The organism is Methylobacterium sp. D53M, from assembly GCF_053345625.1.
Window position 1 is genome coordinate 112,064 of record NZ_JBKFAL010000002.1, and the last position, 217,743, is coordinate 329,806.

The 217,743-nt window shown below is 72.4% G+C and carries 224 protein-coding genes and 3 pseudogenes (2 of these 227 only partly in view); 121 read left to right on the forward strand and 106 right to left on the reverse strand.

Annotated features, from left to right (window positions below):
- From ACLBYG_RS04685 to ACLBYG_RS04710, 6 genes are all read right to left on the reverse strand, one after another.
- Positions 1-968, reverse strand: partial view of a protein adenylyltransferase SelO gene (locus ACLBYG_RS04685; RefSeq protein ID WP_447680750.1) — the 5' portion only. 508 nt of this gene lie to the left of the window's left edge; only the first 968 of its 1,476 coding nucleotides appear in the window; the start codon lies at positions 966-968; its stop codon lies off the left edge, out of view.
- A 218-nt stretch (positions 969-1,186) separates the two neighbouring features.
- Entirely contained in the window at positions 1,187-2,245 is a 1,059-nt protein-coding gene (locus ACLBYG_RS04690; RefSeq protein ID WP_447680751.1) for a phosphatase PAP2 family protein, read from the reverse strand.
- Between the two features lie 123 nt (positions 2,246-2,368).
- Positions 2,369-2,629 (reverse strand): hypothetical protein, encoded by a 261-nt coding sequence (locus tag ACLBYG_RS04695; protein ID WP_020090990.1) that lies wholly within the window; start codon positions 2,627-2,629, stop codon positions 2,369-2,371.
- Positions 2,630-2,820: 191 nt separating this feature from the next.
- Positions 2,821-3,351 carry a MucR family transcriptional regulator gene (locus ACLBYG_RS04700; protein ID WP_447680752.1) on the reverse strand — a complete coding sequence of 177 codons (531 nt, stop codon included), beginning with the start codon at positions 3,349-3,351 and terminating at the stop codon, positions 2,821-2,823.
- Positions 3,352-3,712: 361 nt separating this feature from the next.
- A complete protein-coding gene (locus ACLBYG_RS04705) occupies positions 3,713-4,015 on the reverse strand; it encodes a hypothetical protein (RefSeq protein WP_020090988.1) in 303 nt (100 codons plus the stop codon).
- A 134-nt stretch (positions 4,016-4,149) separates the two neighbouring features.
- A complete protein-coding gene (locus ACLBYG_RS04710) occupies positions 4,150-4,575 on the reverse strand; it encodes a hypothetical protein (protein WP_447680753.1) in 426 nt (141 codons plus the stop codon).
- 96 nt (positions 4,576-4,671) lie between these two features.
- On the opposite strand from ACLBYG_RS04710, the gene ACLBYG_RS04715 reads away from it, so the two are divergent.
- Positions 4,672-5,430: a CDP-diacylglycerol diphosphatase gene (locus tag ACLBYG_RS04715; protein ID WP_447680754.1), complete on the forward strand. Its 759-nt coding sequence runs from the start codon at positions 4,672-4,674 to the stop codon at positions 5,428-5,430.
- A 95-nt stretch (positions 5,431-5,525) separates the two neighbouring features.
- Positions 5,526-5,855: a hypothetical protein gene (locus ACLBYG_RS04720; protein WP_447680755.1), complete on the forward strand. Its 330-nt coding sequence runs from the start codon at positions 5,526-5,528 to the stop codon at positions 5,853-5,855.
- A 43-nt stretch (positions 5,856-5,898) separates the two neighbouring features.
- Here the strand turns inward: ACLBYG_RS04720 and ACLBYG_RS04725 are convergent, their stop codons facing one another.
- Positions 5,899-6,066 carry a hypothetical protein gene (locus ACLBYG_RS04725; protein ID WP_447680756.1) on the reverse strand — a complete coding sequence of 56 codons (168 nt, stop codon included), beginning with the start codon at positions 6,064-6,066 and terminating at the stop codon, positions 5,899-5,901.
- Positions 6,067-6,220: 154 nt separating this feature from the next.
- Between ACLBYG_RS04725 and ACLBYG_RS04730 the strand changes: the two genes are divergently transcribed.
- Positions 6,221-6,466, forward strand: a complete 246-nt coding sequence (locus ACLBYG_RS04730) for a hypothetical protein (RefSeq protein ID WP_447680757.1) — start codon at positions 6,221-6,223, stop codon at positions 6,464-6,466.
- Positions 6,467-6,481: 15 nt separating this feature from the next.
- Here ACLBYG_RS04730 and ACLBYG_RS04735 read toward each other — a convergent pair whose 3' ends face one another.
- The gene (locus tag ACLBYG_RS04735) at positions 6,482-6,670 is read right to left on the reverse strand and encodes a hypothetical protein (protein WP_020090982.1); all 189 of its coding nucleotides are present in this window, start codon (positions 6,668-6,670) and stop codon (positions 6,482-6,484) included.
- Between the two features lie 167 nt (positions 6,671-6,837).
- Positions 6,838-7,101 carry a hypothetical protein gene (locus tag ACLBYG_RS04740; RefSeq protein WP_026604594.1) on the reverse strand — a complete coding sequence of 88 codons (264 nt, stop codon included), beginning with the start codon at positions 7,099-7,101 and terminating at the stop codon, positions 6,838-6,840.
- A 217-nt stretch (positions 7,102-7,318) separates the two neighbouring features.
- Between ACLBYG_RS04740 and ACLBYG_RS04745 the strand changes: the two genes are divergently transcribed.
- The 3 genes from ACLBYG_RS04745 (at position 7,319) to ACLBYG_RS04755 (ending at position 8,301) form a co-directional block, all read left to right on the forward strand.
- Positions 7,319-7,708: a hypothetical protein gene (locus ACLBYG_RS04745; protein ID WP_427507210.1), complete on the forward strand. Its 390-nt coding sequence runs from the start codon at positions 7,319-7,321 to the stop codon at positions 7,706-7,708.
- 21 nt (positions 7,709-7,729) lie between these two features.
- Complete coding sequence (locus ACLBYG_RS04750) at positions 7,730-7,930, forward strand: hypothetical protein (RefSeq protein ID WP_020090979.1); 201 nt, start codon at positions 7,730-7,732, stop codon at positions 7,928-7,930.
- A 65-nt stretch (positions 7,931-7,995) separates the two neighbouring features.
- Complete coding sequence (locus ACLBYG_RS04755) at positions 7,996-8,301, forward strand: hypothetical protein (protein ID WP_447680758.1); 306 nt, start codon at positions 7,996-7,998, stop codon at positions 8,299-8,301.
- A 46-nt stretch (positions 8,302-8,347) separates the two neighbouring features.
- On the opposite strand, the gene ACLBYG_RS04760 is transcribed toward ACLBYG_RS04755, so the two are convergent.
- Positions 8,348-8,752 (reverse strand): hypothetical protein, encoded by a 405-nt coding sequence (locus ACLBYG_RS04760; RefSeq protein ID WP_091676081.1) that lies wholly within the window; start codon positions 8,750-8,752, stop codon positions 8,348-8,350.
- Positions 8,753-8,960: 208 nt separating this feature from the next.
- On the opposite strand from ACLBYG_RS04760, the gene ACLBYG_RS04765 reads away from it, so the two are divergent.
- The gene (locus ACLBYG_RS04765) at positions 8,961-9,206 is read left to right on the forward strand and encodes a hypothetical protein (protein ID WP_447680759.1); all 246 of its coding nucleotides are present in this window, start codon (positions 8,961-8,963) and stop codon (positions 9,204-9,206) included.
- A gap of 42 nt (positions 9,207-9,248) precedes the next feature.
- On the opposite strand, the gene ACLBYG_RS04770 is transcribed toward ACLBYG_RS04765, so the two are convergent.
- The gene (locus ACLBYG_RS04770; protein WP_447680760.1) at positions 9,249-9,989 is read right to left on the reverse strand and encodes a DUF4336 domain-containing protein; all 741 of its coding nucleotides are present in this window, start codon (positions 9,987-9,989) and stop codon (positions 9,249-9,251) included.
- A gap of 103 nt (positions 9,990-10,092) precedes the next feature.
- The gene (locus ACLBYG_RS04775) at positions 10,093-10,677 is read right to left on the reverse strand and encodes a YgjV family protein (protein ID WP_447680761.1); all 585 of its coding nucleotides are present in this window, start codon (positions 10,675-10,677) and stop codon (positions 10,093-10,095) included.
- Positions 10,678-11,089: 412 nt separating this feature from the next.
- Between ACLBYG_RS04775 and ACLBYG_RS04780 the strand changes: the two genes are divergently transcribed.
- The 3 genes from ACLBYG_RS04780 to egtD are packed head-to-tail and all read left to right on the forward strand — an operon-like array spanning position 11,090 to position 13,244.
- A complete protein-coding gene (locus ACLBYG_RS04780) occupies positions 11,090-11,317 on the forward strand; it encodes a hypothetical protein (RefSeq protein ID WP_447680762.1) in 228 nt (75 codons plus the stop codon).
- Entirely contained in the window at positions 11,314-12,288 is a 975-nt protein-coding gene (locus ACLBYG_RS04785; RefSeq protein WP_447680763.1) for a methyltransferase, read from the forward strand. The genes ACLBYG_RS04780 and ACLBYG_RS04785 overlap by 4 nt, the downstream gene beginning before the upstream one ends.
- Complete coding sequence (gene egtD, locus ACLBYG_RS04790; RefSeq protein ID WP_447680764.1) at positions 12,285-13,244, forward strand: L-histidine N(alpha)-methyltransferase; 960 nt, start codon at positions 12,285-12,287, stop codon at positions 13,242-13,244. Before ACLBYG_RS04785 ends, egtD begins: the two co-directional genes overlap by 4 nt.
- Positions 13,245-13,314: 70 nt before the next feature.
- On the opposite strand, the gene ACLBYG_RS04795 is transcribed toward egtD, so the two are convergent.
- Positions 13,315-13,539 (reverse strand): hypothetical protein, encoded by a 225-nt coding sequence (locus ACLBYG_RS04795; protein WP_020090971.1) that lies wholly within the window; start codon positions 13,537-13,539, stop codon positions 13,315-13,317.
- A 205-nt stretch (positions 13,540-13,744) separates the two neighbouring features.
- Here ACLBYG_RS04795 and ACLBYG_RS04800 point away from each other — a divergent pair, with 205 nt between their 5' ends.
- Entirely contained in the window at positions 13,745-14,473 is a 729-nt protein-coding gene (locus ACLBYG_RS04800; RefSeq protein WP_132368038.1) for an SDR family oxidoreductase, read from the forward strand.
- Positions 14,474-14,489: 16 nt separating this feature from the next.
- Here ACLBYG_RS04800 and ACLBYG_RS04805 read toward each other — a convergent pair whose 3' ends face one another.
- Together ACLBYG_RS04805 and ACLBYG_RS04810 are read right to left on the reverse strand one after the other, a co-directional pair.
- A complete protein-coding gene (locus ACLBYG_RS04805; protein WP_020090969.1) occupies positions 14,490-14,933 on the reverse strand; it encodes a DMT family transporter in 444 nt (147 codons plus the stop codon).
- A gap of 43 nt (positions 14,934-14,976) precedes the next feature.
- Complete coding sequence (locus ACLBYG_RS04810) at positions 14,977-15,426, reverse strand: DMT family transporter (protein ID WP_132368039.1); 450 nt, start codon at positions 15,424-15,426, stop codon at positions 14,977-14,979.
- Positions 15,427-15,642: 216 nt separating this feature from the next.
- Between ACLBYG_RS04810 and ACLBYG_RS04815 the strand changes: the two genes are divergently transcribed.
- From ACLBYG_RS04815 to ACLBYG_RS04825, 3 genes are all read left to right on the forward strand, one after another.
- The gene (locus ACLBYG_RS04815; protein ID WP_020090967.1) at positions 15,643-17,652 is read left to right on the forward strand and encodes an OPT family oligopeptide transporter; all 2,010 of its coding nucleotides are present in this window, start codon (positions 15,643-15,645) and stop codon (positions 17,650-17,652) included.
- Positions 17,653-17,807: 155 nt separating this feature from the next.
- A complete protein-coding gene (locus tag ACLBYG_RS04820; protein ID WP_091676107.1) occupies positions 17,808-18,281 on the forward strand; it encodes a DUF2243 domain-containing protein in 474 nt (157 codons plus the stop codon).
- The gene (locus ACLBYG_RS04825) at positions 18,278-18,433 is read left to right on the forward strand and encodes a hypothetical protein (protein ID WP_020090965.1); all 156 of its coding nucleotides are present in this window, start codon (positions 18,278-18,280) and stop codon (positions 18,431-18,433) included. Before ACLBYG_RS04820 ends, ACLBYG_RS04825 begins: the two co-directional genes overlap by 4 nt.
- A 46-nt stretch (positions 18,434-18,479) precedes the next feature.
- On the opposite strand, the gene ACLBYG_RS04830 is transcribed toward ACLBYG_RS04825, so the two are convergent.
- The 3 genes from ACLBYG_RS04830 to ACLBYG_RS04840 form a co-directional block, all read right to left on the reverse strand.
- Positions 18,480-19,241: an amino acid ABC transporter ATP-binding protein gene (locus ACLBYG_RS04830; protein ID WP_091926431.1), complete on the reverse strand. Its 762-nt coding sequence runs from the start codon at positions 19,239-19,241 to the stop codon at positions 18,480-18,482.
- On the reverse strand, positions 19,238-19,918 hold the full coding sequence (locus tag ACLBYG_RS04835) for an amino acid ABC transporter permease (RefSeq protein WP_056522924.1): 681 nt from the start codon (positions 19,916-19,918) through the stop codon (positions 19,238-19,240). Before ACLBYG_RS04835 ends, ACLBYG_RS04830 begins: the two co-directional genes overlap by 4 nt.
- A 92-nt stretch (positions 19,919-20,010) precedes the next feature.
- Positions 20,011-20,796, reverse strand: a complete 786-nt coding sequence (locus ACLBYG_RS04840) for an amino acid ABC transporter substrate-binding protein (RefSeq protein WP_447680765.1) — start codon at positions 20,794-20,796, stop codon at positions 20,011-20,013.
- A gap of 235 nt (positions 20,797-21,031) precedes the next feature.
- Between ACLBYG_RS04840 and ACLBYG_RS04845 the strand changes: the two genes are divergently transcribed.
- Positions 21,032-21,958, forward strand: coding sequence for a dihydrodipicolinate synthase family protein (locus ACLBYG_RS04845; RefSeq protein ID WP_056522928.1), 927 nt, complete (start codon positions 21,032-21,034; stop codon positions 21,956-21,958).
- A gap of 16 nt (positions 21,959-21,974) precedes the next feature.
- Here the strand turns inward: ACLBYG_RS04845 and ACLBYG_RS04850 are convergent, their stop codons facing one another.
- The gene (locus ACLBYG_RS04850) at positions 21,975-23,195 is read right to left on the reverse strand and encodes a pyridoxal phosphate-dependent aminotransferase (RefSeq protein WP_447680766.1); all 1,221 of its coding nucleotides are present in this window, start codon (positions 23,193-23,195) and stop codon (positions 21,975-21,977) included.
- 272 nt (positions 23,196-23,467) lie between these two features.
- Here ACLBYG_RS04850 and ACLBYG_RS04855 point away from each other — a divergent pair, with 272 nt between their 5' ends.
- From ACLBYG_RS04855 to ACLBYG_RS04870, 4 genes are read left to right on the forward strand one after another with little or no spacing between them, the layout of a single operon-like run.
- The gene (locus ACLBYG_RS04855) at positions 23,468-24,886 is read left to right on the forward strand and encodes a cytochrome ubiquinol oxidase subunit I (RefSeq protein ID WP_447680767.1); all 1,419 of its coding nucleotides are present in this window, start codon (positions 23,468-23,470) and stop codon (positions 24,884-24,886) included.
- Positions 24,887-24,893: 7 nt separating this feature from the next.
- Positions 24,894-25,901, forward strand: coding sequence for a cytochrome d ubiquinol oxidase subunit II (gene cydB, locus ACLBYG_RS04860; protein ID WP_056522934.1), 1,008 nt, complete (start codon positions 24,894-24,896; stop codon positions 25,899-25,901).
- Positions 25,901-26,023 (forward strand): DUF2474 family protein, encoded by a 123-nt coding sequence (locus ACLBYG_RS04865; RefSeq protein ID WP_012321840.1) that lies wholly within the window; start codon positions 25,901-25,903, stop codon positions 26,021-26,023. Before cydB ends, ACLBYG_RS04865 begins: the two co-directional genes overlap by 1 nt.
- A gap of 49 nt (positions 26,024-26,072) precedes the next feature.
- Positions 26,073-26,651, forward strand: a complete 579-nt coding sequence (locus tag ACLBYG_RS04870) for a GbsR/MarR family transcriptional regulator (protein ID WP_447680768.1) — start codon at positions 26,073-26,075, stop codon at positions 26,649-26,651.
- A gap of 16 nt (positions 26,652-26,667) precedes the next feature.
- Here the strand turns inward: ACLBYG_RS04870 and ACLBYG_RS04875 are convergent, their stop codons facing one another.
- Positions 26,668-27,363 (reverse strand): GntR family transcriptional regulator, encoded by a 696-nt coding sequence (locus ACLBYG_RS04875; RefSeq protein ID WP_331300211.1) that lies wholly within the window; start codon positions 27,361-27,363, stop codon positions 26,668-26,670.
- A gap of 272 nt (positions 27,364-27,635) precedes the next feature.
- Complete coding sequence (locus ACLBYG_RS04880) at positions 27,636-28,574, reverse strand: LysR family transcriptional regulator (RefSeq protein ID WP_447680769.1); 939 nt, start codon at positions 28,572-28,574, stop codon at positions 27,636-27,638.
- Positions 28,575-28,693: 119 nt separating this feature from the next.
- Between ACLBYG_RS04880 and ACLBYG_RS04885 the strand changes: the two genes are divergently transcribed.
- From ACLBYG_RS04885 to ACLBYG_RS04905, 5 genes are all read left to right on the forward strand, one after another.
- On the forward strand, positions 28,694-29,617 hold the full coding sequence (locus ACLBYG_RS04885) for a ring-cleaving dioxygenase (RefSeq protein WP_331294535.1): 924 nt from the start codon (positions 28,694-28,696) through the stop codon (positions 29,615-29,617).
- 69 nt (positions 29,618-29,686) lie between these two features.
- Positions 29,687-30,319: an alpha/beta hydrolase gene (locus tag ACLBYG_RS04890; protein ID WP_447680770.1), complete on the forward strand. Its 633-nt coding sequence runs from the start codon at positions 29,687-29,689 to the stop codon at positions 30,317-30,319.
- A gap of 34 nt (positions 30,320-30,353) precedes the next feature.
- Positions 30,354-30,764 (forward strand): DoxX family protein, encoded by a 411-nt coding sequence (locus tag ACLBYG_RS04895; protein ID WP_447680771.1) that lies wholly within the window; start codon positions 30,354-30,356, stop codon positions 30,762-30,764.
- Between the two features lie 66 nt (positions 30,765-30,830).
- Positions 30,831-31,652, forward strand: coding sequence for an alpha/beta fold hydrolase (locus ACLBYG_RS04900; protein ID WP_447680772.1), 822 nt, complete (start codon positions 30,831-30,833; stop codon positions 31,650-31,652).
- A 113-nt stretch (positions 31,653-31,765) separates the two neighbouring features.
- On the forward strand, positions 31,766-32,743 hold the full coding sequence (locus tag ACLBYG_RS04905) for a Gfo/Idh/MocA family protein (RefSeq protein ID WP_447680773.1): 978 nt from the start codon (positions 31,766-31,768) through the stop codon (positions 32,741-32,743).
- 18 nt (positions 32,744-32,761) lie between these two features.
- On the opposite strand, the gene ACLBYG_RS04910 is transcribed toward ACLBYG_RS04905, so the two are convergent.
- The 3 genes from ACLBYG_RS04910 to argJ are packed head-to-tail and all read right to left on the reverse strand — an operon-like array spanning position 32,762 to position 35,177.
- Entirely contained in the window at positions 32,762-33,214 is a 453-nt protein-coding gene (locus ACLBYG_RS04910) for a (deoxy)nucleoside triphosphate pyrophosphohydrolase (RefSeq protein WP_447680774.1), read from the reverse strand.
- Positions 33,211-33,930: an SIMPL domain-containing protein gene (locus ACLBYG_RS04915; protein ID WP_427507228.1), complete on the reverse strand. Its 720-nt coding sequence runs from the start codon at positions 33,928-33,930 to the stop codon at positions 33,211-33,213. The genes ACLBYG_RS04910 and ACLBYG_RS04915 overlap by 4 nt, the downstream gene beginning before the upstream one ends.
- Positions 33,927-35,177: a bifunctional glutamate N-acetyltransferase/amino-acid acetyltransferase ArgJ gene (argJ, locus tag ACLBYG_RS04920; RefSeq protein ID WP_447680775.1), complete on the reverse strand. Its 1,251-nt coding sequence runs from the start codon at positions 35,175-35,177 to the stop codon at positions 33,927-33,929. The genes ACLBYG_RS04915 and argJ overlap by 4 nt, the downstream gene beginning before the upstream one ends.
- 230 nt (positions 35,178-35,407) lie before the next feature.
- Here argJ and ACLBYG_RS04925 point away from each other — a divergent pair, with 230 nt between their 5' ends.
- Positions 35,408-35,842 carry a histidine kinase gene (locus ACLBYG_RS04925; RefSeq protein ID WP_020090945.1) on the forward strand — a complete coding sequence of 145 codons (435 nt, stop codon included), beginning with the start codon at positions 35,408-35,410 and terminating at the stop codon, positions 35,840-35,842.
- A 561-nt stretch (positions 35,843-36,403) separates the two neighbouring features.
- The gene (locus ACLBYG_RS04930; protein WP_447681031.1) at positions 36,404-38,347 is read left to right on the forward strand and encodes a methyl-accepting chemotaxis protein; all 1,944 of its coding nucleotides are present in this window, start codon (positions 36,404-36,406) and stop codon (positions 38,345-38,347) included.
- Between the two features lie 9 nt (positions 38,348-38,356).
- On the opposite strand, the gene ACLBYG_RS04935 is transcribed toward ACLBYG_RS04930, so the two are convergent.
- From ACLBYG_RS04935 to ACLBYG_RS04965, 7 genes are all read right to left on the reverse strand, one after another.
- Complete coding sequence (locus ACLBYG_RS04935; RefSeq protein WP_207904155.1) at positions 38,357-39,205, reverse strand: TetR/AcrR family transcriptional regulator; 849 nt, start codon at positions 39,203-39,205, stop codon at positions 38,357-38,359.
- 129 nt (positions 39,206-39,334) lie between these two features.
- On the reverse strand, positions 39,335-40,138 hold the full coding sequence (gene proC, locus ACLBYG_RS04940) for a pyrroline-5-carboxylate reductase (RefSeq protein ID WP_091676486.1): 804 nt from the start codon (positions 40,136-40,138) through the stop codon (positions 39,335-39,337).
- 26 nt (positions 40,139-40,164) lie between these two features.
- Complete coding sequence (locus ACLBYG_RS04945; protein ID WP_020090942.1) at positions 40,165-40,674, reverse strand: type III secretion system chaperone family protein; 510 nt, start codon at positions 40,672-40,674, stop codon at positions 40,165-40,167.
- A gap of 290 nt (positions 40,675-40,964) precedes the next feature.
- Positions 40,965-41,249: an accessory factor UbiK family protein gene (locus ACLBYG_RS04950; RefSeq protein WP_020090941.1), complete on the reverse strand. Its 285-nt coding sequence runs from the start codon at positions 41,247-41,249 to the stop codon at positions 40,965-40,967.
- Between the two features lie 148 nt (positions 41,250-41,397).
- The gene (locus ACLBYG_RS04955; RefSeq protein WP_020090940.1) at positions 41,398-41,643 is read right to left on the reverse strand and encodes a hypothetical protein; all 246 of its coding nucleotides are present in this window, start codon (positions 41,641-41,643) and stop codon (positions 41,398-41,400) included.
- A gap of 133 nt (positions 41,644-41,776) precedes the next feature.
- On the reverse strand, positions 41,777-42,493 hold the full coding sequence (locus ACLBYG_RS04960) for a PhoH family protein (protein WP_012321860.1): 717 nt from the start codon (positions 42,491-42,493) through the stop codon (positions 41,777-41,779).
- A 413-nt stretch (positions 42,494-42,906) separates the two neighbouring features.
- Complete coding sequence (locus tag ACLBYG_RS04965; RefSeq protein ID WP_447680776.1) at positions 42,907-45,306, reverse strand: ATP-dependent helicase; 2,400 nt, start codon at positions 45,304-45,306, stop codon at positions 42,907-42,909.
- A 335-nt stretch (positions 45,307-45,641) separates the two neighbouring features.
- On the opposite strand from ACLBYG_RS04965, the gene ACLBYG_RS04970 reads away from it, so the two are divergent.
- Positions 45,642-49,067 (forward strand): AsmA protein, encoded by a 3,426-nt coding sequence (locus ACLBYG_RS04970; RefSeq protein ID WP_447680777.1) that lies wholly within the window; start codon positions 45,642-45,644, stop codon positions 49,065-49,067.
- A 96-nt stretch (positions 49,068-49,163) separates the two neighbouring features.
- Here ACLBYG_RS04970 and ACLBYG_RS04975 read toward each other — a convergent pair whose 3' ends face one another.
- Positions 49,164-51,299: a S9 family peptidase gene (locus ACLBYG_RS04975; RefSeq protein WP_447680778.1), complete on the reverse strand. Its 2,136-nt coding sequence runs from the start codon at positions 51,297-51,299 to the stop codon at positions 49,164-49,166.
- A gap of 464 nt (positions 51,300-51,763) precedes the next feature.
- On the opposite strand from ACLBYG_RS04975, the gene ACLBYG_RS04980 reads away from it, so the two are divergent.
- The 3 genes from ACLBYG_RS04980 (at position 51,764) to ACLBYG_RS04990 (ending at position 54,768) form a co-directional block, all read left to right on the forward strand.
- Positions 51,764-53,461, forward strand: coding sequence for a porin (locus ACLBYG_RS04980; RefSeq protein WP_447680779.1), 1,698 nt, complete (start codon positions 51,764-51,766; stop codon positions 53,459-53,461).
- A 137-nt stretch (positions 53,462-53,598) separates the two neighbouring features.
- Positions 53,599-53,826, forward strand: coding sequence for a hypothetical protein (locus tag ACLBYG_RS04985; RefSeq protein WP_091926451.1), 228 nt, complete (start codon positions 53,599-53,601; stop codon positions 53,824-53,826).
- A 99-nt stretch (positions 53,827-53,925) separates the two neighbouring features.
- Positions 53,926-54,768: a DUF6456 domain-containing protein gene (locus tag ACLBYG_RS04990; RefSeq protein WP_447681032.1), complete on the forward strand. Its 843-nt coding sequence runs from the start codon at positions 53,926-53,928 to the stop codon at positions 54,766-54,768.
- Positions 54,769-54,774: 6 nt separating this feature from the next.
- Here the strand turns inward: ACLBYG_RS04990 and ACLBYG_RS04995 are convergent, their stop codons facing one another.
- Positions 54,775-55,203: a SufE family protein gene (locus ACLBYG_RS04995; RefSeq protein WP_020090933.1), complete on the reverse strand. Its 429-nt coding sequence runs from the start codon at positions 55,201-55,203 to the stop codon at positions 54,775-54,777.
- An 80-nt stretch (positions 55,204-55,283) separates the two neighbouring features.
- Positions 55,284-56,375: a sensor histidine kinase gene (locus ACLBYG_RS05000; RefSeq protein WP_447680780.1), complete on the reverse strand. Its 1,092-nt coding sequence runs from the start codon at positions 56,373-56,375 to the stop codon at positions 55,284-55,286.
- Between the two features lie 359 nt (positions 56,376-56,734).
- Between ACLBYG_RS05000 and ACLBYG_RS05005 the strand changes: the two genes are divergently transcribed.
- From ACLBYG_RS05005 to ACLBYG_RS05015, 3 genes are all read left to right on the forward strand, one after another.
- Entirely contained in the window at positions 56,735-57,037 is a 303-nt protein-coding gene (locus ACLBYG_RS05005) for a DUF3761 domain-containing protein (protein ID WP_091676159.1), read from the forward strand.
- Between the two features lie 115 nt (positions 57,038-57,152).
- Positions 57,153-57,839 (forward strand): helix-turn-helix domain-containing protein, encoded by a 687-nt coding sequence (locus tag ACLBYG_RS05010; RefSeq protein WP_447680781.1) that lies wholly within the window; start codon positions 57,153-57,155, stop codon positions 57,837-57,839.
- A complete protein-coding gene (locus tag ACLBYG_RS05015; protein ID WP_020090929.1) occupies positions 57,814-59,112 on the forward strand; it encodes a DNA-packaging protein in 1,299 nt (432 codons plus the stop codon). Before ACLBYG_RS05010 ends, ACLBYG_RS05015 begins: the two co-directional genes overlap by 26 nt.
- 378 nt (positions 59,113-59,490) lie before the next feature.
- Here ACLBYG_RS05015 and ACLBYG_RS05020 read toward each other — a convergent pair whose 3' ends face one another.
- Both ACLBYG_RS05020 and ACLBYG_RS05025 read right to left on the reverse strand, forming a co-directional pair.
- Positions 59,491-59,733: a hypothetical protein gene (locus tag ACLBYG_RS05020; RefSeq protein WP_234081909.1), complete on the reverse strand. Its 243-nt coding sequence runs from the start codon at positions 59,731-59,733 to the stop codon at positions 59,491-59,493.
- 58 nt (positions 59,734-59,791) lie between these two features.
- A complete protein-coding gene (locus ACLBYG_RS05025) occupies positions 59,792-60,838 on the reverse strand; it encodes a hypothetical protein (RefSeq protein ID WP_447680782.1) in 1,047 nt (348 codons plus the stop codon).
- 30 nt (positions 60,839-60,868) lie between these two features.
- On the opposite strand from ACLBYG_RS05025, the gene ACLBYG_RS05030 reads away from it, so the two are divergent.
- From ACLBYG_RS05030 to ACLBYG_RS05040, 3 genes are read left to right on the forward strand one after another with little or no spacing between them, the layout of a single operon-like run.
- Positions 60,869-62,062, forward strand: a complete 1,194-nt coding sequence (locus ACLBYG_RS05030; RefSeq protein ID WP_447680783.1) for a phage portal protein — start codon at positions 60,869-60,871, stop codon at positions 62,060-62,062.
- Positions 62,063-62,104: 42 nt separating this feature from the next.
- Positions 62,105-62,647, forward strand: a complete 543-nt coding sequence (locus ACLBYG_RS05035) for an HK97 family phage prohead protease (protein ID WP_447680784.1) — start codon at positions 62,105-62,107, stop codon at positions 62,645-62,647.
- Positions 62,648-62,671: 24 nt separating this feature from the next.
- Positions 62,672-63,958, forward strand: coding sequence for a phage major capsid protein (locus ACLBYG_RS05040; RefSeq protein WP_447680785.1), 1,287 nt, complete (start codon positions 62,672-62,674; stop codon positions 63,956-63,958).
- Between the two features lie 15 nt (positions 63,959-63,973).
- On the opposite strand, the gene ACLBYG_RS05045 is transcribed toward ACLBYG_RS05040, so the two are convergent.
- Positions 63,974-64,546 (reverse strand): hypothetical protein, encoded by a 573-nt coding sequence (locus tag ACLBYG_RS05045; protein WP_331300226.1) that lies wholly within the window; start codon positions 64,544-64,546, stop codon positions 63,974-63,976.
- A gap of 702 nt (positions 64,547-65,248) precedes the next feature.
- On the opposite strand from ACLBYG_RS05045, the gene ACLBYG_RS05050 reads away from it, so the two are divergent.
- Positions 65,249-66,904, forward strand: coding sequence for a porin (locus ACLBYG_RS05050; protein ID WP_447680786.1), 1,656 nt, complete (start codon positions 65,249-65,251; stop codon positions 66,902-66,904).
- 149 nt (positions 66,905-67,053) lie between these two features.
- Here ACLBYG_RS05050 and dps read toward each other — a convergent pair whose 3' ends face one another.
- The 3 genes from dps to ACLBYG_RS05065 all read right to left on the reverse strand — a co-directional run bounded on the left by dps (position 67,054) and on the right by ACLBYG_RS05065 (position 69,536).
- The gene (gene dps, locus ACLBYG_RS05055; RefSeq protein WP_012321876.1) at positions 67,054-67,599 is read right to left on the reverse strand and encodes a DNA starvation/stationary phase protection protein Dps; all 546 of its coding nucleotides are present in this window, start codon (positions 67,597-67,599) and stop codon (positions 67,054-67,056) included.
- Between the two features lie 126 nt (positions 67,600-67,725).
- A complete protein-coding gene (locus ACLBYG_RS05060) occupies positions 67,726-68,637 on the reverse strand; it encodes a S1 family peptidase (protein ID WP_020090922.1) in 912 nt (303 codons plus the stop codon).
- 149 nt (positions 68,638-68,786) lie between these two features.
- Entirely contained in the window at positions 68,787-69,536 is a 750-nt protein-coding gene (locus ACLBYG_RS05065) for a S1 family peptidase (protein ID WP_447680787.1), read from the reverse strand.
- Between the two features lie 25 nt (positions 69,537-69,561).
- Between ACLBYG_RS05065 and ACLBYG_RS05070 the strand changes: the two genes are divergently transcribed.
- The 7 genes and pseudogenes from ACLBYG_RS05070 to ACLBYG_RS05100 all read left to right on the forward strand — a co-directional run bounded on the left by ACLBYG_RS05070 (position 69,562) and on the right by ACLBYG_RS05100 (position 72,523).
- Complete coding sequence (locus ACLBYG_RS05070; protein ID WP_447680788.1) at positions 69,562-70,125, forward strand: head-tail connector protein; 564 nt, start codon at positions 69,562-69,564, stop codon at positions 70,123-70,125.
- Between the two features lie 23 nt (positions 70,126-70,148).
- The gene (locus ACLBYG_RS05075; RefSeq protein ID WP_091926462.1) at positions 70,149-70,502 is read left to right on the forward strand and encodes a head-tail adaptor protein; all 354 of its coding nucleotides are present in this window, start codon (positions 70,149-70,151) and stop codon (positions 70,500-70,502) included.
- Positions 70,499-70,927, forward strand: coding sequence for a tail completion protein gp17 (gene gp17 / locus ACLBYG_RS05080; RefSeq protein ID WP_447680789.1), 429 nt, complete (start codon positions 70,499-70,501; stop codon positions 70,925-70,927). Before ACLBYG_RS05075 ends, gp17 begins: the two co-directional genes overlap by 4 nt.
- 11 nt (positions 70,928-70,938) lie before the next feature.
- On the forward strand, positions 70,939-71,349 hold the full coding sequence (locus tag ACLBYG_RS05085; protein WP_447680790.1) for a phage major tail protein, TP901-1 family: 411 nt from the start codon (positions 70,939-70,941) through the stop codon (positions 71,347-71,349).
- Between the two features lie 5 nt (positions 71,350-71,354).
- Positions 71,355-71,717, forward strand: a complete 363-nt coding sequence (locus ACLBYG_RS05090) for a gene transfer agent family protein (protein ID WP_091977854.1) — start codon at positions 71,355-71,357, stop codon at positions 71,715-71,717.
- Positions 71,718-71,770: 53 nt separating this feature from the next.
- Positions 71,771-71,935, forward strand: a pseudogene (locus tag ACLBYG_RS05095) (phage tail assembly chaperone); the annotation flags it as partial.
- A 9-nt stretch (positions 71,936-71,944) separates the two neighbouring features.
- Positions 71,945-72,523, forward strand: a complete 579-nt coding sequence (locus tag ACLBYG_RS05100) for a phage tail tape measure protein (RefSeq protein WP_447680791.1) — start codon at positions 71,945-71,947, stop codon at positions 72,521-72,523.
- 37 nt (positions 72,524-72,560) lie between these two features.
- Here ACLBYG_RS05100 and ACLBYG_RS05105 read toward each other — a convergent pair whose 3' ends face one another.
- A complete protein-coding gene (locus ACLBYG_RS05105; RefSeq protein ID WP_447680792.1) occupies positions 72,561-73,478 on the reverse strand; it encodes a TauD/TfdA dioxygenase family protein in 918 nt (305 codons plus the stop codon).
- A 390-nt stretch (positions 73,479-73,868) separates the two neighbouring features.
- Between ACLBYG_RS05105 and ACLBYG_RS05110 the strand changes: the two genes are divergently transcribed.
- The 3 genes from ACLBYG_RS05110 to ACLBYG_RS05120 are packed head-to-tail and all read left to right on the forward strand — an operon-like array spanning position 73,869 to position 75,941.
- The gene (locus ACLBYG_RS05110; protein WP_447680793.1) at positions 73,869-74,510 is read left to right on the forward strand and encodes a phage distal tail protein, Rcc01695 family; all 642 of its coding nucleotides are present in this window, start codon (positions 73,869-73,871) and stop codon (positions 74,508-74,510) included.
- Between the two features lie 10 nt (positions 74,511-74,520).
- Entirely contained in the window at positions 74,521-75,396 is an 876-nt protein-coding gene (locus tag ACLBYG_RS05115) for a DUF2163 domain-containing protein (protein WP_091676194.1), read from the forward strand.
- Positions 75,393-75,941, forward strand: a complete 549-nt coding sequence (locus ACLBYG_RS05120) for an NlpC/P60 family protein (RefSeq protein WP_447680794.1) — start codon at positions 75,393-75,395, stop codon at positions 75,939-75,941. Before ACLBYG_RS05115 ends, ACLBYG_RS05120 begins: the two co-directional genes overlap by 4 nt.
- Here the strand turns inward: ACLBYG_RS05120 and ACLBYG_RS05125 are convergent.
- On the reverse strand, positions 75,872-76,156 hold the full coding sequence (locus ACLBYG_RS05125) for an addiction module antidote protein (RefSeq protein ID WP_056527585.1): 285 nt from the start codon (positions 76,154-76,156) through the stop codon (positions 75,872-75,874). The two genes, ACLBYG_RS05120 and ACLBYG_RS05125, sit on opposite strands and share 70 nt — an antisense overlap.
- Positions 76,156-76,457: pseudogene (locus ACLBYG_RS05130) on the reverse strand (type II toxin-antitoxin system RelE/ParE family toxin). Before ACLBYG_RS05130 ends, ACLBYG_RS05125 begins: the two are co-directional and overlap by 1 nt.
- Positions 76,458-76,532: 75 nt before the next feature.
- On the opposite strand from ACLBYG_RS05130, the gene ACLBYG_RS05135 reads away from it, so the two are divergent.
- Together ACLBYG_RS05135 and ACLBYG_RS05140 are read left to right on the forward strand one after the other, a co-directional pair.
- Complete coding sequence (locus ACLBYG_RS05135; protein WP_447680795.1) at positions 76,533-80,441, forward strand: baseplate multidomain protein megatron; 3,909 nt, start codon at positions 76,533-76,535, stop codon at positions 80,439-80,441.
- 44 nt (positions 80,442-80,485) lie between these two features.
- Complete coding sequence (locus ACLBYG_RS05140; RefSeq protein ID WP_447680796.1) at positions 80,486-81,742, forward strand: DUF2793 domain-containing protein; 1,257 nt, start codon at positions 80,486-80,488, stop codon at positions 81,740-81,742.
- A 38-nt stretch (positions 81,743-81,780) separates the two neighbouring features.
- On the opposite strand, the gene ACLBYG_RS05145 is transcribed toward ACLBYG_RS05140, so the two are convergent.
- The gene (locus tag ACLBYG_RS05145; RefSeq protein ID WP_447680797.1) at positions 81,781-82,341 is read right to left on the reverse strand and encodes a GDSL-type esterase/lipase family protein; all 561 of its coding nucleotides are present in this window, start codon (positions 82,339-82,341) and stop codon (positions 81,781-81,783) included.
- An 80-nt stretch (positions 82,342-82,421) separates the two neighbouring features.
- Here ACLBYG_RS05145 and ACLBYG_RS05150 point away from each other — a divergent pair, with 80 nt between their 5' ends.
- The 17 genes from ACLBYG_RS05150 (at position 82,422) to ACLBYG_RS05230 (ending at position 99,257) form a co-directional block, all read left to right on the forward strand.
- Complete coding sequence (locus tag ACLBYG_RS05150) at positions 82,422-82,928, forward strand: phage tail tip lysozyme (RefSeq protein ID WP_447680798.1); 507 nt, start codon at positions 82,422-82,424, stop codon at positions 82,926-82,928.
- Between the two features lie 60 nt (positions 82,929-82,988).
- Positions 82,989-83,522, forward strand: a complete 534-nt coding sequence (locus tag ACLBYG_RS05155; protein ID WP_447680799.1) for a hypothetical protein — start codon at positions 82,989-82,991, stop codon at positions 83,520-83,522.
- A 46-nt stretch (positions 83,523-83,568) separates the two neighbouring features.
- Entirely contained in the window at positions 83,569-83,913 is a 345-nt protein-coding gene (locus ACLBYG_RS05160) for a hypothetical protein (protein WP_447680800.1), read from the forward strand.
- A gap of 1 nt (position 83,914) precedes the next feature.
- Positions 83,915-84,133, forward strand: a complete 219-nt coding sequence (locus ACLBYG_RS05165; protein WP_447680801.1) for a hypothetical protein — start codon at positions 83,915-83,917, stop codon at positions 84,131-84,133.
- Positions 84,134-84,330: 197 nt separating this feature from the next.
- Positions 84,331-84,702 carry a PepSY domain-containing protein gene (locus ACLBYG_RS05170; protein ID WP_012321896.1) on the forward strand — a complete coding sequence of 124 codons (372 nt, stop codon included), beginning with the start codon at positions 84,331-84,333 and terminating at the stop codon, positions 84,700-84,702.
- Between the two features lie 35 nt (positions 84,703-84,737).
- A complete protein-coding gene (locus ACLBYG_RS05175) occupies positions 84,738-85,415 on the forward strand; it encodes a response regulator transcription factor (protein ID WP_012321897.1) in 678 nt (225 codons plus the stop codon).
- Positions 85,412-86,572, forward strand: a complete 1,161-nt coding sequence (locus ACLBYG_RS05180; RefSeq protein WP_447680802.1) for a PrpF domain-containing protein — start codon at positions 85,412-85,414, stop codon at positions 86,570-86,572. Before ACLBYG_RS05175 ends, ACLBYG_RS05180 begins: the two co-directional genes overlap by 4 nt.
- A 15-nt stretch (positions 86,573-86,587) precedes the next feature.
- Positions 86,588-88,006, forward strand: a complete 1,419-nt coding sequence (locus tag ACLBYG_RS05185) for an ATP-binding protein (RefSeq protein WP_020090899.1) — start codon at positions 86,588-86,590, stop codon at positions 88,004-88,006.
- Between the two features lie 219 nt (positions 88,007-88,225).
- Positions 88,226-89,713 carry a c-type cytochrome biogenesis protein CcmI gene (gene ccmI / locus ACLBYG_RS05190; protein WP_447680803.1) on the forward strand — a complete coding sequence of 496 codons (1,488 nt, stop codon included), beginning with the start codon at positions 88,226-88,228 and terminating at the stop codon, positions 89,711-89,713.
- A 198-nt stretch (positions 89,714-89,911) separates the two neighbouring features.
- The gene (ccmE, locus tag ACLBYG_RS05195; protein ID WP_020090897.1) at positions 89,912-90,424 is read left to right on the forward strand and encodes a cytochrome c maturation protein CcmE; all 513 of its coding nucleotides are present in this window, start codon (positions 89,912-89,914) and stop codon (positions 90,422-90,424) included.
- 10 nt (positions 90,425-90,434) lie between these two features.
- Complete coding sequence (locus ACLBYG_RS05200; RefSeq protein ID WP_020090896.1) at positions 90,435-92,435, forward strand: heme lyase CcmF/NrfE family subunit; 2,001 nt, start codon at positions 90,435-90,437, stop codon at positions 92,433-92,435.
- Entirely contained in the window at positions 92,435-92,899 is a 465-nt protein-coding gene (locus ACLBYG_RS05205; protein WP_020090895.1) for a cytochrome c-type biogenesis protein, read from the forward strand. The genes ACLBYG_RS05200 and ACLBYG_RS05205 overlap by 1 nt, the downstream gene beginning before the upstream one ends.
- 96 nt (positions 92,900-92,995) lie before the next feature.
- Complete coding sequence (locus tag ACLBYG_RS05210) at positions 92,996-93,652, forward strand: glutathione S-transferase family protein (protein WP_020090894.1); 657 nt, start codon at positions 92,996-92,998, stop codon at positions 93,650-93,652.
- A gap of 400 nt (positions 93,653-94,052) precedes the next feature.
- A complete protein-coding gene (locus tag ACLBYG_RS05215; RefSeq protein ID WP_447680804.1) occupies positions 94,053-94,526 on the forward strand; it encodes a formate dehydrogenase subunit gamma in 474 nt (157 codons plus the stop codon).
- The gene (locus ACLBYG_RS05220; RefSeq protein WP_447680805.1) at positions 94,523-96,082 is read left to right on the forward strand and encodes a formate dehydrogenase beta subunit; all 1,560 of its coding nucleotides are present in this window, start codon (positions 94,523-94,525) and stop codon (positions 96,080-96,082) included. Before ACLBYG_RS05215 ends, ACLBYG_RS05220 begins: the two co-directional genes overlap by 4 nt.
- Before the next feature lie 10 nt (positions 96,083-96,092).
- On the forward strand, positions 96,093-98,954 hold the full coding sequence (gene fdhF / locus ACLBYG_RS05225; RefSeq protein WP_447680806.1) for a formate dehydrogenase subunit alpha: 2,862 nt from the start codon (positions 96,093-96,095) through the stop codon (positions 98,952-98,954).
- Between the two features lie 9 nt (positions 98,955-98,963).
- Positions 98,964-99,257, forward strand: a complete 294-nt coding sequence (locus tag ACLBYG_RS05230; RefSeq protein ID WP_447680807.1) for a formate dehydrogenase subunit delta — start codon at positions 98,964-98,966, stop codon at positions 99,255-99,257.
- Positions 99,258-99,683: 426 nt separating this feature from the next.
- Here the strand turns inward: ACLBYG_RS05230 and ACLBYG_RS05235 are convergent, their stop codons facing one another.
- Both ACLBYG_RS05235 and ACLBYG_RS05240 read right to left on the reverse strand, forming a co-directional pair.
- Positions 99,684-100,346, reverse strand: coding sequence for a 3-oxoacid CoA-transferase subunit B (locus tag ACLBYG_RS05235; protein ID WP_042671934.1), 663 nt, complete (start codon positions 100,344-100,346; stop codon positions 99,684-99,686).
- A 24-nt stretch (positions 100,347-100,370) separates the two neighbouring features.
- Positions 100,371-101,111, reverse strand: a complete 741-nt coding sequence (locus ACLBYG_RS05240; protein ID WP_020090888.1) for a CoA transferase subunit A — start codon at positions 101,109-101,111, stop codon at positions 100,371-100,373.
- A 304-nt stretch (positions 101,112-101,415) separates the two neighbouring features.
- Here ACLBYG_RS05240 and ACLBYG_RS05245 point away from each other — a divergent pair, with 304 nt between their 5' ends.
- Together ACLBYG_RS05245 and ACLBYG_RS05250 are read left to right on the forward strand one after the other, a co-directional pair.
- Positions 101,416-103,251 carry an AsmA family protein gene (locus ACLBYG_RS05245; protein ID WP_447680808.1) on the forward strand — a complete coding sequence of 612 codons (1,836 nt, stop codon included), beginning with the start codon at positions 101,416-101,418 and terminating at the stop codon, positions 103,249-103,251.
- A 67-nt stretch (positions 103,252-103,318) separates the two neighbouring features.
- Positions 103,319-104,098, forward strand: a complete 780-nt coding sequence (locus ACLBYG_RS05250) for a DUF1499 domain-containing protein (protein WP_056527687.1) — start codon at positions 103,319-103,321, stop codon at positions 104,096-104,098.
- 13 nt (positions 104,099-104,111) lie between these two features.
- On the opposite strand, the gene ACLBYG_RS05255 is transcribed toward ACLBYG_RS05250, so the two are convergent.
- Both ACLBYG_RS05255 and ACLBYG_RS05260 read right to left on the reverse strand, forming a co-directional pair.
- Positions 104,112-104,990 carry an MBL fold metallo-hydrolase gene (locus ACLBYG_RS05255; protein WP_447681033.1) on the reverse strand — a complete coding sequence of 293 codons (879 nt, stop codon included), beginning with the start codon at positions 104,988-104,990 and terminating at the stop codon, positions 104,112-104,114.
- Between the two features lie 268 nt (positions 104,991-105,258).
- On the reverse strand, positions 105,259-105,435 hold the full coding sequence (locus ACLBYG_RS05260) for a hypothetical protein (protein ID WP_170855067.1): 177 nt from the start codon (positions 105,433-105,435) through the stop codon (positions 105,259-105,261).
- Between the two features lie 205 nt (positions 105,436-105,640).
- On the opposite strand from ACLBYG_RS05260, the gene ACLBYG_RS05265 reads away from it, so the two are divergent.
- Entirely contained in the window at positions 105,641-105,817 is a 177-nt protein-coding gene (locus ACLBYG_RS05265; RefSeq protein ID WP_007568853.1) for a DUF1328 domain-containing protein, read from the forward strand.
- 150 nt (positions 105,818-105,967) lie between these two features.
- Here ACLBYG_RS05265 and ACLBYG_RS05270 read toward each other — a convergent pair whose 3' ends face one another.
- Complete coding sequence (locus tag ACLBYG_RS05270; RefSeq protein WP_447680809.1) at positions 105,968-106,306, reverse strand: NepR family anti-sigma factor; 339 nt, start codon at positions 106,304-106,306, stop codon at positions 105,968-105,970.
- Positions 106,307-106,480: 174 nt separating this feature from the next.
- Between ACLBYG_RS05270 and ACLBYG_RS05275 the strand changes: the two genes are divergently transcribed.
- Positions 106,481-107,284 carry a response regulator gene (locus ACLBYG_RS05275; protein ID WP_012321915.1) on the forward strand — a complete coding sequence of 268 codons (804 nt, stop codon included), beginning with the start codon at positions 106,481-106,483 and terminating at the stop codon, positions 107,282-107,284.
- Positions 107,285-107,860: 576 nt separating this feature from the next.
- Positions 107,861-108,124 (forward strand): hypothetical protein, encoded by a 264-nt coding sequence (locus tag ACLBYG_RS05280; protein ID WP_020090882.1) that lies wholly within the window; start codon positions 107,861-107,863, stop codon positions 108,122-108,124.
- 164 nt (positions 108,125-108,288) lie between these two features.
- On the opposite strand, the gene ACLBYG_RS05285 is transcribed toward ACLBYG_RS05280, so the two are convergent.
- The gene (locus ACLBYG_RS05285; protein ID WP_010683678.1) at positions 108,289-108,477 is read right to left on the reverse strand and encodes a con-10 family general stress protein; all 189 of its coding nucleotides are present in this window, start codon (positions 108,475-108,477) and stop codon (positions 108,289-108,291) included.
- A 240-nt stretch (positions 108,478-108,717) separates the two neighbouring features.
- Between ACLBYG_RS05285 and ACLBYG_RS05290 the strand changes: the two genes are divergently transcribed.
- On the forward strand, positions 108,718-108,924 hold the full coding sequence (locus tag ACLBYG_RS05290; RefSeq protein WP_020090880.1) for a hypothetical protein: 207 nt from the start codon (positions 108,718-108,720) through the stop codon (positions 108,922-108,924).
- A 17-nt stretch (positions 108,925-108,941) separates the two neighbouring features.
- Here the strand turns inward: ACLBYG_RS05290 and ACLBYG_RS05295 are convergent, their stop codons facing one another.
- Positions 108,942-109,757, reverse strand: a complete 816-nt coding sequence (locus ACLBYG_RS05295) for an electron transporter (RefSeq protein WP_447680810.1) — start codon at positions 109,755-109,757, stop codon at positions 108,942-108,944.
- 79 nt (positions 109,758-109,836) lie between these two features.
- Between ACLBYG_RS05295 and ACLBYG_RS05300 the strand changes: the two genes are divergently transcribed.
- Entirely contained in the window at positions 109,837-110,280 is a 444-nt protein-coding gene (locus ACLBYG_RS05300) for a cyclic nucleotide-binding domain-containing protein (RefSeq protein WP_020090878.1), read from the forward strand.
- Here the strand turns inward: ACLBYG_RS05300 and ACLBYG_RS05305 are convergent, their stop codons facing one another.
- Positions 110,281-110,721: a VOC family protein gene (locus ACLBYG_RS05305; protein ID WP_020090877.1), complete on the reverse strand. Its 441-nt coding sequence runs from the start codon at positions 110,719-110,721 to the stop codon at positions 110,281-110,283.
- A gap of 171 nt (positions 110,722-110,892) precedes the next feature.
- Here ACLBYG_RS05305 and ACLBYG_RS05310 point away from each other — a divergent pair, with 171 nt between their 5' ends.
- The gene (locus ACLBYG_RS05310; protein ID WP_020090876.1) at positions 110,893-111,573 is read left to right on the forward strand and encodes a L,D-transpeptidase; all 681 of its coding nucleotides are present in this window, start codon (positions 110,893-110,895) and stop codon (positions 111,571-111,573) included.
- 27 nt (positions 111,574-111,600) lie between these two features.
- Here ACLBYG_RS05310 and ACLBYG_RS05315 read toward each other — a convergent pair whose 3' ends face one another.
- The gene (locus ACLBYG_RS05315; RefSeq protein ID WP_447680811.1) at positions 111,601-111,894 is read right to left on the reverse strand and encodes a hypothetical protein; all 294 of its coding nucleotides are present in this window, start codon (positions 111,892-111,894) and stop codon (positions 111,601-111,603) included.
- A gap of 210 nt (positions 111,895-112,104) precedes the next feature.
- Here ACLBYG_RS05315 and ACLBYG_RS05320 point away from each other — a divergent pair, with 210 nt between their 5' ends.
- Positions 112,105-112,608 carry a thermonuclease family protein gene (locus ACLBYG_RS05320; protein WP_026604576.1) on the forward strand — a complete coding sequence of 168 codons (504 nt, stop codon included), beginning with the start codon at positions 112,105-112,107 and terminating at the stop codon, positions 112,606-112,608.
- A 13-nt stretch (positions 112,609-112,621) separates the two neighbouring features.
- Here ACLBYG_RS05320 and ACLBYG_RS05325 read toward each other — a convergent pair whose 3' ends face one another.
- Positions 112,622-113,740, reverse strand: coding sequence for an AI-2E family transporter (locus ACLBYG_RS05325; protein WP_447680812.1), 1,119 nt, complete (start codon positions 113,738-113,740; stop codon positions 112,622-112,624).
- 278 nt (positions 113,741-114,018) lie between these two features.
- Here ACLBYG_RS05325 and ACLBYG_RS05330 point away from each other — a divergent pair, with 278 nt between their 5' ends.
- From ACLBYG_RS05330 to ACLBYG_RS05355, 6 genes are all read left to right on the forward strand, one after another.
- Positions 114,019-114,327, forward strand: a complete 309-nt coding sequence (locus ACLBYG_RS05330; protein WP_010683687.1) for an acyl carrier protein — start codon at positions 114,019-114,021, stop codon at positions 114,325-114,327.
- Between the two features lie 22 nt (positions 114,328-114,349).
- Positions 114,350-114,829, forward strand: a complete 480-nt coding sequence (locus ACLBYG_RS05335; RefSeq protein ID WP_447680813.1) for a 3-hydroxyacyl-ACP dehydratase FabZ family protein — start codon at positions 114,350-114,352, stop codon at positions 114,827-114,829.
- Between the two features lie 7 nt (positions 114,830-114,836).
- Positions 114,837-115,976, forward strand: a complete 1,140-nt coding sequence (locus ACLBYG_RS05340; protein ID WP_447680814.1) for a beta-ketoacyl-ACP synthase — start codon at positions 114,837-114,839, stop codon at positions 115,974-115,976.
- A gap of 371 nt (positions 115,977-116,347) precedes the next feature.
- Positions 116,348-116,557 carry a cold-shock protein gene (locus ACLBYG_RS05345; protein ID WP_020090869.1) on the forward strand — a complete coding sequence of 70 codons (210 nt, stop codon included), beginning with the start codon at positions 116,348-116,350 and terminating at the stop codon, positions 116,555-116,557.
- A 124-nt stretch (positions 116,558-116,681) separates the two neighbouring features.
- Positions 116,682-117,050: a DUF6481 family protein gene (locus tag ACLBYG_RS05350; RefSeq protein ID WP_103984652.1), complete on the forward strand. Its 369-nt coding sequence runs from the start codon at positions 116,682-116,684 to the stop codon at positions 117,048-117,050.
- Between the two features lie 37 nt (positions 117,051-117,087).
- Positions 117,088-117,288, forward strand: coding sequence for a hypothetical protein (locus tag ACLBYG_RS05355; RefSeq protein WP_026604574.1), 201 nt, complete (start codon positions 117,088-117,090; stop codon positions 117,286-117,288).
- A gap of 10 nt (positions 117,289-117,298) precedes the next feature.
- Here ACLBYG_RS05355 and ACLBYG_RS05360 read toward each other — a convergent pair whose 3' ends face one another.
- On the reverse strand, positions 117,299-117,787 hold the full coding sequence (locus tag ACLBYG_RS05360) for a GNAT family N-acetyltransferase (protein ID WP_331300270.1): 489 nt from the start codon (positions 117,785-117,787) through the stop codon (positions 117,299-117,301).
- A complete protein-coding gene (locus tag ACLBYG_RS05365) occupies positions 117,784-118,551 on the reverse strand; it encodes an NAD kinase (RefSeq protein WP_020090865.1) in 768 nt (255 codons plus the stop codon). Before ACLBYG_RS05365 ends, ACLBYG_RS05360 begins: the two co-directional genes overlap by 4 nt.
- A gap of 143 nt (positions 118,552-118,694) precedes the next feature.
- Between ACLBYG_RS05365 and cutA the strand changes: the two genes are divergently transcribed.
- Together cutA and ACLBYG_RS05375 are read left to right on the forward strand one after the other, a co-directional pair.
- A complete protein-coding gene (gene cutA, locus ACLBYG_RS05370) occupies positions 118,695-119,048 on the forward strand; it encodes a divalent-cation tolerance protein CutA (protein ID WP_091926487.1) in 354 nt (117 codons plus the stop codon).
- 436 nt (positions 119,049-119,484) lie between these two features.
- On the forward strand, positions 119,485-119,991 hold the full coding sequence (locus ACLBYG_RS05375; RefSeq protein ID WP_447680815.1) for a hypothetical protein: 507 nt from the start codon (positions 119,485-119,487) through the stop codon (positions 119,989-119,991).
- Between the two features lie 45 nt (positions 119,992-120,036).
- Here the strand turns inward: ACLBYG_RS05375 and ACLBYG_RS05380 are convergent, their stop codons facing one another.
- The 4 genes from ACLBYG_RS05380 to ACLBYG_RS05395 all read right to left on the reverse strand — a co-directional run bounded on the left by ACLBYG_RS05380 (position 120,037) and on the right by ACLBYG_RS05395 (position 124,570).
- A complete protein-coding gene (locus ACLBYG_RS05380; RefSeq protein WP_091979277.1) occupies positions 120,037-121,173 on the reverse strand; it encodes a glycosyltransferase in 1,137 nt (378 codons plus the stop codon).
- 67 nt (positions 121,174-121,240) lie between these two features.
- Positions 121,241-121,999: a lysophospholipid acyltransferase family protein gene (locus ACLBYG_RS05385; RefSeq protein ID WP_447680816.1), complete on the reverse strand. Its 759-nt coding sequence runs from the start codon at positions 121,997-121,999 to the stop codon at positions 121,241-121,243.
- A gap of 95 nt (positions 122,000-122,094) precedes the next feature.
- Positions 122,095-123,624 carry a phytoene desaturase family protein gene (locus ACLBYG_RS05390; RefSeq protein WP_447680817.1) on the reverse strand — a complete coding sequence of 510 codons (1,530 nt, stop codon included), beginning with the start codon at positions 123,622-123,624 and terminating at the stop codon, positions 122,095-122,097.
- Between the two features lie 97 nt (positions 123,625-123,721).
- A complete protein-coding gene (locus tag ACLBYG_RS05395; RefSeq protein WP_447680818.1) occupies positions 123,722-124,570 on the reverse strand; it encodes a type 1 glutamine amidotransferase in 849 nt (282 codons plus the stop codon).
- Between the two features lie 197 nt (positions 124,571-124,767).
- Here ACLBYG_RS05395 and ACLBYG_RS05400 point away from each other — a divergent pair, with 197 nt between their 5' ends.
- Positions 124,768-125,082, forward strand: coding sequence for a hypothetical protein (locus ACLBYG_RS05400; RefSeq protein ID WP_020090858.1), 315 nt, complete (start codon positions 124,768-124,770; stop codon positions 125,080-125,082).
- Between the two features lie 28 nt (positions 125,083-125,110).
- Positions 125,111-125,638, forward strand: coding sequence for a cache domain-containing protein (locus ACLBYG_RS05405; RefSeq protein ID WP_447680819.1), 528 nt, complete (start codon positions 125,111-125,113; stop codon positions 125,636-125,638).
- 26 nt (positions 125,639-125,664) lie between these two features.
- Here ACLBYG_RS05405 and ACLBYG_RS05410 read toward each other — a convergent pair whose 3' ends face one another.
- The 7 genes from ACLBYG_RS05410 to croR all read right to left on the reverse strand — a co-directional run bounded on the left by ACLBYG_RS05410 (position 125,665) and on the right by croR (position 132,628).
- Positions 125,665-126,873: an ABC transporter permease gene (locus ACLBYG_RS05410; protein WP_447680820.1), complete on the reverse strand. Its 1,209-nt coding sequence runs from the start codon at positions 126,871-126,873 to the stop codon at positions 125,665-125,667.
- Positions 126,870-127,847: an ABC transporter ATP-binding protein gene (locus ACLBYG_RS05415; protein WP_447680821.1), complete on the reverse strand. Its 978-nt coding sequence runs from the start codon at positions 127,845-127,847 to the stop codon at positions 126,870-126,872. The genes ACLBYG_RS05410 and ACLBYG_RS05415 overlap by 4 nt, the downstream gene beginning before the upstream one ends.
- 4 nt (positions 127,848-127,851) lie before the next feature.
- Positions 127,852-128,271: a DUF2141 domain-containing protein gene (locus ACLBYG_RS05420; protein WP_100250552.1), complete on the reverse strand. Its 420-nt coding sequence runs from the start codon at positions 128,269-128,271 to the stop codon at positions 127,852-127,854.
- 44 nt (positions 128,272-128,315) lie between these two features.
- The gene (gene crtI / locus ACLBYG_RS05425; protein ID WP_100250553.1) at positions 128,316-129,905 is read right to left on the reverse strand and encodes a phytoene desaturase family protein; all 1,590 of its coding nucleotides are present in this window, start codon (positions 129,903-129,905) and stop codon (positions 128,316-128,318) included.
- Positions 129,906-130,137: 232 nt separating this feature from the next.
- Positions 130,138-131,139 (reverse strand): helix-turn-helix domain-containing protein, encoded by a 1,002-nt coding sequence (locus ACLBYG_RS05430; RefSeq protein ID WP_447680822.1) that lies wholly within the window; start codon positions 131,137-131,139, stop codon positions 130,138-130,140.
- 186 nt (positions 131,140-131,325) lie between these two features.
- Positions 131,326-132,153: a TrmH family RNA methyltransferase gene (locus tag ACLBYG_RS05435; RefSeq protein WP_447680823.1), complete on the reverse strand. Its 828-nt coding sequence runs from the start codon at positions 132,151-132,153 to the stop codon at positions 131,326-131,328.
- A gap of 1 nt (position 132,154) precedes the next feature.
- Entirely contained in the window at positions 132,155-132,628 is a 474-nt protein-coding gene (gene croR, locus ACLBYG_RS05440) for a 3-hydroxybutyryl-CoA dehydratase (RefSeq protein ID WP_020090850.1), read from the reverse strand.
- A gap of 189 nt (positions 132,629-132,817) precedes the next feature.
- Here croR and ACLBYG_RS05445 point away from each other — a divergent pair, with 189 nt between their 5' ends.
- The 3 genes from ACLBYG_RS05445 (at position 132,818) to ACLBYG_RS05455 (ending at position 135,354) form a co-directional block, all read left to right on the forward strand.
- Positions 132,818-133,423, forward strand: coding sequence for a cation transporter (locus ACLBYG_RS05445; protein WP_091676268.1), 606 nt, complete (start codon positions 132,818-132,820; stop codon positions 133,421-133,423).
- A gap of 44 nt (positions 133,424-133,467) precedes the next feature.
- Complete coding sequence (locus tag ACLBYG_RS05450) at positions 133,468-134,319, forward strand: metallophosphoesterase (RefSeq protein ID WP_447680824.1); 852 nt, start codon at positions 133,468-133,470, stop codon at positions 134,317-134,319.
- Between the two features lie 141 nt (positions 134,320-134,460).
- Positions 134,461-135,354, forward strand: a complete 894-nt coding sequence (locus ACLBYG_RS05455) for a transporter (protein WP_447680825.1) — start codon at positions 134,461-134,463, stop codon at positions 135,352-135,354.
- A gap of 182 nt (positions 135,355-135,536) precedes the next feature.
- Here ACLBYG_RS05455 and ACLBYG_RS05460 read toward each other — a convergent pair whose 3' ends face one another.
- Positions 135,537-136,982 carry a homospermidine synthase gene (locus ACLBYG_RS05460; protein WP_447680826.1) on the reverse strand — a complete coding sequence of 482 codons (1,446 nt, stop codon included), beginning with the start codon at positions 136,980-136,982 and terminating at the stop codon, positions 135,537-135,539.
- Positions 136,983-137,357: 375 nt separating this feature from the next.
- On the opposite strand from ACLBYG_RS05460, the gene ACLBYG_RS05465 reads away from it, so the two are divergent.
- The 3 genes from ACLBYG_RS05465 (at position 137,358) to ACLBYG_RS05475 (ending at position 141,897) form a co-directional block, all read left to right on the forward strand.
- Entirely contained in the window at positions 137,358-137,534 is a 177-nt protein-coding gene (locus ACLBYG_RS05465) for a hypothetical protein (RefSeq protein ID WP_020090845.1), read from the forward strand.
- 104 nt (positions 137,535-137,638) lie between these two features.
- Positions 137,639-138,328, forward strand: a complete 690-nt coding sequence (locus tag ACLBYG_RS05470) for an invasion associated locus B family protein (RefSeq protein ID WP_056531428.1) — start codon at positions 137,639-137,641, stop codon at positions 138,326-138,328.
- Positions 138,329-138,465: 137 nt separating this feature from the next.
- Positions 138,466-141,897 carry a hypothetical protein gene (locus ACLBYG_RS05475; protein WP_447680827.1) on the forward strand — a complete coding sequence of 1,144 codons (3,432 nt, stop codon included), beginning with the start codon at positions 138,466-138,468 and terminating at the stop codon, positions 141,895-141,897.
- A 64-nt stretch (positions 141,898-141,961) separates the two neighbouring features.
- On the opposite strand, the gene fliP is transcribed toward ACLBYG_RS05475, so the two are convergent.
- From fliP to ACLBYG_RS05490, 3 genes are all read right to left on the reverse strand, one after another.
- The gene (fliP, locus tag ACLBYG_RS05480) at positions 141,962-142,720 is read right to left on the reverse strand and encodes a flagellar type III secretion system pore protein FliP (RefSeq protein WP_447680828.1); all 759 of its coding nucleotides are present in this window, start codon (positions 142,718-142,720) and stop codon (positions 141,962-141,964) included.
- A 29-nt stretch (positions 142,721-142,749) separates the two neighbouring features.
- Positions 142,750-143,772 carry a lysylphosphatidylglycerol synthase domain-containing protein gene (locus tag ACLBYG_RS05485; protein WP_447680829.1) on the reverse strand — a complete coding sequence of 341 codons (1,023 nt, stop codon included), beginning with the start codon at positions 143,770-143,772 and terminating at the stop codon, positions 142,750-142,752.
- A 100-nt stretch (positions 143,773-143,872) separates the two neighbouring features.
- Positions 143,873-144,058 carry a hypothetical protein gene (locus ACLBYG_RS05490; RefSeq protein WP_427507279.1) on the reverse strand — a complete coding sequence of 62 codons (186 nt, stop codon included), beginning with the start codon at positions 144,056-144,058 and terminating at the stop codon, positions 143,873-143,875.
- Between the two features lie 435 nt (positions 144,059-144,493).
- On the opposite strand from ACLBYG_RS05490, the gene ACLBYG_RS05495 reads away from it, so the two are divergent.
- On the forward strand, positions 144,494-145,804 hold the full coding sequence (locus tag ACLBYG_RS05495) for a capsule polysaccharide transporter (RefSeq protein ID WP_020090838.1): 1,311 nt from the start codon (positions 144,494-144,496) through the stop codon (positions 145,802-145,804).
- A gap of 103 nt (positions 145,805-145,907) precedes the next feature.
- Positions 145,908-146,192 carry a hypothetical protein gene (locus tag ACLBYG_RS05500; protein WP_020090837.1) on the forward strand — a complete coding sequence of 95 codons (285 nt, stop codon included), beginning with the start codon at positions 145,908-145,910 and terminating at the stop codon, positions 146,190-146,192.
- A gap of 112 nt (positions 146,193-146,304) precedes the next feature.
- On the opposite strand, the gene flbD is transcribed toward ACLBYG_RS05500, so the two are convergent.
- From flbD to ACLBYG_RS05540, 8 genes are all read right to left on the reverse strand, one after another.
- A complete protein-coding gene (gene flbD / locus ACLBYG_RS05505; RefSeq protein ID WP_020090836.1) occupies positions 146,305-147,666 on the reverse strand; it encodes a sigma-54-dependent transcriptional regulator FlbD in 1,362 nt (453 codons plus the stop codon).
- Between the two features lie 57 nt (positions 147,667-147,723).
- On the reverse strand, positions 147,724-148,056 hold the full coding sequence (gene fliN / locus ACLBYG_RS05510; protein WP_012321962.1) for a flagellar motor switch protein FliN: 333 nt from the start codon (positions 148,054-148,056) through the stop codon (positions 147,724-147,726).
- 10 nt (positions 148,057-148,066) lie between these two features.
- A complete protein-coding gene (locus ACLBYG_RS05515) occupies positions 148,067-148,678 on the reverse strand; it encodes a FliH/SctL family protein (RefSeq protein WP_020090835.1) in 612 nt (203 codons plus the stop codon).
- On the reverse strand, positions 148,675-149,733 hold the full coding sequence (fliG, locus tag ACLBYG_RS05520) for a flagellar motor switch protein FliG (protein WP_020090834.1): 1,059 nt from the start codon (positions 149,731-149,733) through the stop codon (positions 148,675-148,677). The genes ACLBYG_RS05515 and fliG overlap by 4 nt, the downstream gene beginning before the upstream one ends.
- Positions 149,734-149,758: 25 nt before the next feature.
- The gene (gene fliF, locus ACLBYG_RS05525) at positions 149,759-151,390 is read right to left on the reverse strand and encodes a flagellar basal-body MS-ring/collar protein FliF (protein ID WP_447680830.1); all 1,632 of its coding nucleotides are present in this window, start codon (positions 151,388-151,390) and stop codon (positions 149,759-149,761) included.
- Between the two features lie 369 nt (positions 151,391-151,759).
- Positions 151,760-152,035, reverse strand: a complete 276-nt coding sequence (sciP, locus tag ACLBYG_RS05530) for a CtrA inhibitor SciP (protein WP_007569077.1) — start codon at positions 152,033-152,035, stop codon at positions 151,760-151,762.
- 91 nt (positions 152,036-152,126) lie between these two features.
- On the reverse strand, positions 152,127-152,813 hold the full coding sequence (locus ACLBYG_RS05535) for a flagellar hook assembly protein FlgD (RefSeq protein ID WP_020090831.1): 687 nt from the start codon (positions 152,811-152,813) through the stop codon (positions 152,127-152,129).
- 89 nt (positions 152,814-152,902) lie between these two features.
- Positions 152,903-154,363 (reverse strand): flagellar hook-length control protein FliK, encoded by a 1,461-nt coding sequence (locus ACLBYG_RS05540; RefSeq protein ID WP_447680831.1) that lies wholly within the window; start codon positions 154,361-154,363, stop codon positions 152,903-152,905.
- A gap of 335 nt (positions 154,364-154,698) precedes the next feature.
- Here ACLBYG_RS05540 and mnmA point away from each other — a divergent pair, with 335 nt between their 5' ends.
- The 4 genes from mnmA (at position 154,699) to ACLBYG_RS05560 (ending at position 159,030) form a co-directional block, all read left to right on the forward strand.
- Positions 154,699-155,853, forward strand: a complete 1,155-nt coding sequence (gene mnmA / locus ACLBYG_RS05545; protein WP_447680832.1) for a tRNA 2-thiouridine(34) synthase MnmA — start codon at positions 154,699-154,701, stop codon at positions 155,851-155,853.
- Between the two features lie 25 nt (positions 155,854-155,878).
- Positions 155,879-156,532 (forward strand): class I SAM-dependent methyltransferase, encoded by a 654-nt coding sequence (locus ACLBYG_RS05550; protein ID WP_056531444.1) that lies wholly within the window; start codon positions 155,879-155,881, stop codon positions 156,530-156,532.
- Positions 156,529-157,332 (forward strand): TVP38/TMEM64 family protein, encoded by an 804-nt coding sequence (locus ACLBYG_RS05555; RefSeq protein ID WP_447680833.1) that lies wholly within the window; start codon positions 156,529-156,531, stop codon positions 157,330-157,332. The genes ACLBYG_RS05550 and ACLBYG_RS05555 overlap by 4 nt, the downstream gene beginning before the upstream one ends.
- A gap of 210 nt (positions 157,333-157,542) precedes the next feature.
- The gene (locus ACLBYG_RS05560) at positions 157,543-159,030 is read left to right on the forward strand and encodes a sensor histidine kinase (RefSeq protein ID WP_020090826.1); all 1,488 of its coding nucleotides are present in this window, start codon (positions 157,543-157,545) and stop codon (positions 159,028-159,030) included.
- A 35-nt stretch (positions 159,031-159,065) separates the two neighbouring features.
- On the opposite strand, the gene bioB is transcribed toward ACLBYG_RS05560, so the two are convergent.
- The 3 genes from bioB to ACLBYG_RS05575 form a co-directional block, all read right to left on the reverse strand.
- Complete coding sequence (bioB, locus tag ACLBYG_RS05565) at positions 159,066-160,079, reverse strand: biotin synthase BioB (RefSeq protein WP_020090825.1); 1,014 nt, start codon at positions 160,077-160,079, stop codon at positions 159,066-159,068.
- Between the two features lie 31 nt (positions 160,080-160,110).
- Positions 160,111-161,226, reverse strand: a complete 1,116-nt coding sequence (locus ACLBYG_RS05570) for a methyl-accepting chemotaxis protein (RefSeq protein ID WP_447680834.1) — start codon at positions 161,224-161,226, stop codon at positions 160,111-160,113.
- 217 nt (positions 161,227-161,443) lie between these two features.
- Positions 161,444-162,328: a fumarylacetoacetate hydrolase family protein gene (locus ACLBYG_RS05575; RefSeq protein WP_447680835.1), complete on the reverse strand. Its 885-nt coding sequence runs from the start codon at positions 162,326-162,328 to the stop codon at positions 161,444-161,446.
- 411 nt (positions 162,329-162,739) lie between these two features.
- Here ACLBYG_RS05575 and ACLBYG_RS05580 point away from each other — a divergent pair, with 411 nt between their 5' ends.
- Complete coding sequence (locus ACLBYG_RS05580) at positions 162,740-164,053, forward strand: OmpP1/FadL family transporter (protein WP_447680836.1); 1,314 nt, start codon at positions 162,740-162,742, stop codon at positions 164,051-164,053.
- A 182-nt stretch (positions 164,054-164,235) separates the two neighbouring features.
- On the opposite strand, the gene ACLBYG_RS05585 is transcribed toward ACLBYG_RS05580, so the two are convergent.
- A complete protein-coding gene (locus ACLBYG_RS05585) occupies positions 164,236-166,017 on the reverse strand; it encodes a PHA/PHB synthase family protein (protein WP_447681034.1) in 1,782 nt (593 codons plus the stop codon).
- Positions 166,018-166,233: 216 nt separating this feature from the next.
- On the opposite strand from ACLBYG_RS05585, the gene ACLBYG_RS05590 reads away from it, so the two are divergent.
- The 4 genes from ACLBYG_RS05590 to ACLBYG_RS05605 all read left to right on the forward strand — a co-directional run bounded on the left by ACLBYG_RS05590 (position 166,234) and on the right by ACLBYG_RS05605 (position 168,769).
- Positions 166,234-166,620: a hypothetical protein gene (locus tag ACLBYG_RS05590; protein WP_244492163.1), complete on the forward strand. Its 387-nt coding sequence runs from the start codon at positions 166,234-166,236 to the stop codon at positions 166,618-166,620.
- A gap of 110 nt (positions 166,621-166,730) precedes the next feature.
- The gene (locus tag ACLBYG_RS05595) at positions 166,731-167,948 is read left to right on the forward strand and encodes an LL-diaminopimelate aminotransferase (protein WP_026604561.1); all 1,218 of its coding nucleotides are present in this window, start codon (positions 166,731-166,733) and stop codon (positions 167,946-167,948) included.
- A 134-nt stretch (positions 167,949-168,082) separates the two neighbouring features.
- Positions 168,083-168,295: a hypothetical protein gene (locus ACLBYG_RS05600; protein WP_020090818.1), complete on the forward strand. Its 213-nt coding sequence runs from the start codon at positions 168,083-168,085 to the stop codon at positions 168,293-168,295.
- Between the two features lie 114 nt (positions 168,296-168,409).
- Positions 168,410-168,769, forward strand: a complete 360-nt coding sequence (locus ACLBYG_RS05605; RefSeq protein WP_020090817.1) for a hypothetical protein — start codon at positions 168,410-168,412, stop codon at positions 168,767-168,769.
- Positions 168,770-168,806: 37 nt separating this feature from the next.
- On the opposite strand, the gene ACLBYG_RS05610 is transcribed toward ACLBYG_RS05605, so the two are convergent.
- Positions 168,807-169,142 carry a DUF3140 domain-containing protein gene (locus ACLBYG_RS05610; RefSeq protein ID WP_447680837.1) on the reverse strand — a complete coding sequence of 112 codons (336 nt, stop codon included), beginning with the start codon at positions 169,140-169,142 and terminating at the stop codon, positions 168,807-168,809.
- A gap of 271 nt (positions 169,143-169,413) precedes the next feature.
- Here ACLBYG_RS05610 and prfB point away from each other — a divergent pair.
- Positions 169,414-170,542 (forward strand): peptide chain release factor 2 gene (prfB, locus tag ACLBYG_RS05615; RefSeq protein ID WP_107353640.1). Its coding sequence is split into 2 segments (ribosomal slippage): positions 169,414-169,482 and positions 169,484-170,542, totalling 1,128 coding nucleotides; the frame shifts between segments, so codons are not numbered across the junction.
- Between the two features lie 184 nt (positions 170,543-170,726).
- On the opposite strand, the gene ggt is transcribed toward prfB, so the two are convergent.
- The 6 genes from ggt to ACLBYG_RS05645 all read right to left on the reverse strand — a co-directional run bounded on the left by ggt (position 170,727) and on the right by ACLBYG_RS05645 (position 177,892).
- Positions 170,727-172,328 carry a gamma-glutamyltransferase gene (ggt, locus tag ACLBYG_RS05620; protein WP_447680838.1) on the reverse strand — a complete coding sequence of 534 codons (1,602 nt, stop codon included), beginning with the start codon at positions 172,326-172,328 and terminating at the stop codon, positions 170,727-170,729.
- 261 nt (positions 172,329-172,589) lie between these two features.
- Positions 172,590-173,513, reverse strand: a complete 924-nt coding sequence (locus ACLBYG_RS05625) for an ABC transporter ATP-binding protein (RefSeq protein ID WP_447680839.1) — start codon at positions 173,511-173,513, stop codon at positions 172,590-172,592.
- Positions 173,510-174,538: an ABC transporter ATP-binding protein gene (locus ACLBYG_RS05630; protein ID WP_447680840.1), complete on the reverse strand. Its 1,029-nt coding sequence runs from the start codon at positions 174,536-174,538 to the stop codon at positions 173,510-173,512. Before ACLBYG_RS05630 ends, ACLBYG_RS05625 begins: the two co-directional genes overlap by 4 nt.
- Complete coding sequence (locus tag ACLBYG_RS05635) at positions 174,535-175,464, reverse strand: ABC transporter permease (protein ID WP_447680841.1); 930 nt, start codon at positions 175,462-175,464, stop codon at positions 174,535-174,537. The genes ACLBYG_RS05630 and ACLBYG_RS05635 overlap by 4 nt, the downstream gene beginning before the upstream one ends.
- A complete protein-coding gene (locus ACLBYG_RS05640) occupies positions 175,461-176,405 on the reverse strand; it encodes an ABC transporter permease (protein ID WP_447680842.1) in 945 nt (314 codons plus the stop codon). Before ACLBYG_RS05640 ends, ACLBYG_RS05635 begins: the two co-directional genes overlap by 4 nt.
- Positions 176,405-177,892: an ABC transporter substrate-binding protein gene (locus tag ACLBYG_RS05645; RefSeq protein WP_447680843.1), complete on the reverse strand. Its 1,488-nt coding sequence runs from the start codon at positions 177,890-177,892 to the stop codon at positions 176,405-176,407. The genes ACLBYG_RS05640 and ACLBYG_RS05645 overlap by 1 nt, the downstream gene beginning before the upstream one ends.
- 302 nt (positions 177,893-178,194) lie before the next feature.
- Between ACLBYG_RS05645 and ACLBYG_RS05650 the strand changes: the two genes are divergently transcribed.
- From ACLBYG_RS05650 to tcuC, 8 genes and pseudogenes are all read left to right on the forward strand, one after another.
- The gene (locus ACLBYG_RS05650; RefSeq protein WP_447680844.1) at positions 178,195-178,824 is read left to right on the forward strand and encodes a pilus assembly protein PilZ; all 630 of its coding nucleotides are present in this window, start codon (positions 178,195-178,197) and stop codon (positions 178,822-178,824) included.
- 112 nt (positions 178,825-178,936) lie between these two features.
- Positions 178,937-179,544 (forward strand): annotated as a pseudogene (locus tag ACLBYG_RS05655) (HupE/UreJ family protein).
- Positions 179,545-179,606: 62 nt separating this feature from the next.
- Positions 179,607-179,930, forward strand: coding sequence for a winged helix-turn-helix domain-containing protein (locus tag ACLBYG_RS05660; protein WP_210186914.1), 324 nt, complete (start codon positions 179,607-179,609; stop codon positions 179,928-179,930).
- Positions 179,931-180,051: 121 nt separating this feature from the next.
- The gene (locus ACLBYG_RS05665) at positions 180,052-180,741 is read left to right on the forward strand and encodes a hypothetical protein (RefSeq protein WP_056531477.1); all 690 of its coding nucleotides are present in this window, start codon (positions 180,052-180,054) and stop codon (positions 180,739-180,741) included.
- Between the two features lie 384 nt (positions 180,742-181,125).
- Positions 181,126-182,775, forward strand: a complete 1,650-nt coding sequence (locus ACLBYG_RS05670; protein WP_447680845.1) for a porin — start codon at positions 181,126-181,128, stop codon at positions 182,773-182,775.
- A gap of 872 nt (positions 182,776-183,647) precedes the next feature.
- Positions 183,648-185,243: a porin gene (locus tag ACLBYG_RS05675; RefSeq protein ID WP_447680846.1), complete on the forward strand. Its 1,596-nt coding sequence runs from the start codon at positions 183,648-183,650 to the stop codon at positions 185,241-185,243.
- Between the two features lie 308 nt (positions 185,244-185,551).
- Positions 185,552-186,934: a 2-hydroxycarboxylate transporter family protein gene (locus ACLBYG_RS05680; RefSeq protein ID WP_056531483.1), complete on the forward strand. Its 1,383-nt coding sequence runs from the start codon at positions 185,552-185,554 to the stop codon at positions 186,932-186,934.
- A gap of 24 nt (positions 186,935-186,958) precedes the next feature.
- Complete coding sequence (gene tcuC, locus ACLBYG_RS05685) at positions 186,959-188,266, forward strand: MFS transporter (protein ID WP_020090801.1); 1,308 nt, start codon at positions 186,959-186,961, stop codon at positions 188,264-188,266.
- Positions 188,267-188,280: 14 nt separating this feature from the next.
- Here tcuC and ACLBYG_RS05690 read toward each other — a convergent pair whose 3' ends face one another.
- Complete coding sequence (locus ACLBYG_RS05690; RefSeq protein WP_056531487.1) at positions 188,281-188,934, reverse strand: GntR family transcriptional regulator; 654 nt, start codon at positions 188,932-188,934, stop codon at positions 188,281-188,283.
- Positions 188,935-189,050: 116 nt separating this feature from the next.
- Between ACLBYG_RS05690 and tcuA the strand changes: the two genes are divergently transcribed.
- Both tcuA and addB read left to right on the forward strand, forming a co-directional pair.
- Positions 189,051-190,547, forward strand: coding sequence for an FAD-dependent tricarballylate dehydrogenase TcuA (tcuA, locus tag ACLBYG_RS05695; protein ID WP_447680847.1), 1,497 nt, complete (start codon positions 189,051-189,053; stop codon positions 190,545-190,547).
- Between the two features lie 117 nt (positions 190,548-190,664).
- Positions 190,665-193,829, forward strand: a complete 3,165-nt coding sequence (gene addB, locus ACLBYG_RS05700; protein ID WP_447680848.1) for a double-strand break repair protein AddB — start codon at positions 190,665-190,667, stop codon at positions 193,827-193,829.
- Between the two features lie 151 nt (positions 193,830-193,980).
- Here addB and ACLBYG_RS05705 read toward each other — a convergent pair whose 3' ends face one another.
- From ACLBYG_RS05705 to ACLBYG_RS05720, 4 genes are all read right to left on the reverse strand, one after another.
- Entirely contained in the window at positions 193,981-195,210 is a 1,230-nt protein-coding gene (locus ACLBYG_RS05705; protein WP_100250576.1) for an acyl-CoA dehydrogenase, read from the reverse strand.
- Positions 195,211-195,323: 113 nt separating this feature from the next.
- Positions 195,324-196,253: an AEC family transporter gene (locus ACLBYG_RS05710; RefSeq protein WP_447680849.1), complete on the reverse strand. Its 930-nt coding sequence runs from the start codon at positions 196,251-196,253 to the stop codon at positions 195,324-195,326.
- Positions 196,254-196,512: 259 nt separating this feature from the next.
- A complete protein-coding gene (locus ACLBYG_RS05715) occupies positions 196,513-196,992 on the reverse strand; it encodes a hypothetical protein (RefSeq protein ID WP_100250577.1) in 480 nt (159 codons plus the stop codon).
- A 92-nt stretch (positions 196,993-197,084) separates the two neighbouring features.
- Positions 197,085-198,287, reverse strand: a complete 1,203-nt coding sequence (locus ACLBYG_RS05720) for a trans-sulfuration enzyme family protein (protein WP_447680850.1) — start codon at positions 198,285-198,287, stop codon at positions 197,085-197,087.
- Positions 198,288-198,406: 119 nt separating this feature from the next.
- On the opposite strand from ACLBYG_RS05720, the gene ACLBYG_RS05725 reads away from it, so the two are divergent.
- On the forward strand, positions 198,407-198,925 hold the full coding sequence (locus ACLBYG_RS05725; RefSeq protein WP_091979357.1) for a TspO/MBR family protein: 519 nt from the start codon (positions 198,407-198,409) through the stop codon (positions 198,923-198,925).
- A 187-nt stretch (positions 198,926-199,112) separates the two neighbouring features.
- Here the strand turns inward: ACLBYG_RS05725 and ACLBYG_RS05730 are convergent, their stop codons facing one another.
- The 4 genes from ACLBYG_RS05730 to ACLBYG_RS05745 form a co-directional block, all read right to left on the reverse strand.
- Positions 199,113-199,640, reverse strand: a complete 528-nt coding sequence (locus ACLBYG_RS05730; RefSeq protein ID WP_043712027.1) for a phosphate-starvation-inducible PsiE family protein — start codon at positions 199,638-199,640, stop codon at positions 199,113-199,115.
- A 123-nt stretch (positions 199,641-199,763) separates the two neighbouring features.
- A complete protein-coding gene (locus ACLBYG_RS05735) occupies positions 199,764-200,321 on the reverse strand; it encodes a DUF4337 domain-containing protein (RefSeq protein ID WP_020090790.1) in 558 nt (185 codons plus the stop codon).
- 143 nt (positions 200,322-200,464) lie between these two features.
- A complete protein-coding gene (locus tag ACLBYG_RS05740; RefSeq protein ID WP_447680851.1) occupies positions 200,465-203,602 on the reverse strand; it encodes an efflux RND transporter permease subunit in 3,138 nt (1,045 codons plus the stop codon).
- A gap of 21 nt (positions 203,603-203,623) precedes the next feature.
- Complete coding sequence (locus ACLBYG_RS05745; protein ID WP_447680852.1) at positions 203,624-204,907, reverse strand: efflux RND transporter periplasmic adaptor subunit; 1,284 nt, start codon at positions 204,905-204,907, stop codon at positions 203,624-203,626.
- Between the two features lie 177 nt (positions 204,908-205,084).
- Between ACLBYG_RS05745 and ACLBYG_RS05750 the strand changes: the two genes are divergently transcribed.
- Positions 205,085-205,267 (forward strand): hypothetical protein, encoded by a 183-nt coding sequence (locus ACLBYG_RS05750; protein WP_091676367.1) that lies wholly within the window; start codon positions 205,085-205,087, stop codon positions 205,265-205,267.
- 72 nt (positions 205,268-205,339) lie between these two features.
- Here ACLBYG_RS05750 and ACLBYG_RS05755 read toward each other — a convergent pair whose 3' ends face one another.
- The 3 genes from ACLBYG_RS05755 to ACLBYG_RS05765 all read right to left on the reverse strand — a co-directional run bounded on the left by ACLBYG_RS05755 (position 205,340) and on the right by ACLBYG_RS05765 (position 208,667).
- A complete protein-coding gene (locus ACLBYG_RS05755) occupies positions 205,340-206,374 on the reverse strand; it encodes a glycosyltransferase (RefSeq protein ID WP_447680853.1) in 1,035 nt (344 codons plus the stop codon).
- Positions 206,371-207,465 carry a glycosyltransferase gene (locus ACLBYG_RS05760; RefSeq protein ID WP_447680854.1) on the reverse strand — a complete coding sequence of 365 codons (1,095 nt, stop codon included), beginning with the start codon at positions 207,463-207,465 and terminating at the stop codon, positions 206,371-206,373. The genes ACLBYG_RS05755 and ACLBYG_RS05760 overlap by 4 nt, the downstream gene beginning before the upstream one ends.
- A gap of 107 nt (positions 207,466-207,572) precedes the next feature.
- Complete coding sequence (locus ACLBYG_RS05765; protein ID WP_447680855.1) at positions 207,573-208,667, reverse strand: glycosyltransferase; 1,095 nt, start codon at positions 208,665-208,667, stop codon at positions 207,573-207,575.
- Between the two features lie 330 nt (positions 208,668-208,997).
- Between ACLBYG_RS05765 and ACLBYG_RS05770 the strand changes: the two genes are divergently transcribed.
- Entirely contained in the window at positions 208,998-209,978 is a 981-nt protein-coding gene (locus ACLBYG_RS05770; RefSeq protein ID WP_056531508.1) for an SPFH domain-containing protein, read from the forward strand.
- Positions 209,979-209,983: 5 nt separating this feature from the next.
- Positions 209,984-210,439 carry an NfeD family protein gene (locus ACLBYG_RS05775; RefSeq protein ID WP_056531510.1) on the forward strand — a complete coding sequence of 152 codons (456 nt, stop codon included), beginning with the start codon at positions 209,984-209,986 and terminating at the stop codon, positions 210,437-210,439.
- Between the two features lie 9 nt (positions 210,440-210,448).
- Here ACLBYG_RS05775 and ACLBYG_RS05780 read toward each other — a convergent pair whose 3' ends face one another.
- Positions 210,449-213,328 (reverse strand): phosphoenolpyruvate carboxylase, encoded by a 2,880-nt coding sequence (locus ACLBYG_RS05780; RefSeq protein WP_447680856.1) that lies wholly within the window; start codon positions 213,326-213,328, stop codon positions 210,449-210,451.
- A gap of 208 nt (positions 213,329-213,536) precedes the next feature.
- On the opposite strand from ACLBYG_RS05780, the gene ACLBYG_RS05785 reads away from it, so the two are divergent.
- Entirely contained in the window at positions 213,537-213,839 is a 303-nt protein-coding gene (locus ACLBYG_RS05785; protein WP_091676379.1) for a hypothetical protein, read from the forward strand.
- Entirely contained in the window at positions 213,836-214,558 is a 723-nt protein-coding gene (locus tag ACLBYG_RS05790; protein ID WP_447680857.1) for a hypothetical protein, read from the forward strand. The genes ACLBYG_RS05785 and ACLBYG_RS05790 overlap by 4 nt, the downstream gene beginning before the upstream one ends.
- Before the next feature lie 3 nt (positions 214,559-214,561).
- On the opposite strand, the gene ACLBYG_RS05795 is transcribed toward ACLBYG_RS05790, so the two are convergent.
- The gene (locus tag ACLBYG_RS05795; protein ID WP_091676385.1) at positions 214,562-214,921 is read right to left on the reverse strand and encodes a helix-hairpin-helix domain-containing protein; all 360 of its coding nucleotides are present in this window, start codon (positions 214,919-214,921) and stop codon (positions 214,562-214,564) included.
- Between the two features lie 225 nt (positions 214,922-215,146).
- On the opposite strand from ACLBYG_RS05795, the gene rpmF reads away from it, so the two are divergent.
- The gene (rpmF, locus tag ACLBYG_RS05800) at positions 215,147-215,335 is read left to right on the forward strand and encodes a 50S ribosomal protein L32 (RefSeq protein WP_003601373.1); all 189 of its coding nucleotides are present in this window, start codon (positions 215,147-215,149) and stop codon (positions 215,333-215,335) included.
- A gap of 19 nt (positions 215,336-215,354) precedes the next feature.
- On the opposite strand, the gene ACLBYG_RS05805 is transcribed toward rpmF, so the two are convergent.
- Both ACLBYG_RS05805 and phaR read right to left on the reverse strand, forming a co-directional pair.
- The gene (locus tag ACLBYG_RS05805; RefSeq protein ID WP_100250584.1) at positions 215,355-215,669 is read right to left on the reverse strand and encodes a hypothetical protein; all 315 of its coding nucleotides are present in this window, start codon (positions 215,667-215,669) and stop codon (positions 215,355-215,357) included.
- Between the two features lie 93 nt (positions 215,670-215,762).
- Positions 215,763-216,359, reverse strand: coding sequence for a polyhydroxyalkanoate synthesis repressor PhaR (gene phaR / locus ACLBYG_RS05810; RefSeq protein ID WP_056531522.1), 597 nt, complete (start codon positions 216,357-216,359; stop codon positions 215,763-215,765).
- A 325-nt stretch (positions 216,360-216,684) separates the two neighbouring features.
- On the opposite strand from phaR, the gene ACLBYG_RS05815 reads away from it, so the two are divergent.
- Positions 216,685-217,743 carry the 5' portion of an acetyl-CoA C-acetyltransferase gene (locus ACLBYG_RS05815; RefSeq protein ID WP_447680858.1) on the forward strand. It continues 126 nt past the right edge of the window, so the window shows 1,059 of its 1,185 coding nt (coding positions 1-1,059); its start codon is at positions 216,685-216,687; its stop codon lies off the right edge, out of view.

A 217,743-nucleotide genomic window follows, 5' to 3' on the forward strand; every position in this document is an offset into this window, starting at 1 on the left:
AGCGCCGCCTCGGCCTCGGCGACCGCGGCGTCCTCGCCCTCGGCGAGGAGCGGCAGCAGGGTCTCGGCGAGGCGGGTCAGGTTCCAGAGCGCGATCCGCGGCTGCTGGCCGTAGGCGTAGCGGCCGTTGCGGTCGATGGAGCTGTAGACCGTCCGGGGATCGTAGGCGTCGAGGAACGCGCAGGGCCCGTAATCGATCGTCTCGCCCGCGACCGACATGTTGTCGGTGTTCATCACCCCGTGGACGAAGCCGACGTGCAACCAGCGGGCGACGAGGGTCGCCTGGGCCGCGACGACGCCCTCCAGCAGCGCCCGGTAGGGATTGCCGGCCCCGGCCGCGTCCGGATGGTGCCGGGCGACGACGTGGTCGGCGAGCGCCCGCAAGCCCTCGACGTCGCCCCGCGCCGCGAAGAACTGGAAGGTGCCGACCCGGATGTGGCTCGCCGCCACCCGCGTGAGGACCGCGCCCGGCAGGAGCGTCTCGCGCACCACCGGCTCGCCGGTCGTCACGGCGGCGAGGGCCCGGGTGGTCGGGATGCCGAGCGCCGCCATGGCCTCGCTGACGAGGTACTCGCGCAGGACCGGGCCGAGCGCCGCCCGCCCGTCGCCCCGCCGGGAGAACGGCGTCGGGCCCGCGCCCTTCAGCTGGATGTCGCGGCGGCGCCCGTTCCGGTCGACGACCTCGCCGAGCAGGACCGCGCGGCCGTCGCCGAGCTGGGGCACGAACTGGCCGAACTGGTGCCCGGCATAGGCCGCGGCGATCGGGTCGGCGCCGTCCGGGACGGCGTTCCCCGCGAGCGCCGCGACGCCGTCCGGGCCGGCGAGCCAGTCCGGATCGAGGCCGAGCTCCTCGGCGAGCGCGCGGTTCAGCCGGACGAGGCGCGGCGCCGCCACGGGCGTCGGCGGCCGGCGGGCGTAGAAGCGCTCCGGCAGGCGGGCGTAGCTGTTGTCGAAGGGGAGTGCCGTCATCGTCGGGATCTATGGAGCGCGGGGTCGGGGGCAAGCGGGGCCGTCGGGGCCGCGGGATCCGGGCGGTGCCGTCGGCGCCCGTGGGCCTCTCGGACATCGACCGGAGCCGCGCGGCGGCGACGGAACCGCGTCGTCCACCGGGTCCGGGTCATCGGCGCGCCTTCCCCGCTCCCTGGCCCATCCACCGGGCGGGGAAATGTTCGCGGCCCGACCCGTTCTCAGGCGTCGGCTGGCCGGATCGCTTCGAGCGCCTCGATCCTCCGGGTGGTGGGATCGCGCGCGGCGGGATCGGCCGTCGACCCGCGCCGCCGGGCGCGGCAGGCCAGGGCCGCGAGGGCCAGGAGACCGCCCGCCAGCACGTCTGGCAGGTAATGACCGCCCGACCCGACGGTCGCGACGATCACGGCGGCGTTCAGCAGGCCGGCCAGGGGGCCGAGGAGCGGCATCGGCGCCAGCGCCCAGGCCGTGAGGATCGCGAGGCACACGTGGAAGGACGGGAAGGTCGCGAGGCCGCGCAGGTCGCCGAGCACCAGCGTGTGCAGGGTGCCGGCCCGCAGCCGCGCCACCGGCTCCAGGTGCCAGAGCGCGCCGACCGTCTCCAGGGGCTCGGACGGGACGACCCGCGGGGCGTAGTGGGCGTAGGGGCCGAGGGCCGGCAGCAGGGCGGCGATGACGATCACGCACAGCAGCGTCGCGGAAAACAGCCGGATGTAGGTCCAGAGCCGGCCGAGGCGGCGGGTCGCGCTCAGCGCGATCACCACGAGCCCGACCTGCGGGCCGCTGGAATGGTAGGCGAGCGCCAGCCACCACGACAGCGTCGGGTGCCGCGCCAGGAACGCCACGTGACCGGTCCAGTCGAAGCCGAGGGCGGCCTCGATGCGGGCCAGCGCGGGATCGACGAAGGGCAGCCCGATCCCGGCGGCGAGGAAGTGCAGGACCGCCACCGGCACCGTGAAGGCGATGAGGAACGCGCTCGCCAGGGCCATGCCGCGCAGGGGCGGGTCGGACTTCACCGTGCTCAGGCAGGCGGCGGCGCTCAGCAGGACGAGGACGGCGAGGCCCGCGAGCGCGAAGCCCAGGGGCGCGGCGGCGATGCCGGACGCGGCCATCCAGACGGCGTCGACCGCGACGATCGCCAGGGTCAGGGCCCAGAGACGCGGGTCCGGCGCGGCGATGCCGGTGCTGTGCCGGCGCAGCAGGCGCCACCAGGGACGTGCCGGGTTTCGAGCGCGGACGATGGGCGCGCGGCCGGCGTGAACGGCCCGGTCTGGACGCATGATCCGGCTCACCTCGCCCGACAGGGCCGATGCGCGGCCGGGACGAGGCTCGGCCGCGACGGGGATGTGGCCGCCGGCCGCGGGGGCGGCGGGCGGACAGGGTTGGGGGTGCGGGGGCGGACTCTACCGGCCGGTCGTCGGGGCGTCGCCCGTGGCCGGGGGCTTGCCGGTGCCGACCGCGCCCTCGGTCGGCGGCACGGCGGACGGGTGGGTGACGGCCTCCGTCGCGGTCTTGCCCGGGTCCTTCGTGTCGGCCGCCGGCTTCGGCGCGGTCTCGGCCGGTGGCGCCGCCCCGGGGCCGGGCCGATCCTGCGCCCGGGCCGCGGCCGGAAGGGCGGCCAGCGTGGCGGCGGCGAGGACGAGGGCGGGGATCGATCGGGTCAAGCGTGGCTCCGTCGCGCGGTCGGGCGTTCAACCGGCCCAACGGCTGGCCGCAGGGGTCGTTCCGACGCGCGCCGGTCCGGGACCGGCCGGGCGGTGACGGGTGGGTCCGGCGAGGCCGTACCCGGTCCCGTCATCTCAGGTCCTGACGCGCGGGGCGCCGGCAGTGCGCGCCGGAGCGCGCGGCCGGGGCCTCACGCCTCCGCGGCGGCCTTCCGGGTCTTGCGGCCCTTGGGAGCCTTCGTGCCGGCGCCGGCCTCCGCCGCGACGCTCTCCGCGGGCTCGCTCCGCTTGGCGGCCGGGCCGCGGCGCTTGTGGCCGAGGCCGGCGTTGCGGGCGAACTCGGCGCGCATCGCCGAGTAGTTGGACGCGGTCGTCGGGTAGTCCGGCGGCAGCCCGTAGCGCTGCCGGTACTGCTCGATCGTCATGCCGTTGCCGGTGAGATGCCGCTTGAGCGTCTTGTACGGCTTGCCGTCGATGAAGCTGATCAGGGCGTCGGGCGTGATCGACTTCTTGATCTGCGCGGGCGTCGCCTTCTTGAATTCGGGCTCCGACGTGACCGTCGTGTGCCCGAGACCGGCCAGCGCGGCGTGGACGCCGGACAGCAGCGACGGGAGGTCGGGAACCGGAACGGAGTTGTTGGCGACATAAGCCGAAACAATATCGGCGGTCAGCTCGACGAAATCGATCGGGTCCTGATGCGGTGCAGGATTGCTATCTTCCATGGGCGCCTCTCACGTGTGAGTGATCCATGAACGTGCATTCGCTTCTCGACAGTCAAGTCCTTATCTGCACGAAGATAACCCATTATGCCTGTTATCTACCGAATGGAGTGGCGAATACCAACATAGATCAGTGGCGCATTTCGCGCCGGATCTTTCGCCCGCCGGCACCCCGACTGCCGGATCCTCGGGCGCCTCCGGCCGCAGCCGACCGGCCGGACCGGGCGGGGTTCTTCACAAAGCGTTAACCCTGACCGTGGTCACTGACAGGGTCGCTCCGGCTTTGGGGGTAAGAAGCCGAACGACAGGCGGGCCGAGCCCTGCCCCTCCATGCTCGGCCCGCGCCCTCGCGCCGCGGCGACGCTCAGGCGTTGGCCGCGGTCCCGATCGGCGTGGCGATCGCGCCCCGCGTCCCGGGCGGGATGACGGCCTGCAGGACCCGGGCGGGCCCGGCCGCGTAGTCGGCGCGGTAGCTGCGCTCGAGGGTCATCAGGGTGCGCATCGGCGCCTCGGCCAGATCGAGCAGGCGGGCGTCGCGCCAGCGGAGCTTGGTGAGGCCGGTGCGGCTGAACCACCGCGGCCTCTCTTCCTCGACGAGCAGGACCAGCTTGCCCGTCCACGTCTTGCGGAACCAGAACCGTCCCGTGAGCTTGGCCGCGCCGAACATGCAGCACCTCGCGTGAGAGCCCCTTCAAAGCAACGCGGGTCAAGCTCGGCGGTTTCCGCGCGCGGCCCGTCGTCCGGCACCGGACCGGCGCCGCGGCCATGCGCCGGCGGCATGGGCGCGACGGCGGACACGGCTCAGCCGCAGGTGCGGTCGCTCAGATCGCGGCCGGCCAGGGTGGTGCCGGCCGCGGTGCCGCCGGCGAGGGCGCGGTCGGCCAGGATCGCGAGCGGGCGGCCGGCCAGGGCGCCGACGAGCCCGGCGGCGGCCTTGATCAGGAAGTCGTCGAACCGGCCGTGGCGGGTCCCGGTGAGGGTCTGGCCGGCTTCCAGGCCGCCGGCCAGGACGACGCTGCCCGCCAGGATCCAGAGCCAGTGCCGCGGGTAGGCCACCGTCATGAGCAGCCCGGCCAGTGCGTAGGCCGCGACGCGCTCGTAGCTGGGATTGGCCGTGACCACCGGGCGGAGGCCGATCGGCACCAGCGTGATCGCGGCGATCAGCGCCACCAGGATCCAGGCCGCGACCCGTATCAGGCCGTGCCACTGCGCGTTCGATCTCAGCATCGCGGAAACGTAACCTCGCGGCGACGGCGGCCGCGTACAACGATGGCGCGCCGCCCGACGTATCATAACGCCGGCCGGGGACCGGAACATCTGATCATGCGTGGTACTCTGGTCGTCGCGACCCTTCTCGCCTTCTCGGTGATGCCGGCCGCCATCGCGGCCAATCCGGTGCGGGACGTGCTCTGGGTGGCGCTGCAGGGCTGCGTGCTCGCCACGAAGGCCGCGGGCCGGAGCTTTCCCTGCCTCGCGGTCGATCTCGGCGACGCGGCGCGCCCGGGAACGGCGGTGCTGCGGGCGCCGGGCCAGCCTACCCACACGGTGGTGATGCCCACCGACAGCGTCTCGGGCATCGAGGCCCCCGTGCTCCAGGGACCGCGGGGAGCGGCCTACTGGCGGGCGGCGCTCGCGGCCCGGCACTACGTGTCGGACGCGCTGCAGGGCCGCCTGCCGCCCTCCGCGGTGGGCCTGGAGGTGAATTCCGTGGGCGGCCGCAGCCAGGATCAGCTGCACATCCACCTCGACTGCATGCGCCGGAGCGTCACGGCGGCCCTGAAGGCCCACGGCGACGCCGTCGGCGACAGCTGGGCTCCGTTCCCGGTGCCGCTGGCGGAGGTGTCCTACCTCGCCATGCGGGTCCCGGCGGACGCGGTCGCGGCGTTCAACCCGTTCGCCGCTCTGGCCCGCGTGCCCGGCTGGCAGGGCCACCTGCACGACGCGAGCTTCGCGGCGGTGGAGGCCGATCCCGGGGATCCGCGGGGCGGGATGATCCTGCTCGCCTATCGGGAGCCTGAGGCCAGTGCCGAATACCTGATGGATCACGGCTGCCGGGTGGCCAGGCACGGCCGGGCCGGCTGACCGGCGGCCGAGCCCAGCCGTGCCGAGCCGCGGCCACTGTTGCTGCTACGTTCTATCCCTCGGGGGCACGAATCGGGCATAGAGCGAGCATGCGCATGCCGGTGCTCAGCTTGTCCGCGATGCTCCTCCTGACCACCGGACCTGCGGTTGCGGGGCCGGCCGCCGGAGCCACCGATCCGGCCGAGCTGGAGCGCGCGTGGCACCGCTGCCTGCGGGACGCCACGGGGCATCAGCCGACGGGGCAGAGCCGCGCCGGCGACGAGCGCAACGCCCTCGACGAGTGCAAGGCCCGCGAGGATGCCCTGGTGGCGGCCCTGATGTCCGGCGCGCGCCCGGCGGACGCCCGCACCGGCACGGTGTGGTCACGGACCTGGGCGGCGTTCGTGGAGCCGCTCGCCGCGTGGCTCGGCGCGCTGCGGCGCTGAGCGCGGCGCGGTCTCCGCGCCGATCGTGCCGGGTGATACGGCGTCAGGCGCCGCCGATGCCGGTCGTCATCGTGCCGCTGCCCCGGCATTCGGAGCACTGCGCGTCGGCGACCTTGCCGGTGCCGCCGCAGGTCCGGCACAGGTTCTCCCCGGTGCCCGGCGTGCCGGGCGGGGCCTCGTCCCCGGGTTTGCGCGGATCCGCCTCGGCCATCGTCACCCCTCTCCGGACGCCCGTTCCTGACCGGCAAACCGTGTCGGTCCGGCGCTGTTCCCGGTCGCGTGCGTCGTCGAGGCTCGCTGCCGTCCGCGGCGTCGCACCGCGCACGGCCCGGCGAACCGCGGCCCGCGCGGGCCGTTGGCCGACCATGAGCGATCAGACCTCCAAGCCGCACCCGGATCCCGTCACCGAGGCGCGCCAGCGCGAGATGGCGACCGAGCATCTCCTTTTCGGGACGATGCGGTTCCTGGCGCGGCAGAACCCGGAGCTGCTGGACGAACTCGAGGGCAGCCTCGTCCACCTGTGGGATACGGTCGAGGGCGAGGCGCGGGACGATGAGGCCGTGCGGACCATCGCCCGGCGCATGCTCAAGGGGCTGCGGGCCGAGCGATGATCGGCCCGGCCCGGCTCACCGCTGGGCGGCGTCGGTCACCTTGATAGTCGGGATCATCGCCACGGCCTGCGCGGTCACGCGGTCGAACGTCTCCCCGGTCAGGCCCCGCTCCGTCGCGAGCTTCCGGATCCGGTCCGCGTGCTGCGAGAGGGTCAGGCCGAAATAGGTCTTCTCTGCCGCCTGTTCGACAGACTCGTTTGCCACGTGTTCACTCCTGTTCATGATCGGTGAGGCGCGCTGATTTGGGCCAGGGCCGCCGGGGCTTCAACCCCCGGCCGCGGCCACCGCACCCCGGCCATGAACCGCGGTCATGGCCGGGGCGCCGTCAGGACTACCGTCTTGCCGACGCCCTGCCGCCGCCGGGCCACCTCTCAGCGGTTGCAGCCGATGCAGATGCCGCGGGTGATCGCGTCGTTGCGCTCCTCGACGGCGTCGCGGCGCTCGATGCTGCCGGTCTCGTTCGGGCCGAGGGCGCCGGGATTGGGCACCGTCTGGCCGGTCGCGGCGGTATGGGGCGCCTTGGCGGTGGTGGCGGGCCCGCCGCCGGTGCCCGTCTGGCTCACCGGGTCGGCCCAGGCGGTGACGGAGGCCAGGGTCAGGGCGGCGGCCATGGCGAGAGTCGCGGATCTGCGCATGTGAAGCTCCCAGCACTGCGTGCGTCGGTCTGTGCGAAACTGACGCACGCGCGCGCGAGAAGTTCCCGCCTCCGCGCGCGATCGGCACCCCGGCGCGAGTCGTTCGGCGGCTGAATGCGGCCGTTCACCTTCGGGCGTAACGGCTAAGCCATTTTGAGAACTGTCTTCGCTTCCGAATTCGGGAATCGTGGTGCTGTAACATTCGGAGGCGTACGTCATGAACCCGACCGTCAAGGCCGTGCTGCTGAACGAGCGGGCCTCTGTGCTCTCGGCGATCGCGGCGCGTCAGGGCACCGTCTCCGACCTCCTCGTGCAGATCAACGGCGTCGAGAACGATATCTGGCGGCTGCGCCACCGCCTCATCGATATCGAGGCGTACCTGGTCGGGCATCGCGTCGAGCTGCCGGATCTCGGCGAAGGGCAGACGGAGAGTGCGGACGGGACGGAGGTTCTCGTTCCGCGCAATGCGGCGCCCCAGGCCGCGACCCGGTCGGTCGAGGTGATTGGCTTGCCGACCTGCAAGCCCCTCGGCGATTTCGTCCGGCCGAAGACGTCCGCGCGGAAGGCCCAGGCGGCCGCCGGGCCCCGCCAGGTCGAGACCGCCTGAGGTCGTCCGGGGATCACGCCCATGCACCGCATCCGCCTGGCCCTTCGGCGGAGGGCCCCCGTGCCGCCGGCGCCGGCGCTGCCCGAGAGCCTGACCCGCTACGTGTCGCCGCCGGCTCCCGAGGCCGGCTTGATCACCGCGCCGCTCCGGGACATCGGCATGGCGCTGCTCGTCGGTGTCGTCGTCGCGCTCGTCGGCGGCCGGATTCTCGAAGCCTGGTAGCCGGTCCTGACTGTGTCCCGGCCATGGCCTATGAGGATCGGTGAGGATCCCGAGGGGGTGGACGGATGGGCAACGGCGACGGCAGCGGCGCGCCGAGCGCGAAGATCGCGGAGGTTCAGCGCCTGGCCACGGCGCTCGCGGCGCGCGTGCGCTACGCGCAGCTGGTAGGCCGCCCGGTCTACGAGGCGCAGATCTCCGCGCTGGTCGGCGCGGCCCGCCTGATGGATGAGGAGAGGGCCCCCTGGCCGCCGATGGTGGAGGAGGTGCTGACCGAGCTCGCCCGCGCGATCGAGGGGACCGAACCCGCCGCGGAAGGCGAGGCGGACGATTCTGGTGGAGACCCGGCGAGGGACGCGCCCGGACAGCCCTGAGCGCACCGCTCCCGTCGCCACACCCCCGTCGCCACCCTTGTAACGGTCATCGCGCAATCGCGCCGGACCTCCGGCCGGGATCGCCCGGAGATGGGCCGCGCCTGTCGCGCGCTCTCAGCCAGATGGCGGCATCCAGCATGACGACGGGCGCCACCGCCAGGGCCGCGGCCAGGGTGCGGTTGCGCCGCGGGTTCGAGGGCGTGGCGCGGGTCGCCAGCAGGCCGGCATCGAGGAGATCCCCGCCCACCCGCAGGCCGAGATGCCGCTCCGGCTCGGCGGCAGCCAGGATCGCCGCGCCCGAGGCGATCTCGCGCAGGCCGTAGAGCTGGATCAGGCCCTCGTGGCCGTCGAGGCCGGTCGCCGCGGCGACGCGCCGGGGCGCGAAGGTCTCGGCGAGGCCGAGCCCGATCCCGAACCAAGCCAGCCCGCGGGCCATCTGCCTGTCATCCATCTGCGATCCTGCTCCGCGCGGCCACCGGTCCATGGTTGGCCAACCGGGCGGTTCCGGCCGTGTTCCGGACCGCCGCGAGGCCGGAACTTCGGGGCGAAGGGCTGATTGATCAGTGTGCCGGCACGGAGATCCGCGCCGTCGCCGCGGTGCGACGATCGCCTCCGGTCGCACGCCCTCAACCCGCTCGCGTCGTGAAGGCGATGGCCGCATGATCCTGAGCCTGCAGGCCGTGCAGGTCGCGACCGGCAGCGACGATGCCGAGAGTCAGCTCGTCTTCGCCGACGGGTTCCTGGTCGCGGTCCTGGTCCGTCTCTCGGCGCAGCACGGGGCCGATGCCGGGAAGTGGTTCCTCGAAGCCGGGTTCGGCCCGATCGATCCCCTCGCGCCGCCGCTGTTCGCGGACCTGCCGGCGGCCCGGGCCTGGATCATGCGGAAGCTGATCGCCGCGGCCTGACGGCGGCGACGGCGAAACTCGGGGTGATCCTCGGGGTTATCCTCAGGACGGCGTCCCGAGCCAGCGGAGCGAGCGTCTCAGCCGGGCCGCACCGTCCGCGGCGAACCAGAGTCCGTGCGCGAACACGACCCGTTCCGGCGCCAGGCCGACGAGCTCCGCGGCCGCCCGCGCGGCGTCGCGCCGCCGGAGCCTGATCACGAGGCGCAGGTAGGGCGGCGGCTCGCCGTGCGGCGGCGTCATGCGGGCGAGGCGCAGGAGCGGACGCAGCAGCGCCGGCATCTTCGCGGGCTCCAGGTTGAGGACGAGGTCGGTCAGGATCAGTGTGCGGCTCGCGCCGTGGAAGAACGCGACTTCCCGGAAGCCGAACCCGCCCGGCACGACGACCTGGCGCAGGTCTGCCGCCCAGTCGGGCGGCGGCGCATCCTCCAGGACCCGGTCGACGCGCAGGCCGGCGCGGCGGACCTGGCGACGCTCGCGGAGGTTGGGGGCTGCCCAGGTCAGGGCCTCCGGACACTGGGTCTGCCAGTCCTTCAGGAAGGTCCAGTGGGCGATGTTGGGCGCGACCAGGTGGCGGATCGGTCCGAGCGCGGCGATCGCGCGGTGCAGGCCCGCGTCGTAGCGCGTGGGGGAGTGCAGCCAGACCGATCCGTCCCCGAGACGGACGACGGTCATCCGGACGGGCAGGGGGATGCCGAGGGCGCGGAGCGGCCCGCTGTCGACGATCCAGACGCACTCGGCCACTGGCTTGAGCACGTCGAGGGGTGGATAGGTCGCGTCCGGCAAATCCCGCTCTCTTCCTCGGCCGCGGGACGTCACGCGCCCGCTCCCGTGCAACGGCGGGGCCGCGGCGGGTTTCCCGGATCCATCGCCGCAGGCCCGGGGCGTCTCACGCCCGCGCGCAGTCGGGCGCGACCGGCTCCATCGGCGGAACCGGGGCGGCGCGCAGCAGCGCGATCGCGAGACCGAGGATCGTCAGCACGTCGCAGGTCAGTCCGAAGACCGAGCCGACCAGGAGATTGTGCCCGGCCCAGCACAGGGAGGCGCCGAGGAAGAGCTGGCGCATCACCTGCGGCGCCGCCTGGAGCCGCGCGCCGGTGGCGAGCAGCGAGCCCGCGGCCGCGCAGGCCGACGGCCAGCCGTTCCACGTGGCCGCCGTCAGGCACGCCGCCGCGAGGGTGCTCGCGGCGAAGACGGGCGGCACCCAGCCGCCCCGGCCGGGCGCGCCGACGCAGCGGAGGGAGACGAGGCTCTGCAGCACCGAGATGGCGCACATCGCCGTCCCGGTGAGCGCCCCGAGCGTCAGGTAATGCGCGCCGAAGCAGGCGGCACAGGCCGCCGAGGCCGCGAGGATCCAGGCGCGCCGCGGCATCACCCCCGCAGTAAAGCCCAGGATCAGGCCCAGCGACCCGAACAGATCGAGGTGCGTCGCGGCGGCGGCGGACCAGGAATACAGGAATGATGCGGCGTTCATCGTGCGCGACCGGCCGGCGCGGGGGCGCCGTTTCAGTCGATCGCGCTAGGATCGCCCGGTAATCGGATGGTTAACGCCGCCTCCGGCGACGATCGCGACCCGGCGAGCGTGTCCGCGCCGCCGCACCGCGGTCCCGCGCGGCGACCAGTCGTGCCCACATGTCGGTGGGCCCGATCATCGGTCATTCCGTGTGTCGATCTACATCATGTGAGTATTAAACCAAAACAAGATGTTTGAACTCCGGAATTAACATAGATCAGGGGCCGATCTGCGCGTATTGCGCAGGGAACAATGCCTGCGGCTTCCGGTTCTCCGGGCATTCGAGTCGGGACGACACCGCGGCCGGTCGGGCGGGGGTGCGCGCGCCGGCTACCGGTGGTGTGAACCGACGCTCCGATGCAGCTTCCCACGTATGACGATCACCATCCCGTCGCCGCGCGGTTTTGGGACTTCATCGGGCCTGGACGACGCCCGCATCTACCTGGCCCTGCTCGCCTTCCTCTGTCGGTACCGCGCGCAGCCGGGCCTGTTCCGGAGCTTCGCGGTGCTGTTCGACCGGGGACGTCCGGCAGGTCGCCGCCGGTCGCGCGTCGTGCGCCTTCGTGATGCGCCGGATGGACAGCTGAGGGCCGACCGATGACGCGTTCCGTTTCGACTGCCGCTCCGTTTCCCGCGGACGAGGAGGCGGTGCTGGCGCTGGCGCGCGCCCTGCGCGAGACCGGCTACACCTTCACCACCGTGACTCCGGCCACCCACGCCCACGTCAACGCCCGGCCGCGGCACGCCGAGGCGCGCAGCCTGCGCGACGTGTTCGGTTGGAGCCGGCCGTTCCGCGCCGACCTGGTCCCGGAGCCGATCCTGCGCCTGATGCGGGCGGCCGGCGCCGTGCTCGAGGACGGCCCGCTGCTGCGGCCGACGCTGCGCGTCTCCAGCCTCGACGGCGAGCTGTTCGCCCATTCCGCGTATCCCCCGAGCGCGGCCGACGCGGTGTTCTTCGGGCCCGACACGGCGCGCTTCGCCGCGGCGGTGATCGCGCATCTCGAGGCGCGGTCGCGGCCGGTGCGCCGCGCGGTCGATATCGGCTGTGGCTCGGGCGCGGCCGGGATCTGCGTCGCCAAGAGGGCGTCGGGCGCCGAGGTGGTGCTCGTGGACATCAACCCGGCGGCCATGCGGGCGGCGCGCGTCAACGCCCGGCTCGCCGGGACCGACGGGGTCGACGTCCGCCGCAGCGACATGCTGCGCGACGTCGAGGGCCCGTTCGACCTCATCGTGTCGAACCCGCCCTTCATGATCGACACGGCGGAGCGGGCCTACCGGCACGGCGGCGGTCCCCTCGGGGCCCGGCTGCCGCTCGCGGTGGCCGAGCAGGCGGCCGGGCGGCTCGCGCCCGGCGGCAGCCTCGTCCTGTTCACCGGCGCGGCGATCGTCGACGGCGAGGACCCGTTCCGCGACGCCGTGGCCGACCTCTGCGACCGGGCCGGGCTGGACTGGACCTACCGCGAGTTCGACCCGGACGCGTACGGCGAGGAACTCGCGACGCCCGCCTACGACGCGGTCGAGCGGCTCGCCCTCGTCGTCCTGACCGCCACGCGCCCGGTGACCCGGCCATGACCGACAGCATGACCGACAGCTCGACCGACAGCTCGACCGACACCTTCCTCCGGGACGCCCTCGCGGGCCTCTCCGCCGAGCCGAAGACGCTGCCGGGAAAGTATCTCTGGGACGAGACCGGCTCGGACCTGTTCGACAGGATCTGCCACAGCGCCGACTACTACCCGACCGCGCAGGAGATGACCGTCCTGCCGCAGGTCGCCGCCGACGTGGCGCGCCGGGTGACGCCGGGGGTGACCGTCGTCGAGTTCGGCAGCGGCGCGAGCCGCAAGATCCGCACGCTCCTCGACGCGCTGCCCGAACCGGCGGCCTACGTGGCGATCGACATCTCCGGGGCGTACCTGGAGGCCGCGATCCGGCGGCTCGCCGCCGATTACCCCGGCATCCCGATGATCCCGGTCTGCGCCGACTACTCGCAGCCGGTCCAGCTGCCGCGAGGGGCCGGGCCGGGGGGCATCCTGGGCTTCTATCCGGGAACGAGCATCGGCAACTTCGACCCGCGCGGGGCCCGGCAGTTCCTCGAGCGCGTGCGCGCCACGCTCGGGCCGAGCCTCTTCCTCGTCGGCGCGGACGGCACCGCCGACCCGGACCGCCTGCAGCGCGCCTACGGGCGCGCCGACGGCCTCATGGCCGCGTTCCACCGCAACATCCTGACGCGGCTGAACCGGGAACTCGGCGCCGATTTCGACAGCGACAATTTCCGACACGCCGTGCGGATCTGCCCGGACCCGCTGCGGGTCGAGGCCCACCTCGTCGCGACCCGGCCGGCGACCTACCGGCTGGGGGGCCGGACCATCGCGTTCGCGGCCGGGGAGAGCGTCCGGACCGACACGTCGCACAAGTACCCGGCGGACGCCTTCCGGGCGCTCGCGGCCGAGAGCGGCTGGCAGCCCCGCGCCCTGTGGACGGGGGAGGGCGGAGATTTCAACCTCCACCTGCTGCAGGCGGAGGCCTGACCCGGCGCGGAACTCTTCTCGCGACACGCTCGCGCGCGCCGGGCCAGTAGTTAATCCGGCGGCGGGCGCTCTAGACGGCCTCGATCGGCGCGTGCTTGCCGTCGTGGGCGGAGCCCGACTCCATGCTCCGCGTCTCGCCGGCCTGCCGCTGGTCCCGGGCCGGCGGCGGGTAATCCGTCAGCGGGCGCCAGGGGGCGGACGGAGTGCCGAGGCGCGCGCCGGACGGCCGCATCGACATCCAGATCGCGACGGCCATCCACGGGACGACGAAGAAGACGAAGGCGGCGAGCCCCACGGCGATCCTCCTTAGGTACGGTGACGCCGGGAGAACGCCGGAACAGCGGCCGCGGATCCGACGCGATCGGGCCTGGAGCCCGGCGCGGTCAGAACCTACAAGGATGGGCCGCTCGGCCGGGCCCACCGGACCTGATCGGCGGCCCCGCCGGGCGCGGCCCGGTCCGGACGCCCGCGCGGCGCCGCGCAGCCTGCTGGAGCGAGCAATGGCAGATCTTTCCGGAAAGACGGTCCTGGTCACGGCGGCGGGTCAGGGGATCGGGCGCGCCAGCGCGCTCGCCTTCGCCCGCGCCGGGGCACGGGTCCACGCCACCGACATCAACGCGGACGCCCTCGCCGACCTGCGCGCCGACAGCCTGAGCACCGCGACCCTCGACGTGCTGGACGCGGAGGCGGTCGGGGCCCTGGTCGCGCGCATCGGCGCGGTCGACATCCTGTTCAATTGCGCCGGCACCGTCCACGCCGGCACCATCCTGGAGATGCGCGACGACGAGCTCGACTTCGCCCTCGACCTCAACGTCAAGGCGATGATCCGCACGATCCGGGCGGTCCTGCCCGGCATGCTGGAGCGCCGCGACGGCGCCATCGTCAACATGGCCTCGGTCGCCTCCTCGGTGAAGGGCGTGCCCAACCGCTTCGCCTACGGGGTGACGAAGGCGGCGGTGATCGGCCTGACCAAGGCGGTGGCCGCCGACTATGTCGGCCACAACATCCGCTGCAACGCCATCTGCCCCGGCACGGTGGAGAGCCCGTCGCTGCAGGAGCGCATCCGCCAGCAGGGCGACTACGAGCAGACCCGCGCGGCCTTCATCGCGCGCCAGCCGATCGGCCGGCTCGGCACGCCCGAGGAGATCGCCGACCTCGCCGTCTACCTCGCGGGCGCGACCTACACGACCGGCCAGGCCGTCGTGATCGACGGCGGCTGGACGATCTGATCCGCCGGGGCGGGCCTCAGAACCGGGCGACCAGGGCCACGCCGCCGATCATCAGGGCGCCGCCGAGGATGCGCCACAGGCCGGCCTCGTGGACCTTGAAGCCCACGAGGCCGAAATGGTCGAGCAGGATCGACGTGACGACGCCTGCCGTCACGATCAGTCCGAGAAAGGTGGCGGCCCCGATCCGCGCGGAGACGGAGAGCTGCGCCATCGTCAGGCCCGCGCTCATCACGCCGCCGAGCCATGCCCACCAGGGCACCTGCGCGAGGCGGTCCAGCGTCGGCCACCCGTACTGCCCCGTCACCAGCATGGCGACGCAGATCGCCGCGACGCTGACGACGAGGCTCACCACGCCGGCGAGCAGCGGCCGCGCGAGGGACTTGGCGAGGCCCGCGTTCTGGCCCGGTTCGATCGCGGTGGCGATGCCCGCGAGCAGCGCGAAGCCGTACAGGAAGAGCATGCTGGGATCCTGAGGGTGCGAGGCGTTCGGATCGACGGTCCCGTTAGAACGCCGCCACGAGGGTGACGCCCGCGACCATCAGCGCGCCGCCGAGGATGCGCCAGCGCCCGGCGCGGTGGCGCGCGAAGCCCACGAGGCCGTGATGGTCGAGGAGGATCGAGCCGACCACGCCCGCGGTGATCACGCAGCCCAGGAACGGCGCCGCGCCGACTTTCTCGGAGATGTAGAGCTGCGCCAGGACGACCGCCGCCCCGAGCACGCCGCCCGGCCAAGCCCACCAGGGCACGGGCGTGGCCGCTTCGGCCTGGGAGCGGCCGCGCAGCCGGGCGACGGCCATCGCGGCGAGGAAGCAGGCGATCGCGAGGCCGAAGCAGAACAGGCCGGCCAGCATCGGCTGCCCCGTGACCTTCGCCAGCGTGGCGTTCTGGCCCGGCTCGATGGCGTTCGCGACGCCGGCCACGAGGGCGATGCCGTAGAGATACCACTTGGACAAGGCGGCGCCTTCCCGTCGAGGAGCGGATCGCACCCGGACGGGGCGGTCTGCTGCCAAACCCGCCGCCGCGCCGGGTGACTGCATCACAGGCCCGGTCGGCGCCGGGACAGATCGCCCCAGGGCGGGGCGGGGCAGGGTGAGGCCGGGCGGGCCGGGCGCGGCGCGGGAACGTTTCCGGCCCCTCGCGTGCTGTGCCTGTGGCAGCCCGAGTGGACGATGGACGCCCGCAGCCCGACGATCACGCCGACGACGCAGGACCGTCAGGCCGAGCTGACCCTGCGGGGGATCGCGCTCGGCGCGGCCATCACGGTCGTGTTCATGGCCGCCAACCTCTACATGGGCCTGAAGACCGGGATGACGTTCTCGTCCTCGATCCCGGCCGCGATGATCTCGATGGGCGCGTTCCGGCTGATGGGCGGCGCCGGCATCCTCGAGAACAACATCGTGCAGACGCAGGCCTCGGCGGCCGGCACCCTGTGCAACGTCATCCTGGCGCTTCCCGGGCTCGTCCTCGTCGGCCACTGGCACGGCTTCCCGTTCTGGCAGACTACGGCGGTCTGCCTGCTGGGCGGCCTGCTCGGCGTCGCCTTCTCGATCCCGCTCCGCCGCGCCCTCGTGTCGGGCAGCGATCTCCCCTATCCCGAGGGCATCGCCGCCGCGGAGGTGCTCAGGACCGGCCACGAGGAGCAGGGCGGCCACGGCCTGCGGGACCTGCTCGGGGCCGCCGCGGCCGCCGGGACGATCGGGCTCGCCACCACGGGGCTGAAGGTCCTGGGCGAGGGGCTCAACGGTGCGGTCAGCCTCGGCGGCGCGGTGTTCCGCACCGGGACCGGCTTCTCGCTGGCGCTGGTTGGCGTCGGCTACCTCGTGGGCATCGGCGCCTGCCTCGCGCTGCTGACCGGCGTCCTGATCGCCTGGGGGATCGCGGTCCCGATCCTCACCGCCCTGTCGCCCGATCCCGCCAAGTCGGCGGGCGCGGCCGCCGAGGCGGTCTGGTCGGGCCAAGTGCGCCTCATGGGCGCCGGTATCATCGCGGTGGGCGGGCTCTGGACCGTGGGCTCGCTGGCGCGCCCGATCCTCGGGAGCATCCGCGCCGCCCTGTCGGGCAGCGGCGGTCTCGGCAAGGATCACCCGCGCGAGGACCGCGACCTGCCGATCACCTGGGTGGCCGCCGCGACCCTGGGCCTGTGCGTGCCGCTCGCGCTGCTGTTCTGGGCCTTCGCCGGGGCCGCCGACCTCGGCGGCCTGACGATCGTGCTGGCGGTGGCCGCCACCCTGTTCACCGTCCTGTTCGGCTTCCTGATGGCGGCGGCCTGCGGCTACCTCGCGGGCCTGCTGGGCTCCTCGTCGAGCCCGATCTCGGGGATCGGCATCCTGACCACGATGGCGACCGCGCTGCTCCTGCCCCTGGTCCTGGGGCATTCCGCCGGGCCCGAGGGAGACCGGTTCGTCACCGGCATGGCGCTGCTGCTGACGTCGGTCATCATCACCACCTCGTCGATCGCCAACGACAACCTGCAGGACCTGAAGACCGGGCAGGTGCTCGGCGCCACGCCCTGGCACCAGCAGGTCGCGCTCATCCTCGGCGTCGGGGTCGGCGCCGTGGTGATCGCCCCGCTCCTGTCGCTGCTCTACGAGGCCTACGGCTTCGTCGGTGCCCCGGCGCGGGACGGGCAGGACGCGGGGAGCGCCATGCCGGCGCCCCAGGCGGCCCTGATGACCCAGATCGCCAACGGCATCACGCACGGCGAGTTGCCCTGGACCATGGTGCTGATCGGCGCCGGGCTCGGGGTGGTCCTGGTGGCGGCCGAGACGTGGCTGAAGCGGCGCGACCTCACCTTCCCGGCCCTGACGGTCGGCATCGGCATGTACCTGCCGCTCTCGGTGGAGATGACGATCGCCATCGGCGGCATCCTCGGCTGGGTCGCCGAGCGCCGGCTGCGCGCCCGGGTCGGCGCGAAGGGCGACGCGAAGGCTGACAGGACGGTCGGCACCGCCCGCCGCCGGGGTGTCCTCCTCGCGTCCGGGTTCCTCGTCGGCGAGAGCTTCGTGGGCGTGCTGCTCGCCGGCACCGACCTCCTGGCGGGCCACAGCTCGGCGATCGCCGTCGCAGGCAAGGATTTCGCGCCCTACGCCACCGGGCTCGGACTCGCGGTCTTCCTGGCGGGGCTCGCCGTCTACCTGCGGATGGTCTCACGACCGGAAGCGGTCCCGCGGGAGGCGTGACGGATCCGCCGGCGCCCCGGGCGGGTTCCCCGCAGGACGCCGTCGCCCGCGCGGCCGCGGCCTCCGCCACGCCGGAGTTGCGCATGAGAGCGGCTGACAGAGCGGCTGACAGGGCGGCTGAGAGAGCGGCCGACACCCGGGAGCGCGTCTTCCCCGTGAGCGCCGGCATCCTGTTCGGGCTCGGCCTCGGCGGCTTCTTCGACGGGATCGTGCTGCACCAGATCCTGCAATGGCACCACATGCTGAGCAGCTGGTACCCGATCGACACGATCCCGAACCTCGAGCTGAACACCCGCTGGGACGGCCTCTTCCACAGCGCGACCTACGTCTTCGTGGTCCTCGGGCTGTTCCTCCTCTGGCGCGCCGCGCACCGCACGCACCTCTACTGGTCCAGCAAGCTGCTCGCCGGGTCGCTCCTGATCGGCTGGGGCCTGTTCAACCTCGTCGAGGGCCTGATCGACCACGAGATCCTCGGCGTGCACCACGTCAACGAGCGGGCACCGCCGGAGCAGTGGCTCTACTGGGACATCGGCTTCCTGCTCTGGGGCGGCGCCATGCTGGCCGCGGGCCTGGGCCTCGTGGTGGTCGGCAAGGGCGAGGAGGCGTCGCTGGCGCGGAATCCCGCGTGAGGGCCGCCGGTCCCGGCCTGCGCCCGGTCCTGCCCTGGCTCGCCCTGGCGGCCGGCCTGATCCTCGCCACCCTGCCGGCCTGGCGGCCCCTGGTCTTCGGGACCGCGCTCACCGTCGAGGATCTTCTCACGCTCCGCTGCCTGACGCGCTGAATCCCGCGTCCCGGCCCGTTCCGTAGGCCCCTTCTCAGGCCTCTTTTCACGCCCCTTCGGCCGCCTCGCCGAGCAGCGTCCGGACGAACCGGCGGGTGCGCGGGTCGGCCGGCCGGGCGAAGACGTCGGCGGCCGCGCCCTGCTCGACGATATGCCCCCCTTCCAGGAACACCACCGTGTCGGCGACGCGCCGCGCGAGGCGCAGGTCGTGGGTCGCCATCAGCATGGTCGTGCCCGCGTTCGCGAGGCCGGCGAGTACGTCCACCACCTCGGCGGCGAGTTCCGGGTCGAGGGCCGAGGTCGGCTCGTCGCAGAGCAGCAGGCGCGGGGACGGGGCCAGCGCCCGGGCGATCGCCACCCGCTGCTGCTGGCCGCCCGACAGGCTGGCGGGCCAGTCCGCGGCCTTGTGGGCGAGGCCGACGCGCTCCAGCAATTCCAGGGCGCGCGCCCGCGCCCGGTCCTGCGGCCACTTGCCGACGGTGACGAGCCCCTCGGTGACGTTCTCCATCACGGTCCGGTGGGGGAAGAGCTGGAAGTTCTGGAACACCATGCCGGTCTGCCGGCGCACGGCGAGCACGTCCCGCCGCGCCGGCGGGCTGCCGGGCCGGAAGGTGAGGCGTATGTCGCCGAGGGTCAGCGTCCCGGCCTGCGGGACCTCCAGCAGGTTCGCACAGCGCAGGAGCGTTGACTTGCCCGAGCCCGAGGGGCCGATCAGCGCCGTGACCCGCCCCTCCGGCACCGCGAGGTCGACGCCCCGCAGGACCGGGTTGTCGCCGAAGCGCTTCTCGATGGCCGACAGGGCGATCACGCGCGGGCCTCCAGGTAGCCGCCGTAGCGCCCGAGGCGCCGCTCCAGCAGCGTCTGGAGCCAGGACAGGAGCGTCGACAGGACGAGGTAGATCAGCGCCACCTCGATGTAGAGGATCAGCGGCTCGTAGGTGACGGCGACGATGCGCTGGGCCGCCTGGAACAGCTCCGGCACCGTGATGGCGGCCGCGAGCGAGGTGTCCTTCACCAGCGCGATGAAGGAGTTGGCGAGCGACGGCACCGCCACCCGCGCCGCCTGGGGCAGGATCGTGCGGCGCAGGGCCTGGACCGGATTCATGCCGGTGGCGTAGGCCGCCTCCCACTGGCCCTTCGGGATGGAGGCGATGGCGGCGCGGACGATCTCCGACGTGTAGGCGCCGACGTTGAGGGTGAACCCGATCACGGCGGCCGGGAAGGCGTCGATCAGGATGCCGGCGCTCGGCAGGCCGTAGAAGATCACGAACAGCTGCACGAGGAGCGGCGTGCCCCGGAAGATCCACACGTAGAACCACGCCAGGGCCGCCAGGGGCCGGGGCGCGAACAGGCGCACGAGGGCGGTCCCGAGCCCCAGCGCGAGGCCCAGCACGAAGGTGATGAGCGTCAGCGGCACGGTGAAGCGCAGGCCGGCCGCGAGCAGCGGCCCCAGCGACTGGAGCATGAGGTCGAGCCAGTGCGGCACGGGGCGGCGTCTCCTACCGGGCGATCGAAGCGTGGGGCTGTACGGGGCGGCGCCCGGGCGGGATCCGTCCGGGCGGCCCCTCTGCGGACGGTCTACTTGGAGACGTCGGCCCCGAAGTACTTCTGGGCGATCGCCGCGTAGCTGCCGTCGGCCTTGATCGCCTCCAGCGCCTTGTCGATCGCGGCCTTCAGCGCCGGGTTGTTCTTGCGCATGATGATCCCGGAGGCGTCCGCGTCGGCCTGCTCGGCGGCGATCTTCACGGGGGCGCTCGGCTTCTGCTTGTGGAAGTCCAGGAACGACAGGCTGTCGTTGACGGTGGCGTCGGCGCGGCCGGTGAGGACGAGCTGGATCGACTGGTCGAAGCCGTCCGTCCCGACGAGCTCGGCGCCGGACTGCTCGGCGAGGCGCGCGAAGTTGCTGGAGAGGCTCTGGGCGGCCTTCCTGCCCTTGAGATCCGCGAAGGACTTGATGTCGGACCGGTCCGCCCGGGTGATCAGCACGGCCCGCGCGCGGATGTAGGGCTCGGAGAAGTCGAACTTCGCCTGCCGCTCCTTGGTGATGCCGACTTGGTTGATCACCACGTCGTAGCGCTTGCCGTCGAGCCCGGCGATCAGCCCGTCCCACTTGCCCTCGAGGAATTGCGGCGTGACGCCCAGCTGCTCGGCGACCTTGCGGCCGATCTCGACGTCGAAGCCGACGAGCTGCCCGGACGCGTCGTGGAACGTGAAGGGCGCGTAGGTGCCCTCGGTGCCGATGCGCAGGGTCTTGGCGGCGCGAATCGCGTCGAGATCGTCGGCCCGCGCGGGCGCGCCGGCGATTGCGCTGAGGAGCGTCGCCGCGACGAGCGCCGCGACGCGGCTCGCAGAGAAGAATCGCATTACAGTAGCTCCGAAAAGAAAACGCCGTTCTCGTGCGGCCGCCGCGCCCGATCTCGGCTGTCGATGGACAAAGCAAAGAAGATCTCGGCCGTACAGGAAAGTCGGTGGGCTTGTCGACAGCGCGTTGCGCCCCCCGAACGCGCCAGGATCGCGGCCGCGTGCTAAGAGGCGGCCGGATCCCGCCCGCGGACACGGTCGTCCGCCGGGATGCGCGATCCCGGCAGAAGGACCGCGCATGACCTCGTCCGTCCCCGCCTATCGCGGCGTCTTCCCGGTCGCCCCCACGGTCTTCGACGCCGCGGGCGCCCTCGACCTCGACGGGCAGCGCCGGGCCGTCGACTTCATGATCGACGCCGGCAGCCAGGGCCTGTGCATCCTGGCCAACTTCTCCGAGCAGTTCGTCCTCACCGACGACGAGCGCGAGCGGGTGATGCACGCCGTGCTGGAGCACGTGGCCGGCCGCGTTCCGGTGATCGTGACGACGACGCACTTCGCCACGCAGGTCTGCGCCGAGCGCTCGCGCCGCGCCCAGGAGGCCGGCGCCGCGATGGTGATGGTCATGCCGCCCTATCACGGCGCCACGATCCGGGTGCCGGAACTCGGCATCGTCGACTTCTTCCGCGCGGTCTCGGACGCGATCTCCATCCCGATCATGATCCAGGACGCGCCGGTGGCGGGCACACCGCTGTCGGCGCCGCTCCTGGCGCGCATGGCCCGGGAGATCGCGAACGTCGCCTACTTCAAGATCGAGACCGCGGGCGCCGCGGCCAAGCTCCGCGAGCTGATCGCGCTCGGCGGCGACGCGGTCGTGGGCCCCTGGGACGGCGAGGAGGCGATCACCCTGATGGCCGACCTCGACGCCGGCGCCACGGGTGCGATGACCGGCGGCGGCTACCCGGACGGCATCCGTCAGATCACCGACGCCTACGCGGCCGGGCGTCGCGACGAGGCGATGGACGCCTACGCGCGCTGGCTGCCGCTCATCAACTACGAGAACCGGCAGTGCGGCCTGCTCGCCTGCAAGGCGCTGATGGCCGAGGGCGGCGTGATCGCGAGCGAGACCGCGCGGCTGCCGATCCAGCCCCTGCACCCGGCGACGCGGGCCGGCCTGATCGAGCTCGCCCGGCGGAACGACGCGCTGGTCCTGCGCTGGGGCCGCTGAGCCGCTCGCCCCCAACTCAGTGCGCCGCCGCGGCCGGCGCCCGGGTCCCGAGCACGCCCGCGAGCCGGCGCACCGCCTCCCGCGCCAGGTCCGGGCTGATGGCGAAGCACATCCGCACCAGGCCCTCGCCCTCGGGTCCGAAGGCGGTGCCGGGCGCCACGCCGACCTTGGCCTCCCGCAGCAGGCGCAGCGCCAGGTCGAGGCTCGGCTCGTCGCCGCCCATCCGGGCCATGAGGTAGAAGGCTCCGTCCGGCGGCGCGACCGTGACGCCCGGGAGGCGCGACAGCCCCTCCACCAGAATCGCCCGGGCCTCGGCGCAGCGGTCCACCATCGTCCGGATGAAGCCGTCGCCCTCCTCGAGGGCCGCGATGCAGGCGTGCTGGACGAAAGTCGGGATCGAGGTGGTGCTGTACTGCCCGAGCTTGGCGAAGGTCGGCGCGAGGCCGCGGGGATAGATCACCCAGCCGGCCCGCCAGCCGGTCATCGCCCAGTTCTTCGAGAAGGTGTTGGTCACGATCAGACGGTCGTCCTCCGTGCAGATCTGCAGGAAGGACGGCGCGATCCGGTTGCCGTAGGTGAAGTGGGCGTAGACCTCGTCCGAGAGGATCCAGAGGCCGCGCTCCCGGGCGAGGTCGCGCAGGGCCGTCATCTCGGCCAGCGGCATGGTCCAGCCCGTCGGGTTCGAGGGCGAGTTCACCATGATCACCCGGGTGCGCGGCGTGATCGCCGCCGCGATGTCGGCGAGCGGCAGCGCGAAGCGCCCGTCCGGCAGGCGGCGGTACGGCACCGTCACGGGCACGCCGCCGGCGATGCGGACCGCCTCGCCGAGGTTGGGCCAGGCCGGGGAGGGGATGATCATCTCGTCGCCCGGCTCCAGCAGCACCTGGGCCGCCTGCATGATCGCGTTCATGCCGCCCGCCGTGACGCCGAACCGGTCCGGCGGGATCTCCACGCCCCAGTGGCGGGCGTGGTAGGCGCCGAGCGCCGCCCGCAGCGCCGGCAGCCCCAGCGACGTGGTGTAGCGGGTGTGCCCGTCGAGCATCGCCCGGTGCGCGGCCTCGACGATGAAGGGCGGCGTCGGCAGGTCGCCCTCGCCGATCCACAGCTTCACCACCTCCGGGTCGTCCCGCCCGCGATCCGCCACGAGGCCGATCTGGCTCGTGCCGATGCCGCGGATGCGCGCCGACAGCGCGGCGGCGAGATCGACGGGCGCGGCGGGTGCGGGGGTGTCGGCCATGGCGGCGCGTGCTCTCCTTGCGTCGGGGCGCGGCGGGTCGTGACGCAGCGAGCCACGCGGCGCCTGAGAGGTCCCGACCGGTAGGGAATGGCGCGACCCTGACGCGTTCGGGCTCGGACGTCCAGACCCGGGCGCCGGTCGCGGCTCGCGGCCGGCCGCCGCGAGGCGCGACCGGCCGGCCGCGAGCCGCGGGCGGCTTCGATATATTCCGACTTTTCAGACATTTCTGAAATTGCTATATACCGCGTCGCGCCCTGAGCCGGAGGCCCGACGTGCTCGCCAACCTCGATCCCCTGATCCTTGCCCGCATGCAGTTCGGGTTCACGGTGGCCTTCCACATCGTGTTCCCGGCCTTCTCGATCGGCCTCGCGAGCTTCCTCGCGGTGCTGGAGGGGCTCTGGCTCGCCACCGGGCGTCAGGTCTTCATGGACCTGTTCAAGTACTGGATTAAGATCTTCGCGATCGCCTTCGCGATGGGCGTCGTGTCCGGGCTGGTGATGTCCTACCAGTTCGGCACGAACTGGTCGGTCTTCTCCGACAAGACCGGCCCGGTGCTGGGGCCGATGATGGCCTACGAGGTGCTCTCGGCCTTCTTCCTGGAGGCGGGCTTTCTCGGCGTGATGCTGTTCGGGATGCGCAAGGTCGGGCCGCGGCTGCACTTCGCGGCGACGCTGATGGTCGCGGTCGGGACCTGCTTCTCGGCGTTCTGGATCCTGGCGGTGAACTCGTGGATGCAGACGCCGGCGGGCTACGGCACGAACGCCGAGGGCCAGTTCGTGCCGCTGGACTGGTGGGCGATCGTGTTCAACCCGTCCTTCCCGTACCGCCTCGTGCACATGGTGCTGGCCGCCTACCTTACCACCGCGCTGGTCGTGGGCGCGGTCGGCGCGTGGCACCTGCTGCGCGACCGGGCCAACCCGGCGGCCCGGACGATGTTCTCGATGGCGATGTGGATGGCCGCCCTGGTCGCACCGATCCAGATCCTCGCGGGCGACGCGCACGGCCTCAACACCCTGGAGCACCAGCCCGCCAAGGTCATGGCCATGGAGGGCCACTTCCGGAGCCACCCGGACGGCGCGCCGCTGGTGCTGTTCGGCCTGCCCGACCAGGAGGCCGGCACCGTGCGCTACGCGGTCGAGATCCCGAAGCTGTCGTCGCTGGTGCTGAAGCACGCCCTCGACGCGCCCCTGAAGGGGCTCGACAGCCTGCCGCGGTCGGAATGGCCGCCGGTGCCGATCGTGTTCTGGTCGTTCCGCATCATGGTCGGCCTCGGCATGCTGATGCTGCTCCTGGGCGCCCTCAGCCTCCTCGCCCGCTGGCGCGGCACCCTCTACGCGTGGCGCCCCCTGCACCGCTTCGCGGTGGCCATGGGCCCGGCGGGCTTCGTGGCGGTGCTGGCCGGCTGGATCACCACCGAGGTCGGGCGCCAGCCCTACACGGTCTACGGACTGCTGCGCACGGCGCAGTCGGCCTCGCCGCTGCACGCGCCGGCGGTGGCGGCCTCGCTCACCGCCTTCGTGGTGATCTACTTCGCGGTCTTCGCCATGGGCGCCGGCTACATGCTGCGCCTGATGGGCCAGCCCCCGCATGCCGGCGAGAGCGGGATCGAGCCCGGCGCGCCGATCCGGACGGCGGGCATCACGCCCGCCCCGGCGATCGACCCCGACCGCCACCTCCAGCCGGCCGAGTGAGGGACCCATGGCCTACAGCGTCGATCTCACGGTGGTCTGGGCGCTCGTGATCGCCTTCGCGGTCTTCGCCTACATCGTCATGGACGGCTTCGACCTCGGCATCGGCCTCTTGTTCCCGGTCCTGCCGCCGGGCGCGGAGCGCGACACCGCCATGAACTCGGTCGCGCCGGTCTGGGACGGCAACGAGACCTGGCTGGTGCTGGGCGGCGGCGGCCTGTTCGCCGTCTTCCCGCTGGCCTACGCGGTGATCCTGCCGGCGCTCTACGCGCCGATCATCGCGATGCTGCTCGGGCTGATCTTCCGCGGCGTCGCCTTCGAGTTCCGCTGGCGCGACCCCCGCCACCGCGCCGCCTGGGACGTGGCCTTCGCGGGCGGCTCGCTGGTGGCGGCCCTCGCCCAGGGCATCACGCTGGGCGCGCTCCTGCAGGGCATCGCGGTCGAGGGGCGGGCCTATGCCGGCGGCTGGTGGGACTGGCTCACGCCCTTCAGCCTCCTCGTGGGCGCGAGCCTGGTCGTCGCCTACGCGCTGCTCGGGGCGACGTGGCTGGTGATGCGCACCGAGGGCCTGCTCCAGCTGCGGGCCCGGCGCCTGGCCCTGCGCCTCACCGCGGCGACGGTGGCGGCCATCGCCCTCGTCAGCGCGGTGACGCCGTTCCTCCAGGGCCGCTACTACGAGCGCTGGCTGGCGATGCCGAACGTGCTCGTCACCGCGCAGGTGCCGCTGCTCGTGGCGCTCGCGGCCTACGCCCTGTGGCGCACCCTGCGGGGCGGCGCCGAGCGGGCGCCCTTCCTGATCGCGCTGGGGCTGTTCGCCCTGACCTTCCTGGGGCTCGGCATCAGCATCTTCCCCGACATCGTGCCGGGCCGGATCACGATCTGGCAGGCGGCCGCGCCCGAGGCGAGCCAGATCTTCCTGCTGGCCGGCGCGTCGGTTTTGATCCCGATCATACTGGCCTACACCGCGTACGCGTACTGGGTCTTCCGCGGCAAGGTCGACGCGCACGGATATCACTGATGGCACCCGCAGCAGCACAGCCCCTCTGGAAGCGCCTCGCGTGGTTCGCGGGGCTCTGGGCCTCCAGCATCGTCGGCCTCGGCTTCGTCGCGACGGTCCTGCGGTATTGGCTCAAGAGCTGATAGACCGGGGCGGCGCCCGCCCGATTACTGCCCGCGTCGGATCCCTGCCGTGCAACTGCCCCCGCTCGTCCAGACCTTCGTGCTGCATTTCGGCGAGATGGGCTCGCGCTGGGGCATCAACCGGACCGTGGGGCAGATCTACGCCCTGCTGTTCGTGGCCGAGCGGCCCCTCAACGCCGACGAGATCGTCGAGCGGCTCGGGGTGTCGCGCTCCAACGTCAGCATGGGCCTGAAGGAGCTCCAGGCTTGGAACCTCGTCCGGCTCCAGCATCGGCCCGGCGACCGGCGCGACTACTTCACGACGCCCGAGGACATCTGGCAGATCGTCCGCACGCTGGTCGAGGAGCGCAAGAAGCGCGAGGTCGACCCGACCTTGACCCTCCTGCGCGAACTCCTGATGCAGGACCCGGCGACCGAGGAGGAGCGGCACGCCCAGGCGCGCCTGCGGGAGATGCACGACCTCTTCGAGCTGTTCGCCGGCTGGTACGCGGACGTGCGCCGCCTCGACACCGAGCGCCTCGTCCAGCTCCTGACGCTCGGCTCGAAGGTCCAGAAGGTCCTGGAGATGAAGGATCGCCTGACCCGCCTGCCGGGCCGGATCGGCGGCCGGTCGGCCAAGCCGGACTGAGCCGCCTCGCGGACGATCAGGCCTCGGCGAGCGCCCCCCGGTAGAGGGCGATGAGCGAGGCGCCGACATGCTCGATGTGGCGCCGCAGGCACGCGGCCGCCGCCTCGAACGCGCGGTCCTCGCACAGGGCCAGGATCTGCGCGTGCTCGCTGACCGCGCGGGTCGCGTCCTCGGAGGTCGCGATCTGCAGCCGCGTCGGCCGCTCGCAATCCTGCAGCAGCGCGGAGACGATCGCCAGCGACCGCGGCCGGCCGGCGTGCCGGATCAGGTCGAGGTGGAAGCGGCTGTTCAGGTCGCCCCACCGGAGGACCTGACCGGTCTCCAGCGCCGCGCCGTACTCCTTCGAGAGCGCGTCGAGATCGCGGATGTCGTCGCGGGTCAGGTGCGGGGCCGAGAGCAGGAGCAGTTCCGGCTCGAGCTGGACGCGCAGCTGGAAGATGTCCTCGACCTCCTGCAGCGAGAGGCCTGTCACGACCGCCCCGCGATGCGGCACGATCCGCACGAGCTTGCTGGCTTCCAGCTGGAGCAGGGCCTCGCGCACCGGGATCCGGCTGATCCCGAACTCCTCCGCCAGGGCGTCCTGGCGGAGCTGCACTCCCGGCGGCAGTTCACCGTTCAGGATCTGCTCGCGGAGCGAGTCCGCCACGGCCGCCGCCACAGTCTTGTGCCGCAACCGGTCGGGTGCGGGGCGTCCGGGAATCAAAGGGGACATCGACGCCTCAACAGAATCGTATACATGTATACAAGGCGCCTTACTGGCCGGAAAATGCGCCGCTGTCCAATGCCAGATTGTCCTGGATAAACCTGAAGTTTGCTTGGCCGAGATTCCCGGCCGAGCGGCAAGTCTCGGCCGTTCTCCGACAGATGCAGCAGCAAGGAGCAGGCCGTCTTCGGAGGCACGGTGCTCGCCGGTAACGCACGTTCGCGCAGACGGCATTGATCCAGGTGAATGACGCGCCCGGATCGCGCGCGCCGGCGCGGGACTCACCGGTCCGCCGCGTGGCCTCGCGGCGACGGCGCGGCCCAGGGCGCCTGGCCGAGGGTCTGGGCGAGATAGGCGATCAGCGCCGTCACCCGCGCCGGCCGCGGATCGCCCGGGGGCATGACGAGGTGCAGGGCGATCGGCGGCGGCGACCAAGCCGGCAGCACCCGCTCGAGACGCCCGGCTTCGAGGTCGTCCCAGATCATGAAGTCGGGCTGCAGGGCGAGTCCGAGGCCGGCCCGCAGCGCCGGCGCTAGCGCCTCGGCGTTGTTCGCCCGGAGCTGGCTCGCCGGCACGACGACAGCCTCCGCGCCGCTCCCGTCCACGAAGCGCCAGCGGTCCGGCGTCGGCAGGTAGGCGTAGCCGAGGCAGGTGTGGTGGACGAGGTCGTCCGGGTGCTCGGGCCGGCCGTGCCGGTCGAGATAGGCGGGCGTGGCGACCAGCGAGCGGCGGATCTCGCAGAGCCGCCGCGCGCGCAGGGAGGAATCCGGCAGGGCCGCGATGCGCAGCCCGATGTCGAACCCGCCGCCGACGAGGTCGACGACCGCGTCCGACAGGTGGAGATCCACCGACACGGCCGGGTAGTCCCGGAGGAAGGCCGGCAGGATCGGGGCCACGTGCATCACCCCGAAGGTCATCGGCACCGCGAGCCGCACCAGCCCGCGCGGCTCCGCGGCGCCCGCGGTCGCCAGCGCCTCCGCGGCCTCGCCCTCGGCGAGGATGCGCGCGGCACCGTCCTTGGCGGCCTGCCCGGCCTCGGTGAGGGCGAGCTTCCGCGACGTGCGGTTGAACAGGCGGGCGCCGATCCGCAATTCGAGCCGGCTCACTGCCTTCGAGACCGTGGCCTTCGACAGGCCCAGTTCCGCGGCGGCGCGGCCGAAGGAGCCGGTCTCCACCACCTTGGCGAACACGGCCCAGGCCTCGAAATCGGGCAGTCTCATCGATCAGATCCGGAAACGATAGGTTTCCACCGTTTCTATTTTCGCCGCCCATGGCAAGGGGCACATTCCCGTCATCGCAACAGGCCGCCCGCCGCGGCCTTCCGTCGGGAGACATCGCCATGGTTCAGACCGGCCTCCACCACGTCACGGCCTTCTCCGGGCCGGCCCTGCGCAACCTCGACTTCCACACCCGAATCCTCGGGCTGCGTCTGGTGAAGAAGACCGTCAATTTCGACGATCCGGGCACCTACCACCTGTACTACGGCGACGCGGCCGGGCGGCCCGGCACGATCCTGACCTTCTTCCCCGTCGAGCACGCCGCGCCGGGCCGGGTCGGGATCGGCGAGACCCAGGAGACGGCCTTCCGGGTTCCCCGCGCCTCCATCGGCTGGTGGACCCACCGGCTCATCGAGAAGGGCGTGGCCCACGAGCCGCTGGTCCAGGTCTTCGGCGCGCCGACGCTGCGCTTCCGCGACCCGGACGGCATGATGCTCGCGCTGGTGGGCGTCGATGTCGGCGACGCGGAGGGCTGGGCGTCGAGCGAGGTGCCGGCCGAGCACGCGATCCGCGGCCTGCACGGGGTGACGCTCCTCCTCGACAGGGCCGAGGCGACCGCCGCGATCCTCACGGAGGTGCTCGGGCTGGAGGAGGTCGGCCGCGAGGGCAACCTGATCCGCTTCGCGGGCAGCGCCGAGCTCGGTGGTCTCGTCACCCTGCGGGCCGTCGGCGGGTTCCTGCCAGGCCGCCCGGGGGCGGGCTCGGTCCACCACATCGCGTTCCGGGCGGCGGACGACGCCGCGCAGGCCGCGATGGGCCGGGCGCTCGCGGCGCGGGGGCTCCACGTCACCGAGCAGCGCGACCGGCAGTACTTCCGCTCGATCTACTTCCGCGAGCCCGGCGGCGTGCTGTTCGAGATCGCCACCGACGCGCCCGGCTTCGCGGTCGACGAACCGGTCGAGGCCCTCGGCCAGGCCCTCAAGCTCCCCGCCGGCCTGGAGCCGCACCGGGCCGAGATCGAGGCCGTGCTGCCCAAGGTCGCCTGATCCGCGACCTCCACGCCCGCCCCGCGCCCGCGCGGGGCGGGACCTCTCCCCGTCACCCGTGAGGCCATCATGACCCAGGACACCGCCGGCTTCATCCACCGCTTCGAGCCCGGTCCCGACACCGCCCGTCCCCTGCTGCTCCTGCACGGGACCGGTGGCGACGAGAACGACCTCCTGCCCCTAGGCCGCACGGTCGCGCCGGAGGCCGCCCTGCTGGCGCCCCGCGGCGCCGTCAGCGAGAACGGCATGCCGCGCTTCTTCCGGCGCCTGGCGGAGGGCGTCTTCGACGAGGCGGACCTGAGCCGCCGCACCGGCGACCTCGCGGCCTTCGTGGCGGCCGCCCGGACGCGGTACGGGCTCGGGGCGCCGGTGGCGCTGGGCTTCTCGAACGGCGCCAACATCGCCGCGTCGCTGCTGCTGCTCCGGCCGGAGTCCCTGGCGGGCGCGGTCCTGATCCGCCCGATGGTGCCGCTCGCCGAGCCCCCGACCGCGGATCTCGCCGGCCGGCCGGTCCTGATCCTCTCCGGGGCGATGGACCCGATCGTGCCCGCCGAGAACGCGCGGCGCCTCGCGCAGCAGCTCACCGCGGCCGGAGCCCGCGTCGAGCACCGGATCCTGCCGACGGGCCACGGCCTGTCGCAGGCCGATATCGGCCTGGCGCTGAACTGGCTTCGCGGCCTCACACTTCCCGAAGCGGCCTGAGCCGGCCGCGCACGACAGGACGGAGCGTTCGACGATGCCCCCGATCCATTCTTCCAGCGCGACCGCCCTGCTGCCGGTGACCGGCCGGGTCCTGATGAGCGCGATCTTCCTCGTGAGCGGCGCCGGCAAGCTCGCGGCCCCGGCCGCGACGCTCGCCACCATCGAGGCCGCCCACCTGCCGCTGCCGCCGCTCGCCTACGCGGCGGCGACCTCCGTGGAGGTCGTCGGCGGGCTGCTGCTCGTCGCCGGCTACCGCACGCGGCTGGTCGCCCTGGCCCTCGCGCTCTTCGCGGTGGCCACCGCGGTGACCTTCCACGCGGCCCTCGGCGACCAGAACCAGATGTTCCACTTCCTGAAGAACCTCGCCATGGCCGGCGGCTTGCTTCAGGTCGCGGCCTTCGGGGCCGGCCCGCTCAGCCTCGACGCGCGGCAGGGCCGAGCCTGACCGGTTCCTCGTTCCGCGCGACCCCCGCCTCGTAACCGCTGCCTTCTCGACCCTCGGGAGACCACGATGCCCTACTTCACCGCGCAGGACGGCACCCAGATCTACTACAAGGACTGGGGCGCCGGGCAGCCGGTGGTCTTCAGCCACGGCTGGCCGCTCAACGGCGACGCCTGGGAGGACCAGATGCTGTTCCTCGCGGAGCGCGGGTTCAGGGTCATCGCCCATGACCGGCGCGGGCACGGCCGCTCCGGGCAGCCCTGGTCGGGCAACGACATGGACACCTTCGCGGACGACCTCGCCGGGCTGATCGCCCATCTCGACCTGCGCGACGCGGTGCTGGTCGGCCACTCCACCGGCGGCGGCGAGGTCGCCCGCACCATCGGGCGGCACGGGACGGCGCGCATCGCCAAGGCGGTCCTAGTTGGGGCCGTGACGCCCCAGATGGTCCGGACCGACGCGAACCCGGGCGGCCTGCCCCGGGACGTGTTCGACGGAATCCGCGACTCGGTCCTGCGCGACCGGTCCCAGTTCTTCAAGGACCTGAGCGGCCCGTTCTACGGCGCGAACCGCCCCGGCGCCGCGGTCAGCGAAGGCCTGCGGGACACGTTCTGGATGCAGGGCATGATGGCGGGCCTGCGGAACGTGCACGCCTGCGTGGCGGCCTTCTCGGAGACCGACTTCACCGAGGACCTGAAGCGCATCGACGTGCCGACCCTGCTCGTGCACGGCGACGACGACCAGATCGTGCCGATCGACGCCGCCGCGCGCGCCGCCGTCAAGCTCGTGCCGGGCGCCGTGCTGAAGGAGTATCCGAGCGCCCCGCACGGGCTGGCCGCCACCCACAAGGACCGGCTCAACGCCGACCTGCTCGCCTTCATTCAGGGCTGAGATCCCGGGTCGCGTTGACCGGCGGCCTTCCCCACGCCGGTTCGGGCTCCTAAAGCCTGCGACGGGCCGCGTCCCGCGGCCCGTCAGACGCCAGAAGCCGCACGGATCCCCGCATGCCGACCTCCGACGCACCGCTCACCATCGGGATCATCGGCGCGGGAATCATGGCCGAGCGCCTGCTCGGCGCGATCCACGGGGCGACGGACTCGCCCGTGCGGGTCGCGGCGATCTGGGATCCGGCCCCGGCGGCCCTGGACCGGATCGGCGCGGCCTTCCCGGCGGTGCCGCGGGTCGCCGATTCCGCCGCCGTCGTGGCGGCGAGCGACTGCGTCTACGTCGCCTCGCCGCCCGCCTCGCATCTCGGCTACGCCCGCGCCGCCCTGGCCGCCGGCCGGAGCGTCTTCTGCGAGAAGCCGCTGGCCATCGATCGCGCCGACGCCCGCGCCTTCGTGGCGGAGGCGAGGGGCGCGGGCGCGGTCAATTTCCCGTTCGCCTCGTCGCCGGGCGTCGCCACCCTCGAGCGCTGGATCGCGGCCGGCGCGGTCGGCACGCCACGGGCGCTCACCGTCGCGGTGGCGTTCGCCCGCTGGCCCCGGCCCTGGCAGGCCGACGCCGCCCGCTGGCTCGACGCGCGGGGCGAGGGCGGCTTCACCCGCGAGGTGGTCTCGCACTTCCTGTTCCTGGCCCGCCGCCAGCTCGGCCCGCTCGCCGGGCTCGCTGGACGGACCGCCTTCCCGGAGCCGGGCCGGTCCGAGCGCGCGATCGACGTGACGCTCACGGCGGGCGGGATCCCCGTCACCCTGACCGGCCGGGTCGGGGGCGTCGAGGCCGACGACCACAACACGTGGACGCTGGAGGGCGACGCGGGCGCCGTCCGGCTGCGCGACTGGGCCATCGCCGAGCGACGGGGCGCCGACGGGCGCTTCGAGCCGGAGCCCGACGCGATCCCGAACGAGAAGCTGCGGCCGATCACGCTCCGGCGCCAGCTCGAGGGTGTCGTCCGCATGGCGCGCGGCGAGCCCCACCACCTCGCCACCTTCGCGGAGGCGCTCGACGTGCAGGAAGTCGTCGAGGCGATCCTCACCCTGTGAGGGCGGCCCGCGACGGCGTCAGGAATCCAGCAGGTCGACCAGGAACGGGATCAGCGGCGCGTCGGCGGGCGGCATCGCGAGGTCGCGCAGGGCCTTGGGGCGCACCCACTTGAGCGCCTGCCCCTCCATCGACCGCGGCGTCCCCGTCCAGCGCCGGCAGATGTAGAGCGGCATCAGCAGGTGGAAGTCCGGGTAGGCGTGGCTCGCGAAGGTCAGCGGCGCGAGGCAGGGCTCCTCGACCCGGATGCCGAGCTCCTCCGCCAGCTCGCGGATCAGCGTCTGCTCGGGGCGCTCGCCGGGCTCGACCTTGCCGCCGGGGAACTCCCACAGGCCGGCCAGCTGCTTGCCCGCCGGGCGCTCGCTCACCAGGACGCGGCCGTCGACGTCGACGAGGGCGACGGCGACCACGAGGAGCAGGCGCAGGGGCGCGGCAGCGGGGGCGCCGTCGGGGGCGTTCTCGGGCGCGCTCACTGCGCCACCGCGAAGGTGGCCGAGACCTCGGAGGACATCGGGATCGTGCCCGCCTCCAGCGGCACCCGCCGCCCCTTGGCGGCCATCGGCGCCGCGCGGGCCATCTCCAGCGCCGGGCGGTACGGCGTGCCGGCCGCGGCTGTGCTCAGCGTGCAGAGCGGGCCGAGCTTGGCGCCGACCGCCTCGGCGAGGGCCTCGGCGCGGCTCCGCGCGTCCCGTGTCGCTGCCACCTGGAGGGCCGCCTCGCTCTTGTCCGGGTCGCGCAGCCCGAAGCTCACGCCGTCGATGCGGTTGGCGCCGGAGTCGAGGGCCTGCCGGAGCAGGTCGCCGAGGCGGTCCATGTCGGCGAGCCGGACGGTGACGAGGTTGCTGGCGCGGTAGCCGTCGGGCTCCTCGGTGACGGCGCCCCCCGGCCGGGCGACGGTGCGGGTCGCGGTCTGCAGGGTGACGGCGGCCGTGCCGAGATCGGCGGGCGGGACCCCGAGGGCGCGGGCCTGCGCCGAGACCCCAGCCACCGCCTTCGAGGCCGCGTCGAGGGCGGCCGCCGCACTCGCGCCGCGCGCCTCGATGCCGATCGTCACCTCGGCGAAGTCCGGCGCCCGCGTCTCCGACGCGCGCCCGACGACGCTGATGTGGCGCTTGCACGCCGCGTCGTCGGCCCGCGCCGCGGTCGCCAGGCTCAGGACGAGGAGGGCGCCGGACAGGACCGCCCTCACGAGCGGTAATCCCCGTTGATCTCGACGTAGGCCTTGGTCAGGTCGCAGGTCCAGACGCGGGCCGTGCCGTCGCCCAGGCCGAGATCGACCCGGACCGTGATCTCCGGCGCGCGCATCACGGCGCTCGCCGCCGCCTCGCTGTAATCGGGGTCGCGGGCGCCCTGGACCGCCACCCGCACGTCGCCGAACCAGATCGCGAGCCGGTCGCGGTCGGCGGGCTCGCCGGCCTTGCCCACGGCCATCACCACGCGGCCCCAGTTGGCGTCCTCGCCGGCCACCGCGGTCTTCACCAGTGGCGAGTTGGCGATCGACATCGCGATGCGGTGAGCGGAGGCGTCGCTCTCGGCGCCGGTGACCCGCACGGTGACGAACTTGCGCGCGCCCTCGCCGTCCTTGGCGACGAGTTGGGCCAGCTCGACCAGCAGGCCGTCGAGCGCCTCCCGGAAGCCGGCGAGGCGCGCGTCGGCGGGATCGGTGACCGCCGGGTTGCCGGCCCTGGCGGTGGCGAACAGCATCAGCGTGTCGGAGGTGGAGGTGTCGCCGTCCACGGTCACGCAGTTGAAGCTCGTCTTCGTCCCGGCCGAGAGGAGCGCCTGCAGCACGTCCTGCGGCAGGGCCGCGTCGGTGAAGACGAAGGACAGCATCGTCGCCATGTCGGGGGCGATCATGCCGGCGCCCTTGGCGATGCCGTTGATCGTCACGCGCACGCCGTCGATCTCGGCCGTGCGCGTCGCGAGCTTCGGGAAGGTGTCGGTGGTCATGATCGCCCGGGCCGCCTCGGTCCAGGCGGCCGGCCCGTCCTCGGCGCGGGCCGCGCAGTCCGCCAGCACGCCCGCGAACCGCTCCGCCGGGAGCGGCTCGCCGATCACGCCGGTCGAGGCGACGTAGACCTCGCGCGCGCCGCAGCCCGCCGCCTCCGCGGCGATCTCGACGGTGCGCGCCACCGCGTCGCGCCCGAGCCGGCCCGTGAAGGCGTTGGCGTTGCCGGAATTGACCACGAGCGCCCGCGCCGACCCGTCGGCCAGGGCGTCGCGGCACCAATCCACCGGCGCCGAGGGACACTTCGACCGGGTGAACACCCCCGCGGCCCGGGTCCCGGCCTCCAAAGCCACGTAGAGCACGTCGGTGCGGCCGCTGTAGCGGATCCCCGCCTGGGCGGTCGCGATTCGCACGCCCGGCAGGGGCGGCAGATCGGGCATCGCGGTGGGCGCCAGCGGGGAGACGGGAGGGGCTTTCGCGGACGACATCGGCTCGGGCTCCGGCAGCGCGCGGCTCAGGTCCCGCGGCGGCCCGGTGTTGCCCGCGCGACCCCGCCGGCGTCAACTCCGTGCCCAGCCTATGATCAGGCCGCCGGAGTGCTTCGCCATTGTGCAACGGCGGCGCCGAATGCGGCGCGATGACGGCGCCGGGCTTGCGTGTGGATTGCATCCCAGCTTAGCATGCTGCATCGCAAAGCCAGCGCGAAGTCGAGTGCGGAATGCCCCCAGCCGACGACGAGACTGCCTCGAGCAGCCTTCCCCAGGGCAGCTGCTACCGGATCCAGGTTCTGGTCGTCGGCCGCCACAAGCGCTGGCGCGACGAGGTCTCGGCCCAGGTCCGGATGCTGGGCTACCAGGTCACCGCCTGCGACCGCGGCGTCGACGCCATGACGGTGCTGGCCCTGGGCCTGCCGGTGGACGTGCTGGTGGTCGATACCGCGCTCCAGGGCGGCCTGTGCTGCGCGCAGCTGGCCGTCGAGGCCCGGGCTCTGCGCCCGGCCCTGCGCATCATCCTCGCCAGCGACCCGGTCGACGCCATGGGGCCGGAGGCGTCGGTCCGCGTGCCCGACGCGCTGCTGGTCCCGCGCGACCAGTTCCAGAACGGGATGATCGCCACGACCATGCGCGAGGCGCTGGCGAGCCGCGCCGCCTGAAGTCCCGCGCGAGGCCTGATCGACCCGGACGGCCCGCGAGCCGAGGGTCTGCGCGACCCGTCGATCGAATCGCGGCCGACGCGCTTCAGGCCGTCGCCATGTCTCCCCGAAGGTCGGGACTGTAGCGCGGGTCTTCCTGCCCGATGTCAGCAACGCGGGCCGGACCGTGCCGCAATGCAAGTGCATCGCCCGCGTGATCCAGCGCGAGCGTGTACCGCGCGAAGTCTCGACGCCGCTCGGCAGCGGACACGCGCAGGGCGAAGCTTCCGGGCGGACCGGGAGGCGCCGTCAGAACTGATCCATCGCAACGAGAACGCACCGATTGCCGTTTGCGCGCGCAGCCCGGCAGGTTTGGTCACCTCAAGCGCCCGAGATATCGGGTCTGTCTCTAAGTATTGTCGTCTATCATCTATAATACAAGTTGAACTTGATCGCGCGACACGATGTTGTCATGATCGTATCGTCTATCGTAAGGCCTAAAGTCTGGCCTCTTCTGTGGAAGATACGTCTGTGAGAACTGGGATACGCGCTCGTCTCTACGCGGGATTTGCGATGCTCGTCATGATCACGGGCATCATCGGCGCATTCGCGATCTACCAGCAGGCTGTCATCGGCGCGGACCACGCGCTTCAGGAGCGCGTGGAGCGGGGGGCGCAATCGGTCCTGATGATCGACGGTCACGCCGCACGCCTCGTCGGGACGGCCGAACGGTACCGGCTCCAGCCGGATCCCGACCTGATCGCCGCGATGGAGCAGGCCCGGCAGGCGATCGAGCAGACCTGCGACCGGTACTTCTCGCTGGCCATGACGGACGGGGGGCGGAAGCTCTACGACGACGTGCGGGAGGCCGCCCGCGCGATGAAGCCGGAGCTGGAACGCCTCGCGGCGTCGGGCGCGAGCCTGCGCGAGGCCAGGACGAAGCTCTACGAGACCGGCAACGCGCTCACCAACCTTCTCGCGAGCCTGCTCGCGGACGTGCGCGCCCGGGCCGGCGAGGCGATGCTCGCGCGTGTCGAGCACGTCGAGAACGCCGTCCTGCGGTCCCGCATCGCGTCGGCCCGCTTCGTGATCGGCCTGGACGCCCATGACCGCGACGCCTTCGAGCAGCGGGTCGAGCAGGCTCTGGCGGCCCTGGATGCGTTCAAGGACGCGCAGGGCGCGGTCTTCGGGCAGCAGGTCAGGGCCGTCCGCGACGCGCTGATCGCCGCCGCGGCCGGCTTCCGCGCGTACGATCGGGCGGTGGCGTCGGCGAAGGCGACGTTCGAGACCGGGATCAAGCCCCACGCCGACGCGATCGACCGGCTCGGCATCGCGCTGCGCGACCGGATCGTGGCCGCCGGCGAGACGATTTCCCGGGAGACCGCCCTGGCGGCGAGGCGGGCCCGGTACATCCTGATCGGCCTGGTCGCCGCGGCCCTGCTCCTCGGGGGTATCCTGGCCTTCGTGCTGGCCCGCAGCGTCATTCGACCGGTCGCCGGCATGACGGAGGCGATGACGCGGCTGGCCGAGGGCGATCTTCACGTCGCGGTGCCGTACCGCGCGGCGACCGACGAGATGGGCGCGATGGCCAAGGCCGTCGACGTCTTCCGCCAGAACGCGGTCGCGCGGGCGGAGCTCGAGGCGGCGCAGGCCGCCGAGCGGGAGGCCCGCCTGCGCCGGGCCGAGCGGGTCGAGCAGCGCGTCCACGCCTTCCAGGCGAAGATCGCCGCCTCGCTCGACATCGTCACGGCGGCGACCAGCGAACTCGACGCGACCGCGCAGGCGATGACCCGGGTGGCCGACAACACCAACAGCCAGGCCGTGACGTCGAGTTCGGCCGCCGCCCAGACCTCGGCCAACGTCCAGACCGTCGCGGCCGCGGCCGAGGAGATGGTTTCCTCGCTCCAGGAGATCGAGCGGCAGGTCGTGCGCTCGAACGCGGTGGCCGGTCACGCCGCCCATGAGGCCGAGGCGACCAACGCCGCCATGGCGAGCCTGCACGCCGCCGCCGAGCAGATCGGGGCGGCCGTGATGATGATCTCCGGCATCGCGAACCAGACCAACCTGCTCGCCCTCAACGCCACCATCGAGGCGGCGCGGGCCGGCGAGGCGGGACGCGGCTTCGCCGTCGTGGCCTCCGAAGTGAAGGAGCTCGCCGCCCAGACGGCGCGGGCGACCGAGGAGATCGGCGGCCAGATCGCCGCGATCCAGGCGGCCTCCGGGCAGGCCGCGGAGGCGATGGCGCAGATCGCCCGCACGATCGCCTCCGTAAACGAGATCAGCGGCGCCATCGCGGCGACGGTGGTGCAGCAGACGGCGGCCACCGGCGAGATCTCGCGCAATGCCGGCGAGGCGGCGCGGGGGACGGAGGGCGTCTCGGCCAACGTGGCGCGCGTGCTGGCCGCCGCCCGGGAGGCCGGGAGCGCCGCCGCGCAGGTTCAGAGCGCGGCGGCCGAACTGGCGACGCAGTCCCTGACGGTCAAGCGCGAGGTCGACAGCTTCCTCAGCGACATCCAGGCCGCGTGAGCGACCGGTCTAGATGGCGGCAGCGGGGTCGCTCTCGTCACCGTCGCCGTCGCGGCTCCGCCGGTCGCGCGGCCGCCGGTCCAGGAACGAGCGGCCGATGGCGCGCAGGGGCGCCGTCAGGCGGCGAACGTCCTCGGCCCGCTCCATGATGCGCTCGCCGTTGCGGATCTCCTTGTCGAGCCGCGCCATCGTCCGGGCGAGCGCCGGATCGTCGTCGTCCAGCCAGACCTGGGTCACGCGGGCGAAGGCGATGACCACGCCCTGCAGCTTGAGTTGCCCGAGCGACCCCTCGGTGTCGATCCCGGCCGCCGCCAGCATGTAGCGGTGCGAGTTCAGCATCACGCCGTTCAGCGCCAGCATCGAGAGCGGCTCGCCCCGGAGCGCGTAGGCGATCCGGCGCAGCGCCGGCTTGTAGGGCTCCATGGCGTCGAGGCGGCGCATCAGCACGTCGAACAGCCGCTCGCGGGTCGGCTCCTCCTCGAGACCCGTGAGATCGCCCTCCAGAACCTTGCGGTCGATGATGCGGGTCAGCCCGCCGAGAACCGCCCCCTTCGACGGGAACAGGTCGCGCAGCTCGGCGAGCGTAAGGCCCGCCTCGCGGGCGATGTCGCTGACCTCGATGTCGTTCCAGGGCTGTTCGGCGGCGAGGCGCATCAGGGCCTCAACGGCGGCCTCCCGGGGCGACAGCTTCGGCGCCCCGCCCTGCGTCCCCGAGTCGTCGGCCCCGGTCTTGTCGCTCTCCTGCGCGACGCTCGCGTGGGCAGCGCTCTCTCGGGCAGCGCCTTCCTGCGCGTCGCCCGCCTTGGCGGGGCTCGAGGCCTTGCGGGGCCGCTTCGAGGGGGCTTTGCTGTCGGTCATGGATCGGTCGCCCGGTCTGATCGGTCGTGTGGCCTCATGTAGGCGGGCGGGCCGCGAAGGGCAGGTCCGTCGCGCGGCCATGCCGCACGGACGCCGCCCGATGTCAGCCCTTGATGCCAACGCCCGATGTCAGCCGGACAGTTCCCCCGCCCGCCGACGGGCCGCGGCCACGGCCTCGCGCATCAGCGCGCCGAGGCCGTCCTCCCGCATCAGCACGTCCAGGGCCGCCGCGGTGGTGCCGCCGGGCGACGTGACGTTGCGGCGCAACTCCGCTGCCTCGGCCGGGCTGGCATCGAGGAGCGCGCCGGCTCCCGCCACGGTCGCCCGGGCGAGGCGGCGGGCGACGTCGGGCTCCAGGCCGGCCGCGATGCCGGCCTCCGCCAGCGTCTCGGCCAGGAGGAAGACGTAGGCCGGTCCGGAGCCCGAGACCGCCGTCACGGCGTCGATCTGCGCCTCGTCGGCGAGCCACGCCACGGCGCCGTTGGCCGCGAACAGGGCCTCGGCGGCCGCCCGCTGCGCGGGGGTGACCTCCGAGCTCGCACAGGCACCGGTGGCGCCCCGGCCGATGCTCGCCGGCAGGTTGGGCATCGCCCTGACGATCGCCCGCGCCCGCGGCAGCCGGCCGCGGAGATCCGCGACGGTCTTGCCCGCCAGGATCGAGACGAGGAGCGTGTCGCGGCCGATGAGCCGATCGAGCCCGGGGGCCGCCGTGTCCAGGCCCTGCGGCTTGATCCCGAGGACCAGAACGTCGCCGGGCTCGGGATCGGACGGGTTCAGGGCGATGCCCCGCTCGGCGCAGAGATCCACGATCGGGCGCACGGGTACCGGGTCGATGATGGTGGTGCGGCGGGGATCGAGGCCCGCCTCCAGCCAGCCCGCCAGCATCGCGCCGCCCATCTTGCCGGCCCCGGCCAGGACCAGCGAGGCGGGCATCCGCGCCGTGGAGGCGCCGGGGGCGGTCACGCCTCGCCTTCGGTCTCGAACAGGACGGCGTCGAGGGCCTCGCGGGCGCTCTTGCCGGCCCAGAGGACGAACTGGAACGCCTGGAAGTAGCGCTCGCAGGCGTCGACCGCCGTCTTCATCATCGTGGCGCATTGCGGGTGGGTCGGGACGGCGCCGCCGGTCAGCAGGAGCGCGTGCCGGAACATCACCACGCTGTCGGTCGTCCAGAGGTCGAAATGGCCGACCCAGAGCTGCTCGTTGATCAGCGCGATCAGGCGCATCACCTCGGTGCGCTGCCGCTCCGGCACCTTGAGGTCGAAGGCGCAGGCGACGTGGAGCGCCTCGACGTCCTCGATCCACGTGAAGGCGACGTTGTAGTCGGTCCAGCGACCGGGGCTCGTGACCGACATCTCGTCGGTCTCGGCCCGGTCGAAGATCCAGTCGCGCAGGGAGGCCAGCCGCTCGACGACGTCGAGCGGATGCTCGTTCCGGTCCGGGTCGTGGAAGTCGACGTTGAGAAGCGGCATGACGATCCAAAAGGACGACCCGGACGAGATCCGGCCCGACGTGGCGGTGACGCGAAACCGGAGCGCGAGAACACTCCGAGAACTGGAACGACCGGCAGATCTAGGCCGGCGGTGACGCGATCGACTGTCGAAGCTCTGCGGACATCGCCCCGCAGCCCCCGAATCACCCTATGCCCGACTATAGACCGGCCGTGACTCGCGACACAAAGTGCAGGTCACATTCAGTGAACAGGAAACCGGATCGTCGACGCCGCTTCCTGTGTAAAAGCCCGCGGCGTTGCCGCGGAGACTCAGACCACCTCGCTCAGGCCCGCGGCGCCCGCTCCGGCGCTCCCGGATCGCGCCTCCAGGGCCGCCACGCGGGCCGTCAGGGCCTCGTTCTGCGCCTGGAGCTGGGTCACGAGGTCGCGGAGCACGTCGAGCTCTTCGCGGGAGGCGATGTCGAGGTCGCGGACGACGCGCTCGAGCTGCGCCCGGACCACGGTCTCGGCCTCGCGGCGGACGCCCTGGGCGGCGCCGGCGGCGTCCGTCATGAGGCGGGCGAGGTCGTCGAACAGTCGATTGGAGGGGGGCATCGGGGTCTCCCGGATCGGCCGGCTGCCGCGGCGGCCGCCTGACGGCGCGATTCGAGACGACGAGATAGGAATCTTCGGAACGGGGAGCAACGCCCGGTTCCGGCCGGGCGAGCGGAGCGGGGCCGGAAGACCCCACTCCGCCGTTCAATCACATGCGGTGCATGCGGCGGTGCATGCGGTGATGCATCATGCGCCGCTCCATGCGGCGGTGCATCATGCGCCGCTCCATGCGGCGATGCATCATGCGCCGCTCCATGGGAGTCATCCGCACGTGCGTCACCGCGTCGGGTGCCGACACGGCGCCGGGCATCGCGGGGGCGGCCGAGGCCGGCTGGACGAGGGCGGCGCCGCCGAGCGAGGCCAGCACGGCGAAGGCGAAGGTCAGTTTCCTCACGAGGAGACTCCAGTTCTCTGAAGGCCGGGCTCGGCGCCCGGTTCATCCTCCCGAATGGGAGGTGCGGAGAGTCGTCTCGTGCCGGGGGACGGCACGGCGGGTCTGCGAGGACCCGCCGCCATCAACTTCCGATTTAGAGATTCGTTTCCTCGAACGCCTTCACCCACTCGGCGCAGATGCCGGAGCGGACGATGTCGTTGCGGGTGAACTCCACCACCGGGATCGGCATCATCCGGCTCTTGACCATGTGCATGACGGTGCGCAGGCCCGAGGTCTCGCGGAGGTCCGTCTGCGAGACGTCGCCGTTGATGATGACCTGGCAATCGTCGCCGATCCGGGTCAGGAACATCTTGATCTCGTTGATCGTCGTGTTCTGCGCCTCGTCGAGGATCACGAGGCAGTTCTTGAAGGTCCGGCCGCGCATCACCTCGAAGGGGACGATCTCGATGTCGCCGGTCTTCAGGGCGATCTCGAAGGCGGCGGCGCCCATGCGCTCCTTCATGGCCTCGGTGAGTGGGGCGACCCAGGGGGCGATCTTCTCTTCCAGGGTGCCGGGGAAGTAGCCCAGCGACCGGCCCGAGGGCACGTTCGGGCGGGTGATGACCACCTTGGCGATGCGGCGCTGGCGGAGCTGGTCCGCCGCGCGGGTGCCGGCGATGAAGGTCTTGCCGGTGCCGGCGGGCCCCAGGACGATGACCTGCGGCGAGCGGGCGAGGGCGTCGAGATACTCGGCTTGGCGTTCGGTGAGCGGCTGGATGGGAGCGAGATTGCGTTCTTCGTCGAAGCGTGTGCGATGAATGCGGGACGTGCGGTCTTCAACCAGTTCAAGTCGTGCGCGGCGTCTCTTCATGGATGTACACTCCAACGGGACTTGCCAACCTGGATCTGTTTCTGAACTGCCGTTTACCTGCTTGCTCCCGGTTCTACTCGCTTGCGGAACTTAATACCGGCCCAAGGCCGAAGGTTCCGCCCCGCGCTCGTCCGCCTGTGGAGAGCGTCACGACGTTCCGTGCGCGGCCGAATACGCGATGCAACTGGCGCACCAGTGCGATTCGCGCCCGACGATTGCGCGCCGGGTGTGACTAAGGGGTGACGGTCGGTGAAGGGGCTTCGAAAAAGCCGCGCGGCTGGCGCGGATGCATCAGGTTCGGGACGGTGGTGTCGCGGTAACGCGGCATCCGGCACGGTCGCGATCCTCCCCGCCCACGCGGGCGAAGCCGGCCGACCCTGCCGCCCTGACACGTCCGGGCTTGGTCGGCGGGACTAGCTCGATCCGGCCTGGACGAAGCTGTCGAGGACCATCTTCCGGCCGGCCTTGTCGAAGTCAACGGTCAGCTTGTTGCCGTCGACCGCCGCGACCGTTCCGGGGCCGAACTTGGTGTGGAAGACCCGCTGGCCGCCCTGGAAGGCCGAGGGCGCGCCCGTCGACTTGGCGATCAGCTCGCCCTCGATCTGGCGGGGACCGCCGGACTGGCCCCCGGACCGGCCGCCCGGGCCCGCCGAGCGGAAGCCGCTTCCGGACCCTGATCCGAACCCGGACCGGCCGCCCGGCGCGGTGTTGGCCTGCGCGCGCTGCCAGCCCGGCGTGCCGTAGCTCGATCCGAACGGCGTCGGGTTGCGGTCGAACCGCGAGGCGCCGGCGGAGAAGTGCGCCGGGGCCTCGACCACGTCGACCGCCGTCTCGGGCAGCTCGTCGATGAACCGGGACGGGATGGTCGAGGACCAGAGGCCGTGGATGCGCCGGTTGACCGCGAAGGACAGCTTCGCGCGCTTGCGCGCCCGGGTCAGCCCGACATGGGCGAGGCGCCGCTCTTCCTCCAGGCCCGCCCGGCCGCTCTCGTCGAGCGCCCGCTGGTTCGGGAACAGGCCGTCCTCCCAGCCGGGGAGGAACACGGTGTCGAACTCGAGCCCCTTGGCGGCGTGGAGCGTCATCAGCGAGACCCGCTCGGCGCCCTCCGCCTCCGAGGCCTCCATCACCAGGGAGACGTGCTCCAGGAAGGCCGCGAGGTCGGGGAACTCCTCCATGGAGCGGACGAATTCCTTCAGGTTCTCCAGCCGGCCGGCGGCGTCGGCGGAGCGGTCCTTCTGCCACATCTCGGTGTAGCCGGACTCCTCCAGGATGGTCTGCGCGACCTCGCTGTGCGGCTGCGTCTCCGCGAGCCGCGCCCATCGCGAGAAACTCTCGGTCAGCGCCCGCAGGGTCGAGCGGACCCGGGGCTTCAGCTCGTCGGTCTCGCACAGGCGCGCGGCGGCGATGCGCAGAGGCAGCCGGTTGGCGCGGCCGTAGGTGTGGAGCTGCTGCAGGGTGGCGTCGCCCAGGCCGCGCTTGGGCGTGTTCACGATCCGCTCGAAGGCGAGGTCGTCGCTGACGTTCACGGTGGCGCGCAGGTAGGCCAGCGCGTCGCGGATCTCGGCGCGCTCGTAGAAGCGCGGGCCGCCGATGACCCGGTAGGGCAGCCCGAGCTGGACGAACCGGTCCTCGATCTCGCGCATCTGCGCCGAGATCCGCACCAGCACGGCGATCTCCGACAGGGGATGCTGCTTCGACTGGAGGGACTCGATCGATTCGGCGAGCATCCGCGCCTCCTCTTCCGAATCCCACGCGCCCGTCACGGTGACGCGCTCGCCCGGCTCGTCGTCGGTGCGCAGGGTCTTGCCGAGGCGGCTCTCGTTCCTTGCGATCAGCCCGGAGGCGGCGGCCAGGATGTGGCCCGTGGAGCGGTAGTTGCGCTCCAGCCGCACCACCACCGCGCCCGGGAAGTCGTGCTCGAAGCGCAGGATGTTGTCGACCTCGGCGCCCCGCCAGCCGTAGATCGACTGGTCGTCGTCGCCGACGCAGGCGATGTTCTTCCGGGACTGCGCCAGCAGGCGCAGCCACAGGTACTGGGCGACGTTGGTGTCCTGGTACTCGTCGACCAGGATGTAGCGGAACCGGTCCTGGTAATTGGCCAGGACGTCGGGGTTCTCCCGCCAGAGCTTGAGGCAGAGCAGCAGGAGATCGCCGAAATCGACGGCGTTCAGGGTCGCGAGCCGGGCCTGGTAGGCGGTGTAGAGGGCGCCGCCCTTGCCGAACGCGAAGGCCGAGGCCTCGCCCGGGGGCACCTGCTCGGGGCCGAGGCCGCGGTTCTTCCAGCCGTCGATGGCGTGGGACAGGGCGCGGGCCGGCCAGCGCTTCTCGTCGACGTTCTGGTCGGCGATGACCTGCTTCATCAGCCGGAGCTGGTCGTCGGTGCCGAGGATGGTGAAGTCGGATTTCAGCCCGACCAGCTCGGCGTGGCGGCGCAGGATCTTGGTGCCGATGGCGTGGAAGGTGCCGAGCCACGGCATGCCCTCGCCGGCCGGCCCGATCAGCGCGCCGATCCGGTGCTTCATCTCCCGGGCGGCCTTGTTGGTGAAGGTCACCGCCAGGATGTCGAAGGGGCGGGCCCGGTTGGTGGCGATCAGGTGGGCGATGCGGGTGGTCAGCACCCGGGTCTTGCCGGTGCCGGCCCCGGCCAGCACCAGGACCGGGCCCTCCGTGGTCTCGACGGCGCGGCGCTGCTCGGGGTTGAGGCCCTCGAGGTAGGCGGCCGCGTCGCGCCGGAGGGCACCCATGGCGCGGGCAGCGATGGACGTGGCGGGCGCGCCGTCCCCGGCGGGTTGCGGATGCGGGCGGTTCTGCATCCCGCTTCCCTGGACCAAATCGCGAACGGCGTCGAGGCCGTTCGCGCCGCGGCGGGGGCGCGGAGCCATGAAGCGCGGCTGTCCGCGCCGGGGTGATCCGCGTCCTCCGGGCGCGTCGCGCTCCGCGGCCGGCCGCGCGATCCGGAGGCCGCGGGCCCGGGATGCCCGAGGAACCTCGCGCGTGCCCCGACCGCCGCTCGGGACCGTGGCATCGCCGCTGGCGCCCCCGGCGGCTTATCGTGCTATGGCCGTGGCGACTGACTCGCGGGGGCACGCGGGGCACGGCGGCCCGGTGAGGTCGCGGCCTCGCGCAGAGATGGTGCGGAACGGGACCATTGCGTGATCTTCTGACCGCGCTGGCGTGCGCCGTCATCCTGGTTCTCGTGGCGGCGCTCGCGGTCCCGCCCTTCGTCGACTGGCAGGCCCATCGCGGGCTCGTCGAGCGGGCGCTCGCCCGGTCCCTGGGCGTTCCGGTCCGGACCGACGGCCGGATCGAGGTCCGCCTGCTGCCGTCGCCGCGGCTGCGCGTGGACCGCCTCCACCTCGGCGCCGATCCGGACCGCCCGAGCCTGGATGCCCGGTTCGTCAAGGCCGAGATCGCCCTCGCGCCGCTCCTCAAGGGCGAGTTCCGCTTCACCGAGACCCGGATCGGCCGGGCCGAGATCAAGCTCCCGGTCGCCGGCCCGGACACGCTGAAGCTGCCGCCCGATTTCGGCGGGGCCCTGCGCGACCGCGACCTCGCCATCGAGAACCTGCACATCCAGCAGTTCCTCGTCACCACGCAGGTCCCCGCCACCGGGCGGACCGACCAGCTCTACGTCCAGGACCTGCGCCTGCAGGCGCCGGCCCTGGTCGGGCCCTGGCGGATCGAGGGGACGAGCGGCGGCGTCCCGTTCCGGGCGGTCAGCGGCACGCCGGGACCGGACGGGCGCCTCGCCGCCAAGATCTCCGGCGGCGGCGACGCGACGCCGCGCTTCGAGGCGGACGCGCGGTTCGGCCTCGTCCCCGCCGAATCCGGCGGCGCCCAGGTCGAGGCCGAGGGCTCCGCCCGCCTCGTCGTCGGGCCGCCGACCCAGGCGGCCGGCGCCTACCTGCCGTTCTCGCTGGCCGGCACCTTCAAGGCCCGGGGCACGCAGGTGCGCTTCGAGGCCGTCGACCTCGCCGTCGACCCCGGCGGCCGGGCCCTGCGGCTCGGCGGCACCGGCCGGCTCGACCTGCGCCAGTGGCGCGCCGGCCTGACCCTGGACGCCCGCCGCCTCGACTTCGACGCCTTCCTGGCCTCGGCGGAGGGGCAGAACCTGATCGCCCGGGGCCTGCCGCGCTCGGCCGGCAGCCTGCCGGCCATGCTCGACCTCGACCTCACGGTGGGCAGCGCCGTGCTGGGCGGCGAGGAGTGGTCGAACCTCGCCATCACCGGCACCCTGGAGCGGGCCGGCGGCCTGCTGCTGCGCCGCTTCGCGGTGACCGGGCCGGCCGAGTCCACCGTCACGGCGAGCGGGCAGGTCGAGACGGCGCCGCTGCGCTTCTCCGGCCCGGTGGCGCTCGCCGCCCCCGACTCGGAGGCGCTCGGCCGCTACCTGCGCCGCCTGGGCGCCGAGGGGCCGCTCGTCGCGCTCCTCGACGGGCGGAAGATCGAGGCCGCCGCCGACCTTTCGGCCGCCGGGACCGGCCTGTCCCTGCGCAACATGCGCCTCGGCCTCGGGCCGGCGCGGATCACCGGGAACGCCCGCTACACCGCCGCCGAGGGCACCGAGCGCGGGCGGTTCGAGGCCCAGATCCGCGCCACCGGCCTCGACATCGCCGGCCTGCCGCCCCTCGGGACGACCCTCGGCACCCTGCGCGACACCGACCTCGCCCTGACGCTCGAAGCGAAGGACGTCCGGTTCGGCACCGCGGGCTCCGGCACCGGCACGATCGCTGCGCGGATCCAGTCGGACGGCGCCGGCCTGACGGTCGACAGCCTCGACGTCGCCGACCTCGCCGGCGCCAGCGCCCGGCTGTCTGGGCAGATCGGCGCGGACGGGACCGGCCGCGTCTCCGGGCGCCTCAAGGCGCCGGCGGCGGCGCCGCTGCTCGGCCTGCTCGAGCGGGTCTGGGTGGGTGAGATCCGCCTGCTGCCCGCCTTCCTGCGGGACGCGCCCCTCGACCTCGCCGTCACCCTCGACCGGGAGGGCGGCGCGGCCGCGGCCCTGCGGACCCAGACCCGGGGCAGCGCCGGCGGTGGCACCCTCGACCTGACGCTCGCGAGCCGCGGCACGCGGATCGAGGGCGGCACCGCCACCCTCACGGCGCCGCGGGCGGGGGCGTGGTTCGGCCGCGCCGACCTCGCCGGCCTGCAGCAACCTGCCGAGCTGCGCCTGACAGCCGAGCGGCCGGAGGGCCAGACCCTCGCCCTGACGGCGAACGGCACGGTCGCGGGCCTGCGCCTCGCCACGGGCCGCCCGATTCTGGTCGGTCCCGACTTCGTCCCCACCGGCGGCACGCTCCGCGCCGAGACGGCCGATCTGGCGCCCTTCCTGACGCTGGCCGGCGCCGCGACCCTGGCACCGGGGGCGTGGCCGGCTGACCTCACCGTCACGCTGTCGCGGCAGCAGGGCGAGGCCGCCGCCGCGCTCGCCGGCACGGTCGCGGGCGCGGGGGTGAACGGGACGCTGCTGCGGTCGGCGGGCGGTGCCCTGCACGGCCGCCTCGCCCTCGACCGGCTGTCGATCCCGCAGCTCGCGGCCGCCCTGGTGATTCCGCCGGGGGCGAACGGCGCGTTCGGCTCGCCGGCCGCTCATCCGGCCCTGTCCCTCGACGCCCGCGTCGCCAGCCTGGATCTTGGCCGCGGCCTCGTCGCCACCGACGCGACCGCTGCCCTCGGCCTCGCCGACGCGGGCCTGACCCTGCGCGACCTGACCGGCAAGCTCGCCGGCGGCCGCCTCGCGGGCTCGGTGACGATCGCCCGGCTCGGGGCCGGCGCCTCGGTCTCGGGCTCGGGCAGCCTCGACGGCGCGGCGCTCCCCACCCTGGCCGGCGGCCCGTTCGGCGGCCGCCTGAACGCCGACCTGCGCTTCGCCGCCACGGCCGAGACCCTGCCGGGCCTCGCCGACAGCCTCTCGGGCAGCGGCGCGCTCACCCTGACGGACCTGAGCCTGCCCGCGGCCGATCCCGCGGCGCTCGGCCGCGCTCTCGCCCGCGCGGCCGAGATGGACGACCCGCTCCGCGAGGGCCGGCTCCAGGCGCTCGTCACCGAGGAGTTCGCCCGGGGCGGCGCGCAGGCGCGCGGATCCGCCCGGGCCGCCGCCACGATCATGGAGGGCGTGCTGCGGGCCGGGCCGTTCGACCTCGATCTCGGGCCGGCCCGCTGGGTCGGCACCGTCGGCTACGACCTGCGCGCCGGGCGCCTCGACGCCCGCGGCACGCTCGTGGGCGGCCCGGTGCCCCGCGGCTGGAATGCCGGGCCGCCCGCGGTCCAGTTCGGCGTGACCGGGCCGCTCGGCGCGCCCGAGCGGGTGCTCGACGTCGGCACCCTGTCGAACGGCCTCGCGGCCTTCGTGCTGCAGCGCGAGCTGGAGACGATCGAGCTGACCGAGGCCGACCAGGTGGAGCGGCAGCGCCGCCGCGCCCGGATCGAGATGGATCGGGCCCGCGCGGCGGCCCTCAAGGCCGCGGCGGACAGGACTGCCGCCGACAAGGCCGCCGAGGAGGCGGCGAGGCGGCCGCGCAACCCGGAGGAGGGTGCTGCCCAGCCACCGGCGCCGGCCGAGGCCCGGCCGTGAGGCCGGCCGCGTCCTGAGGGCGGGGGTGGGGCTGGCCAGCGTGACGGCCTCAGGCGCAGCACCCCGTAGAGCGCCGCGCCCGCACGGGAGGCGGCTCTACGCCTTCCCCACCGCCATGAGCGCGAAGGCGTAGATCAGCGCCACCTCCTCCAGCCGGTCGAACCGGCCGGCGGCGCCGCCGTGGCCGGCCTCCATGTTGATCCGCAGGAGCACCGGCCCGCCGCCCGTCATGGTGGCGCGCAGCCGCGCGACCCACTTGGCCGGCTCCCAGTAGGTCACCCGCGGGTCGGTCAGCCCGCCGAGCGCCAGGATCGCCGGGTAGTCCCTGGCGGCGACGTTGTCGTAGGGCGAGTAGGACAGGATCGTCCGGAAGGCGGCCTCGCTCTCGCCCGGGTTGCCCCATTCGGGCCATTCCGGCGGCGTCAGCGGCAGCTCCGCGTCGAGCATGGTGTTGAGCACGTCGACGAAGGGCACGTCGGCGACGATGCCGGCGAACAGCTCGGGCGCGAGGTTGGCCACAGCCCCCATCAGCATCCCGCCCGCCGACCCGCCATGGGCGACGATGCGTTTCTCGGACGTGTAGCGCGCGTCAATCAGAGCGCGGGCGCAGGCGATGAAGTCCGTGAAGGTGTTGGGCTTCTTCTCGCGCTTGCCGTCGAGGTACCAGCGCCAGCCCTTCTCGGTGCCGCCGCGGATATGGGCGATCGCGTAGACGAAGCCGCGGTCGACGAGGCTCAGCAGGTTCGTGCGGAACGCCGCCGGCATCAGCGTGCCGTAGGAGCCGTAGCCGTAGAGCAGCAGCGGCGCGCCGCCGTCGAGGGCGAGGTCTTGGCGGTGCAGCAGCGAGATCGGCACCTGCTCGCCGTCCGGCGCGGTGGCGAAGAGCCGCCGGGTCACGTAGGCGGCCGGGTCGTGGCCGCTCGGCACCGCCTGCCGCTTGCGCAGGAGCCGGGTTCGGGTTGCGCAGTCGTAGTCCCAGGTCTCCGACGGGGTCGTCATCGACGAGTAGACGAAGCGGATCGTGGCCGTGTCGAAGGCGAGCCCGGCCCGCAGGCCGAGGGAGTAGGCCTCCTCGGCGAAGGCGACGACGTGCTCGGTGCCGTCGGCGAGGTCGCGCACCACGATCCGCGGCTTGGCGTTCTCGATCTCCAGCCGGACCAGGTGGCCGGCCAGCAGGTGCAGGTGGCGGATCATCACCCCGGGCCGGTGCGGCACGAGGTCGGTCCAGTTGGCGCGGCCGGGATCGTCGAGCGGCGCGGTGACGATCTTGAAGTCCTCGGCGCCGTCCGCGTTGGTGCGGATGAACAGGCGGTCGCCGCGGTGCTCGACGCCGTAGATCAGCAGCGGCGTGCGCGGCTCGACGAGGCGCAGGGGGGCGTCTTCCGCGTGCCGGTCGAGCAGCCGGACCTCGGAGGTCTCGTGGTCGCTCACCGTCACGTCGAGGAAGGCGCCGGACTGCGTCTTGCCGATGTGGACGAAGTAGCCGGCATCGGCCTCCGTGTAGACGGTCTCGTCCTCGCTCTGCCCCGTGCCGACGCGGTGGCGCATCACCTTGGCGGGGCGGTGGTTGGCGTCCACCGCCACGTACCAGAAGCTCGCGCCGTCCGCGGCCCAGACCGCCTCGCCGGAGGTCGCCTCGACCCGGTCGTCGAGATCGAGGCCGGTGGCGACGTCGCGCACCCGGATCGTGTAGAGTTCCGAGCCCTTGGTGTCGGCGCTCCAGGCGAGCCGGGCGTGGTCGTCGGAATGCACCGCGGCGGCAATCTCGAAGAACGGCAGGCCCTCACCCTCGCGGTCGCCGTCGATGAGGATCGTCTCGTCCGGGTCCAAGCCCGACTCGGGCACGTCGGGTGATGTGGCCGGCCGCCGGCAGATCAGCGGGTGCTGCCCGCCCTCGCGGTGGCGGGTGTAGTAGGCGAAGGGCCCGTCCGGCTCGGGGACGCCGCTCTCGTCCTCTTGGATCCGCCCGCGCATCTCGGCGACGAGCTGCCGCCGGAGTTCCGCGCTCCCGGCGAGCGCCGCCTCGGCGAAGGCGTTCTCGGCGTTCAGGTAGGCGGCGATGTCCTCCGGCAGCGCGGCCGGGTCCTTCAGGACCGTCTGCCAGTTCTCGGCCTTCAGCCACGCGTAGTCGTCGGTGATCTCCTGCCCGTGGACGCTGAAGCGTCGCGGCCGGGCCTCGGCCACCGGTGCGCCGGTCCTGTGAGCGAGCAAGCCGTGGCCGATCTCCGTCATCGTCTCTCCCGTCGGGTCCCGTCGCGCGCGGGTGTCGCGTCCGGGTGAGGGGATGTGTCCCGCCGGGCGCGCGGATGCAAGGCGTCCGGGGGCGCGGCCGGGGCGGGCGGCGCGTATCGCCGGCCGGGACGGCGCGGCCACGGGACCGGGGCCGATCCGTTGCTTTCCGGCATCGGTGGCGCGGGAAACGGTCCGGCCGACGACGCGATCCGCCGGCGCGGTCCCGCGCCGGAGCGGCGTCTGGAGCCGCGCCGGGGCGGCCCGATCGTGCGGTCTCGGCGAAGGCCCCGAACCCGCCAGGGACTTGGCGCAGCGGCCGATTTCGGCCTCAACGCGGCACCGGAACGCCGCGGGTGCGCCACAGATCCTGACAAGTCGAGCCGAGCACAGGCCCGAGAAAATCGCTCTGGGATTATCCGGCTCCGCGATCCGTCCGACATGAAGGGGGACTTGCGGATGGTGGAATGGCCGATTCGATGCATGTTTTGTGTGCGGAGTACCGGAAACATCGTGCGAAGCGGGGGACAACGGGCATACTGGCGGGTGTTGCGGGGTTGCTGAGTCTGCCGGCGGAGGCGGCGGAACTTCCCGATCGGCGAAAATCGCAGCTCATCGAGCACGTGCGGATCTGCTCGGCCTACGGCCAGGCCTTCTTCTTCATCCCCGGCACCGATACCTGCCTGCGCCTCTCCGGCCGCGCGCGCTACGAGTACGCCTACCAGCCTTCCTACAGCCGTTCGGGGAGCGCGACCGCCACCCCGGGGGATTACAGCGGCTACCAGGGCCGCCTCCGGATCAACCTCGACGCCCGGTCCCAGACGTCCTACGGCACCCTGCGCGCCTTCCTCCGCCTCGACGCCGGGAGCCGGACCGGTTTCGCCACCATGCATGCCGGCGCGCTGAACCGGATCGGCGGCGCCTTCCCGGCCCTGGGCGTCGATCAGTTCGGGCGGGCCCAGCAGCAGTTCAACGTCGACAAGGCCTTCATCCAGTTCGCCGGCATCACCGCCGGCCGCGCCTCCTCGTTCTTCGATTTCTACGCTCACGACTTCGAGTTCATCGTCGCCTCCATCGGCTCGGACAATCCCTCGACCAACCTCGCTGCCTACACGGCGACGCTGGGCAAGGGCCTGTCCGCATCGCTGTCGATGGAGGACCCGGTATTCCGCCGCACGCCCGTCTACTCGTCCCAGAACGCCGCGGCCTCGGCGTTCCCGAATCCCGGTGCGATCCTCTCGCCTGGGAACCCCGTCGCCCCGGTCTTCGTCGGCTACGACGCCGCCGGCCGCCCGACCGGGGTGGGCTTCGTGGACACGGTCCAGCGCAGCCGCATGCCCGACATCGTCGGCGTGCTGCGCTCCGACCAGTCGTGGGGCTCCGCGCAGCTCTCGGGGGCCGTGCACGAGGTCAACCACGGCCTGCTCAGCAGCGTCTCGTTCGCCGGCACGAACCTGGGCGCGCCCGTCTCGGTGGGCAACAACCGCACCCCGGGCGGCGCGGCCTCCGCCCTCGGCTGGGCCGTTCAGGGGGGCGTGAAGATCAACCTGCCAGCGATAGCAACCGGCGACACGCTCTACCTGCAGGGCGCCTATGGGGAGGGCACCGCCCTGTATACCGGCCTGCCGGCCTATAACGGCCCCTGGGCGCAATCGGCCACCGCGGTGCAGGGGGCGGCCTTCTCCCAGTTCTTCAGCGACGGCGTGATCAACCCCTTCACCCAGCGCCTGGAGCTGTCGACGAGCTACTCGTTCACGGCGGCGATGCTGCACTACTGGACGCCCGCGGTCCGCTCCGCCTTCTTCGGCTCCTACGGCGCTCTCAGCTTCGCTCGCGGCGCCCGCGCGGCGCAGGGCGCCTATTTCGGCGTGACCGGGACCGGGCCGGGCACCCCCGGCACGCGGTTCTTCGACCTGAGCCAGGTCCTGCGGGACAGCTACCGCTTCGTGGTCGGCGGCAACCTGATCTGGTCGCCGGTGAAGGAGTTCGATATCGGCGTCGAGGCGATCTACACGCGCTACGGGCCGCAGAGCGGCCGCATCCTCGACCTGGGCCGGTATCCCAACCAGAACGCGGCCTACGTCAACAACCTCGCCAACCCGGTCTCGACCGCCCGCCACGTCGACGTCATCCAAGTGCGCGCGCGCGTGCAGCGGGACTTCTGAGGACGGCTGCGGATCCGGGGCGATTCGGGACGGCGGGCGGCGATGCCGGCTCGGCCGGGAGCCGGTTCCGGCCTGGGGCGTTGAACCGCGGGCCGTGGCGTCGACCACGGTCGCCGGTTCGATCCCGAGGTGCCGACATGGACGCGATCCCCGATCCGCAGCCGGATCCGCAGGACGATCACCCCGCCGCGGACCTGGAGCGGGTGAACGACATCCTCGCCGTCTGGGCGGCGCGCTCCGCCACCGAGAGCGCCGCGCTGATCGACCGGTTCGAGGCGATGGGCTACGAAGTCCGCGGCAAGTCGGAGGGCGAGATCGCCGACATCCTGCACCGGCCGCCGACGCGCGCGGCCGTCGCTAGATAGCTGTGGGTTGTAGGTAAAAAAGCCTTGACCTTCTAATTTTTCCTGAGAAACTGGAGGCTTCGCACGTCCGTCGTAGCACACACGGAACAAAACATGAACATGCGAGTGAAGGGCGGCCGTTCCGCCTCCGCGGGGACGCGTCACCGCGGCGCCGCGCCGGGGGATCTCCCGGCGGAGGCGGTGCGCCTGCTGGCGCGGCTCGGGGAGCCCGGCGCCTACGCGCGGCCCGACCCCCTGGTCGAGGACGCGCTGGTCGCCCGGCGCGGCGGCGACGGGATCTCGGTGGGGAGCGGCCGCTTCGCGGCCGCCTCCGGGCGCGCCCTGGCGGTGGCCGATCTGGCGACGTGGAACGCGGCCGGCACACGCCTGACGATCAGCGAGGCCGGGCGGGCGCGCCTGCGCCGGGAGGCCCGGCCGGGCGACCTCACCTTCGCGAACCAGCACCGCGATCTCGCCGTCGTGGAGGGCGGCGCCGGGCCGACCCTGCGCAACGCCGCCGAGAACCCCCTGGCCTGGATGGTGCGCCGGCGCGACCGGGACGGCGCGCCGCTCATCGACGCGGCCGCCTTCGAGGCCGGGGAGCGGCTGCGGCGGGACATGACCACCGCCGCCCTGCTGCCGCGGATGGGCGCGGATCTCGGGGCGCCCCGGATCGACGGTGGCGGCCCGCGCGACCCGGCCTCCGCGGCCGACCACGTGATCGCGGCCCGGCAGCGGGTGCGCGGCGCCCTCGACGCGGTCGGGAGCGACCTCTCGGGCCTGCTGATCGATCTCTGCGGCTTCCTGAAGGGCCTGGAGCGGATCGAGGCCGAGCGGCGCTGGCCGGCCCGCTCCGCCAAGGTCGTGGCCCGCATCGCCCTGGGGCGGCTGGCCGAGCATTACGGGCTGGAACGGGAGGCGACCGGTCCGGACCGGGCCCGCCTGCGCCTCTGGCGCGGGTGAGGCCGCTCAGGCCTCGGCGGCGAGCCGGACCGCGTCGCGGTGGATACGCTCCGCCATCGCCCGGACGCCGTTGGAGCGCTTCGACGTGACGTGGGCGCCGAAGCGGAGCTGCCGGAACAGGTCGAGGCCGTCGGTCTCGGCGGCCTCCTGGGGCGTCTTGCCGGTGTAAAGCGCGATCATCAGCGCCACGAAGCCGCGGACGATGAACGAGTCGCTGAAGCCGTGCAGGACGAGGCGCGGCGTGCCGTCCGCCGGCTCCGCCCGCGTGTCGATCCAGACCTGGCTCTCGCAGCCGTGGACGCGGTTCGCCTCGGTCCGCTCCGACTCGGGCATCGGCGGCAGGGCGCGGCCGAGCTCGATGAGGTACTCGAGCCGCATGTCGTCGTCTTCGACGATCTCGAAATTCTCGATGATGGTGTCGATGGGAGGGAGCATGCTCGGCCGGGTCCGGAAAGGTCTGGGCCGCTATAGGCCGGCCGCGCCGTTGTGGCGACGGGGTCCGGCGCCGCGGGCGCTCATTGCGGGCCGGGGCGCGCCGCCGGCAGGGTCAGCCACAGGGGGTCGCCCGGGCTGGCATCGCCCGAGACGCTGATCTCCGCCTGGGCCGCGTAGGCGGCGATGAGGCGGGGGCCGAGCTTCGGGACGTTCGGTCGGCCCGACTCGGCCGTGTCGCTCACCCCCGAGACGATCGAGAGGCGCAGCGGCGCGGCGGCCTCGATGTCGATGGCGATCGAGCAGGCGACGTGCTCGGCGGTGGCGTCCAGGCACTCGGCCACGATCTCCGCGACGATCATGCCCAGGGCGTTGGCGGTGCGCGGCTCCACGAGACCGTTCCCCGAGCCGCCGACCTGGACGCCGATCCGCCCGGCCCGCCGGAGCTGCCCGAGCCCGGAGGCGAGGCGGTGCAGGTAGTCCTTGAGGTCGATCGACGCGATGTGCGGCGCCTCGTGCAGGTGCTGCTGCACCAGCGCGATCGCCCGGACCCGCTGGCCCAGCGCCTCGAAGCTGCCGCGGCAGGGGTCGGGGGCCGCCCGCCCGTAGAGGCCGATCAGGCTGACCATCACCTGGAGGTTGTTGCGGACCCGGTGGTAGACCTCGGCCAGCAGCGCCTCCTTCTCGGCCAGCGCGTGCTCGATGTGCTCCTCCGCGTGCTTGCGGTCGGTGATGTCGAAGCAGGAGCCGAGATAGCCCTGGAACCGGCCGTCCTCCACGAGGGGACGGGCGGTGTCGAGCAGCCAGCGGTACTCGCCGTCGTGCCGCCGGAGGCGGAACTCGACGGTGAAGGGCGCCCGCGCCTCGAACGCCTCGGCGACGATCCGGGCGTGCCGCTCGAAATCCTCGGGATGCAGCCCGCTGCGCCAGCCCAGGCCGAGCTCCGCCTCCAGGGGGCGCCCGGTGAATTCCAGCCAGCACTCGTTGTGGTGGATCGCCTGACCGGCCTCGTCCGAGCGCCACATCATCAGCGGCACCACGTCGGCGAATCGCCTGAAGCTGTCGCTGAGGGCGGCGGCTTCCGCGGTGCCCTGCGCCGGGCCCCGACCAGGATCCCCCGCGGGGCCGTTGCCCAGCGGGTCTTCCGCGCCGGACCCTGGTGGCTCACCGACCATTCTGTACCCAATTCACTCTGACGAACTGCGTGAAAGGCGACGCCTGCGTGCGGATGGCGCCGGTCAACGTGTCGACCGGACGGCCGTTCCGGTCCTGAACCGCGTTCAGATCCGCCATTCACCGGGACATTAGCGGCAATACCTTTCGAGCCCGTTCAGCATCCCGCCGACGTGCGGGGCCGCACCGGGCGCGCGGACGCGGCGGAGAGCCGGTCGGGCGACCCCGGCCGAGGTCCGGCCCGCGCGCAGCCCGTGACCCGCGTGCACAACCTGTAGCTGGCTTCTGGATAACCACAGATAGTTCGTGACGCCCCGATCCGGTTGTGTCTCTTGGCAGATGATACAACCTTGAGGGTGCCGTGCTGCCTGTCCCGACCGCGACGAACGCCGCCCGCTGGCCGGTGCTCGCCGGCCTCGTCCTCCTCGGCCTGTCGGGCGGCGCCGTCGCCCGGCCGTTCTCGGAGCCCGACGACCGGAACCTCGACCGCCACGGCCATTACCGCAGCCGGGACGGGTCCGACGTCCACCGGCCGGCCAAGAGCCTCGACGGCAGGAAGCCCGCGGGCGCCACGGCCAAGTGCCGGGACGGCACGTGGAGCTTCAGCCACACCCGTCGAGGCACCTGCTCGGGTCACGGCGGCGTGGCGCACTGGGCGGGGTGAGAACGAACGATGCCTTAAGTCCTAGATCAGCCGAGAAATAGGAATTTACGCTTGACACCGGCGCGCTGCCGGGGTATCAACCACGCACGGTCGAGACGTGTGCGGAGAGACCCCGATGTGGCCACCCCCTCCCAGCAGGGCGGACAGCCGCGCCGAGGCCCTGACGCTCCTGCGCGAGACCGACCTGACGTGCGACGCGATCGCGGCCCGTCTCGGCGTGCACCCGAAGACCGTGCACACCTGGAACGCCCGGGCCGGCTGGCCGAGGCCGCGGCAGCACCGGCCGCGGCTCCTGACGGGGCGCTGGCCAGCGGCGCGCCGGGCCGCCCTGATCCGCCTGCTGTGCACGCCGGGCGCCGATCCCGGCGACGTCACCGAGATCCTCGGTCTCGGCCGGCTCGACCCGGCGATGATGGCCACGGCCTTCGGGGCTGACCTGCCGCCGGCGGTCACCGGGCGCGGCGACCCCGCGGCCGACCCGGCGACCCTGCGGGCGCGTCTGCGCGCCCACATCGCCCGGCAGATCGCCGCCTTCGACGCGGCTCTGAGCGGGGCGGGGGCGGGCGCGGGCGACTCCGCCCGAATCCTACGCGACCTCGGCGGCCTCAAGCGGCTCCTCGACACGGTGGATGCGGAGGGCGCGCGCGGCGCCGCGGGGGAGGGGGGCGATGGCACCGGACGCGACACCGGACGCGACACCGAACTCGGCACCGAACCCGGCACCGAGCCCGACCTGCCCGCCCTGCGCGCGGAGATCGCGCGACGCGTTGCTGGCTTTGTCGGCGGCCGGGCGGCTGCCTGACTTCCTCGAGACGCTGCCGCCGGACCTCCTCCGGGCGCTCGCGGGCGACTGGCTGCACCAGGCCCGGCCGGACCAGCTGCCGCCGCCCGACGCGGCGCCCTGGACCACCTGGGCGGTGATCGGCGGCCGCGGCAGCGGCAAGACCCGCACCGGGGCCGAGTGGGTCGACGCCCTCGCGCGCGGCGACCCGGCCTTCGCGGGCGCGCCGGTCGGGCGGATCGCCCTGGTGGGCGAGACCCATCTCGACGTGCGCGACGTGATGGTCGAGGGGCCCTCCGGCCTCCTCGGCCTGCCGGCGCGGGGACGGGCCCGGCCTGCCTGGTCGCCGAGCCGCCGCCGGGTGGAGTGGAGCAACGGCGCCGTCGCGCTCGCCTTCTCGGCGGAGGAGCCCGACGCGCTGCGCGGCCCGCAATTCGGCGCCGCGTGGTGCGACGAGGCCGCCAAGTGGCGCCGGCCCGAGGCGGCCTTCGACATGCTGCAGTTCGGCCTGCGCCTCGGCGCCCGGCCGCGCAACCTCGTGACGACGACGCCCCGGCCGGTGCCGCTGATCCGCCGCCTGCTCGCCGACCCGCGCACGGTGGTGAGTCGTGCCCGGACCCACGACAACGCCGCGCATCTCGCGCCCGACTTCCTCCAGCAGGTGGTCGGGCGCTACGCCGGCACGCGGCTCGGCCGGCAGGAACTCGACGGCGAGCTCATCGCCGACCGGGACGACGGCCTGTGGACGCGCGCGGCCCTGGAGGCCGGCCGCCTCGCCGCGGCGCCCGATCTCGGGCGGATCGTCGTGGCGGTGGATCCCCCCGCCGCCTCGGGCGCGCGCTCGGACGCCTGCGGGATCGTGGCGGCCGGGCGCGCGGGCGGGCACGCCTACGTGCTGGCCGACGCGAGCCTCGCCCGCGCCACCCCGCAGGCCTGGGCGGCCGCGGCGCTGGCGCTCTACCACCGGCTCCGGGCCGACGCCCTCGTGGTCGAGGTCAACCAGGGCGGCGAGATGGCCGCCGCCGTGCTGGGCCAGTGCGACCCCGCCGTGCCGGTGACCCGGGTCCACGCCACGCGGGGCAAGTACCTGCGCGCCGAGCCGGTCTCACTGCTCTACGCCCGCGGGCTGGTCCACCACGTCGGCGCCTTCCCGGCGCTGGAGGACGAGCTGTGCGATTTCGGCCCGGACGGCCTGTCCGGCGGGACCTCGCCCGACCGGCTCGATGCCCTGGTCTGGGCGCTCACGCACCTGATGCTGGAGCCCCGGGCCGAGCCCCGGATCCGGCGGTTGTGACAGCGGTCGCCGGAAACAATTCGGCGCGCTTCGGGTGAAGCGCGCCGGAGTCGGTTCGTGGTCTCTCGAACGAACTGCATGCTGTATACACAATGTCGTGCGCCAAATCTGTAGCGATCAGGCCACGGCACGCGGTCCTGAGCTGGGAATCCCCACCGTAATTCTCCGTATTGCGCGGCGACGGTGGGCGGATTGAGCGGCGCATCTGTCGGGTTGATCCCCGCCGTCCTTCCCGGGCGCCGCGGCCCGCCTCCGATTCCCGAACCGTCGTCGCTGCCCGACCCCGGCACATCGGCATGCCGGGTTCTTGGGCGTGCCGGGTTCCTGGGCGTGCCGGGCTCCTGGGCGTGCCGGGCTCCTGGGCGCCCGAGCGGTCGCTCAATCGCCGCCGCCACCGCCATCACCGCCGCCGCCGCCGTCGCCGCAGCTGCCGCCGTCGCTGCCGTGGCAGCCGCCATCGCCGAAGATCGCGCCGCCGTCGCCGCCGGAGCCCGAATCGTAGCTGAGGGAGCCGGAGCGGCGGGGCCCCCGGGAGCGCGTCGCGGAGGGCATGAGGCAGCGGAGGAAGGGGACGAGCGCGATGACGAAGATCGCGAGTTCGAGGGCCTGCTTCCTGTCCATCGGAACCTCCATCGGTTCGTCGGTCCGGACAGTCTAGCACAGGTCGGCCCCGGGCCGGTCACGGCGGCGCGGTCAGGCTCCGCAGGGCGGCCCGGACGTCGGCGAGGGTGCCGATCAGGGCGTAGCAGGCGAAATCGTGCGCGCCGGCGGCGGCGTTCGCCAGCCGGAAGCGGCAGCTCAGGCGGTTCGCCCCGGCCTCGGGCGCGACCGCGAAGCCGGGCCGCGGCGCGTCGGGCTCCTGCTCCGGCGGACCCGGGGCCCAGACCGCGACGGCGTGCGAGCCCTCCGGCGTCGCCAGGATCACCGGGTCCGGCCGCTCCCCCGCTCCGGGGCCGAGGGGCGCGAGCCCGCCGGTCGACGGGTCGAAGCGCCAGGCCGCGGAGAACTCCGCCGGCACCGCGGCGGCGAGGGGTTCGAGACGCAGCGCCGCCGCGGGCTCGGTCAGGACGAAGCTCGCCTGCACCTCCACGGCGTTGCCGAGGCCCGGCAGGCCGAGGGCGACCCGCTTGCGCAGGAGCGGGGCCGGGGCCGGGATCGCGGGGCTCGCGGAGGCGGTCGGGCAGTCCGCGGGCGGCTCGTCGGCCGGGTCGGCGGGGCCGTCCCAGGCCATGCGGGTCTCGGTCTCGGCCCAGCTCCGGCCGGCGCGCAGGGCGCGGAGCCGGCGAGCCGCGGGCGCGCCGGACCCGTCCTGCGGGGTGCCGGCCTCGCTCGCCCGGCGGCAGGCGGCGCCGGAGCCGATCTCCGCCCGCGCCTGCAGGGCGTCGCCGGGCTCGGTGTCGGCGAGGAAGGTGACGCCGTCCCAGGTCAGCGTGTCCACCGCCCCGGCGACCCGCCGGGACAGGCGCAGGCTGATCTCGGACCGGCCGAAGGGGCGCGCCAGGATCAGGGTCCCGTCGGGCTCCGGCCACAGGGGCGCGGGTGCGGGCGCATCCGCGGCCCGGGCCGGCGCGGCCGGGGGCGCGGCCAGAGGCCCGGTGACGAGCGCTGGGACCAGAGCCGCGACCCGCGCCGCGACGCGGGTCCCTGCCCGGACCCGTCCCCGGACCCGTCCCCCGAACCGCGCCTGGGGCCGCGCCTGGGGCCGTGTGGGGATCCGGGGCTGCATCGCGTGACCATAGCTCAGGAACGGACCGGCATGTCGACCCTCCTCGAACGCCTGGCGCGGGTCGCGCGCCGTGCCGCCGGCGGCCCGGCCCTCGCCACCAAGGCCGCCGCGGCCCCGGCCTTCGCCCTCTACGCCGAGGGACGGGCCAGCTGGACGCCCCGCGATCCGGCGGCGCTCGCCCGGGCCGGCTACCAGGCCAACCCGGTCGTCCACCGGGCGGTGCGGCTCGTCGCCGAGAGCGCCGCCGGCCTGCCGCTGATCGCCACCGGCCCCGGCGCCGAGCGCGCGGGCGACCTGCTCGCCCTGCTGGCGCGGCCGAACCCCCGGGAGAGCGGGCCGCACCTCCTGGAAACGCTCTACGCCGACCTCCTCCTCACCGGCACGGCCTACCTGGAGGCGGTGAGCCTCGACGGGCGGGTCGCCGCGCTCCAGGCCCTGCGTCCCGGACGGATGCGGGTGCTGCCGGGCCCGGACGGCTGGCCGGCGGCCTATCTCTACACGGCGGGCGGGCGCAGCCGCCGGTTCGACCTGCCCGAGCCGGGGATCGCCGTGGCGCCGATCCTGGCGCTGACGCTGTTCCACCCGGAGGACGAGACCGGCGGGCTCGCCCCGATCGCGGCCGCCGCCGCCGCCCTCGACATCCACAACGCCGCGAGCGCCTGGAACAAGGCGCTGCTCGACAACGCCGCCCGGCCGTCCGGCGCCCTGGTCTTCGCCGGGGCGACGCTGTCCGAGCCGCAATTCGACCGGCTGAAGGCGGAGCTGGAGGCGAATTACCAGGGGTCCGCCAATGCCGGCCGGCCGCTGCTGCTGGAGGGCGGCCTCGACTGGAAGCCGCTCGCGCTCTCGCCGCGCGACATGGATTTCGTGGCGGCCAAGGACGCGGCCGCCCGGGAGATCGCCCTGGCCTTCGGCGTGCCGCCGCTGCTGCTCGGCCTCCCCGGCGACAACACCCACGCCAACTACGCCGAGGCCAACCGCGCCCTCTACCGCCAGACCCTGATCCCCCTCGCGGCCCGCACCGCCCGGGCGCTGGCCGGCTGGCTGGAACCCGCCTTCGGGGCGATCGATCTGGAGCCGGACCTCGACCGGATCGAGGCGCTGGCCGGTGAGCGGGAATCCCTGTGGCGCCGGGTCCAGGCCGCGGACTTCCTGTCGGTGGCGGAGAAGCGGGAGGCCGTGGGCTACCCGCCCGCGATGTCGGGGGCGCCGGGCACACCCTGAGGCGCGGGGCGCGCCCTCACTGTCCCATCCGAGGATCCCCCCATGGACGGCCACTTCTCCGGCTATGCCAGCCTGTTCGGCGTGCCCGATCTCGGCCGCGACGTGGTGGTGCCGGGCGCCTTCGCGGCGAGCCTCGCCCGCCGCGGGGCCGCGGGCGTGCGGCTCCTGTTCCAGCACGATCCGGCCGAGCCGATCGGCCGCTGGCTCGCCCTGCGCGAGGATGGCCGCGGCCTGTTCGCGGAGGGCGCGCTCAACCTCGCGGTGCAGCGCGCCCGCGAGGTCGACGCCCTGATGCGCGGCGGCGGCCTCGACGGGCTCTCGATCGGCTTCCGCACGCTGCGCGCCCGGAAGGGCGCCGGCGGCGAGCGCCGGCTCCAGCAGGTCGATCTCTGGGAGATCTCGCTCGTGACCTTCCCGCTGCAGCCGGGGGCCAGGGCGAGCCCCGCGTCGATCCCGGCTCCGGACCCGGAGGCCGACGCGATCCGCGGCCTCGCCGGCCTGATCGCGCCGCCGGGCGCCCTCGGACCCGCTGCGAGATCTGCCGCGAGACCCGCCGCTTGGCCGCTGCCGGCCGCGCGGTCCTGATTTCCACCCCCGACGAGGCCCATCATGGACGCCCAGACCCCGATCGCCGATCCCGCCCCGCTGGGCGGCCTGCCGCCGCTGGAGAACAAGGCCGCCCATTCCGACGGCGGCCCGGTCCGCTCCGCCCTGGACGAGCTCGCCGCCGCCTTCGCGGCCTTCAAGGAGACGAACGACGCGCGGATCGACCGGATCGAGGGCCGCCTCGGCGTCGACGTGCTCACCGAGGAGAAGCTCGCCCGGATCGACGCGGCCCTCGACGCCGCCCGCACCCGGCTCGACCGGATCGCCCTGGAGCGGGCCCGGCCGCCCCTCGGGCAGCCGGACGTCCGGGAGACGGGGGCCGCGCACGAGCACAAGGCCGCCTTCGACCTCTACGTCCGGGCGGGCGAGAGCGCCGGGCTCAAGCGCCTGGAGGCCAAGGCGCTCGCGGCCGGCTCCGGGCCGGACGGCGGCTACCTCGTCCCCGACACGATCGAGCGGACCGTGCTCGCGCGCCTCGGGCAGGTCTCGCCGATCCGGTCGATCGCCAGCGTGCAGCCGATCTCGGGCGCCCAGTACAAGCGCGCCGTCTCGGTGGGCGCGCCGGTCACCGGCTGGGCCGCCGAGACCGCGCCGCGCCCCGAGACCGCCGCGCCGGCCCTGTCGGAGATCGCGTTCCCGGCCATGGAACTCTACGCGATGCCGGCCGCCACCCAGACGCTCCTCGACGATTCCGTGGTCGATCTCGACGCGTGGCTCTCGGCCGAGGTGGAGACGGCCTTCGCCGAGCAGGAGGGCGTCGCCTTCGTGTCCGGCAACGGCGCGAGCCGCCCGCGGGGCTTCCTGAGCTACGACACGGTCGCCAACGCCGCCTGGGTGCCGGGCAAGATCGGCACGGTCGCCACCGGGACGGCCGGGGCCTTCCCGTCGGCGAGTCCGGGGGACGCGCTGTTCGACCTGATCTACGGGCTGCGGGCGGCCTACCGGCAGAATGCCGGCTTCGTCATGAACCGGCGCACCCAGAGCACGATCCGCAAGTTCAAGGATTCGGAGGGCAACTATCTCTGGCAGCCGCCCCTCGCCGCCGGCCGGTCCGCGACGCTGGTCGGCTTCCCGGTCACCGAGGCCGAGGCGATGCCGGACCTCGCCAAGGACAGCCTGTCGGTGGCGTTCGGCGATTTCCGCCGGGGCTACCTCGTGGTCGACCGGACCGGGATGCGGGTGCTGCGCGACCCGTACTCGGCCAAGCCCTATGTGCTGTTCTACACCACCAAGCGCGTCGGCGGCGGGGTACAGGATTTCGACGCGCTCAAGCTCCTGAAGTTCTCCTGACGCGCGGCGGCGACCCTAGCCGGGGCAGCCCGCGCGGTCGCCGCAGCCCGCGAGCCGCCCGGCCTGCTGCTTGGCCCGCTCGAGATTGGTGCGGGCGGTGACCAGCCGCTCGCTGGCCTCCCGGCGGATCCGCACCGAGGTGCCGGGCTTCGCCTCGCGGACGTCCACGGCCTCCCAGTAGGCCATCGCGGCCTGCAGCTCGGCCTGCGCCTCCTTAAGAGTCGGAACCGGCGGCTGCGGCATCTCCGGCATCTCGGTGAGGCGGCCCTCCAGCACGGCCCGCGCCACGGCGATCTCGAACCGCCGGTCGACGCCGAACTGCGCCATCCGCTCCAGGTTCGGCTCGATCATCTCGAGGAGCGCCAGGGTCGGGACGACCAGCGCGTGCGCGTCCCCGCCCCAGCCCGGATCGCATTTCTCGCCGTTGACCGCCCAGAAGATCCCGCGCGCGGTGGCGATGCGGCCGTTCCGCACCTCGCGGACGCGCAGGAAGAAGAAGCGCTCGCCGTAGATCGGGTCGAGCGAGCGAATACAGGCCAGACTGCCGGTTCTGGCCGCCTGATAATATGTCTCAAGATCGATTTCCACTGACGTCTCACAATTTCAAGGGCTGCATGACGCGGATCCGCTCGGGCGGACGCGCGGAAATCATGGAAACGCTGAAACGGTACGCGGACGACTCGGGCGTGGGACGGGATGAAACGAAGCGCTGCGCATGGGCGGCTCGCCTAGGGCCGATCGGCCGTGCCGGTCGACCCGATGGGGTGAGAGGGGACCGGGACCCCGGCGCCGCCTCTCGATACCGAGCAGTCCGGGTCCGGTCCCGTCGGCAGACGTCCGTCGCTGCGGGGCCCGCGCACCGCCCGGCGCGGCGCCATCCTGCAGGGCGATCGGATCCGCGTCCGAGCCGGCCCGTGAGGGCTCGACGGCCGAATACCCCTTCGTTTCCGGTAGATCAATACGATCTGTCAGGGAAGTACAGTGTTTCTGATAGAAACATGGTCTGTTAGTACGCTTTCCAGCCGAAACGCTCGTGCTGTGTCTGTTTCCGTCAGACAAACAAGATCATTTTTATGTGGCCGCGTGGCCACCGAATACATCGGCACGGGTGGCCGTTCCGATTTGGGATTGATGGCTGCGGCCATTTGCGGGAACTTATTCGAACAAGAGCTCGAAAGAACCAGAGCTCATCGGCAAGACGAATCAATTCGGCCGAAACAAATAATAGCAGCGCGGCCTGCGTGGCTGAATGCTGTCTCCAATATGGGTCTCGACGTTTTGGGGAAATCGATGAGGATCTTGAAGCACACGCTCCTCTGTTCCGCCGCGGCTCTGTCCGCGGCGAGCGCAGCGCAGGCGGCTGATCTGCCGGTCAAGAAGGCTGTCCCGATCGAGTACGTCCGCGTCTGCGGCGCGTACGGCGCCGGCTTCTTCTACATCCCCGGCACCGACACCTGCCTGCGTCTCTCCGGCCGCGCCCGGTTCGAGGGCGGCTACATGACCAGCTACTCGCGGCAGAACGGCTCGAACGTCGGTGATACGTCGGGCTACCAGGGCCGGATGCGCATCAACCTCGATGCCCGCACCCAGACCGCCTACGGCACCCTGCGCGCCTTCGTGCGCCTCGATGCCGGATCCCGCACCGGCTATTCCGGCGTCGGCCAGTCGGGCACCCAGCAGCGCATCGGCCAGGCCTTCCCGGCTCTCGGCATCGACCAGTTCGGTCGCGCCTCGCAGTTCGTGAACGTCGACAAGGCCTTCATCCAGTTCGCCGGCATGACCGCCGGTCGCGCCTCGTCGTTCTTCGACTTCTACGCCCACGACTTCGAGTTCGCCGGCGCCACGCTCGGCTCCGACATCGCCTCGACCAACCTGCTCGCCTACACGGCCACGCTCGGCAACGGCCTGTCCGCCACGATCTCGGCCGAAGACCCGGTCTTCCGCCGCAGCCCGATCTTCTCGCAGACCAACAACCCGGGCGGCGTGACGAACAACTCCAACATCGTCAATTTCGCTCAGACGAACGCTCCGGCCGAGGTGTTCATCGGCTACACCGGCGGCGTGCCGACCCGGTACAGCTTCGTCGACGTGATCCAGCGCTCGCGCATGCCCGACGTCGTCGGCGCCCTGCGCCTCGACCAGGCCTGGGGTTCGGCGCAGGTCTCGGCCGCCGTCCACGAGCTGAACGTCGGCAACGTCGCGAACGGCACCGGCACCGGCACCGGCTCGAACATCAGCATCCCCCACACCAGCAACTCGTACGGCTGGGCGGTCCAGGGCGGCCTGAAGATCAACACGCCGTTCATCGCGCCGGGCGACGCCCTCTACCTGCAGGGCGCCTACGGCTCCGGCGCCCAGATGTACACCGGCTACTGCGCCTTCAGCGGCTGCTACTCGCAGAACCCGGCCACCATCCAGGGCCAGAAGTTCGCGCAGTACTTCAACGACGCCACGGTGAACCCTTTCACGGGCCAGATGGAGCAGTCGACGAGCTTCACCGCGACGGCCTCGTACCTCCACTACTGGACGCCGGAGTGGCGCTCGGCCTTCTTCGGGTCGTACGGTGAGATGAACTACAGCAGCGGCGCCCGTCTGGCCCAGGGCGCGGCCTTCGCGCTGTCCAACCCGGCCGGTGCCAACTCCTTCGGCGTGAACGGCGTCGGCGTGCCGGGCAGCCGGTTCTACCAGCTCAGCGAGGCGCTGCGCGACACCTACCAGTTCGTGGCGGGCGGCAGCATCATCTGGTCGCCGGTCAAGGATCTCGATATCGGTGTCGAGGGCTTCTACACCCAGATCGGCGTCAAGAACGGCCGCGTGATCGACCGCGACAAGAGCCCGACGGCCTACGCGAACGTCGCCGGCATCAACAACGGCACCTTCGTGCCGCGGACCACGACGGCGGACAGCGTGTCCACCTTCCGCTTCCGCGTCCAGCGCGACTTCTGATCTCCGATCGGGACCGGTTCGCTCTCCAAAGCTTCCCGGTCCTGATGTCCCCGTGCAAAGGGACCCCACTGAGCCCGGCCTCGCGGCCGGGCATTTTCGTTTCCCCGATCGCGTCGGGTCGCGCCCCGCCCGAAGGCGGGGCGCCGCGCTCAGCGGCCCGCGTTGCCGTCGCGCAGGGTGCCGGTCGGCTCCTGCACGTGCGCCTCGAGGAACCACAGGTGCTTGTCGACCGCCCGCGAGATCTCGGTGAACAGGTCGGCCGTGTCGGGGTCGCCCGCCTCGTCGGTCTCGTCGATGTTCTGCCGGACCGCGTTGGCGTAGGCGGCGTAGCTGTCGATCAGCGCGGCGATGTGGTCGGCGATGGCGTAGATGCCGGTCGGGTAGGCCGGCAGCTTGGTGCGCTCGGCGACCGCCTGGGTCGAGCCGAAGGCCGTGGCGCCGAGCTGGACCGCGCGCTCGGCGACGCTGTCGTTCAGCTCGTCGAGCTGGGTGCGGAACCCGTCGAGCATCTCGTGGACGCCGATGAACTGCGGGCCCTTGAGGTTCCAGTGGGCCTGCTTGATCGCCAGGGCGAGGTCGATGCCGTCCGCGAGCCGGGCGTTGAGCGCCTCGATCGAGACCTTCTTGGCGTTCGAGTCGGTGTTGTTGCGGGTCTTGTGCGTCCGCGGGGTGTTGCTGGTGCCGGTGTCGGCCATGCTCTCGCTCCGTGAGCCGGGAAGGTTCGGATGCGAAAAGTGCCGATCGGCCCCCGGGTTCCCGCAGGCGCGAAGGATCCGGGAGCGGGCAGCGGCTTTGCCGCGGTCGGGCCGCGGTCAGGCCCCTCAGCGGCGGCGGCCTGGGCGGGCCATCCAGTCGGACCGGTTGCCGCGGGGCAGGGCGTCGCCGACCTGGATGCGCGACAGCTCCGCCGTGCGCGCGGCGATCCAGCCGGCATGCTCGGCCACCGGGGTCACGGCGGTGAAGCCGCCGCAGGCGGTCCGGCGCGCGCCCTGCTGCAGGGCGCCGCTCGACCAGCTCACCACGCCGACGATCCGGTAGCCGCCGGGGCCGCCGGTCAGGATCGGGCCGCCCGAATCGCCGAGGCAGGCGCCGGCGCCCGAGGTCTCGGCCATGCGCCGCCGGTCGGTGACGACGGTCACCCGGTTGGCGACCTGGAGCGAGCCGATCGACACGAGGTGGGCGAGCCGCAGGATGCGCGCCGAATTCCGCCGGTTCTCGGCCACCACGCCGAAGCCCGCGATGTCCACGGGCTGCCCGTCGGTGATCGAGCCCGCGCCCCGGGGATCGAGGGGCACGTAGTCGTTGCCGAGCGGGCGCTCGAGCTTGAGCAGCGCCAGGTCGACGCCGGGCTGGTCCTCGGGGGTCGTCCCGGGCACGAAGTCCGGGTGCATGGAGGCGGTGATCACCGCGGTCCGGTGCTGGCGGAAGTTCCGGTCGACGCTGATCACCGTGTAGCCGGCCGGCCGCATCACGCAGTGGGCCGCGCTCAGCACGAGGTCCGGGGCGATCAGGGTCCCCGAGCAGATCTCGCCCTCGGTGCTCTCGATCCGCACCACGAAGCTGCGCGCCCCGTTCGGGTCCCGCGTCGTCGTGCCGTTGATCACCGCGGCGGCGGGCGTGGGCAGCAGGCCGCCGAGGGCGCCGAGCAGCGACAGGCCCAGGAACCCGCCCCACAGGCCGCCGCGCAGGCTGCGCTCGCGGGGGCCGGCCTTCCGGATCGGGCGAGGGGACATCGGGAACTCCGGGCGCGCGCGGGCGCGGGTGGGGGACGCCGGAGGCGGCGCCGAGGGAGCCTGGGGCGAGGGGCCCCAGATCGAGTGAGCCTAGAGCAAGGCAATAGCCCGGCCAAGCTGAGGTTCCCTGCGTACGCGGTGCCGCGCCGCTACTGCGCCCAGCGCGCCGTCCGGTCCCAGCCGTCGAGCACGCGGTCGATCCAGCCCCGCTGCGGCCCCACCAGGACGCCCTGGGTGAGGCCGCCGCAGGCGCCCCCGATCCAGGCCGACAGGGCCAGCACCGCCCCGTCCGGTCCCGCGATCGGGCCGCCGGAATCGCCCTGGCAGGCGCCGCCGCCCGCGCCCTTCAGCCAGACCAGGATGCGACTCGGCCCGTAGGGCTCGATCACCGGCAGGCCGAGGCTGCGGTAGGTGCCGGTGGAGCGCGGGTCGCCGGGCTTGGCCGCGCCGTAGCCCGACAGGGTCAGGGTCTCGCCCGCCCGCGCCGGGGCGGCGCTCAGGGTCACGGGCGCGAAGCGCGGCGGCAGCGGCGTCTCGGTGCGCAGCAGCGCGAGATCGACGGAGCGCCGCCGGGAAGCGGCCGCGCCGGCGTCGTAGCCCGGATGGACCGCCTGGGCGGTGACGTCGACGAGCACCGGCGCCCCGGCGGCGTCGCGGAAATGGACGCGGTGCTCCTTGGCGTCGGCGAGGCAGTGGCCGGCAGTCAGCACCGTGTCGGGGGCGAGCACCACGCCGGTGCAGACACCGCCCTTCGACGACAGGACCATCACGGCCCCGCCGGCCGGCGCCTCGGTGCCGCCGACGATCGCCCGCGCCGGGACGGCCGCGAGCGCCAGGATCGCCGTGACGGTCGCTACCCGCGCGGCGCGGGCGACCGGGCGGCGCTTCGAGATCGGCATCGGACCACCTGCAGAGAGACGCGCGATGATCCCGTTACGCATCGCCGCCGCCGCCGTCGAGCCGGTGGGCGTGCCCGACCTGCGCGCCTACCTGCGCGTCGACTCCGACGCGGGCGCCGACGAGGACGGCCTGCTCCAGGCCCTGATCGCGGTGGCCCGCGCGAGCCTGGAGATCGAGACCCGGCGGATCCTGGTCCCGGGCCGGTACCGGATCGCCCTGACGGCCTGGCCGCCGGACGGGCAGGTGCCGCTGCCCCTGAGCCCGCTGGTCGCGATCCTCCGCGCCGGCCTCGCGGACCCGTCCGGAGGCGTCACCGACCTCGACGCCGGGCTGGTGCGCCTCGGTCCCGACCCGGACGGGGCGCCGTCGCTGCAGGTGGATCCGGCCGCGCCGGATCCCGCCGGCCGCACGATCCTGATCGAGGTCGCGGCCGGGTACGGCGGCGACGGGCCGCCGCTCCCCGAGCCCCTGCGCCTCGCGATCCTGCGCCTCGCCGCCGCCCGCTACGAGCGTCGCGGCGACGAGCCCGACGCCGCCCGCACCGACGCCGCCGCGCTCGGCGCGCCGTTCCGGCGCCTGCGGCTGTGATCCTCGCACCCGGAGCTTCCCCGATGGCGACCTCGTTCCAACGCCCGCCCCTCGGTGCGCGGCGCCGCCGCTTCGTGCTCGAGCGGCCCCTGGAGGAGCCGGACGGGTTCGGGGGCGTGCTGCGCCGTTACGTGGCCGGCCCGGTCCTGTGGGGCGCGATCGCCCCGGCGGGACTCGCCGACCGAACGGCCGGCGGCCGCACCGACACGCGGCCCGCCTACCGCGTCACCCTGCGGGGCCGAGCCGCGCTCGACCCGACCATGCGGCTCGCCGCCGGGCCGCGCCGCTTCGCGATCCGCGCCGTCGCCGAGCCCGACGCGCGGGGCCGCGACCTGATCTGCCACGTCGAGGAGCTGCCCGGGGAGGGCCGGTCGTGAGCGATCCGGGCCCGCTCCTGGCACTCCGCGCCGGCCTGATCGCCCGCTTCGCCGCCGACGCCCCCCTGGCCGCGCTGCTGGGCGGCCGCGTCCGGCTCTACGACGAGCCGCCGCGGGGCACGCTCCCGGTCTACGCGCTGTTCGGCGACGCCGAGATCGCGGACGAGTCTGTCGACGGCGCCGAGCGCCACCGGCACAGCCACGCGATCGCGGTGATCGCCCAGGCGGGCTCGGTGCGCACCGCCCTCGACGCCGCTTCGCGCATGGCGGCGCTCCTCCGGGACGCCCCGACGCCCCTCGTCCTGCCGCTGGCCGGCTGCCGGCTCGTGACCCTCCGGGTGCGGGCCGTCCGCGCCCGGCGCGACGCCCGGACCGGCGAGGCCAGGGCGACCCTGACGGTCGAGGCCGTCACCGAGAACCTGTGAGGAGGGTGCCGATGGGCGCGCAGAGGGGCAAGGACCTGCTGATCCGGGCCGGCGACGGTGCGGGCGGCTTCGCGGCGGTGGCGGGCCTGCGCAGCCGCCAGATCACCCTCAACGCCGAGACCGTCGACGTCACCAACGCCGATTCCGCCGGGCGCTGGCGCGAGCTGCTCGCCGGGGCCGGGGTGCGGCGGGCCGCGATCGCCGGCTCGGGCGTGTTCCGCGACCAGGCCTCGGACGCGCGCCTGCGCCTGCTGTTCTTCGAGGGCGCGGTCGAGGTGTTCCAGATCGTGATCCCGGCCTTCGGGATCCTGGAGGGGCCGTTCCAGATCGCGAGCCTGGAGTACCGGGGCGACCATGCCGGTGAGGTCACCTTCGACATGAGCCTCGAATCCGGCGGCGCGCTCGCCTTCGCGGCGGTCTGAGCGCCGTGGCCAACCGGATCCGCGGCGAGGTGCCGCTCACCCTCGGCGGGCGGCGCTACACGCTCTGCCTCACCCTCGGCGCGCTCGCCGAGCTGGAGACCGCGCTCCAGGCCGGCGACCTCGCGGGTCTCGCCGCGCGCTTCGCCGGCGGGCGCGTCTCGGCCCGCGACCTGATCGCCCTCCTGGGCGTCGCCCTGCGGGGCGGCGGCCACGACCTCGACGACGCGGCGGTGGCGCGGCTGCCGCTGGCGGGCGGGCTCGACGCCGTCTCGGCCGCCCTGGGCGACGTCCTGGCGGCGGCCTTCGGGGAAGCGCCGGGCGGGGAGGCGGCGGGCGGGGAGGCACCGGGCCCGGCAAACCCTCCCTAGGGCCGGACGCGGACAAGCCGCCGCGTCCGGCCCCGGGCCGCTTTCCCTGGGACGAGGCCCTCTCCCTCGGCCTCGGCGCGCTGGGCTGGCGGCCGCGCGACTTCTGGTCGGCGACGCCGCGGGAGTTCGCCGCGGCGCTCGGCCGGCGCGCCGGCCCGGAGCCGCTGTCCCGCGCCGCCTTCGCGCGGCTCCTCGCCGCCCATCCCGACCCACCCTGAGGCACCGCCATGGCCGAGACCGACCCGCAGGAGGCCCCGCTGTCCGACGACCGGATCCGGCAGCTCGAGACCCTGGACCGGCTGGCGCAGAGCTTCGGCCGCAGCCTCGACACTGCCCTGACCCGCGGGGCCGCGTCCGGCCGCAGCCTCGACGGCGTGCTCGGCACCATCGGGGCGCGCCTCGCCGGCGTGGCGGCGCGGGCGGCGGCCGGGCCGATCCAGGCGGGCCTCACGGGCCTGATCGGCGCGATGCTGGGCTCCGGCGCGGAGACGGGCTTCGCCCGCGGGGGCGTGTTCCGGGGCGGCCGCGTCCAGCCCTTCGCCGCCGGCGGCGTCGTGGCCGCGCCGACCTACTTCCCCATGGCGGGCGGCGCCGGCCTGATGGGCGAGGCCGGCCCGGAGGCGATCCTCCCCCTCGGCCGCGGGCCGGACGGTCGCCTCGGCGTGGCCGCGGGCGGCGCCGCGGCGCGGCCGGTCTCCGTGACGGTCAACATCGCGACCCCCGATCCGGGCGCCTTCCGCCGCTCCGAGGCGCAGGTGACCGCCAGCCTCGCCCGAGCGGTGGCGCGCGGCCAGCGGGCGACGTGACGGCGGCCGGCACGGCCGCCGCGCGGCCCGTCGAGGGTCACGCCGCCCTGCGCGCCTCCGTCTCCCGCGCCCGGCTGGTGCGGCCGTCGACGCTCACCGGCGCGACGCCCTGGATCGTCACGCGGCGGACCACGCGGGGCGCCTCGCCGTAATCGTCCACCGCCCGGTGGACCGTGGCGCGGTTGTCCCAGATCGCCACGTCGCCCGTCCGCCACGACCAGCGCACGGTGTTCTCGGGCCGGGTCGCGTGGTCGTGGAAGATCGCCAGCAGGTGCTGCGAATCCGCGGTGGTCAGGCCCAGGATCCGCTGGATGAAGTGGCCGACGATCAGCGAGCGCTCCCCGGTCTCCGGGTGGACGTGGACCAGCGGGTGCTCGGTCTCGAACACGGTCCTGGTGAACACCTCGTCGTAGCGCCGCCGCCCGGCCTCCGACACGTTCACCCGGCCGCCGACATAGTCGTAGACGTTCGAGTGCAGCGCCCAGAGCTTGTCGGCGAGGTCGCGCAGGGGCTCGGGCAGGTCCGCGTAGGCCGCCGCCGTGTTGGCCCAGAGCGTGTCGCCGCCGTAGGGCGGCAGCGTCACGGCCCGCAGGATCGAGAGCGCCGGGTAGGCCGGCACGAAGGTCACGTCGGTGTGCCAGGAACTCGCCCGCTCGCCCCGGCTGCCGTCGATGTCGAGGATTCCCGCCGTGCCGGCGAGGGAGGGCACGGTCGGATGCGGGACGAGGTCGCCGAGGCGCCGGCCGAAGGCCTCCTGCCCGGCCTCGTCGAGGTCCTGGTCGCGGAAGAACACCACCTTGTGGGTGTTCAGCGCCTGCCGGATCGCCGCGACCGTCCCGTCGTCCAAGTCACCCGAGAGGGTGACGCCGCGGATCTCCGCGCCGATGCGGCCGGCGACGCGGCGGATGTCGAGGGCGGGGGCGGATGCGTGCAGGGGCTGGGGGATGGCGCTCATCGGAAGGTTTCCCTGGCAGAACGGCGCCGCGTCGTGCGGATCGCGCGGTGAACCGAGATGTGCGGACCGAGAGGACTTCGGAGAACATCCGCTTCGGTGCGGAGATCTTCGATCAACTGCCGTCCCGTGTCGATGAACGGCGCTTTTGATTTTCCAGACCCTCCCGGAAGACTTTTTTCAGCTGCTCCGATCCGGCAGCGATACCGTTCCCCGGGCGCCGCGCGGGATCTGCGGCCCGGCCTCCGTCCTCGCGGGCGGAGCGAAGCGATCCCAGAGCGCCACGGTCACGGATGTCGCGCTGCCCTGGGTCGCGTCGCTGCGCTCGCGATGGCGGTGACGCCCCGGAAGACCGGCGCGGCCCAGTCGCCACCCGAACCGGAGAGGCCCGTCATGGCCGACGACTTCCACGAGGTGCTGTTCCCACTCGACGTCTCGCTGCGCGCCGGCGGCGGCCCGCAGCGGCTGACCGAGATCGTGACCCTGGCCTCGGGCCGGGAGCACCGGAACGGCCGCTGGGCCGATTCCCGCCGCCGCTACGAGGCCGGCTTCGGGATGCGCGGCCTCGACGCGCTGCACGCCGTGCTGGCCTTCTTCGAGGAGCGGCGCGGGCGGCTCTACGGATTCCGGTTCCGCGACCGGGTCGACGACCGCTCCGGGCCGCCCGGCCGGCCGACGGGTCCCCTCGACCAACCGCTGGGCACCGGCGACGGCGCCACCGCGTCCTTCCCGCTGGTCAAAACCTACGGGTCCGGCTTCGCGCCCTATCGCCGTCGGATCGCCAAGCCGGTGGCGGGCAGCGTCCGTGTGGCGGTGGCGGGCCGGGAGGTCGAGCCCGGCGCCTTCGCGTGCGACCCGACGACCGGCCTCGTCACCTTCGCGGCGGGCCGCGTCCCGCCGCCCGGCGCCGCCGTGACGGCGGGCTTCGCCTTCGACGTGCCGGTCCGCTTCGACACCGACGACCTGACCATCGACCTCGCCGCCTTCGCGGCGGACGAGATCCCGAAGGTGCCGCTCGTCGAGATCGTGCCGTGAGGGGAGCACCATGCGCGACATCCCGGAGGCCTTCGCGGCCCATCTCGCCGGCGGGGTGACCACCCTGTGCCGCTGCTGGTCCCTGCGGCGGCGGGACGGGCTCGCCCTCGGCTTCACCGACCATGACCGCGACCTCACCGTCGCGGGCCTCGTCCACGCCGCCCGCACCGGGCTGGAGGCGGCCGAGGCCAGCGCCGAGCTCGGCTTCGCGGTCTCGGGCGGCGACGTGGCGGGAGCGCTCAGCGGCCTCGGGCTCACCGAGGCGGACATCGCCGGCGGCCTCTACGACGGCGCCGCCGTGGAGACCTGGCTGGTCGACTGGAGCAGCCCCGAGACCCGGCTCCTCCTCGACGTCGCCACGATCGGCGAGGTGCGCCGGGACGGCGACGCCTTCGTGGCGGAGCTGCGCGGCCTCGCGCACCGGCTCGGCGCCGAGCGGGGCCGCACCTACCGGGCGACCTGCGGCGCCGATCTCGGCGATGCCCGATGCCGGGTGGACCGCGCCGCGTGGACGACGGCCGGCCGGGTGAGCGGCGTCCCGGAGCCGGCCACGCTCGCGGCGGCGCTCGCCGGGTCCTTCGCGGACGGCCTGTTCACCGGCGGGCGCCTGACCTGGACGACGGGCGCCAATGCCGGGCTCGCGGCCGACGTGCGCCTCCAGCTCGGGCCGCTGATCGAGCTCTGGACGGTGCCGCCCCGACCGGTCGCCGCCGGCGACGGGTTCAGCCTGACGGCCGGGTGCGACAAGCGCCTCGCCACCTGCCGCGACCGCTTCGCCAACGCGGTCAATTTCCAGGGCTTCCCGCACATGCCCGGCAACGACGCGGTCATGCGGGCGGTCCCCGGTTCGGACCCCATCCTCGACGGCGGGAGCCTCTTCCGATGAGCGCGATGCGGCGCGAGATCGGCCGAGAGATCGGTGTTGCGGCGCTCGGCGAGGCGCTGCTCTGGCTGGGCACGCCCTACCGCCACCAGGCGTCGCTGCGCGGCGTGGGCTGCGACTGCCTCGGCCTGCTGCGCGGGGTCTGGCGCGGGCTCTACGGCGCCGAGCCGGAGGTGCCGCCGCCCTATTCCGGCACCTGGGCGGAATCGGCCGCGCCCGGGACCGACCCGCTCACCGAGGCGGCCGCCCGCCACCTCGTGCCGGTGCCCGGACCCCTGGCGGACCTGGCGCCGCGGCCGGGCGACGTCCTGCTCTTCGCCTTCCGCCGCCACCTGCCGGCCCGCCACTGCGCCATCGCCACCGGCGCCGGCGCGATGATCCACGCCCACGACGGGGCCGCCGTCACCGAGGTCGCGCTCACCGGATGGTGGCGGCGGCACGCGACGGGGGTGTTCCGGTTTCCGGCGCGCTGCGGCGCCTACGAGGAACGCGTCGATACGGTGAGCTTGACGCCGAGCACGTCCATGATCTTGCGGACCGTCTCGTAGCGGAGCTTCGAGCCCGGCGTCAGCGCCTTGTAGAGGCTCTCCCGACCGACACCCGCTTCCCGGGCGATCTGCGCCATGCCGCGTGCCTTCGCGACATCGCCCAGGGCCGCGATGAACAGCTCGGGGTCGGGGTCGTCGAGCGCCGCCGCCAGGTATTCGGCAATCGCCTCCTCACTGTCGAGGAATTCCGAGGCGTCGAACGGTGTGAAACGCATCAGGTGATTCCGTCGAGAGAGGCGGCCATGGATTTGGCCCTCTGAATGTCCCGGGTCTGGCTGGACTTATCGCCGCCGCACAGGAGCAGGTACGTTACCTCGCCGCGTCGGACATAGTTTACGCGAAAGCCCGGGCCATACGGGATCCGCATCTCGAACACACCTGCCCCGACCGGTTTGGCATCCCCGAAATTGCCGAGCCCGCGCTGCGGATACGTGCCGCGATGCGCGCCCTGGCGCGGTGATCCTTCAGGCCCGTGAGCCAAGTCCGGACGGTGTCGGACAGCAGGATCGTCGTCACCGGTCGAACGTATCCGATCGGATACGGACCGGCAACCCGTCCACGCGATACCGCCATCAGATCCGGAGCCCCGCCATGGCGACGCTGATCCTGTCTTCGGCCGGCGCGGCGGTCGGCACCGCCCTCGGAGGCCCGATCGGCGGCCTGGTCGGGCGCGCGCTCGGCTCCGTCGCGGGCGCGGCCCTCGGCGGCGCCCTGTCGGGGTCCGGGCGGCACGCGCGCTTCGTCGAGGGGCCGCGGCTCGCCGACGTCGCCGGGCTCACCTCCACCGAGGGCGATCCGATCCCGCGGGTCTACGGGCGGGCGCGGATCGGCGGCACCCTGATCTGGGCGACCCGTCCGCTGGAGGTCGCCAACACCACCGTCGCCCGCGCGTCCGCGCCCGCCAAGGGCTTGGGCGGGCTCGCGGGCGGCCCGAGGACTGTCACCACCCGCTACAGCTACTTCGCCAACCTCGCGGTCGGCCTGTGCGAGGGAGAGATCGCCTGCGTCCGCCGGATCTGGGCGGACGGACGGGAGATCGACCAAGCCGGCCTGACCCTGCGGGTCCATACCGGCGACCCCGGCCAGGAGCCGGACCCGCTGATCGTCGCCAAGGAGGGCGCCGAGAACGCGCCCGCCTATCGCGGCCTCGCCTACGTGGTGTTCGAGAACCTCGCCCTCGCGGCCTTCGGCAACCGCGTCCCGCAATTCGCCTTCGAGGTGATCCGCCCGGTCAACGGCCTGTTCGACCGCGTGCGCGCCGTCGACCTGATCCCCGGCGCCAGCGAGTTCGGCCTCGATCCGGACCGCGTCACGGTCGATCTCGGGCTCGGCCGCACCGAGGCCGCCAACCGGCACCAGCTCCAGCGCGGCACCGACGTGATCGCCTCCCTCGACGCGCTCCAGGCGCTGTGCCCGAACCTGCGCCGGGTCGCCGTGGTGGCGACGTGGTTCGGCACCGACCTGCGGGCGGGATCCTGCCGGGTCGTGCCCAAGGTCGAGGCCGCCGACAAGCGCGCCCGGCCGGAGGATTGGCGCGTCGCCGGGATCGCCCGCGACCGGGCCGAGACGGTCTCGACCCTGCCGGACGGCAGCCCGGCCTACGGCGGCACGCCGGCGGATGCGGGCCTGACCCGGCTGATCGCCGAGCTGGCGCGCCGGGGGCTGGCGGTGTCGCTCTACCCGTTCGTCATGATGGACGTGCCGGCCGGCAACGCGCTCCCCGATCCGCACGCCCCCGGCGCCGCGCAGCCCGCCTATCCCTGGCGCGGCCGCATCACCTGCGATCCGGCCCCGGGCCGTCCGGGGAGCCCGGACGGGACCGCCGCGGCCGACGCGCAGGTCGCGGCCTTCTTCGCGGGTGGCTACCGCGACGCGGTCCTGCACTACGCAGACCTCGCGGCCGGCTGGGCGGCCTCGGGCACGCCCCTCGCGGCCTTCGTGATCGGCAGCGAGCTCGTCGGCCTGACCCGGGTGCGCGGCGCGGCCGGCTACCCGGCGGTGCGGGCCCTGCGCGACCTCGCCGCCGCGCTCCGCGACCGCCTCGGCCCGGCCGTCACCCTGGTCTACGCGGCGGACTGGACCGAGTACGGCGCCCATGTGGGCGACGGCGGCGCCACCGTCCGCTTCCCCCTCGACGACCTGTTCGCCGACCCGCATATCGGCGCCGTCGGGATCGACTGGTACCCGCCCGTCTCCGACTGGCGCGACGACCCGGACCACGCCGACCTCGCGGTGACGGGCAACATCGCCGACCGGGCCTATCTGAAGGCCCGGGGCGCGTCCGGCGAGGCCTTCGACTGGTACTACGCCGACGCGGCCGACCGCGCCGCCCAGGCCCGCCGGCCGATCACCGACGGCGCCGCCGGCAAGCCCTGGATCTACCGGGCCAAGGACCTCGTCGCGTGGTGGTCGAGCCCGCACGTGGAGCGCGACGGCGGCGTCGAGACCCGCACCACCGCCTGGGTGCCGGCCGGCAAGCCGATCTGGCTCACCGAGATCGGCGTTCCGGCGGTGGACAAGGGCACCAACGGACCCAACGTCTTCCCGGACCCGAAATCGTCCGAGAGCGCCTTCCCGCCGGAATCCCGCGCCCTGCGCGACGAGCTGATCCAGCTCCGCGGGCTGGAGGCCGTGATCGCGCGGTTCGACCCGGCCGTGCCGGGCTTCCGGCAGGCCGACAACCCGGTCTCGCCGGTCTACGGCGGCCGCATGGTCGATCCCGACGGGATCTTCGTCTGGGCCTGGGACGCGCGGCCCTTCCCGGCCTTCCCGACGGTGCGGGGCGTCTGGGCCGACGCCGCCAACTGGCGGGTCGGCCACTGGATCACCGGCCGGATCGAGGGCTGCGACCTCGACCTGCTGGTCCAGCGGATCCTCGCGGATTTCGGGTTCGACGCGCCGGTCTCCGTGGAGGCCGCCGCCTATCTCGACGGCTACGTGATCGACCGGCCGCTCACGGCGCGCGGCGCCCTGGAGACCCTGGCGGAGGTCTACGGCCTCGACGTCTCGGCGGTGGCCGGGACCCTGCGGCTGCGCGGTCCCCGGCGCGACCGGCCCGTGATCCTGGCCGAGACCGACCTCGTCCGGCTGTCGGAGGAGCGGCCGGTCCTGCACCAGGTCCGGGCCGAGGAGAGCGCCCTGCCGCGCTCCGTGGAGCTCGGGATCACCGATTCCGAGAGCCCGGATTACCGCCGCGCCGCGGCCTCGGCCGTGCGGCCCGCCGGCCTGCGGCGGCGCGAGACCCGGATCGAGGCGGCGATCGTCACCCGCCGGGAGACCGCCGACGGCCTGGCCGAGGCGCTGCTCGACCGGCTGATCGCGGCCCGCGACACCGCGGTGTTCACGCTGAGCCCGCGCCGGGTCGAGCTGGAGCCCGGCGACCTCCTGGCGGTGCCGGCCGACGTGCCCGGCGGCGCGGTCCTGCGCCGGATCGACCGGATCGACGACGCGCCCATGGGCCGCCGGATCGAGGCGAGCGGGGTGCCGCCCCGGGCGGGGCCCGGGCGCGGGCTGCCCCGCACGATGGCCCGGGCCGAGGTGGCGCCGCCCGCCTTTCCCGGCCCGCCGCTCGCCCTGGCCCTCGACCTGCCGGTCGACCGCGGCGACCCCACGATCCTTCAGTCCTGCGCGGTGGCGGCCGAGCCCTGGCCCGGCGCGGTCGCGATCTGGCGCGCCGCGGGCGACGGGCCGCTCGCCCTGCACCGCCTCGTCGACTACCCGGCCTGCCTCGGGCGCACCCTGTCGGCGCTGCCGGCCGGCCCGCTCTGGCGCATCCAGCGGGGCGCGCATCTCGATGTCGCCCTGCGGCGCGGCGCGACGCTGGCCTCGATCGGGGCGGGCGCGATGCTGGCCGGGGGCAACCTGTTCGCCCTGCTCGGTGCGGACGGGACCGTGGAACTGCTCGGCGCCGCGTCCGCGGTCCTGACCGGGCCCGACACCTACCGGCTGTCCGGCTTCCTGCGCGGGCTCGCGGGCAGCGAGGCGGCGGCGGGGCGGGTCGCCCTGGCGGGGAGCCTGATCGTGCGCCTCGACGACGGCGCCGTGACGCCCCTGGTCGACCGGCTGGACGAGGTCGGCCGCGCGTTCCGCTACCGGATCGGGCCGGCGGATCGCGATCCGGCCGACCCGGCCTTCGCCGAGATCACCGCCACGGCCGGCCTCGCGGCGCTGACGCCGCTGCGGCCGGTCCACCTGCGGGCGCGGCGCGCGGCGGACGGCGTGCGGCTCTCCTGGATCCGGCGGGCCCGCCGCGACGGCGACGCCTGGGAGCCGGCCGAGATCCCGCTCGACGAGCCGGAGGTCTACGCGGTGACGGTGTTCTCGGCCGCCGGCACGGCCCTGCGCACGGTCCGGGCCGAGGCCCAGCACTGCCTCTACGCGGACGAGGCGGCCGATTTCGGCGGCGCCCAGACGCATCTCGACGTCGCGGTGGCGCAGATCGGTCTCGTCGCCGGGCCCGGACCCGCCTGCCGCGCCCGAGTCTCCGTCCGCTCGGCCTGACCGCTCGGCCTGACTGCTCGACCTGACCGCCCGGGAGCCGCCCCATGTCCGATGCCACGCCCCATCTCGGCCTGCCGCTGATTGCCGCGAGCCAGGCGCAGAAGCACGTGACCCACAACGAGGCGCTCGGCCTGCTCGACGCGCTCGTCCAGCTCGCCTGCCTGGACAAGGACCTCGCCGCGCCGCCACCGGGCCCCGCGGAGGGCGACCGCTACCTCGTGGCCGCCGCCGAGCCCGGGGGCGCCTGGGCGGGGCTCGCGGGCCAGGTGGTGCGCTACGCCGACGGGGTCTGGACCGGTGCCGCGCCGCGGGCCGGCTGGCTCGCCTGGCTGATCGACGAGGCCGACCTCTACGTCTTCGACGGCGCGGCCTGGACGAGCCTCCGCCGCGCGCTGACCGTGCTCCAGAGCGTCGGCCGCCTTGGGATCAACACGGCGGCCGACGCCACCAACCGCCTCGCGGTGAAGTCCGATTCCGCGCTCCTGACCTGGGACGACGCCACGCCGGGCACCGGCGACATGCGGGTGTTCGTCAACCGGAAATCCGCCGCCCGCGACGCCGCCCTGGTCTTCGAGACCGGCTACGCGGCGCGGGCGCTGCTGGGCACCCTCGGGAGCGACGACTTCACCCTGAAGGTCTCGCCCGACGGCGCCGCCTTCGCCACGGCGCTCACCGCCTCGGCCCGGACCGGCGGGATCGACTTCGCCTCGGCCGAGACCGCCCTCGCGGCCGCCCCCACCACCGACCTCGGCGCGGCCGGCACCCGGCGGGTGCTCGTGACCGGCGCGGCCCGGATCGCGAGCTTCGGCGCCGCCGCCGACCGGGAGCGGTTCGTGCGCTTCTCGGGCGCCGCGACCCTGGTCCACGATCCTGAGGCGCTGGTGCTGCCCACCCGCGCCGATCTCGTGACGGCCGCCGACGACACCTGCATCGCCACCTCGGACGCGGCGGGCCGCTGGCGCGTGCGCCACTACCAGCGCGCCGACGGGACGCCGCTGGCGACCGGCGCGCAGGTGCTCGGCGCGAACGGGTCGGTGCGGCTCCCGGGTGGCCTGATCGCGCAATGGGGGCTCGTCACCGCCGCCGACGCCGATGTCGCGGTGGCGTTCGGCATCGCCTTCCCGGGGAGCTGCCTCGGCGTCTGGGCGCAGCCGGTCGCCGGCGCCGGCGACGCGCTCCACGCCGCGCAGGTCAGCGACGTGGCGGCCACCGGGTTCACGCTCCGCACCCGCCGCGCGACGCCCGGCTCCGTGGCGGGGGTCGGGTCGGCGCCGACCTACTGGCTGGCGCTGGGCGCGTGAGCGGCCGCGGATCCGCAGGCGGCGCCTCGCGGCCGCTCTCAGTCCGGAACGGCGTCGAGGGCCCGGAGCATCGCCGGCTCCACGGCCGCGTAGCCCGCGCCGTTGAGGTGGATGCCGTCGTCGGTGAAGTCCCGCCGGAGCGCGCCCGCCCCCGTGGCGAGCGGCGGCCCGTAATCGACGAGGCGGGCCGGGCCCGCCGCGCAGTAGGCGCGCAGCCACCCGTTCAGGGCGCGGATCCGCGCCACCGGCCGCAGCTCGGGGCGCCAGCCCCAGAAGTCGCTCGGCATCACGGTGCCGATCGTGAGCGGCAGCCCGGCCGCGAAGGCCATCCGCCCCATGGCCAGGATGTTCCCGGCGATCGCCCGGTCCGGCACCGGGCCGCCGATCTCCGCGATGTCGTTGATTCCGCAGAGCAGATGCACGGCCCGGGCGCCGGCCGTATCCCGCAGGAAGCGCGCGCGGATCTGCCCGCTCGTCTCGCCCGGGACGCCCCGGGCGACGAAGCCGTGGCGCGCGAAGGTCTCGGCCCGCACCGCGCCCCAGGCGGCGGTGATCGAGTCGCCGATGAACACGAGCGGCCGGTCCTGTCCGCGTCCCACGCATCCCCCCTCGGCGCCGCCCACGGCGCGGGCCGCCTTAGCCCGGCGCGCCCGGGGAGGCCAGTTTCCGGAGCAAGCCCATGCCGCCATCCGACCCCGCCGCGCGGGAGCCCTTCGCCGCGGCCTGCCGCCGGCTCGGCCCGCGGCTGATGCGCGATCTCGGCCTGAGCGACGTCCAGGCCGCCGGCCTGCTCGGCAATCTCGGCCACGAGACCGGCGGGTTCCGCCACCTCCAGGAGGTCGCCCCCGCAGTGCCGGGCTCCCGTGGCGGCTGGGGGCTCGCCCAGTGGACCGGGCCCCGGCGCGTCGCCATGGAGGCGTGGTGCCGGGCGCGCGGCCGCGATCCCGCCGACCCCGAGGCGGGCTACGGCTACCTCTGCGCCGAGCTGCGCGGTCCCGAGGCGCCGGCCCTCGCGGCCCTGCGGGCCACCACCACCCTCGCTGCAGCCACCGAGGCGGTCTGGCGCCGCTACGAGCGGCCCGGCGTCGTCGCGCCCGCGCGCCGCCTCGCCTGGGCGCGCCGGGCCCTCGCCGCCCTGCGCGACGGTCCCGCCGCGATGCCGGCTCAGCCGCCGGGCCGGCCCTGACCCGTCGTCACCCGATCCCGAGCCGGCCGGGTCCGCCGCGCGCTGAGAAGGAGTTCCACGATGATGCACCCGATCCGGGCGGCCGTCGCCCTGGCCGTCACCGGCCTGCCGCTCGCCGCCCTCGCCGCGCCGGCCGGCGGTGCTGCGCCCGCCGTTACTCCCGTCGCCGGCCTGCTGCCGTGGGGCGACTGGCTCTCCGGCCTGCTCCAGCCGGTGACGGCCGCGCTCGTTCCGCTCGCCGCCGCCGCCGTCACCGCCGGCATCGCCCGGGTCGCGCCCTGGGCCGCCTCGGTGCTCACCCGCGATCGGATCGAGGCCGCGATCCGCGCCGGGGCCGAGTTCGGCCAGAACGCCGTGGCCGGGGCCGCCCGGGGCCGGACCGTCAGCGCCGATCTCGGCGCCGCGGTGGTGGCCGCCGGCGCCCGGCACGTGCTCGCCACCGCCCCCGCGCACGTCGTGCGGAAGGCGGGCGGCCCCGAGGGCGTGGCCGCGCGGATCTTCCGGGCGCTGCCCCTCGACCCGCAGGCGAGCGCCGCCAACGTCCTCGCCCCAGCGCTCGCGCAGCTGCGCGGGGCGGACAAGCACCCGGCCTGAGGCCGGGCCTCGCCGCCTCGGCGGCCGTGTAACAGGGATCGTCACCATGAAGCCCCTCCGCACCGAGGCACGGCAATCCGCGCCCCCCCAGGACGCCGAGGGCGCGGGTGTCGCCCTCGGCGGGCGGCCTCGGACGATCCGCTTCCCGCCCGTCTGGCACGCGTGGTTCGCCCGGCAGTCCGAGCCGCGCCTCGCCGCCCTCGACGAGCTGGTCGACGCGCATCTCGAGCGCCGCGCGCTGCGCCGCTACCTGCGCCGGCTCAAGCACGCGACGGTGCTCGCCTTCGTCGCCGCGGCGGCGGCCGCGCACTGGTTCTCCGACCAGGTCGCGTGGCTCGCCACGCATATCCCGGCCCTGCGGGCCCTCTGGAAGCTGCTGACGGGAGGGTGAGATGCGCCTGATCTGGGACAGGGTTCTCGACCGGGCGTGGCTCGGCCTGGCGGCCGCCGCGGCGGTGACGGTCGCCGTCCACGAGGGTGCGGCGGTCGGCCGGCTTGCCTGGACGCTGGGGTCCGGCGGCGCCGCGCAGGCCGCGCCCGCGGGAGCCGGCCGGGCCGGGCCGCCAGCCCGCGCCGCGGCCTGCGGTCCCGCCCCGGCGCCGTTACCGTGAGACCGGCCGCGGCGCCTGTGGGAAGCGGCGCGCGGCGTGGAACCGGGCGCCGCCTCGGCCGTCATGTCCGCACGATGCCGCCCGCCACCGAATCGACCGCGAAGGGACTGTCCGGACCGCCGCCGACGACCGCCGGGGGCGACACACGGCCACGTATTCAGGACGCATTCAGTGCCCTGGGCTCACATCGTCTGCCAATGCGTTACGCCATCGCCCTCGTCGCCATCAGCCTGACCGCCGCGGCCCTCGCCGCGGGCGGCCTCGGCTCCATGGCCGACGACGGGCCGGCCCCTCAGACGGGCGCGGTGTCCAGCCAGGCGCCGCTGCGGATCGAGAGCTGCCTGTCCCCCGCGGACCTGCGCGAGGAGGTCGGCGAGCGCCGGGTGATCCCGCCGGTCGCGGCGATCCGCGCGGCCCGGACGGTGATCCCCCGCGCCGAGATCCAGCGGGCGAGCCTCTGCCGTCACGCGGACGGCCTCGTCTACATGCTCACCGCCTTGCGCCGCGACGGGCATTTCGTGCACGTGATCGTCGACGCGCGCACCGGCACCGTGGCGGGACAGTATTGAGCGGGCGCGGATACCGTTTCGGAGGGGAGTGAGCCGTGCGTCTGCTGGTCGTGGAGGATGACAAGGACATCAACCGGCAGGTCGTGGCCGCGCTGGAGGAGGCCGGCTACGTCGCCGACAAGGCCTATGACGGCGAGGAGGGCGGCTATCTCGGCGAGAGCGAGCCCTACGACGCCATCATCCTCGACATGGGCCTGCCCAAGGCCGACGGCGTCACGGTGCTGCAGAAGTGGCGCCGGGCGGGCGTGAAGACCCCGGTGATCATCCTCACGGCCCGGGACCGCTGGTCCGACAAGGTCGACGGCTTCGACGCCGGCGCCGACGACTACGTCACCAAGCCCTTCCACATGGAGGAGCTGATGGCCCGGGTGCGCGCCCTGCTGCGCCGCGCCGCCGGCCACGCCACCAGCCAGATCGCCTGCGGGCCGGTGACCCTCGACACCCGCTCCGGCAAGGTCTTCGTCGACGGCGCCCAGGTGAAGCTGACGAGCCACGAGTACCGGCTGCTCTCCTACCTGATGCACCATACCGGCCGGGTGGTGTCCCGCGCCGAACTGACCGAGCACCTCTACGACCAGGATTTCGACCGCGACTCGAACACGATCGAGGTGTTCGTGGGCCGCCTGCGCAAGAAGCTCGCGGTGGACCTGATCCAGACCGTGCGCGGCCTCGGCTATCTCGTGGACCCCAACCAGCCGCCGGCGCGGATGTGAGCGCGGCCGCGCGTTCCGGCACGCTGCCGGCCGTCTTCATGCGCGGCGGCACCAGCAAGGCGCTGATGCTGCACCGCCGGGACGTGCCGGGGGATCTCGCCGCCTGGGAGCCGGCCTTCCTCTCCGCCATGGACAGCCCCGACCCGTTCGGGCGGCAGCTCAACGGCATGGGCGGGGGCGTCTCGTCGGTGTCGAAGATCTGCGTGGTGGAGCGCTCCGCGCGGCCGGACGCCGACATCGACTACACCTTCGTGCAGGTCGTGGTCCGGGACGGCCGCATCGACCTCTCGGGCAATTGCGGCAACATGCTCGCCGCCGTGGGGCCGTTCGCGGTCGACGAGGGGCTCGTCGACTTCCCGGACGGCCCGGTGCGGCTGCGGATCTTCAACACCAACACGCGCAAGCTGATCGTGGCGGGCTTCGCGGCCGCGGGCGGCCGCAGCGTCTACCGCGGCGACCTCGCGATCCCCGGCGTCACCGGCACGGGCGCGCCGATCCAGCTCGACTTCCTGGATCCGGGCGGCGCCACGACCGGCCGGCTGCTCCCGACCGGCGCCGTCCGTCAGTGGCTCGACGTGCCGGGCCTCGGCGCGATCGAGGCCTCGCTGATCGACGCCGCCAATGCCTGCGTGTTCGTCCGCGCCGCCGATCTCGGCCTCGCCGGCACCGAGCTGCCCGCCGCCCTGGAGGCCGTGCCGGGCCTCCTCGACCGGCTGGCGCGGATCCGCCGGGCCGGCTCCGTGGCGATGGGCATCGCGCCCGATCTCGAGGCGGCGGCGCGCGTCGTCCACGTGCCCTTCGTCGGCCTCGTGGCGCCGCCGCAGGATTCCGGCAGCCTCTCCGGCGCCACGATCCGCGCCGCCGAGACCGACCTGACCGCCCGGGTCATCTCGAACGGCGTGCCGCACCAGGCGCTGCCGCTCACCGCCACCCTATGCCTCGCGGTCGCCGCCCGGCTCGAAGGCAGCCTCGTCCACGAGGCCGCGCGCCCCACCGAAGCGGTCCTGCGGGTCGGCATGCCGTCGGGCATCCTCACCGCTGACGCCGCCGTGACCCGCGGGGCCGACGGCTGGCGGGCCGAGCGCGGCGCCTTCTTCCGCACGGCGCGCCCGCTGATGCGCGGCGCGGTGTTCTACGATGCGCCGCCGCCCGTCTGAGCGACCGACGCATCCATGATCGACCTCATCGGCCTCTTCTCCCTGCGCCGCCGCTCCATCGCGGTGCGGCTCGCCGTGTCGGCGTTCCTCTCGAGCTCCGCGATCCTGCTGATCGCGGCCTGGATCCTCACGACCCTCTACCGCGAGAACACCGAGCGCTCCTTCGACAGCCGGCTCCTCGTCTTCGCCAACAATCTCGCCACCGACCTCGTCTCGCCCAACGACCCCGAGAGCCGGACCTTCTCGCTCGGCGACCCGCGCTTCGACCTGCCCCTGTCCGGCTGGTACTGGCAGGTCGGCAAGCCCGACGCGAAGCCGCGCGACGTGCGCACCTCGCGCTCCCTCGTGGGCGTGCCGCTGCCGGCCGCGACCGATTCCGACGGGAAAGTCGGGGTCGGGCAGATCCGCCAGGGCTACGGCAAGGGGCAGGACGGACGCCTCCTGCGCATCATGGAGCGCGACGTCGATCTCGGCGAGGAGGGCCGCTACACGGTCCGGGTCGCGGGCCCCGCCGACGAGATCGTCAACGACGTCGACCGGTTCCGGAACTCGCTGACCATCACCTTCGGCCTGCTCGGCCTGTCGCTTGCGATCACCACGCTGCTGCAGATCCGCTTCGGCCTCGCGCCCCTCAAGAAGATGCGCGCCGCGCTCGGTGCCGTCCGCCGGGGCGAGGCCGACCGGATCACCGGCACCTATCCCCGCGACATCGCGCCGCTCACCGGCGAGGTGAACCTCCTGATCGAGACCAACCGCGAGATTCTGGAGCGCGCCCGGACCCAGGTCGGCAACCTCGCCCACGCCCTGAAGACGCCGCTCTCGATCATCGTCAACGAGGTCGGGGCCTCGGACGCCCCCGAGGAGCTCGCGCAGAAGATCCGCGAGCAGGCCGCGGTGATGCGCGATCAGGTCAATTATCACCTCGACCGGGCCCGCGCCGCGGCGCTCGCCGGCACGCTCGGCACCTCCACGGAGGTCGAGCCGGCGCTCGCCGGCCTCGTGCGCACCTTCGGGAAGATCTACCGGGACAAGGACATCGCCTACGACGTCCACGTCCCGCCGGGCCTGCGCTTCCGCGGCGAGCGCCAGGATTTCGAGGAGATGGTCGGCAACCTCGTCGACAACGCGTCCAAGTGGGCCCACGGGCGGGTGGCGATCCGGGCCGAGGCGGTGAGCAAGGACGATTATCCCCACCTCGTCGTCGCCATCGAGGATGACGGTCCGGGCCTGCCGCCGGAGGCCCGGCAGGCCGTGCTCGGCCGGGGGCGCCGCCTCGACGAATCGAAGCCCGGCTCGGGACTCGGCCTGTCGATCGTGGCCGACCTCGCCGCCCTGTACCGGGGGCGCTTCACCCTGGAGCAGGCGGCGCTCGGCGGCCTGCGCGCGGTGCTGGAGGTGCCGGGGGACCTGCCGGTCGGCACGGCCGCCCACTGAGGCCGTCGGCCGCGCCCGGGCACGTCCGGGCGCGTCCGGCCGCGTCCGGGTACGGGCCGGGAGGCGGCGCGCGGCCTCATGGCTCCCGCCCGGGGCCTTGTCATCGCAACAGAGTTGCGTGACACCGAGCCGCCGCCGGGAGGCGTCGTGGCATCACGCCGCCGGCTCCACAGGGCGTGGGGAGGGGCGGGCCGGTGCGGCCCGTTGGCGATAAGGTCCATGACGGCGATCTGGTTCATCCTGGCGGCCATGACCGCGGCGGCCGTGCTCGGCCTGCTCTGGCCCATGTCGCGGCGCGCCGCCGTGCCGACCGGCGAGGCCGGCGGCAGCGGGCTCGCGACCGAGACCGCGTTCTACGAGGATCAGATCGCCGAGATCGACCGCGACCTCGAGCGCGGCCTGATCGCCCCCGACGAGGCCGAGACCGCCAAGGCCGAGGCGGCGCGCCGCCTGCTCCGGTCGAGCCGCGAGGCGCAGCGCGAGGCCGAGGATGCGGGCATCGCCGAGGCCGCGCGCCCGGCCGAGCCGCGCCTGCGCCGCCGGCGCGCCGCCTCGGCCTTCGCGCTCTCCACCATCCCGCTCGTGGCGCTGATCGCCTACGGGCTCTACGGTTCGCCCGAGGTGCCGGCGCAGACCGAGGCCGACCGGCAGGCCGCCCGCGGCGGCGCCGACGAGCTGATGAAGGCCGTCGGGCAGATCGAGGCGCGCCTCGCCCGGGACCCGAACGATGCGCGCGGCTGGGCCGTGCTCGCCCCGGTCTACATGCGCACCGGCCGATTCGACGATGCCGCCCGCGCCTACGGCCACCTCGCGCGGATCAAGGGCGAGACCGCCGACCTCCTGGCCGACCAGGGCGAGGCCCTCACGGCGGCCGGCGACGGCACCGTGTCGCCCGAGGCCAAGGCGCTGTTCGAGAAGGCGCAGGCCAAGGAGCCGAACGCGCCCAAGCCGCGCTTCTACCTCGCCCGCGCGGCCGAGCAGGCCGGCGACACCGGCGAGGCGATCCGCCAGCTCACCGAGCTCGAGGCCAGCAGCCCGCCGAACGCCCCGTGGCTCGGGATCGTCAAGCAGAGCCTCGCCCGCCTCAAGGGCGAGCCGCCCCCGCCCGCGACGCCCCAGGCCGCCCCCGAGATCCCGGCCGAGCAGCAGGCAGCGATTCGCGGCATGGTCGACGGGCTCGACACCCGCCTCAAGACCGGCGGCGGCACCCCCGACGAGTGGCTGCGGCTCGTCCGGTCCCGGATGGTCCTCGGCGAGCGCGCGCAGGCGACCGACGCCCTGGCCCGGGCGCGCACGGCCCTCGCGGGCGACCCGCAGGGTCTCGCCCAGGTCGAGCAGGGCGCCCGCGCCGTGGGTCTCGGCGCCGAGGGCGCGGCGCCCGCGCCGGCCGAATCGGGCCGGGCGGGACCGGGCGTCCAGGCCGAGAAGGAGGCCGCGATGGCGGCCGTGCGCGCCATGCCGCAGGCGGAGCAGCAGGCGGCGATTCGCGGGATGGTCGAGGGACTCGACCGCCGCCTCGCCGCGCGGGGCGGCACGCCGGACGAGTGGATGCGGCTCGTGCGCTCCTACAGCGCGCTGGGCGAGCGCGACCAGGCGGTGAAGGCCCTCGACCGCGCCCGGATGGCGCTGGCCGCCAACAGCGAGGCGGTGGCGCGGCTCGACGGTCTCGCCCGGGAGCTGGAGCTCCCCGCCAAGCCGAACCCCTGACGCACCGAACCCCTGGCGCGCCCGTTCCCCGGCGCCACGAAATCGCGAGCCCGCCTCCGCGGAGCGGTCCGTACGACAATCGGTCCCGACGCCCGCCCTTGACCCGCGGGCGCCTGGAGCCGACACCCTCAAGACTAGAATGAGAACGGTTCCGGTCGACGCGGGTCTCCGCGCGCCGGACCGCGGGGTGGAAGTATCGTGACGCGTAAGAAACGCCGCCTGATCCTGATCGCCGCCTGCGGCAGCGTCCTGGCGCTCGCCGTGGGGCTGATGCTGTACGCCATGAGCGGCTCGATCGTGTTCTTCCGCTCGCCCACCGACATCGCCAAGCAGGCCATCGCCCCGGGCACGCGCCTGCGGCTCGGAGGGCTGGTGAAGGACGGCTCGCTCAGGCGCGGTCCCGACCAGACGGTCGATTTCGCCGTCACCGACACGAACGAGACCGTCGAGGTCCACTACAAGGGCCTGCTGCCGGACCTGTTCCGGGAAGGGCAGGGCGTGGTCGCCGAGGGCGTGCTGGAGCCGGGCGGGCAGTTCCGCGCCGACACGGTGTTGGCCAAGCACGACGAATCCTACATGCCCCGCGAGGTGGCCGACGCGCTGAAGGCGCAGGGGCGCTGGCAGGAGGGCGGCCCGAACAAGGGCGGCCCGGCGCCGAAGCCCGCCACCGCGGCGGCGGACAGCACCCTCGGTCCCCGCAGCGAGCGGTGAGGGAACCCGCATGATCGTCGAGACCGGCCACTTCGCCCTCGCGCTCGCGCTGGCGATCTCCCTCGTCCAGGTGGTGATGCCGATCTGGGCCGCCCGCTCGGGCGATCCGGCCCTGCGCCAGACCGCCTCGCAGGCGGCGCTCGGCGCCTTCGCCTGCGTGCTCTTCGCCTTCGCGGCCCTCACCTACGCGCACGTCACCTCGGACTTCTCGGTCCAGAACGTCGTCGAGAACTCGCACACGCAGAAGCCGCTGATCTACAAGATCTCCGGCGTCTGGGGGAACCACGAGGGCTCGATGCTCCTCTGGGTCCTGATCCTCACCCTGTTCGGCGCCTGCGTGGCGGCGGCCAAGAACTCGGTGCCGCCGCGGCTGCGGGCCAACACCCTGGCCGTGCAGGGGCTGATCACCTTCGTGTTCGTGCTGTTCATCATCACGACCTCGAACCCGTTCACCCGGGTGATCCCGGCCCCGCTCGAGGGCAACGACCTCAACCCGCTGCTGCAGGATCCGGGTCTCGCGGTCCACCCGCCGCTCCTCTACGTCGGCTATGTCGGCTTCTCGATCAGCTTCGCCTTCGCGGTGGCCGCGCTGATCGACGGGCGGATCGACGCCGTCTGGGCGCGGGCTGTGCGGCCCTGGACCCTCGCCGCGTGGTGCTTCCTGACGCTCGGGATCGCGATGGGCTCCTACTGGGCCTATTACGAGCTGGGCTGGGGCGGCTGGTGGTTCTGGGACCCGGTCGAGAACGCCTCCCTGATGCCGTGGATCGCCGGAACGGCGCTGCTGCACTCCACCGTGGTGATGGAGAAGCGCGACGCCCTGAAGGTCTGGACGGTGCTGCTCGCCATCCTGACCTTCTCGCTCTCGCTGATCGGCACCTTCCTGGTCCGCTCGGGCGTGATCACCTCGGTGCATTCCTTCGCCACCGACCCGACCCGCGGCGTCTTCATCCTGGCGATCCTGATCCTGTTCATCGGCGGCTCGCTGACGCTGTTCGCGTGGCGGGCGCCGCTGCTGCGGCAGGGAGGCTTGTTCGCGCCGATCTCCCGCGAGGGCTCGCTCGTCCTCAACAACCTGTTCCTGGTGGCGGCCTGCGCCACCGTGCTGGTCGGCACGCTCTACCCGCTGGTGCTCGAGATGCTGACGGGCGAGAAGATCACGGTCGGTCCGCCCTTCTTCAATTCCACCTTCGTGCCGCTGGCGATCCCGCTGCTGCTGATCGTGCCCATGGGGCAGGCGCTGGCCTGGAAGCGCGGCGACGTGCTCGCCGCCGCCCAGCGCCTGTTCGCCGCGCTGGCGGTCGCCCTGGTGGTCGGCTTCGCGGTGCTGGCGCTGACCTGGGGCGGGCCGGTCCTGGCGCCGGTCGGGATCGGCCTCGGCGCCTACCTGCTGATCGGGTCCGCCCTGGAGATCGTCACCCGCGCCCGCGGCTACGGGGCGAGCCGCGCCCGGTCCCTCGGACAGATCGGCCGCCGCGCCGTCGGCCTGCCGCGCTCGGCCTGGGGCACCGCCATCGCCCATGCCGGGGTCGGCGTGGTGGTGCTGGGCATCGCCGCGCAGGGCTGGGCCACCGAGGGGCTGGCGACCCTCAAGCCCGGGGAGAGCCTGGCGACGGGGCCCTACGTGGCGACCCTGGACCGGGTCGCGCCGCGCAAGGGACCGAACTACGAGGAGGCCGCCGCCTACCTGACGATCCGCACCCGCGGGGGCGACGAGGTCGGGAAGGTCGAGACCGGCAAGCGCTTCTACCCGAGCCGCAAGATGGCGGTGACGGAATCGGGGCTGCTGACCAACGGTGTCAGCCAGGTCTACGCGAGCCTCGGGGAGATCGGGCAGGACGGCGGCGTCGGCCTGCGCCTCTACTACAAGCCGCTGGTCTTGCTGATCTGGCTCGGGGCGGTGGTGATGGCGCTGGGCGGCGGCCTGTCGCTCACGGACCGGCGGATGCGCGTGGGCGTCCCCGCCAAGGCGAAGGCGCGGCCGCTCCCGGTCGCGGTGCCGGCCGAGTGATGGCGCGCCGTTCGCTCCGCCCGGCGCTGGCCGCGCTCGCCCTGCTGGCGTCTCTGCCGGCCCTGGCGGTGCAGCCCGACGAGGTGCTGAAGGATCCCGCGCTGGAGCACCGCGCCCGGGAGATCTCGGCCGAACTGCGCTGCCTCGTCTGCCAGAACCAGTCGATCGACGATTCCGACGCGCCGCTCGCCAAGGACCTGCGCCTGATCGTCCGCGAGCGGCTGGAGAAGGGCGACAGCGACACGGCGGTGCTCGACTACGTCGTGGCCCGCTACGGCGAGTTCGTGCTGCTGCGCCCGGTCTTCGCGCTGCACACCCTGCTGCTGTGGCTGACCCCGGTGCTCGCGGTGCTGCTCGGCGGGCTCGGAATCTGGCGCCTCGCCCGCCGCCGCCCGCCCGCGCCGGCCCGGAACCTGTCGGCCGCCGAGCAGGCGGAGGTCGCGGCGCTGCTGCGACGGGAGTAGAATCGCCGCCGGAAGCGATTCGCCCGCCCCGTTCGGCACGAGTCTTGGATCGGGCCTCGCAGACCGCACGATCGGCGACGCGCCCGGGGCAGGACGATGACGGCCGCTACGCTCACCATCTCGAGCCGCAACTACTCCTCGTGGTCCCTGCGGGGCTGGCTGATCTGCCGGATGGCCGGGCTCGACTTCCGGACGGAGGTCCTGTCCGGCACCGACGCCACCACCCGGGCGGAGCTGCTGCACCTGTCGCCCTCGTTCCTGGTGCCCCGCCTGCGCCACGGCGACGTGGTCGTCTGGGACACGCTGGCGATCGCCGAGTATCTCGCCGAGACCTTCCCGGAGGCCGGCTTCCTGCCCGGCAACGTGGCGGAGCGCGCCCATTGCCGGTCGATCTCGGGGGAGATGCATTCCGGCTTCGTCAACCTGCGCTCGGCGCTGCCGATGAACCTGCGCGCCTTCCACCCCGATTTCCGCGTGTTCAACGGTGCCAAGGCCGATATCGAGCGCATCGTCACGATCTTCGACGATTGCCTAGACCGCTACGAGGGGCCGTACCTGTTCGGCGCGCGGCCGTGCCTCGCCGACGCGATGTTCGCCCCGGTCTGCACCCGCTTCCGCACTTACGACGTCGCGCTGCCGCCCCGCGCCGCCGCCTACCGCGACACGATCCTGCACTGGCCGCTGATGGTCGAGTGGGCGGAGGCCGCCGCCGACGAGCCGGACGAGATCGAGGAACTCGAGATGGAGTTCTGACGCGGCCGAGGCTGCCGTCTTGGAGCCCGCCACCGTCCTTGCGAGCGGAGCGAAGCAATCCAGTCGCGCCACGCTTGCCGAGGTCGCGCTGCCCTGGATTGCTTCGCGCCGCTCGCAAGGACGGAGGGCTCTGAGCGGACGTTCCGGACTCGACGTGGCGGAATGCAATTTCTTGCAGGGCACAAATTTATGTTGCGACGCACGCGACAAATCCTGACTGCCGATCGGATCTGAAAAATCGCGCTGCGGCAACAGGTTAACGAATTGGCTCCGCTCCCTGGGGCCTGCGCGTTACAGCTCGACAAACGTCCTTTGTCGCCCGACCGGACAGCGCGATTGATGCCATTCGGCATTTCTGTTCCTCTTCGCATTAGAACGGGAACAGACTGGGCTGGAAACCATGGCGCGTCACGAGCCTTGGAGCGCGGAGCGCGCATCCGGGATCATCGCCGAGCACATCCATCTCGAGGGGGCCACGCTGCCGATCCTGCACGCGCTGCAGGAAACCTTCGGCTACGTGGATTCCGGTGCCGTGCCGCTGATCGCGGACGCGCTGAACCTGTCGCGCGCCGAAGTCCACGGCTGCATCACCTTCTACCACGACTTCCGGGCGCACCCCGCCGGCCGCCACGAGGTGAAGCTGTGCCGGGCCGAGGCCTGCCAGGCCATGGGCTCGGACAAGCTGCACCGCGAGATCCTGGGCCGCCTCGGCTGCGGCTGGCACGAGACCACCGCCGACGGCAGCGCCACGGTCGAGCCGGTCTACTGCCTCGGCCTCTGCGCCAACGGCCCCGCCGCGCTGGTCGACGGTGAGCCCGTCGCGCACCTGACCGCCGACGCCCTCGAAGCTGCCCTGACGGAGGTGCGCCAGTGAGCGTCACGCTCTACGTTCCGCGCGACGCCGTCGCCCTCGGGCTCGGCGCCAACAAGGTCGCCCGCGCCCTCTTCGCCGGCGCCGAGCGCCGCGGCCTGGACGTCACCATCGTCCGCACCGGCTCCCGCGGCCTGTTCTGGCTGGAGCCGATGGTCGAGGTCGGCACCCCCGAGGGGCGCGTCGCCTACGGGCCGGTGACGGTCAAGGACGTCGATCCCCTGCTGGATGCCGGCCTGACCACGGGCGGCGACCACGCCCTGCGCCTCGGCGATCCGGAGAAGATCCCCTACCTCGCCCGGCAGCAGCGCCTGACCTTCCACCGCTGCGGCGTGGTCGACCCGGTCTCCGTGGACGATTACCGGGCCCATGGCGGCTACCGCGGCCTCGAGGCCGCCCTGAAGCTCGATGCCGAGGGTATCGTGGCGGCGGTGCGCGATTCCGGCCTGCGCGGCCGGGGCGGTGCCGGCTTCCCGGCCGGCATCAAGTGGAACACCGTGATGCTCGCCAAGGCGGACCAGAAATACGTGGTCTGCAACGCTGACGAGGGCGATTCCGGAACCTTCGCCGACCGGATGATGATGGAGGGCGACCCCTTCAACCTCATCGAGGGCATGACCATCGCGGGCGTCGCGACCGGCGCCACCCGCGGCTATATCTATCTCCGCTCCGAGTACCCGCAGGCCTTCGCCACCCTGAAGGAGGCGATCGCCAATGGCGTGACGGCCGGCGTGCTCGGCGACAACATCCTGGGCTCGGGCAAGACCTTCCACCTGGAAGTGCGCCTCGGCGCCGGCGCCTACATCTGCGGCGAGGAGACCTCGCTGCTGGAGAGCCTGGAGGGCAAGCGCGGCATCGTGCGGGCGAAGCCGCCGATCCCGGCGCTCAAGGGCTTCCTGGGCAAGCCGACGCTGGTCAACAACGTCATGACCTTCACGGCCGTGCCGTGGATCCTGGAGAACGGGGCCAAGGCCTACGCCGATTACGGCATGGGGCGGTCGCTCGGCACCCTGCCGATCCAGCTCGCCGGCAACGTCAAGCACGGCGGCCTGATCGAGATGGCCTTCGGCATCACCCTCAGGCAGGTGATCGAGGATTTCGGCGGCGGCACCCGTTCGGGCCGGCCGGTCCGGGCCGTGCAGGTCGGCGGGCCGCTCGGGGCCTACTTCCCCGACCATCTCCTCGACACGCCCCTCGACTACGAGGCGATGGCGGCCAAGAAGGGCCTCGTCGGCCATGGCGGCATCGTGGTGTTCGACGACACCGTCGACATGGCCTCCCAGGCCCGCTTCGCCTTCGAGTTCTGCGCCACCGAGTCCTGCGGCAAGTGCACCCCCTGCCGCATCGGCGCGACCCGCGGCGTCGAGACCATGGACAAGGTGATCGCCGGCATCCGGCCGGACGCGAATCTCAAGCTGGTCGAGGATCTCTGCGAGGTCATGACCGACGGGTCGCTCTGCGCCATGGGCGGGCTCACCCCGATGCCCGTCATGAGCGCGATCACCCACTTCCCCGAGGATTTCAGGCGCGCCGGCGATCTGCCGGCCGCGGCCGAGTAAGGAGGCGTCGATGGGCCTGATCAAGGAGATCGACTACGGCACGCCGATCCGCGTCAGCGAGCAGACGGTGACGCTGACGATCGACGGCATGTCGGTGACGGTGCCGGCCGGCACCTCGGTGATGGCGGCGGCGATGCAGGCCGGCACCCAGATCCCGAAGCTCTGCGCCACAGACTCGCTGGAGCCGTTCGGCTCCTGCCGCCTCTGTCTCGTGGAGATCGAGGGCCGGCGCGGCACCCCGGCCTCCTGCACGACCCCGGCCGAGAACGGCATGGTGGTGCACACGCAGAACGAGAAGCTCGCCAAGCTCCGCAAGGGCGTGATGGAGCTCTACATCTCCGACCACCCCCTCGACTGCCTGACCTGCGCGGCGAACGGCGACTGCGAGCTGCAGACCCAGGCGGGCGTCGTCGGCCTGCGCGACGTGCGCTACGGCTACGAGGGCGACAACCACGTCCGGCCGAGCTCCGAGAAGTACCTGCCGAAGGACGAGTCGAACCCGTACTTCACCTACGACCCGTCGAAGTGCATCGTCTGCAACCGCTGCGTCCGCGCCTGCGAGGAGGTGCAGGGCACCTTCGCGCTGACCATCGCGGGCCGCGGCTTCGACAGCCGCGTGGCCGCTGGCCCGACCAACTTCTTCGAGTCCGAGTGCGTCTCCTGCGGCGCCTGCGTCCAGGCGTGTCCGACGGCCACGTTGCAGGAAAAATCGATCCACGCGTACGGCCAGCCCGAGCACGCGGAGGTGACGACCTGCGCGTATTGCGGCGTCGGCTGCTCGTTCAAGGCCGAGATGCAGGGCGAGCGCGTCGTCCGCATGGTCCCCTACAAGGGCGGCAAGGCCAACGAGGGCCATAGCTGCGTGAAGGGCCGCTTCGCCTACGGCTACGCCACCCACAAGGACCGCATCACCAAGCCGATGATCCGCGAGAAGATCACGGATCCGTGGCGCGAAGTGTCCTGGGAGGAGGCGATCGACCGCGCGGCCTCCGAGTTCAAGCGGATCCAGGCCAAGTACGGCAAGGACTCGGTCGGCGGCATCACCTCGTCGCGCTGCACAAACGAGGAGGCCTACCTCGTCCAGAAGCTCGTGCGCGCCGCCTTCGGCAACAACAACGTCGACACCTGCGCCCGCGTCTGCCACTCGCCGACCGGCTACGGCCTGATGTCGACGCTCGGCACCTCGGCCGGCACCCAGGACTTCAAGTCGGTCGAGAAGTCCGACGTGATCCTGGTGATCGGCGCCAACCCGACCGACGGCCACCCGGTCTTCGGCTCGCGCATGAAGAAGCGCCTGCGCGAGGGCGCCAAGCTGATCGTCGCCGATCCGCGCAAGATCGACCTCGTGAAGTCGCCCCACATCAAGGCCGACTATCACCTGCCGCTGAAGCCCGGCTCCAACGTCGCCTTCATCAACTCGCTGGCGCACGTGATCGTCACCGAGGGGCTGATCGACGAGGCCTATGTCCGCGAGCGCTGCGATCTGGCGGAGTTCGAGTCCTGGGCCCGGTTCATCGCCGAGGAGCGCCACTCCCCGGAGAACCAGCAGTCCTTCACCGGCCTCGACCCCGAGCAGGTCCGCGGGGCGGCCCGGCTCTACGCGAAGGGCGGCGCGGCCGGCATCTACTACGGGCTGGGCGTCACCGAGCACAGCCAGGGCTCGACCATGGTCATGGGCATGGCCAACATCGCCATGGCCACCGGCAACATCGGCAAGCTCGGCGCCGGCGTGAACCCGCTGCGCGGCCAGAACAACGTGCAGGGCTCCTGCGACATGGGCTCGTTCCCGCACGAGCTCACCGGCTACCGCCACGTCTCGGACGACGCGACCCGCGAGAGCTTCGAGGCCCTCTGGGGCGCCAAGCTCGACAACGCGCCGGGCCTGCGCATCACCAACATGCTGGACGAGGCCGTCGAAGGCACGTTCAAGGGCATGTACATCCAGGGCGAGGACATCGCCCAGTCGGATCCCGACACGCACCACGTGACCTCGGGCCTGATGGCGATGGAGTGCATCGTCGTCCAGGACCTGTTCCTGAACGAGACCGCCAAGTACGCCCACGTCTTCCTGCCGGGCGCCTCGTTCCTCGAGAAGGACGGGACCTTCACCAACGCCGAGCGCCGCATTTCGCGGGTCCGCAAGGTCATGGCCCCGATGGGCGGCTACGGCGACTGGGAGGGCACGGTGCTGCTCTCCAATGCCCTCGGCTACCCCATGACCTACAATCACCCGTCCGAGATCATGGACGAGATCGCCTCGCTCACCCCGAGCTTCACCGGCGTGTCCTACGCCAAGCTCGACGAGCTCGGCTCGGTGCAGTGGCCCTGCAACGAGAAGGCGCCGCTCGGCACGCCGATGATGCACGTGGACCGGTTCGTCCGCGGCAAGGGCCGGTTCATGATCACCGAGTTCGTGGCCACCGAGGAGCGGACGGGGGCGAAGTTCCCGCTGATCCTGACCACGGGCCGGATCCTGTCCCAGTACAATGTCGGCGCGCAGACCCGGCGCACCGAGAACTCGCGCTGGCACGAGGAGGACGTGCTGGAGATCCACCCGTTCGACGCGGAGCTGCGCGGCATCGTCGACGGCGACCTCGTCGCCCTGGAGAGCCGCTCCGGCGACATCGCCCTGAAGGCCAAGGTCTCCGAGCGGATGCAGCCGGGCGTGGTCTACACGACCTTCCACCACGCCAAGACCGGCGCCAACGTCATCACCACCGACTACTCGGACTGGGCGACCAACTGCCCCGAGTACAAGGTGACGGCGGTGCAGGTCCGGCGGACCAACCGGCCCTCCGACTGGCAGGCGAAGTTCTACGAGGAGGACTTCTCCCTGACCCGGATCGCCCAGACCCTCGACGCGGCAGAGTAAGAGTACCCGATGAGCGCCGTGACGCAGGCGGACAAGCTCGTCCGCATGGCCAACCAGATCGCGACCTTCTTCCGGTCCTACCCGGAGGAGGAGGCGGTGGCCGGGATCCAGAAGCACATCAAGGCGTTCTGGACGCCCAAGATGATCGCGCATCTCGAGGCCGCCCTGCCGGAGCAGGGCGACCGGGTCGACGGCTACGTGCGGCGGGCCCTGCACGGCGAGGAGCCGGCGGCCGACAGCCCGGTGCGTCCCGCGACCCGGGATCCGCAACTCGCGGGCGCGGGCGCCAGCGACGCGGGCTGAGCCGCCCGAGGCCGGGCGGGCCCTCGGGCTCGAACCCCGCCGGCCGTCACGCGATCACGCGAAACATCTCCTGTTTCTACTGGGAGCGGAGGTGTTCCGCGTCTGATACCGCTTCCGGGTTCATCGATCGGTTCCGCCGTCTTTGCGAGCGGAGCGAAGCAATCCAGCAGCGCCAGACTCTGCACGATGGCGCGACCCTGGGTCACTTCGCTGCGCTCGTGATGACGGAGGCTGCGCTCGTGATGACGGAGGCTGCGCTCGCGACGACGGAGGCTGCGCTCGCGACGACGGAGCGCGCCGTCTGAACCGGTAAACCGCCTGAGTCGATGTGGAAAGGCGGTGAGCGGCGGCACCGCGGGACAGTCGGGTGCCCGGCCGTCTCCCGCCCGGCGGACCCGGCGACGCCGGCCGCCGGGCCCCGAGGCGTCAGTTCTTCAGGGCGACGGTGAAATCGGCCTCGGTCTTGCCGCGGATCTCGTCCTCGGTGACGCCGTCGGCGAGCTCGATGAGCCTCATGCCGCCGTCGCCCTTCTTGTCGATCTCGAACACGCCGAGATCGGTGATCACCAGGTCGACCACCTGCGTGCCGGTGAGCGGCAGGTCGCAGGCCTTGAGCAGCTTCGGGCTCTCGGTGCCGTCCTTGTTCTTGGCGACGTGCTCCATCACCACGACCACGCGCTTCACGCCGGCCACGAGGTCCATGGCGCCGCCCATCCCCTTCACCATCTTGCCGGGGATCATCCAGTTGGCGAGGTCGCCGTTGCCGGCCACCTGCATGGCGCCGAGGATCGACAGGTTGATGTGCCCGCCGCGGATCATCCCGAAGGAATCCGCCGAGGAGAAGTAGCTCGTCGTCGGCAGAGCGGTGATCGTCTGCTTGCCGGCGTTGATCAGGTCCGGGTCCTCCTCACCCTCGTAGGGGAAGGGGCCCATGCCCAGCATGCCGTTCTCCGACTGGAGCTGCACCGACATGCCCTCGGGGATGTAGTTCGACACCAGCGTCGGGATGCCGATGCCGAGATTCACGTAGAAGCCGTCCTCCAGCTCCTTGGCGGCGCGCGCCGCCATCTGCTCGCGGGTCCAGGCCATCGTTCTCGCTCCCTTCCCGTCCGATCAGTGCGTGCCGCCGCCGGCCGCCGCGGCCGGGGTGCTGTCGCCGCGCTTGCGCGTGGTGCGCTGCTCGATGCGCTTGTCGCGCTGCCCGACGTCGATGATGCGCTTCACGAAGATGCCGGGCGTGTGGATCGTGTCCGGATCGATCTCGCCCGGCTTCACGAGGTGCTCGACCTGCGCCACCGTCATCTTGGCGGCGGTGGCCATCATCGGGTTGAAGTTGCGGGCGGTCATCCGGTAGCGCAGGTTCCCCTCGGTGTCGCCCGTGTGGGCGTGGACCAGGGCGAGGTCGGCGAACAGGCCGCGCTCCATGACGTATTGCTCGCCGTCGAACTCGCGGACTTCCTTGCCCTCGGCGACCTTGGTGCCGACGCCGGTCTTGGTGAAGAAGGCCGGGATGCCGGCGCCGCCGGCGCGGATCCGCTCGGCCAGCGTGCCCTGCGGGTTGAACTCGATCTCCAGCTCACCGCCGAGGTACTGCCGGGCGAACTCCTTGTTCTCGCCCACGTAGGACGAGATCATCTTGGCGACCTGGCGAGTGTCCAGGAGCTTGCCGAGACCGACCCCGTCGATGCCGGCATTGTTCGACACGACGGTGAGGCCCTTGACGCCGGAGAGGCGCACCGCCTCGATCAGCTCGTCGGGGATGCCGCAGAGGCCGAAGCCGCCGCACATCACCATCATGTCGTCGCGCAGGAGGCCGGCCAGGGCCGCGGCGGCATCCGTGTAGACCTTCTTCATCGAACCGTCCTTTTCCCGCCGGACCCGACCGGCCGAAACCTCGGGACGCGCGTGTCCTCGCGCCTGCTCTTCCCGATTCCGCGCGCGAAATCCAGTGGTGCACCGCACCGGCCGGCGCGGTCCCGGGCGATCCGTAACCGGCACTGCGCTGGGGAGGGCAGGGCGGCCCTGCGCGGGCGCGGCAGACAAAACCGGCCGGGGACGCTAAGTTGCCCACTCGACGTGCAGACCCTGCCGGGCCGTGGCAGCCCGAGGGGCCGGCGCGGCGCCCGGCTTCCGGCCACAGCCGCCGCCCTCTCGGAGCATGATGTCGCTGCGCCGCCCGATCTTCATCCTCGCTCTCGGGAGCCTGATCGCGGCCGGCCTCGGCCTGCGCGACTGGCCCCTGGAGGATGGCCGGGCCACGGCCTTCGCCCGCCGCGCCTTCGACGCATACGGACTCGGGCTGACGCTGCAGGGGCCCGCGCGCCTCGCGGTGCTGCCCTGGCCGCGCCTGACCCTCGACCGCGTCCGGCTCGCTGCCGGTTCCGACGGCCCGGTCCTGGCGGATGAGGGCCGTCTGACCATCGATCTCGACCCGCTGAGCCTCCTTGGCGGCCGCGCCGCGGTGAGCGGCCTCCGCCTGGAGGGCGCGCGGCTGTCGGACGACCCTGCCGGCTGGGACGCCCCCCTCGCGCGCCTCGCCGAGCAGGCCCGGTCCGGCGAGACGGCCCGGCCGCGCCGGATCGTCGTGCGCGACGCGCGCCTCGCCGTCGGCGACACGGCCCGGGACATCGACCTCGACATCGCGTGGCCGCTCTGGGGCAAGGCCGCCGAGGGCCGCGCCAGCCTCGTCTGGCGCGGCGTGCCGACCCGGATCGCCCTCAGCCACCTGCGTCCGGCCGAGATGGCCCAGCGCCGCGGGAGCCCGTTCACCGCGGAGATCACGTGGCCGGACGGCCGCCTCGCGGCGGACGGAACGGTGGCGCCGCCGGCGGAGGGGAGCGCGCTGCCCGTCATGTCCGGGCAGGTCCGGTTCGAGACGCGATCCCTGCCGGAGAGCTTGGCCTGGATCGGCCGCGATATGCCGCTGGCGCCGCTCGCCGGCGCCTTCTCGGTCGACGGCCGGTTCGAGACGGGCGAGCGGTCCGTCTCGTGGCCGAGCCTGCGCATCGGCCTGGGTCAGAGCGTGCTCGAGGGGGCCGGCGCCGTCGCGTTCGGGCCCGGCAAGGCGCCGCGCCTCTCGGTGCAGGCGACCCTGGCGGCCGAGACGCTCGATCTCACGCCTCTCGTCGCGGATCTGTCGCGGCTCCTCGACCCCGCGCCCGCGTCGATCGCCCTGGCACCCTTCACGCGCGGCGACCTCGACCTGCGCCTGTCGGCGGCCGAGGGGCGCGCCGGCGCCGTCCGGGTGCAGGATCTGGCGGCGAGCGTCCTGGTGCGGGAGGCCGCCCTGGAAGTGGCGGTGAACCGGGCCCGGATCCAGGACGGCACGTTCAAGGGGCGCGTCAACCTGACGAGCGGGTCCGATCCGGCCGCGACCGAACTGCGCACGCAGGGAAGCTTCGACCGCGTCGACCTCGGCGCGCTGCTCGGCGAGATCGGCGCGGCCCGCTGGGTGGTGGGACCCGTGCAGGGGCATTTCGCCCTCGAATCCAGGGCCCGGGACACGGTCGGATTGCTGGCGCACCTGAATGGCCGGGCCACGCTCGCCATGGACGGTGGTGCCATCGCGGGCCTCGACCTCGCCGACGTCATCCACCGCAACGGCGCGGTGGCGTCCGGCGCCCTGGCGCGCCGCAACGGCCGGACGGCCTTCGAACGGGCCGTGGTGACGCTGCGCTTCGCCGACGGCGTGGGCGAGATCGCCGAGTCGGGTCTCCTGGGGCCGAGCGTCGGGGCGACCCTGCACGGCCAAGTCTCGCTGCCGGAGCGTCGGCTCGATGCCAAGGGCGACCTCGTCCTGCGTCCGCCCGGCGATTCCTCCCGCGGGATCCTGTTCGCGGTGACGGGGCCCTGGAGCGCCCTGACGGCTCAGACGGTCGCGCACAGCGAGATCCCCGACCCGGTCGGCCGGTACGGGGGCGCGATGCTCCCCGACCCGCTCAAACTGCCCGCCACGCTCGGCCTGCCCGGCAACGCCCGCGCGTACGCGCCGTGACCGCGGCGCCATGGCGCCGGCTCCGGCCAAGCTCTAAGATCGGGCCTCGAACGCCTTCATGATCCCCATGCGCCGCCTGCTCATCGAGGAACCCGTGACCCGCGCGGGGCCGCTGGCCCGGCGCCTCGCCGTGTTCTCCGTCATCGCCACCGGGATCGCCCTGGTCCTCGTCCGGGATCCGCGCTCCGACACGGACGCCGCCCTCGTGGCCCTCGTGGCCGGGCTCGGCGTCGCGCTGCTGGCGGCCGCGGCCGCGATCTTCGCCTTCGTGCGGGTCTGGCGCGAGGGCGCCCGCGGTCTCGGGGCCGCCCTCGCCGGATTGATCCTGGCGCTGGCGGTTCTCGGCTACCCCGCCTTCCTGGGCCTGCGCGGCCTGCGTCTTCCCGCCCTCTCGGACATCACCACCGACATCGACAATCCGCCGGCCTTCTCGCGCTCGCGGGCGGCCTTCGCGGCCCGCGGCGGGCGCTACCCGGCGGACCCGAGCCCGGCTGCGCGCGAGAGCCAGCGCGGCGCCTACCCGCAGATCGCGCCGCTGACCCTCGATATCGGCGCCGACGAGGCCTTCGAACTCGCCCGGCAGGCCGCCCTGAAGCGGCACTGGCAGATCGTCGAGGCGATCCGGCCGGGCGGCCGGACCGGCAACGGCCGGATCGAGGCCGTGGCGCGGGGGCTGATCCTCAACCTGCCGGACGATGTCACCGTGCGCATCCGCCCCCGCGCCGACGGGGCGCGGATCGACGTGCGCTCGGCCTCGCGGCTCGGCGGCCGCGATTTCGGCAGCAATGCCGACCGGATCCGGGCCTATCTCGACGACGTCGCCAACCTCGCTCTCGCGGTGAAATGAGCCGCCGCGCCTCTCAGGCCGGCGCGTAGGTGCCGTCGAGGCGGGGGGCGCCGTCGCAGGACGCGAGCCCGCGTCCGACCAGATCCTCCAGGTGGGCGAAGACCGACAGCGCCGCCGCGCCGCGGAGCCGGGGATCGAGCCCCTGGTAGATCGCAGCGACGATGTCGGCGATCCGCCCGTCGCCGGCGGCCAGCCGCGCGCGGATCGCCGCCTCGCGCTGGCGGCGATGCCCGGCGAGCCCGCGGAGGAACCGGGCGGGCTCGCGCACCGGTCCGCCATGGCCCGGCCAGTAGACCGTCTCGTCGCGCCCGCGCAGCTTGTCGAGGGAGTCCATGTAGGCCCGCATCGCGCCGTCGGGCGGCGCCACGATCGTGGTCGACCACGCCATGACGTGGTCGCCCGAGAACAGCGCCCGCGCCTCCGGCAGCGCGAAGGCGAGATGGTTCATCGTGTGCCCGGGAGTCTCGACGGCCACGAGGGTCCAGCCCGGGCCGGACACGGCGTCGCCCTCCACCATGATCCGTTCCGGCGCGTGCGCCCGGTCGGCGCTCGCGTCGAGCATCGGGGGCTCCGCTTCCGACAGGGCCCGCGCGGCCCTGTGCGGCGCGCATCCGACGATCGGCGCGCCGGTGCGCGCGGCGAGCAGCCTTGCTCCGGGCGAGTGATCCCGATGGGTGTGGGTGACCACGATGGCCTCGACCCGCTCGGTGCCGAGATCCCGAAGCAGCGCGTCGACATGGCCCGGATCGTCCGGGCCCGGATCGATCACCGCGACGCGATCCTGGCCCACCACGTAGGTGCAGGTGCCGCTCGCCGTGAACGGGCCTCCGTTCGGCGCGACCCGCCGGCGGATCAGTGGCGCGACCCGGTCCAGCCGGCCGGCCGGAGGCATCGACGGATCGAAGGTCAGGGTGGTCTCGTCGGTGTCCGCCATCGCGATCCCGTGCGATCGATACGGCGGTTCCTTGGACGGTTCGCGGCCGCGTGGCAATCGCCCTCGAGGCCTAGGGGATGGGAGGCCGCGGTGCGAGGCATTCTGGGATGGCGGCAGGACCTGCCCGCTGTCCTGCCGGTGATCCTGACGCAGGGGTAATGCCGTCCGGCGCCTGTGGAGGGACGCGGAAGGGGTCGTGTCCGCTCCGGGGTCGCGCGTCCCGCGATCAGTCCTGCCGGCGCGGTTGCCGTGCGCGCACGCGGACCGGTACGGGCGCCGGTGCCGGCATGAGACCGAGCGCGGCCGCGCGCAGGGCGTCGCCGGCCCTGTCGACGATCTCGGTCACCCGCGCCGCCATCGCGGCGGCCTTCGATCGAACGGCACTCTTGGCAGATTGCAGCATCGCAAATCCCGGATCGAGCCTTAAGACCTATCTTCGAACGCTAGCGCCCCTGTCTCGTTCCGTCACCCCATGTCGCGGCCGGCGCTCGCGCCCGCGGGGACTCACAGGACTTCGCGATGGGGGCGGAACCGGAGCGAAACCTTGGCGTTTTCGTGTTCAGAACGACGCGGCCCGCCCGCGTTGGTACTTTCTAAGGATACGAACCATGCTCGGTTGGGCCGTAACTTTTCTCGTCGTCGCTCTCGTGGCCGCTCTGCTTGGCTTCGGCGGCATCGCCGGCACCGCCATGGAGGCGGCCAAGCTGGTCTTCTTCGTAGCGATCGTCCTGTTCGCCATCTCGGCCGTCGTCGGTCTGATGCGGGGCCGTTCGCCGACACTGTGACCGAGGGCCGGAGCGGCCGGCCCCGTTCAGCGGGCCGTCGCACGGACCCACGGAAGAGCCGTCGCCGCAGGGCGGCGGCTTTTTCCATCGCGGCGCTGCCATCGCGCGCCGTTGCAGGGGTAGATTGTCCCGGTCACGGGACGAGCGGTTTCAGGCCTTGCGGTCGGCGCTGTCGAGCTTGGCGATCAGTTCGGCGAAGCGATCGGGTACGGGCTGCTGCGTGACCGTGTCGTACATCGCGCGCAGCTGCGCGGCGATGCGGTTGCGGGTCTGATCGCTGAGGCCGCCCTTGCTCCTGGCGCGGTCGGACGGGTCGGAAGCGGCCGTGCTGCCGGAGCTGTTCTCGGACTCCGACAAGCGATCCGAAGCGGTCTCGACGTGCGGATCGCGCGCGCGAAGACCGGCCTCCTTTCCCTGGTCCACCATCAACACGCCCCTTGTTGCCGAAGTCGGCCCGGCCGCATTGTGCTGCGGCTCGACATACGCCATGGCTGCGCCGGCAACGCCTGCGCGCCGGCATCGGTTCCGCTGGGGGGTGGAACGGAGTGCGGGCCTCCGCGTTGGGCGGTAGGCTGCGCAGGACAGAAAGCCGGCCCCGGCAGGCCCTCGGTGACGGATCGAGGCGCTCGCGGCCGGGCAACACGGCGAGGCACAGGGGATCGAATGTCGACATCGCAACTCGTGGTACAGCACCTGCCGTACCTGCGCCGCTACGCGCGCGCGCTCACGGGTAGCCAAGTGGCGGGTGACGCGTACGTCGCCGCCACCCTGGAGACCCTCGTCAACGAGCCGGACACGCTCGGTCGCAGCACCAACATCAAGGCCGACCTGTTCCGCGTCTTCACGCGGATCTGGAACTCGCTCTCGGTCAACGGCCGCAGCGAGCAGGTCCAGCACGACCTGCCGGCGGAGGTCCGCCTCGGCCAGATCACCCCGCTGCCGCGCCAGGCCTTCCTGCTCTCCTGCCTCGAGGGCTTCTCCGAGGAGGACGCGGCGATCATTCTGGGCGTCGACGTGTCCGAGGTTCGCGACCTCGTGGACGAGGCCGGTCGGGAGCTCGCCGCTGACATGGCGACCGAGATCCTCATCATCGAGGACGAGCCCCTGATCGCGATGGATCTGGAGGCGCTGGTCGAGGGTCTCGGCCACAACGTCATCGGCGTCGCCCGCACCCGCACCGAGGCGATCAAGATCGCCGGCGAGGGCAAGCGCCCCGGCCTGATCCTGGCCGACATCCAGCTCGCCGACGGCTCCTCCGGCCTCGACGCCGTGAACGACCTCCTGAAATCCTTCGAGGTGCCGGTGATCTTCATCACCGCCTATCCCGAGCGCTTCCTCACCGGTGAGCGGCCCGAGCCGGCGTTCCTGATCGCCAAGCCGTTCCAGCCCGCGAACGTCTCGGCGGTGATCAGCCAGGCGCTGTTCTTCCAGCAGACCGCCCGTCGGCGGGAAGCCAAGACGGCCTGAGATGACGGCCTGCGATCCGGCCTGAGGTCAGGCTCGGCGGTTCGCCCCCGGGAGTGACCCGGGGCGTCCGCGACCGAGAAAGGCGACAACGAAAAAGCCCCGGCTCACGCCGGGGCTTTTTCGTTGTCGAACCGCGTGCCCTCGTCGGTCGCCGCGCACAAAAAAACGGGCCGGAGAGAGCTCCAGCCCGTCGCGAAGGTTCCGGCCGATGCACAAGGGGAATGCGGGGAGGACCAGGTGGCCGGGTGCACAGAGAACGGGTGCCGGAGCTGGAGGTTCCAGAAGGGGCGCTTTTTCGTGGAGCGTGCCTTTTGTGCAACGAACCGGGGCTGTGGATAGCGGGCGTGCGCCGCCGCACCAACAGCCGAGCTGCGTTCGAATACTCAGGCTTCGTAGACGCGAGGCAGTCTAGGAACCTGCGATTGCAGGGCGCGTTGTACGAACATCCTGTCAAGCTCTCGCAATGAGGTCGGGGCGATGCTGCGGTCTGGTTTCATCCTGGGCGTGAGTGCTCCTGCGGCTCTTCTCACCGTTCTGGTCCAGCCGGTGGTTCGCGACACGGCGGATCGGTGGACGATGCCGGTCCCGACCGCGCAGACCATTTCGGCGCCGCTGCCCGGGATGCGCCCCGTGTCGCTGTCGATCAGCCCGACGCGGGTGGCGGGGGTGCAGCGCCTCGACAGCCGGAACGCCCCGGTGGCCGGCGAGGCGCAGGATCTGGAGATCAAGCCGATCCTGCGGCAGCCGCCACGGCGCATGCGCGAGGGGTGCGAGGCGGCGCTGAGCTCCCTGGTTGGTCCCGAGGCGCGCCGCATGACCCCCGGCCGCTGCATTTCCTGATCGGCGCCGACAAGGACTGGAAATCAGAAGGCCCCGCCGTCTCGGCGGGGCCTTCTGCTGTGTGGATCGGCCCTGGATCGCGATCCGCGGCCTAAACTTGAAACGAAAACGGCGCCCGTCCCGAGGGACGCGGCGCCGCTACGCGGTACGAAACGGCAGCGGCCTCACTCGGCCCGGCCGGTCCCCGTGGACTGACCGCCCTTGCGGCCGGCGGACGAGGCGAGCTCACGGTCCTGCGAGAAGGAGCGCTTCTCGGCCGGAACGCTGCGGCCGCCCTTGCTGGCGATCTCGCGCTGCCGCTCCAGGTCCATCGAGGCAAAGCCTCGCTTCGAGGTCGAATTTCCGGACGCCATCAGTTCCTCCTCAGGCTTCGCTTCACCCCGCAACAACCTTCAGCAATAACCAAGGTTCCTGTCCCGAGACCTGCTCAAGCTTCCGACAGCTAAGCTTGGCAGCAACCCCGACTTGTGTGCCGCGTTGGTCGACATTCGACCTTGGTTGAAGTCCGCGTCGGGTCCGACAGGCCCGGAGGCCCGGCGAGTCGTTCCGGGCGGACGGCGCGGCCGCACGGCACGAGAGAAGGGTTTTCGCGCATGACGAACCGCAACATGGTCAAGGATGCCGCTCCGGGGGCACAGGCCACGCAGCCCAACACGCCGCCGCTGCCGCCGATGCCGGCGCCGGAAGATTCCGCCACCCCGACCACCCGCGAGGAGCCGACGGATTCGCCGCACCTGAATGCCAGTCTCAAGCGCGACGCGCCCCCTCCCGGGGGACAGGGGCTCTCGACGAAGCGCTGAGCCGGGCGAGGGCGTTCTCAGGTCCGGCGCCGGTGCGCGAGGCGCGTCAGGCCCGCGACGAGAAGGGCGATCGCCAGGATCGTGACGATCCCGGCCACCGTCAGGATCCGCTGGATGAGGGGCGTGTAGACGCCGCGCGCGGCATCGTAGCCGTAGCAGAGCAGGGTGAGCCGGTCGGCGATGCTGCCGACCCGGCCCTCGCCGGCTTCCGTCAGGGCGAGGCGCAGGTCGCGCCCGGTCAGCGCCAGGGGCGACAGCACACGGGCTACCCGGCCGTCGGCGGTGAGGAGAAGCGCCGCCGCGGGATGCGCGAAGCTGTCGGTCCCGGCATCGTAGGCAGCTTCATAGCCCAGCGCGCCGGTGAGGCGCGCGAGCGCGGCGTCCGACACGATGAGCGCCCGGGGCCGGACGGATCCCGCCCGATCCCCGAGCGTCTCCGCCAGCATGCGCCGGGCGGCCGCGGCGTCGTCGCGGGGATCGATCCCGACCAGCACGAGGGCGTAGTCGTCGATCGGCAGGCCGGTGGCCGCCAGCGCGTCCACCGACAGGGACAGCATGGGGTCGCAGACATTCCCGCAGGTGTAATCCACCGGCAGCAGAAGGGCCGCGCGGCCGCCCAGGGCCTGCCCGAGGGTGGTCGGCCGGTCGGTGCGCGCGTCGGTGGCTGCGAGGTCGAGCGGGGCCCGGGCACCCGGGGGCGGCGCGACCGTGACGCGGGCGAGGTCGGCCTGGACGAGGCGGGCCGCTGCCGGCTCCGGCGACAGGACGAGGCACAGTGCCAGGAGGGCGCCGAGACCACACCGACAGGTTGCGTAAGGCGCGGGGCTGGACAAGTGCCTGACGAACCGCATGGATAAGCGGGCCCGTCCGGCCCCGCCGTCCTGGGCGTGAGACCCGTCGCGGAGCCCCCGAATGACCCTCGACACCGAGGTTTCCTCCCTGAAGCAGGTGCCGCTGTTCCGCGAGGTGGAACCGGCGCGCCTGAAGCTCCTGGCCTTCACCAGCGAGCGGGTGCATTTCGAGCCGGGGCAACGCTTCTTCGCCCGCGGCGACGTCGCGGATGCGGCCTACGTGATCCTCTCGGGTACGGCGGACGTCAGCATCGACGGTCCCGCCGGCCCGGTGCGGCTGGCGCTGCTCGGCCAGGACGCCCTCGTCGGTGAGATGGGCATCCTGGCCGAGCAGCCCCGCTCCGCCACCGTGACGGCGCAATCTGCGGTGACCGCCCTGCGTATCGACCGCGGGGTGTTCCTGGAACTGCTGGCCCAGTTTCCACAGATCAGCATCGCCCTGATGCGCGTGCTGGCGCTGCGGCTGGAGCAGACCAACCAGGCGCTGGCGGAGAGCCGGGGCTGATCATCCCGCGTAGGTGATGAATTCCAGGAGCGAGCCGTCGGGATCCCGGAAGTAGACGCTGATCCCCGCGCCCGCGGCGCCGTGCCGCTCCACCGGGCCGAGTTCCACCGGGACCCCGGCGGCCTCGAGATGCGCGATGGCGGTCTCGATCGCGCCCGACCAGCGGAAGCACAGGTCGCTGTTGCCCGGCTGGACGGGTTTCGCCGCGACCGGTACCGGCTCGACGCCCGGCCCGTGGCAATTGAGCTGGACGCCGCCGAACCGGTAGGCGAAGCCGGGACCGCGCTCGAGGATCTCGGCACCCACCACGTCGCGGTAGAAGGCGTTCGAGCGTGCCCAGTCGCTCACGTGGATCACGCAGTGATCGAGGTGTATCGCCGGGCTGAGCGGGACATCGGGAGCGACCGTCGCCTCGGTGGGAAGAGTTTCGGTCTCGGCCATCGTTCACCTCCGCTCCGGGCGCAGTAGAGCACCGCTGCGATTCAGAATTAGGGCACAACCGTGGCCGTGGGAGCGGCCCGCGCACGGCCGGCTGCGGCGCAAAAGCTACATCGTCACAGGCGCGGAGGCGGTAGGCATGGCGCGACGACCGTATCCCGCACGACAGGACCTATGATCGCCACGCTTCCCTCGGCCTGGAGCCGCCTGCGCCGGATCGTTCTCTCGCGAATCCTCCTCGCCGTCGTGGCGATCGCGCCCCTCGCGGCCTGCCAGACCCGTCCGGTCCAGGTCGCCCAGGACGACGAGGCGGCATGGTACGTCGGCAGCAAGCCCGACAAGCCCTTCGACATTCCGCTGGTCGACACCCAGCGCCTCGATCCGAAGTACCGCCGCCAGCAGGTGAGCTACAACGGCCCCGAGCAGCCGGGGACGATCGTGGTCGACATCGACAAGCGTCAGCTCGTCCTAGTCCAGGCCGACGGCACGGCGATGCAGTACGGTGTCGGCGTCGGCAAGGCCGGCTTCTCCTGGAAGGGCGAGGCGCGGGTCGGGCGCAAGGGCGTCTGGCCAGACTGGAGCCCGACCGTCACGATGGTCTCGCTGCATCCCGACCTGCCCCGCACCCGCAAGGGCGGCCTCGATAACCCCCTCGGCGCGCGCGCCCTCTACCTCTACCAGGGCAACCGCGACATCCTGTTCCGCATCCACGGCACCAACGAGCCCTGGAGCATCGGCGAGCAGATGTCGTCAGGCTGCGTCCGGATGCTGAACGAGGATATCGCCGACCTGTACGAGCGCGTGCCGGTGGGCACCCGCGTGCTCATCAAGCGCAACGGCAAGTACCGGACCTGAGCGGGCGAGGCGCGGATTCCTGACCGGTCAGCCGGCCGGCGTCCCCGCGGCGGACGCGTCGCGGACCTCGCCGGAGACCCGCTTGGCGAGGCGGTCCAGAGCCGCTCGATCCAGATCGCCCCGATCCGGGCCGCCGGGGGCCGCGGCCGGCTCGCCCGGTCGACCGTCCGGCCCCATGCCGTCGCTGGCCAGCACCGCGGCGGTGGTCAGGCCCGGACTGGTCCGGTCCGTCGGCCGCTCCGGGCCGATCGCGAGGCCGGCCCAGACGAGGAGAGCCGCGCACAGGGCCAGGCTGGCCAGCAGGGTCTTGAGAAAGGTCATGTTTCATAACGAGCGGCTCCGGGCCGTCGTTCCGTTGCCAAGCTTCGCTCCGACGGGCGGAACGCTTTGGCAACCACGGCGGTCGAAACTCGGCATCGCGCTCGCGAGGCCGATTCGGTCACCCGGCAAATTCGCCACATTGGCCGGGCACCGTCGCGGTCTCGACGCCCCGTCACCTGCTGACTCGCCACGCGCGTGGACATTTCCGCTATGATCAGACCGATGCTCGCCCTGCTCCTCCTCTGCGGCCCCGCGGCCGCGGCCGGGACGGTCAGCGGCCCCGCGACCGTGATCGACGGTGACACGATCGAGGTGCAGGGCACGCGTATCAACCTCTACGGTATCGACGCTCCCGAGACCGCGCAGCGCTGCGAGACCGCCAATGGCCAGGAGTATCGCTGCGGCAGCAAGGCCGCGCAGGCCCTGCGCGCGCGGATCGGCGGCGGCGCGGTCACGTGCGAGCGGCGGGAGGGCGGCGTGCCCGGTCGCGTCACCGGGATCTGCCACGTCCACGGCGAGGACCTGTCCGCCTGGATGGTCGGACAGGGCCTGGCGCTGGCCAACCGTCAAGTGACGGCGCCCTATATCCGCCAGGAGGGCCACGCCTGGGCGACCCGCCGCGGCATCTGGGCCGGCACCTTCGAGAAGCCGGCCGACTGGCGCCAGGACCGGCGCCGAGTCGAGGCCGCGGCCGGGACGAGCGCGGCCGACTAGCCGCTCCGGCGGCTCAGGCCGTCGCGTCCTGTCCCTCGGTGAATTCCCGCCAGAGGAGGACCAGGGCGGCCATCACGGCCGGCCCGAGGAACAGGCCGAGGAGCCCGAAGGTCTCGACGCCGCCGAGGATGCCGAGGAGCACCCACAGGAAGGGCAACTTGGTCGTGCCGCCGATCAGCGCCGGGCGGATGAAGTGGTCGGCCACGAAAGTCACGACGAGGCCCGCCGCCGCCACCACGAGAGCCGCTGTCACCGACCCGGCCGCCACCAGGAGGAGCGCCGCGATCGCGATGGCCACGGCGGCGCCGAACGGGATCATCGCCGCCACCGCCGTGAAGGCGCCGAGCAGGACCGGGTGGGGCACGCCCGCGAAGTGGTAGACGATCCCGAGCACGAAGCCCTCGCCGAGGCCGACCAGCACCAGCCCGTCGACCGTGCCGTGCACGGAGGCCACCATCTGGCGGGCGACGCGCTCGCCGCGCGGCCCGAACAGCCGGTGGCAGGCGGTGAGCGACTGGTCCCGCACCGTCCGCCAGTCGCGGAACAGGAAGAACAGCGCCACGAGGCTGAAGCCGAACAGGACGATGCGGTGCAGCACCTCGCGGCCGACATTGCGGGAGGCCCCGAGCACCGAGTGGTTCTCGAACCGGCGCAGCAGGTCGGAGCCCGCCTGCGCGTGGCCGAGATTGTCGTTCCACCACGCGGTCGCCTGCGCGGCGCCGTAGGGCAGGTGCTGCAGGAATTCCGGCGCCGGCACCCCGTTCGCCTCGGCGTTCCGAACGAACTCGGCCACATCGTGGGCCTCGCGGGCGGCCTGGATGCCGAGGATCGCGAGCGGCGCCAGGAAGACCAGCGCCACGGCCGCGGTCATCAGCGTGGGCAGGAGGATGTTGTGCTTGCCCGGCGGGAAACGGTGCTCGAGCCGCTGGTAGACAGGCCAGAGGGCGATCGCCAGGACCACCGCCCAGGCGAGCGCCGGCAGGAACTCGTGCAGGATCCAGAGGCCGAGCGCCGTCAGGGTCAGGACCAGCAGGACCCGGGCCGCTCCCTGGGAGCGCGCGCGCTCCTGCGGCGGCAGGGGCGGCGTCTCGACGCGCGCCAGCGGGGCGGCGGGCTTGGTGATCGGTGGCATCCGTCTGGTCTCCTGAGGACGCGCCTCGTCTCGCCGTCAAGCTAGGGCCGGAGCGTCCGGAGCGTACGCGCGTCCCCGCACCCGGCGGCGCACGCCTGTGGACAGGCGCTGAAACGCCGGGGAAGCGCCGCGGTTGCCGCTTCTGACACCCTCGTGTAGAGGTCGCCGCCATTCGACCGGGCCGCGTTCCAGGCCCCGTCCACGCGTCGGGCGGCCGCCCGGGCGGCGAGGGGGCTCCCGCACGACCGATCCGGAACTCGAACAGCCCGCGAGAAGACATGTCCGACGAGCCCGCCCACGGCAGCGCCACCTTCGAGCGCGTGGCCGACATCATTGCCGAGACCGCCGACATCCCGCGGGACAAGATCACGCCCGAGAGTCACGCCATCGACGACCTCGGCATCGACAGCCTCGCCTTCCTCGACATCGCCTTCGCGGTCGACAAGGCCTTCGGGATCAAGCTGCCACTCGAGCGGTGGACCCAGGAGGTCAACGAGGGCAAGGTCCCGGCCGAGGAGTACTTCGTCCTCAAGAACCTGTGCGCGCGCATCGACGGCCTCGTGGCCGAGAAGGCCGCCAAGGTCTGAACCGAGGCCGATCCGACCCGTCATGCGCCTCGAATACTTCGAGATGATCGACTCCGTGCGGCTCCTCGACAGGGCCGCCGGCCGCATCGAGGCGCTCGCCCGGGTGCCGATGGCGAGCCCGGTCTTCGAGGGCCACTTCCCCGGCCACCCCCTCGTGCCGGGGGTCCTCCTGACCGAGACGATGGCCCAGGCCTCCGGGTACCTCGTGCTTGCCCATCTCGACTTCGCCCGGATGCCGTTCCTTACCGGGGTCGACAAGGCGCGCTTCCGGTCCTTCGTCGGGCCCGGCGCGGACCTCCTCGTCACGGCCACCCTCGAGCACGACGGCTCGGGCTACGCGGTCACCAGGGCGGCGATCAGCCACGACGGCAAGGCGCTGTGCGACGCGGAACTCCGCTTCCGCACCATGCCGTTCCCGGACGGACTCGACGCGCCGATGCGCGAGCGCGCGCGGACCATCGGCCTGCTCCCCGATCCGGCTCCGGCCGAACGCGAGCCATGAGCCAGCCATGAGCCGCCCCGTCGTCGTCACAGGCCTCGGCCTCGTCTCTTGCGCGGGCGAGGGCGTCGACGCCCACCTGGCCGCCCTCGCCGGGGAGGCGGCCCCGCGCACCGACAGCGAGACCTTCGCGCCCTATCCGGTCCATCCGGCCCCGGCGATCGTCTGGGACGGCCAGATCCCCAAGCGCAGCGACCAGCGCCAGATGGAGGCGTGGCAGCGGCTCGGCGTCTACGCCGCCGGCCTCGCGCTCGACGCGGCGGGCGTGAAGGACGACGCCGCCTTCAAGCAGGCGCTTCACCTCGTCGTGGCCGCGGGCGGCGGCGAGCGCGACTACGCGGCGGACGGAGCGATCCTGACCGGCCTGCGCGACGCCGCCGATCCGGGCGCCTACCTGAACGAGCGGCTCCAGAACGATCTCCGCCCGACCCTGTTCCTCGCCCAGCTCTCGAACCTGCTCGCCGGCAACATCGCCATCGTGCACGGGGTGACGGGCGCCTCGCGCACGTTCATGGGTGAGGAATCCGCCGGGGTCGACGCCCTGCGGATCGCCCAGGCGCGGGTGGCGTCGGGCCAGATCGACGCGATCCTGGTCGGCGGCTCCTACAGCGGCGAGCGGCCGGACGTTCTGGTGATCCACGAGATGGGCGGCTACCTCGCCCGCGACGCCTACCGCCCGGTCTTCGCGCGGGGCGAGTCCGGTGGCGGAGCGGGCGGGTTCATCCTCGGGAGTTGCGCGGCCTTCCTGATGCTCGAATCCGCCGCCCACGCCGCGGCGCGCGGCGCCCGCGCCCTGGCCCGGCTGGAGCTAGTGGCGAGCGATCGGACCCGGCGCGCGCCGGGCAGTGTCGCCGGCAGCCTCGAGACGCTCTGGCGACAGGCCGGTTTCTCGGCTCCCGACACCGTCCTCTCCGGCGCTACCGGGGTGGCCCCGATCACCGCGGAGGAGCGGGACGCGCTGGCGCGGCTCGCACCGGGCGCGCACCTGCGCGCCCTCGGGGACGTGATCGGGCACGGGCTCGAAGTGGCGGCGCCGTTCGGGGCGGCGCTCGCCGCCGCCCTCGTCGCCGACGGCGGTGCGCGCGAGGTCGCCGTGACGGCCGTCGGCCACCGGCGCGGCGAAGGGATCCTGCGCCTCGTCCCGGCCTGAGCGAACCCGCGTCACGCGGCGCATGTCGGCCGCGTCCGATCGTCCGGTCGGCAGCACAGCTTTCGCGCGGATGCGCCGTATTGAAATCCCTTATCCCGTTGTTCAAGCGACCGTTCCGGCGCCGCTCAACCGGAATTTCCGGAAAGAGTTTCCCGCATCGCTGCGGCGCTGGCCGAGGGAAATATTTCTCTGCGCTTGCCAAAGAACCGCCGGCGGTCTACTTCTACCGCATCGGCACGTGTCCGGATATCTTGGACCGTTACGCCTTCGCAGGGCGGTTCTGACTTTCCTATCGCTATCGGTCGATGCCGGCGCCCCCTCGTTCGGGCGGGTGCCATCTCTCACTATGCCTGCGAAGATCAAGGACTTCCATGAGCACCGGAACCGTCAAGTGGTTCAACGAGACCAAGGGCTACGGCTTCATCCAGCCGGATGACGGCGGCAAGGACGTGTTCGTCCACATCTCGGCCGTCGAGCGCGCTGGCCTGCGCGGCCTGAACGAGGGCCAGAAGGTCACGTACGAGCTGGAGACCGACCGTCGCAGCGGCAAGCAGTCCGCCGGTCAGCTCCAGACGGCCTGATCGCCGTCCTCAGCGTTTCTCCGGAAGCCGCTCCTCTGGGAGCGGCTTCTTCGTATCTGCCATCGTGTTTCTAACCCCCCCTCTGCGGGTGACGGCCTTCGCCGTACCCGATCCAGGAGTGTCTGTGAGCTTTTTGAACAAGCAGGGTGTCGCCGATCGCCTCGAGACCGCCGCCAAGGCGCGCTCCGAGATGCTGGCCCGGTTCCGGGCCCGCCCGTCCGCCGACGACCCGGCCGTCCTCGCCCGCCAATCCGCCCGCCGCGCGGTGGTCGATGCCCGCGCAGTCCGCGCGGCCGAACGCGCGGCCCAGCGTCAGGCCGAGATCGAGCGCGCCGCCGCCCTCGCCGAGGCGGAACGCCTCGCGGAGATCGAGCGCAAGCACGCCGAGCAGCTGGCCGCCCAGGAGCGCGCCAAGGCCTTGCAGGCCGAGCAGAAGGCCCAGCGCGACGCGCGCTATCTCGCCCGTAAGGCGAAGGCCCAGAAGAAGCGCTGAGGCGCGTTCCGCAGCGATGCCCGTCCAGGAGCTCGGCATGTCCCACAAGTTCAAGGTCGGCGAGCGCGTCTGCCGGTCCCGCCTGGGCATCCCGGGCGAGACGGGCGAGGCCGAGGTGTTCGAGATCCTGCGGCTGATGCCGGCGGATCAGACCGGCGAGCCGAGCTATCGGATCCGGACGAAGACCGGCGAGCGGGCAATCCGCGAGGGTGACCTCGTCGCGGCCCCGCAGGCCTGATCCGGACGCCTCAGAGCGTCCGGAACATCACCAGCGCGTCGACCGGCCCGAGCGTCGGATGCCGGAAGGCGCCCGGCAGCCGGCCGACCACGTCGAAGCCGAAGCTCTCCCAGAGCCGGACGGCCCGGGCGTTGGTGCTCACCACGAAGTTGAACTGCATCGCCGCGAAGCCCCGCGCCCGCGCCCGATCGAGGGCATGCGCGCACATGGCCCGCGCGACCCCGCGGCCGAGGGCGGCCGCTCCCGTCATGAAGCCGCAATTGGCGACATGGGCGCCCCCGCCAGCTTGGTTCGCGCGCAGGTAGTACGTGCCGAGCACAGTCCCTGCCTCCTCGGCCACGAAGGTCTCGCGGTCGGGGCCGGTCCAGTACGCGAGAGCCTCGGCCTCGCCGAGGTCGCGGTCCAGCGCGTAGGTCTCACCGGCCCGGATGGTCGGCACGATGATGCCGGTGATGGCCGCGTGGTCGGCCGCCTGCACGGCCCGGATGTGCAGACTCACCCGAATTGCTCCCGCAGGATGCGCTCGTCGAGGCTGTGGCCGGGATCGTGCAGCAGCACGAGCTCGGTGGCGCGGTCGAGGGACGTCTCCACCGTGCAGACCCGGCGGAACTCCGTGTGGTCGGCCACCGCCGCGACCGGGCGGTGGGGGGCGTCGAGGACGTCGATCCGGATCCGGGCGTAGTCCGGCAGAAGTGCGCCGCGCCAGCGCCGGGGGCGGAAGGCCGAGATCGGTGTCAGCGCCAGAAGCTTGGCGTCGAGCGGTAGGATCGGTCCCCCGACCGACAGGTTGTAGGCCGTGGAGCCCGCCGCGGTGGCGACGAGCACGCCGTCGGCGATCAGCAGGTCGAGCCGGACATTGCCGTCGACGGCGATCTTCAGCTTGGCGGTCTGGTGGGTCTGGCGCAGCAGGTAGACCTCGTTGATCGCCCGCGCCCGGTGGGATCGGCCCTCCGTGTCGAGCACGTCCATCACGAGCGGGTGGATGACGCTGCGCTGGGCGTTCTCCAGATGCTCCAGGAGGTCGTCGTCGCGGAACTCGTTCATCAGGAAGCCGACCGTGCCGCGGTTCATCCCGTAGATCGGCTTCGGGTGGTCCATGAAGCGGTGCAGCACCTGGAGCATCAGGCCGTCACCGCCCAGGGCCACGACGACGTCGGCCTCCTCGGGCGGGACGTGGTCGTAGCGCCGCATCAGGGCGGCCGCGGCCTCGCGGGCGTAGCCGGTCGGGCTCGCCACGAAGGCGATCTTCTGGAAACGCGGCATGGATCAGGCGCAGCCGCGCAGGCGCGTCGGGATCGCCTCAGGGTTCACGTCACGGCTCCAGTCTGACGAGCGAACCGCCCGGTTGACGTCCTTGCCCGGCATGCGCCTCACTCCGCGAGCACACGCGCAATTGGAGGCATAGCATGGAGCGTCCGCTCCTCGTCTACACCACCTTTCCCGACCTCGCCTCGGCGCTGAACATCGGCGAGGCGCTGGTCCGCGAGCGACTCATCGCCTGCATCAACGTGCTGCCGGGCATGCAGTCCGTCTACAGCTGGAAGGGCGCGGTGGAGCGCGGTGCCGAGGTCGCCGCCATCCTCAAGAGCCGCGAAGGTCTGGCCGACGCGCTGGCGGTCGCGCTGAAGGCCCGCCACCCCTACGACACGCCGATCATCCTGCATCTGCCGGTCGCCGGGGCGGACGCCGACACGGCCGCCTGGATCCTGGCGGAGACGCAGCCCGGTGAGCCGTTCGAGAACGGGACCCAGGCGGACTGATCCGACAGATTGCGCCGCGCTGCTTCCCACCCTGACCCTTCCGGCCGGTTCCGGCAGTGTGCCGGACAGGGTCCAGACGGCTGTGGACAAGCGCGCCTTGCTGTCGGTGCGGGCGCCACAATGGCTCGTCAGACACTGGTGCCATTGGCGTAGTCGTGGAGTCGAATTAAATAGACATAAGTATGCAAATATATGCGAAAAATATCCGATCTTGAATTATGTAACGAGAATTTATACTGAACGATTGGAGTAGAAGATTGAATTTACCTGGTGCGCTTGGCTAGAAAACCTCCGTGCGTGCACCGCACACGATGCGACGCGGAGGAAAATCATGGGACGTTTCAGGAATGCAGGACGGTTGGGGTTGGTCCTGCTTGCCGCAGTCGCGGGCGCCGTGCATGCGCAAGCGGCCGGGGCGCCGAAGAGCGAGCCGCTGATGACCGTCGCTCCGGCGCCGTCCGGTCCCGCCGGCCTCGCATCGGCCGATCCGCCCGCCTTGCGGTACGGTGTCCTCTATGCCGACGACAAGGGCCACAGCCATGTCCAGTATTGCGACCTGAAGAACTTCATCTTCAAGAGCTACGCGCCTCCGGCAGCGCCGCAATATGTCGGCTTTCCGCCGGGTGAGGTGACGTCGATCAAGTACGCGGTCCTGCCGGTCGGCTATGTCGGCACGTGGCACACGGCGCCGGGTCCCCAATGGGTGATCACCCTGTCGGGCCGCTGGTCCGTGCAGGCTACGGACGGGTCGGTGCTGGAGCAGGGCCCCGGCGAGGTGGAATTCAACGCCGATATGGGATCGACCCCGCAGGGGCCTGAGGGCCATGTCGGACACCTGACCCGGCAGGTCGGCGACGTGCCGAACGTCCAGCTCATCGTCTCGCTGAAGCCGCAGGTCGGAAAGGCCCGCTCCACCGATCCGTGCCAGCCGTCCCAGCCCTGAAGCGCGGTGCGGGCCGGCGACACTCGTTCCGCCGGTCCGCGCGCGTCAGCCGCCGCTCACCGGATAGCTGCGGCCCTTCCAGGTCGCCGCGCCGGCCCGTTCGCGGCGCAGGAGCACGTTCCACTGGATCGCCAGGGCCACCGCGACCGCCGCGGGGTGGAGCGGGATCGTCGCCCACGGGGCCCGAACCGCGACGGTGACGGCCGTTCGGGTCGCCAGGGACAGGCCGAGGGCCAGGGCGGCCGGGGTCAGGGCGGAGGCCGGCAGCAGCCCGAGCAGCCCGGCCAGGACGAGGAGCGGCGGCAGGATCTGACCGCAGCCGAGGAGCAAGGTCCAGATCGGAAGGGCGCGGGGCGTGGCCATGCCCTCGTGGGCGTTCTTGGAGAAGCCGGCCCAGGCCTGGGCGAAGCCGTCGTACATCCGGCAGGTGGCCAGCGCGGCGGCGGCCACGAGATCCGTCCGATAGCCCGCGGCCCGGAAGAGCCGGGGCAGGCGGACTCCGTCGTGCAGGGAGGTGCGGATCGCGCCGTGGCCACCGGTGGCCGCGTAGGCCCCCCGATCCATCAGGATCAGTTGACCGCAGGCCGCGCCGAGCGACGGGTCGGACAGGCGGCGCATCAGCGGCACGGGCAGGAAGCCGAGGAGCAGGAAGTCGATCATCGGCACCGTCAGCATCTCACCCACCGTGTCGGTCCGCTGCCGGGGCACGCCGCTGACGAGGGCCGCGCCGGTGCGGCGAGCCTGCGCCGCGAGGGCGGCGGCTGCCCCGGCCTCGAGGCGCACATCGGCGTCGATGAACAGCAGGTGGTCGCCGCGGGCGAGCCCGGCCATGTGGCTGCAGGCGTGGTTCTTGCCCGTCCATCCGTCGGGCAGGGCCGGCACCGGGACGAGACGCAGGCGCGGGTCGCCGACGGCGCGCACGATCTCGGCGGTCGCGTCGGTGGAATGGTCGTCGCCGACGATCACCTCCACCGGGACCGCGGCGCTGGCGAGCGCCGCCCGCACGGTGGCGTCGATGTTGCCGGCCTCGTTGCGCGCCGGGATCAGGATCGAGACGAGACCGGCCCCGGCCTCCACCGCGGGCCGGCGCAGGACCGCGAGATTCACCGCCGCCAGGATGGCCGGCAGGAGGGCGGTGGCGAGGCAGAGGTACGCCAGAGCCGTGAGGATCGAGTCGGTCATCGTCTGCGCCGGCAGGGGAGCGCGCCACGATAGGGGATCGGGCGGGATCTGGCGCGCGCGGGCGGTCTCATCCGGCGCGATCCTGACCGCCCGCGGCGCGGTGCGCCGGATCGAACCGGCGGCCGGAGAGGCGGGCCGACAGGCGCCGCCACAGGTCGTAGAGGCCGCCGACGCCCTTCCGGCCGGAAACCAGCGTGCGGAAGCGTCCGGGCTCCCGGCTGATCACGTCGGCGCTCAGGCGGTCGAGGGTTCGGGTCAGTTCGGATTCCAGGCGCGCGAGGCGCTGATCGCGCGGGAGCGCGGCGAGTTCGGATCCGGCGATCCCCGGCCCGAAGGCCGCGAAGGCTCCCGCGCCGCGCTCGTCCCAGAAGGTGTACTCGACGGCGAGCGGGACGAAGAGCGCGTCGGGGGCGATCTCGGCGAGCCGCGCGACGCCGGGACGCAGGGCCAGCGGCCGCGCGCGGGCATCGGCGAAGCGGCCCTGCGCGGTGATCCAGAGCATGCCGTCGGGGGCTCCGAGGATCGACCGTGCGGCGGCCAGGAACTGCGCCGCCCCGCGCGGGCTGTCGAGGTCGACGCCGAAGGCGCCGATCCGCTCGAAGATGCGGTAGCGTGCCAGCATCGCGGCGTCGAACGGCGCGCGGCTCGCCCGCTCCGGATAGAGCCGGCCGCCTAGCACGATGATCAGCGCGGCGTCCCACCAGGCCGGATGGTTGCAGTAGACCACGATTGCGCCGGGATGGTTCGCGTCAGGCGGCGCGCTCCAGAGGGGCAGCCGCAGGGCGTCGAGGTGGCGGTGCAGGTAGCGCTCGAACCACGCCACCATGAAGGCGCGGATCCGGGGCGAGACCGGGGGCAGGGGGGCGCCGCGCGCGCCTCTCGCGCCCCCCGCACCGGGGGGCGGAGATGGCGGCGTCGCGGTCACGCCGAGGCGCGCAGGGCGCCGCGCGCGTCCTGGTCATGCGCGTCGGCGGCGATCCAGCCCGACATCATCACCATCGGCATGCCGGGCCCCGGATGGGCGGCGCCGCCCGCGAGGTACAGGCCGCGCACCTGCCGCGACCGGTTGCCGGGCTTGAACGCCCCCATAACCCGCCCGTGGGAGGCGAGGCCGTAGATCGCGCCGTTCAGGACCTTGTAGCGCTCGTGGATGTCCTGCGGCGTGAGGTGGCGCTCGACGACGATACGCTCTTCGAGGTCCGGCATGCCGGCGGTGCGCTTGAGCTTGTCGAGGATCGTGCGGCGGTAGTTCTGGAACAGCGGCCCGTCCGGGCGCCAGTCGTGGTGCGGCCGCAGATACGGCGTGTGCACGAGGACGTAGAGCGCCTCGCCGCCCTCGGGCGCCACGCTCGGATCGGTGGAGGAGGGAGCTGCCAGATAGGCGGTGGGGTCCGGGGCCGGCTCGCCCTTGCTGTAGATGTAGTCGAACTCCTCCTCCGGGTCGCGGGAGAAGACGAAGTCGTGGTGGTTGAGGTGCTCGTAGCGCTTGTTCAGGCCGAGATAGAGCACCACGCCCGAGCAGGCCGGTTCGGGGTTCTTCTTGGCGTAGGCCTTGGCGGCCTCGCCGCCCACGAGTTCGCGGTAGGTGCGGACCGAGTCCATGTTGGAGATCACGGCGTCGTAGGGCGTGACCCCCGCGGCCGTCCGCACGCCCCGGACCGCGCCGTTGGCGGTCTCGATCCCGGTCACCTCGGTGTCGGTCTTGCACGTGGCGCCGAGTTCCTGGGCGAGCTTCGCCAGCCCCTCGGCGACGGCGCGGGTGCCGCCCATCGGGTACCAGACGCCGTCGGCCGTCTGCATGTGGGCGATGGCGCAGAGCACCGCCGGCGCGCCGTAGGGCGAGGAGCCGACATACTGCACGAAGTGGTCGAGCATCTGCGCGAGCCGCGCGTCCTTGACCTTGCCGCGGATCGTCGAGGCCACCGAGGCGTGCATGCGCAGCGACAGCACGTCGCGCAGCGTGCCCGGGTTCATGTTGGCGCGGATGTTGATCGTGTCGAACAGGTCCTCGACCGGCTTCCAGAAGAAGAATTTCTCGGACACGCCGTGAAGATGCTCTGAGATGGTGATGAACTTCTTGTAGCCCTCGCCGGTGCCGGGGGCGAAGCGCTCCATGTCGCCGGCCATCCGCTCGACGTCCTGCATCAGGTCGATATGCGTGCCATCGTCGAAGAAGCAGCGCCACTGCGGGTCCAGGCGGCGCAGGTCCATGTAGTCGTGGACCGAGCGGCCGGACTCCGCGAAGATCCGCTCCAGCACCCGGGGCACGGTCAGGATCGTCGGCCCCATGTCGAAGCGGAAGCCGCCCTCGTGGAGCACCGCCGCCTTTCCGCCGAGCCAGCCGTTCTTGTCGTAGACCGTCACGCGGTGGCCCCGCGCGGCGGCGACGCACGCGGCGGCGAGTCCGCCGAGCCCGCTGCCGATGACGGCGACCGTGGAATCCTGGCTCATCCTGCTGGCTGGCTCCCCGGGCCGAGGAAGGCGTGGCCCGCAGAGCGAAGCTAGACCTGGGGCCGGGCGGGTCAACGCGCCACCCGGTCGCGGTCGCCTAGTGGCGGCGCTCGCCTGTGGACAGGCGCGCCAGGAAGTTCCCGATCTCCCGCCGGCGGAGCCCGGCCTCCAGCACCTCGGGCCCGACGCCGTGACGCCAGGCCAGGCGGCGCGCGGTCTCCGGGTCGTGGCCCTGGAGCGTCGCGACTTCGTCGGCATAGGCGGCCACGGCCCGCGAGTTCTCGGCGAGTCCCGCCTCGACGATGGCGGTGTCGCAGAGGCGCAGCATCGCGGCCAGCTCGTCGAGGTCGAGCTCGGGATGATACTGCGTCCCCCAGAACCAGCCGCGATCCCGGCGGATCTCGAGGGCCTGGATGCCGAGAACGCGGTTGCCGGCGAGCACGCGGGCGCCCGGGGGCGGCTCTAGGACGGCGTCGGAGTGGATCGCCGGGGCATCCCAGGTCGCCGGACGGCCGGCCAGCAGAGCGTGAGTCCGGCCCTCCTCGGTCGGGGTGATCGCCCTGGCGAAGCCGTATTCCGGCCCGCGGGGATTCTCGGCGGCGCGCCCGCCCGCCACCGTGGCGGCGACCTGCACGCCCCAGCACGAGCCGAAGACCGCGCGCCCGGCCTCGAAGGCCGCGCGCATCAGGTCGAGCTGCCGGTTCACGGCCGGCGTGCCCTCCGAGACCTTGAGGGTCGAGCCGGTGAAGATCAGGCCATCGAACTCCGCGAGACCCGCCGGCAGGGCCGCGTCGGCGTCGGCGGCGTTGACGTGCTCGCAGACGGAGCCCTGCGCGAGGTCCCGCACCACCGCCGCGTAGGACTCGGCCGAGGTTCGTCCGGTGGCCGCGACGTGGCGGTCGCGGGCAGCGCGATCGTTGCCGTCGGCGATGAGCAGGCGGAGCATGCGGGATACCGGGGAGCGCGGCCGTAGCGGAGGCGCCTCTATGTCGGTGCACACCGCGTCGCAGGAACGGCGCGGATCGTCGCGGGAGGCGGCCGCTGAAATCGGGCCCGACTCCTCCAAACGGGTGATGCGCCCCGCGAGGCCGGGTTTACCCCTGCCGTCTCGGACTCCGAGGAACGATCAGCGCGGAGGACAGGATGCCAGATCTCGCCGAGGTGGAGCTCTACTGCGCGGAAGCCCGGGATATCCTCGCTCACGCGGAGAACATCGTTGCCGACCTGGACCGGAGAGGTGCCTGCGAGGGGCACTGCCTGATGGCGAACCAGGGCCTCGCGGCGCTGCGGAACCTCGACCGCATCATCGAGCGGCACCGCAGGCGGCTGGCGTTCCTGGCCCTGCCCAACGCGGTCGGCCCGTCCCCACCTCCGTCCCCTCCGCGGAAGCGGAACTGGCTGCTCTTCCTCCGGCGGCGCGGCGGGTACGCGGGCCATGGCATCGAGGCGCATTCCTAAGGCTTCCCCGGAGGATCGGGCGAGCCACGTGAGGCGTGCAGATCCCCGGCTGCCGGCGACGCGGCGGTGCGACGGCCTGTCGAGGACCCTGCTGGTCGGGATCGTGCTGCTCGTCCTGGGGTTGGCCATCCCGGCCACCGCCCGGCGAGCACCCCCGCCGTTGCACCAGGCGGCCGAGATCGAGGCCCTGGTCAACAGGGCGGCCGACATGCTGGAGGCCGAGGGCGCGCGGGCGTTCGACACGTTCCGGCGCAAGGGGAGCACCTGGCGATACGGGGACGTCTACCTGTTCGTCGTCGACCTGCGGGGGATCGTCCTCTTCAACGCCGCCCATCCGAACCGCGAGGGCCACGACCTGCTCCACGAGCGCGACGCCGACGGGAAGCAGTTCCACCACGATCTCATCGACGCCGTCACGCGGTTCGGGTCCGGATGGGTCGACTACATGTTCCCGAAGCCCGGCCAGTCGGCGCCGAGCGTGAAATGGAGCTACGTCTGCGCGACGCGCGTGGCCGGCGTGGAGGCGCTGGTCGGTGCCGGCGTCTACGTGGAGTAGCGCCGTCCGGGTCGGGAAGGCGGGCCCTAGGCCGTCCGCCGCGCCGCCAGCGCGAGGGCGAACGCGAGACCGGCCAGGGTCAGCGCCGCCAGGACGCCCAGGGCCGGGGCCGCGGCGGAGAAGCCCTCGCCCAGGGCGCTCTGGTAGGCCTCGATCGCCCAGGCGTTCGGGGTGAGCCATCCGGCCTGCTGCAGCCAGGGCGGCATCAGGAACCGCGGGACCATCGAGCCTCCGACCGCCGAGAGCAGCAGCACCCCGAAGGTCGAGGCGAGATGCGCCTGCTGGCGCGAGGCCGCGAGCGCGCAGGCCGCGAGCGCCAGACCGGCCGCCATCGCGGAGACCAGCAGGCAGGCGGCCAGGAAGGCCGGCCAGTGCGGACCGATCTCGACGCCGTAGAGAAGCGCGGCGGCCAGGAAGATCAGTCCGGCCTGGACGAGCCCCTGCAGCGTCAGGAAGGCGAACTTTCCGAGCACCACGACGGGCAATCCACCCGGCCCGGCCATCAGCCGCTCGGTGAGGCCCGTCTCGCGCTCCTCGACCAGGGACATGGCGCCCTGCATGGCGGCGAAGAGCAGGAACACCGCGGTGATCGCGCCGGCGTAGTAGCTCACCCGGGCATTGGTGGTCCCGGACGCGGTGCTGCGGCGCTCCACCAGGGAGGCGAAGCTGAACGGTTCCTTCTTGGCGCGCTGCTCGGCGAAGGCCTCGTCGAGGAACCGGCGCTCGTCTGGACCGATCTTGCCCGTGCGCTCGACGTCGGCGACGACCCGCGACAGGACCACGTCGGGCAGCGCCTCGTTCAGGACCCGCTGGAGCTGGCCGAGGGCGATCGGTGTCGCCAGCGCCTTGGCGGGGTTCTCGACCAGCACCACCGGCTGGTCCGCGGAACCGGGCGCGGCCTCAGCAGGGGCGGCGATCAGGTCTCCACGCAGGACCAGCGCTACGTCGACCTCGCCGGCCCGCACCGCCTGCGCCACGGCGTCGATGTCGGTCGCGGGCAGCCGCGTCACCCGGAGCGAGGGATCGGCCGCGAGCGCGTCGGCGAGGCGCTGTGTCGCCGCGGTGTGGACGAGGTCGGCCAAGCCGAGATGGATGCGGATCCGGTCGCCGATCGCACCGGAGAAGATCGCCGCGAAGATCGAGAAGATCACGGTCGGCAGCACGAAAGCCATCACCAGCGCGGCCCGGTCGCGCAGGAGGGTCAGGAGCATCACCCGGAAGGCAGCAGCGATCATCCGGCGGCCCCGACCCGGAGCGGGGTGGCTTCGGGATCCGCCAGTTCCCGCGGGCGGAGGGCGTCGAGATAGAGCGTCTCCAGCCGCGGCGCCCGCACCCGGATCTCGGCCACCGGAACGTTCTGGGCGCGCAGGGCGCCGAGCAGTGCCGCGCCGTCGAGGCCGGCCCGTTCGACCGACCGCCAGACGAGGCCGCCAGCCTCGGCGGGCACGAAGCCGGCCCGGCGCAGCACGCCCTCTGCCTGTCCCGTCACCGGGCCGGTGAGGCTCAGCTCCCGCTCGGGCGCGCCCGTGCGCAACTGCGCGAGCAGGTCGGCGAGACGGCCGGCACGCACGACCCGGCCCTGGGCCAGGAACGCGACCCCGGAGGCGAGGCGTTCCGCCTCGGCGAAATCGTGGGTGGCAATCAGGATCGCGGTGCCGGCGGCCTTCAGGCGGTCGAGCACCGCGTGGATCGCGGCCCGCGCGGCGAGGTCGACGCCGCTGGTCGGCTCGTCGAGGAGCACCAGCCGGGGCCGGTTCATCAGGCTCGCGGCGATGTTCACCCGGCGCCGGTACCCGCCCGACAGGACGCCGACCGGACGTCGCGCCACGTTGCCGATGTCGGCCATGGCCAGGGCGGCCTCCACGGCCGCCTTCCGGTCGCGGCGGGAAACCCCCGCCAGCTGCCCGAACACGCCGAGATTTTCCGACACCGTCAGCCGCGGGTAGAGGGCGATCTCCTGCGGCACCCATCCGATGGCGCGTCGGGCCTGTCCCGCGCGGTACGGGTCCGCTCCGGCCACGCGCACCGATCCCGCACTCGGGGCGAGGCGCCCCGCCACGAGGCGCATCAGCGAGGACTTGCCGGCCCCGTTCGGTCCGAGCAGCGCCAAGGTGTCGCCAGTGCCGAGGTCGAGATCGACCTGATCCAGCACCCGTCGGCCGCGGAGGTCGAGGCCGACGCCCGCGAGCCGGACGAGGGGGGCGTCCATCGGTTCACCGACCCGGCAGGGCACGGCCGAGGCGCACCCGTACGGCGGCGCCGGGCTCCCGGAGGGCGAAGGCCGCCTCGGCGAAATCGGGTCGCGCCCGCCGCCCGACGGCCCCCGAGAAGCCGTAGGGCTCCAGCGGCAGTCCGAGGCCGGTCCGGTCGAGGCGCCCGTTGCCGTTGGCGTCCTGGTAGGCCGCCACCGCGTAGGTTCCCGGCGGGACATCCCGGAAGGTGAACCGCGCCCGGTCGGCGGTGGCCGGCGCGTCGTCGCCGCGCAGGCACGACGTCTCCGAGAGGCCGCCCTGGCAGAGGGCGACGCGCACCTGGCCGCCCCCGGGCTCGATGCCGTCGACCTCGACCTGCACCGCGGCGGCCCAGGCGGGCAGGGTCGCGGCGCAGAACCAGGCCGCCACGGCAACCGTCACGCGTCCTCTCGGCCTCCGGAGAAGGCTCCGGTCGGTCGCCGCGCTCACGAGGCCTCGCTGGAGGTGGCCAGCGGGGCGGTGTCGGGGATGCCGGCCGCGGCGGCGGCGCGGGCACCGGCAAGCTCCTCGATCAGCAGCCGGGCCGAGATGCGGGCTCCCTCGTAGATCACCGGCAGGCCGGAGCCCGGATGGGTGCCGCCACCGACGATGTAGAGCCCCGGTCCGAAACGGTTGTGCGGCCGGAAATACAGCATCTGCATCAGGTCGTGGGCGAGGTTGAAGGTGGCGCCTTCGTGGACGGCGAAATCCTCCTCCCACTGTGTCGGGTCGATGATCCGCTCGTAACGGATGCGGGACTCGAGATCGTCGATTCCGAGGAGCTTCAGCCGTTCCAGGATCAGGGCGCGGTAGGTCTCCCGCATCGCCGCCCAGTCGATCCCCGCCTTTAGGTTGGGCACCGGCACCAGCACGTAGAGAGCCGTGTGTCCGGGCGGCGCCATCCCGCCATCCGTGTAGCCCGCGTGCTGCACGTACAGGGACGGCTGCATCGGCAGCGTGCCCTCCGTGATCTCGCGGATGTTCTTCTCATAGCCGTCGGCCAGGAGAATCGTATGATGCCCGAGGCTGTCGGGCATTTTCCCCTCGAGGCCGAGATACAGCATGAAGGTCGAGCAGGAGAGCCGAGCCTTCCGGATCTTGGCGTCGCGCCAGCGCGGCCGGTGCCGCTCCGGGACGAGGGCGCGCACGACCTTCGCGAAGTCACCGTTGATCAGCACCGCGTCGGCGTTGAAGGTCTCGCCGTCCGCCACCAAGCCGGTGGCGCGCTTGCCGTCGAACAGCACCTCCTCGACGTTGCTGTTGAGTCGGAGGTCCACGCCCATGCGGCCGGCCAAGCCCGCCATCGCCTCGGAGACGGCGCCGCAGCCGCCCACCGGGTGATAGACCCCGTGCTCGTATTCGAGGAACGACAGGATGGTGAACAGGCTCGGGCACCGGAACGGCGACATGCCGAGGTACTTGGTCTGAAACGAGAAGGCGAGGCGCACCCGCGGGTCGGCGAAGTGGCGCTTGAGGTCTCGGTCCACGCTCCGGCCCGGATGCAGGTAGGGCAGTGCGGCCAGCATGGCCGGGCTCGCCATGCTGCGCAGGGTGTGGAAGGCCTGTTCGAGGACCGGCTTGAAGTAGTTCAGCTTGGTCCGGTTCTCGGAGAAGAAGGCCTTGACGTTCTTGGCGTCGTCCGGCGCGAGGCGGGCGATCTCGCGCTCCAGGCGCTCGACGTCGCCGGTCGCGCGGATCGTTCCCGAGATCCCCTCCGCGCCCTCGAACACGAGGTGGTACTGCGGGTCGAGCCGCTCGAGCTTGACGTGGTCTTCCAGCCGCTCGCCGCAGCTCGCGAAAATATCCGCAAGAATCTGTGGATAGAGGAAGAACGTCGGGCCGATATCGAACCGGTAACCGCCGGGAGCCTCGACGGTCTTCGTCCGACCCCCGACCTGCGGGTCCTTCTCGAAGATGGTGACGTGAATCCCGGCCCGCGCGAGCAGCAGGGCGGCGGCCAGTCCGCCCGGTCCGGCCCCGACCACGGCCACCCGGCGTCCGGTCAGCGCCCGCAACCCATCCCCAGACTGAAGCAACGTCCCCGACTCCTCACAGAATCCCGATACCCCGTGCAGCCAAGCTAGCTTCGCATCATCGCGCGGCAATTGCAGCCGTTTGTCGCGCGCACAACGCTGTATACGATCATACCGTCGATACACATCCGCAAGGTTTCTCGAGGCGAGCCGCGTCGCGGACCGCCCGTGGCCTCACCGGCGGCCTCGCCAGCGCCGGATCGCGTGTCGGGCCGTCCTCGGTGGAGCGGGCGCGTCAGCGCTGGCCCAGACGCTCGTACCAGGCGTGGGCCTGGGCGGGCGTCCGCTCGAACGTCCGGGTGCCGTGGGGCCTTCGCGTCTGGCGCCATTCCCGCGGCGTCACCCCGAATCGAGCGCGGAAGGCGCGGCTCAGGTGTGCGGGATCCTTGAAGCCGTGCTCGCTCGCCAGGCGCGCGAGCGCCCGCGTCTCGAGCGGATCCTGCAGGGCGATCCGGATCGCCTCCAACCGCTTCTCCCAGACGCGGTGCATGACGCCGCCGACGTTCTGGAAGGCGCGGTACAGCACGGTCCGCGAGACGCCCGCCCCGTCGGCGAGGCGGTCCGGCGATAGGTCGGGCGAGGCCAGGTGGAGATCCATCAGGCGCTCGACGAGGGCGACGAAGCCGGCATCCAATTCCGGGCCCTGCAGCACGTCCGAGGCCGCGGACGGATCGAACAGGCGGCGGACGAAACCGGTCAACTCACCCGCAATCGCCGGCTCGTCGTCGGCGGTGGCCGTCGGCAGCCGGCGGTACAGGGCGTGCAGCCGGGCGACGAGCAGACGGTTCCGCTCCCTGTCGAGGAAGATCGGGATCCGCTCGACCGCGCAGTCGGCCAGCAGGCGCCGCGGGATGGTCAGCCCGATCGCGCTGGAGCTCACCCCGCGGGCATCGAGTTCCCGGCCCATATTGGCGGCCATGATCCGGTTGCGCTGCTGCACCACCGGGCTGCCCGCGACGTCCCCGGACAGGCCACCCGACACGTAGAGCATGAACGTGAAGTGATCCGGCGTCGCCGCGGCGTGGCGGCGATCGCGGACCATGTGCTGGGCCGAGAAGACCATCCGGCTGGCGAGGATGTCCCCCAGGACCGTGCAGGACAGGTTCCCGCGCGGCACCGGAGCCCCTTTGATCTGCTCGATCCGAACGATGGGTGCCAACAGATCGCGCCAGGCCGCGAAGGCCTGCGCGGGTTCGAGGTGATCGGTGTTGAAGTGAAGCGTCGGGAGACTCGACATGCGATCCGGCGCGGCGTCGTGACGGTCTTGAGATCTCAGCTTGCGCACACCCGCGCGTGGCGTCGAGATGTCCATGTGTTGCAGGCGGACGATTGTGCGCCGGCCCTGTTCGGCGGCGTCCGCGCGGAGAATACTGAGTTCAGGAAACGGCCGGCCCGGGCGGAGGGAGCTGTCGTCGCGGCGCGTTCACGGCCGGCCGAGGCGCCCCTGGCCGCGCGCGATGGTGTAGAGGGCGACGCCCGCCGCGGTGGCGACGTTGAGCGAGTCGAAGCCGGCGGCCATCGGGATCCGGATCGGACGCGCCCGGGCCAGCGTCGCCGCATCGAGGCCGGGTCCCTCGGTGCCGAGGATCAGGAGCGCGCGCGCCGGGACGTCGAGCGTGTCCAGAGTCTCGGTCGCCCCCGGGCTGAAGGCCAGCGGCTGGAGATCGAGGGTTTCGGCGAGCCGCAGCCAGTCCTGCCCTTCCGGCAGCCGCGCGAAAGGCTGGATCAGGGCGGCCCCTGCGGAGACGCGGATGCTCTTGCGGTAGAGCGGGTCGCAGCTCGCCCCGTCGAGGAGCACGGCGTCGGCCGCGAAGGCCGCCGCGTTGCGGAAGGCGGCGCCGACATTGTCGTGATTGGTCAGGCCCGCGAGGCCGACCACGAGGGCGGGGGCGGGCGGCGGCGGTACGAGGTCGGCCGCGCCGGGCTCCGGCCCGCGCAGGCCGACCGCCAGGACCCCGCGATGGATCGGGAAGCCCGTCACGGCGCTCATCACCGCCTTCGAGGCGCCGAACACGGGCGGCGGCTCCGCGGCGGCGGCGATTTCGGCGGCGAGTCCGGGCCAGCGCTCAGGCGCGAGGAGGATCGATTCGGCGCGGAAGCGGCTGCGGCGCCCGAGGAGCAGCCGCAGGGTCACCTCGCCCTCGACGATGAAGCGCCCGGCGCGGCCCACGAGGTCGCGCTCGCGCATCCGGGTGTAGGGCTCGAGGCGGGGATCGTCCGGGTCGGCGAGGAGCTCCGGGACCGGAGTCACCTCAGCCCTGGGACCGGTCGGAGCGGTTCGCCAGCGGGTCGGCCTCGGCCTTGGTCGGCACCTTCACCAGGGCCTCGCCGTCGAGGACCGTCTCACCGCCCACCGAGCACTTGCAGGCGAGGCGCGCGCGCCGCCGCTCGGGCATGAGTTCGGCCACCGTCACGGTGACGTCGACGACGTCGCCGATCCGCACCGGGGCGCGGAAGTTCAGGGTCTGGGAGATGTAGACGGCGCCGGGCCCCGGCAGGCGGGTGCCGAGCACCGCCGAGATCAGCCCGGCCGTGTAGAGGCCGTGGGCGATGCGTGTGCCGAACGGCGTGCGCGCGGCGAAGTGCTCGGACAGGTGGATCGGGTTGCGGTCGCCGGTGATCTCGGCGAAGCCCACCACGTCCGAGGAGGCGATGGTCTTCGAGAGGGTCTCCGACAGGCCGACCTCGAGATCCTCGAAATAGAGCACGCGCAGTTCGGGCAGCATGACGCGGCAGACCTCCGGTTCCGGCCGGTCATTCGTCTCGTGCAGCCGGCTCCGGCAACGGCGTCGCACGATCCCGGCGGCGAATCCACCCGGACAAAGGCGTAACGGCCTCGAACTTTCTTGAGCCGGGGACAGGCTTTTCTCAACAGCGGCTCGACAGCGCCGCGCGCGTCGGCGAAGAGGCGTCCCGTGATCGCCGATGATGCGCCCCGGCCCGCGCCGCCCGCCCTCCGCCCGGTCGTCGCCCGCGTGGCGGCGCTCAACCTCGGCTATTTCGGCATCGAGATCGCGGTGGCGCTCGCCATCGGCTCGGTGGCGCTGATCGCCGACAGCCTCGATTTCCTCGAGGACGCGGCGATCAACCTGCTGATCTTCGCGGGTCTCGGCTGGAGCGCGCGCAACCGCGCCCGCCTCGGGACCGCCATGGCGGGGATCCTGCTCCTGCCGGCGCTGGCGGGGGCCTGGGCGGCCTACGGCAAGATCGCCGACTTCACCGCCCCCGCGGCACTGCCCCTGACCCTCGCGGGGCTCGGCGCGCTCGCCGTGAACCTCACCTGCGCGCTCATGCTCGCCCGGCACCGCTCCGGCTCGGGCAGCCTGACCCGGGCGGCCTACCTCTCGGCGCGCAACGACGCCGTCGCCAACCTGGCGATCATCGCCGCCGGCTTGGTGACGGCCCTCCACCCGTCCCCCTGGCCCGACCTCGTCGTGGCGGCCGGGATCGCGATCCTCAACGCCGACTCGGCCGCCGACATCCTCAAGGCAGCCGCGGCCGAGCGCAGAGCCGCGCGGTAGCGGTCCTCGGGCGGCCCCCAAGCGGCGACACGGCAGCGACCATCATGCGCATCTTCCCCATCTCGGACCTGCACCTGGAGCGGCGCCGCCTCGACCGGATCGTGCCGCCCGCGGAGCCGTTCGACCTGCTCGCCTGCCCGGGCGACCTCCACGAGGGACATCCCGAGCGGGGGCTCGCGGCGCTGCTGCACCTCGCGCAGGGACGGCCGATCGTGCTGGTGCCGGGCAACCACGAGCGCTACGCGCCGACCGGGGACCGGCGGACCGCGCCGGAGCTGATCGCCGCCCTCGAGGCCGAGGTCGGCCGCCTCAACGGGCTCGGCGCGCGGATCCATCTGCTCCAGCACGCGCGGAGCTGCGTCATCGACGATGTCCGCTTCGTCGGCACCACCCTGTGGAGCGACTGGACCCTCGCGGGGCGCTGGCTCGCACCGGACGCGCCGAACCGGCCCGACGATCCGGTGGCCTACGCGGCGTCGCGCATGACCGACCCGGTGACGGGCTCGCGGGAGTATCTCGGTTCGATCCGCAAGGCCGACGGCAGCCCCTGGCAGCCGGCGGACGCGATGGCGGAACACCGGATCGAGCGGGCGGCCCTGCACGCGGCGCTCCGGACCCCGCACGACGGACCGACCGTGGTGGTGACCCATCACCCGGCGAGCCCGCTCGCGGCCGACCGCTTCCGGGACGCGCCCGGCGTCCCCTGGTGGGTGCCGGCCTTCTACGCCAGCACGGCCCTCGACGACCTCGCGGAGGCCGAGCGGCCGGAGCTGTGGATCTCCGGGCATTTCCACGCCGGCCACGACCTGCGGATCGGCCGTTGCCGCTGGATCTCGAACCCGGTGGAGGGCACGACCTACCGCGGCGACTTCGTCGTCGAAGTCGAGGAGCGGTGATTTAGTCCCCTCGCCAAGAGAACGGTCTGTCGACGCCGTGCGATCGCGCACGGCTTGGCCGTAACGGCGGGATGCTGTCGGAGTGAACGCCCGTCAAACCCTGATCGGCCCCGAATGACGGGGCTCAGGTTCGGGGTTTTCATGGCCGGATTAAGCCTGACGTCACGTTGGGTCGCGGCGGCGGCTCTTGCCGTCTCTGCCCCGATCGCCGCCGCGTCGACGGCCACGACCGCGCGGGCGGCGTCCGCGGCGCAGCCGGGACAGACAGTCGGCCTGCCGGTGGGCGACCAGCTGCCGGTCGGCCTGTATTTCGTGAACCTGTCGAGCTTCGGCGTGCGCGGCACGCTCCCGCGCGACTCGTCGACCAACGTCAACCTGCCGACCTTCGCGTGGGCGACGCCCTGGGATGTCGCGGGTGCGCGCCTGCAGTTCTTCTTCACCCAGCCGGTCGCGGCGGCGAGCAGCCAGGGGGCACCCTATCAGAGCGGCGTCGGGCAGCAGCTGCTGGCGGCCCAGCTCGCCTGGGATCTCGGCGGCGATGTCGGCTTCAGCTACCTGTTCGGCGGCTACCTGCCGATCCAGACGCGGTTCCTGACGCAGTCGGCCTCGCTGACCCACCGCTTCGCGCTGAGCTACACCGGCCAGGGCTGGAACCTCACGGCGAACCTGCTCTACGGCGTCTTCCTCGACACGCGCTCGCCCAGTGGCACCCTCTATCCGGACTACATGAACCTCGACCTGACCATGACGAAGAAATTCGGTTCCTGGCAGATCGGCGCGGTGGCCTTCGGGTCGACGGACCTTCCTACCGGCGTGGCGAGCTACCGTCCGCAGGGCCAGATCGCGGTGGGCGGTCTCGTCGGCTACAATTTTGGGCCCGTGAACCTGCAGGCCTACCTCACGCACGACGTGGTCGAGCGCAATTACGGCGGCCGCGAGGTCCGCGGCTGGCTGCGCGCGATCGTGCCGCTGTACCAGGACAAGAACGAGGTCGAGCCGGGCCGCACCCTCGTGACGCGGCGGCAGGCCGAGTAGCCGAGCCGGCTGAAACTCTCCGGGCCGGTGTCATCCCTGGCATAGGCCGCGGGGCCGGGCGGGGGGGCGTACGAACGGGGCCTCCGAGATCGTCGCATCTCGGAGGCCCCTTCGTGCGTTCAGGACGGCGCCGCCGATCCGGCGCGGATTCGCGCCCCGACTGACGGGGCGCGGCGGAAGCCTCAGCCGTGCACCAGCACGTTGCGGAACTGCCAGGGATCGCTGGTGTCGATGTCCTCCGGGAACAGGCCCGGGCGGTCGGTGAGCGGCGTCCAGTCCGTGTACACGCCCACGACCGGGCCGAGATACGGGGTCTGGACCTCCAGGCAGCGGCGGAAGTCCATCTCGTCGGCCTCGACGATGCCGGCCTCCGGATTCTCCAGGGCCCAGACCATGCCGGCGAGCACCGCCGAGGTCACCTGCAGGCCGGTGGCGTTCTGGTAGGGGGCGACCCGGCGGGTCTCCTCGATGGAGAGCTGCGAGCCGTACCAGTAGGCGTTCTTCGCGTGGCCGTAGACGAGCACGCCGAGCTCGTCGATGCCGTCGACGATCTCGGTCTCGTCGAGGATGTGGTGCTGCTCCTGCACCTGGGCCGCCTTGCCGAACATCTCGTGGAGCGACAGCACGGCGTCGTCGGCCGGGTGGTAGGCGTAGTGGCAGGTCGGCCGGAAGACCGGCTTATCGCCCTCGCGCACCGTGTAGTAGTCGGAGATGGAGATCGCCTCGTTGTGGGTGACGAGGAAGCCGAACTGCGACCCGGCGGTCGGCACCCAGGTGCGCACCCGCGTGTCGGCGCCCGGCTGCAGCAGGTAGATCGCGCAGCGCGACCCCTTCTCCTGCTCGCGGGCGTTGGCGGGCTTCCAGATCTCGTGCGTCCCCCAGCCCAGCTCGGCCGGCTGGTTGCCCTCGGAGACGAAGCCCTCGACCGACCACGTGTTCACGAAGACGCCCCGCGGCTTCGGATTCTTGGCGCGCTGCGTGTCCCGCTCGGCGATGTGGACGCCCTTCACGCCCAGATCCTTCATCAGGGCGGCCCACTCGGCCTTGGTCTTTGGCTCGGGCCGCTGCAGGCCGGTATCCTGGGCGATGTTCAGGAGCGCCTGCTTGACGAACCACGAGACCATGCCGGGATTGGCGCCGCAGCACGACACGGCCGTGGTGCCGCCGGGCTTCTGCGCGCGGGCGTCGAGGATGTTCTCGCGGAGCGCGTAGTTGGTGCGGTCGCCCTGGCTCTTGGTCTTGTCGAAGTAGAAGCCCGGCCAGGGCTCGGCCACGGTGTCGATGTAGAGGGCGCCGAGTTCGCGGCAGAGCTCCATGATGGCGCGCGAGGAGGTGTCGACCGACAGGTTGACACAGAAGCCCTGGCCGCCGCCCTCGGTGAGGAGCGGGGTGAGCACGTCGCGGTAGTTCTCCGGCGTCAGGGCCACCTTCTCGAAGCGCAGTCCGTGCTTCTCGGCGAGGGACCGATGCGTGTCGACCGGGTCGATCACGGTGAAGCGGGCGCGGTCGTACTCGAAGTGGCGCTCGATGAGCGGCAGGGTGCCGCGGCCGATCGAGCCGAAGCCGATCATCACGATGGGGCCGGTGATCCGGCCATGGATCGGGTGATGGGTCGGCTGGTCGGTCATGCGGGATATCCTCGTCTGGCGGACGCCGGGCGCGTCCGCTCATCTGCTCGCGGGCGGGTTATGGCGCGCGTGTGACAGTGCGGCGACAGGCCCGCGCCGCCGGAGCGGTGCCGGTGCGGTCCAGGGCCCGAGTCGCCGGAAACGCGCTCAATGGCGGCTTGCCCGTCGCCGGTCAACCGCGCCCCCATTACCCTTCGTTAACGCGCTCTCACCGAAACGTCGCGCGAAGTATGAATCCAGCGCATGCGTCCCCTATCATCTGCTTAGTGGCAGTCTCTTGGCGCGGGCCTCATATTGCAATGCAGCAAGGCCGCGCAGAGGGCCGCACAGTTGGGGAGCGACGAAACGCCCGGGACATCGCACTTGGAGTCCGTCATGCTCGCGCTCATCACCGCCCGGATCCCCGGCCCTGCCGTCGAGACCGCCGATCGCGATCCCGGCTTCCTGACCCTCGTCTTCGCGGTCGCCCGCACGCTGCGCGTCGGCGCGGAGAGTGCCTTCGCCCGCCGCTGCGCGCTCGCGCGCTCGATCGGTGGCCCGAATCCTCTCTAAGAGACGCGCGCAACCCACCGGCGCCGCCTCCGGCGATTGCGTCGCCCCGGCTTGGGCATTAGGCGGCACTGCCGCCCAATGGCTCTCCGGGGGATCGTGATTCCATGTCGACATTTCGTGCGCTTCTGCGTCTCAGCCTGATCGCGACGTCGCTTGCGGCGGTCCCGAACCTGGCGGCGCGCGCGCAGGATGCCGAACCCGACGCCGCTCCGGCCGCCGAGGCGCCCGCGAAGCCGAAGCCCAAGCCGCGGCCGAAGCCGGCTCCCCACAAGGCGGCCAAGCCTACCGAGGCGGCGAAGCCCGAGGAGGCCGCGACGCCGGCGGCCGCTGCGGCGCACGCCGTGTGGCCCGCCGGCGCCAGCACCGTCAGCGAGAGCTACGGCGACTGGACGATGACCTGCACGCGCCCGAGCGACAAGGTCACCTGCATCGTGGCCCAGTCCCAGGGCGATTCGCGGACCGGCCGGCGCAAGTTCGGCTTCGAACTGCAGACGCCCGCGAACGGCCGGGCCGAGGGGATCGTGCTGATGCCCTTCGGGCTCGCCATCGAGCCGGGCGTGACCTTCAAGCTCGACGAGCAGACCCTCGGCAAGGGCGCCCCCTACACGACCTGCAGCGCCGAGGGCTGCATCGTGGCGATCAGCTTCCCGACGCTCGCCCTCGACGGCATGCGCACCGCCAAGGCCCTCACCGTGACCGGCGAGAAGGCGGGCGGGACCGAGCCGGCCACCGTCACGGTGCCCCTGACGGGCTTCTCGCAGGCCTTCGATCGCGCCGTCGCCCTCGGCGGCTGAGCCGCGCGGCGGCCCGCGGCCTTTTCCGGTTACGGTTAAGCCAGCGTTAGCCGCGGTCGAGCAGGATCCCGCCGAGAAGTGGCGCCGCGCGCCGCGGTCCCTCGGGTGCCGCGCGCCGGGTTCGGATCGGCGAGGCGATGGGATCGGTGGGCGGGCGACCCCGGAACGGTCGAGGACGCGGCGCGCGGGTGCTGACCGCGGCGCTGGCGCTGCTCGCCCTTCTGGCAGGGATCGCGCCCGCGCTGGCCGCGCGGCTCGTCAGCACCAAGGGCAGCGAGGTCGGCACCGGGGCCGGCGGCTACGGCCGGATCGTGCTCACCTTCGACAAGCCGGTCGCGGTCAAGGCGAAGCTCGCCGGCGGCGTCCTGCTCCTGAGCTACGGCGAGCGGGTGGCGCCCGGGCCCGAGCACCTCACGGACGAGATGCCGGCCTTCATCGCCAGCGTCCGCCGCGATCCCGACGGCACGGGGCTCCGCCTCGCCCTGCAGCGCCCTTACCGGGCCAACGTCCAGTCGGCCGGCGAGCGCGTGTTCGTGGACCTGCTTCCGGAGGGGTGGTCCGGCCTCATGCCGCCCCTGCCGGCCGAGGTGATCGCCGACCTCGCCCGCCGGGCCCGGGCGGCCGAGGAGGCGCTCAGGGCGCGCAATCCGGAGCCGGTGCGCCGGGCGCTGCCGCTCGAGCTCGCGCTGCTTCCGACCCTGACGCGGCTGTCGCTGCGCCTCCCCGCGGAGGCCGTCTCCACGGTGACCGCCGAGGGACCCGTGACGCGCGTGCGGGTGATCGGCGCCTGGACGATCGATCCGAGCGGCCCCCGCGGCCGTCCGCGTCCCGGAATCGCCAAGCTGGCGACGGAGACCGACGCGAACTCGGCGAGTCTCCTGATCACGCCCGAGGACGGGTTCAGGATCGGCACCGAGCGCGAGGACGGCGCCATGTACGTGGACGTGGTCCGCCCCAAGCCTCTGGAGCCGGCCGCGACCGCCGTCGACGTGCCGGGTCCCGCCGCCGCGAAGCAGGCGCCGCCGCTGCCGGTCGCGTCGCGCCCGGCCCAGGCCAGTGCGCCAGTCACTGTGCCAGTCACGGCGCCCGTCGCTGCGCCAGTCACTGCGCCGACGGTCGCGCCGCGCCCCCCCGAGCCGCCGCCGACGCGCCGGGCCGGCGGCGGCTTGCTCTTCCCGTTTCAGACCCTCCCGCCGGCGGTCCTGTTCGAGCGCGGCGGGATCGCGACGCTGGCCTTCGAGACCGCCGAGCCGGTGGTCGTCCCGCCGGCGAGCCAGGGCCTCGCGCCGATCGGCGCACCCGCCCGGACGGGGCCGCTCACGGTCGTGCGGTTTCCGGTTCCGCCGGGTCGGCTCGTCGATCTCAACGCCGTCACCACCGGGACCGGCGTGGCCTGGGAACTCTCGGCGGGCAGTGCGCTGAGTCCGAGCGACACGATCGATCCCGTCCGCAAGCCCGATCCGTCCGGCCGCATCGCCGTCACCCTGACGCTGCCGCATCCCGGATCGGCGACGTGGCTCGCCCTCGACGATGAGCGGATCGCGGTGGTCACGTCGGCCGCGCAGCGCCCCGTGGGCAATCCGAAGAACCGTCGCTTCGTCGATTTCGAGATCCTGCCGAGCCGGCACGGCCTCGCGGTGCTCGCCGGCGCCGACGATCTGGCGGTGCGGCCCGAACTCGACGGCGTCTCGATCGGCCGCGAGGGCGGGCTCGCCGCGTCTATGGCGGCGCGCAAGCCGGACGTGGCGCTCGTCGACGCGGGGGCCCTCGCGATCGCGAAGGAGCCCTGGGAGCGCGCCAGGATGGGGAATGTCCGCGCGACCCTGCGCGGCCTCTTCGACGCGGCCGTCGCGGCGACGCCGACCGAGCGCGGTCCGGCCCGCCTGGCACTGGCCCGCGCGGATCTCGCCAACGGCCTCGATTACGAGGGCCTCACCGCACTGGAGATCGCGGCCGCCGACGATCCGCTCCTGGCCACCCAGCGCGACACCGCCGTCCTGCGGGGCATCGCCCTGGTCCGGATCGGCCGGAGCGCGGAGGCGCTGAAGGCCCTCAGCGTCCCGCTCCTGAGCGACGATCGCGAGGCCGCCCTGTGGCGCGCGATGGCCTCGGCCGGGGCCGGCGACTGGAAGACGGCGGAAACGGGCTTCCTCAAGGTGCTGCCGCTGGCCGACGGCTATCCCGCGGACGTCGCGCAGACGATCCGGGCCCGGGCCGCCGAATCGGCGATCGAGAACGGCGATGCCGAGACCGCCGCCGCGCGCGCCGAGGCGGAGCGCGACCTGCCGCCCTGGATCCGTGACCGGCTGGCCATGGTCCGCGCCCGCGTGGCCGAGGCGACCGGCCAGACCGAGGCGGCCCTGGACGCCTACGCGCGCCTCGACAACTCGGCCGTCCGCCCGGTCTCGGTCGAGGCCGCGCTGAGGGGCACGCTCCTGGCGCAGGCCTCCGGCAAGCTCGCGCCCGACGCCGCCATCGAGCGGCTGGAGCGGCTCGCCCTGACCTGGCACGGCGGCCCGGTCGAGGACGGTATCACCGCCGGTCTCGCCCGCCTCTATCTCGCCGCCGGCCGGTGGCGCGACGCTTTCACGGTGGTGCGCCGGGCCAACGTCTTCGCGCCGAACGCCCCAGCGACCGCGGCCCTGGCGCGGGACGCGCAGACGGCCTTCGAGAACCTCTACCTCACCGACAAGGGCGACAAGCTCTCCGGGATCGAGGCCGTGTCGCTCTTCTTCGATTTCCGTGAGCTGAGCCCGATCGGGCGGCGCGGCGACGAGGTGGTACGCCGTCTGGCCGACCGCCTCGTGACCCTCGACCTCCTCGATTCGGCCGCCGACCTGCTGCAGTACCAGATCGACAACCGCCTCACCGGCCCGGCGCGATCCGCGGTGGCGGCGCGGCTCGCGACGGTCCGGCTGATGGACGACAAGCCGATGGAGGCCCTGAAGGTCCTCGACGCCACCGAGCTGCCCGAGCTTCCGGGCGAACTCAAGCGCGCCCGCGGGCTGGTCCGCGCCAGGGCCCTGTCGGACCTGACCCGCACCGACCTCGCGCTGGAAACGATCGAGGACGAGAGCGGTCCGGATATCGAGCGTCTTCGCGCCGACATTTACTGGGGCGCGCGCCGCTGGCGCGAGGCCGGGGAGGCCCACGAGGCCCTGCTGGGCGATACGTGGCAGTCCGGCCAGCCGCTGGACGATCAGGCGCGCGCCGACATCGTGCGCGCCGCGATCGCCTACGATCTCGCGCACGAGGCCGTGGGCCTGGAGCGGCTGAAGGCGAAATTCTCTGAGGGGATGGCGGCGAGCCCGGACGCCCGCACCTTCGCGCTCCTGACCGGCGCCGACCCGACCCGGGCACCGGGCTTCCGGGACATCGCGGCGCGCGCCACGAAGGTCCAGACGCTGTCGGCCTTCCTCGCCGAGTATCGCAAGCGCTATCCGGATGCCGCCGCGCCCGCGCGCGGTCGACCCGAGGCGCCGGGTGCGGGCGGCGAGGCGCCCGCCGCCGGTGCCCAGGGCGGACAGCAGCAGAGCAGCGCCGGGACACCCGGTGCGCCGCCCGGGTAGCGCGGCGGTCGTCGTCGATCGTCCGTTCGAGCCGCCCTCGGCCGCGGAGAGCCGCGCGGCGCCGTCAGCCGCCGTAGCTCTGGACCAGGGAGCCGGCCACCAGGGTCCAGCCGTCGACCAGCACGAAGAAGATCAGCTTGAACGGCAGCGCGACCGTGGCCGGCGGGACCATCATCATGCCGACCGCCATCAGCACCGAGGCGACCACGAGGTCGATGATCAGGAACGGGATGAACAGCAGGAAGCCGATCTCGAAGGCGCGGCGCAGCTCCGAGATCATGAAGGCCGGCGTGACGATCTCCAGGCCGACATCCTCGGGGCCCTTCGGTGTCGGCACCTTGGCGAGGTCGAGGAACAGCTTCAGGTCCTTCTCGCGGACGTTGCGCAGCATGAAGGTCTTGAATGGCGCCGAGGCGCGCTCGAACGCCTGCGCCTGCGTGATCCGGCCGGCGATCAGCGGCTCGATACCGGCGCTGTAGGCGGCGCGGCCGGTCGGGGCCATCACGAAGGCGGTCAGGAACAGCGCGAGGCTGACGAGCACCGCTGTCGGCGGCGCCGTCTGGGTGCCCAGCGCCGACCGCAGGATCGACAGCACGACGACGATGCGGGTGAAGGCCGTAGCCATCACCAGCACTGAGGGGGCCACCGCCAGGACGGTGATCAGCGCCACGAGTTGGAGGGCGCGCTCGGTGGTGCCGCCGGCACCGAGATCGAGGGTGACGCTCTGCGCGAGGGCCGGACCGGCGGCGAGCACTCCGCCGGCCAGCGCGACCAGTGCGGCGAGCGCGGCCGGCGGCAGGCGCAGCTTCGGGACCTGGCGCATCGGGCGTGTCGGCACGGGAGGGTCTCGAGTCACGGACGGTCGCAGGTGGGTGTGGCCGGGCGAACGCCGGCGCGGCGGGCCTCGAGATTCTGCCAGACGAGGAGGGCCGGCAGGCCGAGCACCACGTCGGGCACGCGGCGCGCGAGCGACAGGGCGAGGGCGGTCCCCGCGTCGATGCCGAACAGGCCGCAGACCAGCACCAGTCCGCCCTCCTGGACGCCGAGGCCGCTCGGGACCACGAAGGCGGCGGCCTTGATCGCCTGGCTCAGCGCCTCGATCACCAGAATGTCGGCCCAGCCGACATGGTCCACGCCGATGCAGGCGAGGACGACCGCGACCTCGACCGTGCCGAGCAGCCAGGCCAGGGCGTGGAGCGCGAACGATTGAGCGAGGTGGCCCCGGCGGCCTGGAGCCCAGACCGTGTCGAGGGCGCCCTGGATCCGGCGGTTCGGCTCGGGGCGCGCCTCGGCGTCGCGCACGAAGCGCCGGCCGAGGGCGGCGAGGCGATCCTCGAGCACTCGCACGATGCCGGTCCGCTGGAAGGCGAAGAAGGCCGCCACCGCCAGCCCGGCCACGACGAGCGTCCGCAGCGTCCAGCTGGCGAGGGCGGCCGCCTCGGCGCCCTCGACCCGGCTCAGGAGGCCGGCGCCGAGGCCCGCGAACAGGGCGAGCGTTCCCACCTGAAACAGCATGTCGGCCAGCACGGAGGCGGCCGCCAGGGAGCCGGCGACGCCCCAGAAGGTGAGGAGGCGGGCGCCCAGCACGTCGCCGCCCACCGAGGCCACGGGCAGCAGCACGTTGATGCCTTCGCGGACGAAGCGCAGGATCATGCAGGCCGAAGCCGTCGCGGGCGCCAGCCCATCGAGAATGCGCGCCCAGGCGAGGCCGCAGAGCAGGATCACCACGATCCGCACCAGCGTGACGCCGGCGAAGCCCGCCACGCCGATCCGTCCGAAGGCCGCGGCCACCGCGGCGAGATCGTTGGTCGCCACGAGCCAGACGGCGAGGCCGAGGCCGATCAGGGTGCCGAACAGCGGCAGGCGACGCAGCACGGCGTGGGCCGCCCGCCGCCTCCGGGAAACAGGGTCGCCGGTCACGGTGTGCGGGCCTCGCGTCGAGAGGCGGGCAAGAGCGCGCTCCAAGTTGTGCCGGTCAGCGGACCGGCGGCGATTCGTCGGGTGGTATCGCCGCTAGAGCGGTATTGGGGCCGAATTCGGGGACCCTGCGACGCGGCAGGACGGGATTGAGCACCGCGGCAAGCGCCTCGGCGGGCCCGGCGGCGGGATCGAGCAGGACGACCCGGCCCTCGGCCAGGCTCGCGCCGGTCGCGACCGCCACGGCGCGCTTCGGACAGGGGCCGAGGCAGCCCGATTCCACGATGCACAACTTCCGCCGCCGTCCGCCGCCGTCGCGGGCGGCCCGCTTCCCGGCCTTCTTCAGCGCCGCGCGGAGGTCCCGCCCGCGCAGGCCCTGCCGCTTCGCGCATTTCGAGCAGACGACGACGATCTCGGAGAGTTTGGTCTTGGCCGTGCGGCCGGTCGGGCAGCCATCAGGGGAGCCATCCGGGGCCGCGGCACGCGGTTCTGTCATCATTCGGAGACTGTAGGACGCGATACCGGCCCCGGGCTACGGCGCCCGTCGCCGCGGTGCAGCAGTCGGGCCGGGCGCCATAAAAAGGGCCTAAAAGAACGGGATTCCGGTAACCGCGCACGGGCCGCCCCTCGGCCGGCGCCGCGGCAGCGGAACCGGCGCAGACCCAGGAACAATGAGCGGATGAGCTTCGACGACGTCAAGGACGACACGCGCGAAGGCGAGATCGTGACGTTCGCCGCTCCGACCATGACGGAGCTGCGGCGCAGCGCGGAGACGATCCGGCCGGTGCCGGAGAAGCGGACCGCCCGGGCCCTCGTGGCGACCGTGCGGCAGCGCCTCGACTGGAGCCGTCTGCCGGGCTTGCGTCCCCGCGAGGAGGACACTTCGACCTACGGCGCGCGGATCATCCGCCGCGTCGGACTGTTCGTGCTCCTGCCGACCCTGGTGGTCGGCCTGTACCTGTTCGCGTTCGCGTCCAATCAGTACGTTGCGGAAGCCCAGTTCGCGGTCCGCGGCAACGTCGAGCCGATGGAGAACATCTCGCTCGGCCAGTACACGAACCTCATCCAGAAGCACAACAGCCAAGACAGCTTCATCGTACGCGACTACATCAACAGCCAGACGCTGGTCGAGGCACTCGAGAAGAGCATCGGCATCTCCAAGATGTTCTCGCGGTCCGAGGCGGATTTCTGGGCCCGCTTCGACCCCAGTGATCCGATCGAGGACCTGACCAAATACTGGCGCAAGCACGTCGAGGCGCATATCGACTCGATCTCGGGCGTGATCCGCCTGTCCGTGCGCGCCTTCACGCCGGAGGACGCCCTGACCATCGCCCAGGCGGTGGTGTCGCGCTCCGAGGCGCTGATCAACGACATCTCCAAGCGCGCCCAGGCCGACATGGTCGCCCAGGCCGAGGCCGACGCGAAGGTCGCCCAGGACCGGCTGCGCAAGGCGCACGTGGCGCTGCAGGCATTCCGCAATCAGTGGGGTGTGATCGATCCGATCAAGACCGCCGAGGGCACGCTGACCACGCTGACCCTACTGCGGAAGGACAAGCTCAAGGCCGAGAACGACCTGCAGGTCCTGCGCGGCTCCAGCCTCGACGAGCGCTCGCGCTCGATCCAGACGCTGGTGGCCAACATCGCGGCCATCGACCAGCAGATGAAGTCGCTCCAGGACGAGCTGACGAGCGCCAACGCCGCCGCCGGCGGCCAGAACATGACCGAGGCGCTGCTCCAGTACGAGGGCCTGCTGGTCGAGCGGACCATCGCCGAGAAGCTGGAGGAATCGGCCCACAGCCTGCTCGACCGGGCGCGCATCTCGGCGAGCAAGCAGCACATCTTCCTGGCCACGTTCGTGCCGCCGGTCCTGCCGACCGACAGCCTCTATCCCGAGCGGGGCCACTCCCTCCTGGTGTCGTTCTTCTGCTTCCTGGTGATCTGGAGCTCGTCCGCGCTGCTGATCGCCGGCATCCGCGACCAGAGGATGTAGCGGCATCCGCGGCTCCCGGGATCTGGATCCCGGGCCGCGCGATCTGTAGAGGGAGGCGGCCCGGCCAACCGGGCGCACCTGGATGAGCGAAGTCTAACGGTCCATGTCGGATTTCTCCGATCTCGTCGCGAAGGCGATCCAGCCGTCGATGACCCGTGAGGAGCGCGAGGCGGTCTACACGGTCGTGCGGCAGGCCGTGCTCCGGCTGCAGGAGCGGGAGGCGTTCCCGCCGGACGACCCGCGGGTCGCCCTTCAGCGCCACCTCGTCGAGGAGACGATCCGCGACGTCGAGGGCGACGTCGCCCGCTACGAATCCCTGCGCAAGCTCGACGCGGCTTTCGCGGCCCAGGCCGAAGCCCACAAGGCGGCCCAGAGCGGGCGGCGTTAGGGCGTCACCGCCGGTCCGGCCCCGTCACGGCACGGGTACGCCCGGCCCTTCACATCCGTGACGTTCGCCGTCGTCCGGCGCGTCCGCGCCGGGGCCGCTCCGTGGATGCACGTCAGCCGCAGGCGACGCTCGCCCGGACGCTGCCGGGCTCGGCCACGTCGAGGCCCGCCGACACGTACTCGTTGAGCTTGTTGCGCAGGGTCCGGATCGAGATGCCGAGGATCTTGGCCGCGTGGGTCCGGTTACCGAGGCAGTGGTCCAGCGTGTCGAGGATCAGGTCGCACTCGACCTGCGCCACGGTCCGGCCCACCAGCCCGCGGGTGGCGGCCTCGGCGACCTGCGCGGCGCGCGCGGCCGGCCCCTCGACCGCGAAGGTCTCGCCCTCGGGCGACAGGATCGCCTCCGGGCCGATCGCGTCGCCCGAGGCGAGCAGCACCGCCCGGTGCAGGGTGTTCTCCAACTCGCGCACGTTGCCGCGCCACGGGTTCCGCAGCACGAGCGCCCGGGCCTCCGCGGAGAGCGGGCGGACCGGCATCCCGTTCACCGCGGCGTATTTCCGGGCGAAGTGGGTGGCGAGTTCGAGGATGTCGGCCGGGCGCTCGCGCAGCGGCGGGAGCCGCAGGCCGACGACGTTGAGCCGGTAGAGCAGGTCCTCCCGGAACGTGCCCTTGCGGACCTCCTCGGCGAGGTTGCGGTTCGAGGTGGCGAGCACGCGGATGTCGACCCGCACCGGGGCGGTCCCGCCGACCCGGTCAATGACCCGCTCCTGCAGGGCGCGCAGCAGCTTCGCCTGCAGGCGCACGTCCATCTCGGAGATCTCGTCGAGGAGCAGCGTGCCGCCGTTGGCCTCCTCGAACCGGCCGATGCGCCGGGCGACCGCGCCGGTGAACGCGCCCTTCTCGTGGCCGAACAGCTCGGATTCGAGCAGGGCCTCGGGGATCGCCGCGCAGTTCACCGAGACGAAGGGCTTGCCCGCCCGGTTGGACTTCTGGTGAACGTGCCGGGCCAGCACCTCCTTGCCGGTGCCGCTCTCGCCGGTGATCAGCACCGAGGCCTCGGAGCGGGCGACCTGCTCGGCGAGCTTGACCACCCGCTCCATGGACGGGTCGCGCCAGACGAAGGCGGCGCGGTCGGTGGCGACCGCCTCCAGCACCGCCGCGATCATCTCGGGATCGGGCGGGAGCGGGATGTACTCCTTGGCGCCCGCCCGGATCGCCGCCACGGCGGCCGAGGCGTCCGCCGAGACGCCGCAGGCGACCACCGGCGTGCGGATCCGCTCTCCCTCCAGCGCGGTGACGAGGTCGCGGATCGGCAGACCCACGTCGATCATGATGAGATCGGCGCCCCGCGCGCGCAGGACGGTGAGGCCCTGCGGCACGGCGTCGGCCTGCGTGACGGCGGCGCCGCGCTGCATCGCGATCTTCGAGGCGGTGATCAGCTCGCCGTTGAGCCGCCCGATCATCAGGAGCCGCATGGTTCGTCCCTCTCAAAACCCGCGCGCGGACAGCACACCGGCGTCCGCGGCTGAAAATCACTCACCCTTGACGATCTCGGTCATCGTCACGCCGAGCCGGTCCTCGACGAGGACGACCTCGCCGCGGGCCACCAGCCGGTTGTTGACGAACACGTCGATCGCCTCGCCGACCTTCCGGTCGAGTTCGAGAACCGCGCCGGGCGCGAGCCGGAGCAGGTCGCCGATCGGCATCCGGGCGGAGCCGAGCACCGCCGAGACCATCACGGGCACGTCGAAGAGCTGCTCCAGGTCGGCCGCGGTCTTCGGGGTGGTGGGCGCGTCGCGGATCGAGCCCGCGGCGTAGTCGGTGTCGTGCTCGCCGAGCTGGGGCAGGCTGAAATCGTCGGACATCAGGATCTCCTCACGGGCCCGTCGGCAGGCCGAGGGCGTCGAGCACCGCCGCCTCGATGCGGGCGCGCTCCCGAACGATGCCGCCGTCCGCCCACTCGATGCGGGCGTCGCCCGCCGCCATGTCGGGGTCGCCCAGCACCACGAGCCGGCCCTCGTAGCCGCGCTCGCGCGCGAGGCGCTTCACCAGGGTCTCGGCCTCCTCGACCAAGCCGTCGTGCACCCGCACCACCAAGTGCGGCACGCCGCGCAGGTGCTGGAGCGCCGTCCGGGCCGCCTCGCCGATGCCGGCGAGCGGGGCGGCGTCGAGGGCGTCGCCGGCGACCTTGCGGGCGATCAGCATCGCCACCTCGACCGCCTGCGCCTCGCGCTCGGCGTCGCGCGCGTCGGCCTGGGCGATCAGGCCCGCGGCGGCGAGCGCCAGGCGGGTCATGGCGTCGGCGAGTCGGCCCTGGACCTGCGCCTCGGCCTGGACCCGGCCCTCCTGCATGCCGCGGGCATGGGCCTCGGCCTCGGAGCGGGCCGCGGTCTCGGCGGCGCGCAGGGCTTCGGCGCTGGGGCGGCCGCTGCGGAAGTCGGTCTCGAACAGGAACGGCTTCGCGCTCCGGGCGGATTGGGCGCTCAATAGACCAGCTCCTCCTCGGCGCTATTCTTGGCGATCATGATCTCGCCCTTCTCGGCTAGGTCCTTGGCGATCTCGGTCATCTTGGCCTGCGCCTCATCCACCTCCTTGAGGCGGACCGGCCCGAGCGAGGCCATCTCGTCCGTGAGATTCTTGGCCGCGCGGGTCGACATCTGCCTCAGGAAGAAGCCGCGGGTCGGCTCGTTGGCGCCCTTGAGCGCGCGGCACAGGGTCTCGTTGTCGATGCTGCGCAGCAGGGTCTGGACGCTGCCCGGATCGAGTTTCAGCAGGTCCTCGAAGGTGAACATCAGCTCGCGGATCCGCTTGGCCGAGCCGCGGTTCGCCTGGTCGAGGGCGGCGAGGAAGCGGCCCTCCGTCTGCCGGTCGAAGGCGTTGAACACGTCGGCCATCATCTCGTGGGCGTCGCGGCGCTGGGTCTGGGCGATGGTCGACACGAACTCGACCCGCAGCGTCTCCTCGATGTGGCGCAGCGCCTCCTTCTGCACCGTCTCCATGCGCAGCATCCGGTTGAGGACGTCGATGGCGAAGTCCTCCGGCAGGATGGTGAGCACCTTCGCCGCGTAGTCGGCGCGCACCCGCGACAGCACCACCGCCACGGTCTGCGGGTACTCGTTGCGCAGGAACGACGCGAGGATCTCCGGGTCGACCTGGGCGATCGAGGCCCAGACGCGCTTGCCCGACGCGCCCTTAATCTCCGCCATGATCAGCGAGACCTGATCGCTGGGGAAGATCTTGAGGAGCAGCGCCTCGGTCCGCTCGAAGTTCGACGAGATGCCGCCGCTGTTGCCGAGCTTGGTCACGAACTCGATGATGAGCTTCTCGACGGTCTGCGCCTCCAGCGTGCCGAGCTGGACCATGGCGGCGCTGACCTTCTTGATCTCCTCCTCCTCGAGCATCTGCCAGATCGGGGCGCCTTCCTCCTCCCCGAGCATCAGCAGGAGCGCGGCGGCGCGCTGCGGACCGGGCATCGACGCGAACGAATCGCCGCCCGCCGTCGCCAGCGTGTTCGCCAGACCCAGTGCCGCACCTGCCGCCATCGTGTTGCCCTCGACGCCCTACGCTTCACTCTTCCTGGATCCAGGTGCGCAGCACCTCGACGGTCTCGGACGGGCTCGCCCGGACCATGTCGATCACGCGCTGGACCGTCTCGGCCTGGACCTGGCCGTTGATCTTGGCGAACTCCATCAGCCGCGCGGTCGGGTTGTCGCGGTCGATGACCGTCACGGTCTGGCCCGGACCCGCGACCGCGGCGGCGTCGCCGGGGAGCGCCATTCCGGACGCCGTCAGGACCGGGGCGTCCGGGACCGGCGCGAGCACCTGGCGCACCAGGGGGCGGACCACCGTGAGCAGGACGATGAGCGTCAGCAGCGCCAGGACGGCGAGCTCGGCCATGCGCAGCACGTCCTCCTTGGTGGGGGCGAGCAGCGACTGGATCAGCGTGGGCTCGGTGAATTGCGGCACGCTCGGCGCCTCCGCGAAGCGCAGGTTCACCACCTCGATCTGGTCGCCGCGGGCCTTGTCGAAGCCGACGGCGCCGCGCACCAGCGCGGTGATCCTCTCGATCTCGGCGGGCGTGCGCGGGCTGTAAGTCTGCTTGCCGTCGGGGGCGGTGGCGTAGACGCCGTCGAGCACCACGGCGACCGACAGGCGCTTGATCCGGCCGCTCTCGGCGATCTCGGTCTTGGTGACCCGCGAGATCTCGTAGTTGGTGGTTTCCTCGTTCTTGTTGGTCGCGTCCTTGGGCGTCGGCGTCTTGTCGCCGCCATTGGCGCCGGGCAACTCGTTGCCGACGCTGACCTGTCCCTCAGCATTGCCGGTGACCGCCGATTCGGTGCGGGTCTGGGCGGAGCGCACGACCCGGCTCTCGGGATCGAAGGTCTCGGAGCGGCTCTCGACCCGGTTGAGGTCGAGTTCCGCGTTGACCTGGACGCGGGCCCGGCCCGGGCCGACGATGCCGGCGACGACGTCCTCGATCTGGCCGCGCAGGCGCCGTTCGAGGCCGACCTGCCGGTCCTCGAACCCGCCGGCGACGTCGGCCGCGGCGTCCCGGGCGCCGTCGGCCAGAAGCCGGCCGCGCTCATCGACGATCGAGATCCGTTCGGGCTTGAGGCCCTCCACCGCGGAGGCCACGAGATGGCGGATCGCCCGGACCTGCCCGGAATCGAGATCGCCCATCAGCTTCAGCACGATCGCCGCGCTCGGGCTCTCCCGGTCCCGCTCGAACAGGCGGCGCTCCGGCAGCACGAGATGGACGCGGGCCGCCTGGACCCGCCCGATCGCCCGGATCGAGCGCGCCAGTTCGCCCTCTAGGGCGCGCAGGTGGTTCACGTTCTGAACGAAGTTGGTGGACGAGAACGCGTCGCCCTTGTCGAAGATCTCGTAGCCGACGCCGCCCTGGGTCGGCAGGCCCTTGCCGGCGAGGTCCATGCGCAGCTTGGCGAGGTCCGGGCGGGGGGCCAGGATCGTCTGCCCGGCATCGCCCCGCGTCTCGTAGCGGATGCCGCGGCTGTCCAGCTCCCGGACCACGGAGGCCGAGTCCTGCATCGACAGGTCGGAGAACAGCACGCCCATGTCGGGGCGCGAGACCCGCAGGATGATGAAGGCGAAGAAGCCGATGAGCGTCAGCGTCACCGCCGCCATGGCGGCGATTCGGGCCGGTCCGAACTTCGTGACGAGATCGAGAACCGGCTTCACGGGAGGATTCGCTGCACTCTAACGCTGGCGGACCCCGGCGGCCCGCTCGGCAGAAATTGCCCAGGTCGTGGTTAGCGGGTCGTTAATGCGGGGGCGTCCCGCGGGCTCGGATGCGGGCGCCGGAACGACCGAAGCCGCGCCCGGGGTCCGGACGCGGCTTCGTGAGTCCTCGGATTCGACCGGGCCAGCCCCTCGGCGCCGTCTGAGATCGTCGCTGCGGGCGGGTGGCCTTCGCGTCGGTCCGGGGCCGCGAAGCGGGTCCCTCGACCAGAGTCGCCGACGCGCCGGGTCCGGCATCCGCGGCCTCGATGAGACCCGGAAGCGCCGGCGGCGTCCCGGGATAGGGGCGCCCGGCACGGGCGCCGCGGATCAGTGACGGTAGTGCTGGATCCGGGTCGTCCGCAGGCCGGCGAGGCCGTGCTGGTCGATGGAGAACTGCCAGCTGAGGAATTCCTCTGTGGTCAGCGTGTAGCGCTTGCACGCCTCCTCCAGGCTGAGGAGACCGCCGCGCACCGCGGCCACGACCTCGGCCTTGCGCCGGATCACCCAGCGACGGGTGCTCGGGGGCGGAAGGTCCGCGATCGTCAGGGGGCTGCCGTCGGGCCCGATCACGTACTTCACTCTCGGGCGGCTCGGTTCGGTCATGATACGCTCTACACTCGACTGACCTGTCGAGCATTGAAGGTACTTGTGCCCGCTTAAGAGATGTTGAAGCGAGTCACTCGGATGTGATTCGTTAAGTGCCACTTGTGGACAACCCGATGGTCTGGACGCTGGACAGCGGCACGCGCTGCGAACCGATCACCAGCACCGGCGACGTTCCGCTGAGATCGACCTCGTCGACCGTGCCCGTGAGGCTCGTATCGACCGAAACGCTCGAGCCGGTGGCATCCGTGGCCGCCACCTTGATCGAGTAGTTCCCGTCGGGCGCGGTCAGGCCGGCCGAGGTCTTGCCGTTCCACGTGTAGGTCTGGCTGCCGGCATTGAGCGCGGTGGTCTGCGTGGCCACGACGTTGCTCTTCGAGTCCAGGACCGTGATCACCGCCTTCGAGGCGGCCCGGGCCGGGTTCAGCGTCCAGGAGGCGGAGCCGCCGGACAGCTGCGAGGCGCTGCCGTCGGCCGACACGGTCTTCCCGATGTAGCTCGTGGCCGAGGCCGAGCTCGCCGATTGCGAGGCGCTCAGGATGCTGTCGAGGCGGTCGTTGGTCTTGAGCTGCTGCTCGACGCCGGCGAACTGCACCAGCTGCTGCGTGAACTGGTTGGTGTCCATCGGGTCGAGGGGGTTCTGGTTCTTGAGCTGCGTGGTCAGCAGCGTCAGGAACTGCGTGAAGTTGCTGGCGATCTCGGTGGCGTTGCCGCTGCTGCTCGTGGACGAGCCCGTCGTGTTCGTCGTGCTCGTCAGGCTCGATATACCGCTCGTCATGCTGATCTCTCCTGTGCCGCGTCCTGGCGCAGGGGCCGGATGCGCGTCGTGTCTGTGTGGGTCCGCGATGCGGGCGCCGCGCGTACCGCCTAGATCCTCATGTCGAGGCCGCCGTAGCCGCGCAGGACGCGGATCGGGGCGACCTCGTGCGGGGCTTCCGCCTGATCGCGCGACCAGCCCGTGCCGCCCCCGCGCGGGGAATCGCCCGGCTGACCGCCGCTGCCGCCGCTCTGGGCGCTTCCGTCGCCCCGCAGCGACAGGTTGATCCCGCCGGCCGAGGGATCGAAGCCGGCCTGGGTCAGCGCCTGCTGCAACTGGCCGGCGTCGCGCTGGAGCAGCGCGAGGGTCTCGGGCCGGTCGACCACCAAGTGGGTCATGACGCGGCCGTGCGCCTTGTCGATCTCCAGCTTGACGTCGATGCGCCCGAGCTCGGCCGGGTCGAGCCGGATCTGGAACTCGTTGGATCCGCGCAGCGACCTCAGGCCGATGGTCATCGGCACTTGGCCGATCGGGATGGGTGGGTCGGTCTGGAGCGACGCGGTCTGCGTCGGCGCGGCGGTCTCCTGGGCGGCGCGCGTCGTGTCCACGGCCTGGCCGGATGTCGCGGGCGGCGCCGGACCACCCTGCGCCGCCGCGGGCAGCGCCTGAAGCGGACCTGCGCCCTGGCCAACGTCGGTCAGGGCGGTGAGGAAATCCTGGGTCGCCGCATCGGACGTCGCGGCCGCCGCGCCGCCGGCTGTCAGGCCGTCGACCGGGACGCTGCCCGGCCCGACTTTGCCGGGTTCATGACCGGCGCCCGCCGACGCCGTGGCGGTCCCGGCGATGCTGGGGACGGTTCCGGCCGCGCGGCCGCCGCCCTGAGTGTTCGTGCCGGAAGGGCCCGCGGCTGCGCCGGTTCCGGAGAGAGCCGCCGAGCCGTCCTGCGCTGGTGCCGTGCCGGTACCCGCATCCGTCTCAGCCTCGGCCTCGGTCTTGACCGTCCCGGTCGCACCGCCCCCCTCGGACAGTGCGGCGATGAGTGCCAGCAGGGAGGCGGACGGCCCCGAGGCCGCGGGTTGCGCGGGGGCCTCGGCCTTCTGCGGCGGCACCGCCGCGTCGGCCTTGGGGCCTGCGGTGCCGGCCGCCTCGGCGGCCGGATCCTGCCCGGCCGCGACGGCCTCGGAACCCTGCTGCGCGGCGGCTCCCGCCCGGCCGGTCTCGGCGGTGCGCGCCGCGCCCGCCTTCGGAGCCTCGGCGCGCGCGCCCACGGCGGAGGGCGGTCCCTCGGCCCGCGCGGCCGAGGCCGGCGCAGCCGCCGGCTTGGCGAGGTTGGCCCTCTTGTCCGCGGCCCGGGCCTCGGTCTGAAGCGCCGCATCCCGGACGCGGTCGCCGGCCAGCCGCGCGGCGTCGGCCTGATCGCGCAGGTCGGCCTGACGGGCGCGGGCCGAGTCGGCGACGTCGCGCTGATCGGCGGCGCGGGCCCGCGCCGTCGCGGCGTTGTCGCGGGCCTGGGCCGCGCTCAGGGCGGCGCCGAAGCGGTCCTGCGCGGAATTGCCGGCGCGGGCCGCCACGCCCGCGGCCTCCCAGCCCGAACGCTGCGCCTGCGCGTTCCGCGCGGACGGAATCCACGTGGTGACATCCAAACGATCCGCCGCGCCGCTCGCCATTCCGGACTCCTCTGGGCCCCTCAGCAGCAAGGCGCGCGCCACCGTGCCGGCCGGATAAGTCTCTGAAAAAGCTCGTTCTCTGCTTGCGGCACGCGGGTCGGACCTGATCGAAGCTGCCGCCCGCCCGGCAGGATCTGCCGAGTGTCCGATCTCGCTGCCCTGGAAAGCCGGGCGAAGTCTCGCTATAGACGGCCCGTGCAGCCAGGGAGCTTCCGGGCCGGCGGCTGCGGACCCTCGCGATGAACGCCCTCGATCTTCCCAAAGCCCCCCACGAGACGCGCGTCGTCGTCGCCATGTCGGGCGGCGTCGATTCCTCCGTGGTCGCGGGTCTGCTGAAGCGGCAGGGCTTCGACGTGGTCGGCGTCACGCTCCAGCTCTACGACCACGGCGCGGCGAGCCACCGCAAGGGCGCGTGCTGCGCCGGCCAGGACATCCACGACGCCCGGGCGGCGGCGGAGCATCTCGGCATCCCGCACTACGTCCTCGACTACGAGGATCGCTTCCGCGACGAAGTCATCGAGAAGTTCGCCGAGAGCTACCTCGCGGGCGAGACGCCGATCCCCTGTGTCGAGTGCAACCGCACGGTGAAGTTCCGCGACCTGCTGGGCCTCGCCCGCGACCTCGACGCCGACGCGCTCGCCACCGGCCACTACGTGGCCAGCCGGGCGCTCCCGGGCGGCGGCCGCGCGCTCTACCGCGCCCTCGATCCCGCCCGCGACCAGAGCTACTTCCTCTACGCGACCACGGCGGAGCAGCTGGACTTCCTGCGCTTCCCCCTGGGCGAGATGGAGAAGACCGAGACCCGCGCGCTCGCGAAGGATCTCGGCCTGTCGCTCGCCGAGAAGCCGGACAGCCAGGACATCTGCTTCGTACCGCAGGGCCGCTACAGCGACGTGATCGCGCGTCTGCGCCCCGACGCGGCGCGGCCCGGCGAGATCGTCGACCTCGCCGGCCACGTTCTCGGCCGGCACGACGGGATCGTGCATTACACGGTGGGCCAGCGGAAGGGCCTCGGCCTATCCGGGCCCGAGCCGCTCTACGTCGTACGGCTGGAGCCGGACTCGGCCCGCGTTGTGGTCGGGCCGCGCACGGCGCTGGCCACGACCCGGATCCGCCTCTCGGACCTCAACTGGCTCGGCGAGGGGCCGGTGGCGGCCGTGCGCGACCTGCCGGTGGCGGTCCGCGTGCGCTCGACCCGTCCGCCGCGCCCGGCGACGCTGACGGTCGGGCCGGACGGCGCGGCCGAGGTCGTGCTCGCCGAGCCCGAGGACGGCGTGTCGCCGGGCCAGGCCTGCGCGATCTACGCGGATGACGGCCCCCGGGCCCGGGTCCTGGGCGGCGGCACCATCCGGCGTGTCGACGCGTTGTCGGCCCGGCCCCGCGAGGCCGCCTGATCTCAACCTCTGGAACCTTCGAACGATGCTGAGCGAGCCGCAGATGGCCGGGCCGAGCACGGCCCTGATGCGCAAGGCCTATGCCCGCTGGGCCCCCGTCTACGACGTGGTCTACGACAAGCTCACCGAGCCCGCGGCCCGCGCCGCCGTCGAGGCGGCGGCCGAGCACGGGCCGCGGATCCTGGAGGCCGGCGTCGGCACCGGGCTGGCGCTGGGCTACTATCCGAAGGCCAGCTTCGTCTGCGGCGTCGACCTCTCCGAGGACATGCTCAAGCGCGCCCGTGCCAAGGTCCGGCGCCGGAACCTGGCCCACGTGAAGGGCCTCCAAGTGATGGACGTCTGCCACCTCGGCTACGCCGACGCGAGCTTCGACGCCGTCGTGGCCCAGTTCCTGATCACCCTGGTGCCCGACCCCGAGGCCGCGATGTCGGAGTTCCTGCGGGTGGTGCGCCCGGGCGGCGGCATCGTCCTCGCCAACCATTTCGGCCAGAGCGACGGCCCTCTGGCCCGGGTCGAGGAAGTCGTGGCGCCGCTCTGCACGAAGATCGGCTGGTCGTCGGACTTCAAGGCGACGCGGATCGAGGCCTGGGCCCGGCGCAACGGCGTCGAGGTCCTGGGATTGAAGCCGACCTTCCCGGGCGGGTTCTTCAAGATCCTGCGGATGCGCAAGCCCGGGTGAGCGAGACCGGCAACGCCCCCGTCGCCGAAGGCCGCGTCGAGAACCGCGGGGGGCGCTGGAAGCGCCTGCGGCGCTGGCTCCCGCTGGTGCTGCTCTTGACGGTGTCGGCGGTGGTCCTGGTCTCGGGAGCCGCGCAACTCCTCAGCCTGGATCGCCTGCTCGCGTCCCGCCTCTGGCTGCGCGGCTTCGTCGAGGCCGGGTATCTCCGCGCGCTGGTCGCGGCCTACTGCCTCTATGTCGGGGCCGTCGTCGTGTCGGTACCGGCCACGCTGATCCTCACGATGGTCTGCGGCTTCCTGTTCGGCATCGTGCCGGGGGCCCTCACCGCGGTCTGTGCGGCCACGACCGGGGCGGCCATCGTGTTCGCGATCGGCCGCGGGCCCGGCGCCGACCTGCTGCGCCGCATGGGCGGCACGCGCCTCGCCGGGCTGGCCGAGGGCTTCCGGCGCGACGCCTTCGGCTACATCGCGGTGCTCCGCCTCCTGCCGCTGTTCCCGTTCTGGGTGACCAACCTCGCGCCCGCCGCCTTCGGGGTGAAGATGCGGGTCTTCGTGCTCGCGACGTTCCTGGGGCTGCTGCCGGGCGCGGTCGTGTACGCCACCACGGGCGCGGGCATCGAGGACCTCGTCGCCGCCCACGAGGCCGCCAGGGCCGCCTGCCTCGCGACGGGGTCGGGCGGCTGCGACCAGACCCTGACCCTGCGCGCCCTGGTCACACCCAAGATGGTTGCAGGTCTCGCAATGCTGGCCGTCTTCGCCCTGGTCAGCATGCTGCTGAGCCGCCGCGCCCGACGCGGCTGAGATGCGCCGCCGAGACGCGCGATCCGCCACCGGCTGTGTTTTTCGGTGTCTGATGGCGCGTGCAACCGCTTGGAGGGGGATATCGTATAGTGCTCGCCGCCGGGAGCCTGTATTCCCGCCTGCGAATCTGTGGCTTGCGAACATGTATCCCGCGAAGGCCGAACCCGGCTCGAGCTTTCTCAATCCTCTCTCCGCCGATCCTCATCCGCGATGCCGGCGCGGAGCGTGACCGGCGTGTCCCTCGAGTCCCATCAGGCCGCGGCACCGGCGACGCCGGCGCCCGCACCGGCCCGCGACGTCCCCGAGCGGCGCACCGCGCGCCTCGGCCTGTCCGGGCGCCTGTTCCTCGTCACCGTCGCGTTCGTGGTGGTGGCCGAGGTGCTGACCTACGTGCCGGCGGTGGCCAATTACCGGATCGAATGGATGTCCGACCGCTTGGCGGCCGCGCAGGTCGCCGCTCTGGTGCTCGACGGGCGGACCGGCGAGCCGGTCTCCGAGCCGCTCGAGAGCCGGCTCCTGGCCGGCGTGAACGCCCGCGCCATCGCCGTCCGCGGCGGCGGCGCCCAGCGTCTGCTCGCCATCGAGCCCATGCCCGAGCAGGTCGCCGACACCGTCGACCTGCGCGACGTCACGGCCCTGTCGGCGATCCGGGGCGCGTGGCGCACCCTCGTGGCGCCGGTCCACGAGCCGATCCGCGTGGTCGGGGAGGGCGGCATCGGCTTCGACCGGGTCGAGATCCTGCTCGACGAGGCGCCGCTGCGCACCGCCATGATCGACTACGCGCTGCGCCTGCTGGTCTCCTCGCTGATCATCGCGGCCGCCGCCGCCGGTCTCGTGTTCGTGGTGCTGCAGGTGCTGATCGTTCGCCCCGTGCGGCGGCTCGCCACCAGCATCACGGCCTTCGCGGACGATCCGGAGGATGCCGGGCGGATCATCGCGCCGTCCCGCCGCAGCGACGAGATCGGCCAGGCCGAGCGGGCGCTTGGGCGGATGCAGCGCAGCCTCGCCGACCAGCTCCGGCAGAAGCGGCGACTCGCCGAACTGGGCTTGGCGGTCAGCAAGATCAGCCACGAACTGCGCAACCTGCTGACCGGCGCGCAGCTCCTGGGCGACCGCCTGGAGGGGACCGAGGATCCGACCGTGCAGCGCGTGGCCCCCCGCCTCGTCGGGACGCTGGCCCGCGCGATCCGCTTCTGCGAGGCGACCCTCGCCTACGGGCGCGTCTCCGAGCGGGCGCCGCTCCTCACCAGCACGCCGCTGGCACCGGTCTTCGCGGAACTTCCGGATCTCGCCGCGCTGGCGGCGCATCCGGTCAGCGTCCAGGTCGCGGCGGGCGATCTCTCCGTGCAGGCCGATCCGGAGCAGCTCGGGCGGGCGCTGGCCAACCTCGTGCGCAATGCCGTGCAGGCGCTGGACGGGGCGGCCGTGCCGGAGGCCGCCGTGAGCGTGGTCGCCGCCCGCGCGGCACCGGGCCGGGTCACGATCCTGGTCGCCGATAACGGTCCCGGTCTCCCGGCGCGCGCGCGGGAGAACCTATTCGCGCCGTTCCAGGGATCCATGCGGTCCGGTGGCACGGGCCTCGGGCTGCCGATCGCCGCCGAGCTGATCGGGATCAACGGCGGCACCCTCACCCTCGACGATTGCGAGGCCGAGGGGCTGAGCGGCGCGCGCTTCCGGATCGTGCTGCCGGAGGGCTGACGGGACCGGACCCGCGAGACGGTGCCCCGCTGCCGCTACTCGGCCGCGGCCCGGACGGGCTCCCCGACCCGGATGCCGAGATCGGCCAGCAGCGCCGCGTCGTCGTCCTGCCCGTTATTGGCGGTGGTTAGCAGCCGCTCGCCGTAGAAGATCGAGTTGGCGCCGGCGAGGAAGCACAGCACCTGGGCCTCGCGGGTGAGGCTCTTGCGGCCGGCGCTGAGCCGCACGCGGGAGCGCGGCATCACGATCCGCGCCGTGGCGCACATGCGCACCAGATCGAACGGGTCGACCGCCGGCTGGTCCTCCAGCGGGGTGCCGGGCACCGCCACGAGGGCGTTGATCGGCACGCTTTCCGGATGGGGGGCGTGGTTGGACAGAACCTGGAGCATCGCGGCGCGGTCGGTGACACCTTCGCCCATCCCGACGATACCGCCGCAGCACACGCCGATCCCGGCCTCGCGGACGTTCGCGAGGGTCTGCAGGCGCTCGTCGTAGGTCCGGGTGGAGATGATGTCCTCGTAGAAATCCGGGCCGGTATCGAGGTTGTGGTTGTAGGAGGTCAGCCCAGCCTCGGCGAGGCGTCCGGCCTGCGAAGGCGTGAGCATGCCGAGCGTCACGCAGGCCTCCATGCCGAGGCCGCGCACGCCGCGCACCATGGCGAGCACCGCGTCGAATTCCGGGCCGTCCTTCGGCTGGCGCCACGCGGCGCCCATGCAGAAGCGCTGGGCGCCGGCGGCCTTGGCGGCGGCCGCCTCGGCCAGCACCGTCTCCACGGGCATCAGCCGCTCGCGCGCGACGCCCGCGCCCTTGTGATGGGCCGATTGCGGGCAGTAGGCGCAATCCTCCGGGCAGCCGCCGGTCTTGATCGACAGGAGCGAGGCCCGCTGGATGTCGGCGGGGTCGTTGTGCCGGCGGTGCACCTGCGCGGCCCGGAACACGAGGTCCATCAGCGGCAGGTCGTGGATCGCGCGGATCTCCGCCACGCTCCAGTCGTGGCGGATGTCGCCGAGGTCGGGCTGCTGGGAACCGGGGAGGGAAGTCGCGCTCATGCGGTGTTTGAGCCGGATCGGCGGCCAGAAATCAAGCGGGCCTCGCGCCCGAACCTCCGACCGAGGGGTCGGTCTGGACGATCATGCCGTACCAGCCCAGCCCGCGATAGGTCTCGTATCCCGGTGTCCGATGGTACGCCGTGACCGTGCCCGACCGCGGATCCCGCACGACTCCGCTCGTCTCGCCGTCCATCCGGCAGGAGACCCGCTCGGTCAGGAGGCCGACCTGATCCGAGGCGGCCAGCACCCGGCCGCCGGCATCGACCAGCAGGGCGCGGGTGCGCCCTCGATCTTCCGGCGCGACCCGGATCCCCGAAACGATGGCGTGGGCCTGCGGTGCCCAGTCGAAGTGGATCGCCAGGACGCCGAGCGGTGCGCCGGTCGCCTGACCGCCCGCCCGTACGCTCGCCGCGTAGGTGGCGACCTGCGCGCCGCCCAGCGCATCCTCCTGCCGCACGTCGGCGCAGACGAAGGCGTCGCCGCTCTCCAGGGCGAGCGCCTCCCGGAACCACGCTTCGCCAGCGACGCTCCGGCCCTGGAGCCCGGGGTAGCGGCCGGCGCGGCCGGTCGCGAGGATGCGGCCGTCCAGGCCGCAGATCCAGAGATCGAGATAGACCGTGTAGGCCGAGAGGATGATGCCGAGGCGGTCGCCCGCGAAGGCCGCCGCGGCCGGGCCGGGATCGGCCGCGCAGGCGACGACGGCGGCGTCGGTCGCCCACCAGCGCACGTCGCAGGTCCGCTCGTAGAGGTTGCGATCGATCAGCTCGACCGCGTTGAGCGCGAGATCGACCAGCCTTTCTTCCTGGACGCGGCCCGCCATCGTCTCGACGGTGCGCTGCAGCTCGACGATGCGGCCGGACAGGTGAAGCTCCAGCTCGCCGGCGATGGCGTCCACGGATTCGCCGAGGGCGCGCACTTCCTGGGCGACGACCGCGAAGCCGCGTCCCTCATCTCCGGCCCGCGCGGCCTCGATGAGCGCGTTGAGGGCGAGGATCTTGGTCTGCGCCGTGATCCGCCGGATCCGGCCGGTCTTCTCCTGCGCCGCCTGCTTGACGGCATCGGCCAGGATCTCGATCGACCTGAGCGTCGGCGGCTCGGACTCCGATCCGGAGGTCCGGTCATTGGGGAAATCAGTTTTCGCAGTCATGCCGGGCCCGATCGACGAGGCGGGCATTTTACAGCTATAATATAATACAGTCTTAACCGATCAAGGCCGGCGATATAACTTACAATACTAAAATCAATCCATAATTCAATCGAAAGTATATAGGTCCCGCCGGTCGCGGGTGCCGGGCGCTCGCCATTATCGGAGACGTTGCCCGGACGCGGGGCCGCCGCCCGGGCGCGGGCGGCGGCCCCGTCTGTCAGTGTGTCGGCTCGCCGGCCGAGACCTTGGCGGTCCAGTCGTCGAAGGCGATGACCTTCTGTCGCTGCTCGCCGAGCCGGTCGATGCGCAGGACCATCTCGTCCCCGGCCTTGAGGTAGCGCGGCGGCTTCATGCCGAGGCCGACGCCCGGCGGCGTGCCGGTGGTGATCACGTCGCCCGGCTCCAGCAGCATGAAGTGCGACGCGTAGGCGACGAGTTGGGGAACGTCGAAGATCATCGTTGCGGTCGAGCCGGTCTGACGGCGCTCGCCGTTCACGTCGAGGCTCATGGCGAGGTTCTTCAGGTCGGGAATCTCGTCGAGGGTCACCAGCCAGGGGCCGAGAGGGCCGAAGGTCGGCGCGCTCTTGCCCTTGGTCCAGGTCGGACCGCGGTTCATCTGCCACTCGCGCTCGGAGACGTCGTTGCAGATGCAGGCGCCCGCAACGTAGCTCAGCGCCTCGTTGGCGTGGACGTAGCTGGCGCGCCGCCCGATCACCACGGCGAGCTCCACCTCCCAGTCGGTGCTGTGCGACCCCTTGGGAATGATGACCGTGTCGTTCGGCCCGCACAGGCTGGACGGGGCCTTGTTGAAGATGATCGGCTCCGCGGGGATCGGCGAGCCGGTCTCGGCGGCGTGGTCGGCGAAGTTCAGGCCGATGGCGACGACGTTCCGGGTGCCGCCGACGCAGGGGCCGAGCCGCACGTCCGGGGGCAGCTTCGGCAGGGTCTCGGGATCCAGGGCGCGCAGCCGCGCCAGCGAGTCGGGCGCGAGGGCCGGCCCGGCGATGTCGCGCACGATGCCCGACAGGTCGCGCAGCCCCCCGCTGGCATCCACGAGGCCGGGCTTCTCGTCGCCGCTCGGGCCGTGCCGGAAGAGCTTCATGGCCGCACTCCTCATCCTTCCCTGAACCGGTCTGCGCCGGACGCCGGGACCATGGCCGGGCCTCGACCCGGGTGCAAGGCCGGCCGCGTCGGCGTGTCGGTCCGCCGGGTGTCGCCGCAGGGCAACAGGACCGCGGAAAAGTGCAGGGTCGGCGACGTTCGGATATATTGTTCCTGTCGCCATCTCGGTGGGACAGCTCGGACCAAGACTGAAAAATCTCGATCATCACGGGCTTTCGCTCGTGAAGGTGCCGTTTACCGCTCCTTATCTACTACTATTCCTCTCGGTGCCGAAAATGGTCGGGGTCATTGCGGTTCCGCACCCGAAACCGGCACCATGCATGGAAGGTCGCCGCATAACGGGTCTCGAACAATCGACGGCGCCCAGCAGAACGAAGGCTTGGGGGAAGAGATGGGCGGGACGGTTCGCGCTGCGATGCTGGCGGCGACGGCGGTGGTCCTCGGCGCCGGGCAGGTGCAGGCGGGGGCGTTCGGGATCCGGGAGCAGAGCACCGAGGCCCAGGGGCTGGCCTTCGCGGGCGCGGCGTCGGGATCGGGCGGCGTCTCGTCGATGTTCTGGAATCCCGCGACGATCACGATGAACCCGGGCTTCGTCGCGGAGCAGAACTTCACCTATATCGGCCTGTCCTCGGAAATCCGGCCCGCGCCGGGCACCAATCCGGGCTTCGCGCGGCTGGGCGGCTCCGGCGATATCGGCCAGGGCGCCGTCGTGCCGGCGGGCGCGACCTCGTACCAGCTGAACGACCGCCTGTGGCTCGGCCTCTCGACCGGTGCCCCCTTCGGCCTCGTCACCAAGCCGCGGGACGTGTGGGCCGGCGAGGTCTACGGACGCTCGTCGCGGATCTTCTCGCTGGCGATCAACCCGGTCATCGGCTTCAAGGTCAACGAGTGGCTCTCGATCGCGGCCGGCCCGAACATCGAGTATTTCCGCCTGACCCTGCGGCAGGCGCTGCCGATCCCCGGCATCCTGCCGACCTCGTATCCGAGCTCCTTCCTCAAGGGTGAGTCCTGGGGCGCGGGCTTCACCGCCGGCGCCACGCTCACGCCCCGCGACGGGACCGTGCTGGGCATCGGCTACCGCTCCTCGGTGCACCACGACATCGACGGCTCGATCGGCGTCCCGCTCGTCGCCCTGGCGCCGCTGGCCGGACAGGTCCGCGCCAAGCTGAACACGCCCGAGAAGCTGAGCGTCGGCCTGACCCAGGCGGTCTCGCCGGTGGCGCGGGTGAATCTCGGCTTCGAGTGGGACAACTGGTCGAGGCTCGGCACCATCGGCATCGTGTCGAAGACGATCGGCCTGCCGGTGAACAACCTGCCGCTCAACTACAAGGACGGTTTCACCTACGCGATCGGCGCCGAGTACGACGCGTCGCCGAACCTGACGCTGCGGACCGGCTTCGCCTACGAGACCTCGCCCATCGACTTCCGGAACCGCTCGGTGCGCCTGCCGGACGGCGACCGGTACAACGTCTCGGTCGGCGCCAGCTACCGCTGGAGCCAGCAGCTGACGCTGAACCTCGCCTACTCGCACTTCTTCCTGGACCGCTCGCGGATCCTCGCGGGCATCGGCCGCGACTACAACATCAGCAACATCGCCTTCGCGGGCGTGGTGGATTCCAGCGCCGATATCGTCTCGGTGGGCTTCCGCTACGTCTTCGGCGCGCCGCCCGCCCCGGCCCCGGCGCCGCTCGTGCGGAAGTACTGACGGGCAGCTCCGGTCGCGTCCGTCGCTGCCGCCGTCTTCGCGAGCGGAATGAAGCGATCCAGGGCAGCGCCACGCCGACAGGTGTCGCGCTGCCCCGGGTCACGTCGCTCCGCTCGTGATGTCGGGGCGGCTCCGTGACCATCGGGGCCGATCACCCAATCGATCCGCGTGCGTCGCGCGCCTCAGGCGCGCATCCGCACGTAGGTCCCCGGCGCCGGCCCTAAGGATTGCAGCGCGTCGCCGCCCGGCTGCCGGGCCGGCACCCGCTCCGGGGCCTGCGCCTCGATCCACTGGAACCAGTAGGGCCACCACGAGCCCTTGGTCTCGACCGCGGCCCTGATCCACTCCTCGAGCGTCCCCTTCACGGGGCCGCCGGTCCAGTAGCCGTATTTCGGCTTGGACGGCGGGTTGATCACGCCGGCGATGTGGCCGGAGCCGGCGAGGACGAAATCGACCTTCCCGCCGAAGACCTTCGAACCCTCGAAGACCGACAGCGCCGGCGCGATGTGGTCCTCGCGGGTCGCGAGGTTGAAGATCGGCACCTGGACCTTCCTGAGGTCGAGGCGGACGTTGCCGAGCACCATCCGCCCCTGCGCCAGCGTGTTGTCGAGGTAGCAGTTGCGCAGGTAGAAAGAGTGGTTGGCCGCCGGCATCCGGGTGGCGTCGGAGTTCCAGTACAGCAGGTCGAAGGCCGAGGGTGCCTTGCCCTTGATGTAGTTGTTCACGACGTAGGGCCAGATCAGGTCGTTCGGCCGGAGCATGTTGAAGGCGTTCGCCATCCGGGCGCCCTCCAGGTAGCCCTGCTCGGCCATGCGCGCCTCGACCTGGCGGATCTGCTCCTCGTCGGCGAAGACCTTCAGGTCGCCCGCGTGGGTGAAGTCGACCTGCGTGGTGAGCAGCGTCGCGCTCTTGATCCGCCGGTTGCCGGTGGCCGCCTGCATGGCGAGCGTCACCGCGAGCAGCGTGCCGCCGACGCAGTAGCCCGCCGCCGTGACCTCGCTCTCACCGGTGGCGACGCCGATCGCGTCGATGGCCGCCTCGATCCCCTCGCGCATGTAGGACTCGAAGTCCTTCTCGGCGTGGCGGGAATCGGGATTGACCCAGGAGATGCAGAAGACCGTCAGGCCCTGGTCGACCATCCACTTCAGGAAGCTCTTCTGCGGATTGAGGTCGAGGATGTAGAACTTATTGATCCAGGGCGGGACCATCAGGAACGGGCGCCGCAGCACGGTCTCGGTGGTGGGCGCGTACTGGATCAGCTCGATCAGGTCGTTGCGGAACACCACCTCGCCGGGGGTGACCGCCATGTTGCGCCCGACCTCGAACCCGCTCGGGTCGGTCTGGCGCACGCGCAGCTGCCCGCCGCCGGCCGCCAGATCCTCCTCATACATCTTGAGGCCGCGGACGAGGTTGGCGCCGTTCTCCTGCAGGGTGTGGCGGATCAGCTCCGGGTTGGTCGGCAGGAAGTTCGAGGGCGACAGCATGCTGGTGACTTGGCGAAGGTAGAACTGCGCCTTGTGACGCGTGTGCGCGTCGAGCCCCTCGGCCTCGTCGACGAGGCTCTCGGCCCAGCGGGTGGCGAGCAAGTAGGCCTGCTTGAGGAAGTCGAAATACGGGTTGGTCGTCCACTCGGCGTGGGCGAAGCGCGCGTCCCGGGGCTCGGGAAGCGCCACCGGATCGGCGGGCTGGCCCTGCAGGCGCAGGTAGGTCGAGCCCCAGAGCGACAGGAACGCCTGCGACAGGCGCGCCTGCGCGTCGGCGCTGCGGTTCGGATCGGCGAGCCAGGCCTCGGCCACCTGACCGAGCACCTTGGCCGCCTCGTTCATCTCGCTGCCGGGTGCGGCCGCCTGGCCCTCGGGCCCGAGGAGGCGGGCGACGTTGCGCCCCATCGCCTCGACGAACTGACCGGCATTGCGGGAAATCGCCTCGAAATCCGGCATCGGGGCGACCGTGCCGTCCGGCATCGCGCCGTTCGAGACCGACTTCGGAGGGGCGGTCCGATCCGGCGCCTGCGGGCTCGTCAAACGTGCCTCCCTGTGCTTCATCTGTTGACCCGATGGCGCGGGCCTCGTTTCCGACAAAATAAGGAGCGAGCCAGAGTTTTCGCCAGCCCGGCTCAGGACGTCGCCGAAACATCCGGCCGATCTTTTCATACGCATGTGACGATGGATCGTGCCATTTTGAACCCCGCTATCCGCCCGCATCGCGCCGGTCCGCTGCGCCGCCTGACGCGCGCGGCCGGCCTGGGCGTGCTGGTCGGCGCGCTCGGGGCCTGCTCGGGCGACGTCGTCCGCTCGCTGGCCTCCGATGCAGGCTACGGGCCGCGGGTCGTCGCGGCCCCGGATTTCGTCACGGACACCCGCAGCAAGGCGCAGCCCGACTTCATGCCGGTGGGCGTCGACGCGCCGAAGCGGCCGGTCCGGGCCAAGTCGGTCACGGGCCAGAAGGCCCTGGAGGCGGAGCTGGAAGGTGCCCGCGGCCGCAACGAGGCCCGGGGGCGGGCCGCCGAGAGCGCCGGGCGGGGCGCTGCCGCCACCGTCAAGCCGGCTCCGGCGGCGTCGCAGTAGCGGCCCTTTTTCAGGGTCGGCGGCGGCCCACAACTCTGGTAGAGCACGTCGTTCGCCCGACCGGCCCAGACGAGAGACGCCGGATCCGGGACGCGCCGATGGACACGCCCATGACCGACTTCCACCGCATCAAGCGACTGCCGCCCTACGTCTTCGAGCAGGTCAACCGGATCAAGGCCGCCGCCCGCGCGCAGGGCGCCGACATCATCGATCTCGGCATGGGCAACCCGGATCTGGACGCGCCGAAGCACGTCATCGCCAAGCTGTGCGAGACGGCCGGGCGGCCGCGCACGGATCGCTACTCGGCCTCCAAGGGCATCGCCGGCCTGCGCAAGGCCCAGGCGGGCTATTACCAGCGGCGCTTCGGCGTGACCCTGAACCCCGACACCCAGGTGGTGGCGACTCTCGGGTCCAAGGAAGGGTTCGCCAACATGGCCCAGGCGATCACCGCGCCGGGCGACGTCGTGCTGGTGCCGAACCCGAGCTACCCGATCCACGCCTTCGGCTTCCTGATGGCCGGCGGCGTCATCCGCTCCGTGCCGGCCGAGCCGACGCCGGCGATGTTCCCCGCCCTGGAGCGGGCCATGCGCCACTCTATCCCGAAGCCGGTGGCGCTGGTCGTCTGCTACCCGTCGAACCCGACCGCCTACGTGGCGAGCCTCGACTTCTACCGCGACCTCGTGGCCTTCGCGAAGCAGCACGAGCTGATCCTGCTGTCGGACCTCGCCTACGCGGAAGTCTATTTCGACAACAACCCGCCGCCCTCGGTGCTGCAGGTGCCCGGCGCCATCGACTGCACGGTGGAGTTCACCTCGCTGTCGAAGACCTACTCGATGGCCGGCTGGCGGATGGGCTTCGCGGTGGGCAACGAGCGCCTGCTCGCGGCGCTCACCCGGGTGAAATCCTACCTCGATTACGGCGCCTTCACGCCGATCCAGGTCGCCGCGACGGCCGCCCTCAACGGCCCGGACGACTGCATCCACGAGATGCGCAGCATCTACAGGAAGCGTCGCGACGCGCTGGTGGAGTCCTTCGGCAAGGCCGGCTGGACCATCCCGTCGCCCGCCTCGTCGATGTTCGCCTGGGTGCCGATCCCCGAGCGGTACCGGGAACTCGGCAGCCTCGAATTCTCCAAGCTGCTCCTGGAGAAGTCCGACGTGGCGGTCGCGCCCGGCATCGGCTTCGGCGAGTTCGGCGACGAGTACGTCCGCATCGCGCTGGTGGAGAATGAGCAGCGCATTCGGCAGGCGGCGCGCAATATCCGCCGGTTCTTCGACGGCACCGACAAGACGCTGCACAACGTCCTGCCGATGGCACGGACCGGCTAAGCCGGCCCGCGCAAATTGTTGCCGCGGGGCGACAGACGCCGTCAAAGGTGTCGGCGCCCCGCGCCGGCGCTTGTCAGCGCGGGGCGCGATGGCCAGGGTCAGGTGCGGGGGTCTTCCCGCGTCCCGAGTCTCGCATGCGCCGCCTGAACCTCATCGCCGCCCTGCTGCTCGCCGCCGCGGCCTCGGCCTGCGCGCCGAACCCGATCATCGCCCGGGACCCGATCCCCGCGCCGGGACCGGCGGACGTGTACGCGTGCGACTCGAAGCCGTTGCCGGTCAACGCCTTCACGACCGATTGCCGCCCCGTCCCGGCGAGCCCGCAGGTCGTGCTGCGCGCGCGGGGCTGAACCCGCCCGGAATTTCGGTAACCGGTCGATTCGGACGGGCCGGACAAGCCGCCCGCGATCAGCTAGACTGTAGGCCAGATGCCGGCCCGCCCGGCCCCCCTGACGGAGCATCGCGTGAGCACCAAGACCCTGATCGCCGCCGGATTGCTCGCCCTCCTGGCGGGGCAGGGCGCCTCGGCCTCCGACGCCGCCTACCCGCCGGCGCCCTACCAGCCCCGAGCCTTCGTGTTCACCGCCCCGAACGGCCCGACGGTCCTGCAGACCGAGGGCTGCTGCCAGGTGGTGGTGCCGCCGGGCCGGCCCGATCTCGCCCAGCCCGCCGTGCCGGTGGCCGAGGTGATGAACGGCGGCGGCTTCGGCTACACCGGGTTCGACTACTACAACGACCAGATCACCGAGGGGCGGTTCGGCGCGCGCAAGCGGCCGCGGGAGTACGTGATCGCCCCGTCCTACATCGTGCCGCCGCGCTACTGAGCCGCCGCGCTGCTGAGCCGCCGGGCGTTCCGGGGCCTCAATCCTTCTGCGGATCGTGGCCCCAGTTCATCAGCGACATCCGCCACGGGGAGTCGGGGTCCTTCCGGGCCTCGCCGCCCTGCTTGAGATGGCGGTGGACGTAGCCCACGACCTTGCGCATGGCGGCGTAGTCGTCGTCCGTCAGGTCGGCCTTCTTGGTGTCCTTGATCGCCAGGATCCGCCGGCCCATCTCGTGCCCGGTCGACTCGCCGCCGTCCTTCTTCTGGCCGACCTCCCGGCTCGCCGTGCTGTCGAGGTGCTTCTTCAGCGCCGCCGGCGTCATGTTGACGGCCTCGTTGAAGTCCTTCCACGTCGCCGCGTGATCGTCCGCCATCCGCCTGCCTCCCGGGCCGTGTCGCTCGTCCCCGACAACGCGCCCGAGGCTCGCCGGCTCGCCGCCATCCCTGCGGTCGGGCGCCGCACGGGCGACGGGCGACGCGGCGGGCGACGCGGCGGGCGACGCGGCGGGCGACGCGGCGGGCGACGTGGCGGGCGACGTGGCGGGCGACGTGGCGGGGAAGCGTTTACAGGCCGGGTCCCGGGGGGTATCACCCCGACCCGACGAGCTTCCATTCTCTCCCCACACCCCATTCCCGAAAAGCCAGATGCGCGCCGAGATCGAGCAAGCCTCGGATGCCGCCAAGCAGTCTATAGGGCTGCTGAGGAGGCATCTTTGACTGGGATACAGTCGATAAACGCCTCGCGGAGCTGAACGCGGCTTCCGAGGACCCCAACCTCTGGAACGACGCCGAGGCCGCCCAGAAGGTCATGCGCGAGCGCCAGCAGCTCGACGAGGCCGTCACAGCGATCAAGAAGCTCGAGCGCGACCTCGAGGACGGCGCCACGCTGATCGAGCTCGGCGAGATGGAGGGTGACGAATCCTCGATCCGCGAGGGCGAGGCGGCGATCCTGGCCGTCGAGAAGGAGGCCGCGAGCCGGCAGGTCGAGACGCTTCTGTCGGGCGAGGCCGACGGCTTCGACACCTATCTCGAGGTCCATGCCGGGGCCGGCGGCACCGAGAGCCAGGACTGGGCCAACATGCTCCAGCGCATGTATGCCCGCTGGGCCGAGCGCCGGAAGTACAAGGTCGAGGTCGTCGAGATGACCGACGGCGAGGAGGCCGGGATCAAGGGCGCCACGCTCCTGATCAAGGGCCACAACGCCTACGGCTGGCTCAAGACCGAGTCCGGCGTGCACCGTCTGGTCCGGATCTCGCCCTACGATTCCAGCGCCCGGCGGCACACCAGCTTCGCCAGCGTCTGGGTCTACCCGGTGATCGACGACCGGATCGAGATCGAGATCAAGGAATCCGACTGCCGGATCGACACCTACCGGTCGTCCGGCGCCGGCGGCCAGCACGTCAACACCACCGACTCGGCGGTGCGCATCACCCACAACCCCACCGGGATCGTGGTCGCGTGCCAGCAGGAGCGCTCCCAGCACAAGAACCGGGCGACCGCCTGGAACATGCTGCGCGCCCGCCTGTACGAGCTGGAGCTGAAGAAGCGCGAGGAGAAGGCCAACGCCGAGGCCGCCGCCAAGACGGATATCGGCTGGGGCCACCAGATCCGGTCCTACGTGCTGCAGCCGTACCAGCTGGTGAAGGACCTGCGCACCGGCACCCAGTCCACCGATCCGGACGAGGTGCTCGACGGCGACCTCGACCCGTTCATGGAGGCCTCGCTCGCGCAGCGGGTCTACGGCGGCGGTGAGGCGGTCGAGGATATCGACTGAGGCGGCGTGAGCTGCCTCCCCGTCATCGCGAGCGCAGCGAAGTGACCCAGGGCGGCGCGCGATCGATCAGCGTGGCGCGACCCTGGATCGCTTCGCTCCGCTCGCAATGACGGCGGTGCTGACAGAGAGCGCCGTTGAGGCCGCCAAAGGATGAGCGCCGGCGGCGCCCATCCTCCCACGCATCTCAATACCCCAGCGCCGCCCCGTCCTTGCGCGGGTCGGATCCGGCCGCCAGCGTGCCGGCCTTGCGGTCGATCCAGATGACCTGCCCCCCGCCGAGCGGCAGCGGCGCGCGGATCGCCGGGTGGCCGCGCTCGACCAGCCCCGCCATCACGGCGTCGGAGATCCCGCCCTCGACCTCCAGGCTGCCGCCGTAGGCGAAGCTGCGCGGGGCATCGAGGGCCTCCTGCACGTCGAGGCCCCGGTCGAGGAGGCCCGACAGCAGCTCGACATGGCCCATGGCCTGGTAATGGCCGCCCATGACGCCGAACGGCGCGACCGCCTGCCCGTCCTTCATCAGCATGCCGGGGATGATCGTGTGCATCGGCCGCTTGCCCGGGCCGACGCTGTTCGGGTGGCCGCCCTCCGTGCGGAACGACAGGCCGCGGTTGTGCAGCAGCACGCCGCTCTCGGGCGCCAGAATGCCGGAGCCGAAGCCCTGGAAGATCGAGTTGATCAACGACAGCGCGTTGCCGTCCCGGTCGACCACGCAGAGGTAGACCGTGTCCTTGTGGGCGCGGCCCTCGGCCATCTCGCGGGCGATCTCGGGATAGATCTCCGGCTCGCGGGCCCGGTCCATGTCGATCGCGCCGTGGGCGGCGGCCTTCCAGGCGTCGGAGAGCAGGTGCTCGACCGGCACGTTGGCGAGGGCCGCGTCGCCGAACAGCACGTCGCGGTGATGGTAGCCCTGCTTGCACACCTCGGCGAAGAGGTGGAGCCGGTCGAGCTCCGAGAGCGCGCCGACGTCGTAGTGCGACAGCACGTTCAGCATCATCAGCGCCGCCAGACCCTGGCCGGCGGGCGGGCACTCGTAGACGTCGTAGCCGCGGTAGCGGGTCGAGACCGGCGCGACCACGTCGGGCCGCGCGGCGGCGAAGTCGTCCAGCGTGTGCAGGCCGCCGAGGGCGTTCAGCCGGCGCACCATGTCCTCGGCGACGGGGCCCTCGTAGAAGGCGCGCGCCCCCGCCTCGGCGATCGCTCGGAGCGTCGCCGCGAGCTTCGGCAGGCGGACGACGCTGCCGATCGCCGGCACCTCTCCGCCGGGCAGGTAGGTCGCGGCGGCGTGGGGATCGGCGGCGACGCGCTCGGCGCCGCGCAGCCAGTCCCAGCCGACCCGCTGCTGGACGACGAACCCGTCCTCCGCGTAGCGGATCGCCGGCTGGAGCAGCTCGCCCAGCGACCGGGTGCCGTGCTCGCGCACCAGCAGGTCCCAGGCCGCCACCGCGCCCGGCACCGTCACGGCGTGGGGGGAGGTGGGCGTGATCGCGACACCGTGCTCGGCGTACCAGTCGGGCGTCGCGGCGGCGGGCGCGCGGCCCGAGCCATCGAGGGCGATGGGCTTGGTGGCGCCCGCGGGGGCGTAGAGCGCGAAGCAGTCGCCGCCGATCCCGGTCATAAGCGGGTCGACCACGCACTGCACGGCCACCGCCGCGATACCGGCATCGACGGCGTTGCCGCCCGCGCGCAGCACCTCGATGGCGGCGAGCGTCGAGAGGGGGTGCGAGGTCGCGACCGCGGCGTTGGCGGCGTAGACCGGGGAGCGGCCGGGGGCGGAGAAGTCTCTCACGGGATGTCCTGCTCTGCTGGGTGACTTAAAGAATCACCGCTTGATGCATACCGCCACCTCGGGATGAGGCGGTGACGGAGATGACGGCGCGGCCTCGTCCATGACGGATGGCTTCGTCGCCTCGTCTCTGCGAGCGCAGCGAAGCAATCCAGTCGCCGCAACGCTGGGCAACCTCGCGCTGCCCTGGGTCACTTCGCTGCGCTCGTGATGACGGCGGAGGCCGGGCTGACCGGTTGTTCCGATCGAGGATCGCCTGGACGATCACGCGTGCTGCCCTCTCGGCAGCGCCACCCAGTGCCCAGGCGCCACCTCGGTGAGCGGCCCGTCGGGCGGCTGATCGTGGCCGGCGAGGTCCCGCGCGGCGAGGCGGGCGCGCTCCTGGGCCGGGTGCGGCACCGGCACCGCGGCGAGCAGGCGGCGCGTGTAGGGGTGGCGCGGATCCTCGTAGAGCGCGTCGGCCTCGGCGAGCTCGACGATCTGCCCGCGCCAGAGCACCGCGACTCGGTGGCAGAGGTAGCGCACCATCCGCAGGTCGTGCGAGATGAACAGGTAGGACAGGCCCATCTCGTCCTGCAGGTCCTGCAGCAGGTTCACCACCTGCGCCTGGATCGAGACGTCGAGCGCCGCGATCGGCTCGTCGGCGACGATGAAGCTGGGCTTCAGAGCGATCGCCCGGGCGATGCAGATGCGCTGCCGCTGGCCGCCCGAGAACTGATGCGGGTAGCGGCCCATGAAGCGTGGATCGAGCCCGACTCGCTGGAACAGGGCCGCCACCGCCTCCCGCCGCTCCGGGCCGCGCATGTCCCGCCGATGCAGCTTGAACGCCTCCGCGACGTACTCGCCGGCGCTCATCCGCGGGTTGAGGGCCGCGTAGGGATCCTGGAACACGGTCTGGATCCGCGCGCGCATCTTGCGCATGGCGCCCGCCGAGAGCTTGGCGAGGTCGGTGCCCTCGAAGGCGATCGTGCCCGAGGTCGGCGGGTTGAGCATGGTCACGGCCCGGCCGATGGTGGATTTGCCGGAGCCGGACTCGCCCACGAGGCCCAGGGTCTCGCCGGGGCGGATGTCGAAGCTCACGCCCTCGACGGCGCGGAACACCGCGCCCTTGCCGCCCCACCAGGAGCGGAGGGGATAATGCTTGGACAGGTCGCGCACCGAGACGACCGGCTGCTGCGACGCGTTCATCGCGCGGCCTCCTCACCCAGGAGCTTCGGCAAATCGTACCAGGCGGCGACGAGGTGGCCCGGAGTGGCGCCGGGCGCCTGCGCCAGGGGCGGCATCTCGGCCCGGCAGCGCGGCGTCGCGTAGGCGTTGCGCGGCGCGAACGGGTCGCCCGGCGGGAGATGGCGCATGTCCGGCGGCGCGCCCTCGATCTGGTGGAGGCGCCGCCGCCCGGCGCGGCCGCCGGAGAGATCCGGCAGGGACCGCAGCAGGCCGAGCGTGTAGGCGTTGCGGGGATCGGCGAAGATGTCGTCGACCGGGCCGCGCTCCAGGATCCGGCCGGCATACATCACCTGCACGGTGTCGCTGATGCCCGCCACCACACCGAGATCGTGGGTGATCCAGATGATCGCCATGCCGAGCTCGCGCTTCAGCTCCTGCACCAGGGTGACGATCTCGGCCTGGACGGTGACGTCGAGCGCCGTGGTCGCCTCGTCGGCGATCAGAAGCTTCGGCCGGCAGCTCAGGCCGATCGCGATCATCACGCGCTGGCGCTGGCCGCCGGAGAACTCGTGCGGGTACTGGTCGAGGCGCGCGGCCGCGTTCGGGATGCGCACGAGGTCGAGCAGCTCCCGGGCCCGGGCGCGGGCCGCGCGGGCGTCGAGGCCGAGATGGATGCGCAGCGGCTCGACGATCTGCGCCGCCACGGTCATGCCGGGGTTGAGCGAGCTCATCGGGTCCTGGAACACGAAGCCGATCGCGCCGCCGCGGATCTTGCGCAGGTCCCGCTCCTTCAGTGCGAGGAGGTCGCGTCCCTCGAACAGCACCTGCCCGCCGGTGATGCGGCCGGGCGGGCGCGGGATCAGGCCCAGCATGGCCAGCACGTGCACGCTCTTGCCGGAGCCGGACTCGCCGACGATCCCCAGCGTCTCGCCCTCGTGCAGGGTGTAGGACACGCCGTTGACCGCGTGGACCGCGCCGCCGTCGGTGTCGAAGGCGACCGCGAGGTCGCGGACGTCGAGGAGGGGCTTCGTCATCGCGGCCGTCATGTGCGCTGCCTCGGATCGAGGGCGTCCCGCAGGCCGTCGCCGAACAGGTTGAAGGCGAGTACCGCGAGGAAGATCGACAGGCCGGGCCAGATCGCCATCCAGGGCGCCTCGTCCATGAAGTTCTTGGCGGTGTTGAGCATCGCCCCCCAGGACGGCTCGGGCGGCTGCTGACCGAGGCCGAGGAACGACAGGCTCGCCTCCGCGATGATCGCGGCCGCGATGGTCAGCGTCGCCTGCACGAGGATCGCCGGGACGATGTTGGGCAGGATGTGGACCCGGGCGATCCGCCAGGGCGGGTTGCCCATGGCGCGCGCGGCCTCGACGAACTCCTCCGCCGCCACGGCGCGCACCTGCGCCCGGGTCAGCCGGATGAAGGTCGAGGTCGCCGAGAGGCCGATCGCGATCATCGCGTTGACGAGGCTCGGGCCCAGGAAGGCGGCGAGCGCGATCGCTAGGATCAGGAACGGGATCGCCAGCAGCGCGTCGGTGAGCCGGGAGATCGCGCCGTCGATCCAGCCACCCGCGTAGCCAGCGAGCAACCCGAGCGGCAGGCCGAGGGACACCGCCAGCGCCACCGAGACGAGGCCGGCGCCGAGCGAGGCCCGGGTGCCGAAGATGATCCGCGAGAGCACGTCGCGCCCGACCTCGTCGCCGCCGAACGGGTGCGCGAGGCTCGGGGGCCCGCGGACGTTGCCCCAGTCGGTGGCTGTCGGGTCGTAGTGAGCGATCCAGGGCGCGAACACCGCCATCAGCACCAGCAGGCCGACGATGACGAGGCCCACGACCGCGCTCCGGCGCGCGCGCAGGCGTCGCCAGAAGGCCGCGAGGGTGCCGGGCTCTCGGAGGATGGCGTGGGCGGGGGCGCCGGACGGGGCGGCCTCCAGGCCGACCGCCTCGGCGCGGGCGATCTCGCTGCCGGTGCTCATGCCCGCCTCAGCTTCGGGTTCACGGCCGCCGCGAGCAGGTCGGCGGCGAGGTTCAGGGCGATGTAGGTGGCGGCGGTGCAGATCACGACGCCCTGCACGGTGGCGAAGTCCCGGTTGAACACCGCATCGACCATCAGCTTGCCGAAGCCCGGCACGGAGAAGACCTGCTCGGTGAGCACCGCCCCCGACAGGAGCTGGCCGAATTCCAGCGCCCCCAGGGTGATGATCGGGATCGCGGCGTTGGGCAGCGCGTGCCGCAGGGTGACCCGCAGCGGCGAGACGCCCTTGGCGCGCGCGGTACGGACGTAGTCGGAGCCGAGCACGCCGAGCATCGCCGCGCGGGTGTGGCGCATCATCACCGCCGCGATGGCGTTGCCGAGCACGAAAGCCGGCATCGCCATGGCGGCGAGGTTCTCCGACAGGCTCTCGAAGGGCGAGACGTAGCCCGAGGCCGGCAGCCAGCCGAGCTCCACCGAGAACAGCAGGATCAGCAGGATCCCGAGCCAGAAATTCGGCACCGACAGGCCCCAGAGGGCCACGCCGTTCGCGATCGTGTCGGCGGCCTGCCCGCGCTTGACCGCCGAGAGCACGCCCATCGGCACGCCGATGGCCAGCGCCACCAGCATGGCGAGGCAGGCGAGTTCGAGCGTCACCGGCAGCTTCTCGACGATCAGCTCGGAGACCGGTTTCTGCAGCCGGATCGACTCGCCGAGATCCCCCCGCAGCACGCCGCCGGCCCAGTACGCGTAGCGCACCGGCAGGGGCTTATCGAGGTGGTATTTTTCCCGGATGAACGCGATCACCTGCGGGTCGCGCTCCTCGCCGGTGAGCGCCGTGGCGACGTCGCCCGGCAGCAGTTGCTGCAGGGCGAAGATGATCATCGAGGCGAGGATCAGGGTCGGGACCGCCAGGGCAAGGCGCCGTGCCAGAAAGCGCAGCATCAGTTCAGCTTCAGCCCGGTGAAGCGCACGAGGCCGTCCGGGTAGGGCACGAAGCCCGTCATCTTCTGGCTGTAGGCCCAGAGCAGCTTGCGGTGCAGGATGTAGATGCCCGGCCGGTCCTTCAGGACCTGATCGGCCAGGGCCTTCCAGGCGGCCTTGCGCTTGGCCGGATCCACCGTCCCGCGCTCCGCCTGAAGGGCCGCGTCGGCTTCCGGGCTGCAGTACTTGGGATAGTTCAGCGCCGCCTTGCAGGCCAGGAAGCTGAACGTGTTGCCGTCCGGGTCCGAGCGGCCGCTCCAGGAATAGAGCTGCGCCTCGTAATTGCCCTTGTCGGCGGCATCGAGCGCGGTCGTGAAGTCCACGGCCTGGATCTTCACGTCGAAGCCGGCCTCCTTGGTCATCGCCTGGATCACCTGACCGACCTGCGGCGACTCGCTGTTGGCGTAGACGGTCAGCGTGATCTGCGGGTTCGGCTTCCCGGCCTCGGCCAGCAGCGCCTTGGCCTTGGCGACGTCCCGCTTCGGGATCGGGTACTCCGCGACGTAGTTCGGGTTCTTCGGGTTGACCCACTGGTTCCCGGCCAGGAATTCGCCGTTATAGACCACCTGATTGATGGCGTTGCGGTCGATGGCCGCCTCGAACGCGGCGCGCACCTTCGGGTCGGAGACCGGCGAACCGGCCTTGTGGGGGTTGAACAGGATCTCCTGGAAGCCGAGCTCGTAGGTGGAGTCCAGCTTCAGCTTGGCGTCACGCTTCACCTGCGCCACGTCGGTGGGGGCGAGGCGCTCCAAGAGGTCGAGCTGACCCGCGCGGAGGTTGGTGAGCCGCACGGTGGCGTCGGGGATCGGCCGGAACTCGATCCGCTGGATGTGGATCGCGTCCTTGTTCCAGTAGTCGGGGAAGCGCTCGACCACGATCCGGTCCTGCGGCACCCGCTCGACGAACTTGTACGGACCGGCGCAGACCGGCGCGGAGGCGAACTTGTCGCCGAGCCGCTCGGCGGCCTTGGGCGAGACCATCATGCCGGCCCGGTCGGTGAACTGCGCCAGCAGCGGCGCGAACGGCTGCTTCAGGTTGATGCGGAAGGTCAGGTCGTCGACCACGTCCACGGAGTCGATCGGCGCGATCTCCGAGCGGCGCTGCGAGCCCGGCATCTTCATGTGCCGCTCGATCGAGAACTTGGCGGCGGCGGCGTCGAGCTTCTCGCCGTCGTGGAACAGCACGCCCGGACGCAGGTGCATGGTCAGCGCCTTCTCGTCGGGCGACAGTTCCCAGGAGGTGGCGAGCTGCGGCACCGGTTTCAGGTCCGGGCCGATATCCACGAGCTTGTCGCAGAGCGCGGCGAACACCATCCGGCTCGCGAAGGTCCGGGCGAGCGTCGGGTCGAGGGCGTCCGGATCCTCCATCATGCCGTAGCGCAGGGTCTGCGCGGCGGCGGGCCCGGTGAGGGCGAGCCCGGCGAGGAGACAGGCGGCGTAACGCAACATGAGACCGATCCGGGTGGAGGCGGGAGAAGCGGAGCGGACCGGCCGGTCCGTTCCGGAGGCGGCCGGCAGTGTTGCGCGGCCGTTTGGCATGCACAATCCCAGGCAGCATCCATGCCATACAATCAGGATGCATCTTTTATTCAATCCGCGCCGCGAGCCTCTGAGGCCGCCGTTTCGAGCCGGCCGGCGGCGTTCGATGACGGCGCGACCGCGCCAAGGTCGAGATCGGCCTTCGACCAGTTCCGTGAGCGCCGGATCTGCGGTGCGACTTAGATCGGGATAAGTCCAATTTTACGCATTGCTTGAACAGGCCAGAAAAAACTTCGGCCCCAGAAGGTCGCCGATGTATTCTTTATGATGATGCGGGTGTGATGGTCCGGCGGCACATCGTCATGTTGCCCGCGTTGTGCTGGAACCAGCGGCGTCGCGATTTCTACGCCGTGACCGCCGACGTCTCGACCGAGGGCATCCGGTTCCGCTCCTCGTCGCTCTTGGCGCCGGGTGAGCATCTCACCTGCAGCATCCGCCATATCGGCACGCTCGAGGCCCGCATCGCCCGCGTGGCCGGTCAGGAGTTCGTTGTCTGTGTCCGCGGTGGGCGCGCGACTCTCAATGACGTTGCCCGTCAGTTCGTGACGCTGGCAAAGGCCCAGGACCTGCAACCCGAACCGATCCGCGCGCACCGTCGGATCGTGCCGAAGCAGAAGATCGTCCAGATCACCACCGCTTCGGGCGAGGCCCTCCAGGGACACGTCCTCAACGTTTCGGCCTCCGGCGTCGCCCTGCTCGTCGACCACGCGCTGGAGATCGGGGCGATGATCCGGGTCGGGCGAAAGACCGCCACCGTGATGCGCCGCTTCACCCACGGTGTCGGAGCCGCCTTCTCGGAGCCGTTCGCGCCGTCCGCGGTCCACGAAGCGATGTCGCTCTGAGGGCCGCCCGCGGATCCGGGCGCCGCCGCGGAGCGGCGATCATCGGCCACCCGCCCCTCGCAGAGGCGGCGGAAGGGCGCTACAACTTCGCGGGTCCAGCGAAGGATCACCGATGAACCGACTGCTCTCCGCCCGTTCCGCCACATGCCTCGCGCTCCTGCCGGCCGCACTCGCCCTGCTGCCCCAGGCGGCCTTCGCCCATCCGGGGCACGGCACCGCGACGGGCGCGGAGGCGGGGTTCCTCCATCCGCTCCTGGGCGCCGATCATGTTCTCGCGATGGTCGCGGTCGGCCTCCTCGCCAGCCTGCGAGGCGGACGGGCGCTCTGGGGCTGCCCCTGTCGTTCCTGGCGTTGATGAGCGTGGCGGCGGGGCTGGGTATGGCCGGCGCGGTGCTGCCGCATGTCGAGCTCGGGATCGCGCTGTCCATCGTCGTGTTCGGCCTCGCCGCCATCGTCGGCCTGCGCGCGCCGGTGGCCCTGCTGGCTGCCCTGGTCGGCGTCTTCGCGGTGTTCCACGGCTACGCCCACGGTGCCGAGATGCCCGAGACCGCCTCCGGCCTGTCCTTCGGCCTCGGGTTCCTCGCGGCCACCGCGCTCCTGCACGCCGCGGGGATCGGGCTCGGCGCCGCGGCGTCGCGGATCGGAGCGACGCGGGCCGCCCCGGCCCTCGGTGCCGGCCTCGCCGCGGCCGGTCTCGCGCTGCTGGCGCTCCCCGCCTGAGCGCCGTACCCGACCCGCTCCGGAGCCCCGCCCGGGCCGCGGGCGCGGCGCCCCGGTTGAGCATCCGCATCGATCTCGGACCGGGGCACCGCCTCGGCCCCGGCAAGGTGCGGCTCCTGGAGATGATCGCCGAGCACGGTTCCATCGCGGGCGCCGGCCGCGCGCTGGGCATGTCGTACCGCCGGGCCTGGCTGCTGGTCGAGGCGATGAACACCGGCTTCGGTCGCCCCGTGGTCGAGGCGCAGACCGGTGGCCGGGCCGGCGGGGGCGCGCGCCTCTCGGCCTTCGGCGCCGACGTGGTGCGGCGCTACCGGGCCGTGGAGGCGGCCGCGGAGGCGGCGGCCGCGCCGTTCCTGATCTGTCTGGGACAGGCCGGGGACGCGTAACCGGGCCGGGCACGGGCGCGAACCCGGATGCGATGTCACAGGCCCTCGTGGGCTGACATCCCATCATCCCGCCCCACGTCCAGCCGGTCGCGACAATCCCGGCACCAGGAAGAGAACCCCCATGGCAAAACTCACGACGCTCGCCCTGATGGGGCTGCTGGCCGTCACCACCGGTGCGCAGGCGGCGCCGAAGGTCGAGCGCCTGCGCGGGACCGTCGAGGCGGTCGCGGGCGGCGGCTTCACGCTGAAGACACGGGACGGCGCGTCGGAGACCGTGGCGCTCGCCCCCGACGCCAAGGTTTCCTGGGTGGTCCCGTCGAGTCTCGACGCGATCAGGGACGGGGTCTTCATCGGCACGGCCACGAAGGGCGAGCCGCCGGTGGCCCTGGAGGTGGTGCTGTTCCCCGAGGCGATGCGCGGCACCGGCGAGGGACACTACGACTGGGACATGATCCCCGACCACACGGCGGGCGGGGCGCCGGTGCGGAGCGCCATGACCAACGGAACCGTGAAGGCGGACGTGCGCTCGACCGCTCCCGACGCGCCCCGCGTGAAGAGCGCGATGACCAACGGGACGGTCAAGGCGAGCCGCGGCGGGGCGGAGCGGACCCTCACGGTCGATTACGGTCAGGGCCAGTCGCTGCAGATCCTGGTGCCGCCACAGGCGCCGGTCGTCAGCTTCGAGCCCGCCAGCGCCGCGGCCGTAGCGCCCGGCGCCAAGGTCTTCGTGATCGCCGCGCGCGGGGACGACGGCCGCATCACGGCGCGGCGCGTCGCCGTCGGAAAGGACGGGCTGACGCCGCCCATGTAAGGCGCCCGTCCGGCGCCGGCGAATCGGCTGAGACGGTGTGAGCCGCCCGGTCCCGGGTCGGGGCCGGGCGAAAGGCTGCCCGTCGGCGCGGCAGCTCAGCCGCTCAGGACAGCATTCGTGCACATTCGGCGGACCGTTGCCGACTAAAGCGCCCCGAGAATGTTGCCAGGCCGCAACATCGCGCTGGAACTGCCAAGGCAGCCGCGAATCCTCGTTGCTCGCGGAAACCCGTTCGCACATGGTGATCGTGCACGGGGGCATCGCCAAGCGAGAGCCCGCAGGAGCCTGCCACCTAAGACGCAGGCCAAACCTACAGAACGTGCGGCTAGACCCGGATAACCGGGCAGGTCCGCATCATTGGGTCTCGAAGCTTTGGAGATGTCTATGAAGCTCTTGAAGAGCTCATTGCTCGGGTCTGCTGCTGCGTTCGCGGCGGTAGGCGCAGCCCACGCCGCCGACCTCCCGGTCAAGAAGGCGGTCCCGATCGAGTATGTCCGCGTCTGCGGCGCGTACGGCGCCGGCTTCTTCTACATCCCCGGCACCGACACCTGCCTGCGTCTCTCCGGCCGCGCCCGGTTCGAGGGCGGCTACATGACCAGCTACTCGCGGCAGGGCACCAACGGCGACACGTCGGGCTACCAGGGCCGGATGCGCATCAACCTCGATGCCCGCACCCAGACCGCCTACGGCACCCTGCGCGCCTTCGTCCGCCTCGATGCCGGATCCCGCACCGGCTACTCCGGCGTCGGCACCTCCGGCACCCAGCAGCGCATCGCCCAGGCCTTCCCGGGCCTCGGCATCGACCAGTTCGGCCGCGCCCAGCAGTTCGTGAACGTCGACAAGGCGTTCATCCAGTTCGCCGGCATGACCGCCGGTCGCGCCTCGTCGTTCTTCGACTTCTACGCCCACGACTTCGAGTTCGCCGGCGCCACGCTCGGCTCCGACATCGCCTCGACCAACCTGCTCGCCTACACGGCCACGCTCGGCAACGGCCTGTCCGCCACGATCTCGGTCGAAGACCCGGTCTTCCGCCGCAGCCCGATCTTCTCGCAGACCAACAACCCGACCGGCGCCACCGTTAACGCGACGATCCAGAACTTCGCCCAGACGGCCGCTCCGGCCGAGGTGTTCATCGGCTACACCGGCGGCGTGCCGACCCGGTACAGCTTCGTCGACGCGATCCAGCGCTCGCGCCTGCCCGACTTCGTCGGCGCCCTGCGCCTCGACCAGGCCTGGGGTTCGGCGCAGGTCTCGGCCGCCGTCCACGAGCTGAACGTCGGCAACGTGCAGAGCGGCGCCGGCACCGGCACCGGCTCGAACATCAGCATCCCCCACACCAGCAACTCGTACGGCTGGGCGGTCCAGGGCGGCCTGAAGATCAACACGCCGTTCATCGCGCCGGGCGACGCCCTCTACCTGCAGGGCGCCTACGGCTCCGGCGCCCAGATGTACACCGGCTACTGCGCCTTCAGCGGCTGCTACTCGCAGAACCCGGCCACCATCCAGGGCCAGAAGTTCGCGCAGTACATGAACGACGCGACGATCAACCCGTTCACGGGCCAGATGGAGCAGTCGACGAGCTTCACCGCCACGGCGTCTTACCTCCACTACTGGACGCCGGAGTGGCGCTCGGCCTTCTTCGGGTCGTACGGTGAGATGAGCTACGGCAGCGGTGCCCGTCTGGCGCAGGGCGCGGCCTTCGCGCTGGCGAACAACACCGGTGGCAACTCGTTCGGCGTGAACGCTGTCGGCGTGCCGGGCAGCCGGTTCTACCAGCTCAGCGAGGCGCTGCGCGACACCTACCAGTTCGTGGCGGGCGGCAGCATCATCTGGTCGCCGGTCAAGGACCTCGATATCGGTGTCGAGGGCTTCTACACCCAGATCGGCGTCAAGAACGGCCGCGTGATCGACCGCGACAAGAGCCCGACGGCCTACGCGAACGTCGCCGGCATCAACAACGGCACCTTCGTGCCGCGGACCACGACGGCGGACAGCGTGTCCACCTTCCGCTTCCGCGTCCAGCGCGACTTCTAAGCCACTCCACCGGCGCCGGGGCCTCGGCCTCCGCGCCGGTCCCCGTGCTTTAGGAACCTCAAGGCTCGGCTTCGGCCGGGCCTTTTTCGTTCTGCCGGGTCGCTCTGGATCCGTAGCGCCTCCGGCCGCCAGCGCGCGGTCGGCCACGCGACCCGGTGCGTTCCGCGCCGCGATCCCGCCCGCTCCGGCCGGTCCGTTGACCGACCCATGATAGGGTCCGGCGATGCGCCGCCCCGCGCGCAGGGCGCCGCCGGTGCGCGCCATCGTTCGTTCGGACCCGCTTTCCGGGCGCGCGCCGCGTCCATCGAGCCGGGCAAACGCCGCCGTGCCGTGCGACACGTGCCATCCCGCAATGAGCCGAGCCTCCGGCCGACGCGTCGGACGGGCAGGACCCGCGCGTCGAATCGCTCGCCGGCGACCGCGTGCCGTTCGCGGGGCACCGAGGCGGTTCTGACTGCATCCGCTACGCCTGTCCGGTCAGAGACGGCCCGCACGACAGCTCCGAGTTGACTTCCAGGCCATCGCCTCTTGATTGGTGCTGGTCGTTCGAACGAGCCGGTTTTAGCAATATTTCATCCGTTCGGCTAACCTGATAATATATAGATATACTGAGTAATTATCTCCGATATTGCATTATTGGATAACATTTTGTTGCGGACGCGCAACGTTTATCTGCAGGATTGAAGATAAATCCGAATCTTTGTTGCGCGCGGTGGGCCCGATGCACATCGTCTCCGGGCAAATGGGCCTCAAGACCGCCGTGGCGAGCGAGAACATGCCAATGATCTGCGAATAAATCGTGGATTATATTTGGTGTGTCCGGTCTTGCTCATCCGTTTGCGAGAGTTGAGCTTCAAATTCCGGAGACATCGATGACATTACTGAGATCATCGCTGCTGGCGACTGCCGCCGCGTTCGCGACAATGGGCGCTGCGCACGCCGCCGACCTGCCGGTCAAGAAGGCTGTCCCGGTCGAGTACGTCCGCGTCTGCGGCGCGTACGGCGCCGGCTTCTTCTATATCCCCGGCACCGACACCTGCCTGCGCATCTCGGGCCGCGCCCGGTACGAGGGCGGGTACATGACGGCGTCGACGCGGCAGGCCGGCACCAACGCCGGCGACAGCGCGGGCTATCAGGCGCGTCTGCGCATCAACCTCGATGCCCGCACGCAGACCGCTTACGGCACCCTGCGCGCCTTCGTCCGCCTCGATGCGGGATCCCGCACCGGCTACGCGCGCTCGGGGACGCAGGCGCGCATCGGGCAGGCCTACGACGCCACCGGCGTCGATCAGGCCGGGCATGCGCAGCAGTTCATGAACGTCGACAAGGCGTTCATCCAGTTCGCCGGCCTGACCGCCGGTCGCGCCTCGTCGTTCTTCGACTTCTACGCCCACGACTTCGAGATCTACGGCGCGACCGCGGGCTCGGACGTCTCCTCCACCAACCTCCTCGCCTACACGGTGACGGCCGGCGCCGGGCTGTCGGCCACGCTGTCGGTCGAGGACCCGGTCTTCCGGCGCAGCCCGATCTACGCGCCGGCCGGCACCGCGTCGCCGGTCAGCCCGGTCTTCGTCGGCTACTTCAGAGGTGCACCGATCGGTGTCAGCGGCGTCGACAGCATCCAGCGCGAGCGACTGCCCGATGTCGTCGGCGTCCTGCGCGTCGATCAGGGCTGGGGCTCGGCGCAGCTCTCCGCCGCGGTTCACGAGCTGAACGTCGGCAACATCGCTGCGACGCCCGCGGCGGGCGCCAATGTCAGCGTCGCGCACACCAGGAGCGTCGAGGGCTGGGCGGTGCAGGGCGGCCTGAAGATCAACGCCCCCTTCGTCGCGCCGGGGGACGCCCTCTATCTCCAGAGCGCCTACGCCGACGGCGCGCAGATGTATACGGGATACTGCGCCTTCACCGGCTGCTACACGCAGCTCAACAACGGCTTCCAGGGCCAGAAGATCTACCAGAGCTTCTCGGACGCGACGGTCAACCCCTTCACCGGCCAGTTGCAGACATCGCAATCCTTCTCGGCGGTCGCGTCGTTCCTGCATTACTGGACGCCGGAATGGCGCTCGGCGGTCTTCGGCGCCTACGGAGAGCAGGACTTCTCCCGCAACGCGCGCCTCGCCCAGGGCGCGCTCTACAACGTCCTGAGCTTCAACGGCGCCGCCAATCTCGGCTCCAACGCGGTCGGCGCGCCCGGAACCCGCTTCTACCAGTTGAGCCAAGCGCTGCGCGACACCTATCAGTTCGTCGCGGGCGGCAGCATCATCTGGTCACCCGTGCGCGACCTCGATATCGGCGTCGAGGCCTTCTACACCCAGATCGGCGTGAAGCACGGCCGCGCGATCGACTCCGACAAGAGTCCCACCGCCTACGCCAACGTCGCCGGCATCAACAGCGGCACGTTCGTCCCGCGCACCGTGACGCAGGACTCGGTCTCGCAGGTCCGCTTCCGCGTCCAGCGCGACTTCTGATCGACGATCCCGGCGGCGGGACCTCGGTCCCGTCGCCTGTCCCCGTCCGATGCCGTCATGGCCCGGTCGGCCGCGTGGCCAATTCTCTGAGCTGTGATCACGACGGAGACGGGATCTTAATCCCGGCCGACGGGACAGGTCGCGTCCTTTGTTCCCTGGATCGCGTTGCCGCCCTTCATCCGCGCTGATACGCCGGATGTCGCTTTATCGCCGCCGATCGTGCGCGACCCGATGGATCGCGGCCCGGCGCGCGGTCGCGAGGGCGCGGCGAAGCGGCCCGCGAGCGGTCAGAGATCCGGGGGGACGCCATGACCAGCACCGTTTCACCGAGCCCGATCCCGTCGCCGGCGGAGGGCCGGGCCGAGGACGGGCGCGCGGCCCGGTTCTGGCCGGACGTCTGGTGGCGGCTGATCGACTTCAAGATCGGCATCATACCGCTCCCGATCTTCGTCGTGCTGGCGATCCTCCTCACCGTCCTGGTCCAGGAGGGCGAGATCAAGCCCGACGGGCCGACCATGATCGCCGTGCTGGTGATGGGCGGCTTCACCTGCGCGGAGATCGGCAAGCGGATCCCGATCCTGAAGAACATCGGCGCCGGGGCGATCTTCGCGACCTTCATCCCCTCGGCGCTGGTCTACTACGCCCTGGTGCCGCCGCAGATGGTCAAGGCGATCACCGATTTCACCAAGTTCACCAACTTTCTCTACATCTACATCGCCACGATCATCGTCGGCTCGATCCTCGGGATGGACCGCGAGGTCCTGATCAAGGGCTTCCTCAAGATCTTCGCGCCGCTCGCCCTCGGCTCGGTGGCGGCGGCCCTGGTCGGGACGCTGGTCGGCACGCTCCTCGGCCTCGGCCCCTACAAGACCTTCTTCTTCATCGTCGTGCCGATCATGGCGGGCGGCGTCGGCGAAGGGGCGATCCCGCTCTCCATCGGCTACGCGGCGATCCTGGGGATGCAGCAGGGCGTGGTCTTCGCCCAGGTGCTGCCGCCGGTGATGCTGGGCTCCCTGACCGCGATCATCCTGTCGGGCACGCTCAACTCCGTCGGCAAGCGCTACCCGCACCTCACCGGCGAGGGCCGCCTCCAGCCCGATTCGGACGGCATCAAGTCGAGCGACGCCCAGGCCAAGGCCGAGGCGGCCAAGGGCCAGATCGATCCCGCCACGATCGGTGCGGCCGGGCTCACGGCGATCACCCTCTACCTGCTCGGCGTCATGGCCCACCACCTCGTCGGCCTGCCGGCGCCGGTGGCGATGCTGTTCCTCGCCGTCCTGGCGAAGCTCGCCAGCGCGGTGTCGCCCCATCTCCAGGCCGGCGGCTTCGTGGTCTACAAGTTCGTCCAGGTCTCGATGACCTACCCGCTGCTCTTCGCCATCGGCGTCGCGCTGACGCCCTGGCACGAGCTGATGGCGGCCTTCACTCTGGTGAACCTGATCACGATCGTGTCGACCGTCGTGACGCTCATGACGGTCGGCTTCTTCGTCGGCCGCTGGCTCGGCATGTATCCGATCGAGACCGCCATCGTGAACGCCTGCCACAGCGGCCAGGGCGGCACCGGCGACGTGGCGATCCTCACGGCGGCGAACCGCATGGCCCTGATGCCCTTCGCGCAGATCGCCACCCGCATCGGCGGCGCGCTGACGGTGACCGGCACGATCGTCGCCATGAAGTGGATCGGTGCCTGACGGGCACCCGGAAAGGACGTCGTCATGGCCGGTGATCCCGGGGCCGTCGGGGCCACGCTCAAGTCGCGGATCGGCGCGATCCTCCGCTCGACGAGCGGCAACTTCCTGGAGATGTTCGACTTCTTCCTGTTCGGGTTCTACGCCACCTACATCGCGCGGGCGTTCTTCCCCTCGGGCAACGAGACCACCGAGCTGCTCCTGACCTTCGGCACCTTCTGGCTCGGGGCGCTGATGCGGCCGCTCGGGGCGATCGTGCTCGGCGCCTATATCGACCGGATCGGCCGCCGGAAGGGCCTGATCATCACCCTCGCCATCATGGCGAGCGGCACGGTGCTCATCGCCTTCTGCCCGAGCTACGACACGATCGGGGTTGCGGCCCCGCTGATCGTGCTGGCCGGGCGCCTGCTGCAGGGCTTCTCGGCGGGCGTCGAGATCGGCGGCGTCTCGATCTACCTGTTCGAGATCGCCACGCCGGGCCGGCGCGGCTTCTACACGTCGTTCCAGTCGGCGAGTCAGCAGGTGGCGATCATGTTCGCCGCCCTGATCGGCTACGGGCTGAACGCGTTCCTGACCAAGCAGCAGCTCGGCGATTTCGGCTGGCGCATCCCGTTCTTCATCGGCTGCCTGATCGTGCCGTTCATCTTCTTCATCAGGCGGTCGCTCCAGGAGACGCAGGAATTCGCCAAGCGGACCCGCCACCCGACCACCCGCGAGATCCTGACCACGGTGGCCGCCAACTGGCGGATCGTGCTGCTCGGCATGATGCTGACCACGATGACGACGGTGACGTTCTACATGATCACCGTCTACACCCCGACTTTCGGCAAGAACGTCCTCAAGCTCACCGAGACCGACAGCCTGATCGTGACGCTGTTCGTGGCGATCACCAACTTCGTCTGGCTGCCCGTGGGCGGAGCCCTGTCGGACGCCATCGGCCGCAAGCCGGTGCTGCTGACGATCTCGACCCTGTCGCTGCTGACGACCTACCCGGCGCTGCACTGGCTCGTGGCCGACCCGACCTTCGGCAAGATGCTCGCCGTCGAGCTGTGGTTCTCGTTCTTCTTCGGAGTCTACAACGGCGCGATGGTGGTCTCGCTCTCGGAAGTCGTGCCGGCCCATGTCCGCGCCAGCGGCTTCTCGCTGGCCTACAGCCTCGCCACCGCGCTGTTCGGCACGGCGACGCCCATGGTCTCGACCTTCCTGATCGAGAAGACCGGCGACCGGGCGGCGCCGAGCTACTGGCTGATGGCGGCAGCTGCCTGCGGCATCGTCGCGACGCTCGCCCTGTTCCGCGTCCGGCCCGGTCTGGAGCGCGTGCCGGCTCACGCCTGAGGGTCGGGGGGCCCTCAGCTCTCCTGCCAGATCCGGATCCGCGCCTTGAAGGCAGCGCGGATATGGGCCCGGGCCGCGGCCTCGGCGGCATCCCCGTCGTGGGCCCGGATCGCCGCCACGATCGCGGCGTGCTCGGCAAGCGATTCCGCGGCGCGGTCGGGCGCCGCCAGCGTGGTGGCGCCCGGGAGCAGCACCAGCGACAGGCGCATCGTCTCCAGCGTGCCCTGCAGGAAGCGGTTGCGCGCCGCCCCGTGGATCTGGCGGTGGAACAGCCGGTTGGTCCGTGCCAGCGCGGGCGCGTCGCCGAGCAGCGTCCGGTCCCGGGCGACCATCTCCTCCAGAATCTCGGTCTCGACCGTGCTGGCGTGGATCGCCGCGAGGCGCGCGGCCGTCCCCTCCAGCACCTCGCGCAGGTCGTAGAGCTCGCTCACCTGCCCGTAGTCGAGCTGCGCCACGCTGGCGCCCCGGTGCGGCTCGTGGGCGACGAGTCCCTGCGCCTCCAGCCGGCCGAGCGCCTCGCGGACCGGCGTGCGGCTGATCTGGAACCGCTCGGCAAGCTCCGCCTCGCGCAGGCGGCTGCCGGGGGCGAGCTCGCCCTCCTCGATCGCCCGCAGCAGCCGCTCGTAGGCGCCGGCGCCGCTGGAGCGCTCCGCTTCGCTAGCCTTCATGTCCGGCTCTCCTCGGCTCGGCCATAGCGCGAAAGCGTGACGCCTGAAACGCTTGCGAAGAATTGCATGCAAACGTATACAATGCTTCGAGAGCAGCTGTTGGAGAGGAGGCAGGCATGCAGCGTCCGGACGATGCGCCGTGGGATGTGGTGGTGGTCGGCTCGGGCAACGCCGCCATGAGCGCCGGTCTCGCCGCCCTGGAGCGCGGCACCTCGGTGCTGATGATCGAGAAGGCCGAGCGGGACCTCGCCGGCGGCAACACCGCCTACACGGCCGGGGCCATGCGCTTCGTCTACGCGGGCAACGACGACCTGATCCCGCTGCTGGTCGATCCCGAGGACCCGCGCCTGCCGCGGACCGATTTCGGTGCCTACACGGCACAGAAATTCGAGGCGGACCTGCTCGGCTTCAACGACGGGCGGCCGCTCTCGCGCGAGCAGCGCATCCTGATCGACGAGAGCGGCGCGGCCCTGCGCTGGCTGGCGACGCAGGGGGTGAAGTTCGAGCCGATCTACTCCCGTCAATCGTTCGAGAAGGACGGGCGCTTCGTGTTCTGGGGCGGCCTGACGCTCGCCACTCACGACGAGGGCTTCGGCCTCGCCCGGGCCGAGCTAAAGGCCTTCACTCGGGCCGGCGGCGAGATCCGCTACGGCTGCCCGGCCCGGGGCCTGATCGTGGAGGACGGGCGTGTCGTCGGCGTGGAGACGCCGCAGGGTCCGGTCCGGGCGACGTCCGTGGTGCTGGCCTGCGGCGGCTTCGAGTCGAACGCCGCCCTCCGGACACGCTTCATCGGCGAGGGCTGGGACAAGGCCCGGGTACGCGGCACGCCCCACAACCAGGGCGACGGGCTACAGATGGCGCTCGACCTCGGCGCGAAGGCCCACGGCTTCTACGGTGGCTGCCACGCCACGCCGATGGACCTGCACACCCCCGATTACGGCAACCTCGAGCTGCCGCACGGCGAGCGCAAGCACTACCGGAAGATCTGCTACTTCCTGGGCCTCATGCTGAACGCGGACGGCGAGCGGTTCGTCGACGAGGGCAAGAATTTCCGCAACTACACCTACGCCCAGTTCGGCCGCTCGATCATGGAGCAGCCCGGGCACGTGGCGTGGCAGATCTTCGACGCCAAGGTCGATCACCTGCTCTACAGCGAGTACCGGTTCCACGACGCGCACTTCGTCGAGGCCGACACCCTGGACGGGCTCCTCGACAAGCTCGAGGGCATCGACCGCGCGGCGGCGCGGCGGACCATCGCGGCGTTCAACGCCGCCGTGGACGAGAGCGTGCCCTTCGACCCGACCGTGAAGGACGGGCGCAGCACGAAGGGGCTCGCCCTGCCGAAGTCGAACTGGGCGCAGACGATCGAGACCGGGCCGTTCAAGGCCTACCCGGTCACGGGCGGCATCACCTTCACCTACGGCGGCGTCGAGGTCGGCGACGACGGCGGCGTGAAGCGCGCGGACGGCGGCGCGATTCCCGGCCTCTACGCCTGCGGCGAGATGGTCGGTGGCGTGTTCTTCAACGGCTATCCCGGCGGCTCGGGGCTGACCTCCGGCGTCGTGTTCGGCCGCCGCGCCGGCTACGGCGCCGCCGCGAGGGCGAAGGGCTGAGGTCAGCGGCGGAGCGCGACCGAACTCCTCCGATGCGGGGAGGGAAGCCGCGCGATCGTTCCCCAGCGGCCCATCGTCCCCTGTCCGCCGCCCCGGCGCGGGCGTAGAAGCCCAGCCATGCCCGCCCGACAGGCCGTTTTCACCATCTCCCGCGGCGTCCCGTTCCTGCCGACGCTCGCCGAGGCGCTGCTCTCCGGCCGCCTGGTCGGGCCGGTGGCGGACGATCCGCTGGCGCTCGCCTCCGTCACGATCTACCTGCCGACCCGCCGCGCGGCCCGGGCGCTCGGCGCGATCCTGGCCGAGAGGCTCGGCCGGGACGCGCCCGGCCAGGCGACGCTGCTGCCGCGGATGGTGCCGCTCGGCGAAGCCGACGAGGCCGAGCTCGACCTCGCCGCCGAGCCGCTGCTGGAGGAGAACGCCGATCCCCTGAGCATCCCGATGCCGCCGCTGGAGCGCCGGCTGATCCTGGCCCGCCTCGTCCAAGCCTGGGCCAGGACCGTCGACCGGACGCTGCTGCCGCTGGACGCCGAGGTGCCGTTCCTGGTGCCGTCCTCCCCCGCCGACGCGGTCGGGCTCGCCGGCGATCTCGAGCGCCTGATGGACGCGCTCACCGTCGAGGGCCTGCCCTGGTCGGAGATCGGCGCGGCCGTCGAGGCCGAGTATTCCCGCTACTTCGGCCTGACCCTCGACTTCGTGAAGATCGCCGCCGAGAACTGGCCGAAGCTCCTGGCCGAGCGGGGCCTCGCCGATCCGGTCGCCCGCGCCCGCGGGCTCGTGCTCGCCGAGGAGCGGCGCCTGTCGCGCGGCGCGACGCCGGACCCGGTGATCGTCGCCGGCTCGCTGGGCTCCGTCCCCGCCACGGCCCGGCTCATCGCCGCCGTGGCCAAGCTGCCCCACGGCGCCGTGGTCCTGCCCGGGCTCGATCTCGACCTCGACGCGGCCGGCTGGGACGGCATCGACACCGGCGAGGGTTTTTCCCGCGTGATCGCGCACGGCCATCCGCAGGCGGTGCTGCACCGGTTGCTCGGACCGGAGAACCTCAACCTCGACCGCGCCGAGGTCGTCGCCCTCGGCGAGCCCGACCCCGGCCAGGCGGCGCGAGCCGCGCTCCTGTCGCAGGCCCTGCGGCCGGCCGATACCACCGACGCGTGGGCCGCCCTCGACCCGGCCGAGCGCGACACCGTCGCCCGCCTCGGCCTCGAGGGGCTCGCGCTCGCCGAAGCGGCCGACGAGCGCGAGGAGGCGCTGGTCGCGGCGCTGGCGCTGCGCGAGACCCTGCAGACCCCCGGTGCCACTGCGGCGCTCATCACGCCCGACCGCGGGCTTGCCGGCCGGGTCGCCGTCGAGCTGCTGCGCTGGGGCATCGTGGCCGAGGATTCCGCCGGGCTGTCCCTGGCCGTGAGCCCGGCCGGGCGTCTCGCCCGGCTCGCGGCGGAGCTCGCCGCCGACCTCGCCCGCGATCAGGCCGACGCGATCCCGGCCCGGCTGATCGCGCTGCTCTCCCATCCGATGGTCCATCTCGGCCTGCCGCGTCCCGACGTGGTCCGGGGCGCGGCCGCCCTGGAGATCGGATTGCTGCGCGGCCCCGTTCCGGCCCCGGGCTTCGACGGCCTGCGCAAGGCCCTCGCCGCCGAGCGCGCCGGGCCGCCCGAGCACCGGCCCCGGGCCAAGCGCCGCCTGAAGGACGTCGACTGGGAACTGGCCGCGGACCTCCTAGACCGGCTGGATCTGGTGTTCCGGGATTTCCCGGGCCCGGACGGCGCGGGCGATTGCGACCTCGTCACCACGGCCACGGGTCACCGTGAGGCGTGCGACCGGCTGATCGCCGGGCCGGAGGACGGTCCCCCGGTCGAGACGGACGGATCCCTGTCCTGCCTCGACGCCCTGTTCGACGACCTAGAGATGGCCGAGCCCGGCCTGATGCCGGGGCGGTTCGACGACTACGCCACCTTCTTCACGTCGCTCGCCCGGGAGCGCAAAGTCGCCTGCTCGGGCGAGGCGCCGCATCCGCGCCTGCGCATCCTCGGGCTGCTGGAGGCGCGCCTGCTCTCGGTGGATCGCGTGGTGCTCGGCGGGCTGGACGAGGGCGTCTGGCCGGTGCGCACGCTGACCGACTCGTTCCTCAACCGGCCGATGCGCGAGCGGGTCGGACTCAACCCGCCCGAGCGGCGGATCGGGCAGATGGCCCACGACTTCGTGCAGGCGCTCGGCTGCCGCGACGCGGTGATCACCCGGGCGCTGAAGCGGGAGGGCGCCCCGACCGTGCCGTCGCGCCTGATCCAGCGCCTGCGCGCGCTCTCGGGCGACGCCCGCTGGGACAGCGTCCTGCACGCGGGGCGCCGGCTCGCGGGCCTCGCCGCGCGGCTCGACGCGGCGCCGCCGGAGCCGCGGCTGAAGCGCCCCGCGCCGAAGCCGGACCCGGCACTGTTCCCGCGCTCGCTCAGCGTCACCGAGATCGAGACGCTGGTGCGCGATCCCTACAGCATCTTCGCCCGCCACGTGCTCGGACTGGACCCGCTCGATCCGCTGGCGGCGGCGCCGGGCGTCGCCACCCGCGGCTCGCTCGTGCACGACGTCTTCGCGGAATTCGCCGCCCGCCATCCCAAAGACCTGCCGCCGGATTCAGCCGAGCGGCTGCTGAACCTTGCGGTGAACGCCTTCGGCGAGATCGAGGCGGAGTACCCGAACCTCTACGCCGAGTGGTGGCCGCGCTACGAGCGCATGGCTTCGGCCTATCTCGACTGGGAGACCCAGCGCCGGCCCGGCCTGACCCGGGTCTACCCGGAGGTCTCCGGGCGCTGGGCGATCCCGATGGGGCGCGAGACCTTCACGCTGCGCGCCCGGGCCGACCGGATCGAGCTGCGGCCGGACGGCACCGCCTGCATCGTCGATTACAAGACCGGGACGCCGCCCTCGGGCAAGGTGATCTTCTCCGGGTTCTCGCCGCAGCTCACCCTGGAGGCGGCGATGCTGATGCACGGCGCCTTCGCTGATCTGCCGGCCGTGAAGACGACGCCGGATCTGCTCTACGTCCACGCCTCCGGTGGCCGGAAGCCCTTCGTCCCGATCCCGGTGAAGCCGCCTCGGGGCGAGGAGCGCGGGGTCGAGCAGATCGTGGCCGAGCACGCCGCGCGGCTCCGGGGTCTGGTGGCCCGGTTCATGACCGGCGAGGCGGCCTACACGGCGCGGCCCTACCCGCAATACGCCAGCCGGTACGGCGCCTACGACCACCTCGCCCGGGTGCTCGAATGGTCGCTCGCCGGGGACGAGGGCGGGGAGTGACCCCGCCCGGGCCCTCATCCTGAGGTGCCGAAGTGCAGCGGAGGTCTCGAGGAAGCCTCCCGATATCGCCGCGGTTCCGGGGGACTTCTTCGAGGCGACTGCGCCGCACCTGAGGATGAGGTGACCCGGTGGGAGGCGCGTCCTCCGCGCCTCAGAAGAACGCCTGCAGCCCCGTCTGGGCCCGGCCCAGGATCAGGGCGTGGACGTCGTGGGTGCCCTCGTAGGTGTTCACCGTCTCGAGGTTCTGGGCGTGGCGCATCACGTGGTACTCGCCCATGATGCCGTTACCGCCGTGCATGTCCCGGGCGGTGCGGGCGATGTCCAGCGCCTTGCCGCAATTGTTGCGCTTGACCAGCGAGATCATCTCGGGCGCCATCTTGCCCTCGTCCATCAGCCGCCCGACCCGGAGCGAGGCCTGGAGGCCCAGCGCGATCTCGGTCTGCATGTCGGCGAGCTTCTTCTGGACGAGCTGGGTCTGCGCCAGGGGCCGGCCGAACTGCTTGCGCTCCAGCGTGTAGGTGCGGGCACGGTGCCAGCAATCCTCGGCGGCGCCCATCGCGCCCCACGAGATGCCGTAGCGCGCCCGGTTGAGGCAGCCGAACGGCCCCTTCAGGCCCGAGACGTTCGGCAGCAGCGCGTCCTCCCCGACCTCGACGCCCTCCATGACGATCTCGCCGGTGGTGGAGGCGCGCAGGGACAGCTTGCCCTTCAGCGTCGGGGCGGACAGGCCCTTCATGCCCTTCTCGAGGACGAAGCCGCGGATCGCGCCCTCGTGCGCGTCGGACTTCGCCCAGACCACGAAGACGTCCGCGAAGGGGGCGTTCGAGATCCACATCTTGGCGCCGGAGATCCGGTAGCCGCCGTCGATCTTCTCGGCCTTGGTCTTCATGCCGGCCGGGTCCGAGCCGGCATCCGGCTCGGTGAGGCCGAAGCAGCCGATCCACTCGCCCGAGGCGAGCTTCGGCAGAAACTTCTCGCGCTGCTCCTCCGAGCCGTAGGCGTGGATCGGGTACATCACGAGGGAGGATTGGACGCTCATCATCGAGCGGTAGCCGGAATCCACCGCCTCGACCGCCCGCGCCACGAGCCCGTAGGCCACGTACGAGGCGCCCGCGCAGCCGTACTCCTCGGGGAGGGTCACGCCGAGCAGGCCGAGCTCGCCCATCTTGCGGAACAGGCCGGGATCGGTCTTCTCGGAGGCGTAGGCCTCCACGATCCCGGGCAGCAGCTGCTCCTGCGCGAAGCTCTGGGCGACGTCGCGGATCGCCCGCTCGTCCTCGGTGAGCTGATCCTCCAGCAGGAAGGGATCGTCCCAGACGAAGCGGGCCGAGGCCGGGGCCGACGGGGAGGCGCTGCCCGGAGGGCGCATCGGAGCGTTCATCGAGATTCCTCGCCTGCAGGGTGGCGCGGGTCTTCGCGGCCCGCGCGCTTGACCCTACCCTAGACCCGCGCGCCGCCCGGTCCAACGCGCGCGGTGACGCCGGGGCGCCGCCGTCACGCGCGGCCGAGGAGCATGAGCCAGAGCAGCGTGGTGAGCGGCGCCAGCAGCGTCGAGACCAGGACCGAGGCCGCGACCATGCCGGTCTCGGTCCGGTAGCGCGCCGCCAGCAGGTAGGCGTTGATCCCCACCGGCATGGCGGCGAACAGGGTCGCGACGCCCGCGTAGGCGGCCGGCATCGCGAAGACGTGGAAGGCCAGGACCCAGACCGCCAGCGGGTGCAGGAGGTTCTTCAGGAGCGCGATCAAGAGCGCACCCTTGAGGTCGAACAGCACCCGGTAGCGCTTCAGGCCGGCGCCCAGCGCCACCAGGGCGCAGGTGGAGGCCGTGCCGGCGAAGGCGTCGATCAGCGACTGGGCGATGCCGACCGGCGCGAGGCCGAGGGCCTTCATGGCCATGCCGATCAGCAGCGCCACGAAGATCGGGTTGCGCAGCAGCACCAGGGCGAGCCCGCGGATCCGCGCCAGGACCGGCAGGCCGGAATCGGACTCGATCAGGAAAGTGGCGCTGCCCATCATCAGGGGCAGGTGGACGGCCAGCAGCATGAACAGCGGGAAGGCGCCCTCCTCGCCGTAGGCCTGGAGGATCATCGGGACGCCCACGAACACCGTGTTCGACTGGCTCGCCGCGAAGCCGTGGAGGATCGCACCCCGGCGCTCGATCCCGGCCCGCCGCCGGGCGATCAGCGTGCCGACGGACCACGAGATCGCCGCGCCGCCGAAATACGCGACCCAGTAGGACCACGCGATGGTCCCGCTCATCCCGGGCTTGGTCAGCGTGGCGATGATCAGCGCCGGGACGGCGACGGCGAAGACGTATTCCGACAGCCCGTCGCTGACCTTGTCGGAGAGGAGCCCCGCGAGGGCGGCGGTCCAGCCGATCAGGACGATCCCGAAGATCGGGGCGATGATGGCGAGGGCGTTCACGGGGCCGGCGGGAGCGGGGGCTGATGCGCGGGGGGAGGACTCGGCCCATAGCACGCCCGCGCGCCGCGTCGCGCCCCGTCGGAAGCTGTGCTGGCATGCCGGACGAGAGGGGGAGGATCACCGCGCCGCCGAGCGCCCTGCGGTCGCCGCGGCGGTGCGGGCCCTCATCGCCGGCACCCGGCAACGCGCCGGCCGCGAGACCGTCGACTTCCCCTCCGTCACGATGGCCGACAGCGGCGCGTGACGGCGCCCGCGCCGCCTACTTGTTCTCCAGCACCTGGATCGGATCCGTGCGCTGGCTCGCAGGCGGTTCCTTGGTCAGGTTGGCGCCGCCCTCCCGCTGCACCTTGACGTCCTTCGGCGCACCCGGCCCGCCCACCGCGCGGCCGCCCTCGGCGCTCTGGGTCGGCACCGTGCCGGACGCCAGTTCCAGGCAGGTCACCATCTCGACGTAGGAGGGGAAGCCGCCCGCCTTGAACTGGTTCTGGCACTGGCTCTTCGCGGCGGGCGTGTAACTGCTCCAGTGGCGCTCAGCCTCCTTCTTGGCGTCGCGCTCGGAGCGGATGCAGCCGTCGTAATTCGCCTTGTCGCTGATGCTCGTGTTGGCGACCTGAGCCGACCGGCAGGTCCGCTCGACGTCGAGATCGGGCACCGCGTCGGCCCGGGCGGAGGCCGGCGCGAGCGCCAGCATGAGCAGCGCGAAGGTGCCGGGGACCATCGTGCGGGAACGGGTCGTCATGTCGTCAGACTCGCGATCTGTGGCGGTTCGCGCCGCCGGAACTGCCGGCACAACGCGCCAGGAGCCGGTTCGGCACCAAGCGCCCGCGACGATCAGCCCGCGTGGGCGCCGCGCAGGGCCTGGTCGAGATCGCCGTACAGGTCGTCCGTGTCCTCGATGCCGGTGGACAGGCGTAGCAGGTCCGGCGGGCAGGGGCTGCCCGGGCCTTCCACCGAGGCGCGGTGCTCGATGAGGCTCTCGACGCCGCCGAGCGAGGTCGCCCGCTTCCAGAGCCGCACCCGCGCCGCCGTGGCGATGGCGCCGGCCTCGCCGCCGGCGACCCGGATCGACAGCATGAAGCCGAACCCGTCCCGCATCTGCCGGCAGGCGACCGCGTGGCCGGGATCGTCCGGAAGGCCCGGGTAGAGGACGCGGGTCACGTGCGGGTGCCCGCTCAGGCGCCCGGCGAGGCGCAGGGCGCTCGCCGCCTGCGCGGCCGCCCGCAGGTGCAGGGTCCGGAGCGAGCGCATCAGCAGGTAGGCCTCGAACGGCCCGAGGATCCCGCCGCTGCCGGCGCGGATCCCCCGGATCCGCTCCCAGAACGCGTCGGCCCGCGCCCCCGCCAGCACGCCCGCAACCACGTCGGAATGACCGTTCAGGATCTTGGTGGCCGAGTGCATCACGATGTCGGCGCCGAGTTCCAGAGGGCGCGTGTGCACCGGTGAGGCGGCCGTCGAATCGACGGCGAGCCGCGCCCCCGCCGCGTGGGCGATCTCGGCCGCCGCGGCGATGTCGGTGACGGTCCAGAGCGGGTTGCCGGGGGTCTCGATCCAGACGAGCTTGGTCCGGCCGGGCTCGATCGCGGCGCGCAGGGCACCCGCGTCGTCCGTGTCCACGAAACTCAGTGTGAGGCCGCGCCGGGGCGCCTCCTCGCGCAGCCAGCGCTTCAGCGCCCAGTACATGACCGTGCCGGCGACCACGTGGTCGCCGGGCTCCAGCGCGCCGAACACTGCGGTCGCCGCCGCCATCCCCGAGCCGAACAGCAGCGCGCCGGCGGCGGCGCCCTCCAGCATCGCCAGGACCGATTCCGCCTCGCGCACCGTGGCGTTGTCGGGCCGCGCGTAGCTGTAGCCGGAGCTGTAGCCGTTGTCGGGATCGCGGATGAAGGTGGTGGCGACGTGGAGCGGCATCACGACCGCCCGCGTCTCCGGCTCGATCCGGCCCATGGCCTGGGCGGCGAGGCTCCGGCGCGTGTATTCCGGCTCGGCGTCGCTCCGGGTATCCGACGGACCCTGCGGCGCGTAAGGCTGTGACATCTGGCGATTCTCGGCGGATGGAGACGGGCGCGTGCCACGGCGCGCGGGTGCCGGCAAGCCGCGCCACATGCCGGGCCACATGTCAGGCCACATGCCGCGCCCCGTGGAGACAGACGATCATGACCGCCGCCACACAGGTCCCCGAGGGATCGCCCCTGCCGCGCTGGCTGCGCCTCGCCGCCGCGATCCTGCCCGTCGCGGCCACGGCCGCCGTCGGCTCGGTGTCGACCCAGGCGGAGATCCCGGGCTGGTACGCGAGCCTGAACAAGCCGGCCTTCAACCCGCCGAACTGGGTGTTCCCGGTCGCGTGGACGATCCTCTACACGATGATCGCGGTCTCCCTCTGGCGGCTGCTCGGCGCCATGCCGCGCACGGGACCGAGCCGCCAGGGCTGGTGGCTCGCCCTCGCGGCGTTCGTGGTGCAGATCGCGCTCAACGCCGCCTGGACGCCGGTCTTCTTCACCGCGCACGCGATCGGCGCCGGCCTGATCGTCGTCGCGATGCTGCTGGTGATGGTGCTCTGGACGATCCGGCTGACCTGGCGGTTCGACCGGCTCGCGGCGTGGCTCCTCGTCCCCTACGCGGCCTGGGTCGCCTTCGCGACGCTCCTCAACGCCGCGATCCTGCGGATGAACTGATTTCCAATTCCGGTTCGGTTTCCTTCCGTCATCGCGAGCGAAGCGACCCAGTGCAGCGTTACCTCGGTCGGCGTGGCGCAACTGGATTGCTTCGCTGCGCTCGCAAGGACGGTCAGGGCAATCCGGACGCCGTCAGGCGTACGGATCAGTGCAGGTCCTTCGTGAACGCCGCGAAGGCGCGCGGATCTCAGGACACGTGCTCGGGCTTCTCCTCGCCGGCCGGCTTGCCGTCGTCGCGGGCGCGGTGCAGCAGGAAGATCGCGAACACCATCGTGAGGATCAGACCCGCCAGCACGCCGAGCTCGATCATCGAGGCCTGGAACAGCGCCTGCTTCTCCGGCGACCAGTCCTTAGCGTGCATGATCTCCGACGATTGCAGGGTGATCACCAGAACCCGCCGGATCGAGGCGATCAGCCCGACGATCAGGAACGGCTCGCAGGTCAGCGTCCCCGACCGCATCGAGACCCGGACCGTGTGCAGGATCTCGATCAGCATCAGCAGGAACAGCAGCCGGTCGATCACCTCGAGGATCTGCTGAGCGCCGCCGAGCGCCCGCATCGCCTCCCAGGTCATGCCGGCGGCCTCGATCAGCGCCACGAGGGCGGTGAGCGCCAGCAGGATGCCGAGCGCCGCGTAGATCGCGTGCTCGGTGTGCAGGAAGATCGCGCTGGCGACCTTCGTCAGGCGTCCCTGGTCTTCTGAGTGTTCCGACATCATTCCCCCCTGGAATGCGCCGAGACGATCAGCTTCCGGACCGCGCGTCCAGTGCGGCGACGCTTGTGCTCGATCGATCGGGATCGGGGGTGGCGTTACGTCGCTGCCGGCGGCCGGGGCCGCTCAGTGGAAGAACGGCAGGGCGTGCGGCGCGAGGTAGCCGAAGCCGAGCAGCGCCGCCCCGGCGAGGCCCAGGAAGCCGCCGGCGAAGACCAGCAGGCTGATCCCGGTGATGACCTCGGCCGAGGCCAGCACGATCCCGATCTGGAAGGCCGCCGAGGCCAGCTCGTAGTGGTGGTAGCGCAGCAGCGCGAGGTCGCGCCGGCCCTCCGAGGCGCGGGCCTTCTCGGACAGCTCCTTGCGGCCCTCGCCGGTCGACGGCTCCGAATCCCAGCGCGCCAGCGTCTTCGACCACTCGGCGCGCTTGGCGGCGATGGCCTCCTGGTTCGGTCCCGGGGGCACCAGCGCCAGGGCCTCGTCGGCGGTCTTGAGCACCGTCGCGCGGATCGTGCGGGCCTGGAAATAGGCCCACTGGTTCGCAGCCTCGACGTTGGCGCCGATCGAATCCGTCTGGGACGCTTTGCCCAGTGTCTCGCTGAACGCGAGGAACAGCGCCAGCACCGAGATCAGCAGCGCCACGCGCTTGTTCGACCCCTCGACCGCCCCGTGACCACCCGACATCGTCTCGCTCGTCTCCGTTGATTCGGCGGGGCCGAGTCACAGCCCATCGCGGCGCGCGACGCAATCCGCGACGCAATCCGCGACGCAATCCGCGACGCAATCCGCGCCGCCGATCCGGCACCCGCTCTCCGCGCCGACCCGCTCTACTCCGCGGCGATCCGCGGCGGCGGCGGGTGCCCGTCATTGGCCGGATGGGCCGGATCGAAGGCGGGGGCATCCTCCGGATCGTCGCGCTCGCCGATGAAGCGGCCGAACAGCCGCGTCAGCAGGCGGGACAGGTCGTCCATCAGCACAAAGATCGCCGGCACGAAGACGAGCGACAGCACCGTCGAGACGATCAGGCCGCCGATCACCGCCACCGCCATGGGCGAGCGGAACTCGCCGCCGATCCCGTAGGCCATCGCGGAGGGGACCATGCCGGCCGCCATGGCGATGGTGGTCATCACGATCGGCCGGGCGCGCTTGCGGCCGGCATCGACGATCGCGACGTTCCGGTCGACGCCGGCGCGGATCTGCTCGACGGCGAAGTCCACCAGCATGATGGCGTTCTTGGTCACGACGCCCATCAGCATCAGGATGCCGATCACCACCGGCATCGAGATCGGCATGTGGCAGATCAGCAGCGCCAGGATCGCGCCGCCGATGGAGAGCGGCAGCGAGAACAGGATGGTCAGCGGCTGCAGGAAGTTGCCGAACAGCAGGATCAGCACGCCGAAGACCATCATCAGGCCGGCGCCCATGGCCAGCGCGAAGCCCTCGAAGACCTCGCCCATCACCTCGGCGTCGCCGGTCTGGCTGATCGTGACGCCCGGCGGCAGGTTCTTGGCAGTCGGCAGGTTCATCACCTGGCCGATCAGCGCGGCGAGCGCGTCGGTGCCCTGCATGTCGCCCTCGAGCGCGACGCGCACGGCGCGGTCGTAGCGGTCGATGCCGGTCGGGCCCTGGCCGAGGCTGATGTCGGCCACGGTCGCGAGCGGGACGGCCGTCCCGCCCTTCACCGGCACCTTCAGGGTCTCGAGGTCGGAGAGCCGGCTGCGGACGTTCTCGGGGAGCTGCACGCGGATCGGGATCTGCCGGTCCGTGGCGTTGAACTTGGCGAGGTTCATGCCGATGTCGCCGATCGTCCCGACCCGCACGGTCTCGGCGATGGTGTCGGTGCTGACGCCGAGATCGGCCGCCACGGCGGGCTTCGGCCGGATCCGGACCTCGGTCCGGTCGAGGGGGGCCGTCGACATGACGTTGACGAGGTGCGGGACCTGCTGGGCCTCGCGCTGGAGCTTGGCCGCCGTCTCGGCCACCACGGCCTTGTCGGGGCCGGCGATGATCAGCGCGAGGTCGCGCTGGCCGCCCTCGCGCAGGGCCCAGAAGCGCAGGTCCGGCTCCTCCCGGAGGATCGCCGCGACCTCGGCGTCGATCTGCTTCTGCGTCTTGTCGCGGGCGTTCTTCGGCGTGAGGTTGATGGTGAGGCTCGCGAGGCGCACCTCCTTCTTGGCCGGCAGCTGGCGGCCGCCGTCCACGAACACGCTCTTCACCTCGGGCAGCGCGCGGATCTTCTCCTCGATGCGGTCGGTGACCCGGACCGTATCCTGGAGCCGGGCGCCCGGCGGCAGCTCCACCACGAACAGGGTGCGGGCCTGGTCCTCGGCCGGCAGGAAGCCCGCGGGCAGCAGGCCCGTGGAGGCGATGGAGCCGGCGAAGCACGCGAGGCCGAGCACCAGCGTGATGAACTTGTGTCGGACCGACCACGCCACGAGGCGGGTGTAGCCGCGCATGACGACGCCGTCCCGCTCGTGGTCCGGCCCGTGGTCGCGCAGGAAGTAGGCGGCGAGCAGCGGCGTGATCAGGCGCGCCACGAGCAGCGACATGAACACCGCGGCCGCGATGGTCAGGCCGAACTGCTTGAAGTACTGGCCGGCGATGCCGCCCATGAACGACACCGGCGAGAAGATCGCGATGATCGTCGCCGTGATGGCGATGACCGCGAGGCCGATCTCGTCGGCGGCCTCGAGGGACGCGCGGTAGGGCGACTTCCCCATCCGCATGTGCCGGACGATGTTCTCGATCTCCACGATCGCGTCGTCCACCAGGATGCCGGTGACGAGCGTGATCGCCAGCAGGCTGACGGCGTTGAGCGAGAAGCCCAGGGCGCTCATCACCCAGAAGGTCGGCAGCACCGAGAGGGGCAGCGCCACCGCGGCGATCAGCGTCGCGCGCCAGTCGCGCAGGAACAGCAGCACCACCACGACGGCGAGGAGGGCCCCCTCGATCAGGCCCATCATGGCCGAGTGGTAGTTGCCGATCGTGTTGACGACGCTGGTGTCGATCAGGTCGAACCGGACGTTCGGATTGGCCGCGTGAAGCGCCGCGATCTTCTTGGCGACGCCCACCGACACGTCGGCGTCGCTGGCGCCGCTGGCGCGGGAGATCGCGAACGCGACCACCGGCTCGCCGTTGAAGCGCGCGAAGGTGCGGGGCTCCTCGGCGGTGTCCGATAGGGTCGCGAGCTCGTCGAGGCGGACCTTGCGGTTGCCCGGCACCACGATGGAGGTCTTGGCGAGCGTCTCGAGACTCGCCGAGGCGGCGAGCGCCCGGATGGACTGCTCCTGGCCGCCGACCTCGGCCCGGCCGCCGGCCATGTCGGCCGAGGTCAGGCGCAGCTGCCGGTTCACGTCCGCGGCGGTGATGCCCAGCGCCAGCAGGCGGTCGGGCTTCAGGGTGACGCGGATCTCGCGGGCGACGCCGCCGAGGCGCTCGACGCCGCCGACGCCCTTCACGCTCTGCAAGCCCCGGGCGACGACGTCGTCCACGAACCACGACAGGTCCTCGGGCGTCATAGCGGGCGCTGAGGCGCCGTAGACCATGATCGGCAGGCCGGCGATCTCCACGCGCGAGACGATCGGCTCGTCGATCGTCCGCGGCAGGTTCTGGCGGATCTTGGCGATCGCGTCCTTGACGTCGTTGGTCGCCCGATCCTGGTTCACCTCCAGGCGGAACTCGATCGTGGTGGTGGAGGTGCCCTCCGTGATCGTCGAGAGGATGTGCTTGACGCCCTTCACGCCGGCGACCGAATCCTCGACCCACTTGGTGACCTGGGTCTGGAGTTCGGCGGGCGCGGCGCCCGACTGGGTGATCGTCACCGAGACGATCGGGATGTCGATGTTGGGGAACCGGGTGATCGGCAGCGCGCGGAAGCTCACCAGCCCGAGGATCATCAGGACCAGGAACAGGACCACCGAGGGCAGGGGCCTTCGGATCGCCCAGGCGGAGACGTTGAGGCGCATGGCCGGATCCTTCGACTCGTCCTACCGCGGGGCCGCGTCGGCGATCGGCGTGCTGGTGGGCGCCGGCACGGGGCGCACCCGGTCGCCGTCGCGCAGGAAGCTCCCCGCGCGGGCCACGACGCTCTCGCCGGCCGCGACGCCGGAGCGGAGCTCGGTGAAGCCGTCGGCCGAGAGCCCCGCGGCCACGGGCCGCGCCTCGACGCGCCCGTCCTTCACCACGAGGACGCTGGCGCGGCCGTCGGCCGCGTAGAGCAGGCTGGAGACCGGCACGGCCACGCCGGTGCGGCGCGCGATCTCGACGTTGCCGCGCGCGAAGGCGCCGATGCGCAGGGCCGGATCGTCGCCGAGGCGGATGCGCACCTTGCCGAGCCGCGTCGCCCGGTCGACCTCCGGGTAGACCCGGCGCACCTTGCCGGCGAGGCGGCGGCCATCATCGAGGTCGAGGCTCGCCGGGTTGCCGACGTGGATGCGCGCCAGCGACGTCTCCGGCACCTCGCCTTCCAACTCTATCTCGCCCCGGGCGATCAGCCGGAACAGCGGCTCGCCCACCGCGGTGGCTGTGGCGCCGATCCGGGCGGTGCGGCGATTGACGATGCCGGCCTCCGGCGCCCGGATATCGGTGCGGGCACGCCGCAGGGCGATCTCGGCGCCGGCCGCCCGGGCGGTGGCGAGGTCGGCCTGCGCCGATTGCAGGCCGCCCCTGGCGGCGGCGAGGCGCCCTTCCGCCCCCTGCGCCGCCGAGACGCGCTGTTCCAGCACGGCCGCGGTTGCGTTCCCGGTCTTGGCGAGCGCCTGGGCGCGCTCGAGCGCCTGCTTGGCCTCCAGGTTGGCGGCCTCCGCCTGGACGATCTGGCTCTGGGCCTGGACGATCGCCGCCTCGGCCCGGGCGATCGCCGCGGCGTTCGACGCCTCCTGGGTGACGATCATCTCCAGCGACAGCTTGGCGAGGACCTGCCCCTTGGTGACGCGGTCGCCCTCCTCGACGAGGAGATCGGTGATGCGCAGCCCCTCGACCTCGGGGGAGACGAGGATCTCGTCCCGGGGGACCAGCGTGCCGGTGACGACGGCCCGCTCGACGATCTCGCGGTTCTCGGCGGGCACGACGGTGACCGCGGGCGCGATGGCGGCGGCGTCGGGAACGGCGGCGGTCTCGACGGCCCGGGCCGGCGCGCCGGCGAGGATCGCGAGCCCGCACAGGAGAGTGAGGCGGGGCGCGCGCCAACGGACGGAGTTCACGACGGGGGCCTCGCAAGCGGCGCTGGACTGGTATTGCCTCTCCCTCGCTGGGCAGGTCGGCGTTTTCATGGCGAGCCACTCCACCGGAGGTCGAGCATAGCGCCATCCGGCGGGGCCGTCGCCGGGCCTCGCGCCGCAGGTGATCGGGGCGGCCGGAGCGCGGCCGTTCACGGCGCTCAACCTGCAACCAGCCACGAATAGCGACGTTAATAGGCCGATGGTCTTCTCGGGACCGGGGAGGGGTCGATGAGCATTTTTCAGATTAGGCAGAAGAAGAGCGGCGCGGTGCTCTGGACGGGGGCGGCCGACGACGAGCAGACGGCCCTCGACGCCATGGCGCGCGAGGCGGGCTATCGCGACTTCTCGTCCCTGCCGGACACGATCCGCGCCGACGGGATCGAGGCCGCGAAGCTCGACCTGATCTCGTGAGTCCGGACATGAGTGCGGACTGAGGCACCCGCGCCGGCGCGGCGACCGCCCGCTCCGTCGCGGCCCGGCCGTTCAGAGATCCGCGATCAGGGTCTGGATCGTCGCGGCGCAGGTCCGGACCGCGTCCGGGTCGTGCAGGCCGCCGATCACCGATGGGTCGATGGCGCGGGCCGCCGCGATGAGGCCAGGCCACGCCGCGGCCGAGGGCCAGCCGGGATGAACGATCGCGGCCCCGAGCCGGGCCAGCGCCTCGGCCTTCTCGGTCTGCTCCCCGTAGGCACGCTCCTCCGGGAGGCAGACGAAGCGCTTCCGCTGCGCGGCCGCCAGGGCGACCACGCCGTCGCCGCCGCCGCCCACCAGCAAAGCCGCTCGCGCGACCCGCGCCTCGACGTCCGGGACCCAGCCGTGCAGGTGCAGGTTGCCGGGGACGGCGCCCGAGCCTGATACCGGCCCCAACACGTGCCACGGCCGGTCCGGCACCGCCCGCGCGGCCGCGGCGAGATCCGCGAGGTCGCCCCCCGCGCCGCCGCGGCCGAACACGACCACGATCTCGCGGCTCGCCTCGGTCGGGGCCTGCGCCGGCGCGCCGAGGAAGCCCGCGTAGTGCGTCTTGGCCCGGACCCAGTCCGGCACGGCCGCGCCGTCGAGCGCCGCGGGAAACGGTGCGAGCAGCCGCGTCGCGCCGCGGAAAGCCTCCAGATGCGGCCGGTCGGTCCGGGTCCCCGCGAGCCGCACCACCAGGGTCGGCACCGACAGGAGGCGCGCCAGGAGCGCCACCTCCACCGAGACGTCGACGACCAGGAGGGCCGGCTCGGCCCGCTCCGCCCAGGCGGCGATGCGCGCCATCCGCGCGCGGACCCCCGGATGGTTGAGCGGCGCGTAGTGCAGCGCCTCGGGCCGCTCGGTCGCGCCGTCCCGGCCGTCGAAGGCAGCGTCGCCGAGGGGGCGGTCGTCGGGCAGGTCGACGGTGTCGAGGCCGGCGGTGTCGAACCCGGCCAGCGTCCCGAGGATCGTGCAGGGCCGGTCCAGGGCGCGGGCGACAGCCCGGGCCCGCTGGAGATGGCCGGCGCCCTGGTGATGGACGTACCAGCCGATGCCGCGGGTCACGCGGCGTCCCTCAGGGATGACGCGAGGGCGTCGAGATCGGCGACCGCCTGGTCGAGGGCGCAGTCCCGCGCCGGCGGGCTGCGCGACTCGAGGATCCGGTCGGCCCGCTCCACGAAGGCGATGTCGTTCGGGCAGGCGCCGACGGCGGCGAGGTCGTCGGCGTCGAGACCGAGCCGCGCGCAGGCCGCGGCGCGGGCCTGCGGGTCGAGGTGGAAGGCCCGGCGCAGGGCCGCGCGGCGCAGGATCAGCGCCTGCCAGTGCGCGGCCTCCGGCAGCAGGTAGGCCTCCCCGTCGAGGACGCGGGTCCGGCGCAGCATCTCGGTGGCCATGCCGCCCGAGACCCGCCCCTGGTGGCGGGACGAGACCAGCACCTGCACGTCCGGGCAGTGGCGCACGCGCGCGCCGTTGGCGCGCAGCAGCCCGACGAGGGCGTTGTCCTCGCCGCAGGGCAGCGCCGGCAGCCCGCCGACCGCCCGGTACAGGATCGCGGGAACGGCGAGGCTCGCGCCGGTATGGTCGCCGTGACGGGGGGCGGGATCGTAGGGCGGCGGGTCGAGCAGATCCTCCAGGCGTCGGACGCCGGACCAGTAGCGCTCGATGCGCGCGTGCAGGTCCGTCAGGGCGGGGTCCGGCGTGCCGTCGTCGTCGATCACCAGCCGGCCACCGACGATGTCGGCGGCCTCCAGCGCGCGGAGATTGGCCGCGACCCACTCGGCCGGCAGGCGGGCATCCGCGTCGGTGGTGAGGAGGATGCCGTCCGGCTCCCCGTCCGCCTCCAGCCAGTCGGCCCCGGCATCGAGCGCCATGCGCCGCGCCGTGCCGACATGGGCGTCCGCGCCGCCGAGCTCGACCGCGATCAGCCGGAGGGTCAGGGTCGCGAGGATGCCCGAGGCCTCGACGTCCCGCACCGCCTGGACGGTCCCGTCCGTGCAGTTGTTGGCCAGCACCACGACGCGCAGGGGCGCCCGCGCCGAGACGCCGTTCTGCGCGGCCAGGGAGGCGAGCAGGCGCGGCAGGCGCTCGGCCTCATTCCGGGCGGGGATGCAGACGACGCAGGGCGGTGGGGCCGGATGGTCGGCGTCGGTGGTCATGGCAGGTCTCCCGTGGCACCCTCGTGCGCCGCGGAGGTCGGGGGCGGCCCGTCATGCCGCTGGGCTCCGGGCTCGGGTGCGGATTGCGGCGCGCGGATCCGCGCCGTTCAGCCGCGTCCTCCGGCGACGCGCAGGGCCGGCCGTGCCCGCTCGGCGCAGCGCGCGATCACGGCGTCGTAGGCCTCCAGGTAGCGCCCGGTCATGGCGGCGGCGTCGTAGAGCGCCTCGGCGCGGTCGCGGCAGGCCCGGCGCGACAGGCCGGCGGCCTCCCGGATCGCCACCGAGAGATCCTGCGGGTCGTCCGGGCGGGCGAGGCGGCCGCAGGACGCGTCCAGGATGTCGGGCATTGCGCCGCGCCGGAAGGCGGCGACCGGCGTGCCGCAGGCCAGGGCCTCCGCCACGACGAGGCCGAAGGGCTCCTCCCAGCGGGGCGAGACGATCGCCACGCGGGCCCGGCCGAGATGATGGGCGAGGTCCCGGTGGGAGAGATGGCCGAGATGCGTCAGGTCCGGCCCGAGACGCGGGGCGATCTCGGCGGCCCAGTAGCCGGGATTGAGCTTGGGACCCGCGAAGATCAGCGGCAGCCCGGCGGCGCGCGCCGCGTCGATCGCGAGGTGCAGCCCCTTCTCGGGCACGATCCGGCCCGACCAGAAGGCGAAGGGCGTATCGTCGGCAGCGTGTGAGAACGCGAAGGTAGAGAGGTCTACGCCGTTGTCGACCACCTGGGCGCCGGGCACGAGATGCGCCCATTCCTGCGCCAGCGACGGGGACACCGCCAGGAAGGCCATGTCGGGGTCGGCCTGGACGACGCCGCCGACCAGGGAGTCGAAGGGCGGCGTGTGCAGCACGGTGACCCAGGGCAGGCCGAGCCGGGCGCTCTCGCGCAGCGGCAGGGCGTGCAGCGCGTTGTTGTGGACGAGATCGAAGCCTCCGGCCGCGACCATCTCCATCATGCGCCGGTAGGCATCCTCCTCTTCCCGGTCGATCGCCTCCTCCCGCTCCGGGTCGAGGAGCGCGTCCCCGGTCGGATCGCAGAGCATGACCGGGTCGAGCGCCGGGTCGGACCCGCGGCTCGCGAACAGCGTGACGTCGTGCCCGTGCCGCTTCAGCGCGACGGTCAGGAGATGCGTGTGCATCTCCAGGCCGCCGGCGTAGGGCTGGCCGATCGGGTATTTCAGATGTGCGAGGACAGCGATCTTCACGCGCGCACCGAGTCCGGTTGGGTGGGGATTTCTGCCGCCCGCAGCGGCGCGAAAGGACTTCTTTCCGCAGCGAGGGTGGCGGGGATCATGCCGAATATTTCTTCAACAAGCGTTGCGTTGACGGGGTCGGAGCGACGACGAACGCGACGCTTGCCGGCTTCCTAAGCGCGGCGGCCTGAACCATTGATGATCGACATCCGCGGGTGACCGTTCACGCCGCGGCGCGGCACGCCTCCGGGCTGCCCCGCGGACACGCGGTCGCGGAGCCCCGATCGGCCTGTTAGGCTGCGCGGCCGCGCCGGCCGTGGCGCCGTCAGGGGAGGGGTGTCGATGGGGCTTCCGTTGGGGCTGAGCGTGTTCGCCGTGGGCTTGGCGGTGCTGGCGATCATCACCCTGGCCGCGGGCGTGAAGATCGTGCCCCAGGGCCACGTCTACACGGTGGAGCGCTTCGGCCGCTACGCCCGCAGCCTCGACGCCGGCCTCGGCCTGATCACGCCCTTCGTCGAGCGGATCGGCCGCAAGGTCAACGTGATGGAGCAGGTCATCGACGTGCCGAGCCAGCAGGCCTTCACCCGCGACAATGCCGGCGTCACCATCGACGCGGTGGTGTTCTACCAAGTGCTCGACGCGGCCCGCGCCTCCTACGAGGTCTCGAGCCTCGACCTCGCGGCCACGACCCTGACCATGACCAACATCCGCACCGTGGTCGGCTCGATGGATCTCGACCAGCTCCTCGCTCACCGCGACGAGATCAACGAGCGCCTGCTCCGGGTGATGGACGCGGCGGCCTCGCCCTGGGGCGTCAAGATCAACCGGATCGAGATCAAGGACATCGTGCTCCCGGCCGACCTCGCCGGGGCGATGGCCCGGCAGATGAAGGCCGAGCGCGAGAAGCGCGCCTCGATCCTGGAGGCGGAGGGGCAGCGCGCCGCCGAGATCCTGCGGGCCGAGGGGCGCAAGCAATCGGCGATCCTGGAGGCGGAGGGCCGGCGCGAGGCCGCGTTCCGCGACGCGGAGGCGCGGGAGCGCTCGGCCGAGGCCGAGGCGGCGGCGACCGGGATGGTCAGCCGGGCGATCGCCGAGGGCGACATCGCGGCGGCGAACTTCCTCGTGGCCGAGAAGTACGTCGACGCGGTGCGGGCGATCGCCACCGCGCCGAACCAGCGGGTCGTGGTGGTGCCGATCGAGGCGGCGGCCCTCGCCGGCACGCTCGGCGGCATCGGCGAGCTCACCCGCACGGTCTTCGGCGACGGCGCCGCCGCGCCCCGGCGCACCGGGACCCCGCCGAACGTCGCGGCGCCGCGGGCCTGACGCCGGTGACGCTCGATTCCCTCGCCGGAACCCTCGGGGCCCTCGGGGCGGCCTGGAGCTGGGTCATCGCCGGCCTCGTGCTCGCCGGTGCCGAGATCCTGCTGCCCGGCGTGTTCCTGATCTGGCTCGGCCTCGCCGCCGTCGCGACCGGCCTCGCGGCCGCGGCGCTGCCCATGCCCTGGCAGGGCCAGACCCTGCTGTTCGCCGGTCTCGCCGTCGCCCTGGTGGCGCTCGCGGCGCGCCTCCAGCACCGCGGCAGGCGGGCCGGTCCGGACCTGAACCGCGCCGACCGCGGCCTGATCGGGCGCGAGGGCGTGCTCGACGAGCCGATCGTGCGCGGCGCGGGCCGGATCCGCTTCGACGACACGCTGTGGCGGGTCGAGGGGCCCGACCTGCCCGCCGGTCGCCGGGTGCGCGTCACCGGGATCGGCGGCACGGTCCTGCGGGTGGAGGCGGCCTGAGGACCGCGCCTACCCGAACGCCCCGACCTCGTGCTGGATCATCCCCGAGATCTCCCGCACCTGATCGAACATCCGGCGGATCGGCTGGAACAGGTTGGCGTGCTCCGCCTCGTAGGTGCCGACGTCGCGCGGGCCGGCCGGCTCGCCGAAGTTCAGGCCCAGCGTCGGGTCCGGCGTGACCGGGAAGATCGCGTCGAGGAGCTTCAGGCAGCCGTCGATGTCCAGCCGCAGGAAGCGCTCCAGCAGCTGCTCGCGGGAGATGCCCGCCTGCGGCCGGAAGCCCGGGATGTGCACCGCCAGGAACCAGATCCGGTGGATCAGGGCGAGGCGCAGGGCGTGGAGCAGCGTCAGCCGGGCCGACATGGCGGGCAGGTCCGGGGCGGCAGCGCTCAGGGCGAGCCAGTCCCGGGTCAGGCGTCCGAACAGGTTCCGCAGCGCTGGGGCGAGGTCGAGGCGCTCCAGCGCCCCGGAGATCACCACCAGCTCGTCCCGGCGGAAATCCTTCTGGGTGCGCCGCGCCCGCTCCAGCCACACGGCCGGGTCCAGGGTGTCGATATAGGCCCGCAGCACGTCGAGGTCGCCGACCGAGGCGGCGTGCTGGACCAGCCGGAAGGCCCGGGAGAAGCGCACCGAGTCGCGCCGCATGTCGCGGAACAGGTCGGGGCCGCGCTGGGCCGCCCGGCCGATCCCGTGGAGGGAGTTCGCCAGGAAGCCGAGCTGGTGCAGGATCGCGTTGTTGGGGATCGCCCGCATCTGGCGCGGATGGGTGATCCGCGCCGGGCCGCCATTGTCGGTCTGGCGCGCCACCGGGCGCGACCCGGTCCGGTCGATCAGGCTCGGGCCGAAGGTGCCGAGGAGCGCCGCGTAGCCCGGATCGTCGACCAGCGCCTCCATGTCCTGGCGGGCGGCGGTGAAGAATTCGAGGGCGAAGTCCGGCTCGGCGTAGATCGGGTCGACGTTGCTGTCGGAGGCCTTCGGCCGGTCGTTCAGGGCGTAGTCCGGGAACGAATCCTCCTCCGTCACGTCGAGCGCGTAGACGTGCTCGGCGATGCGGGCGACGCTGGCGCGCGCCAGCGCCTCGGTGCCGTACAGCAGGTAGCCGTCGGTGCCCTGGAAGCTCGATTCGAGCCGGACGCGGATGCCGGCCTTCCGGGCGCGGTCGCGCGCGTCCTCGGGGGCGAGGTAGGCGAGGCGGTCGCGCAGGGAGGTCGGATGCGCGCCGCGCCCGATCGATTCGCCGTGCGTGTCGAAGATCGCGAGCTCGACGTCGGACAGGCCGTTCTGGACCAGCATCTCGGTGATGCGCAGCCGCAGCCGCTCGATCCAGAAGGTCGCCGCGAGCTGGCCGACGTAGCGGCCCGAATCGGAGTAGCCGAACTGCACGGTGAGGCGGCCGATGCGCTTCAGGTACTGGCGCCAGTGCGGGTTGCGCAGGGCGTCGTCGAGCACCCGGATGCCCTGCTCCAGCGCGCTCGCCGTCTCGAACAGCGGCGTGATCTCGAGCTTGTCGGCGATGCCGTAGTGGCGCGCGAGCCAGAGGGCGGCGAGCAGGGTGTAGCCGGTCTCGGTCTCGGCGATGAGGAAGCGCACCGGATGGGTGCCGTCGACGTGCTTGAGGATCTGGGCGATCGTCATCATCAGCCGCGCCGCCGAGGCCCGCTCGGCCGCGAGCGCCCCAAAATCGACCGCCACCGGGCGGACGTCGTTCAGCAGCGTGTGGATCGTCGCGAGGTGCGAGCGGCGGCGGGCCGCGTCGGTGGGCTCGCCCTCCAGGTCGATCACCCGCCGCACCGCGTTGTGGATCTGGCTGGCGTTCAGCCGGAAATGCGGCAGGGCGTTCGACAGGCCGTGCGTCGCGACGCCCGCGCGCAGGACGGCGATCCAGCGCTGGTCGGCCGCGTCGTCGGCAGCCTCCAGGGCCTCGGTCAGCGCGGCGACGAGGACGCCGGCATCGGTCTGGGCGCGCTCCCGCTCGATGATGAGGGCCAGGGCGAAGCGGTGCACCGCCTCTAGGGACGGCTGGTCGCCGAGGCGCGGCGCCACGGTGAGCTGGCGGTTCACGGCCGCCAGGGCGTTCTCCGCGAGGGCCCGGACCTCGCGGCAGGCGGGGATCTCGGGCAGGTCGCGCATCACCCGGTCGAACTGCATGCGCTTCGAGATCAGCCGGTAGCGCAGGGTGTCCCACCAGCCGATATCGGTGCGCCCGTCGGTGTCGCAGCCGACCCAGCTGGCGATGGCGAAGGGGCGGGGCGTCAGCTCGGTCCAGCGGTCGGGCCAGCGGGTGCGGGCGGCGTCGAGCAGGGCGCCGTTGAAGGCGTCGAGGGCGAGCCGGCCGTTATTGGCCGCCGCGCAGGCCTGCTCGAACTCGACATCCAGGGTGATCGGGGCGTCCGGCCGGGTCGACAGGGCCGCCGCGCGCGCGACCAGCCCGGCGCGGTCCCTGGCGTCGGGCAGGCTCGCGGCCTCGGCGAGGAGGCCCGCGACGGCTCGGGGCATGCCGAAGGTGGGGTGGGCCGTGAACACCACCGCGAAGGCGGTGCGGTGGATCAGGGCCGCGAAGGCCTCGACGCCGTCCGGCCGGTCGGGCGCCGCCGCCACGAGCCGCGCGGGGATCGCCGCCTGCGGATCCTCCGGCCCGGCATCGAGCCCGACATAGGCCCGCAGCCGTTCCGCCCGCGCCGCCAGCGCTGCGGCACGCAGGCGCACGAACAGGCCGTCGAGGTCGCCCGTCGAGATCTCGTTCCGGTCGAAGCGCCGGGTGATCGCCAGAGTCACCGCCAGGACGGGATTGCGGAACGGGTCCTCCCGGGCCTGATCCCGGGCGGCCTCGATCAGTCCGAGGAGGTGCGCCTCCAGTTCCTCGGGCTCGCGGCTCGGCTCGTGCTGCATCGGTCGGTCCCGGCTCCGGTCTGCCCGCATCTACCCGGTCCGCCGGCCCACGCAAGGAGCGTTCCGCACGTGACCCGGGACTGACCGGATCCTGACAGAGGACGGGGCCGAGGACGTGACGGGGAACACAACCGCGACGCGGCGGGGCGATATCGACGATGGGATGGGGTGGCGGCGGCCTGAACCGCAGGCTAGAGCTGACCTCCTGATGGAGCGCCTGTTCATCATCCTGGCTATTCTGGTCTTCGCTGTCGCCATCGTCGCCGTGGCCGCGATGGCGGCACGCGGCCGGCGCGAGCCCCTGCGCATGGGTTCCGAACTCGACATTGAGGACGAGGACCTCGTCATCGGCTCGGTCGGACCGCGCAAGAGCCCGATCGACCGCAGCGCCCAGGTGCTCGACCCGCGCGTGCTCGATCTGGACGCGATCGAACTGGAGCCGATCCGCGCCCTCGACCGGACACAGCGCGACGCGGCGCTCCGCGGAGATCCGCCGGGAGCCGGGCGATGAAGCGATGTGCGCGCGGGGTGGCCGGGCTGCTGCTCGCCGGTCCTCTCTGCCTGTCGACGATGCAGGCGACGGCCGCGCCCGCCGGCAAGCCGGCGCCGGCCGCGCCTCCCCAGGCCGCGCCCGCGCAAGTCGCGCCTGCACCGGCCGCGCCTGCGCCGGCCGCGCCCGCCGCGCCGCCGCCGCCGCCGGGCCAAGCCGCCCCTCAGGCGGCGACCCCCACGCCCGCCGCCGGCCCGACCCTCGAGCAGCCCTGCGGGACGCAGGCGGCCCGCTTCGAGAGCGCCAAGGGGTTCAAGATGGTGATCACGCGGGCCGGGCAGGTCCGCACGACGAACCCGCTCAGGCCGCTGACGACCGAGGTGAACGAGGTTCTCCAGGTGGTGATCGCCGGAAAGGTCGCCACGGCCTACGGGCCCGATTTCACGACGCTGCGGCGCGGCGGCGCCGCGTCGGGCATCGAGGCGATGCTGGGCGGTTCGATCCACTGGGAGCCGACGCTGCCGACCTTCCCCGACCCGATCGCGATCGTGAGCGAGGAGGGGACGCCCCTGGCGCAGCTGACCTTCCGCGCCTGCGAGGCGCCGCCCGCCGTCAAGGCGCCGAAGGTGCCGAAGGCCGAGGCCCGCAAGAAGGCGCCCCGCCAGGCGGCACCGAAGGCCGCAGCGGCCCCGAAGACGCCCCCCGGCTTCTCCATGCCCCAGGGGGCGATCGCCGAGTAGCGGCTACTTCTGCTTGGCGATGATCTTGTCCTTGATGCCGTCGTAGACGCTCTGCGGGATGATCTTCTTGGAGACGAGATCGTCCTTCCCGCGATACGGCCGTCCCTTGATGATCGCGGCCGCGCGCGCCGCGCCGATGCCGGGCAGCGCGTCGAGCTCCTCGGTGCTGGCGCTGTTGAGATCGATCAGCGCCCCCTTGGCGGCGTTCGGCGATCCGGCGACGGGCGCGCTCGGGGCCGCGGGCTTCGCGGGGGCCGTCGGTGCCGCGGTCGTCGGCGCCTGCGGCGCCTGCGCCAGGGCCGGGGCCGCGACGAGGCTCGACAGGAGGGCGAGGAGGGCGAGGGTCTTGGTGGAGGAAGCCATGGCGTTCTCCCGAGAGGCGCGGCCCGCACAGCGGTGCCGTCCGGCCAGATCTGCGCCGCTCCGCTTGAACCCGCCCTTAACGGTTGTGGTCCGGCACCCCTAGTCACGGGCCGGCGCCGGAGCTATAAGCCCGGCCTCATCCGTATCCCGCGGTGTGCGTGGCGATCCTCGATCGAGGAGCCGCCCGCGCGCCGCTTTGTCCGCGGCGTCACGAAGGATCCAGCCATGGCCGTTCCGAAGCGAAAGACCTCCCCCTCCCGCCGCGGCATGCGCCGCTCGGCCGACGCCCTCAAGGCGCCGACCTACGTCGAGGACAAGGATTCCGGCGAGCTGCGCCGTCCGCACCACATCGACCTGAAGACCGGCATGTACCGCGGCCGTCAGGTCCTGAAGGTGAAGTCGGCCGAGGCTTGAGCCTCGCGAGGGCGGCGCCTCAGGCGAGGCGCCGCGCGGCCTCCGCGTAGCGCGCGGCGGCCATCCGGGTCCGTTCCAGGCGCGACGGCAGCAGCGTCGGATCGCCCGCCGTCAGCAACTGCGCGATGAAGCCGGCGCGGGGTCTCCCCGCGGCCGCGCGTTCCGCTGTCCGGGGGGCGGGCGGCTCATCGGACCGGCCGCCGTCGATCAGGGCGAGCGCCTGGACCTCCGTCCGCGCCGCCTCGGGGGAGGCGTCCGCGTCCGGGACCGGCGCGCGCCGGGTGGGGCGGACCTGTGTCGGGCCGAGACGGCTGACTGTTCCGATACGCACCATGCGCACATTCTCCGCACGTTTCCGTGCCCGTGTCGCAAAGGTGGGGCCGACGTTTACCGATCGTCAACCCTTCGTCCGATCGGTCCGGCCGAATTACTTTTTCGCGAGCGCTTCCAGGCGCTGCTGCATCTCCAGCATCTGGCGCTTGAGATCGTCCAGCTCGCCGCCCCCGTAGGTCGCGGGCTGAGTCGCGGCCGGCGCCGTCGGCTGGGCTCCCGGCGCGGGCGGGGCGAAGCCCGTGAACATCTTCATGGCATCGCCGAAGAAGTTCATGTTGGTGCGCACCTGCTGCTCGATGGCGTTCTGGAACGCCGCCGGGCCGAAGCTCTGGGCGAATTTCTCGCGCAGGCCGTCCTGGTCCTTGGCGAAGTTCGCCATCGAGAATTCGAGGAAGCTCGGCACCATCGTGCGCATGCTGTCGCCGTAGAAGCGGATCAGCTGGCGCAGGAACGCCACCGGGAGCAGGTTCTCGGCGCCGGCCTTGTTCTCCTGCTCGAAGATGATCTGCGTCAGGACCGAGCGCGTGATGTCGTCGCCCGTGCGCGCGTCGTAGACGACGAAATCCTCGCCGTTCTGCACCATCGTGGCGAGGTCCTCCAGCGTCACGTACGTCGAGGTGCCCGTGTGATAGAGGCGCCGGTTGGCGTACTTCTTGATGACGGTCTGGGTGGCCTTGACGGTATCCGCCATCGGGAACGGCCTTTCTGGACTCGGGACCGGGGGGCGTTGCAGACGCGCGGTGCTGTCTGACGGGGGCTGTCTTCGCGCCCGCAACACGATCCTTAAAGCCTTCCCCGGGCGCAGAAAACAGCAAACTGCAGCTGTTCAACGCAGAATAATGCAGAGCGGTCGGGGCGGTCGCGCCATTTCAGTCTCGCGGTCGCGTCATCGGCGCGTTTGGCGCGTTGATCCACAACCTTGACTTCGCCCACCTCAGGCCCTTCATCCCAGGGCCGGCACAGAGCGCGCCCCGGGACGTGGAAGGCGCGCCGGCTCGCGAGAGGAGAACGTTCACATGGCAGGCAGCGAAGAGATCGTCATCGTCGGGGCGGCGCGCACGCCGGTCGGCTCGTTCGGCGGCGCCTTCGGGGCGGTGCCGGCCCACGAGCTCGGCGCGACGGCGATCAAGGCCGCCCTGGAGCGCGCCAAGGTCTCGCCCGACGAGGTGGACGAGGTGATCTTTGGCCAGGTCCTCACCGCGGGCGCCGGCCAGAACCCCGCCCGGCAGGCGGCCATCAAGGCCGGCATCCCCGAGAAGGCCACCGCCTGGGGCCTCAACCAGGTCTGCGGCTCGGGCCTTCGCACGGTCGCGATCGGCATGCAGCAGATCGCCAACGGCGACGCCAGGGTCATCGTGGCCGGCGGCCAGGAATCGATGTCGCTGTCGCCCCACGCGCAGTACCTGCGCGGCGGCCAGAAGATGGGCGACGTGAAGCTCGTCGACACCATGATCAAGGACGGGCTCTGGGACGCCTTCAACGGCTACCACATGGGCCAGACCGCCGAGAACGTCGCCCAGGCCTTCCAGCTCACCCGCGAGCAGCAGGACCAGTTCGCGACCCGCTCGCAGAACAAGGCCGAGGCCGCCCGCAAGGAGGGCCGGTTCAAGGACGAGATCGTCCCCGTCACGGTGCCGGGCAAGAAGGGCGACACGGTCGTCGACACCGACGAGTACATCCGCGACGGCGCCACCATGGAGGCGATGGGCAAGCTGAAGCCGGCCTTCACCAAGGATGGCACCGTCACGGCCGCCAACGCCTCGGGCCTCAACGACGGCGCCGCCGCCCTGGTGCTGATGTCGGCCTCGGAGGCCGAGCGCCGCGGCCTGACCCCGCTCGCCCGGATCAAGTCCTGGGCGACCGCGGGCGTCGACCCGAAGGTGATGGGCACCGGCCCGATCCCGGCCTCGCGCAAGGCCCTGGAGAAGGCCGGCTGGAAGCCGTCCGACCTCGACCTGATCGAGGCGAACGAGGCCTTCGCGGCCCAGGCGCTGGCCGTGAACAAGGACATGGGCTGGGACGACGCGAAGGTGAACGTCAACGGCGGCGCCATCGCCATCGGCCACCCGATCGGT

What these genes read in the sequence shown, in the direction of transcription:
- ACLBYG_RS04985 (WP_091926451.1), top strand. Translation starts at nt 53,599, where the DNA reads ATGGACGCGATCCCCGATCCGCAGCCGGATCCGCAGGACGATCACCCC.
- fliN (WP_012321962.1), bottom strand. Translation starts at nt 148,056, where the DNA reads ATGTCCGACGATTTCAGCCTGCCCCAGCTCGGCGAGCACGACACCGAC.
- ACLBYG_RS05070 (WP_447680788.1), top strand. Translation starts at nt 69,562, where the DNA reads ATGATCCCGTTACGCATCGCCGCCGCCGCCGTCGAGCCGGTGGGCGTG.
- proC (WP_091676486.1), bottom strand. Translation starts at nt 40,138, where the DNA reads ATGCCCGCCTCGCTGGTCCTGGCCGGGGCCGGCAAGATGGGCGGCGCG.
- ACLBYG_RS05760 (WP_447680854.1), bottom strand. Translation starts at nt 207,465, where the DNA reads ATGACCACCGACGCCGACCATCCGGCCCCACCGCCCTGCGTCGTCTGC.
- ACLBYG_RS05120 (WP_447680794.1), top strand. Translation starts at nt 75,393, where the DNA reads ATGAGCGCGATGCGGCGCGAGATCGGCCGAGAGATCGGTGTTGCGGCG.
- ACLBYG_RS05040 (WP_447680785.1), top strand. Translation starts at nt 62,672, where the DNA reads ATGGACGCCCAGACCCCGATCGCCGATCCCGCCCCGCTGGGCGGCCTG.
- ACLBYG_RS05720 (WP_447680850.1), bottom strand. Translation starts at nt 198,287, where the DNA reads ATGTCACAGCCTTACGCGCCGCAGGGTCCGTCGGATACCCGGAGCGAC.
- ACLBYG_RS04900 (WP_447680772.1), top strand. Translation starts at nt 30,831, where the DNA reads ATGCCCTACTTCACCGCGCAGGACGGCACCCAGATCTACTACAAGGAC.
- ACLBYG_RS04880 (WP_447680769.1), bottom strand. Translation starts at nt 28,574, where the DNA reads ATGAGACTGCCCGATTTCGAGGCCTGGGCCGTGTTCGCCAAGGTGGTG.
- ACLBYG_RS04700 (WP_447680752.1), bottom strand. Translation starts at nt 3,351, where the DNA reads ATGGAAGATAGCAATCCTGCACCGCATCAGGACCCGATCGATTTCGTC.
- ACLBYG_RS05730 (WP_043712027.1), bottom strand. Translation starts at nt 199,640, where the DNA reads ATGTCGGAACACTCAGAAGACCAGGGACGCCTGACGAAGGTCGCCAGC.
- addB (WP_447680848.1), top strand. Translation starts at nt 190,665, where the DNA reads ATGCCCGCCCGACAGGCCGTTTTCACCATCTCCCGCGGCGTCCCGTTC.
- ACLBYG_RS05460 (WP_447680826.1), bottom strand. Translation starts at nt 136,982, where the DNA reads ATGACCGACCAGCCGACCCATCACCCGATCCATGGCCGGATCACCGGC.
- ACLBYG_RS04875 (WP_331300211.1), bottom strand. Translation starts at nt 27,363, where the DNA reads ATGTCCCCTTTGATTCCCGGACGCCCCGCACCCGACCGGTTGCGGCAC.
- ACLBYG_RS05270 (WP_447680809.1), bottom strand. Translation starts at nt 106,306, where the DNA reads ATGGCGTATGTCGAGCCGCAGCACAATGCGGCCGGGCCGACTTCGGCA.
- ACLBYG_RS04800 (WP_132368038.1), top strand. Translation starts at nt 13,745, where the DNA reads ATGGCAGATCTTTCCGGAAAGACGGTCCTGGTCACGGCGGCGGGTCAG.
- ACLBYG_RS05715 (WP_100250577.1), bottom strand. Translation starts at nt 196,992, where the DNA reads ATGACGACCCGTTCCCGCACGATGGTCCCCGGCACCTTCGCGCTGCTC.
- ACLBYG_RS05155 (WP_447680799.1), top strand. Translation starts at nt 82,989, where the DNA reads ATGATGCACCCGATCCGGGCGGCCGTCGCCCTGGCCGTCACCGGCCTG.
- ACLBYG_RS04705 (WP_020090988.1), bottom strand. Translation starts at nt 4,015, where the DNA reads ATGTTCGGCGCGGCCAAGCTCACGGGACGGTTCTGGTTCCGCAAGACG.
- ACLBYG_RS05310 (WP_020090876.1), top strand. Translation starts at nt 110,893, where the DNA reads ATGATCGCCACGCTTCCCTCGGCCTGGAGCCGCCTGCGCCGGATCGTT.
- ACLBYG_RS05345 (WP_020090869.1), top strand. Translation starts at nt 116,348, where the DNA reads ATGAGCACCGGAACCGTCAAGTGGTTCAACGAGACCAAGGGCTACGGC.
- ACLBYG_RS05385 (WP_447680816.1), bottom strand. Translation starts at nt 121,999, where the DNA reads ATGGTGGCGTGGTTCGAGCGCTACCTGCACCGCCACCTCGACGCCCTG.
- ACLBYG_RS05465 (WP_020090845.1), top strand. Translation starts at nt 137,358, where the DNA reads ATGCTCGCGCTCATCACCGCCCGGATCCCCGGCCCTGCCGTCGAGACC.
- ACLBYG_RS05610 (WP_447680837.1), bottom strand. Translation starts at nt 169,142, where the DNA reads ATGGCGGACGATCACGCGGCGACGTGGAAGGACTTCAACGAGGCCGTC.
- ACLBYG_RS04785 (WP_447680763.1), top strand. Translation starts at nt 11,314, where the DNA reads ATGACGCGTTCCGTTTCGACTGCCGCTCCGTTTCCCGCGGACGAGGAG.
- ACLBYG_RS04930 (WP_447681031.1), top strand. Translation starts at nt 36,404, where the DNA reads ATGATCACGGGCATCATCGGCGCATTCGCGATCTACCAGCAGGCTGTC.
- ACLBYG_RS05785 (WP_091676379.1), top strand. Translation starts at nt 213,537, where the DNA reads ATGGAGCGCCTGTTCATCATCCTGGCTATTCTGGTCTTCGCTGTCGCC.
- ACLBYG_RS05455 (WP_447680825.1), top strand. Translation starts at nt 134,461, where the DNA reads ATGGCCGGATTAAGCCTGACGTCACGTTGGGTCGCGGCGGCGGCTCTT.
- ACLBYG_RS05150 (WP_447680798.1), top strand. Translation starts at nt 82,422, where the DNA reads ATGCCGCCATCCGACCCCGCCGCGCGGGAGCCCTTCGCCGCGGCCTGC.
- ACLBYG_RS05020 (WP_234081909.1), bottom strand. Translation starts at nt 59,733, where the DNA reads ATGGACAGGAAGCAGGCCCTCGAACTCGCGATCTTCGTCATCGCGCTC.
- ACLBYG_RS05600 (WP_020090818.1), top strand. Translation starts at nt 168,083, where the DNA reads ATGCGCCGCCTGAACCTCATCGCCGCCCTGCTGCTCGCCGCCGCGGCC.
- tcuC (WP_020090801.1), top strand. Translation starts at nt 186,959, where the DNA reads ATGGCCGGTGATCCCGGGGCCGTCGGGGCCACGCTCAAGTCGCGGATC.
- ACLBYG_RS04755 (WP_447680758.1), top strand. Translation starts at nt 7,996, where the DNA reads ATGGGCAACGGCGACGGCAGCGGCGCGCCGAGCGCGAAGATCGCGGAG.
- ACLBYG_RS05185 (WP_020090899.1), top strand. Translation starts at nt 86,588, where the DNA reads ATGATCGACCTCATCGGCCTCTTCTCCCTGCGCCGCCGCTCCATCGCG.
- ACLBYG_RS05200 (WP_020090896.1), top strand. Translation starts at nt 90,435, where the DNA reads ATGATCGTCGAGACCGGCCACTTCGCCCTCGCGCTCGCGCTGGCGATC.
- ACLBYG_RS05075 (WP_091926462.1), top strand. Translation starts at nt 70,149, where the DNA reads ATGGCGACCTCGTTCCAACGCCCGCCCCTCGGTGCGCGGCGCCGCCGC.
- ACLBYG_RS05035 (WP_447680784.1), top strand. Translation starts at nt 62,105, where the DNA reads ATGGACGGCCACTTCTCCGGCTATGCCAGCCTGTTCGGCGTGCCCGAT.
- fdhF (WP_447680806.1), top strand. Translation starts at nt 96,093, where the DNA reads ATGGGCCTGATCAAGGAGATCGACTACGGCACGCCGATCCGCGTCAGC.
- ACLBYG_RS05645 (WP_447680843.1), bottom strand. Translation starts at nt 177,892, where the DNA reads ATGTTGCGTTACGCCGCCTGTCTCCTCGCCGGGCTCGCCCTCACCGGG.
- ACLBYG_RS05215 (WP_447680804.1), top strand. Translation starts at nt 94,053, where the DNA reads ATGGCGCGTCACGAGCCTTGGAGCGCGGAGCGCGCATCCGGGATCATC.
- ACLBYG_RS04710 (WP_447680753.1), bottom strand. Translation starts at nt 4,575, where the DNA reads ATGCTGAGATCGAACGCGCAGTGGCACGGCCTGATACGGGTCGCGGCC.
- ACLBYG_RS05085 (WP_447680790.1), top strand. Translation starts at nt 70,939, where the DNA reads ATGGGCGCGCAGAGGGGCAAGGACCTGCTGATCCGGGCCGGCGACGGT.
- ACLBYG_RS05170 (WP_012321896.1), top strand. Translation starts at nt 84,331, where the DNA reads ATGCGTTACGCCATCGCCCTCGTCGCCATCAGCCTGACCGCCGCGGCC.
- rpmF (WP_003601373.1), top strand. Translation starts at nt 215,147, where the DNA reads ATGGCCGTTCCGAAGCGAAAGACCTCCCCCTCCCGCCGCGGCATGCGC.
- ACLBYG_RS05635 (WP_447680841.1), bottom strand. Translation starts at nt 175,464, where the DNA reads ATGAGCACCGGCAGCGAGATCGCCCGCGCCGAGGCGGTCGGCCTGGAG.
- ACLBYG_RS05780 (WP_447680856.1), bottom strand. Translation starts at nt 213,328, where the DNA reads ATGCAGCACGAGCCGAGCCGCGAGCCCGAGGAACTGGAGGCGCACCTC.
- argJ (WP_447680775.1), bottom strand. Translation starts at nt 35,177, where the DNA reads ATGTCGTCCGCGAAAGCCCCTCCCGTCTCCCCGCTGGCGCCCACCGCG.
- ACLBYG_RS05245 (WP_447680808.1), top strand. Translation starts at nt 101,416, where the DNA reads ATGATGTCGCTGCGCCGCCCGATCTTCATCCTCGCTCTCGGGAGCCTG.
- ACLBYG_RS05740 (WP_447680851.1), bottom strand. Translation starts at nt 203,602, where the DNA reads ATGCGCCTCAACGTCTCCGCCTGGGCGATCCGAAGGCCCCTGCCCTCG.
- ACLBYG_RS05795 (WP_091676385.1), bottom strand. Translation starts at nt 214,921, where the DNA reads ATGGCTTCCTCCACCAAGACCCTCGCCCTCCTCGCCCTCCTGTCGAGC.
- ACLBYG_RS05595 (WP_026604561.1), top strand. Translation starts at nt 166,731, where the DNA reads ATGACCGACTTCCACCGCATCAAGCGACTGCCGCCCTACGTCTTCGAG.
- ACLBYG_RS05135 (WP_447680795.1), top strand. Translation starts at nt 76,533, where the DNA reads ATGGCGACGCTGATCCTGTCTTCGGCCGGCGCGGCGGTCGGCACCGCC.
- ACLBYG_RS04960 (WP_012321860.1), bottom strand. Translation starts at nt 42,493, where the DNA reads ATGAAGAGACGCCGCGCACGACTTGAACTGGTTGAAGACCGCACGTCC.
- ACLBYG_RS04865 (WP_012321840.1), top strand. Translation starts at nt 25,901, where the DNA reads ATGGCACCCGCAGCAGCACAGCCCCTCTGGAAGCGCCTCGCGTGGTTC.
- ACLBYG_RS05430 (WP_447680822.1), bottom strand. Translation starts at nt 131,139, where the DNA reads ATGTCGAGTCTCCCGACGCTTCACTTCAACACCGATCACCTCGAACCC.
- ACLBYG_RS04805 (WP_020090969.1), bottom strand. Translation starts at nt 14,933, where the DNA reads ATGCTCTTCCTGTACGGCTTCGCGCTGCTCGCGGGCATCGCCACCGCG.
- ACLBYG_RS04925 (WP_020090945.1), top strand. Translation starts at nt 35,408, where the DNA reads ATGCCCCCAGCCGACGACGAGACTGCCTCGAGCAGCCTTCCCCAGGGC.
- ACLBYG_RS05535 (WP_020090831.1), bottom strand. Translation starts at nt 152,813, where the DNA reads ATGACGAGCGGTATATCGAGCCTGACGAGCACGACGAACACGACGGGC.
- ACLBYG_RS05665 (WP_056531477.1), top strand. Translation starts at nt 180,052, where the DNA reads ATGGCAAAACTCACGACGCTCGCCCTGATGGGGCTGCTGGCCGTCACC.
- ACLBYG_RS05110 (WP_447680793.1), top strand. Translation starts at nt 73,869, where the DNA reads ATGGCCGACGACTTCCACGAGGTGCTGTTCCCACTCGACGTCTCGCTG.
- ACLBYG_RS05355 (WP_026604574.1), top strand. Translation starts at nt 117,088, where the DNA reads ATGTCCCACAAGTTCAAGGTCGGCGAGCGCGTCTGCCGGTCCCGCCTG.
- ACLBYG_RS05340 (WP_447680814.1), top strand. Translation starts at nt 114,837, where the DNA reads ATGAGCCGCCCCGTCGTCGTCACAGGCCTCGGCCTCGTCTCTTGCGCG.
- ACLBYG_RS05205 (WP_020090895.1), top strand. Translation starts at nt 92,435, where the DNA reads ATGGCGCGCCGTTCGCTCCGCCCGGCGCTGGCCGCGCTCGCCCTGCTG.
- bioB (WP_020090825.1), bottom strand. Translation starts at nt 160,079, where the DNA reads ATGAGCGCGACTTCCCTCCCCGGTTCCCAGCAGCCCGACCTCGGCGAC.
- ACLBYG_RS05380 (WP_091979277.1), bottom strand. Translation starts at nt 121,173, where the DNA reads ATGACCGACTCGATCCTCACGGCTCTGGCGTACCTCTGCCTCGCCACC.
- ACLBYG_RS05675 (WP_447680846.1), top strand. Translation starts at nt 183,648, where the DNA reads ATGACATTACTGAGATCATCGCTGCTGGCGACTGCCGCCGCGTTCGCG.
- ACLBYG_RS05745 (WP_447680852.1), bottom strand. Translation starts at nt 204,907, where the DNA reads ATGAAAACGCCGACCTGCCCAGCGAGGGAGAGGCAATACCAGTCCAGC.
- flbD (WP_020090836.1), bottom strand. Translation starts at nt 147,666, where the DNA reads ATGCGGCTCCTGATGATCGGGCGGCTCAACGGCGAGCTGATCACCGCC.
- ACLBYG_RS05335 (WP_447680813.1), top strand. Translation starts at nt 114,350, where the DNA reads ATGCGCCTCGAATACTTCGAGATGATCGACTCCGTGCGGCTCCTCGAC.
- ACLBYG_RS05230 (WP_447680807.1), top strand. Translation starts at nt 98,964, where the DNA reads ATGAGCGCCGTGACGCAGGCGGACAAGCTCGTCCGCATGGCCAACCAG.
- phaR (WP_056531522.1), bottom strand. Translation starts at nt 216,359, where the DNA reads ATGGCGGATACCGTCAAGGCCACCCAGACCGTCATCAAGAAGTACGCC.
- ACLBYG_RS04740 (WP_026604594.1), bottom strand. Translation starts at nt 7,101, where the DNA reads ATGCGCAGATCCGCGACTCTCGCCATGGCCGCCGCCCTGACCCTGGCC.
- ACLBYG_RS05410 (WP_447680820.1), bottom strand. Translation starts at nt 126,873, where the DNA reads ATGATCGCTGCTGCCTTCCGGGTGATGCTCCTGACCCTCCTGCGCGAC.
- ACLBYG_RS04720 (WP_447680755.1), top strand. Translation starts at nt 5,526, where the DNA reads ATGCCGGTGCTCAGCTTGTCCGCGATGCTCCTCCTGACCACCGGACCT.
- ACLBYG_RS05575 (WP_447680835.1), bottom strand. Translation starts at nt 162,328, where the DNA reads ATGAAGCTCTTCCGGCACGGCCCGAGCGGCGACGAGAAGCCCGGCCTC.
- ACLBYG_RS05705 (WP_100250576.1), bottom strand. Translation starts at nt 195,210, where the DNA reads ATGAACGCTCCGATGCGCCCTCCGGGCAGCGCCTCCCCGTCGGCCCCG.
- sciP (WP_007569077.1), bottom strand. Translation starts at nt 152,035, where the DNA reads ATGACCGAACCGAGCCGCCCGAGAGTGAAGTACGTGATCGGGCCCGAC.
- ACLBYG_RS04990 (WP_447681032.1), top strand. Translation starts at nt 53,926, where the DNA reads ATGCGAGTGAAGGGCGGCCGTTCCGCCTCCGCGGGGACGCGTCACCGC.
- ACLBYG_RS04885 (WP_331294535.1), top strand. Translation starts at nt 28,694, where the DNA reads ATGGTTCAGACCGGCCTCCACCACGTCACGGCCTTCTCCGGGCCGGCC.
- ACLBYG_RS05165 (WP_447680801.1), top strand. Translation starts at nt 83,915, where the DNA reads ATGCGCCTGATCTGGGACAGGGTTCTCGACCGGGCGTGGCTCGGCCTG.
- cydB (WP_056522934.1), top strand. Translation starts at nt 24,894, where the DNA reads ATGGCCTACAGCGTCGATCTCACGGTGGTCTGGGCGCTCGTGATCGCC.
- ACLBYG_RS04815 (WP_020090967.1), top strand. Translation starts at nt 15,643, where the DNA reads ATGGACGCCCGCAGCCCGACGATCACGCCGACGACGCAGGACCGTCAG.
- ACLBYG_RS04760 (WP_091676081.1), bottom strand. Translation starts at nt 8,752, where the DNA reads ATGGATGACAGGCAGATGGCCCGCGGGCTGGCTTGGTTCGGGATCGGG.
- ACLBYG_RS05240 (WP_020090888.1), bottom strand. Translation starts at nt 101,111, where the DNA reads ATGAAGAAGGTCTACACGGATGCCGCCGCGGCCCTGGCCGGCCTCCTG.
- ACLBYG_RS05550 (WP_056531444.1), top strand. Translation starts at nt 155,879, where the DNA reads ATGCTGAGCGAGCCGCAGATGGCCGGGCCGAGCACGGCCCTGATGCGC.
- ACLBYG_RS04765 (WP_447680759.1), top strand. Translation starts at nt 8,961, where the DNA reads ATGATCCTGAGCCTGCAGGCCGTGCAGGTCGCGACCGGCAGCGACGAT.
- ACLBYG_RS05260 (WP_170855067.1), bottom strand. Translation starts at nt 105,435, where the DNA reads ATGCTGCAATCTGCCAAGAGTGCCGTTCGATCGAAGGCCGCCGCGATG.
- ACLBYG_RS05580 (WP_447680836.1), top strand. Translation starts at nt 162,740, where the DNA reads ATGGGCGGGACGGTTCGCGCTGCGATGCTGGCGGCGACGGCGGTGGTC.
- fliG (WP_020090834.1), bottom strand. Translation starts at nt 149,733, where the DNA reads ATGGCGGCAGGTGCGGCACTGGGTCTGGCGAACACGCTGGCGACGGCG.
- ACLBYG_RS05280 (WP_020090882.1), top strand. Translation starts at nt 107,861, where the DNA reads ATGCCGGTCCCGACCGCGCAGACCATTTCGGCGCCGCTGCCCGGGATG.
- ACLBYG_RS05415 (WP_447680821.1), bottom strand. Translation starts at nt 127,847, where the DNA reads ATGGACGCCCCCCTCGTCCGGCTCGCGGGCGTCGGCCTCGACCTCCGC.
- ACLBYG_RS05735 (WP_020090790.1), bottom strand. Translation starts at nt 200,321, where the DNA reads ATGTCGGGTGGTCACGGGGCGGTCGAGGGGTCGAACAAGCGCGTGGCG.
- ACLBYG_RS05450 (WP_447680824.1), top strand. Translation starts at nt 133,468, where the DNA reads ATGCGCATCTTCCCCATCTCGGACCTGCACCTGGAGCGGCGCCGCCTC.
- ACLBYG_RS04905 (WP_447680773.1), top strand. Translation starts at nt 31,766, where the DNA reads ATGCCGACCTCCGACGCACCGCTCACCATCGGGATCATCGGCGCGGGA.
- ACLBYG_RS05105 (WP_447680792.1), bottom strand. Translation starts at nt 73,478, where the DNA reads ATGAGCGCCATCCCCCAGCCCCTGCACGCATCCGCCCCCGCCCTCGAC.
- ACLBYG_RS05050 (WP_447680786.1), top strand. Translation starts at nt 65,249, where the DNA reads ATGAGGATCTTGAAGCACACGCTCCTCTGTTCCGCCGCGGCTCTGTCC.
- ACLBYG_RS04690 (WP_447680751.1), bottom strand. Translation starts at nt 2,245, where the DNA reads ATGCGTCCAGACCGGGCCGTTCACGCCGGCCGCGCGCCCATCGTCCGC.
- ACLBYG_RS05790 (WP_447680857.1), top strand. Translation starts at nt 213,836, where the DNA reads ATGAAGCGATGTGCGCGCGGGGTGGCCGGGCTGCTGCTCGCCGGTCCT.
- ACLBYG_RS04780 (WP_447680762.1), top strand. Translation starts at nt 11,090, where the DNA reads ATGACGATCACCATCCCGTCGCCGCGCGGTTTTGGGACTTCATCGGGC.
- ACLBYG_RS04995 (WP_020090933.1), bottom strand. Translation starts at nt 55,203, where the DNA reads ATGCTCCCTCCCATCGACACCATCATCGAGAATTTCGAGATCGTCGAA.
- ACLBYG_RS04945 (WP_020090942.1), bottom strand. Translation starts at nt 40,674, where the DNA reads ATGCCGCTTCTCAACGTCGACTTCCACGACCCGGACCGGAACGAGCAT.
- ACLBYG_RS05160 (WP_447680800.1), top strand. Translation starts at nt 83,569, where the DNA reads ATGAAGCCCCTCCGCACCGAGGCACGGCAATCCGCGCCCCCCCAGGAC.
- ACLBYG_RS05275 (WP_012321915.1), top strand. Translation starts at nt 106,481, where the DNA reads ATGTCGACATCGCAACTCGTGGTACAGCACCTGCCGTACCTGCGCCGC.
- cutA (WP_091926487.1), top strand. Translation starts at nt 118,695, where the DNA reads ATGGAGCGTCCGCTCCTCGTCTACACCACCTTTCCCGACCTCGCCTCG.
- ACLBYG_RS05560 (WP_020090826.1), top strand. Translation starts at nt 157,543, where the DNA reads ATGCCGGCGCGGAGCGTGACCGGCGTGTCCCTCGAGTCCCATCAGGCC.
- ACLBYG_RS04745 (WP_427507210.1), top strand. Translation starts at nt 7,319, where the DNA reads ATGAACCCGACCGTCAAGGCCGTGCTGCTGAACGAGCGGGCCTCTGTG.
- croR (WP_020090850.1), bottom strand. Translation starts at nt 132,628, where the DNA reads ATGCTGCCCGAACTGCGCGTGCTCTATTTCGAGGATCTCGAGGTCGGC.
- egtD (WP_447680764.1), top strand. Translation starts at nt 12,285, where the DNA reads ATGACCGACAGCATGACCGACAGCTCGACCGACAGCTCGACCGACACC.
- ACLBYG_RS05470 (WP_056531428.1), top strand. Translation starts at nt 137,639, where the DNA reads ATGTCGACATTTCGTGCGCTTCTGCGTCTCAGCCTGATCGCGACGTCG.
- ACLBYG_RS05495 (WP_020090838.1), top strand. Translation starts at nt 144,494, where the DNA reads ATGAGCTTCGACGACGTCAAGGACGACACGCGCGAAGGCGAGATCGTG.
- ACLBYG_RS04935 (WP_207904155.1), bottom strand. Translation starts at nt 39,205, where the DNA reads ATGACCGACAGCAAAGCCCCCTCGAAGCGGCCCCGCAAGGCCTCGAGC.
- ACLBYG_RS05400 (WP_020090858.1), top strand. Translation starts at nt 124,768, where the DNA reads ATGCCAGATCTCGCCGAGGTGGAGCTCTACTGCGCGGAAGCCCGGGAT.
- ACLBYG_RS04750 (WP_020090979.1), top strand. Translation starts at nt 7,730, where the DNA reads ATGCACCGCATCCGCCTGGCCCTTCGGCGGAGGGCCCCCGTGCCGCCG.
- ACLBYG_RS05140 (WP_447680796.1), top strand. Translation starts at nt 80,486, where the DNA reads ATGTCCGATGCCACGCCCCATCTCGGCCTGCCGCTGATTGCCGCGAGC.
- ACLBYG_RS05680 (WP_056531483.1), top strand. Translation starts at nt 185,552, where the DNA reads ATGACCAGCACCGTTTCACCGAGCCCGATCCCGTCGCCGGCGGAGGGC.
- ACLBYG_RS04715 (WP_447680754.1), top strand. Translation starts at nt 4,672, where the DNA reads ATGCGTGGTACTCTGGTCGTCGCGACCCTTCTCGCCTTCTCGGTGATG.
- ACLBYG_RS05210 (WP_020090894.1), top strand. Translation starts at nt 92,996, where the DNA reads ATGACGGCCGCTACGCTCACCATCTCGAGCCGCAACTACTCCTCGTGG.
- ACLBYG_RS05065 (WP_447680787.1), bottom strand. Translation starts at nt 69,536, where the DNA reads ATGCCGATCTCGAAGCGCCGCCCGGTCGCCCGCGCCGCGCGGGTAGCG.
- ACLBYG_RS05500 (WP_020090837.1), top strand. Translation starts at nt 145,908, where the DNA reads ATGTCGGATTTCTCCGATCTCGTCGCGAAGGCGATCCAGCCGTCGATG.
- ACLBYG_RS05030 (WP_447680783.1), top strand. Translation starts at nt 60,869, where the DNA reads ATGTCGACCCTCCTCGAACGCCTGGCGCGGGTCGCGCGCCGTGCCGCC.
- ACLBYG_RS05290 (WP_020090880.1), top strand. Translation starts at nt 108,718, where the DNA reads ATGACGAACCGCAACATGGTCAAGGATGCCGCTCCGGGGGCACAGGCC.
- ACLBYG_RS05640 (WP_447680842.1), bottom strand. Translation starts at nt 176,405, where the DNA reads ATGCTGCGCTTTCTGGCACGGCGCCTTGCCCTGGCGGTCCCGACCCTG.
- mnmA (WP_447680832.1), top strand. Translation starts at nt 154,699, where the DNA reads ATGAACGCCCTCGATCTTCCCAAAGCCCCCCACGAGACGCGCGTCGTC.
- ACLBYG_RS05770 (WP_056531508.1), top strand. Translation starts at nt 208,998, where the DNA reads ATGGGGCTTCCGTTGGGGCTGAGCGTGTTCGCCGTGGGCTTGGCGGTG.
- fliP (WP_447680828.1), bottom strand. Translation starts at nt 142,720, where the DNA reads ATGCGCCAGGTCCCGAAGCTGCGCCTGCCGCCGGCCGCGCTCGCCGCA.
- ACLBYG_RS05630 (WP_447680840.1), bottom strand. Translation starts at nt 174,538, where the DNA reads ATGACGGCCGCGATGACGAAGCCCCTCCTCGACGTCCGCGACCTCGCG.
- ACLBYG_RS04895 (WP_447680771.1), top strand. Translation starts at nt 30,354, where the DNA reads ATGCCCCCGATCCATTCTTCCAGCGCGACCGCCCTGCTGCCGGTGACC.
- ACLBYG_RS05375 (WP_447680815.1), top strand. Translation starts at nt 119,485, where the DNA reads ATGACCGTCGCTCCGGCGCCGTCCGGTCCCGCCGGCCTCGCATCGGCC.
- ACLBYG_RS05115 (WP_091676194.1), top strand. Translation starts at nt 74,521, where the DNA reads ATGCGCGACATCCCGGAGGCCTTCGCGGCCCATCTCGCCGGCGGGGTG.
- ACLBYG_RS04845 (WP_056522928.1), top strand. Translation starts at nt 21,032, where the DNA reads ATGACCTCGTCCGTCCCCGCCTATCGCGGCGTCTTCCCGGTCGCCCCC.
- ACLBYG_RS04840 (WP_447680765.1), bottom strand. Translation starts at nt 20,796, where the DNA reads ATGCGATTCTTCTCTGCGAGCCGCGTCGCGGCGCTCGTCGCGGCGACG.
- ACLBYG_RS05585 (WP_447681034.1), bottom strand. Translation starts at nt 166,017, where the DNA reads ATGCCGGACGGCACGGTCGCCCCGATGCCGGATTTCGAGGCGATTTCC.
- ACLBYG_RS05000 (WP_447680780.1), bottom strand. Translation starts at nt 56,375, where the DNA reads ATGGTCGGTGAGCCACCAGGGTCCGGCGCGGAAGACCCGCTGGGCAAC.
- ACLBYG_RS05315 (WP_447680811.1), bottom strand. Translation starts at nt 111,894, where the DNA reads ATGACCTTTCTCAAGACCCTGCTGGCCAGCCTGGCCCTGTGCGCGGCT.
- ACLBYG_RS05025 (WP_447680782.1), bottom strand. Translation starts at nt 60,838, where the DNA reads ATGCAGCCCCGGATCCCCACACGGCCCCAGGCGCGGCCCCAGGCGCGG.
- dps (WP_012321876.1), bottom strand. Translation starts at nt 67,599, where the DNA reads ATGGCCGACACCGGCACCAGCAACACCCCGCGGACGCACAAGACCCGC.
- ACLBYG_RS05805 (WP_100250584.1), bottom strand. Translation starts at nt 215,669, where the DNA reads ATGGTGCGTATCGGAACAGTCAGCCGTCTCGGCCCGACACAGGTCCGC.
- ACLBYG_RS05475 (WP_447680827.1), top strand. Translation starts at nt 138,466, where the DNA reads ATGGGATCGGTGGGCGGGCGACCCCGGAACGGTCGAGGACGCGGCGCG.
- ACLBYG_RS05305 (WP_020090877.1), bottom strand. Translation starts at nt 110,721, where the DNA reads ATGGCCGAGACCGAAACTCTTCCCACCGAGGCGACGGTCGCTCCCGAT.
- ACLBYG_RS04775 (WP_447680761.1), bottom strand. Translation starts at nt 10,677, where the DNA reads ATGAACGCCGCATCATTCCTGTATTCCTGGTCCGCCGCCGCCGCGACG.
- ACLBYG_RS04950 (WP_020090941.1), bottom strand. Translation starts at nt 41,249, where the DNA reads ATGCCCCCCTCCAATCGACTGTTCGACGACCTCGCCCGCCTCATGACG.
- ACLBYG_RS04725 (WP_447680756.1), bottom strand. Translation starts at nt 6,066, where the DNA reads ATGGCCGAGGCGGATCCGCGCAAACCCGGGGACGAGGCCCCGCCCGGC.
- ACLBYG_RS05725 (WP_091979357.1), top strand. Translation starts at nt 198,407, where the DNA reads ATGACCGCCGCCACACAGGTCCCCGAGGGATCGCCCCTGCCGCGCTGG.
- ACLBYG_RS05330 (WP_010683687.1), top strand. Translation starts at nt 114,019, where the DNA reads ATGTCCGACGAGCCCGCCCACGGCAGCGCCACCTTCGAGCGCGTGGCC.
- ACLBYG_RS05060 (WP_020090922.1), bottom strand. Translation starts at nt 68,637, where the DNA reads ATGTCCCCTCGCCCGATCCGGAAGGCCGGCCCCCGCGAGCGCAGCCTG.
- ACLBYG_RS05285 (WP_010683678.1), bottom strand. Translation starts at nt 108,477, where the DNA reads ATGGCGTCCGGAAATTCGACCTCGAAGCGAGGCTTTGCCTCGATGGAC.
- tcuA (WP_447680847.1), top strand. Translation starts at nt 189,051, where the DNA reads ATGCAGCGTCCGGACGATGCGCCGTGGGATGTGGTGGTGGTCGGCTCG.
- ACLBYG_RS05570 (WP_447680834.1), bottom strand. Translation starts at nt 161,226, where the DNA reads ATGACTGCGAAAACTGATTTCCCCAATGACCGGACCTCCGGATCGGAG.
- ACLBYG_RS05300 (WP_020090878.1), top strand. Translation starts at nt 109,837, where the DNA reads ATGACCCTCGACACCGAGGTTTCCTCCCTGAAGCAGGTGCCGCTGTTC.
- ACLBYG_RS05325 (WP_447680812.1), bottom strand. Translation starts at nt 113,740, where the DNA reads ATGCCACCGATCACCAAGCCCGCCGCCCCGCTGGCGCGCGTCGAGACG.
- ACLBYG_RS04850 (WP_447680766.1), bottom strand. Translation starts at nt 23,195, where the DNA reads ATGGCCGACACCCCCGCACCCGCCGCGCCCGTCGATCTCGCCGCCGCG.
- ACLBYG_RS05625 (WP_447680839.1), bottom strand. Translation starts at nt 173,513, where the DNA reads ATGAACGCGTCGCAGCAGCCGGTCGTCTCGGTGCGCGACCTGTCCAAG.
- ACLBYG_RS04965 (WP_447680776.1), bottom strand. Translation starts at nt 45,306, where the DNA reads ATGCAGAACCGCCCGCATCCGCAACCCGCCGGGGACGGCGCGCCCGCC.
- ACLBYG_RS04730 (WP_447680757.1), top strand. Translation starts at nt 6,221, where the DNA reads ATGAGCGATCAGACCTCCAAGCCGCACCCGGATCCCGTCACCGAGGCG.
- ACLBYG_RS04980 (WP_447680779.1), top strand. Translation starts at nt 51,764, where the DNA reads ATGGCCGATTCGATGCATGTTTTGTGTGCGGAGTACCGGAAACATCGT.
- ACLBYG_RS05010 (WP_447680781.1), top strand. Translation starts at nt 57,153, where the DNA reads ATGTGGCCACCCCCTCCCAGCAGGGCGGACAGCCGCGCCGAGGCCCTG.
- ACLBYG_RS05320 (WP_026604576.1), top strand. Translation starts at nt 112,105, where the DNA reads ATGATCAGACCGATGCTCGCCCTGCTCCTCCTCTGCGGCCCCGCGGCC.
- ACLBYG_RS05395 (WP_447680818.1), bottom strand. Translation starts at nt 124,570, where the DNA reads ATGCTCCGCCTGCTCATCGCCGACGGCAACGATCGCGCTGCCCGCGAC.
- ACLBYG_RS05365 (WP_020090865.1), bottom strand. Translation starts at nt 118,551, where the DNA reads ATGCCGCGTTTCCAGAAGATCGCCTTCGTGGCGAGCCCGACCGGCTAC.
- ACLBYG_RS05255 (WP_447681033.1), bottom strand. Translation starts at nt 104,990, where the DNA reads ATGCCTCCGGCCGGCCGGCTGGACCGGGTCGCGCCACTGATCCGCCGG.
- ACLBYG_RS05390 (WP_447680817.1), bottom strand. Translation starts at nt 123,624, where the DNA reads ATGAGCCAGGATTCCACGGTCGCCGTCATCGGCAGCGGGCTCGGCGGA.
- ACLBYG_RS05235 (WP_042671934.1), bottom strand. Translation starts at nt 100,346, where the DNA reads ATGGCCTGGACCCGCGAGCAGATGGCGGCGCGCGCCGCCAAGGAGCTG.
- ACLBYG_RS05250 (WP_056527687.1), top strand. Translation starts at nt 103,319, where the DNA reads ATGCGCCGCCTGCTCATCGAGGAACCCGTGACCCGCGCGGGGCCGCTG.
- ACLBYG_RS05750 (WP_091676367.1), top strand. Translation starts at nt 205,085, where the DNA reads ATGAGCATTTTTCAGATTAGGCAGAAGAAGAGCGGCGCGGTGCTCTGG.
- ACLBYG_RS05690 (WP_056531487.1), bottom strand. Translation starts at nt 188,934, where the DNA reads ATGAAGGCTAGCGAAGCGGAGCGCTCCAGCGGCGCCGGCGCCTACGAG.
- ACLBYG_RS05125 (WP_056527585.1), bottom strand. Translation starts at nt 76,156, where the DNA reads ATGCGTTTCACACCGTTCGACGCCTCGGAATTCCTCGACAGTGAGGAG.
- ccmI (WP_447680803.1), top strand. Translation starts at nt 88,226, where the DNA reads ATGACGGCGATCTGGTTCATCCTGGCGGCCATGACCGCGGCGGCCGTG.
- ACLBYG_RS05265 (WP_007568853.1), top strand. Translation starts at nt 105,641, where the DNA reads ATGCTCGGTTGGGCCGTAACTTTTCTCGTCGTCGCTCTCGTGGCCGCT.
- ACLBYG_RS04890 (WP_447680770.1), top strand. Translation starts at nt 29,687, where the DNA reads ATGACCCAGGACACCGCCGGCTTCATCCACCGCTTCGAGCCCGGTCCC.
- ACLBYG_RS05670 (WP_447680845.1), top strand. Translation starts at nt 181,126, where the DNA reads ATGAAGCTCTTGAAGAGCTCATTGCTCGGGTCTGCTGCTGCGTTCGCG.
- ACLBYG_RS04975 (WP_447680778.1), bottom strand. Translation starts at nt 51,299, where the DNA reads ATGACGGAGATCGGCCACGGCTTGCTCGCTCACAGGACCGGCGCACCG.
- ACLBYG_RS05100 (WP_447680791.1), top strand. Translation starts at nt 71,945, where the DNA reads ATGGCCGAGACCGACCCGCAGGAGGCCCCGCTGTCCGACGACCGGATC.